We start from the raw sequence: 228,116 nt of genomic DNA, 5'->3' as shown, positions 1-228,116 counted from the left end.
TCCTGTGCTCGGATGCCAGCACTTACATGAACGGTACGAACCTGGTGGTCGACGGGGGGCGCAGCACATGGTGACCTCGCCTGGGGACTTCATTGCCCGCGCCTGCATCTGTTGTGCCAGCGAGCAGTTGGACAAGTCCGGCGCGGTGCTGATGCCCTTCGTGGCCAAGCGGGTCTTTGATCACGACCCTGTCGAGATCACTACCGAATGGGGCCTGCGCGACCTGCGTGTTGGCATGGCCTACACCCTGTGCAATTCGGTGCAGTGCCAGGTGTGTGGCGCGCTGTTTCTCGACTACCGCTTCACGGATACGCAGATGGCCGCGTTGTATGCAGGTTATCGGGACGAAGCCTACACCCGTCAGCGCGACCACTACGAACCCGGCTATGCCGCCGTGGCCGAGCATTACCACGGGCGTGAGGACTATATCGCCGACGTCGAGCACTGGCTGGCAAGGCATGTCCCCAGGCAGCCTGCGGTGCTCGACTGGGGAGGTGGCAGCGGCCTGAACACGCCGTTCCGGGGGCAGCATTCGCTGCTGCACGTGCATGACATATCGGCGGTAGAGCTGGCCGATGGGGCTGAGTCGATCAGCCCGGACCAATTGGTGCGTGGCCGCTACGATCTGGTGACATGCTGCCAGGTGCTGGAACATGTCTCATCGCCAAGGTCGCTCCTCGAGCAGATCCTCCCAGCGATGGGTCGCGACACTTTGCTTTATCTCGAAGTGCCTCATGAGGCGCTGATGCGCGAGCATCCGGATAGCCTGACCCTCGCCAGGGCCAAGAAGCACTGGCACGAACACATCAACTTCTTTACCCAGCAAGCACTCCATCGGCTGGTAGAGGGTGCCGGGCTGAGGGTGGTCGATAGCCACCTGTTGCCGGTTGACCTCGGCTGGCGCAAAGCCGAGGTGATGGGCGTGCTGGCGAGGTTGGCATGATGTTCGAGGCGTTCGACCCGCGTAGCGATGGCCAGGTTGGCGAGGAGCTACGGCGCCTGCCCGTGCTGGCTGAGTTGCATGAAGCGTTGGCCGGCAAGCACTTGTTGGTGACCGGGGGAACCGGCTTCTTCGGGCGCTGGCTGCTGGCGCTGGTCAATCAGCTCAACCGCGTAGGGGCTGACATCGAGGTGACGCTGGTCTCGCGGGATCCGGCTGCTTTCCTGGCGGCAATGCCGGGCTATCGCGAATGTGCCTGGCTGCGTTGGCAGGTCACCGACATTCGCCGCTTGGGCGCGCTGCCCGGGCGGCCTGCGCAGTTGATCGTGCATGCAGCAGCAGATACTTCGGCCGCTGCTCATGCGCAGCCCTTGGCGTTGTTCGAAACAATTGTCGAAGGCGCCCGTCGGGTGTTTGACCTGGCTGTGCAAAGCGGTTGCGAGCGCGTGCTAATTACAGGCTCTGGCGCCCAGTACGGCGACTTGCCCAGTGACCGTGGGGTGCCAGAGCAGCATGCCGGTGCCTGCCCAAGCAACCAGGCCGGCAGCGCGTACGGTGAAGGCAAGCGGGCGCAGGAAACCCTGGCCGCCCTGTATGCCCAGGCCCATGGCCTGCCGGTAGTGATGACCCGCTGCTTTGCTTTTGCAGGCCCCGGCCTGCCACTGGATGCACACTTCGCTATCGGCAACTTTGTGCGCGATGCCCTGTTCGCCGACGAAATCGTACTCAATTCAAGCGGCGAGGCTGTGCGCAGCTACCTGCATGGTGCCGACCTGGCTGCTTGGCTACTGCTGTTGCTGGTGCGCGGCGAACCTGGGCAGGCCTACAACGTCGGCTCCGACCAGCCAGTGACTATCGCCGAGCTGGCTGCGCGGGTCATTGCCCGTGTCGCGCCGCACAAGCCGCTGCGCATCCTGGGGCGGCCAGAGGGCGCAGCGCGCTCTTTCTACGTGCCCGATACAAACCGTGCCAAGGCACTGGGGCTGCAAACCTGGACTTCGCTGGACGGCTGCATCGACAGCATGGCCCGTTGGGCCCGTGCACTGCCGCGTTCGGCCTGAGCTTCAGTGCCATCGATCCGGGGCTGTAGCCCCGGCGACCTTCCATTTCTTGCTCAAGGTGTGACGCTGATGCGTGAACTCTTTTCCAGGCGGCCTCAGCCCTATTACATCTATGTGTCGGAATACCGGCGCAGCTCTGCAGGCATTCGCGTTTTGCACATGCTCTGCGACGCGCTGAACCGTTCTGGCCAGGAGGCCTACATTGTCACTGTCCAAGGCCAGCCAGAATTGGTGACGCCCTTTCTCAGTGACGACATCAAGCGCCGCCATGAAGCGTTGGGGCTGGAGCCCATTGCCGTTTACCCAGAGGTCATCGACGGCAACCCCTTGAACGCCAATATCGTGGTGCGCTATCTGCTGAATCAGCCAGGGTTCATCAGAACCACCGCAGATTTCGGCGATAACGACATCTTTTATGCCTACACCCGTGACCTGGTGCAGCCAGGCATGCCGGCCGACCGCGTGATGTTCCTCCCGGCGTTCGATCTGAGCGTTTTCCGTCCCAGCGATGACCCCAGCAAGCGGGTTGCGGGCAAAGTTTGCTACTACCTGGGGCGTAGCCAGCAGGCCACGATCGATCCGTCACTGCTGCCGGCAGACGCTGTCGAGATCACGCCGCACTGGCCAGACAGCTGGGAGGCACTGAGCGATTTGTTCCAGCAGTGCGAGTACTTCTACTGCGGTGAGTCCTCGGGGCTGGCCGCCGAGGCTGTGCTGTGTGGTTGCCTGGCTGTGGTTCTGCCGAGCCGCTGGGCACCCAACAAGATTGCCCAGCACGAAAGCAAAAGCCATGGCGTAGCCTGGAGCCTTGAGCCGGATGAGCTCGAGCGGGCCAGAAGCACGATTGGCATGCTGCGTGAGCGCCTGTTGATGCAGCAGCGTGAGTTTTGGGAGGCTCTGGATCGCTTTATCGAAACGACCCAGGCAGCTGCGCGCATGCTACTGGCGACGGCCCCTGCGCGCTCGCTGCCTGCCTGGCTGCAGGGGCGCCACAGCATGGCGCAGCGACGTTTGGCATCGACCGATGCCAGCCTGCGCCCGGCAACGGCAACTCTCGACATACGGGTGCTCGCTGATGGCGCTGTTGGCTCTGCAGCATTGGCTCGTACGCTGCAAAGCCTGGAGGGCTGCCCGCTCGATACGCTTCAGGTGACGGTGCTTGCCCCCTCGCAGGTGGTGCCTGGCGTGGAGCATGTGTTCTGGGACGGCAACCAGACGGCCAGTGTAGTCAATGCCCTGGTGCAGCGGTCGACGGCGCGCTGGCAGTTGATCGTGCGGGCGGGGGTGGTCTTTAGTCATGATGCGTTGCTGGTCATCGGTCGTGAGCTGGCGGTGCTGCCCGATGAATGTGTGGCGCTGTATGCCGATGAGGTCAGTCGCGCCGCGGATGGCAGCCTTGGCGAGGTGCTGCGCCCCGATCTGAACCTTGACCTGTTGCTGGGAGACCCGGGCGGGCTCGGTGGGCACTGGTTGTTGCGCCAGGACGCGTTGCTGCAAATGGGCGGTTTCGATGGCGCTTATGGGCAAGCCTTCGAACTTGACTACCAGCTGCGCCTGATCGAGCATTTTGGCCTTGGTTGCGTTGCTCATGTGGCTACGCCCTTGCTGGTCAAGGATTTGGCGCAACGCCAGGCGTGCCCTCACGAGCAGGCCGCTATTGCTCGGCATCTCAACGCCCGTGGCTATGATCTGGGGAAGGTGACGACCCTGCCTTCAGGGCGCTACCGCATCGCCTATGGCCAGGCCTCGCAGGCCTCGGTAAGCATTCTCATACCGCTGCGAGGAACATTGACGCAGTTCCAACGTTGCATCACTTCGCTGCTGGAACGCACTCGCCATGAAGTGCTGGAGGTGCTGCTGATTGCACCTACCGACCTCGACGAAGAGGTTCACGCCTGGCTCGCGGCCGTTGAACAGATTGCAGGTGGGCTATTGCGTGTCCTGTCGTTCAAGGCGGGTCTGCCCTGGGTGTACCTGTGCAACCAGGCTGCCCAGCAGGCCAGCGGTGAGTATCTGGTCTGGCTGGAAGGCGCCACGACGGAACTTGGGCAGGACTGGTTAGGCCTGCTTCTGGAGCACGCCCGGCGCCCGGAAGTAGGGGCGGTGGGCGGCAAGCTGCTGACACCGGCAGGCGACATTTTCAGTGCGGGCATGGTGCTGGGGCTAGAGGGGGTGGCGGGGGCCGCGTTCGAGGGGCTTGGGCATCAGGACGCTGGCTACATGCATCGTCTGGAGCTTGCGCATTGCGTTTCGGCGCTGAGTCACCACTGCCTGGCGCTGCGTCGCGATCTGTTTCTTCAGGCGGGCGGTTTCGACGAGGACCCCTTGTTCGATCGTTGGGTCGCTGTCGACCTGTGCCTGAAACTTCAGCAAGCGGGCTACCTGAACATCTGCACGCCTTGGGTCCAGTTGATTGTCGACCCGCCGCAAGTCGATGCGCCAAGCGACGATGAAGAGCTGGCCATGTACCGGCGCTGGCTGCCCGCGTTGGCAAGCGACCCTGCCTACAACTGCAACTTCTCGCTCAAAGGCAAGGGCGGCTTTTCTGCACGCAAAAGGCCCTTGATCCGTGAGTTGAATGTCCAGGGCACTTCCCAGGCCAAGGTCATCGTTTACCCGGATGGGGTGCGTCCGATATCCGCACTGCGTGGTCTGCACCCGTTCGATAGCTTGCGCGCCAGCGGGGCTGTCGATGGCATGGTGGCGTTGGAGCCGTTGTCGGTTGTCGAGCTTGAACGGGTCAACCCGGATGTGATCGTCATGCAGCAGCATCTGAGCGAGGCGCGCTTGGCTGCAATGGCACGGATGCGAACCTTTTCGAATGCCTTCAAAGTGTTCGACCTGGGTGAATGGCTGGCGCCGCCCCTGCGCGACAGCCGCCTGATGCGAGCCAAGGATATGCCCGACCACTTGCGCCGCGGGCTGGCACAGGTTGATCGGTTCATTGTCGCCACGCCTGCGATGGCCGAACTGTACATGGGGCTGCATGCTGACCTGCAGGTACTGCCGACGCGCCTGCCGGCGCACCTTTGGCGCGGGCTTTCCAGCCGGCGTAAGGTTTCGCCGCGACCGAGGGTCGGGTGGATTGCAGATGCTGCTGGCGATGCCGATCTCGCGTCTGTACTGGATGTGATCAAGCAGTTGGCCGATGAAGTGGACTGGGTGTTCTACGGCCATTGCCCGGAAGAGCTGCGCGGTTGCATCCGGCAGTTCCAGCCCGTGGTGGTGGAGGCGGCGTTCCCGGCGCTGCTCGCCGGGCTCGACCTCGACTTGGCGCTGTTGCCTCGCGAAGCGTCCCTGATCAACGACTGCAGGGACGATGTGCGCCTGTTGCAGCTGGGCGCCTGCGGTGTGCCGGTGATCTGCAGCGACGTGCGCAGTTATCAGGAGTATGGCGCGTATCCGTTCAAGCGGGTGGCCAACACGGCACAGGCATGGCTGGATGCCATCAGGTTGCATCTGTCCGATCCAGACGCGTGTGCCATGCTGGGGGATGCCCTGCGTGAGGCGGTCATGGCAAACGGGCTTCTTGAGGGGCAGGCGCTGATGCAATGGCATGCTGCCTGGCAGCCTGACTGACGACTGAAAAGGGGCGCGGCGTTGCCGTGCCCGGCCGTTTGGTCGTATAACCGTGACTTGGCAGTCGAAACGCGCATCTTTAGTCTATCGAGTCAGGACAGCCACGTCTGAAGGGCTTGCAAGGCCTGTCCCGCAATATCCGCCATGTCTACCGGGAAGCCACAATGATTGGCATTAAAAGCATCGCCAGTTACGTACCTGTGGAGGGTGTCGACAACTACGCCCAAGGTGCGAAATTCGGCAAGGATCAAGAATTCATTTTCGGCAAGATCGGCTCGACCTTCTTGCCGCGCAAGGCCGATACCCAGGAAACCTCCGACCTGTGTGTCGAGGCCGCCAGAAATCTGTTCGCCGCCAACCCGGCGCTGGACCCAGCGTCCATCGACATCGTCATCGTCGTCACCCAGAACGGCGATGCCGAGGGGCTGCCGCACACCGCCGCTATTGTCCAGCACAAGCTTGGGCTGCCGACCGCCATCGCGGCGTTCGACGTTTCGCTGGGCTGCTCGGGCTATGTCTACGGGCTGTATGCAATGAAGGGGTTCATGGAAGCTGCAGGTCTGAAGAACGGCTTGCTGCTGACCGCCGACCCCTATTCGAAGATCGTCGACCCCGAGGACCGCAACACCACCATGCTGTTCGGCGACGCCGCCACGGCAACCTGGATGGCCGACGGGGCTGCCTGGCAGTTGGGCAAGTCGTTGTTTGGCAGCGACGGTGCCGGCGCCGAGCACCTGCGTACTACGGATGGCAAGTTCTTCATGAATGGCCGTCAGGTCTACAACTTCGCACTGGTCAAGGTGCCGGCGCACTTGCAGCAGTTGCTTGAGGCTAGCGCGTTGAAGGCCGGGGATATAGACCTGTACTGTCTGCACCAAGGCAGTGCCGCCATTGTCGACGCGGTTTCCGCGCGTTTCTGCGAGGGCGCGTACAAGGAAAAATTCGTCAAGGACATGGTCGAGACTGGCAATACCGTTTCTTCGAGCATTCCACTGTTGCTGGAGAAACATGTACTTGGCTCGCAGCACAAGCGCGTGGCCCTGAGCGGATTTGGTGTGGGGCTGTCCTGGGGTTCGGCCATCATCGAACGCAATGCCTGACCTTCGGCGGGGATGAACAAGAAGCGCTGGCCAGACACGGCCGGCGCTTTTTTATTTCTGATGTGCAATTCCTGGCGTCAAACCCTTGATTTCATTGGGGTGGCAGGATGCCAGTAAAAAATTTGAGAAATCGCCCTAAAGCAAACTGCCCTGACGACGATAAACATTACGAAGGTTCTCTAGGCCACCTACCCGGCGAATTGCCAAGGCCGGAAGCCGTAGTACCCAATCCAACGAGGAATTCGTCATGGCTTTGACTGTAAACACCAACACCACCTCTCTGGGCGTTCAGAAGAACCTGAACCGTGCTTCCGACGCACTCAGCACTTCGATGACCCGTCTGTCCTCCGGCCTGAAAATCAACAGCGCCAAAGACGACGCCGCCGGCCTGCAGATCGCTACCCGCATGACCTCGCAGATCCGCGGTCAGACCATGGCTATCAAGAACGCCAACGACGGTATCTCCATCGCCCAGACCGCTGAAGGCGCGATGCAAGAGCAGACCAACATGCTGCAGCGTATGCGCGAACTGGCCAACCAGGCGCGAAACGACTCCAACAGCACCCTGGACCGTGAAGCTCTGGACAAAGAGTTCCAGTCGATGCTGAAGGAAATCGACCGTATCTCCGCCAGCACCGAGCTGAACGGCAAGAAACTGCTGAACGGTACTTCCGGCGTCATGACCTTCCAGGTCGGCTCCAACACCGGTAGCGACAACCAGATCACCATCAGCCTGAGCTCGTCGATGAGCACTGGCACCGGTGGCGCTCTGAGCGGCCTGAACGGTAAAGCAATCACCGGTACCAGCGCCAACATCGAAGCCAACTTCACCGCTGCCATGAGCGCCATCGACGACGCTCTGCAGGCAATCAACACCTCGCGTGCTGACCTGGGTGCTGCCCAGAACCGTCTGACCAGCACCATCAACAACCTGCAAAACGTCAACGAGAACGCCGAAGCCGCTCGTGGCCGTGTACAGGACACCGACTTCGCTGCCGAAACTGCCCAGCTGACCAAGCAGCAGACCCTGCAGCAGGCTTCCACCTCGGTTCTGGCCCAGGCCAACCAGCTGCCATCGGCAGTACTGAAGCTGCTGGGCTAATCTGCCTGATAGCTGATGGCGGGGGAGTGCTCTCCAGGCGCTTCCCCGCCTTTTTCATTGTGAGGTGGTAGGCATGGACATGAGCGTCAAGCTGAACCTGTCTTACCCGGCCGCGCGGACGGCCGAGCAGGTTGCCGAAAAACCGGTTGCCCGGTCGGTGGATTTTTCCGCTGATGGCGAAAAAAAACAGGACCCGATCAAGGTGCATGACGCCGACAAGGTCAAGGGTGCTGTCTCGGAAATCGAGAAGTTTTTCAAGGAAACCCGACGCAACCTGGAGTTCGTCACAGACGAAGAGTCCGGTAAGATCGTGGTTAAAGTCATCGCCAGCGAAACCGGTGAGCTGATTCGACAACTACCCTCGGAAGAGGCGCTGCGAATTGCCCACAGCCTGAGCGATGTCAACAGTGTTTTGTTCGACGCCAAGGTCTGATCCGGCGGCGAATACAGTCTTGTGATTCAGTCGGCCTTGCAAGCGCAAGGCTGGCGCAATGAGCAGAGGAGCGACAGCATGGCAAGCCCGATTACTACGAGCACGGGAGCAGGCTACGGGCTCGATATCACCAATATCGTCAAGGTGTTGGTCAATGCCGACACGTCGGCCAAGGCCAACCAGATTGCCCGGCAGACCAGCAACAACTCGGCGATGATCTCGGGTATCGGCTCTCTGCGCAGTGCGTTGACTGCATTCCAGGACGCCATGAAGAAGCTCAACGACAAGGACGCTCCTTCGTTCAATGCATTCGCGGGCACGTCGGCCAATGAAAGCGTGGTCAAGATCAAGGCGGGCAACACCGCCGTGGCTGGCAGCTATGACGTGCGGGTCACCCAGTTGGCGACCGGCTCGAAGGTGGCCTCCGCGAAATTCGTGGGTGGCGCCGATACGCCCATACCTGCTGGCGAGATGACCATCAGCCAGAACGGCAAGGACTACAAGATCGACGTCCCTAATGGTGCCACGCTCAAAAGCGTGCGTGACCAGATCAACAAGGAGATCGGGGCCAAGGGTATCACCGCCAACATCATCAACGAAGCGGGTGGTTCGCGTCTGGTGTTCGGTTCCACCACGACAGGTGCAGGCAGCGATATTTCTGTAAGCGGCCTGGGGCTGGATATCGACGGCACCCAGAAGATGGTGGGTGATGGTGCGGGATACATCAATGGCCCGGCCCAGGATGCGAAGTTCTCTATTGATGGCTTGGAGCTGACAAGCTCGAAGAATACCGTTGATGACGCGGTCAGCGGCTTGAGCCTGGAACTTACCGGTGTCTCCGATCCGAAGGTCACCAGCGGCGTCAAGGTAACCGTGGCGCTGGATAATGAAGGCCTGAAAAAGTCGGTACAGTCGTTCGTCGATGCCTACAACACCCTGCAGAAAGCGGTGAGTGCGCTCACCACGCCTACCAAGGATGAAAATGGCAAGGTCACCAGTCTCGGCCCGCTGAGCAACGACCCGACGACCAAGGCGCTGCTGGGCGATCTGCGCAAGGTAATCGCAGACACTGCAGGCAACGGCAACCTGAACACGCTCAGCCAGCTGGGGATCAACACCCAGAAAGATGGCACCCTGGAGTTCAACAGCACCAAGTTCACCGCTGCCTTGAACGACAAGAAGCTTGGTGCAGAGATTCAGGGGCTGTTCACGGGTGACCAAGGCGTGTTTACACGGATGAACAAGGCTATCGATCCGTACAATGCGTCGGGCGGTACGCTGGACAGCCGCAAGAACAACCTTGACCAGGCTGCCAAGAACCTCGCCAACCAGAAGGACGCGCTGGACAACCGTATCGAGTTGTTGACTGTATCGTTGACCAAGAAGTTCTCGGCGCTTGACGCAGCCTTGGCCAAGATGCAGAAGCAGGGTGAGCAGATCACCTCCATCTTCGAAGCGATGAACGCCCAGGCCAAGAAATCCTGATCGAATCGCGTGATGCAAGCCCGGCGACACCTTTGAGGTGCTCCGGGCTTTGCTGTTTTCTGGCTAAAGTTTTTTGACGTAACGGCGATACAGCAGGTATATGCACCTTTTCGCTGCAACGAGGTAGATCCATGAACCCGATGTTGGCCCTTCGGCAATACCAGAAAGTCAATGGCGCGGCACAGACTTCCGAAGCCAGCCCCCACCGCCTTGTGCAGATGCTCATGCAGGGTGGTCTCGACCGCCTGGCTCAGGCCAAGGGCGCCATTGCCCGCAAGGATGTCGCCCAGAAGGGCATTCTGCTCGGCAAGGCCATCGATATCATTGGCGGCCTGCGCGAAGGGCTGGACCTGGAAAACCATGGGCAGGAGCTGGCGGACCTGGACAACCTGTACACTTACATGAGCAGACGCCTGGTCGAGGCGAATGCCAAGAGTGATCCGCAGATCATCGACGAGGTTGCTCGCTTGCTGATCACGGTCAAGGAAGGCTGGGATGCTATCGGCGATCAGCAGCCGACGCCCTGAATCAGGAGGTTGTCATGAGTGAGGTAATCGAGCGTATCGATCAGACCCGCAAATTTCTGTTGGACGCCCTGGCCGCTCGTGATTGGGAGGCAGTGGGGGAGCTGGATCTGGAATGCCGTCTGTGTGTCGACGATGTGCTGGCCGAGGCACTGTCGAATGAGGACGAAGTGCGAGCGAGCCTGGAGGAGCTTCTGGTGGTCTACCGCCAGCTAATCGAAATTGCAAGTGGTGAGCGTCAATCAATAGTCGATGAGATGGCGCAGATCCGTCAGGCGAAAAACGCCACGAAGGTATACCATCTGTTCAGTTGACCACGGATGTTTTATCAAAACGGCGCGCCATAAATTTGACTGTGTGCCGTTTTTTGACTTTACTAGTGGCTGTTTTCCAAATTCAGACGTCCGAACACTGACCATTCAGTCGGAATGATGTCGTGCACGCCCAGCGGGCGCCGATATGACTAGGGAAGTTGCTATTGCATGTGGCGTGAAACCAAGATTCTCCTGATCGATGACGACAGCGAACGCCGCCGCGATCTGGCGGTGGTCCTGAATTTTCTCGGTGAAGAAAACCTCTCTTGCTCCAGCCAGGACTGGCAGCAGGTGGTCGAGGGTTTGTCTTCCAGCCGTGAAGTGCTGTGTGTTCTCATCGGTACCGTAAATGCCCCGGCCAGCGTACTGGGGCTCCTTAAGACAGTGGCCGGGTGGGATGAGTTCCTTCCGGTTCTGCTTCTGGGGGAAATTTCTTCTGCGGACTTCCCCGAGGACCTGCGCCGTCGTGTGCTGTCCAATCTCGAGATGCCGCCGAGCTACAGCCAGTTGCTCGATTCCCTGCACCGTGCCCAGGTTTACCGCGAGATGTACGACCAGGCCCGCGAGCGCGGTCGTCAGCGCGAGCCCAACCTGTTCCGCAGCCTGGTGGGTACCAGTCGTGCCATCCAGCATGTGCGGCAGATGATGCAGCAGGTCGCCGACACCGATGCCAGCGTGCTGATCCTCGGCGAGTCCGGCACCGGCAAGGAAGTGGTGGCGCGCAACCTGCACTACCACTCCAAGCGCCGCGAGGCACCGTTCGTGCCGGTCAACTGCGGGGCGATCCCGGCGGAGCTGCTCGAAAGCGAATTGTTCGGTCACGAGAAGGGCGCCTTCACCGGGGCGATCACCAGCCGTGCCGGGCGCTTCGAGCTGGCCAATGGTGGCACGTTGTTCCTCGACGAGATCGGCGACATGCCGCTGCCGATGCAGGTCAAGCTGCTGCGCGTACTGCAGGAGCGCACCTTCGAGCGGGTCGGCAGCAACAAGACCCAGAGCATCGACGTGCGCATCATCGCTGCGACGCACAAGAACCTCGAGACCATGATCGAGGATGGGACCTTCCGCGAAGATTTGTATTACCGGTTGAACGTGTTCCCTATCGAGATGGCGCCGTTGCGTGAGCGGGTGGAAGATATTCCGCTGCTGATGAACGAGTTGATCTCGCGCATGGAGCACGAGAAGCGTGGGTCGATCCGGTTCAACTCAGCGTCGATCATGTCGTTGTGCCGCCACGGCTGGCCGGGCAACGTCCGCGAGTTGGCCAACCTGGTGGAGCGCATGGCAATCATGCATCCGTATGGGGTGATCGGCGTGGCGGAGCTGCCGAAGAAATTCCGCTACGTCGATGATGAAGACGAGCAGTTGGTGGACAGCCTGCGCTCCGACCTGGAAGAGCGCGTGGCGATCAACGGCCATGCGCCGAATTTCGCCAACCACGCCATGCTGCCGCCGGAAGGCTTGGACCTCAAGGACTACCTCGGCAGCCTGGAGCAGGGCCTGATCCAGCAGGCACTGGATGATGCCAATGGCATCGTTGCGCGTGCTGCCGAGCGTCTGCGTATCCGTCGGACCACGCTGGTCGAGAAGATGCGCAAGTACGGCATGAGCCGGCAAGGTGGCGAAGACCAGGCCGACGAGTGACGTTTGCTCGCCCGGGGTCGCGATGCGGCCCCGGGCGTTGACGTCGATCAGCGTGCAATGCTGCCTGGTGTCATTGTCCCCATCTTCGGCACGGCTATTGCTACACCGCAGGCAACATACCGTTTTTATGACGGTCAGCCATGCGAGAGAGCACGATGCCCCAGGCCGCCCACCGTTCCCCAGCCCCCGATTCGCGAGGGCACACCCCGCTTGAGCAGGAGAGCCGGCAGGGTCTTGAGCAGGCGTTCGCCCTGTTCGATCAGGTCTCCAGCCAGTTGAGCCACTCGTACAGCATGCTTGAGTCGCGGGTCAGCGAGCTCAAGGGCGAGTTGGCAGTGGTCAGTGCGCAGCGCATGGCCGAGCTGGACGAGAAAGAGCGCCTGGCCAACCGTCTGCAGAATTTGCTCGATCTGCTGCCTGGCGGGGTGATCGTCATCGATGGTGAGGGCTGTGTGCGCGAGGCGAATCCGGCGGCTTGCGAGCTGCTGGGTGAACCTTTGACGGGGCTGCTGTGGCGCCAGGTGATTGCGCGCAGTTTCGCGCCGCGCGAGGACGACGGTCATGAGGTTTCCTTGCGTGACGGGCGTCGTTTGTCCATTGCCACCCGCTCTCTGGATGCCGAACCTGGGCAGTTGGTGCTGCTCAATGACCTGACCGAAACGCGTCGCCTTCAGGGTCAGTTGGCGCGACACGAGCGTCTGTCTTCGTTGGGGCGCATGGTTGCCTCCCTTGCGCATCAGATTCGCACGCCCTTGTCGGCCGCGATGCTCTATGCCAGCCACCTGGCGGACCCGGAGCAGGCGTTGGCCTGCGACACGCGCCTGCGTTTTGCCGGCAATCTCAAGGAGCGCCTGCACGAACTGGAGCATCAGGTTCGCGACATGCTGGTGTTCGCCCGTGGCGAGCTGCCACTCAATGATCGAGTCAGCCCCAAGGGGTTGTTCCAGGCCTTGCAGCAAGCCGCTCACTCCCATGTGCAGGGGCATGCGGTGCGCTGGCAATGCGATACCCATCTGGGAGAACTGCTGTGCAACCGCGATACGCTGGTGGGTGCATTGCTCAACCTGATCGAAAATGCCGTGCAGGCCGGTGGCGAGTCGGCGCGTTTGAAGATTCATCTGCTGCGCCGCGAAAACGCTGTGCACCTGTGTGTCAGCGATGCAGGCAGTGGTATCGATAGCCAGTTGTTGACTCGCTTGGGGGAGCCGTTTTTGACCACCAAGTCCACGGGTACCGGGCTGGGGGTGGCTGTGGTCCAGGCAGTGGTGCGGGCGCACCGCGGTACGCTGCGCCTGCGTTCCCGGGTGGGGCGCGGTACATGCGCCACCGTGGAGCTGCCATTGATCGGTGTTCAGGAGGAGGCGGGGCAATGACGATGAAGGTGCTGCTGGTCGAGGATGACCGAGTCCTGCGTCAGGCGCTGGCCGACACCCTGGAGATCGGCGGCCTCGCTCACCGTGCAGTTGGCAGTGCTGAGGAGGCGTTGCGGGCGGTCGCAGAGGAATCCTTTGCGCTGGTGGTCAGTGATGTGAACATGCCGGGCATGGATGGCCACGAGCTGCTGGCACAATTACGCCGTCACCACCCGCACTTGCCGGTGCTGCTGATGACGGCTCACGCGGCTGTGGAGCGTGCGGTGGAGGCCATGCGCCAGGGAGCGGTCGACTATCTGGTAAAACCATTCGAACCCAAGGCCTTGCTCGACCTGGTGGCACGCCATGCCGTGGGTGGCGGTACCGTGGGTGACGAGGCGGGGCCTGTTGCCTGTGAGCCTGCCAGTCGGCAACTGCTGGAGCTGGCTGTAAGGGTTGCGCAAAGCGACTCGACGGTGTTGATTTCCGGTGAGTCCGGCACAGGCAAGGAAGTGCTGGCGCGTTTCATTCACCAACAGTCGCGCCGGGCCGGGCAGGCGTTCGTGGCGATCAACTGCGCCGCGATCCCTGACAACATGCTCGAAGCCACGCTTTTCGGCCATGAGAAGGGTGCCTTTACCGGGGCTATCGCCGCGCAGGCTGGCAAGTTCGAGCAGGCGGACGGCGGTACCTTGCTGCTCGATGAGATCTCTGAAATGCAGTTGGGGCTGCAGGCCAAGTTGCTGCGTGTGCTGCAGGAGCGTGAAGTGGAGCGGGTGGGCGGGCGCAAGCCGGTGGTGCTGGATATTCGCGTGCTCGCTACCACCAACCGCGATCTGGCGGAGGAGGTTGCTGCCGGGCGCTTCCGGGAGGACCTGTACTACCGCCTATCGGTATTCCCCATGGCTTGGCGTGCATTGCGTGATCGGCCGGCCGACATCGTGCCGCTCGCTGAGCGTTTGCTGGCACGTCATGTCAGCAAGATGCGCCACGCTCAGGTCAAGCTATCCGCTGAGGCGCGGGCCTGCCTGCAGGCTTATGCCTGGCCTGGCAACGTTCGCGAGCTGGATAATGCGCTGCAGCGGGCGTTGATCCTGCAGCAGGGCGGAGTGATCGAGGCGGCGGATTTTTGTCTGGCTGGCGCCATTCCATTGTCGGCATCCAAAGTGGCCACTATTGAGCCAGTATTTGCGGATTCTGCGGTTGAGCCTGGTGGCCTGGGTGATGACATGCGTCGCCACGAATACCAGATGATCATCGACACCTTGCGTGCCGAGCGCGGTCGTCGCAAGGAGGCGGCCGATCGTCTGGGGATCAGCCCTAGAACCTTGCGTTACAAGCTTGCGCAGATGCGTGACGCTGGGTTCGATGTCGAGGCCAGTCTGTTCGGCTGATACGTCCTTTTGAATGTTTTCTGAATGGCTGGCACTTCTCTTGCTAGCTCCATCACTATTCGCTGCATGAGTGTCAAAAAAAGTGCGGCCGCCGGAGAGAGAAGTCCATGACCCAAGGTGTTGAATTCAATCGTCTGATGTTGGACATGCGCGCCATGCAGGCCGATGCGATGTCCCTGCCCAAGGTTGGCGCCGCGCCTGAGCTCGCGCCCGGGCAGAGCAGCTTTGCCGATATGCTCGGCCAGGCCATTGGCAAGGTGAATGAGGTTCAGCAGGCATCCAGCCAATTGTCCAGCGCCTTCGAAATTGGCAAGAGCGGTGTTGACCTGACTGACGTGATGATCGCCTCGCAAAAGGCTTCCGTGTCGTTCCAGGCACTTACCCAGGTTCGTAACAAGCTGGTGCAAGCGTACCAGGACATCATGCAGATGCCGGTATAAGGGCGAGAGTGAGTCATGGCCGAAGCAGTCGTCGATAACGCCCCCGCCAAGAGTGGCCCCCCAGTAGCCAAGCCGCCGCTGTTCGGCATGTCGTTCCTGGAAAACATTTCGCAGATGCCCATGCTGCGTCAGGTCGGCCTGCTGGTCGGGCTGGCGGCAAGCGTGGCCATCGGCTTCGCCGTGGTGCTCTGGTCGCAGCAACCGGACTACCGCCCGCTCTATGGCAGCCTGGCGGGCATGGACACCAAGCAGGTGATCGATACCCTGGCCACCTCCGACATCCCGTATCGCGTGGAGCCCAACTCCGGCGCGCTGCTGGTCAAGGCCGACGATCTCTCCCGTGCGCGTCTGAAACTCGCTGCGGCCGGCGTGGCGCCGAGCGATGGCAATGTCGGCTTCGAATTGCTCGATAAAGAGCAAGGGCTGGGTACCAGCCAGTTCATGGAAGCTACCCGTTACCGTCGCAGCCTTGAAGGCGAGCTGGCGCGTACGGTATCGAGCTTGAACAACGTCAAGGCTGCCCGTGTGCACCTGGCGATCCCGAAAAGTTCGGTGTTCGTGCGCGACGAGCGCAAGCCCAGCGCCTCGGTACTGGTCGAGCTGTATCCGGGGCGCGCTCTGGAAGCTGGCCAGGTGATGGCGATTGTCAATCTGGTGGCGACCAGTGTGCCGGAGCTGGACAAGTCCCAGGTGACCGTAGTCGACCAGAAGGGCAACCTGCTCTCCGACCAGTTGCAAGACACGGCCCTGACCATGGCCGGCAAGCAATTCGACTACAGCCGTCGCATGGAAAGCATGCTCACTCAGCGTGTGCACAATATTCTGCAGCCAGTGCTGGGTAACGACCGCTACAAGGCAGAGGTGTCTACTGACGTCGACTTCAGTGCTGTCGAGTCCACCTCCGAACAGTTCAACCCCGACCAACCGGCGCTGCGCAGCGAGCAATCGGTCAATGAGCAGCGTGCCAGCAGCCAAGGGCCGCAGGGTGTGCCGGGGGCGTTGAGCAACCAGCCGCCGGCCGGCGCCTCTGCCCCCGAAAACGCTACCGCTGGCGCGACACCTGCCGGCGCGATCCAGCCGGGCCAGCCGCTGCTGGATGCCAATGGCCAACAGATCATGGACCCGGCGACTGGCCAGCCGATGCTGGCGCCATACCCGAGCGACAAGCGCCAGCAAAGCACCAAGAACTTCGAACTGGACCGTTCCATCAGCCACACCCGCCAGCAGCAAGGTCGCCTGACCCGCCTGTCGGTAGCCGTGGTGGTGGACGACCAGGTCAAGCTCGATGCCGCTACCGGCGAAGCCACCCGCACCCCGTGGGGCGCCGAGGACCTGGCGCGCTTCACCCGCCTGGTACAGGACGCGGTGGGCTTCGATGCCAGCCGTGGTGACAGTGTCACCGTGATCAACGTGCCGTTCGCCGCCGACCGTGGCGACGAGCTGGTCGATATTCCGTTCTACTCGCAGCCCTGGTTCTGGGATATCGTCAAGCAGGTGCTGGGCGTGTTGTTCATCCTGGTGCTGGTGTTCGGCGTGCTGCGTCCGGTGCTCAACAACATCACAGGTGGCGGCAAGCAGGCGGCCACGGACAGCGACATGGAGCTGGGCGGCATGATCGGTCTGGATGGCGAACTGGCCAACGACCGCGTCAGCCTGGGTGGCCCGACAAGCATTCTGTTGCCGAGCCCGAGCGAGGGTTACGAGGCACAGCTCAACGCAATCAAGGGCCTGGTGGCCGAAGACCCGGGCCGGGTGGCCCAGGTCGTGAAAGAGTGGATCAACGCCGATGAGTGACAATCGAGCCATTACCGCCAAGCTGAGCCGCGTCGACAAGGCGGCCATCCTCCTGCTCTCGCTTGGCGAGACCGATGCCGCGCAGGTCCTGCGCCACATGGGGCCCAAGGAAGTTCAGCGGGTCGGTGTGGCCATGGCGCAGATGGGCAACGTCCATCGCGAGCAGGTCGAGCAGGTGATGAGCGAGTTCGTCGAAATCGTCGGCGACCAGACCAGCCTGGGTGTCGGCTCCGACGGCTATATCCGCAAGATGCTCAACCAGGCCCTCGGCGAGGACAAGGCCAACGGCCTGATCGACCGCATCCTGCTCGGTGGCAACACCAGCGGCCTGGACAGCCTCAAGTGGATGGAGCCGCGTGCCGTGGCCGATGTCATCCGCTACGAGCACCCGCAGATCCAGGCCATTGTGGTCGCCTACCTCGACCCCGACCAGGCCGGCGAGGTGCTGAGCAACTTCGACCACAAGGTGCGCCTGGACATCGTCCTGCGCGTATCGTCGCTCAACACCGTGCAGCCGGCGGCACTCAAGGAGCTCAACCAGATCCTCGAGAAGCAGTTCTCCGGCAACTCCAATGCCGCGCGTACCACCCTGGGTGGCATCAAGCGCGCCGCCGATATCATGAACTTCCTCGACAGCTCTGTGGAAGGTGCGCTGATGGACTCGATCCGCGAGATCGACAGTGACCTGTCGGAGCAGATCGAAGACTTGATGTTCGTCTTCAACAACCTGGCCGACGTCGACGATCGCGGCATCCAGGCGCTGTTGCGCGAAGTGTCGTCGGACGTGCTGGTGGTGTCGCTCAAGGGCGCCGACGAGCGGGTCAAGGACAAGATCTTCAAGAACATGTCCAAGCGTGCGTCCGAGCTGCTGCGCGACGACCTGGAGGCCAAGGGGCCGGTACGGGTCAGCGACGTGGAAACGGCGCAGAAGGAAATCCTCACCATCGCCCGCCGCATGGCCGAGGCCGGCGAGATCGTGCTTGGCGGCAAGGGCGCCGAGGAAATGATTTAAGCGGCAGGTTTCAAGCTGCAAGCGACAAGAAACAGCGGGTCAAGCAAGGGCTGCCGTTTCTTGCTGCTTGAAGCGTGATGCTTGCAGCTAAAGAGGTTTTTGAGCATGTCCACCACCGAACACCCCAGCGATCTGATCCGTGCCCGCGACCTTGAGGGCGTGGATGTATGGTCGTTGCCTAGCTTCGATCCGGAGCCTGAACCACAGCCTGAGCCTGAGCCGACCGTCGTCGAGGAAGAAGTCGAAGAGGTGCCGCTGGAGGAAGTCCAGCCCCTTACCCTCGAAGAGCTTGAGGCCATTCGCCAGGAGGCCTACAACGAAGGTTTCGCCACGGGCGAGCGGGAAGGCTTCCACAGTACCCAGCTCAAGGTTCGTCAGGAGGCCGAAGTGGCGCTGGCCGCCAAACTTGCGAACCTGGAGCAGGTCATGAATCACCTGCTGGAGCCGATCGCCGAGCAAGATACGCAGATCGAAAAGGCGCTGGTGCTGCTGGTAGCGAACATTGCCCGCCAGGTCATCGGCCGCGAGCTGCGCGCAGATTCCAGCCAGATCACCCATGTGCTTCGCGAGGCACTGAAGCTGCTGCCAATGGGCGCTGACAACATCCGTATCCATCTCAACCCCCAGGACTTCGAGCTGGCCAAGACCCTGCGCGAGCGCCATGAGGAAGATTGGAAGCTGCTTGAGGACGAAGCCCTGCTGCCTGGCGGTTGCCGGATCGAAACCGCCCACAGCCGCATCGACGCGACCATGGAAACCCGTATCGAGAAGGCCGTGGCGCAGCTGTTCGACCAATCCCATGACCAGGCATTGCACCCCGCGGCGCCAGATATTCAGGTCGAACTCGATGAGCCTGCAGGTGAAGCCGATGCGCCTTGAACGCACCAGTTTCGGCAAGCGCCTTGAAGGCTACGCCGATGCGGTGAGGCTGCCTGAGCAGCCAATCGTCGAGGGCCGCCTGCTGCGTATGGTCGGCCTCACGCTTGAGGCCGAAGGCCTGCGGGCAGCAGTGGGTAGCCGCTGCCTGGTGATCAACGACGACAGCTATCACCCTGTGCAGGTCGAGGCCGAAGTCATGGGCTTTGCCGGTGGCAAGGTGTTCCTGATGCCGGTCGGCAGCATTGTCGGGCTGGCGCCCGGTGCCCGCGTGGTGCCGCTGGATGACAGCGGCCGCTTGCCGATGGGCATGAGCATGCTCGGGCGGGTGCTCGATGGCGCCGGCCGTGCGCTGGATGGCAAGGGCGGCATGAAGGCCGAGGATTGGGTGCCGATGGATGGCCCGGTCATCAACCCTCTGAACCGTGACCCGATCAGCCAGCCATTGGACGTGGGCATTCGCAGCATCAATGGCCTGCTTACCGTGGGTCGCGGCCAGCGTCTGGGGCTGTTCGCCGGTACTGGTGTGGGCAAGTCGGTGCTGCTGGGCATGATGACGCGCTTTACCGAGGCCGAAATCATCGTGGTGGGGCTGATCGGCGAACGGGGCCGCGAGGTGAAGGAGTTCATCGAGCACATTCTTGGTGAAGAGGGGCTCAAGCGTTCGGTGGTGGTGGCCTCGCCTGCGGATGATGCCCCGCTGATGCGCCTGCGGGCAGCCATGTATTGCACGCGAATCGCCGAATATTTCCGTGACAAGGGCAAGAACGTCCTGCTGTTGATGGACTCGTTGACCCGTTTCGCCCAGGCCCAGCGTGAGATCGCCCTGGCAATCGGCGAGCCGCCGGCCACGCGTGGGTATCCGCCGTCGGTGTTCGCCAAGTTGCCCAAGCTGGTGGAGCGTGCCGGTAATGGCGAGCCGGGCGGTGGCTCGATCACCGCGTTCTATACCGTGCTCTCCGAGGGCGACGATCAGCAGGACCCGATCGCAGACTCGGCGCGGGGCGTGCTCGACGGACACTTTGTGTTGTCCCGGCGCCTGGCCGAAGAGGGGCACTACCCGGCCATCGATATCGAAGCCTCGATCAGCCGGGTGATGCCTCAGGTGGTAGACCCTGATCACTTGCGCCAGGCGCAGAAATTCAAGCAGTTGTGGTCGCGCCTTTCGCAAAGCCGCGACCTGATCAGCGTCGGTGCGTATGTGGCTGGCGGTGATCCGGAAACCGACCTGGCCATTGCCTTGCAGCCCAAACTGGTGGACTTCCTGCGCCAGGGTCTGGATGAAAACGTGGGCATGGCCCAGGGCCGCGAGCAGTTGGGCGCAATCTTTGCGCCGCCGGGGAACTGATAGGCCATGGCCCAGCCCAGCCGTGCCGCACGCCTGGCTCCCGTGGTGACCATGGCCGAGGAGGCCGAGCGCAAGGCCGCTCAGCGGGTTGGGCACTTTCAGCGAATGTTGACCGATGCGCAGGCCAAGCAGGCCGAGCTTGAAAGTTTCCGCGAGGCCTACCAGCAGCAGTGGATCAGTCGTGGCTCCAAGGGGGTCGACGGCAACTGGCTGGTCAATTACCAGCGTTTCCTCGGTCAGTTGGAAACGGCCATGACCCAGCAGCGCCAGAGCATGGCCTGGCACCAGAACAACCTCAACAACGCACGCAACGCCTGGCAGCAGACCTACGCACGGGTGGAGGGGTTGCGCAAGCTGGTGCAGCGCTACCTCGACGAGGCACGCAGGGCTGAAGACAAGCGCGAGCAGCGCCTGCTCGACGAGTTGTCCCAGCGCTTGCCGCGGCAGGGGCATCTGTAGGAAGGAGCTTGGCCGCCCGGCGCCAGCGCCTTGCACCAGCCCATGGTGCCTGCTAAACCTTCAGGAGTTGCATTCGCCATCACCGAAGGAATCGCTCGTATGGCAGTCGAAACTGATTTTTCACAGGACGGGAAAAAGCTGACGATCAAGGTCAAGGGTCGTTTCGATTTCGGCAAGCATCAGGAATTCCGGGATGCCTACGAGCGCCAGCGCCCGCGCCCGGATTCCGTGGTGGTCGACCTGAAGGAGGCCACTTATCTCGACAGCTCGGCGCTGGGCATGCTGTTGTTGCTGCGCGACCATGTCGGCGGTGAGGAGTCGGATATCCGCGTGGTCCATGCCAGCCCGGACGTGCGCAAGATCCTCGCCATCTCCAATTTCGAAAAACTGTTCGACATCAGTTGAGTGCCGTCATGCCCGCCGAGCAGGCGTTGACCGTGCTGGTGGCCGAAGACGGCGCCGCAGATCGCCTCTTGCTGGCGCAGATTGTCCGCCGCCAAGGGCATGAGGTGTTCACCGCCGAGAACGGTGAACAGGCCGTGGCGATGTTCACCGAGCGACGGCCGCAACTGGTTCTGCTCGACGCCTTGATGCCGGTGATGGACGGTTTTGAAGCTGCGCGGCGAATCAAGGCGTTGGCTGGCGAAGCCCTTGTGCCGATCATCTTCCTGACCTCACTCAACGAAGAGGAGGGCCTGGTACGCTGCCTGGAGGCCGGGGGCGACGACTTCATGGCCAAACCTTACAGCGCCGTCATTCTTGCAGCGAAAATCCGCGCCATGGACCGTTTGCGCCGATTGCACGCCACGGTGCTTGAACAGCGTGACCAGATCACCCGTCACCATCACCACTTGCTCAACGAGCAGCGCGTGGCCAAGGCGGTGTTCGACAAGATCGCCCATTCCGGCTGCCTGAAGGCGGCAAATATCCGTTACCTGCAATCGCCCTATGCACTGTTCAATGGCGACCTGCTGTTGGCAGCATTCACGCCGTCTGGCGACATGCATGTACTGCTGGGGGATTTTACCGGCCACGGTTTGCCGGCTGCAGTGGGGGCCATGCCGCTGGCGGAGGTGTTCTATGGCATGACCGCCAAGGGCTATGGCCTGGCCGAGACGCTGCGGGAAATGAACGCCAAGCTCAAGCGTATCCTGCCGGTGGACATGTTCTGCTGCGCGCTGTTGCTCAGCCTTAGTTTTCAGCGCGGTACGGTCGAGGTCTGGAATGGCGGGATGCCGGATGGCTATCATCTTTCTGCCGAAGGTGAGGTGCTGGGCATGCTGTGTTCCCATCATCTGCCATTGGGGGTACTGGCACCGGAGCAGTTCGACGATGCCACACAGGTGTTGCCACTGGCGGTCGGCGAGCGGTTGTTCCTGCTGTCCGATGGAGTGGTGGACACGGGGGATGCCCAGGAACGCTTGTTCGGGGTCGATCGCTTGCGCGATGTGCTGGCTGGCAACCGCAACCCCGATCTATTGTTCGATGAGGTGATGCAGGCTTTGGCAGGTTTCGGCGGGCAGTCGCGTGATGACATCAGTTTGTGCGATATCCGCATGTCTGCCCCCGATGAGTTGGTGGCACAACCAGTGGTGTACTCCGACAGTGGTAGTTCGAGCCCTCTGGACTGGTCGCTGCGGTTCGAATTGCGGGGGCAGAGCCTGCGCCGCTTCAACCCCGTGCCTTACCTGGTGCAACTGTTGCAGGAAATTCACGGACTCAGGCCTAGCAGCGGGCGCCTGCACAGCGTCCTGAGCGAGTTGTATTCCAATGCGCTGGAGCACGGCGTGCTGGCGATGGACTCCCGGCTCAAGCGCGACGCCCAGGGCTTTGCGCAGTATTATCGGCAGCGTGCCGAGCGCTTGATGCACGAGGTGGACGGGTTCGTGAGCATCGGGCTGCAGGTTGAACCGCGGGGTGCTGGCGGGCGTCTGATGATCGAGGTACGAGACAGTGGCGCAGGCTTCGACGTGGCGCGTGAGCTTGCCAGGGCGCCTGAGCAGCAAGCTTTCAGTGGACGAGGCATGGGTCTGGTACAGCGCCTGGCAGGTCAGGCCCGCTGGCTGGAGGGTGGTCGCCTTGCCCAGGTGGATTTTGAATGGTGAGCCTGCGGGATGCCTGCGGGGTCTGGCTAAGCGAGGCTTGATCAGGGAGTGAGCAAGTGGACGTTCACATCAATCAACAGGTGTTGAGTGACTTGCAGGAGGTCATGGAAGATGGCTACCTGCAGTTGCTGGAGACCTTTCTGGAAGACTCCGAGCGACGCCTGAACCAGTTGCACAAGGCCAGGGATGCCGATGAGCTGGGCATGGCAGCGCACAGCTTCAAGGGCAGTAGCAGCAATATGGGGGCCGTTGGCCTGGCCGCCTTGTGCCAGCAGCTTGAAGAACGTGTGCGCCAGCAGCCTTTGTATGGTATCGAGGACCTGATCAATCGCATCGATCAGGAATACCTGGTGGTCCAGCGTTACTATCGCAGTGAACGGCAACGAGTTTCCGCGCAATAGCCGAACCTGGCGCGAGTTTTGCTTTTCCAGCCCCAGACGTATTTTTCCAGGTTCTGGAGCGGAGATTGTTCAATGCCAGTCGCACCCAATCAATTGTTGCAAGCCGGCCTCGCCAATCAGGCGCAACGCCAAGCTGCCAGTGCGGCGGAAAAGCCGCTGCAGGCCGCGAAGCAAGGCGCCGGCTTTGATCAGGTGATGGCCCGACAAGAGCGTGACAGCACCCCGGTCAAGAGTGCCCCGGCAAGGGATGAAAAGCCCGTCAGCCAAGTGCCGTCGGCGAAGAACAAGGCGCAGCCTGACCCAGCCGCGGGCGGCAAGCAGGCCGCGGGTAAGGCGCCGGCCGTTGCCGATGACGGCAAGAGCTTGCCATCGACTGCATCTTCGCAGTCCGCCGACGACACTGATGAGGCCGCCGATGGCAGTGCAGTGCCCCCGCTCGATGCCAGCCTGGTCGCCGGCCAGGTGACCGATGCCCAGGCCGGGGCGCAACTGCTCCAGGCCCAGGCGGAAGCGGTGGCGCCCGTGTTGCAGGCGGCGGTTCAAGCGCCGCTGCAGCCTGCACCAGCGCCGGTGCAGGTAGCGCAAGAGGCTGAGCAAACCACGGCGTTCGACCCCGAGGCCGATGCGCTTGCCGATATGCCGGCCTTGCGCCTGGCGCTTGAACAGGATGCGCAGTCCAAGGGCAAGACGTCGGCCCATGCCGTTGTCGATAACAACGGTCAGCAAACTGCCAGTCCTGCTGCTGCAGCCGTCAATACCTTGGCGACTTTGGCCGAGAAAGGGGAGTCGGAGCCGGGGCAGGGTGAGCGTGGTGACAAGGCCTTTGCCGGCCTGCTCGATGACGGCCTCAAGGATATCAAGGGTGCCAGCAGTGATACCCGCGTCGACGATTTCGCCAACCGCCTGGCCAGCCTTACCCAGGCGGTGACGCCCAAGACCGTCAACACCGTGCCCGTCACGCCTGGCCCGCTGCAGCAACCGTTGGCGATGAACCAGGGCGGCTGGACCGAGGGGTTGGTCAACCGGGTCATGTACCTCTCCAGCCAGAACCTCAAGTCTGCGGACATCCAGCTTGAGCCGCGGGAGTTGGGACGCCTGGATATTCGCGTCAACGTGGCGACAGACCAGTCGACCCAGATCCACTTCGTCAGCGGCCATGCCGGTGTGCGCGACGCCCTCGACAGCCAGGTGCATCGCCTGCGAGAGCTGTTCGCCCAGCAGGGCTTGGCCCAGCCCGACGTCAGCGTGGCTGATCAGTCCCGTGGCCAGCAGCAACAGCAAGAGGCGCAGCAGGGTGGGTCGGGCCTGTCCGGCGTGGCGGCGCGGCGTGGCAACGCAGCGGACGGGGACGATGCCGATCCCGCTGAAGTCGCGCGCCCTGTCGAGCAGCAGGTGGTGGTAGGCGACAGTGTGGTCGATTATTACGCTTGATTGTTCGGGCTTGCCTGGCGTTGCCTGTGTGCAGCGACGCCAGGCGAAATTTTACAGATGCCGCATCTCGTAAAGTGGTTGCACCCCCAGAAGCTCGCAAAGGCAAATCTGGCATAACACTTGCTCAGCCACGTCATCCTTCTTTGAAACCCCGATGGACGACGGATTATTGGCATGGCGAAGAGCGACGCAGTGAAAGACCCCGCCACTAAAGGCAAACTCAAGCTGATCCTGCTGTTGGTGCTGGCGCTGCTTCTCGCAGTCGGCCTGTCGGTGGGTGCGACCTGGTTCTTCATGCACAAGAGCGAGTCGGCTCCGGCGCCTGAAGCAGCTCAGAGCAACATCAAGCCAGCGGCGATCTACGAGCCCCTGGCACCGGCCTTTGTCGTCAACTTCAACCAGAATGGCCGCCAGCGCTACATGCAGGTGAGTATCACCATGCAGGGCCGCAGCCAAGCGGACCTGGAGGCGCTGAAAGTACACATGCCGGTGATCCGCAACAACCTGGTGATGATGTTCTCCGGGCAGGGTTTCGACACCCTCGCCGCGAGCCCGGTCGGCCAGGAAATGCTGCGCCAGAAGGCTACTGCGGTGGTCCAGGAAGTGGCGCAGAAGGAAGTCGGCAGGCCGGTCGTCGACCAGCTGCTGTTCACCAATTTCGTATTGCAGTAGGAGCACATAGATGGCCGTGCAGGACCTGCTGTCCCAGGATGAGATCGACGCCCTGCTGCATGGGGTGGACGATGGGCTGGTACAAACCGAGAGCACCGGCGAGCCCGGCAGCATCAAGAGCTACGACCTGACCAGTCAGGATCGTATCGTCCGGGGGCGCATGCCGACCCTGGAAATGATCAACGAGCGTTTCGCCCGTTACACCCGCATCAGCATGTTCAACCTGCTGCGCCGCTCCGCCGACGTGGCGGTGGGCGGCGTGCAGGTGATGAAATTCGGCGAGTACGTGCACTCGCTGTACGTGCCGACCAGCCTGAACCTGGTCAAGATCAAGCCGTTGCGCGGCACCGCGCTGTTCATCCTCGACGCCAAGCTGGTGTTCAAGCTGGTGGACAACTTCTTCGGTGGCGACGGCCGTCATGCCAAGATCGAGGGGCGTGAATTCACCCCGACCGAGCTGCGCGTAGTGCGCATGGTCCTGGACCAGTGCTTCGTCGACCTCAAGGAAGCCTGGCAGGCGATCATGCCGGTCAACTTCGAGTACATCAACTCCGAGGTCAACCCGGCCATGGCCAACATCGTTGGCCCCAGCGAGGCCGTGGTGGTTTCGACCTTCCACATCGAACTTGATGGCGGTGGCGGCGACCTGCACGTGACCATGCCGTACTCGATGATCGAGCCGGTGCGTGAAATGCTCGATGCCGGCTTCCAGTCCGACCTGGACGACCAGGACGAGCGCTGGGTCAAGGCGCTGCGTGAGGATGTTCTGGACGTCAATGTGCCGCTGTCGGCCACTGTTGCCCGCCGCCAGCTCAAACTGCGCGACATCCTGCACATGCAGCCAGGCGACGTGATCCCGGTGGAACTGCCGGAGCACCTGGTATTGCGCGCCAATGGCGTGCCGTCGTTCAAGGCGCGGCTGGGATCGCACAAGGGCACCCTGTCGCTGCAGATCATCGACCCGATCGAGCGCCGCTGACGGCGTGCCGGTCGCTTAAACGTATTGAATGCCTGTCGAGGAAATCATGGCTAACGAAAACGAGATCAACTCTCCAGAGGAACAGGCCCTGGCCGATGAGTGGGCTGCGGCCCTGGAAGAGACCGGCGATGCCGGCCAGTCCGACATCGATGCGCTGTTGGCTGCAGACTCCGGCGCCGGCCGCCTGCCGATGGAAGAGTTCGCAAGCTCCCCCAAGCCCAACGAGAATGTCAGCCTCGAAGGTCCCAACCTGGATGTGATCCTGGATATTCCGGTGAGCATCTCGATGGAAGTGGGCAGCACCGAAATCAACATCCGCAACCTGCTGCAACTCAACCAGGGTTCGGTGATCGAGCTTGATCGCCTCGCCGGCGAGCCGCTGGATGTGCTGGTCAACGGCACGCTGATCGCCCATGGCGAGGTCGTGGTGGTCAACGAGAAGTTCGGCATTCGCCTGACCGACGTGATCAGCCCCAGCGAACGTATCAAGAAGTTGCGCTGAGTGAAGCGCATGGTGCGGGCCATGCTGGCCCTTGGCACGTTGCTGGCCAGTGAGGTGGTGATCGCCGCTGCCGAGCCGGTAACCGTGCCGGCTGCGGCGCCTGCCCCTGGCGGCTTCGGCGCGCAGCTGGCGCAGACCGTATTCGGCCTGCTGGTGGTCGTCGGCCTGATCTTTTTCCTGGCCTGGTTGCTGCGGCGCATGCAGGGCTCGGTGCAGCGGGGCGCTCCGGTCATCGAGATCGTCGGCACTCGTGCCATTGGCCCGCGCGACCGGCTGCTGCTGATCCAGGTGGGCAAGGAGCAGATTCTCATTGGCCATACCCCTGGCAGCATCGAGGCGTTGCATGTGCTGGCCGAGCCTGTCGACGTGCCCGCCGATGCGCGCCAGGCCACGCCGGAATTCGCCCAGCGGCTGCTTGAGCTGATGGGCAAGGATCAGAAGGACAAGAAGTGATGACCGGCGCACTGCGCTTACTGTTGACGCTGGCGCTGCTGCTGGCTGCACCGCTGGCCCTGGCTGCCGACCCGTTGTCCATCCCGGCCATCACCCTGTCCAATGGGGCGGACGGGCAGCAGGAGTATTCGGTCAGCCTGCAGATTCTGCTGATCATGACTGCGCTGAGCTTCATCCCGGCGTTTGTCATCCTGATGACCAGCTTTACCCGCATCATCATCGTCTTCTCGATCCTGCGACAGGCTCTGGGCCTGCAACAGACACCCTCGAACCAGATCCTCACCGGCATGGCGCTGTTCTTGACCATGTTCATCATGGCGCCCGTGTTCGAGCGAGTGAACAAGGATGCCATCCAACCTTATCTGGCCGAGCAGATGACGGCCCAGCAGGCCATCGACAAGGCCCAGGGCCCGTTGAAGGACTTCATGCTGGCGCAAACCCGGCAGAGCGACCTGGACCTGTTCATGCGCCTGTCCAAGCGCACCGATATCGCAGGCCCGGATCAGGTGCCGCTGACGATCCTGGTGCCGGCGTTCGTGACCTCCGAGCTCAAGACGGCGTTCCAGATCGGCTTCATGATCTTCATCCCGTTCCTGATCATCGACATGGTGGTCGCCAGTGTGCTGATGGCCATGGGCATGATGATGCTGTCGCCGCTGATCATTTCGTTGCCGTTCAAGATCATGCTGTTCGTGCTGGTCGATGGATGGGCGCTGATCATGGGTACCCTGGCCGGCAGTTTCGGCGGTGTCTGATGCCACCAAGGAGAGTCTTGCATGACACCTGAAGTCGCAGTCGACCTGTTCCGTGAAGCCTTGTGGATGACCTCCATGATGGTGGCTATCCTGGTGGTGCCGAGCCTGCTGGTCGGCCTGGTGGTGGCAATGTTCCAGGCGGCCACGCAGATCAACGAACAGACCCTGAGCTTCCTGCCGCGCCTGTTGGTGATGCTGGTCACGCTGATCATCGCCGGCCCTTGGCTTGTGCAGAAGTTCATGGAGTACTTCATTGGCCTGTACACCAGCATCCCGCAGTTGATCGGTTGACGCGGCCATGCTGGAGCTGACCGATACTCAGATCGGTACCTGGGTGGCCACCTTCATCCTGCCGTTGTTTCGGGTGACGGCGCTGCTGATGACCATGCCGATCTTTGGCACCAAGATGCTGCCGGCCCGGGTGCGGCTGTATGCGGCATTGGCCATTACCGTGGTGATAGTGCCGGCCCTTCCGCCGTTGCCGCCGATTGACCCCTTGAGCCTGCGCGGCGTGCTGTTGTGCGGCGAACAGGTGATCGTTGGGGCGTTGTTCGGGTTCTCCCTGCAGCTGCTGTTTCAGGCGTTCGTGATTGCGGGGCAGATCATTGCGATCCAGATGGGCATGGCGTTCGCCTCCATGATGGACCCGACCAACGGCGTCAACGTGGCGGTGGTCAGCCAATTCATGACGATGCTGGTGAGCGTGTTGTTCCTGTTGATGAATGGTCACTTGGTGGCGTTCGAGATCCTCACCGAGAGCTTTACCACGCTACCGGTTGGCAGTGCCCTGGTGGTCAACCATTTCTGGGAGATGGCGGGGCGTTTGAGCTGGGTGCTGGGGGCTGGGTTGCTGCTTGTCTTGCCAGCCATTGCGTCGCTGCTGGTGGTCAACATTGCCTTCGGTGTAATGACCCGCGCAGCGCCACAGTTGAATATTTTCTCCATCGGCTTCCCGCTGACACTGGTGTTGGGCCTGATCATTTTCTGGATCGGCCTGGCCGATATTCTTTCCCATTACCAGGCACTGGCCAGCGAAGCGCTGCAGTGGCTGCGTGAGCTGGCACGGGCGCGCTGAGCATGGCAGAGAGCGAGAGCGGTCAGGACAAGACAGAGGAACCCACCGACAAGCGCAAGAAGGACTCGCGCGAAAAGGGGGAGATTGCCCGTTCCAAGGAGCTGAACACCGTCGCGGTAACCTTGGCCGGCGCGGGTGCGCTGATGGCGTTCGGTGGCTACCTGGCCGAGACGTTAATGGCCTTGATGCGCATGAATTTCAGCCTTACCCGGGAGGTGGTGGTCGACGAGCGCTACATGGCGGCATTCCTGTTGGCCTCGGGCAAGATGGCCATCTGGGCTGTGCAGCCGGTAATGCTGCTGCTGTTCGTGATTTCATTCGTGGCGCCCATTGCGCTGGGAGGGTTCTTGTTCTCGGGCAGCTTGCTGCAGCCGAAGTTCAGCCGCATGAACCCGCTGTCGGGGATCAAGCGCATGTTCTCGCTGAATGCGTTGACCGAGCTGGTCAAGGCCATGGCCAAGTTCTTCATGATCCTGATCGTTGCCCTGGTCGTGCTGTCGGCGGACCGTCAGGCGTTGCTGGCCATTGCCAATGAGCCGCTCGAGCAGGCGATCATCCACTCGGTGCAGGTGGTGGGGTGGAGTGCGCTGTGGATGGCGGCGGGGCTGCTGTTGATTGCGGCGGCGGATGTGCCGTTCCAGCTTTGGCAGACGCACAAGAAAATGAAGATGACCAAGCAGGAAGTGAAGGACGAGTACAAGGACAGTGAGGGCAAGCCTGAGGTCAAGCAGCGTATCCGGCAGTTGCAGCGTGAGGCGTCGCAGCGGCGGATGATGGCCGCAGTGCCTGAGGCGGATGTGATCATCACCAACCCGACTCACTATGCGGTGGCGTTGCAGTACGACCCTGAGAAGGGGGGGATGGCGCCGTTGCTGGTGGCCAAGGGCACCGATTTTGTCGCGCTGAAGATCCGTGAGATCGGTGCCGAGCACAATGTGCAGATACTGGAGTCGGCGGCCCTGGCGCGGGCCATCTACTACTCTACCGAGATCGAGCAGGAGATTCCGGCGGGGTTGTACCTGGCGGTCGCACAGGTGTTGGCCTATGTGTTCCAGATCCGCCAGTACCGCGCCGGCAGGGGCAAGCGGCCAGAGCCATTGAAAGAAGACCTGCCGATTCCGCCAGATCTTCGCCGCGATAACTGAAATCCGTGAGGCCTACGCAGGCTTTTTGACTGGCCCATGTGCTGATAGCGCAACATAATCGTGCGCACGCTTGACCGGTTGAAACGGGGCTGCGAGAACAGTCCAAAGCGTTTCAGTGTCAGTCCCCATCCCTTTGTTATTTAATGCTGGGAAATATACCTAGTATTTTTGTCAGTTGTGGAGAGCTCCGGGTAAGGCTTAAATGGCTAGGTATCATTATTTATCTTAACTTGGATGTGAGGGTCTGATGATGAACTTTAGCAGAAAGCCGCGCCAGTCAGAGCTTGATCATTTTTATGAATTGCTGCCACCAATTGCAAATTCTAGCTATAAGTATATTTTTCCTGATGCCTTTGTTCATGATTTGCCGAGTGGGGATGCACCGGTGGGTATTAATGCCAGTGCGTTGAATGCTGATGATCAACTGGTTTGGTGGCTGGAAGCGCCGACTAGTGTCGAAGGCTATCCTATCCAATTGACGCTGGAGGGCGCTGACGCTACTTCTGTTCCAGTCGTTTACGCCGGTACGATTCCTTTCGATACACACGGGTTGCTCGAGGTCAAAGTTCCCAAGGCCGATGTGGTAGAAGGGATTGTTGAGGTCTACGCGAGTATCACTAACCCCGATACTGACGTAAGTGAACTAACACCGAAATTGAAAGTGAAAATCGATCTGCAGGCGCCCGGCGGCCCGGTCGATCCCTCCGGTGTTCAGCAAAACCTGGCTCTGGTCACTGCAGCGTTGCTTATTCCCGGGGAAATCAGTGGGGTGGAGCTGCAGCAAGGCATTACCTTTACAGTCGCTCCCTACCCTGGGATGAAACAATGGGACACGGTGGAGCTGAAAATGCCGGGGGCAACGCTGAGCAAGCGTCTGGATACAGCGGCGGAGGTCAATCAGCCCGTGGTATTTACCGTCCCCCCCCAAGAGCTTCTCTGTTTTGCTGGGCGCACATCGGTAGGCATCCACTATAGAATCGTGGATGAGGTGGGCAATGTGAGTCAGCCTTCACCCAGTGCTGAGTTCATCATCGACAACATTCAAAACCCGCAAGCTGCCCCGCAGTTCTTGGATGTCAATCCTTCGTTTGGCACGGTGGCGCTCGCTGCTTTGCCTGGGCCCAATACGGCGGTACGTGTAGCGACCTCTGGGTTGTTTGTGGGGGAGGTCGTGACGTTGAAGTGGTCTTTGGTGACGACCAACGGAACGACGCTTTCTGGAACGCGGGTTGAAACGGTAGCGTCGTCGTCCACCGACCTGACGTTCGACGTCCCCGGCAATTCCGGGTTGGCCCTGGAGGCAGGGCAGCTGACTGCCTATTACGAGGTGCCCGGCAGGAGTCGCTCAAGTAAAACCGTTGCCACGCTTACCGGCGCTTTGGTCAGCCACCCTTTGACATTTGGCGCCGACATCAGCATCACGGCAAGCCTCAGGTACATCATCCTGAAGGGGCGAGCACCTCTGCATCCAACAGCCGATTCCAAGGGCTCTTATCAGCGGCAAGGCAGTGGCGGCCAGCCGCCCTACACTTACTCGTCAAGTAACGAGGCGGTTGCCAAGGTTAATGGTCAGGGCGTGGTAGTTGCGCAGGACAACGGTGTGGCGGAAATCAGCGTGACCGATGCCAATCAGCAAGTCGCAAAGTACAAAATTACATTCAGTGGCGTCAGGCTGGTTGAGGTGCGCCCGAATCAGTGGTGGACCGGGCATGTATTCCACGGAAGCCGCCCGGAGTTTCACTCACTCTCGGTCTTGCAGATGCAGTCGTTCTGGGAGCAGTACAGAAACGATGACGTTACTAAGAGCGTGGCTACTATTCTTGGGTGGACTCAACCCTTGCTGTGGTCCGGCGATAACTACTACCCCGCTGGTACAGCCTATGTTCTGGACTTTAGTGTGTTGAATCCTGATTTCCGTGGTGAAGAAAAAAGAAGTGGAGGTACTCAGCTGCCATCGTTGGCACGGGTGGGCTGGTCATGAGCGCTTATCAATAATCTGCTGTTGAATGAATGTAACAGTTTTCTGATCTTGATATGAGGTCTACACCTTCTCAGGTAGGTCGCCACCTCTCAATATGCCCGATGCAGTGCATCGGGCTTCTTTGCAGTGGCATGTGAGGGCGCGCTGTGGGCCGCTTTGCGTGGAGGCTCGTGATGAAGAGCTTTCAGTTGGGAAGCCGCACAGCTGCGGCTTGCGTGATCAGCTCCGTCATGGCCTGGCAACAGCGAGCAGCAGGGAGCCGCTGAAGAAATCTTGCCTCTTCCGCTGGGTCTGCCCGCGAAGAGGTCGGTACATGTAACAAAAGCTCCAGGCGAGCAAAGTTGGAAAGCTTCTTGCAGAGCCACGCCCGAGCGCCCCTTGGGCGTCAAAGTTTTGCTTGAAGAGGAATCGCGGTGGATCGCACTCAGTTAATCAGCAGCGCCCGTAACAACCTGGCCGGCCTCGGTCGGGGCAATCTCGGCGTGCCGCTGCTGCTGCTGGTGATGTTGGCAATGATGATGTTGCCGATACCGCCGTTCCTGCTCGATGTGTTCTTCACCTTCAACATCGCCCTGTCGATCGTGGTGCTTCTCGTCTGCGTCTATGCGCTGCGTCCCCTGGACTTCGCAGCCTTCCCGACGATCTTGCTGGTGGCGACCCTGTTGCGTCTGGCGCTGAACGTCGCGTCCACCCGTGTGGTCATGCTGCACGGCCAGGAAGGCCATGGCGCCGCGGGCAAGGTGATCCAGGCCTTCGGTGAAGTGGTGATCGGCGGCAACTATGTCGTCGGTGCCGTGGTCTTCGCCATCCTCATGATCATCAACTTCGTGGTGGTGACCAAGGGTGCTGGGCGTATCTCCGAAGTGAGCGCCCGGTTCACTCTCGACGCTATGCCCGGCAAGCAGATGGCCATCGACGCCGACCTCAACGCCGGCCTCATCGACCAGGCCCAGGCCAAGGCGCGGCGTAGCGAAGTTGCCCAGGAAGCCGAGTTCTACGGTTCCATGGACGGTGCCAGCAAGTTCGTGCGCGGTGACGCCATCGCCGGCCTGCTGATCCTCTTCATCAACCTCATCGGCGGCATGCTCATCGGCATGCTCCAGCACGGCATGAGCTTCGGCGACGCCGGCAAGGTCTATGCCTTGCTGACCATCGGTGACGGTTTGGTGGCGCAACTGCCCTCGCTGCTGCTGTCCACCGCCGCCGCGATCATGGTCACCCGCGCCTCGGGCTCCGAGGACATGGGCAAGTTGATCAACCGTCAGATGTTCGATTCGCCCAAGGCGCTGGCGGTGTCTGGCGGGTTGATGATTGTCATGGGATTGGTGCCGGGCATGCCGCACATGGCCTTCCTGGGCCTGGGCGGGGTGGCCTGCGGTGGCGCCTACCTGCTCTGGAAAAAGCAGCAAAAGACCAAGGTCGCGGCCCAGCAGGAGGCCGAGCGCCAGCAGGACCTGTTGCCTTCGCCGCAGCGTGCCATGGAAACCAAGGAACTGGGCTGGGACGATGTCACCCCAATCGACATGATCGGCCTTGAGGTTGGCTACCGCCTGATTCCGTTGGTCGACCGCAATCAAGGGGGGCAGTTGCTTGCGCGCATCAAGGGCGTGCGCAAGAAGCTCTCCCAGGACCTGGGCTTCCTCATGCCCACCGTGCATATCCGCGACAACCTCGACCTGCAGCCCAGCGCCTACCGCCTGACGCTGATGGGTGTGATTCTGGCCGAGGCCGAGATCTACCCGGATCGGGAGCTTGCGATCAATCCGGGCCAGGTGTTCGGTGCCCTCAACGGCATCGCCTCACGAGATCCGGCATTTGGCCTGGAGGCAGTATGGATCGATGTCGGTCAGCGTGCCCAGGCGCAATCGCTGGGCTATACGGTGGTGGACGCCAGCACCGTGGTCGCCACCCACCTCAACCAGATACTGCAGAAGCACTGTCACGAACTGATCGGGCACGAGGAGGTGGTGCAACTGCTGCAGGTGCTGGCCAAGGTCTCGCCGAAACTGGCGGAGGAGGTGGTGCCGGGCGTCATTTCCTTGTCGGGCCTGCTCAAGGTCCTGCAGGCACTGCTCGCCGAACAGGTGCCGGTGCGTGACATCCGCAGCATTGCCGAAGCCATCGCCAACAACGCGGCGAAGAGTCAAGATACCGCCGCGCTGGTGGCGGTGGTGCGCGTCGGGTTGTCCCGCGCCATCGTGCAAAGCATTGTCGGCGTTGAGTCCGAGCTGCCTGTGATCACCTTGGAGCCAAGGTTGGAACAGATCTTGCTCAATAGTCTGCAAAGGGCCGGGCAGGGTCAGGAAGATGGTGTTCTTCTTGAGCCGAGCATGGCCGAAAAGCTTCAGCGTTCGTTGATCGAGGCAGCCCAGCGCCAGGAAATGCAGGGCCAGCCGGCCATCCTTCTGGTAGCCGGCCCGATCCGCGCCATGCTGTCGCGCTTCGGCCGCCTGGCTGTACCGAATTTGCATGTTTTGGCGTATCAGGAAATACCTGACAACAAGCAAGTCACCATCGTTGCCACCGTGGGCCCGAACGGCTGAGGTAGTGGGTTATGCAAGTTAAGCGTTTTTTTGCCGCCGATATGCGTCAGGCCATGAAGCTGGTCCGGGATGAGCTCGGCTCCGACGCCGCCATCATCGGCAACCGGCGCATTGCCGGCGGTGTCGAGCTGACGGCTGCGCTGGACTACAAGCTGTCCGCCCTGGCCCCGCGCGTGCCCAACGCAGAGCTCGAAGACGAGCTGCGCAAGACCCAGTCGCGCATCGTTACCGCCCAGGCCGAACTGACCGGGCGTGGCGATGCCGTCGAAGGCGGCAACCGGCAATTGTTCGCCGGGCAGCCGCTGACCGCCTCGGAGCCGCTGATCGAGCCTCATGTCGACGAGCCCGCGCCGGTTGCCGCGCCAGCCTCGGCACCCGTTGATCCACGTCTGTTCGATGCCATGCGTTTCGAACTGACCGGCTTGCGCGAGCTGCTTGAAGTCCAGCTCGGTTCGCTCGCCTGGAGCCAGCTGCAAGGCAGCAAGCCGCAGCAGGCCAACCTCTGGCGCCGGCTTCAGCGCCTCGGCCTTTCCGGTGGCCTGGCCCGCGAACTGCTCGACCTCACTGCCGGGATCGAAGAACCACGCCATGCCTGGCGCATGGTCCTGGCGCACCTGGCGCGGATGATCGACGTGCCCGAGATCGAACCGATCGAGGAGGGCGGAGTGATCGCCATGGTCGGCCCGGCTGGCATGGGCAAGACCACCACGCTGGCCAAGCTGGCCGCCCGCTATGTGCTCAAGTACGGCGCGAACAACCTGGCGCTGGTGAGCATGGACAGCTTCCGCATTGGCGCCCAGGAACAGCTCAAGACGCTGGGCCGCATCCTCAATGTGCCGGTCACCTACGTCGACCCGGGCGAGTCGCTGGCCCAGGCCCTGGAGCCGCTGCTGCGCAAACGTGTGGTGCTGATCGACACCGCCGGCCTGCAGGCCAGCGACCCGGCGCTGCGCATGCAGCTCGAGACCCTGGCCGGGCGCGGCATCGCCGCAAAGAATTACCTGGTGCTGGCGACCACCAGCCAGAAGCAGGTGCTCACCGCCGCCTACCATAGCTACAAGCGCTGCGGCCTGGCCGGGTGCATCCTGACCAAACTCGACGAAACGGCCTGCCTCGGCGAAGTGCTGAGCCTGGCAATCAGTCATGAATTGCCGGTGGCCTATCTGACCGATGGGCCGCGCATTCCCGACGACCTGCAGCTACCGCGCAAGCACCAGTTGGTAAGCCGCGCAGTCAGTGTGCAATTGCAGGAAGAGCCCAGCGACGAGGCCATGGCCGACATGTTCGCTGATCTGTACCACAACCCTGGCAAGCGCGCGGGTTGAGGGTGAATACTGTGCAAAGTACCTACATCATGGGGTTGCCCGGCCGGACCGTGGCCTTGAATGTTCAGCCCCTCATGTGGCCTGGGTCCAAGCGAGACAAGGTAAAGAACAGACATGGGTAGCATGCATCCCGTACAGGTGATCGCCGTGACCGGTGGCAAAGGTGGCGTCGGCAAGACTAACGTTTCAGTGAACCTGTCCCTGGCGCTGGCCGAACTCGGCCGCCGGGTGATGTTGCTGGATGCCGACCTGGGCCTGGCCAATGTCGACGTTCTGTTGGGGCTCACGCCCAAGCGCACCCTCGCCGACGTGATCGAAGGCCGTTGCGAGCTGCGTGATGTGCTGTTGCAGGGGCCGGGTGGTGTGCGCATCGTCCCGGCGGCCTCCGGCACGCAGAGCATGGTGCACCTGGCGCCCGCGCAACACGCCGGCCTGATCCAGGCCTTCAGCGACATCGGCGACAACCTCGATGTGCTGGTGATCGACACGGCTGCGGGTATCGGTGACTCGGTGGTCAGTTTCGTTCGCGCCGCCCAGGAAGTGCTGCTGGTGGTGTGCGACGAGCCGACCTCGATCACCGACGCCTATGCGCTGATCAAGCTGCTCAACCGCGATTACGGGATGAATCGATTCCGTGTGCTGGCCAACATGGCCCAGAGCCCGCAGGAAGGCCGCAACCTTTTCGCCAAGTTGACCAAGGTCACGGACCGCTTCCTCGACGTCGCCCTACAATACGTCGGTGCCGTGCCTTACGACGAATGCGTGCGCAAGGCCGTGCAGAAGCAGCGGGCGGTCTATGAGGCCTTCCCTCGGTCCAAGTGCGCGCTGGCGTTCAAGGCCATCGCGCAGAAGGTCGACAGCTGGCCGCTGCCTGCCAACCCGCGTGGGCACCTGGAATTCTTTGTCGAGCGCCTGGTGCAGCCCACCAGTGCAGGGCCGGTGCTATGAACGCGAGCGGTTTCAAGATGTACAGCAAGGCCGCCAAGGATGCGCAGTACGAGCTGATCGAACGCTATGCGCCGTTGGTCAAGCGTATCGCCTATCACCTGCTGGCGCGCTTGCCGGCCAACGTCCAGGTCGAGGATCTGATCCAGGCCGGGATGATCGGCTTGCTGGAAGTGGCCAACAAATACGATGCCAGCAAGGGTGCCAGTTTCGAAACCTACGCCGGTATCCGTATTCGCGGCGCCATGCTCGACGAGGTGCGCAAGGGCGATTGGGCGCCACGTTCGGTACACCGCAATACGCGCATGGTCAGTGACGCGATCCGCTGTGTCGAAGCAAAGACTGGCCGCGACGCTAAAGATCACGAGGTTGCTGCCGAACTCCAATTGAGTCTCGATGATTACTACGGGATTTTGAATGACACCTTGGGCAGCCGCCTGTTCAGTTTCGACGATCTGCTGCAGGACGGCGAACATGAAGGGCTGCACGAGGACGGAGCCAGCGGCCAGCTGGAGCCGGCGCGTGACCTGGAAGACGAGCGCTTCCAGGCTGCGCTGGCCGATGCGATCGCCAACCTGCCGGAGCGCGAACGCCTGGTCCTGGCGCTGTACTACGACGAAGAGCTGAACCTCAAGGAAATCGGTGAGGTGCTGGGGGTCAGCGAATCGCGTGTCAGCCAGTTGCACAGCCAGTGCGCCGCGCGTTTGCGCAGCCGCCTTGGGGAGTGGCGGGCACGTTGAACCCGGGTTCAGTGCAGTCGTTTTTTTTGTAGTGCCGAATTGATTGAGCGCGCGCTCGGCGCCGAGCGCGTTTAAGACTGCTTGGAGGTCTAATTGAACAAAGACATGAAAATCCTCATCGTTGACGACTTTTCGACGATGCGGCGGATCATCAAGAACCTGTTGCGTGACCTGGGGTTCACCAACGTCAAGGAAGCTGATGACGGCAACACGGCACTGCCGATGCTCACCAGCGAGCATTTTGACTTTCTGGTGACCGACTGGAACATGCCGGGCATGACTGGTATCGACCTGCTGCGCGCCGTTCGCGCCGACGAGCGCCTCAAGCACCTGCCGGTGCTGATGGTCACCGCGGAAGCCAAGCGCGAGCAGATCATCGAAGCTGCCCAGGCCGGCGTGAACGGCTATGTGGTCAAGCCTTTCACCGCCCTGGCGCTGAAAGAAAAGATCGAAAAGATCTTCGAACGCGTCAACGGCTGAGTCACGTCTGGGGGGCGCAATGGAGTCAACCAACAACTCTTTGGGTGAGTTCGAATCAACCCTGAAGAAGCATGCGCAGGAGCTGGTCGAGAGCCTGGAGCGCGGCCGCTTCGGTGAGGCGGTGCAGCTGATCCACCAACTGAACCAGACCCGCGACCGCGGGCTGTACCAGGAAGTCGGCAAGCTCACCCGCGAACTGCACAGTGCAATCGTCAACTTCCAGATCGACCCGGCCATGCCGCAGGCCGAGGAAGTGTCGCAGATTACCGATGCCGCCGAGCGCCTCTCCTACGTGGTCCGTCTGACCGAAGGTGCGGCCAACCGCACCATGGACCTGGCGGAGGCGTGCACCCCGGTGCTCAACGACCTCGCCGCCGAGGCCCAGAGCCTGTCCGCCGACTGGCAGCGCTTCATGCGTCGCGAAGTGGCGGCGCCGGAGTTCCGTGAGCTGGTCAAGCGTGTGGACAGTTTCCTGACGCACAGCGCCGAAGGTAATCAGAAGGTCGCCGGCCATATCAACGATATTGTCCTGGCCCAGGATTATCAGGATCTCACCGGCCAGGTGATCAAACGGGTGACCACCCTGGTCACCGAAGTCGAAAGCAATCTGCTCAAGCTCGTGCTGATGGCAAGCCAGGTCGACCGCTTTGCCGGTATCGAACATGACCACCAGCAGCTGCGTGCTGAAAAAGATCAAGAAAAACATCCGACTCGGGGTGAAGGTCCGCAGATTCATGCCGATAAGCGTGAAGACGTCGTGTCCAGCCAGGACGATGTCGACGATCTGTTGTCCAGCCTGGGTTTTTAAGGAGCACGTTTAATGAGCTTCGGCGCCGATGAAGAAATCCTTCAGGATTTCCTGGTAGAAGCCGGCGAAATCCTCGAGCAACTGTCCGAGCAATTGGTCGAGCTGGAAAGCCGGCCCGATGATGCGGACCTGCTCAACGCGATTTTCCGCGGTTTCCACACTGTAAAAGGGGGCGCCGGCTTCCTTCAGCTCAATGAGTTGGTGGAGTGCTGCCACATTGCCGAGAACGTGTTCGACATCCTGCGCAAAGGTGAGCGCCGGGTCGACGCGGAACTGATGGACGTGGTGCTCGAAGCACTCGACACGGTCAACAGCATGTTCGGCCAGGTGCGCGAGCGCACCGACGTCACGCCGGCCACCCGTGAGCTGCTGGCGGCGCTGTCGCGCCTGGCCGAGCCCGCTGGCGCCGACGAACCGGCCCCGGTCGAGGTGGCTGTTGTCGCCGAAGCGCCGGCTGCCGAGCCCGACATCACCGACACCGAGTTCGAGCAACTGCTCGATTCGCTTGATGCAGTCAAGGCTGAAGCCCAGGTTCACGAGCAATTGCAGGGTGAGCAGGTCAGCGCGGGTGGTGACGAGATTACCGACGCCGAATTCGAGTCGTTGCTCGACCAGCTGCACGGCAAAGGCCAGTTCTCGCCCGATGCCGCTGCCAGTGAGCCAGCGGCCGTTGCCCCTGCCAGTGATGAGATCACCGACGACGAGTTCGAGTCGCTGCTCGATCAGTTGCACGGCAAGGGCACCTTCGCCGTCGATGCATTGCCTGGCGTCGCTGCGCCTGCAGCCACCGCGGCACCAGCGGCGGCTGACGAGAGCATCACCGAACACGAATTCGAGGCGTTGCTCGACCAGTTGCACGGCAAGGGCAAGTTCTCTGGCGAGGCGGTTGTGGCCGAGGCGCCAGCCGCCGCCGTCGCCGCGCCTGTCGCGGCCAAGGCCGAAGCCAAGCCGGTTGCCAAACCTGCGCCGACGCCTGCTTCCGCGCCAGCCGCCGCCAAGCCTGCCGCACCGGCCCGGGCGCCGGCGCCGGCCGCCGACAAGCATGGCGCCAGCGAGGCGGAGACTACCGTGCGGGTCGACACCGCGCGTCTGGACGAGATCATGAACATGGTCGGTGAGCTGGTGCTGGTGCGTAACCGCCTGGTGCGCCTGGGGCTCAACAGCGGTGACGAGGCCATGTCCAAGGCCGTGTCCAACCTCGATGTGGTCACCGCCGACCTGCAGACCGCAGTCATGAAGACGCGCATGCAGCCGATCAAGAAGGTTTTCGGGCGTTTCCCACGCCTGGTTCGCGACCTGGCCCGCCAACTCAAAAAAGAGATCAACCTGGAGCTGGTCGGCGAAGAAACCGACCTGGACAAGAACCTGGTCGAGGCCCTGGCCGACCCGTTGGTGCACTTGGTGCGCAACGCCGTCGACCATGGCGTCGAGATGCCCGACGAACGCGAGGCTTCCGGCAAGTCGCGCATGGGTCGGGTGGTGCTGTCCGCCGAACAGGAAGGTGACCACATCCTGCTGTCGATTTCCGATGACGGCAAGGGCATGGACCCGAGCATCCTGCGCGCCAAGGCCGTGGAAAAGGGCCTGATGGACAAGGACGCGGCCGACCGCCTGAGCGAGTCGGACTGCTACAACCTGATCTTCGCCCCGGGGTTCTCGACCAAGACCGAGATTTCCGACGTGTCCGGCCGCGGCGTCGGCATGGACGTGGTGAAGACCAAGATTTCCCAGCTCAACGGCTCGATCAACATCTTCTCGGCCAAGGGCCAGGGCTCGAAGATCGTCATCAAGGTGCCGCTGACCCTGGCGATCATGCCGACGCTGATGGTGATGCTGGCCAACCAGGCGTTCGCCTTCCCGCTGGTCAACGTCAACGAGATCTTCCACCTCGACCTGTCGCGCACCAACGTGGTCGACGGCCAGGAAGTGGTGATCGTACGCGACAAGGCGCTGCCGCTGTTCTACCTCAAGCGCTGGCTGGTCCAGGACCACGAGCACGAGGAGCAGCACGAAGGTCATGTGGTGATCCTGTCGGTTGGCACCCAGCGCATTGGCTTCGTGGTCGACCAGTTGGTCGGCCAGGAAGAAGTGGTGATCAAGCCGCTGGGCAAGATGCTGCAGGGAACCCCGGGCATGTCCGGCGCGACCATCACCGGTGACGGCCGTATCGCGCTGATCCTCGACGTCCCGAGCATGCTCAAGCGTTACGCCGCCCGGCGTATTTGATTTCGGTGGCGCGCCCAGGCGGGTGCGCCGCCTAACGGAGTGTTTATGGCAGTCAAGGTCCTGGTGGTGGATGATTCCGGTTTCTTCCGCCGCCGTGTCTCGGAAATTCTCGCGTCCGACCCGACGATCCAGGTGGTGGGTACGGCGACCAACGGCAAGGAAGCGATCGACCAGGCGCTGGCGCTCAAGCCCGATGTCATCACCATGGACTATGAAATGCCCATGATGGACGGCATCACCGCGGTGCGTCACATCATGCAGCGCTGCCCGACGCCGGTATTGATGTTCTCCTCGCTGACCCATGAAGGCGCCCGCGTCACCCTCGACGCCCTGGATGCCGGTGCGGTCGACTACCTGCCGAAGAACTTCGAAGATATCTCGCGCAATCCGGAGAAGGTCAAGCAGATGCTCTGCGAGAAGGTCCACACCATCTCGCGCAGCAACCGCCGTTTCAGCGCCTATTCCAGCCCGGCCCCGGCCGCGGCGCCGGCCAGCAGCCAGGCCCCGGCCAGCAGCTTTGCCGGCACCGCGCCTGCGCGCACTGCCGCCCCGGCCCGCGCCGCTGCGCCGGCTGCCACGCATTCGCCGGCGCCCAAGCGCAAGCCGTACAAGCTGGTTGCCATCGGCACCTCCACGGGCGGCCCGGTGGCGCTGCAGCGGGTGCTGACCCAACTGCCCGCCGGTTTCCCGGCGCCGATCGTGCTGATCCAGCACATGCCGGCTGCCTTCACCAAGGCCTTCGCCGAGCGTTTGGACAAACTGTGCAAGATCAGCGTCAAGGAGGCCGAGGACGGTGACGTGCTGCGCCCGGGCCTGGCCCTGCTGGCCCCGGGTGGCAAGCAGATGATGGTCGATGGCCGTGGCACGGTGAAGATCCTGCCGGGCGACGAGCGCCTGAACTACAAGCCTTGCGTGGATATCACCTTCGGTTCCGCCGCCAAGTCCTACGGCGACAAGGTGCTTTCGGTGGTTCTCACCGGCATGGGCGCCGATGGCCGCGAGGGCGCGCGCCTGCTCAAGCAGGGTGGCAGCACCGTGTGGGCGCAGGATGAAGCCAGCTGCGTGATCTATGGCATGCCCATGGCCATCGTCAAGGCCAACCTTGCCGACGCCGTCTACAGCCTGGACGAGATCGGCAAGCACCTGGTCGAGGCGTGCGTCTGATGGATGTGTTGAGCCTGATCGGCCTGATCCTCGCGTTTGTCGCCATTGTCGGCGGCAACTTCATGGAGGGTGGCCACGTCGGTGCGCTGATCAACGGCCCGGCGGCGCTGATCGTGCTGGGCGGTACCCTGGCGGCGGCATTGCTGCAGTCGCCACTGTCGTCGTTCAAGCGTGCCCTGCAGATCATTCGCTGGATCTTCTTCCCGCCACGGGTCGACCTGGCCGGAGGCATCGATCGGGTGGTGAACTGGAGCCTGACGGCGCGCAAGGAAGGCTTGCTGGGCCTGGAGGGCGTGGCCGACGCCGAGCCCGACCCTTATGCGCGCAAAGGCCTGCAGTTGCTGGTCGACGGTGCCGAGCCGGAAGCCATTCGCAGCATCCTCGAAGTCGACTTTCTGACCCAGGAGTCCCGTGACATCCAGGCCGCCAAGGTGTTCGAGAGCATGGGCGGCTACGCGCCAACCATCGGCATCATCGGTGCGGTAATGGGCCTGATCCATGTGATGGGCAACCTGGCCGATCCTTCGCAGCTGGGCAACGGCATTGCCGTGGCCTTCGTCGCCACCATCTATGGCGTGGCCAGTGCCAACCTGATCCTGCTGCCGGTTGCCAACAAGCTCAAGGCCATCACCCTGCGCCAGTCGCGTTACCGGGAGATGCTGCTCGAAGGCCTGCTGTCGATCGCCGAAGGCGAGAACCCACGCTCGATCGAGCTGAAGCTGCAAGGCTTCATGGAGTAAGCCATGGCCCGCCGTCGCAAAGTCGAAGAGCACGAGAACCACGAACGCTGGCTGGTCTCGTATGCCGACTTCATCACCCTGCTGTTCGCCTTCTTCGTGGTCATGTACTCGATTTCGTCGATCAACGAAGGCAAGTACAAGCAGATTTCCCAGGCGCTGATCGGGGTGTTCAACGACCCCGAACGCAGCATGAAGCCGATCCCGATCGGCGATGAGCGCCCGCTGAGCGTCAAGCCGGCCGAGCCGCTGATCAAGGACAGCGAGCAGACCGATGCGGGCCTGGCCCAGACCAGCGCCGACCCGCTCAAGACCATTACCGACGATGTGCGTGATGCCTTTGGCGACCTGATCAAGTCCGACCAGATGACCGTGCGCGGTAACGAGTTGTGGGTGGAGATCGAACTCAATTCCTCGTTGCTGTTCGCCAGTGCCGACGCCATGCCCAGCGATGTCGCCTTCGAGATCATCGAGAAGGTGGCCAGGATCCTCAAGCCGTTCGCCAACCCAGTGCATGTGGAAGGGTTCACCGACAACCTGCCGATCCGCACCGCGCAGTACCCAACCAACTGGGAGCTTTCGTCGGCGCGGGCGGCAAGCATCGTGCGCCTGCTGGCCATGGAGGGGATCAACCCGGCCCGCATGGCCTCGGTGGGGTACGGCGAGTACCAGCCGGTGACCGGCAACGACACTGCCGAAGGCCGTGCGCGCAACCGCCGCGTGGTCTTGGTGATTTCGCGCAACCTCGAGGTGCGTCGCAGCCTGACCGGCAGCGGCAGCGCCAATGCCACCCCGGATGCGGCGATGCGCCGGGCTGGCACACAAAGTGCACCAGCCTCGCCAGCACCGAGGACCGGGGGCTGATTTCGTCAAATCCCCGTCACTGAACTTCACACCGTTCCCGGCAGGGCAGGCGGCCATACCGGGAGGAAGCAACGCACGATGAGAGTCTGGGCAGTAGCCAATCAAAAAGGTGGCGTCGGCAAGACCACCACCACCATCGCCCTGGCCGGCCTGCTGGCCGAGGCGGGCAAGCGCGTGGTCGTGGTCGACCTTGACCCGCACGGCTCGATGACCAGCTATTTTGGGCACAACCCGGATGCGCTGGAGCACAGCTGCTACGACCTGTTCCTGCACAAAGGCACGGTGCCCGACGGGCTGCCGGGTCAGCTGCTGCTACCCACCAGTGACGAGCGTATCTCGCTGCTGCCGTCGAGCACCGCGTTGGCAGTGCTCGAGCGTCAGTCGCCGGGCCAGAGTGGCCTGGGCCTGGTGATCGCCAAGAGTCTGGCGCAGCTGTGGCAGGATTTCGACTTCGCCCTGATCGACAGCCCCCCCTTGCTGGGCGTGCTGATGGTCAATGCCCTGGCCGCCAGCCAGCAGTTGGTGATCCCGGTGCAGACCGAGTTTCTCGCGGTCAAGGGCCTGGAGCGCATGGTCGGCACGCTGGGCATGATCAACCGTTCGCGCAAGCAGGCGTTGCCGTACCAGATCGTGCCGACCCTGTTCGACCGCCGCACCCAAGCTTCGCTGGGTACCTTGAAAGTGCTGCGCGACACCTATGGCGATCAAGTCTGGCAGGGCTACATCCCGGTGGATACGCGCCTGCGCGATGCCAGCCGCAACGGTGTCACGCCCTCGCAGTTCGATGGCAAAAGCCGTGGCGTGGTGGCCTACCGGGCGCTGCTCAAGCACCTGCTGACTTATCGCTCCGCGCTGCAGGTGGCCTGATGAACCAGGCACCGCACATCACCAGCAAGCCGCAGATGGCCTTGCAGTCCTACCTTGATGGATTGCTGCAGGAAGCCACCGAGCCGTTCGAGTTGCCGCCCGCGCAGGATGCGCCTGTCGCGCAGCCCGTGGAGCAGGCTCCCGGCGATGAGTTCGAAGCGGCGGTCCGCGAGGAACAGGCGCGCGATGCCCAGCGCCAGGTCACGCCAGCGGCGCCTGCGCCCCGCCCATTCGCCGAGCCGCAGGCCAAGGTCCTGCCGACCGTGCTGCCGCCCGCCACGCCTGTCATGGAACCGGTGGTGGCGGTCGTAGAGCGCGAGGTGGTGGCCGAGGCCAGCATTCCGCTGTTGATCGAGCCCCCGGCCATCGAGCCGGCGGCGCCACTGGTGGAACTGCACGTGCCGGCGGCGCCTGCCGCGCCGACACCACCGGCCACGGTCGACGGGCGCCCGGAGTGGGCCGCCGAGCCATTCGAATGCCTGCTGTTCGATGTCGCCGGGCTGACCCTGGCGGTACCGCTGGTGTGCCTGGGGTCGATCTATACCCTGGCCGGTCAGGAGCTGACGCCACTGTTCGGCCAGCCGGACTGGTTCCTCGGCATCCTTACCTGCCAGGCGGGCAACCTCAAGGTACTGGATACCGCCCGCTGGGTCATGCCCGACCGCTACCGGGACGATTTTCGCCAGGGCTTGCAATACGTCATTTCGGTCCAGGGCTACGAATGGGGGCTGGCGGTACACCAGGTCAGCCGCTCGCTGCGCCTGGATCCGAGCGAGATCAAGTGGCGCAGCCAGCGCGGCCAGCGCCCCTGGTTGGCCGGCACGGTAATCGAACACATGTGCGCGCTGCTCGATGTTGCCGAGCTGGCCGAGCTGATCGCCAGTGGCGCGGTCAAGCAGATGAACACCAAACACAACTGAATCAACGCCGCTACTGCCGCGGCAACACAGAGCACACCGCCAATGGCGGATTTTGAGGGCTAGGGGAATGAAAAAGTCGTCTGCACAAGGTTCCGAAGATCCGATCCTGCAGTGGGTAACCTTCCGTCTGGACAACGAGTCCTACGGCATCAATGTCATGCAAGTGCAGGAAGTCCTGCGCTACACCGAGATCGCCCCGGTACCGGGTGCCCCCAGCTATGTGCTGGGCATCATCAACCTGCGCGGCAATGTGGTGACGGTGATCGACACCCGCCAGCGCTTCGGCCTGATGTCGAGCGAAGTCACCGACAACACCCGTATCGTCATCATCGAGGCGGACAAGCAGGTGGTCGGCATCCTCGTCGACAGCGTCGCTGAAGTGGTGTACCTGCGCCAGTCGGAGATCGAGACTGCGCCGAACGTCGGCAACGAAGAATCGGCCAAGTTCATCCAGGGCGTGTGCAACAAGAATGGCGAGCTGCTGATCCTGGTCGAGCTGGACAAGATGATGACCGAGGAAGAGTGGTCCGAGCTGGAGAACATCTGAGTTGATCTTCGAGGTTGCTGTCATCTTCCTGGCGCTGCTGTGGGCACTGAGCCTGTGGTTCTTTCTCAACTACAGCAAGCGCCAGCGCGAGCTGGCCGCCCAGCAGGCGCAGGGCGATGCGCTGCGTGACCAGCGCATCAAGGACCTCGCCAAACGCCTGGACGATTACCAGAACGGCACCGTGCGCATGGGCGAGGCGATCCATGAACTGCGTGCGGTGGTGGCGCCGCTGCCCGAGAAGCTCCAGCAACTCGAGCAGCGCGACCCCAACAGCGTCACCTTCGCCCAGGCCGCCAAGCTGGTGGGGATGGGTGCCAGCGTCGAGGAGCTGACCCAGACCTGCGGGTTGACCCAGGCCGAGGCGCAGTTGATGAGCAAGCTGCACCGCGGCGAGTGATGAACGGGGCGATGAAAGTCGCCCTGTTTTTTTGGGCTTTCAAATCACGACGACTGGCAATCATTGTTGCGCACCCTGCTCGCGATACAGGGCCATTCAATAACTGTTTGCGGTAGTCCCCCGCACTGTACGACTGATTATTTGCTCCAGGAATGATTGCCGCCGACCTGGGCGAAACGGTTCAGCGGCAGCAGCGTGCGTATGGCCTCCTTGCCACGTTGCAGGTCGATGAACTGGTAGGCGTTGATCCGCGGCATGGCGTACAGATTGATGATCTGGCGCAAGGTGCGCAGCGCCGGCAAGTGGCGGTCGACCACATCGCTGAGCAAGGCTGGGCCGGTCATGCGGCTGAGGCGGTTGGCATAGCGATAGAAGTTGGCCGGGTCATCGGCCAGGCTGGGCTTGCTGTCGTAGAAGTCCGAGTTGGTCTGGAAGCGGGCATGCATTTCTTCGGAAATCGCCTCGAGGGTGGGGTTGCCAGGGTGGCTGCCGATCAGGCTGGTGTTGTAAAGGCAGTTCATGCCCATCTTTTCGTTGGACATCGGGGGCGCCAGCAGCAAGCCATCGGGTGTAGTGCTCAATTCAACCTGGTCGATGGCTTCGTTGGGGCTCTCCGCCGGTTGCCCATTGATTAGCTGCGGACGGTCCCCTTGGCTCAGCAGGGTATCGTCCACATCCATGTACAAGCCCCCTTCGTGGTGCAGCATAGGGTAGCGCAACACGTCGGATGCCGAGGCGTAGTTGCTGGCGATACCGCCATTGCCATCCAGCGCTGCATCATATTGGGCGAAGTACTTGCTCTGGCGAAACGCTCTGAAGAAGGCTTGCTCTTCCAGCGGCAGAACCTGCAGCCCTGGTGCTTGCGCAGCGAGCAGCCACTGGTTTTCGGCGTAGACGTCGGGGTTGGCGCGCGAAAGGAACAGGCGCAGAGAATAGTCACTGTCCTTGAGCCGTGCGGCATTCTTGCCCAGGTTGGTCAGCAGTTCAGGGTTGATGACTTTGTCGCCCACCCAGAGGCAATTGATCCTCTTCGGGATGGGGTGGCTGTCCGCGGCTTGCATCGGTACTTCCACCGGCAATGGAAGATCGATCCCCAGCGCGCGCAGGCTACGGGTGCGCATGGTGTTGGTGACTGAACGGGTGGAGGGTGCCGGCACCAGGTCCTTGCTGCCTGCCTGGGCAATGTAACCGACTGGATCGATCTCGTTGAGCTCATCCTCTTGAATGAAGACATCGCGCTCGATGTCGTAGACCACACGATTGTTGTAGCCATGGATACTCACATCGAGGTTGTCGGGTTCGCCGTTGTAGAGCGGCGTTCGTACAACGGAGTCGGTGATGGCCTGATCGCCGTCCGGCAGCGGCAGGATCGAGTCGGGTGTGTGGAAATAGCGGGCACCCTCAGGCGCTGGAAAGCGGGGTGGGGTGCTCGGGCTCAATGGGTAACCGATCTGTTCGTTCAGGCGCGTTGGCGGGACGAAGCCCTCGCTTTTGAATGCGAACAGCGCCTTGGCTCCACGGGCGCCAGCGATTGCCAATGGCGCGGCATTGAACAGGCCCCAGGTGATGTTCCCGACACCGGCTTCCTTCTCTTGCAGTGTCCGACCGTTGATCGCCTGGTCGAGCCCTAGGCCCAACTGTACGACGCCGCCCAGGGCCAGCAGCGGGGCAAGGCCCGGCACCACGAGACACAACGGTGCCAGCAGGTTGAGTGTGGTGGTCAGATAGCCGATCCAGCGGGCTTTGCTGACTTGGCTGTCGCGGGTGATGAGAAAGTCGGCATCGTCGTAACTGCGTTGGCGCTGACGCTCGGCCAGTGCCTGGAAAAGGTCGCCTTCAAGCCTTGGGTTGTATTTGCCGGGCCGATAGTCGACATAGGTCCGTGGCGGCCAGGTGCCGTCATCATTGAAGTAGCCGTGTTCGGGGGGCAATGGGTGACGGGCCGGGTAGTCGGCCAGGCCATCGAGGGCGGTTTCCAGGCCGCTGAAGTCGACGCCTTGCGGGCGGTCGGCCAGTCGGAAGTACTGTTTAAAGGCGTGGCGCTTTGCCGGATCCTGGCACTGGCGGCCAACCCAGTCCTTCATAAGCGTCTTGCTGTTGAACTCCAGCAATGGCGAGCTGTTACCGGGCATGTAGAGTACGGTCAGGTCGCTGGCAGGGTCGTTCAGATATAACAGGTCGGTAGCGGCGTAGCCGTAGATGTTCAGCGTACTCCTGTGCAGCTGCCTGCTGCAGGGTAGCAACCCGGCGGCTTGCCAGATGAGCGTCCTGGCCGCCTCGCTGAGGCTGCCTTCGCCGACCTGCTTGTTACAGGCCGCTATGAAATTGAGCTTGCAGGCAAGCCTGTGGTCTTGCAGATGTTCGTTCCAGTATCGGTCTAGCTGGGTCTTGAAGGGTGTATGGAAGTCCAGGTCTTCTATGAACCTTTGGAAAGCTTCTGCGGCTATCGGCAGGTGAGTCGAGGTGTCATAGCGTTGTGGCGTGGTACGGCGGAACAAACCGTTGAACACCTCGAAGGCGGCACCGTTGTGATTGAAGGCGGGGGCTGGCAGTGTTTCCACCAGGCGTAGCGGACGATCGGGCATGGTGCCGGCCCACGGGTTGCCAAACAGGCTGCCGAACAGGTTGTTGTTGGATTCACCTTGCCAGTTGCTCAGTACCGCCTGGGGCAAACTCATGCGTTGGGTAACCGCGGCAAGGTAGCGATTCGGTCCATCGGGGCGGTAGTGCAGGGTGACGACGTCGATCTGCGCAGCGGCCAGGTCATGGCCCTGTTGTGCCAGCCATTGCTGAATTGCCCGGCTGGCTTCGAGATCCGGGCGCGGCACATGGCTCAGGTGGTCGACAACGTACTGAACGCCGGCGGCGTTGATGCGGCTTGTGGGCATTTTGTTCACCTTGCTCATTTATGGGAATGGCAAGGCTGAATGGCTTATGCACGCAGGGGGCGGTAGCTAATTATCAGTGCCGCCCGGTGGCAGTAGCGCGGCTACCGGAGTCACGTCCCGTGGTGCGCTGGGCTCATCGCTGAAGCCAGGGGGTACCTTGCCACGCAGCTGCCAGGCAAAGGCGATGATCTCGGCGATGGTCAGGTACAGCGCCTCGGGGATCTGTTCGCCCAGCTCCAGGCGCGTCAGCAGCCGTACCAGCTCGGCGTTCTCGTAGATCGGCACTTCATGCTCGCGGGCCAGGGCGAGGATGGCTTCGGCCAATTCGTCGTCGCCCTTGGCGCTCAGGGTCGGGGCCTGCTGGCCGTCGTAGCTCAGGGCGATGGCCTGGCGCGGTTGCTTGTGCTTCATGCGGTCTCATCCACCCAGCGTTGTTCGAGGCGTGTGCGTGGCCCCTGAGGCGGAATACCCGGGTGGCATTCCAGGTCGCCCACATCCAGACCGCGGGCCAGCAGGCGCTCACGCAGGGCGCCAAGCTGGCTGTCGATCAGGCGCGCGGTGCGTTCCTGTTGCGCCCAGAGCTGGCCTGACAGCCGGCCCTGGAGCAGTTGCGCCTGTACCTGCAATGGGCCCAGTGGCGCGAGGTCGAAGGCCAGCTCGACACGCCACAGGGCTTCCAGCGGTTCAGACTGTTCTCGTTCCCGCTCGGCCTGCTGTTCCGGGGTTTCCTCGCGCTGTAGCTTGACCTGCAGGGGCACGAATTCCTGGCCATGGCGTACCGGTACTTCGGTTTGCCAGGTGGTCTGCTGATTGCCGTTCTCGAGCGTGCCGCTCTGTTGCAGGCTGGACAGCGAGTGGCTTTGCAATCGGGAGATGGCGGCGGCGGCCAGGCGCAGCAATTGTTGCAGATCGCCTTCGCTTTCCAGCTTCTGCAGCAGGCGTGAGGGCAGGGGGAATGCACTGGGCAGTGGTCGCGGGCTGACCTGGCCAAGCATGCCCAGGGCGCTGCGGGCCAGGCCTGGCAAGGCCTGGGCGATGGTCGCGGTGGCCAGCGGCAGGTGTCCGGGGGTACCGGGCAGTGCCTGGGCCACCAGCTTGACCAGTTGAGCCTTGAGATCGGGCGCGATACTGCTCGCCTGCCCGCCGAGAAGCTTGGACTCGAAGAACGTTCCGCTGTTGTTGAGCGCCTGCGCCAGGCCTTTGGCGTCTCCCATCTGTCGGGCATCCGGCAGGTTGGTGAGCAGGCGCTCGGCGCTGGCGCGCAACTCGGGGGGCGCATCGGGACTGCTGGCGATTCGTTGCAGGCTGGCGAGCACGCCTGGCAGCGAAGCCTGGAGACCCTGCTGGGTCGACAGGTGCTGGGTAACGGCCAACTGGTCCTGTCGGCCACTCAGGGGCACGAAACGCAGCGCCTGCTCCCCCTGCACCAGCGCGCTCAGCAGGCTGCCCACGGGGAGCTGTCGAGGGCTGTCAATGGCCAGGGTGGCACCTGCCTGACTGCTGTTGAGCAGGCTCACCAGTGAACGGAAGGTCGCGGGCAGGCCAGGGCCCTGCGACAAGGCCTGGCTGGTCAGAACCTTGGCCTGGAGCAAGGTGCCGACCGGCATCTGCCGGGTGTCGAGCTGGGTCAGGGTGGCGATGTTGCTGGCAGTGGCTTGTTGCACCATTAGCGCCAGGCGGTTGGCCTCGGGCTGGCTGACCAGGATCTGGCTGCCGGGCGGCATGGGCTGGCTGGCAGTGGTCAGTACTTGTGTCTGGTTGCCGTTGGCCTGGGCAAGCCGCAGCAGCATCTGGAATTCCTGGCCGACCTGGCGCAGGGTGATGACCTCGGCCTTGGCGGTTTCTCCAGGCGGCAGCAGGCCGGGTTGGGCCTGCAGCAGGCGCAGCATCTCGCCGGTCATCGCAACCCGTGTCGCTTGGGCGCTTACCGCGGTTTGTGTGCTGAGACTATTGATTTCAGTCATGATTGTATACAACCTGTCGAACCAGCCCTCTTGGCAGTGCGGTGACGCGTGCAATAATGCCGCTCGCTCGCCATTGCCAGTATAACGGCAAGGGTTGATGCGACTTGAGACACAGACTGCATAAGGCGATACCGTGACCCTTCACCTCCAAGCCGCGGGCCTGGCCTGCGAGCGCGACTGGCGGCTGCTGTTCGAGCACCTGCACTTCGAACTGCACCCTGGCGACATGCTGCAGGTAGCCGGCCCCAATGGCAGCGGCAAGACCAGCCTGTTGCGCCTGCTGGCCGGGCTCATGCAACCCACCGCCGGGCAGATCCTGCTGGGGGGCCAGCCGTTGGCCGAACAACGCCATGCTCTGGCCAGCATCCTGCTGTGGATCGGCCATGCCGCCGGGATCAAGGACCTGCTCAGCGCCGAAGAGAACCTTGCCTGGCTCTGCGCGTTGCACCGCCCGGCCAACCGCGAGGCGATCTGGAAGGCGCTGGAGGCCGTCGGCCTGCGCGGTTTCGAGGACGTGCCCTGTCATACTTTGTCTGCCGGCCAGCAGCGCCGCGTGGCCCTGGCCCGGCTGTACCTGGACAGCCCGCCGCTGTGGATCCTCGACGAACCGTTCACTGCCCTCGACAAGCAGGGCGTGGCGCAACTGGAAGCCCACCTTGCAGCGCACTGCGAGCAGGGTGGTACCGTGGTGCTGACCACCCACCATACGCTCGAACGCAAGCCATCCGGCTATCGCGAGCTGAACCTGGGACAATGGGCGGCATGAGCGTATTCCTCCTTCTGTTGCGCCGCGAGGCGCGGCTGTTGTTCCGCCGCCCGGCGGAGCTGGCCAACCCGCTGGTGTTCTTCGCCATTGTCGTCGCCCTGTTCCCGCTGGCGGTGGGGCCCGAGACACAATTGTTGCAAACCTTGTCGCCAGGACTGGTCTGGGTAGCGGCCTTGCTGGCGGTATTGTTGTCGCTGGACGGGTTGTTTCGCAGTGATTTCGAGGACGGCTCGCTCGAGCAGTGGGTGCTTTCGCCGCATCCGCTGGCCATTCTGGTGCTGGCCAAGGTGCTGGCGCACTGGATCTTTTCCGGGTTGGCGCTGGTATTGTTGGCACCATTGCTGGCGCTGATGCTGGGCCTGCCGCCCAGTTGCCTGCCGGTGCTGCTCGCCTCCTTGCTGCTGGGCACCCCGGTGCTGAGCCTTCTGGGCGCGGTGGGCGCGGCGCTGACGGTCGGTCTCAAGCGCGGCGGCCTGCTGCTGGCGTTGCTGATTCTGCCGTTGTATATCCCTGTATTGATCCTGGGCAGTGGTGCGTTGCAGGCGGCATTGCAGAATATGCCCGCCACCGGCCATCTGCTCTGGCTCGCCAGCCTGACGGCCCTGGCGGTGACACTGGCACCCTTTGCGATCGCGGCCGGCCTGAAGATCAGCGTCGGCGAATAACGAGTGCCGGGCATTGCAGCCCGGCCAATACCCTGGATGTACCCTGATGAAAATAAGCTGGACGTGGTTCCACAAGCTGGGTTCCCCCAAATGGTTCTATGCCATCAGCGGCCGCATGCTGCCATGGCTGACCGTTTGCGCCATCGTGCTAATGCTGGTCGGCATCACCTGGGGCCTGGCCTTTGCCCCCCAGGACTACCAGCAGGGCAACAGCTTCCGCATCATCTATATCCATGTGCCGACCGCCATGCTGGCGCAGTCGTGCTATGTGATGCTCGCCGTGGCAGGCGTGGTGGGGCTGGTGTGGAAGATGAAACTGGCCGATGTCGCGCTGCAGTGCGCGGCGCCCATCGGTGCCTGGATGACCGCGGTGGCGCTGGTCACCGGGGCGATCTGGGGCAAGCCCACCTGGGGCAGTTGGTGGGTCTGGGATGCGCGCCTGACCTCCATGCTTATCCTGCTGTTCCTGTACTTCGGCATCATTGCCCTGGGCCAGGCCATCAGCAACCGCGACAGCGCGGCCAAGGCCTGTGCGGTACTGGCGATCGTCGGTGTGATCAACATCCCGATCATCAAGTACTCGGTGGAGTGGTGGAATACCCTGCACCAGGGCGCCACCTTCACCCTCACCGAAAAGCCGGCAATGCCGGTGGAAATGTGGGCGCCGCTGCTGATCACCGCGTTGGGCTTCTATTGCTTCTTCGGCGCCGTGCTGTTGCTGCGCATGCGTCTGGAAGTGCTCAAGCGCGAGGCGCGGGCCAGTTGGGTCAAGGATGAGGTATTGAGCCAGCTTGGCCGGGAGGCGGCACGATGAGCTTTGCCTCCTTCAGTGATTTCCTCGCCATGGGCCACCATGGCCTGTACGTCTGGTCGGCCTACGGCATCTGCTTGGCGGTGCTGGCGCTGAATGTCGCCGCGCCCCTGCTGGCCCGCCGTCGCTACCTGCAAGAAGAGGCGCGTCGTCTGCGCCGGGAGAACAAACCGTGAATCCGCAGCGCAAGAAACGCCTGTTCATCATCCTCGGCCTGCTGGCCGGTGTCGGCGTCGCCGTGGGCTTTGCCCTGAGTGCGCTGCAGCAGAACATCAACCTGTTCTACACCCCGACGCAGATCGCCAACGGCGAGGCGCCCCTGGACACCCGTATCCGCGCCGGCGGCATGGTCGAGAAGGGCTCGGTGCAGCGCTCGGCCGATTCGCTCGACGTACGTTTCGTGGTCACCGACTACAGCAAGTCGGTACCGATCACCTACCGCGGCATCCTCCCTGACCTGTTCCGCGAAGGGCAGGGCATCGTCGCCCTTGGCAAGCTCAATGCCGATGGCGTGGTGGTGGCCGATGAGGTTTTGGCCAAGCACGACGAGAAATACATGCCGCCGGAAGTCACCAAGGCCCTGAAAGAAAGCGGCCAGGCCGCCAGTGATGCGGGGGCCAAGCCATGAACGCAGCCCTGGTGATCCCCGAACTGGGCCAGCTGGCGATGATCCTGGCCATCTGCTTCGCCGCCGTGCAGGCCAGCGTGCCGCTGCTCGGCGCCTGGCGCGGCGACAGTCTATGGATGGGCCTGGCACGGCCGGCGGCCTGGGGGCAGTTCGCCTTCCTGGCTTTCGCCTTCGCCTGCCTTACCCATGCCTTCATGACCGACAACTTCTCGGTCGCCTATGTGGCCAGCAACTCCAACAGCGCCTTGCCCTGGTACTACAAGTTCAGTGCCGTGTGGGGCGCGCACGAAGGCTCGCTGCTGCTGTGGGCGCTGATCCTCGGCGGCTGGACCTTCGCCGTGTCGATCTTCTCGCGCCAGCTGCCCCAGGTGATGCTGGCCCGGGTGCTGGCGGTCATGGGCATGATCAGCGTGGGCTTCCTGAGTTTCCTGATCATCACTTCCAATCCGTTCCAGCGCCTGCTGCCGCAGGTACCGGGCGACGGTCGCGACCTCAACCCGCTGCTGCAGGACTTCGGCCTGATCGTCCACCCACCGATGCTGTACATGGGTTATGTGGGCTTTTCGGTGGCCTTCGCCTTCGCCATCGCCGCCTTGCTCGGCGGGCGCCTGGACGCGGCCTGGGCGCGCTGGTCGCGGCCCTGGACTATCGTCGCCTGGGCTTTCCTGGGCGTTGGCATCACCCTCGGCTCGTGGTGGGCCTACTACGAACTGGGCTGGGGCGGCTGGTGGTTCTGGGACCCGGTCGAAAACGCCTCGTTCATGCCTTGGCTGGTGGGCACGGCGCTGATCCACTCGCTGGCGGTCACCGAGAAGCGCGGGGTGTTCAAGAGCTGGACCGTGCTGCTGGCCATCGCCGCGTTCTCCCTGAGTCTGCTGGGTACATTCCTGGTGCGCTCCGGTGTACTGACCTCGGTGCACGCGTTCGCCGCCGACCCTTCGCGCGGCATCTTCATCCTGTTTTTCCTGTTGTTCGTGGTCGGCGGCTCGCTGACCCTGTTCGCCCTGCGCGCCCCGGTAGTCAAGAGCCAGGTGGGTTTTGCGCTGTGGTCCCGTGAAACCTTGCTGCTGGCCAACAACCTGGTGCTGGTGGTGGCGGCGTCGATGATCCTGCTCGGCACGCTGTACCCGCTGGTGCTCGATGCCCTGACCGGGGCCAAGCTGTCGGTCGGCCCGCCGTACTTCGACGCCTTGTTCCTGCCGCTGATGGCGCTGCTGATGGTGGTGCTGGGTATCGGTGTGGTGGTGCGCTGGAAGGATACCCCCGGCAAGTGGCTGGCCGGCATGTTGACCCCGGTGCTGGTTGGCAGCGCGGTGCTGGCGCCGGTCGCCGGGCTGATCGTCGATGATTTCGACTGGCCAGCCCTCAGCGTGTTCGCCCTGGCCGCCTGGGTAGTCCTGAGCGGCGTGCGCGACATTCTCGACAAGACCCGTCACAAGGGCCTGGTCAAAGGCCTTGGTGGGCTCAACCGCAGCTACTGGGGCATGCACCTGGCTCACCTGGGGCTGGTGGTCTGTGCCCTGGGCGTGGTGTTGTCGAGCAATAACAGTGCCGAGCGCGACCTGCGCATGGCGCCGGGCGAGACCGTCGAGCTGGGCGGTTACCACTTCCTGTTCGAGGGTGCCAAACACTTCGAAGGGCCGAACTTCATCTCCGACAAGGGCACTGTGCGTGTTTCGCGCGATGGCCGCGAAGTGTCCGTGCTGCACCCGGAAAAACGCCTGTACACCGTGCAGCAGTCGATGATGACCGAGGCCGGCATCGATGCCGGTTTCACCCGAGACCTGTATGTCGCCTTGGGGGAGCCGCTGGAAAACGGCGCCTGGGCGGTGCGGGTGCATATCAAACCTTATGTCCGCTGGATCTGGCTGGGCGGTCTGCTGACCGGCCTGGGCGGCTTGCTGGCGGCCCTCGACCGGCGCTACCGCGTCAAGGTCAAGACCCGGGTGCGTGAGGCCCTGGGCGTGTCTGGAGCAACGGCATGAAGCGTTGGATCATGGTCGTGCCGCTGGCGGTGTTCCTGCTGGTGGCGGTCTTTCTCTACAAGGGGTTGTTCCTCAAGCCCGACGAACTGCCTTCGGCAATGATCGGCAAGCCATTCCCGGCATTCTCCCTGGCGTCGGTGCAGGATGACCGCACCCTGACCCAGGCCGACATGCTCGGGCGCCCGGCGCTGGTCAACGTGTGGGGTACCTGGTGCCCGTCCTGCAAGGTCGAGCACCCCTACCTGAACCAGCTGGCCGAGCAGGGCGTGGTAATCCACGGGGTCAACTACAAGGACGACAACGCCGCCGCGCTGAAGTGGCTGGCCGAGTTCCACAACCCTTACCAGCTGAACATTGCCGACCAGCAAGGCACGCTGGGCCTGGACCTGGGGGTGTACGGCGCGCCGGAAACCTTCCTGATCGACGCCAAGGGCATCATCCGCTACAAGCATGTCGGTGTGGTCGATGCCACGGTATGGCGCGAGCAGTTGGCGCCGCTGTACCAAGGCCTGGTCGACGAGGGCAGGCCATGAGGCGCTGGCTTGCGGCGGCCGTGCTCGGCCTGAGCCTGGCCGGGGTGGCCAAGGCCGCCATCGACACCTATCAGTTCCGCGACGAAGCCGAGCGCGAGCGCTACCAGCAACTGACCAAGGAACTGCGCTGCCCCAAGTGCCAGAACCAGGACATCGCCGACTCCAACGCACCGATCGCCGCCGACCTGCGCCGCGAGATCTTCCGCATGCTGGGCGAAGGCAAGAACAACCAGCAGATCGTCGATTTCATGGTCGATCGCTATGGCGACTTCGTGCGCTACAAGCCGGCGCTCAGCGGGCGCACCTGGTTGCTGTGGTTCGGCCCGGGTATCCTCCTGGCCAGTGGTTTCGTGGTGTTGGCGGTGATCGTCCGCCGTCGCCGCGGGCAGGCTGTGGCCGGCAACACCGAACTGTCCGCCGACGAACGCGAGCGTCTGGCCAAACTGCTGGATAAAGAACGTACCCATGACTGAATTCTGGCTTAGCGCGGGCCTGCTGCTGCTCGCCGCCCTGGCTTTCCTGCTGTTGCCGATCCTGCGTGGCCACCGCCGCCAGCAGGCCGAACAAGACCGTACCGCACTCAATGTGGCGCTCTACGAGGAGCGGGTCGCCGAGCTGGCTGCCCAGCAGGCGGCCGGGGTGCTCGATGATCGACAGCTGGCCACGGGACGTGACGAAGCCGCCCGCGAGCTGCTGGCCGATACCGAACGCGACGAGGCCGTGCGCCTGGGCCGCCTGGGCAAGGCCATCCCGCTGCTGGCGGCGGTGCTGGTGCCGGCGATGGCCCTGGGGCTCTACCTGCACTTCGGCGCAGCCGACAAGGTCGAGCTGACCCAGGAGTTCGCCAGCGCGCCGCAGTCGATGAGCGAAATGACCACACGCCTGGAGCGCGCGGTGCAGGCCCAGCCGGATTCGGCCGAAGGTCTGTATTTCCTTGGCCGGGCCTATATGGCCGAGCAACGGCCGGCCGACGCGGCCAAGGCCTTCGAGCGTGCCGTGGCCCTTGCCGGGCGCCAACCCGAGCTGCTCGGGCAATGGGCCCAGGCGCTGTACTTCGCCGCCGACAAACAATGGTCGGCGCAACTGCAAGCGCTCACCGATGAAGCGCTGAAAGCGGACCCACGGGAAGTCACCAGCCTTGGCCTGCGTGGCATCGCTGCATTCGAGGGCGAACGCTTCCAGGAAGCCATCGACTTCTGGCAGCGCCTGTTGGCGCAACTGCCGGAGGGCGATGCCTCCCGTGCCGCGTTGCAGGGTGGCATCGATCGTGCCGCCGACAAGCTCAAGGCCGGCGGCGGCAAGGTCGCCGAGGCTGCGCGCCTGAAAGTACGGGTCGAGCTGGGCGCGGCGCTCAAGGACAAGGTGCGCCCGGATGACACCGTGTTCATCTTCGCCCGCGCCAGCAATGGCCCGCCCATGCCGCTGGCGGCCAAGCGGGTGACGGTGGCGCAGTTGCCGATCGAAGTGGAGCTGTCGGATGCCGACGCGATGATGCCGCAGATGAAACTGTCGGACTTCACCGAAGTCCAACTGGTTGCCCGAGTCTCGCGCGCAGGCGTGCCGACCCGCGGCGAGTGGAAGGGCCAGAGTGCGCCACTGGCCACCACCACCCAGGCCACCCAGCACCTGACCATCGACAGCCCCGATCCGTAAGAGAGCAACCGTCATGAACAGCACCGTCCGCCTGACCCTGATCACCCTGGCCCTGGGTCTTTCCGCGTGTACGGTGCACCAGCCGGGGGAGCGTGAACCGCTGCCGCCTATCGAGACCACGCCGCCACCGCACCAGGGGCCGGTGGTCAAGCCACTGCCAGGTGGCCAGCCGGGTACCCAGCCGAGCAAGCCGGCGGCGATTCCCAAGCCCATGCCACGCACTTCTGCCAGCTTCGCGCCGCCGCCCGGTGGCGCCAGCCATTGGGACCCGAAGCTGGGGGTCTATGTACTGGAGAAGCAACCCAACACCTTCTACCGTCAGCGCACCTATTATCGCTGGAACAATGGCTGGAGCTGGTCGCTCAGTCCTAGCGGGCCTTGGCAGGAAACCGACAGCAGTGGCGTGCCGGGCGGCCTGGGCAGGGCGTTCGCGCAATAATTGCCGTTGGCCTGATCGCGGGGCAAGCTCGCTCCCACGGGAGGCCATCGTTTCGGGCTGGCGTGGGAGCGGGCTTGCCCCGCGACAGGGCCGGCGGCGCCAACAGCTGGCATAATCCCCCTTCGCATACAACCGGAGGGTGGCATGAGCAAGACAGTCCTGGTGCTGGTGGAAACCGTCGATGACTACCTGCCGCTACTGGAACAGGCCGGCTACCGGCTGATCCGCGCACCGTCGCCGCAGATGCGCGCCGACGCCATCGCCCGCCATGCCGACGAGATCGACGCCGTGCTCACCCGCGGTCCGCTGGGCCTCACGGCCGACGAAATTGCCACGTTGACCCAACTCAAGATCATCTGCGTGATCGGTGCCGGCTACGAGCAGGTCGACCTCGAGGCCGCCGCAGCGCGCGGTATTACCGTTACCAATGGCGCTGGGGCAAACGCCGGTCCCGTCGCCGACCACGCCATGGCGCTGCTACTGGCGCTGTTGCGCGATATCCCGCGTGCCGATGCCAGTACCCGGCGCGGCGAGTGGAACCGGGTGATCAGCCCCTCGGTCAGCGGCAAGCGCCTGGGCATCATCGGCCTGGGCGCGGTCGGCCAGGCCATCGCCCGCCGTGCGAGCCAGGGCTTCGACATGAATGTCAGCTACCACAGCCGCACATCCCGCCAGGACCAACCGTACACCTGGTACGACAGCCCGTTGCACCTGGCCGATGCCGTGGACATCCTGGTGGTCGCCACGCCCGGCGGCGCTGCTACCCGGCATCTGGTCGATGCCCCGGTGCTGGCGGCCCTGGGCGCCGAGGGCTACCTGGTCAATATCGCCCGGGCCAGCGTCGTGGATACCACGGCGTTGGTCACGGCCCTTGAACAGGGCGTGATCGCGGGGGCCGCGCTGGATGTGTTCGACGACGAGCCGGCAGTGCCCGCTGCGCTGAAGGCGCTGGGCAACACGGTGCTGACCCCGCATGTGGCCGGGCAGTCGCCGGAAGCGGCGCGCGACACCGTGACCCTGGTGCTGCGCAACCTGCAGGCGTTCTTTGCCGGCGAGCCGGTGCTGACCCCGGTTCGCGGTTGAATCCTTTTCGAGTCCGCCCGGCACTGCGCCGGGCTTGAGGAGCCTTTGCATGCAACTAGAGATCTTCCAGGTCGATGCCTTTTCGTCCACGCCTTTCGGCGGCAACCCTGCGGCGGTGATTCCCCTGCAGCAGTGGTTGGCCGACGACGTTCTGCAGCGCATCGCCGAAGAGAACAACCTGTCCGAAACGGCTTACTTCGTGCGAAATGGCGAAGCGTTCGACCTGCGCTGGTTCACCCCGGCGGTGGAAGTCGATCTGTGCGGTCATGCGACATTGGCCGCGGCCTGGGTGCTGTTCGAGCAACTGGGGGAGCAGGCCGAGGTGCTGCGCTTCAATACCCGCAGCGGGGAGTTGCGGGTGAGCCGCAATGCCGATGGTCTGCTGGCGATGGATTTCCCGGCCAAGCAGCCGGTTGCCGTCGAGATTGCGCCGGGGTTGCTCGAGGCGTTGGGGTTGAGCGAGGCCCGGGCGTTGTATCGGACGGACGATTATGTGTTGGTGATTGACGATGCTTCGCTGATCGAAGGGCTCAAGCCGGATTTCGTGGCGTTGTCGTCATTCGATGTGCGGGGGATTGCAGTGACGGCGGCGGGGCGTGGGTTCGATTTCGTCACGCGGTGGTTCGGGCCGAGGGTGGGCGTCAATGAAGATCCGGTAACCGGGTCGGCCCATACTTCCCTGGCGCCTTATTGGGCTGAGCGGCTGGGCAAAAACAGCTTGCGCTGTGAGCAGGGTGGGGCGCGCAAGGGGCAGTTGCAGTGTGATGTGCCGGGCAATGGGCGAGTGATCATCAGTGGGCGGGGGGCGCTGTATCTGCGGGGTGTGATTTTTATTTGAGTGCCGCTGGCGGGCGGCCAATCGGCCTCCCGCTTTTTCCGCGAATTGGCCGTTTGCCCCTGGTGATGCCGGGCTTAACCTGCAGGCAGATCCCTACAGGAGAAGCCCCATGCGATCTGTCCATTTCCCCGCAGCCCTGCTGACGCTCGGCCTGCTCGCCCCACTGTCCCTGGCCTGGGCACATGGCGAAAAGCCCGATCAGGTCAGCATCCTCCAGGAACAGCTCCCCACCAATGCCCCCGGCAACAAAGCCGTGATGCTCACGGTGAGCTATGCCCCTGGCGAGGCATCGCCCGGCCACTGGCATCCGGGTGCGGTCATGGCCTATGTGCTGGAAGGGGCGGTGACATCCAAGCTCAATGACGAACCGGAGAAGACCTACAAGGCCGGCGAATTCTGGTACGAGGCCCCGGGGACGGTGCACAGCGTCTCACGCAATGCCAGTAAAAGCGCGCCAGCCAAGCTTCTGGTATGGAGCCTGGTGGAGGAGGGCAAGCCGGTGACCGAGCCGTTGCCAAAGCGCTGAACCGCAGGCAATAAAAAACCTCCAGTGCTTGCGCATCTGGAGGTTTTCAGTGTTTGGCTCCGCGACCTGGACTCGAACCAGGGACCCAATGATTAACAGTCATTTGCTCTACCGACTGAGCTATCGCGGAATCTGCGCGTATCTTACTGCGTGTCTCGGGGAAGTCAAGCTTCCCCAAGACAATCAAGCAGTTACAGCACTTCTACGATGGCCTTGGTGACCACGTGGATGTTGCTCTGGTTCAGCGCGGCGACTGCGATGCGGCCAGTGTCCAGCGCGTAGATGCCGAACTCGTTCTTCAGGCGTGCCACTTGTTCAACGGTCAGGCCCGAGTAGGAGAACATGCCGCACTGGCGGCCGACAAAGCTGAAGTCACGCTTGGCGCCGTACTCGGCCAGCAGCTCGACCATCTGCTTGCGCATGCCGTGGATACGCTCGCGCATCTCGGCCAGCTCGGTCTCCCACATCTGGCGCAACTCGGGGCTGTTGAGCACCGCGGCGACGATGCTGGCGCCGTGGGTCGGCGGGTTGGAGTAGGTGGTGCGGATAACCCGCTTGACCTGCGACAGCACGCGGGTGCTCTCGTCCTTCGAGGCGGTGACGATCGACAGTGCACCAACACGCTCGCCGTACAGCGAGAACGACTTGGAGAATGAGCTGGAGACAAAGAACTCCAGGCCCGATTCGGCGAACAGGCGCACGGCGAAGGCGTCTTCGTCGATGCCGGCACCGAAGCCTTGGTAGGCCATGTCGAGGAACGGGATGTGGCCTTTGGCCTTGACCACTTCCAGCACGTTCTTCCAGTCGTCCAGCGACAGGTCGACGCCGGTCGGGTTGTGGCAGCAGGCGTGCAGCACGATGACCGAGCCCGATGGCAGGCTGTTCAGGTCTTCGAGCATGCCGGCGCGGTTGACGTCCTGGCTGGCGGCATCGTAGTAGCGGTAGGTCTGTACCGGGAAGCCGGCGCTCTCGAACAGGGCGCGGTGGTTTTCCCAGCTCGGGTCGCTGATGGCGACCACGGCACCCGGCTGCAGGCGCTTGAGGAAATCGGCGCCGATCTTCAGCGCGCCGGTACCGCCGACAGCCTGCACGGTGACCACGCGGCCTGCGGCCAGCAACGGCGATTCGGCGCCGAAGATCAGCTTCTGCACGGCCTGGTCGTACTGGGCGATGCCGTCGATCGGCAGATAGCCGCGGGAGGCGTGCTGGGCGGCACGGGCGGTCTCGGCTGCGATCACCGCGCGCAGCAGCGGGATGCGGCCTTCCTCATTGCAGTAGACGCCCACGCCCAGGTTCACCTTGTCGGTGCGTGGGTCGGCGTTGAATGCTTCGTTGAGGCCCAGGATAGGGTCGCGGGGTGCCAGCTCGACAGCGGAAAACAGGCTCATTGTTACCTTGGCTCTGATAGGAGAGTGATAGGGTCGCCACGCTCCAGCCGAAGGCACTGAAGCGGTGCGCAAACGGGGAGTCAGTATAGTGATACCCACCGGTCACTGCGACAGTCTGGCGCAGCTTTTCCGGCTGTTTGCGCAAATATTTTTCGACCATTGGTCGAATTGCCCGGTCCATTGCCTTGAAGGGGCGAGGGTCGCGCTTGAATCTGGCGCCCCGGGGGCGCATTTGGGTATAGACTACTGGCTAAATTTACAGTTGCCGCGACATCCACGAGGTCCGTCATGTCCGAGTTTCAGCTCGTCACCCGCTTCCAGCCGGCCGGCGATCAGCCCGAGGCCATCCGCCAGATGGTCGAGGGCATCGACGCCGGCCTTTCGCACCAGACCCTGCTCGGGGTGACCGGCTCGGGCAAGACCTTCAGTATCGCCAACGTCATCCAGCAGGTGCAGCGCCCGACCATGGTGCTGGCGCCGAACAAGACCCTGGCCGCCCAGCTCTACGGCGAGTTCAAGGCATTCTTCCCGAACAACGCCGTCGAATACTTCGTCTCCTATTACGACTACTACCAGCCGGAAGCCTATGTGCCGTCGTCGGACACCTTCATCGAGAAGGACGCCTCGATCAACGACCATATCGAACAGATGCGCCTGTCGGCGACCAAGGCGCTGCTGGAGCGGCGCGACGCGATCATCGTCACCACCGTATCGTGCATCTACGGCCTGGGCAGCCCCGAGACGTACCTGAAGATGGTCCTGCACGTCGACCGTGGCGACAAGCTCGACCAGCGCGCTCTGCTGCGGCGCCTGGCCGATCTGCAATACACCCGCAACGAGATGGATTTCGCCCGCGCCACCTTCCGCGTGCGCGGCGACGTGATCGACATCTTCCCGGCCGAATCGGACCTGGAGGCCATCCGCATCGAGTTGTTCGATGACGAAGTGGAGAACATCGCCGCCTTCGACCCGCTCACCGGCGAGGTCATCCGCAAGCTGCCGCGGTTCACCTTCTACCCCAAGAGCCACTACGTGACCCCGCGGGAAACCCTGGTCGAGGCGGTGGACGGCATCAAGGAAGAACTCAAGCAGCGCCTTGAGTACTTGAACTCGAGCAACAAGCTGGTCGAGGCGCAGCGCCTGGAGCAGCGCACCCGCTTCGACCTGGAGATGATCCTCGAGCTGGGCTACTGCAACGGCATCGAGAACTACTCGCGCTACCTCTCCGGCCGCCCGGCCGGCGCGCCGCCGCCCACGCTCTACGACTACCTGCCGGATGACGCGCTGCTGGTGATCGACGAATCCCACGTCAGCGTTCCGCAGGTCGGCGCCATGTACAAGGGCGACCGTTCGCGCAAGGAAACCCTGGTGGAGTACGGCTTCCGCCTGCCGTCGGCACTGGACAACCGGCCCATGCGTTTCGATGAGTGGGAGGCGGTCAGCCCGCAGACCATCTTCGTCTCGGCTACCCCCGGACCCTACGAGGCCGAGCACGCCGGGCGGGTGGTGGAGCAGGTGGTGCGGCCGACCGGCCTGGTCGACCCGCAGGTCGAGGTGCGCCCGGCCCTGACCCAGGTCGACGACCTGCTGTCGGAGATCGGCAAGCGCGTCGCCCTGGGCGAGCGGGTGCTGGCCACCACGCTGACCAAGCGCATGGCCGAGGACCTCACCGACTACCTGGCCGACCACGATGTGCGGGTGCGCTACCTGCACTCGGACATCGACACCGTCGAACGGGTCGAGATCATCCGCGACCTGCGCCTGGGGACTTTCGACGTGCTGGTGGGGATCAACCTGCTGCGCGAGGGCCTGGACATGCCCGAGGTGTCGCTGGTGGCGATCCTCGACGCCGACAAGGAAGGTTTCCTGCGCTCGGAGCGCTCGCTGATCCAGACCATCGGCCGCGCTGCGCGTAACCTCAACGGCAGGGCGATTCTCTACGCCGACAACATCACCGGCTCCATGCAGCGCGCCATCGACGAGACCGAGCGACGCCGCGAGAAGCAGGTCGCCTTCAACCAGGCCAACGGCATCGTGCCCAAGGGCGTGGTCAAGGACATCACCGACATCCTTGAAGGCGCCACCGTGCCCGGAGCCCGCAGTAAGAAGCGCAAGGGCATGGCCAAGGCGGCGGAAGAGGCCGGGCGCTACGAGGTCGAGCTGCAGACCCCGGCGCAGATCACCAAACGCATCAAGCAACTGGAAGAAAAGATGTTCCAGTTCGCCCGCGACCTGGAGTTCGAGGCGGCGGCGCAATTGCGCGACGAGATCGGACAGTTGCGCGAACGCTTGCTGGCCAGTTGATGGATCAGGGTGTTATCTCTGTGGGAGACAGGGGCCGCTTCGCAGCCCATTCGCCGGCAAGCCGGCTCCCACAGGGTTTGCGCAAGTTTGGGTAAATACCTTGAAATCGACGCGGTCGGTGTGGGAGCCGGCTTGCCGGCGATGGGGCGGGTAGCGCCCCCTCAATGTGCTTCCCCGGCCTTCAACCCCTGTGGCAGCTTGCGCGTCAACAGCACCGCCAGCATGCTCACCACCAGGCCGACGCCGACAAAGTGGAAGGCATCGTTGTAGGCCATGATCAAGGCCTGCTGATGGGTGATCTCGGACAGTTTGCCCAGTGCCGCATTGTCGCTGCCCAGGCGTTCGGCCAGTTGCGCCAGGCGTTCGGCGACCTGCGGATTGTTCGGCACCACCGCCTCGCGCAAATAGTCGAAGTACACCTTGGTCCGCGCATCCAGTAGCGTCGCCAGCAGGGCGATGCCGATGGCGCCTCCCAGGTTGCGCAGGATATTGAACAGGCTCGAAGCCGACCCCGCGTCCTGCGGCTGGATGTAGGCGGTGGCGATCAGCGAGATGGTCACCATGATCATCGGCTGGCCGAGGGCGCGGATCACCTGGATCTGGTTGAACTGCGGGCCGGCAAAATCCGGGTTGAGCACGCCGGAGCCGAAACTGGCCGCGCCGAACAGGCAGAAGCCCAGGGCGCACAGCACCTTCGGCGGGATCACCTTCATCAGTTGCGGTACCAGCGGGATCAGGAACAGCTGCGGTACGCCCATCCACATGATCACCTTGCCGATCTGCAGGGCGTTATAGCCCTGCACCTGCGCCAGGTAGAGCGGCAGCAGGTAGATCGAGCCATACAGGCCGACACCCATGCCCAGGCTGGCGATGCTCGACAGGCCGAAGTTGCGGTTGCCGAGGATGCGCAGGTTGATCAACGGGTGCGGCCGGGAGAACTGCAGGATCACGAACAGGATCAGCGCGAGCAGGGCGACGGTGCCCAGGCTGACGATCAGGCCCGACTCCAGCCAGTCCTTGCGATGGCCTTCCTCGAGAAACACCTGCAGGCAACCCAGGCCCAGGCCGAGGGTGACGATGCCGGCGTAGTCGGTGCTCTTGAGCAGTTCCCAGTGGGCTTCCTTCTTCTCCAGCCCGTAGAGCAGCCCGGCGATCATCAGCAGCCCCGGCGGGATGTTGATGTAGAAGATGTATTCCCAGCCCCAGTTCTCGGTCAGCCAGCCGCCCAGGGCCGGGCCGATGGACGGGGCGAAGGTGGCGGTCATGGCGAACATGGCCATGCCCTTGGCGCGGTGGTGCTCGGGTAGTTTGATGAGCGTCAGGGTGAAGGCCAGCGGGATCAGCGCGCCGCCGGTGAAGCCCTGCAGGGCGCGGAACACGATCATGCTCTCTAGGTTCCAGGCCATCGAGCACAGCAGCGACGACAGCAGAAAGCCCAGCGACACCCACACCGCCAGGCGTCGGGCCGAGAGCAGCTGCACCAGCCAGGCGGTCAGCGGGATCATGATGATCTCGGCCACCAGGTAGGAGGTGGAGATCCACGAGCCTTCCTCCAGGGTCGCCGACAGCGCGCCCTGGATGTCCTTGAGCGAGGAGTTGGTGATCTGGATGTCCAGCACCGCCATGAAGGCGCCGAGCATCACGCTCATCACCGCGATCCAGTCGCGCCGGGTCGGCTCGGCGGTGGGGCGCAGCAGCGCGTCACCGGCCATGCTGGTCGTCGTCTTCGCCACGCAGGTCGACGGTGACGGTAACCGACATGCCTGGACGGATGCGACCGTGCAGGGGGTTGTCCGCGGCGAAGGTCAGCTTGACCGGAAGGCGCTGTACGACCTTGGTGAAGTTGCCGGTGGCGTTGTCCGGCGGCAGCAGGCTGAACTGCGCGCCGGAGGCGGCGAACAGGCTGTCGACACGGCCTTCGACCGGTGTATCGGGGTAGCTGTCGAACACCAGCTCGGCGCGTTGGCCGGGGTGCATCCTGCCGATCTGGGTTTCCTTGAAGTTGGCCTGTACCCAGATGTCTTCGTCGGGGACGATAGACAGCAGGTAGGCGCCGGCCTGCACCACCTGGCCGTTGCGTGCGTTGCGCTGGCCGATGGTGCCGCTGATCGGCGCGTGGATCGCGCAGCGGGTCAGGTTCAGCTCGGCCTGGGCCAGGTCGGCGTGGGCATTGGCGATCTGCGCGTCGAGGCGCTTGAGTTCGGCGGCCAGGGCGTCGACCTGTTGGCGCTGGCCCTTGAGGTCGGCCTGGGCCTTGTCCACCTGGGAGCGGGCGACATGGCTTTCGGCCGACAGGGTTGTCACTCGCTCTTCGGAGACGAACCCAGGTTTGCGCAGGGCCTGGGCGCGGTTGAGGTCCAGTTGCGAGCGGTCGAGGGTGGCCTGGTTGGCGGCAACCTGGGCCTGGCCCGCCGCGATCAGGCTGCCTTGCTGGGTCAGGCGGCTGCGCGCCTGGGCGAGTTCGGCTTCCCGGCTGGCCAGGGCGGCGCGAGCACGCTCGACGGCCAGCTCGAAGTCAGCGGCCTCCAGGCGCACCAGCACGTCGCCTTTGCTCACGTGCTGGTTGTCCTCGACGCGCACCTCGTCGATACGCGCCCCCAGCTGGCTGGAGATACGCGTGATCTCGCCCTGCACATAGGCGTTGTCGGTGCTCTCGTAGAAGCGTCCCTTGAAGTACCAGTGGGCCAGGAAGGCGAGGCCGACCAGCAGCACCAGGGTGATGAAGACCAGCAAGCGACGTTTGAGTGGGCTAGGCATGGGGGCATTAATTGCAAAAGTGTAAGTAAATTTAACAGCGGCCGATGGCAAGGTCACAAGTGACGATAGCGCCATTGCTGGAGCCCGATGCCCGCTCCCTGCTAACATCGCGCCTTTGTTTCTCTTCGTTCGAGACTCTCAATGACCACCGTTCGCACGCGTATTGCGCCATCGCCCACCGGCGACCCCCATGTCGGCACCGCCTACATCGCCCTGTTCAACTACTGCTTCGCCAAGCAGCATGGCGGTGAGTTCATCCTGCGTATCGAAGACACCGACCAGTTGCGCTCCACCCGTGAGTCGGAGCAGCAGATCTTCGACGCACTGCGCTGGCTCGGCATCGAATGGAACGAAGGCCCGGACGTCGGCGGCCCGCATGGCCCGTACCGGCAGAGCGAGCGCGGCGAGATCTACGCCAGATATGCCAAGGAGCTGGTCGATGCAGGCCATGCCTTCTACTGCTTCTGCACCGCCGAAGAGCTGGAGCAGATGCGTGCCGAGCAGATGGCTCGCGGCGAAACCCCGCGCTATGACGGCCGCGCGCTGCTGCTGAGCGACGAGGAAGTGCAGCGCCGCCTGGCCGCTGGCGAGCCCCACGTGATTCGCATGAAGGTGCCGAGCGAAGGCATCTGCGTGGTCCCGGACATGCTGCGTGGCGATGTCGAGATTCCATGGGATCGCATGGACATGCAGGTGCTGATGAAGAACGACGGCCTGCCGACGTACTTCCTGGCCAACGTGGTCGACGACCACCTGATGGGCATCACCCATGTGCTGCGTGGTGAAGAGTGGCTGCCATCGGCGCCCAAGCTGATCAAGCTGTACGAGTACTTCGGCTGGGAGCAGCCCAAGCTGTGCTACATGCCGCTGCTGCGCAACCCGGACAAGAGCAAGCTGTCCAAGCGCAAGAACCCGACCTCGGTGACCTTCTACGAGCGCATGGGCTTCATGCCCGAAGCCATGCTCAACTACCTGGGGCGCATGGGCTGGTCGATGCCGGACGAGCGCGAGAAGTTCTCGCTGGCCGAGATGGTCGAGCACTTCGACCTGTCGCGCATCTCCCTGGGCGGGCCGATTTTCGATATCGAGAAACTGTCGTGGCTCAACGGCCAATGGCTGCGTGAACTGCCGGTGGAAGAGTTCGCCGCGCGCGTGCAGAAGTGGGCGTTCAACAGCGACTACATGATGAAGATCGCCCCGCATGTTCAGGGCCGGGTCGAAACCTTCAGCCAGGTTGCCCCGCTGGGCGGCTTCTTCTTTGAAGGCGCGCTGAAGCTCGATGCCAAGCTGTTCGAGAGCAAGAAACTGTCGGCCGACCAGGTACGCCAGGTGATGCAGCTGATCCTGTGGAAGCTGGAAAGCCTGCGCCAGTGGGAAAAGGACCGCATCACCGCCTGCATCCAGGCCGTGGTCGAGTCGCTGGAGCTCAAGTTGCGCGACGCCATGCCGCTGATGTTCGCCGCCATCACCGGCCAGGCCAGCTCGGTGTCGGTGCTCGACGCCATGGAAATCCTCGGCCCCGACCTGACCCGCTACCGTCTGCGCCAGGCCATCGACCTGCTCGGCGGCGTGTCGAAGAAGGAAAACAAGGAGTGGGAAAAGCTGCTGGCGAACATCGCCTGATTGCTTTCCAGCCACGTGGGAGCGGCGATGCGGCGACCCGATTTGCCCCGCGATTGCGATGTCGGATTCATGACCGCCATCGCGGGTCAAGCCCGCTCCCACGGGCCGCACTCCTCGCAGAGGGGCAGGGCAGGGCGGTAAGTGATTGTTATCTGTGAAAAAATTTTTGAATATTTTCGAAAATTCGTTTGACAGCCTTGCAATCCGATCTTAATATGCGCCCCGTCCACAGCGATGAACGAAAACGAAACGCCAGGCACCCAGCCAGCGCTTCGGTTCAAAGCGACATTGTGGGGCTATAGCTCAGCTGGGAGAGCGCCTGCATGGCATGCAGGAGGTCAGCGGTTCGATCCCGCTTAGCTCCACCAAATTCCGCTTGATGGCCAAGGCCGTCAGGCAAGACCGGTTCCAGCGAACGGGTCTTGAAGGTAAGAAGGTTCGTCCCCTTCGTCTAGTGGCCTAGGACACCGCCCTTTCACGGCGGTAACAGGGGTTCGAGTCCCCTAGGGGACGCCAGTTTTGCACAAGCGATGTTGCATGATGTCGCTGGGCCGAGAGGCTAGAAATCCGGGGCTATAGCTCAGCTGGGAGAGCGCCTGCATGGCATGCAGGAGGTCAGCGGTTCGATCCCGCTTAGCTCCACCAATTTTGCCGCGATTCGCGAGAGCGGATCGGCACGAAGGTTACGTCCCCTTCGTCTAGTGGCCTAGGACACCGCCCTTTCACGGCGGTAACAGGGGTTCGAGTCCCCTAGGGGACGCCACTTTTACCCGCGTTTTGCGGGAGTTGAAAGGCTCATCATCCAGATCGATGAGTCTTTTGTTTTACTCGGGGCTATAGCTCAGCTGGGAGAGCGCCTGCATGGCATGCAGGAGGTCAGCGGTTCGATCCCGCTTAGCTCCACCAATTCGCCACGATTCGCAACAGCGCGTCGGCACGAAGGTTAAAGTCCCCTTCGTCTAGTGGCCTAGGACACCGCCCTTTCACGGCGGTAACAGGGGTTCGAGTCCCCTAGGGGACGCCAATTTTTTACCTGCGTTTTGCAGGACTTATAAGGCTCATTCGCTTATTGAATGGGCCTTTTGTTTTTTCCGCTCTCCGAAAAAGTCCAGCTGTGCCGATCAATGGCCACAGATTCCGCTTGCCACAAAATATTATGAGCATAATATGTTGATCATAATATTTAGAGGTGAGCCATGAGCGACAAGAAGAGCAAGACCCGCCAACGCATCCTCGATGCGGCGCGCAGCGCACTGGTCCAGCAGGGACCGGCCGACCCGAGCGTCAGCCAGGTCATGGGCGCCGCGGGGCTGACGGTCGGCGGCTTCTATGCCCACTTCGACAGCAAGGACGAGCTCATGCTCGAAGCCTTCAGCCAGCTGCTAGCCGAACGCCGTGCCTTGCTCGCCCAGCTTGATCCAGCCCTTGACGGTACTGAGCGGCGTGCCTTGGTCGCGGCCTTCTACCTGTCGCGCAAGCACCGCGATGCCGAGGTGCAGGCCTGCCCGATTCCCAATGCGCTGAGCGAAATGCAGCGCCTGCCGGACGCCTTCCGTGACGTGCTGGCCGAACACATCGAGCTGATGACCGCGCAAATGGTCGACCGCCCCGAGGACATCGACAAGGCTCTCGCCGATTTCGCCCTGATGGTTGGCGGCCTCGCCGTGGCCCGCGCCCTGGGCGATGGCGAGCTGTCCGACCGGATACTGCGTGCCGCCAAGTCGGCGGTGATCTGAGCAACCTGACCCTGGAGCAAGGCGATGACTACCCTGAGCTGGATTCGTGGCGTCAATGGCACCCTCGGCCACCTGGCCCCTGAACATGTTGCCGGCAAGATGCGCCGCGCCTTCATGACCCCGCGCAACCTGCCGCCCAAACCATGGGAACTGCCGCTGCTGGCCAGGGCCGAGCGCATCACCTTGCGCTTTGGGTTGTCGGCATTGCGCTGGGGGCAGGGGCCGACGGTATTGCTGATGCATGGCTGGGAAGGTCGCCCCACCCAGTTCGCGGCACTGATCGAGCGGCTGGTGGACAGCGGCCATACCGTGGTGTCGCTGGAAGGGCCGGCACACGGGCGCTCGCCGGGCGAGCAAGCGCATGTGGTGGCGTTTGCCCGCGCGTTGCTCGAGGCCGCCGCCGAACTGCCGCCACTGCGCGCGGTGATCGGACACTCGATGGGGGGCGCAAGCCTGTTGCTGGCGCTGCAGTGGGGGCTGCGCACCGATGCGGCGGTGAGTATTGCCGCCCCGGCCCGCTTGCTCGGCGTGCTGCGGGGCTTTGCCCGGCGGCTTGGGTTGCCGGCCCGTGCCCGAGCGGCGTTTATCCGCCAAGTGGAGCGCGATGTCGGCGTCCAGGTGGCGCGCCTGGATGTCAGTGCCTATCAACTGGATGTGCCGGGCCTGGTGGTGCATGCCGAGGACGATCCCGTAGTGCTCGCCAGCGAGGCACCGCTGATTCACCAGGCTTGGTTCGACAGCCGCCTGCTGCTGCTCGAGGAGGGCGGCCATCAGCGGGTGCTAGCCGATCCGCGCCTGGGCCAGGCGGTGATCGAGCTGCTCGCACGCTCCACCGAGCGGGCGCGGCAAAGCGCCTGAGCATCCGGTACACTCTGCCCGTTCACTGAAAATCAGGAGCAGGCATGAGCTGGGATCTGGCGGCACCATTCATCATCGACCTTCGCGTTGGCAACGAGGATATCGACGGCCTCGGCCACGCCAACAACGCCGTCTACGTCACCTGGCTGGAGCGCTGCGCCTGGCGCCACTCCCAGCGCCTGGGGCTGGACCTGGCCGAGTATCGCCGGCTGGACCGGGCGATGGCGGTGGTCCGCCATGAGATCGACTACCTCGCCGCCGCCTATGAGGACGACGAGCTGCAACTGGCCACCTGGATCATCGACTGGGACCAGCGCCTGCGCATGACCCGGCGCTTCCAGCTCAAGCGCCCGAGCGACGGCGTGACCTTGCTGCGGGCGCAGACCACCTTTGCCTGCATCGAGCTGTCCAGCGGCAAGCCCAGGCGCATGCCGGCGGAATTCATCGACGGCTACGGCCCGGCGCTGACCGGCAGCTGACGGCTGGCGGAAGTTTGCTAGACTGCCGCCTTTTTCATGGCGAGGCCCTGAAATGCAAATTGCCCTGGCCCCCATGGAGGGGCTGGTCGACAACATCCTGCGCGACGTCCTGACCCGTGTGGGTGGTATCGATTGGTGCGTCACCGAGTTCATTCGTGTCTGCGACCGCCTGCTGCCGGCCTCTTCGTTCGAAAAGCTGGCGCCGGAGCTGCGCCAGGGCGCCCGCACCGCCGCCGGGGTGCCGATGCGTGTGCAATTGCTCGGCTCCGACCCGGTATGCCTGGCCGAGAACGCGGCGCTGGCCTGCGAGCTTGGTGCGCCGGTGATCGACCTGAACTTCGGCTGCCCGGCCAAGACCGTCAACAAGTCGCGGGGCGGGGCGGTGTTGCTCAAGGAGCCGGAGCTGTTGCATGCCATCGTCCGCGAAGTGCGCCGAGCGGTGCCGGCGCATATCCCGGTGACCTCGAAGATGCGCCTGGGCTACGACAGCCCCGACGGCGCCCTGGACTGCGCCACGGCACTGGCCGAGGGCGGCTCGGCACACCTGGTGGTGCATGCGCGGACCAAGGTAGAGGGCTACAAGCCGCCGGCCCACTGGGAATGGGTGGCGCGGGTGCAGGATGTGGTCAAGGTGCCGGTGTTCGCCAATGGCGAGATCTGGACCGTCGATGACTGGCGGCGTTGCCGCGAGGTCAGCGGTGCGAAAGACATCATGCTGGGGCGTGGGCTGGTGTCGCGCCCGGACCTGGCCCTGCAGATCGCTGCGGCCCGCGATGGCGTCGAGTACCAGCCGATGAGCTGGGAAGAACTGCTGCCGCTGCTGCGCGAGTTCTGGCGCCAGGCCCAGGACAAGCTGTCGCCACGCTACGCCCCGGGGCGGATGAAACAGTGGCTGGCGATGCTGACCCGCGGCTACCCCGAAGCGGTGACGCTGTTTGCCGAGCTGCGTCGTGAGGATGACTGTCAGCGGATCAGCGGGTTGCTGGGGATGGAAATCCACGCTGTCGAGGCTTGTGTTGCCTGAGCCGGCTTGATCGCAAAATTTTTTCATGCCAGCCCTTGAAAGCTCTTCGCCAGGACATATCTCTTGAGTACGCGATGCCGAAGTCGGGTCGCGTAGTGACTTAACTTGCTGAATCTCAGGAGTTCATGACCATGACTACCGCTTTCTCTCTCGCACCACTTTTCCGCAACTCCGTCGGTTTCGACCGCTTCAACGACCTGTTCGAAGCCGCCGCCCGTAACGAGGCGGGTAGCAGCTACCCACCCTACAACGTGGAAAAGCATGGCGATGATCACTACCGCATCGTGGTCGCCGCCGCCGGCTTCCAGGAGCAGGACCTCGACCTGCAGGTCGAAAAAGGTGTTCTTACCGTGACCGGCGGCAAGCGCGACGGCAGCAGCGAAGGCGTCACCTTCCTGCACCAGGGCATCGCCCAGCGCGCCTTCAAGCTGTCGTTCCGCCTGGCCGACCACATCGAGGTCAAGGGCGCGGGCCTGGCCAATGGCCTGCTCAGCATCGAACTGCTGCGCATCGTGCCGGAAGAAGCCAAGGCCAAGCGTATCCCGATCAACGGCGACAAACCGGCGTTGAACTGATTTCAGCGCAGTGAAGAAAGGGCACCTTCGGGTGCCCTTTTTGCATTCTGCGGCGCCTCCAGCCGGGTTAGCGCCTCAGTAATCCGCCGGTGCCTCCAGCAGTATCTGGCGAAACTCCGGTAACGGCAGTGGTCGGCTGTGCAGATAGCCCTGGTACAGATGGCAACCCAGCCGCTCGAGGAACTCCAGCTGCTCGGTCAGTTCCACGCCCTCGGCAATCACCGCCAGCTCCAGGCTGCGGGCCATGGCGACAATGGCGCGGACGATCTCGGCGTCGTTGGGGTCGACCGGTGCGTCGCGTACGAAGGTCTGGTCGATCTTCAACGCATCCACCGGCAGACGCTTTAGGTAGGTGAGCGACGAATAGCCCGTGCCGAAGTCGTCCATGGCGAAGCTGACGCCGTGGTGCTTGAGTTCGCGCATCTTGCTGATGGTGTCCTCGAGGTTCTGGATGACGATGCCTTCGGTGATCTCCAGTGTGAGCATGCGCCGGGGCAGGCGGTAGTCGTCGAGGCTGCGCAGCACCCGCTCGACGAAGTCGTTCTGGCGGAACTGCCGTGGGCTGATGTTGACGCACAGGCTGAAGTCGTCGGCGTCGATCAGCCCGTCTGCGAGCATGCGCGCGCAGGCGTCGCAGGCTTCGTCGAGGATCCAGCTGCCGACCTCGAGGATCAGGCCACTTTCTTCCAGAACCTGGATGAACTGCGCCGGAGGCTGCTGGCCCAGTTGCGGGTGGTGCCAGCGCAGCAGGACTTCGGCGCCGACGATACGGTTGTCGCGGGCGTCGACCTGGGGTTGGAAGTGCAGGGCCAGTTCACCGCGGGCCAGGGCCAGGCGCAGGTCGCTCTCCATGCGCAGGCGCTCGCTGGCGGCCTTCTGCATGGTGGTGTGGAACAACTGCGTGGTGTTGCGCCCGGAGTCCTTGGCGCGGTACAGGGCGATGTCGGCACGCTTGAGCAGGTCGGCGGGGGTGGCGCCATGGTCGGGTATCAACGCCACGCCGATGCTCGGCGTGACCTGCAGGCGCTGGCCGTCCAGCGACATCGGTTCGGCCAGCAGCTCGCGCAGGGTGTCGGCCAGTTCGCGAACCTTGTTTTCCACCTGCTCGCGGCTGCCTTCCAGGCCGCTGAGCAGCACCACGAACTCGTCGCCGCCCAAGCGCGCCACAGTGTCCTCCAGCCGCACGCTGGCCTCGAGACGGGCAGTAATGATCTTCAGTACCGTGTCGCCCACCGGGTGCCCGAGCGAGTCGTTGATGTGCTTGAAGTGGTCCAGGTCGAGGAACAGCAGGGCGCCGCGCAGGTTGTGGCGCTTGAGCAGGGCGATCTGCTGGCTCAGGCGGTCCATCAGCAGGGCGCGGTTGGGCAGGTTGGTCAGCGGGTCGTGGTACGCCAGGTGGCGGATCTGCGCCTGGGCGTTCTTCAGCAGGCTGACATCGCGAGCGGTAAGCAGCAGGCAGTCGGTTTCGTTGAGGCTGATCGGCTCCACCGACACTTCCACGGTAAGGATGTCGCCGCGCTTGTTGCGGCCCAGCATCTCCCGGTGATGCACCCGGCCGCGCTCGCGCAGCTCGTTGAGCAGGGCGGCGCGCTGCTTCTCGTCGGCCCAGATGCCGATTTCGTAGACCGTGCGGCCGACCACCTCTTCGGGGCTGTAGCCGGTCAACCGGCTGAAACCGTCGTTGACCTCCACGTAGCGCCCGCTGTGGCGCTCGGTGATGGTGATGGCGTCGGGGCTGGAATGGAACGCCTTGGCGAATTTCTCCTCGCTGGCCTTGAGCGCTGCCTCGGCGCGCTGCTGCTGGGTGATGTCGCGCAGGGTGGTGACGCTGCATGGCTGGCTGTCGACGCTGATCAGGCGGCTGGAGATCACGCAGGTCAGCGGCGTGCCGTTGCGGTGGTTGACCACCACCGCCACATTGCTCAAGGCCTGGTCGCGGATCACCCGTTCGATGCGTTGGGCGCGTTCGGCCGACTCGGCCCACAGGCCGATTTCCTCGGCGGTGTGGCCGAGGATCTGCTCCGGGGCCCAGCCGAAGGTCTGGCTGAACGCCGGGTTGATCTCGATGAACTGGCCACTGTCCTGCCGGGTCACGCAGATCGGGTCGGGGCTGACCTGGAACAGGCTGGCGAACTTTTCCTCCGAGGCCGTCAGGCGCTGCTCGCGCTCCACCTGGTCGGTGATGTCGAGCAGGGTGCCGGCCATACGCAGCGGGTTGCCCTGGTCGTCGCGGTACAGGCGGGCGCGGCTTTCGATGTAGCGCGAGGCGCCGTTGTCGAGTTGCACCCGGTAGGTGATCTGGTAGTTGCCGGCCGGCCCTTCGCGCAGGCTGCGGTAGGCCTGGCGCATGACGCTGCGCTCATGCTCGGGCACACCTTCGAAAAAGGCCTCGAACGATTCGTGGAAGGGCACCGGGTCCAGCCCGTGCAGTTGCGCGGCGCGGGCCGAGCCGTAGAGCATGCCGCTGGGGATGTGCCAGTCCCAGGTACCCAGCTGGGCCGAGTCCAGGGCCAGGTCGAGGCGCTCCTGACTGTCCTTGAGCGCCTGTTCGGCGCGTTTGCGCTCGGTGGTGTCGACGAAGGTGCTGATCAGGTAGGTGACGCCTTCGAGCTCGATGCCCTGGGTGCAGAGAATGCCATCGTGGATCTTGCCGTTGGTAGCGCGGAACTGCACCTCGAGGGTCAACGGGCCGCTACCTGCGCGGGTGGCGTCCAGTACCTGGTGACGTTGCTCGGGGTTGACCCACAGGCCCAGTTCCACGCTGGTCTTGCCAACCACTTGAGCGCCTGGCCAGCCAAACATGTGCTCGAAGTGCTGGTTGACCTCGATGATCAGGCCGTCGTGGCGGCGGGTCAGGAGAATGGCATTGGGGCTGAGATGGAACAGGGTGGCGAAGCGCTTCTCCGAATTGATCAGTGCGGTTTCCCGCTCGCGCTGGCGGGTGATCTCGCGGATCACCCCGATCATCTGCGGGCGGCCATGGGGGTCGTGGGTCAGGCTGCCGTTGATCTCCAGCCAGTGCACGCTGCCATCGGGCCAGCGGATGCGATGGCGCATGGCCTGCTCGACCGGTTCGCCGTTGACCACGGCCTGGAACGCCTGGCGTGTGCGCGCGCGGTCCTCCTCGGGCAGCAGGTCGAGGTAGTCGACGTCGTTGGGCAGCGGGCGTTGCGGGTCGAAGCCGAACAGCGCCTGGGTACCCCGCGACCAGCTCACCCGGCCACTCTCGATGTCCCACAGCCAGGCGCCCAGGCGTGCGGCGTTGAGCGCGGCCAGCAACTGGGGAGCGTTCTGCCAGGCCTGTTCCGACTCCTGGGGGTCGGCCGCGGGAATACGGGGCAGGCGCGGAAAGCGGTTTGCTGATTTGGGCATCGATACCAGACCTTTGGCGGAAAACGCGTCCTTGTGGAGAGAAATGCCGTGCCTGCGACCGGTCAGGCAGCCCCGGCGTGGCTGTCGAGCAGCGCCATGAAGGCCCTGGCCGCATTCGATAGCGTGCGCTCCGTGTGCAATATGTAGCCTAGCTGGCGTGACAGCTGTATGCCGGGCAGGGCGATGGGCGCAACCTGCTCATCGAGCATAGTACGTGGCAGCACACTCCAGGCCAGGCCGATCGACACCATCATCTTGATGGTTTCCAGGTAGTTGGTGCTCATGGCGATGTTCGGCACCAGGCCCTGGCTTTCGAACAGGCGCTGGACGATGTGGTGGGTGAAGGTATTGCCGCCGGGAAACACCGCTGGGTGGCGCGCAACGTCGGCCAGGCTGACCCGCTGGTTGCTGGCCAGCGGGTGTTCGGGGGCGGCGACGAAATCCAGGGCGTCGTCCCACACCGCCACGGCCTTGACCAGGTGATGGGGCTCGGGCGCGAGGGTGATGACGGCAATTTCGGCGCGGCCATGGAGGATTTCATCGTAGGCCGCTTCCGAATCGAGGAACTGAATATCCAACGCCACCAAGGGGTACTGTCGAGTAAAAGCCCGTAATAGTGGGGGCAAACGGTGCAAACCGATGTGATGGCTGGTGGCCAGCGTCAGGCGACCCGCCACCTCTCCGGTCAAATTGGTCAATGCGCGACGAGTATCATCGAGGACGTTGAGGATCTGATAGGCGCGCGGCAACAGGGCCCGGCCAGCTTCGGTCAGGGTCACTTCACGGCCCAGGCGATCGAACAGGCGTACATCCAGTTGCTGCTCCAGCCCGGCGATGCGTTTGCTGATGGCGGGCTGGGTCAGGAACAGACGTTCGCCGGCTCCGGAAAAGCTCCCGGTTTCGGCGATGGCGATAAAGGCGCTGAGGTTGGCCAGGTCCACGGTTAGAATTCCTGTTGGTTATCCAAAGCATGAAAATTATGAATTTGAGTTATTCAATCTATCGCCATAGCATCGTCCGTACAAGCCAAGGGGTCTTTGGCATAGAAAGACGCTGATGAGGAACAGTCTGATGGCTGGCAAAACGCTCTACGACAAACTCTGGGAAGCTCATGAGGTCAAGCGCCGCGATGACGGCTCGTCCTTGATCTACATAGATCGCCACATCATTCACGAAGTGACTTCGCCCCAGGCTTTCGAAGGCCTGCGCCTGGCCAGCCGCAAGCCCTGGCGTATCGATGCCAACATCGCCACTCCTGATCACAACGTACCGACCACGCCGGAGCGCAAGGGCGGTATCGAGGCCATCGCCGACCAGGTGTCGCGCCTGCAGGTGCAGACCCTCGATGAGAACTGTGACGAATATGGCATCGTCGAATTCAAGATGAATGACGAGCGTCAGGGTATCGTGCACGTCATCAGCCCGGAGCAGGGCGCGACCTTGCCCGGCATGACCGTGGTCTGCGGCGACTCGCACACTTCCACCCATGGCGCGTTTGGCGCCCTGGCCCATGGCATCGGCACTTCCGAGGTCGAGCATGTGCTCGCCACCCAGTGCCTGGTGGCCAAGAAAATGAAAAACATGCTGGTGCGCGTCGAGGGTCAATTGCCCGCTGGCGTCACCGCCAAGGACATCGTCCTGGCCGTGATCGGCAAGATCGGCACCGCCGGCGGCAATGGCCATGCCATGGAGTTCGCCGGCAGCGCGATCCGCGATTTGTCGATGGAAGGCCGCATGACCATCTGCAACATGTCCATCGAGGCCGGTGCTCGTGTGGGATTGGTCGCGGTCGACGAGACGACCGTCAACTACGTCGAGGGTCGTCCCTATGCGCCGAAGGGCGAGCAGTGGACGCAGGCCATCGAGGCCTGGAAAGGATTGGTCTCCGATGGCGACGCCGTGTTCGACACCGTGGTCGAGCTCGACGCAGCACAGATCAAGCCACAAGTCAGCTGGGGCACTTCGCCGGAGATGGTCCTGGCCGTCGACCAGCGCGTGCCGGACCCGGCCGCCGAGCCCGACCTGATCAAGCGCGGCTCGATCGAGCGCGCCCTCAAGTATATGGGCCTGGCCGCCAACCAGGCGATCACCGACATCCAGCTCGACCGCGTGTTCATCGGCTCGTGCACCAACTCGCGCATCGAAGACCTGCGCGCCGCCGCTGAGATCGCCAAGGGCCGCAAGGTCGCCGCCAACGTCAAGCAGGCGCTGGTGGTGCCGGGTTCGGGTCTGGTCAAGGCCCAGGCCGAGCGCGAAGGGCTGGACAAGATTTTCCTCGAGGCCGGCTTCGAGTGGCGTGAACCGGGCTGCTCGATGTGCCTGGCGATGAACCCGGACCGCCTGGAAAGCGGCGAGCACTGCGCGTCCACCTCCAACCGCAACTTCGAAGGCCGCCAGGGCGCCGGTGGCCGTACCCACCTGGTCAGCCCGGCCATGGCCGCCGCCGCCGCGGTGACCGGCCACTTCATCGATGTCCGCGAGTTGATCCAAGGGAGCGCAGCATGAAAGCCTTTACCCAGCACACTGGCCTCGTCGCGCCTTTGGACCGTGCCAACGTCGACACCGACCAGATCATCCCCAAGCAGTTCCTCAAGTCGATCAAGCGCACCGGCTTTGGCCCCAACCTGTTCGACGAGTGGCGCTACCTGGACGTCGGCCAGCCCTACCAGGACAACAGCAAGCGCCCGCTGAACCAGGAGTTCGTGCTCAACCACGCGCGCTACCAGGGGGCCAGCGTGCTGCTGGCGCGGGAGAACTTCGGTTGCGGCTCGAGCCGCGAGCACGCCCCATGGGCGCTCGATGAGTACGGCTTCCGCAGCGTGATCGCGCCGAGCTTCGCCGATATTTTCTTCAACAACAGCTTCAAGAATGGCCTGTTGCCGATCATTCTCGACGCCGCCGAAGTCGACGAGCTGTTCAGGCAAGTCGAGGCCAACCCGGGCTACCAGTTGACCATCGACCTCGACGCCCAGGCCGTGACTCGCCCGGACGGCAAAGTGCTGAAGTTCGAAATCGACGCTTTCCGCAAGCACTGCCTGCTCAATGGCCTGGACGACATCGGCCTGACCCTGCAGGACCGCGACGCGATCAAGGCGTTCGAGGGCAAGCACCGCGCCAGCCAGCCGTGGTTGTTCCGCGATTGATGTGGCAGCGGGCTTGCTCCGCGATCAGCGCCACCGGACACTGAGTTTTATCCGGCGCGCCCGCAAGGCGCGCCGCTCGATTGGATAGAGGAAAGCATGAGCAAGCAGATTCTGATTCTCCCAGGTGATGGTATTGGTCCGGAAATCATGGCCGAAGCGGTCAAGGTGCTGGAGCTGGCCAACGACAAGTTCCAGCTCGGCTTCAGCCTCACCCACGACGTGATCGGTGGCGCGGCCATCGACAAGCACGGCGTGCCGCTGGCCGACGAGACCCTGGCGCGCGCGCGCCAGGCGGACGCCGTGCTGCTGGGCGCCGTGGGCGGCCCGAAGTGGGACAAGATCGAGCGTGACATCCGCCCGGAGCGCGGCTTGCTGAAGATCCGCTCGCAACTGGGCCTGTTCGCCAACCTGCGCCCGGCCATCCTCTATCCGCAACTGGCCGACGCCTCGTCGCTCAAGCCCGAGATCGTCGCCGGCCTGGACATCCTCATCGTCCGCGAGTTGACCGGTGGCATCTACTTCGGTGCACCACGCGGCCAGCGCGAGCTGCAGGGCGGCGAGCGCCAGGCGTACGACACCCTGCCATACAGCGAAAGCGAAGTGCGCCGTATTGCCCGCGTCGGCTTCGACATGGCCCGCGTGCGCGGCAAGAAGCTGTGCTCGGTGGACAAGGCCAACGTCCTGGCTTCCAGTCAGCTGTGGCGTGAAGTGGTCGAGGATGTGGCCAAGGACTACCCGGACGTCGAGTTGAGCCACATGTACGTCGACAACGCCGCCATGCAGTTGGTGCGCGCGCCCAAGCAGTTCGACGTGGTGGTGACCGACAACATGTTCGGCGACATCCTGTCGGATGAGGCTTCCATGCTCACCGGTTCCATCGGCATGCTGCCTTCGGCGTCGCTGGATGCCGACAACAAGGGCATGTACGAGCCGTGCCACGGCTCGGCGCCGGACATCGCCGGGCAGGGCATCGCCAACCCATTGGCAACCATTCTTTCGGTATCGATGATGCTGCGCTACAGCTTCAACCAGTCGGCCGCCGCCGAGGCGATCGAGCAGGCGGTGAGCCTGGTGCTGGGCCAGGGCCTGCGCACCGGTGACATCTTCTCCGAAGGTTGCCGCAAGGTCGGTACGCAGGAAATGGGCGACGCAGTAGTCGCAGCGCTGCGGAATCTGTAATCTCTCTGGCCCGCCACCCAAAACTCCCGGTGGCGGCCCACTTTTAGCAAAGGTGTAGTTGCGATGAAACGTGTAGGTCTGATCGGTTGGCGTGGAATGGTCGGTTCCGTGCTCATGCAGCGGATGCTCGAAGAGCAGGACTTCGACCTGATCGAGCCGGTGTTCTTCACCACCTCCAATGTGGGTGGCCAGGGCCCGGCCGTGGGCAAGGACATTGCGCCGCTCAAGGATGCCTACAACATCGAAGAGCTCAAGACCCTCGACGTCATCCTGACCTGCCAGGGCGGCGACTACACCAACGAAGTGTTCCCCAAGCTGCGTGAAGCTGGCTGGCAGGGCTACTGGATCGACGCGGCCTCGTCCCTGCGCATGCAGGATGACGCGGTGATCATCCTCGACCCGGTCAACCGCAAGGTCATCGACCAGCAGCTGGATGCGGGCACCAAGAACTACATCGGCGGCAACTGCACCGTCAGCCTGATGCTGATGGGCCTGGGCGGCCTGTTCGAAGCCGGCCTGGTCGAGTGGATGAGCGCCATGACCTATCAGGCGGCCTCCGGCGCCGGCGCGCAGAACATGCGTGAGTTGATCAAGCAGATGGGCGGTATTCACGCGGCGGTCGCCGATGACTTGGCTAACCCGGCCAGCGCCATCCTCGACATCGACCGCAAGGTGGCCGAGGCCATGCGCGGCGAGGGCTTCCCGACTGACAACTTCGGCGTGCCGCTGGCCGGCAGCCTGATCCCGTGGATCGACAAGGAGCTGCCAAACGGCCAGAGCCGCGAAGAGTGGAAGGCCCAGGCCGAGACCAACAAGATTCTCGGCCGCTTCAAGAGCCCGATTCCGGTCGATGGCATCTGCGTGCGGATTGGCGCCATGCGTTGCCACAGCCAGGCGCTGACCATCAAGCTGAACAAGGACGTGCCGCTGGCGGATATCGAAGGCATGATCAGCCAGCACAACCCTTGGGTGAAGCTGGTGCCTAACCAGCGTGAGATCAGCATGCAGGAGTTGAGCCCTACCCAGGTGACAGGGACCCTGAACGTGCCTGTCGGGCGTTTGCGCAAGCTGAACATGGGGTCGCAGTACCTCGGGGCCTTCACTGTTGGCGACCAGCTGCTGTGGGGGGCTGCGGAGCCGCTGCGGCGGATGTTGCGGATTCTGCTGGAGCGGTGATCTGGGTGGTTTGAGTTGGATTTTGAAGGACCCGTGTTGCGAGAGTGATGCGGGTTTTTTTATTGGTGCTAGATTGGTTGTTGGTTGTTGGTTGTTGGTTGTTGGTTGTTGGTTGTTTTGATTTTTTTATTCGCATTCATTTGCGATGTCGACGCATAGTCACCTTTCCGCCCTTACGGCGGCTTACTTTGGTCGTGGCCAAAGTAAGCAAAGCCGTGGCGCTCCATTCATCCGGCCCTCCGCTTCGCTCCGGGTTCCCTCACTCCGGCCTTGCTCCCGGGAGGACCGCGCTGAACGCCCCATCCTGGGGCGCAGCGCTTGACGGGCATCCATGCCCGTCACCTCCCTCCGCAAGACCTGCGTTCGGCCTCCTGAAGTCGCGAAGTTACGGGCGGCGCCTGCACTAACGCAGCTAGTCGCTAGTTGCCATTGTGGGAACTCTAGATCAACATCGCGGGGCAAGCCCGCTCCCACCATAGTTTGACTACGTGATTCAACGTGAGAGCGGGCTTGCCCCGCGATAGCGTAATGAAGAACAACATAACAGCCACTAATAAAACCAACATATCTGCTCTTGATCTGCTCTTGATCTGCTCTTGATCTGCTCTTGATCTGCTCTTGATCTGCTCTTGATCTGCTCTTGATCTGCTCTTGATCTGCTCTTGATCTGCTCTTGATCTGCTCTTGATCTGCTCTTGATCTTGCTTCTAAGCGCGCGATAGTTCAGGCGCCACCAATTGCGACTTCAGGAGGCCGAGTGGAGTTCTTGCGTAGTGGGGCGACGGCCATGGATGGCCGTCGAGCGCTGCGCCCCAGGATGGGGCGTACAGCGCGGTACCCACGGGAGCAAGAACGGAGCGAGGGAACCCCGGAGCGAAGCGCAGGGGCCGTATGAACGGAGCCGAACGGTTTTGCCTACTTTTCCCACGAGAAAAGTAGGCCGCCGTAATGGCGGAAGGGTGATAATGCGTCGACATCGCCAATGAATGCGCATAAATAAATCAAAACCCACACTCTTGAACCCGAACCCGAACCCGAACCCGAACCCGAACCCGCCCCTACCTCCCACCCCACAATCCAAGTAAAGTGCCGCTCCCCGCCGTACCCCCTGGAAAAGGAACCGATCTCATGACCCCCAACGCCCTGGACATAGCCGTAATCGGCGCCACCGGCACAGTAGGTGAATCCCTCGTCCAGATCCTCGAGGAAGTGGCCTTCCCGGTCTCCACCCTGCACCTGCTGGCCAGCATGGAGTCCGCCGGCAGCAGCGTCATGTTCGCGGGCAAGAAACTGAAGGTCCGCGAAGTGGACAGCTTCGATTTCTCCCAGGTCAGGCTGGTCTTCTTCGCCGCCAGCCCTGCCGTAAGCCGCAGCTTCGTGCCCAAGGCCATCGCCGCCGGTTGCGCGGTGATCGACCTGTCCGGCGCCTTGGACGACGCCATCGCGGTGGTCCCGGAAGCCAACGCCGAGCGCATAGCCGAACTGTCGCAGCCCGCACTGATCACCAGCCCGAGCGCCGGCGCGGTAGCCTTGGCGGTGGCGCTGGCGCCGCTCAAGGGTTTGCTCGATATCGAGCGCGTTCAGGTCAATGCCTGCCTGGCAGTTTCGGAGCAGGGCAGGGAGGCCGTCAGCGAGCTCGCCCGGCAGACCGCCGAACTGCTCAACGCACGCCCTCTGGAGCCGCGCTTCTTCGATCGCCAGGTCGCCTTCAACCTGCTCCCCCAGGTCGGTACACCCGATGAACAGGGCCACACCAATGTAGAACGCCGTCTAGTCAATGAACTGCGTCAGGTATTGGACCTGCCGCAACTGAAGATTTCCGTGACCTGCATTCAAGTCCCGGTGTTTTTCGGCGATAGCTTCAGTGTCGCCGTGCAAAGCCGTAATCCGGTCGACCTGGTGGCCGTTAACGCCGCGCTGGAGGCTGCCGACGGCATCGAGCTGGTCGAGCCGGGTGATTATCCGACGCCTGTGGGTGACGCGGTGGGCCAGGACGTGGTCTATGTTGGACGTGTACGCCACGGTGTCGATGAAGACCAGCAGCTCAATCTCTGGCTGACCACCGACAATGTGCGCAAGGGCGCGGCGCTGAACGCCGTGCAGGCGGCACAATTGTTGATAAAACACATGGCGTAAAAGATACTGCGAGCTATTTTGTCCTGCACCGCCCAAGGGTTTTCGGGACGTTTCATACAAGGGAAGAGTTCATGCTTCGAATTCGCAAACTGGTTCTGGCCATCGCGGCAGCCTCGGCGCTGTCGTCCGGGGTGGCGAACGCTCTGGGGTTGGGTGAGCTGACCCTCAAGTCGGCGCAGAACCAGCCGCTGGATGCCGAGATCGAACTGCTCGACGTGCGCGACCTCTCCGCGGCGGAAATGGCGCCAAGCCTGGCGTCGCCGGAAGAGTTCGCCAAGGCCGGGGTGGCCTTCCCGCCTTACCTCGAAGACCTCACCTTCACGCCGGTGATCAACCCCAACGGCAAGAGCGTGCTGCGGGTTACCTCCAGCAAGGCGCTGCCGGAGCCGGTGGTCAAGTTCCTGGTCCAGGTCATGTGGCCCCAGGGCCGCCTGCTGCGCGACTACAGCGTGCTGCTCGACCAGGCCCAGGCCCAGGGCAGCCAACCGGCCCCGGCGGGCATCAACCCGGCTGTCAGTGCGGGCAGCTATACCACCAAGCGCCGTGACACCCTCTGGCAGATCGCCGCGCGCAACACCAACGGCGGCTCGATCCAGCAGACCATGCTGGCCATCCAGGCGCTGAACCCGGATGCCTTCATCGGCAACAACATCAACCAGCTCAAGACTGGCCAGGTGCTGCGCCTGCCCGATCAGCAGCAGGTGCAGAGCATTCCCCAGGCCCAGGCCAACCGCGAAGTCGCCGAGCAGTACGCAGCCTGGCGCGAAGGCCGCCGCCTCGGCCCGCGTGCACGGCAGCTGGATGCCACCCGCCGTGGCGAGGCTGGCGCGGCCCCCGCGCGCATCGCCCAGGGCGACAACCTGCGCCTGGTGGCGCCGGGCGGCAAGGGCGCGGCCGGCGAGGCCAAGGCGCTGGGCGACAAGCTGGCCATGGCCCAGGAAAGCCTCGACACCAGCCGCCGTGACAACGATGAACTCAAGAGCCGCATGGTCGACCTGCAGAGCCAGCTGGACAAGCTGCAGCGCCTGATCGAGCTGAAGAACGACCAGCTGGCGCGTCTGGAGGCCCAGGGCGTCGCGGCGCCACAGCCACCGGCAGCGGCGCTGCCGGGCGAGCCGGCTCCGGCGCAACCTGCGGTGAACGCGCAACTGACCCCTGCCGAACCGGTGGTCGCCCCGGCGCCTGCCGCGGCCGACACCGCACCACAGGATGCGGCAGCCGAGGCACCGGCCAGCGAAGAGCCCGGCATGCTCGACCAACTGCTGGGCAATCCGCTGTTGCTGGGCTTGATTGCCGGGTCCGCATTCCTGGTGCTGCTGTTGCTGCTGCTGCTTCTGGCCCGCAAGCGCAAGGCCCAGCAGGAAGCTGAGAAACACCTGCGCATGGCCCGTGCCCTGGCCGAGGATGGCGAGCGTGGCCCGGACCTGGACTTGCCTCCGAGCAGTTTTGAAGGCCTGGATGTGTCGGCGCCAAGCGTGACTCTGTCGCCTGCGGTAGTGGCTGCCTCGGCTGCTGCAGCCGTTGCGGCGGAAAAGCCTGCGGCGCCTGCCGACGTCGTCGCCCCGGCGGCTGATCCGCGCGCGGCGTTGCTGGCCGAGGTGGATGAAAGCCTGGCCCGTGGTCGCCTCAACCATGCCGCCGACCTGCTGGAAGCCGCGGTGGCCTCCGAGCCACAGCGCAGCGATCTGCGCCTCAAATTGATGGAAGTCTACGCACGTCAGGGCGACCAGGACGCGTTCGCTGGCCAGGAGCGCAAGCTGGTGGTCAACGACGCGAACCAGGCCGAGGTCGCCGCGCTCAAGGAGCGCTTCCCGGCCATGCTGGGTGTCGCGGCGGTTGCGGCAGGCGCTGCCGGGGCCGCGGCCCTGGCCGCCGAGCTGGATGAGCAGTATGTCCAGGACCTGCTGCAGGACAAGGAGCTGGAGCTGGGTGAAAGCGCGCCGGAAGTCGTCGTGGAGCCGGTCGTGGCGGCCGAACCAGAGCCTGAGCCAGAGCCTGTGGTCGAAGAGGCCGACCTGGACAGCGCCTTCGACCTGAGCCTGGGCGATGACCTGCCGGTGGATGACCACCTCGACCTGGCCGGTCTCGAGGACCTGGTCGTCGAGGCGCCCGAAGCCGAGGCTGCACCCGCCGTTGCCGAAACCGATGCCGACGACGATTTCGAGGCATTGCTCGCCCAGGCGCAGGCGACACCGCAAAATGTCGACGACTTGGCTGAATTCGATCTGGATGTCGCCGAAGAGCCGGCGGCTCCGACCGGCAGCGAGGAGGCCCCGGTGGACGTGGCGGCCGAGCTGGCGGCCTTCGAGGCGATTCCGGAGTTTGATCCGATCTCCGAGCTGGAGCTGCCCGAGGACTTCGACCTGTCGCTGTCGCTGGACGACGACTCGCCGGCGGCGAAGAACTTCGCCTCGGAGCTGGACGACGTCAATGCCGAGCTCGACAAGCTGTCGCAGAACCTCGAGACCCCATCGGTTGCACAACCATCGTTCACCGCCGAGGACGCGGCGCTGGAGCCCGAGCCGCTGGACGACCTGGACTTCGACTTCTTCTCCGGCGCCGACGAGGTAGCCACCAAGCTCGACCTGGCCCGCGCCTACATCGACATGGGCGACCATCAGGGCGCCCGTGACATCCTCGACGAAGTGGTCAAGGACGGCGACGACAGCCAACGCGAGGAAGCCAACGAGATGCTCTCGCGCCTGGTCTGACGCAAAGCTGTACATCGCGGGGCAAGCCTGCTTTCACGCAAGACGTGGGGCGGGCTTGCCCCGCGATCATTTCGGCCCCTGCACGGTTTGCCGGTATACTTCCGCCTTTCGTTTCATCATCAGGTTTGCCGCTCTTGGACATCATCGACACCGCCGCCGCCGAATCGGCTGCCGAAGGCTACACCCGCATCGCTTTGGGCGTGGAATACAAAGGTTCGCGCTATCGCGGCTGGCAACGCCAGGCCAGCGGCGTGCCGAGTGTCCAGCAGGCCCTGGAACAGGCGCTGTCGACGGTGGCCAACGAACCAATCTCGGTGATCTGCGCCGGGCGCACCGATGCCGGCGTCCATGGCTGCGGGCAGATCGTGCATTTCGACACCCGCGCCGTGCGCGACGAGCGCGCCTGGACCCTGGGCACCAACTTCAACCTGCCCCACGACATCAGCGTGGTCTGGTCGGCGCCCATGCCTGCACACTTCCATGCCCGCTTCAAGGCCACCGCGCGGCGCTACCGCTACGTGATCTACAACGACCCGATCCGCCCGGCGCACCTGGCCGAGGAAGTCACCTGGAACCACCGCCCGCTGGACGTCGAGCGCATAGCCGAGGCCGCGCAGTACCTGCTGGGTACCCATGACTTCAGTGCCTTTCGCGCCAGCCAGTGCCAGGCCAAGTCGCCGATCAAGCACATCCACCACCTGCGTGTGACCCGGCATGGGCGGATGATCGTGCTGGATGTGCGTGCCACCGCGTTCCTGCACCACATGGTGCGCAACATCGCCGGCGTGCTGATGACCATCGGCGCCGGTGAGCGTCCGGTGGAGTGGGCCCGCGAGGTGCTGGAGGGGCGCAACCGCCGTGACGGCGGGGTAACCGCGCACCCTTACGGTCTTTACCTGGTGCAGGTGGAGTACCCGGAAGAATACGCGCTGCCGCAGCGTTACATCGGCCCACACTTTCTTACTGGCTACGAGGCGCTGGCGGACTGACGGAGCACAGGTCATTTGTTACCATCGGCGCTTTCCCGATCACTCAAGGTTCGCTGTCCATGAGCAATGTTCGCAGCAAGATCTGCGGGATTACCCGCATCGAGGATGCCCTGGCTGCGGTCGAGGCCGGCGCCGACGCCCTCGGTTTCGTCTTCTATGCGAAAAGCCCGCGGGCGGTGGACGTGCGTCAGGCGCGGGCGATCATCGACGCGCTGCCGCCGTTCGTGACCACCGTGGGGCTGTTCGTCAACGCCTCGCGCTGCGAGCTCAACGAGATCCTCGAAGTGGTTTCCCTGGACCTGCTACAGTTCCACGGCGATGAAACCCCCGCCGATTGCGAGGGCTATCACCGCCCCTGGATCAAGGCCCTGCGGGTGCGCCCGGGGGATGACCTGGAGGCCGCCTGCCGGCACTACGCTGGCGCTCGCGGCATCCTGCTGGATGCCTATGTACCAGGCGTGCCGGGAGGAACCGGCGAGGCGTTCGACTGGTCACTGATTCCGCAACACCTGAGCAAGCCGATCATCCTTGCCGGTGGCCTGTCGGCTGACAACGTCGCCGAGGCCATTCGCCGGGTGCGCCCGTACGCGGTGGATGTCAGCGGCGGCGTGGAGCAGGCCAAGGGCATCAAGGATGTGGCAAGGATCGAAGCCTTCATGCAGGCGGTCAAACACGCGTGAACGCGGATGTGACGGCTGGCCGCGCGCCATCGTCCATAGCTTTCGCAGCCCGGTGCTGTCAGGTCGCGCCAGAGCGCGGGGCATGCCGGGGAAGAATTGGAGGTGGGGCGGCCCAAGGTCGGCCCATCGTCGCTTTACAGAAGAATTTGAGCTCAAGGGCAGGGCGGGGCCGCAAAGGTCTCCCCGGCCAATACTGGAGAAAGCAAGCATGAGCAACTGGTTGGTAGACAAACTGATCCCTTCGATCATGCGTTCCGAGGTGAAGAAGAGCTCGGTACCGGAAGGGCTGTGGCACAAGTGTCCGTCCTGCGAAGCCGTGCTGTATCGCCCGGAGCTGGAAAAGACCCTCGACGTCTGCCCTAAGTGCAACCACCACATGCGTATCGGCGCGCGCGCGCGCATCGATATCTTCCTCGATCCAGAAGGTCGTGCAGAACTGGGCGCCGACCTGGAGCCGGTCGATCGCCTGAAGTTCCGTGACGGCAAGAAGTACAAGGACCGCCTGACCGCTGCGCAGAAGCAGACCGGTGAGAAGGACGCGCTGATCTCCATGAGCGGCACCCTGATGGGCATGCCGATCGTGGTCAGCGCCTTCGAGTTCTCCTTCATGGGCGGCTCGATGGGCGCCATCGTCGGCGAGCGTTTCGTGCGTGCTGCCAACTACGCGCTGGAAAATCGCTGCCCGATGGTCTGTTTCTCCGCTTCCGGCGGTGCGCGCATGCAGGAAGCACTGATCTCGCTGATGCAGATGGCCAAGACTTCCGCCGTGCTGGCGCGCCTGCGCGAAGAAGGCATTCCGTTCATCTCGGTGCTGACCGACCCGGTCTACGGCGGCGTTTCCGCCAGCCTGGCGATGCTTGGCGACGTGATCGTCGGCGAGCCGAAGGCGCTGATCGGCTTTGCCGGCCCGCGGGTAATCGAGCAGACCGTGCGCGAGAAGCTGCCGGAAGGCTTCCAGCGCAGCGAGTTCCTGCTGGAGCACGGTGCCATCGACCTGATCATTTCCCGTGACGAGCTGCGTCCGCGCCTGGCCCGCCTGCTGGCGCAGATGACTGGCCAGCCGACCCCGGAAGCGGCCAAAGAGGTCGCCGCCGTCGCGTGATGAACCAGCGCAGCCTGGGCGACTGGCTCGCCTACCTCGAACAGTTGCACCCCTCGGCCATCGACATGGGCCTGGAGCGCTCGCAACAGGTGCTTGCGCGCCTGGGGCTGGGCGCGCTGGCGCCCCGTGTGGTCACGGTGACCGGCACCAACGGCAAGGGCTCGACCTGCGCCTTCATGGCCGCGTTGCTGCGCTCGCAGGGGCTAAGGGTCGGGGTGTACAGTTCGCCGCATCTGCTGCGTTACAACGAACGGGTGCTGATCGACGGCCAGGAGGCCAGCGATGAGCGCCTGTGCGAAGCGTTCGCCGCCGTGGAAGCGGCGCGGGGCGAGATCTCGCTGACCTATTTCGAAATGGGCACCCTGGCGGCGTTCTGGCTGTTCAGGCAAGCCGCACTGGATGCCGTGGTGCTCGAGGTCGGTTTGGGTGGCCGGCTGGATGCGGTCAACCTGGTGGATGCCGACATCGCGCTGGTCACCAGCATTGGCGTCGACCACGTCGATTACCTGGGCGATAGCCGCGAGTCGGTAGCCTACGAGAAGGCGGGAATCTTCCGCCAGGGCAAGCCTGCGCTGTGCGGTGACCTTGATCCGCCGCAGCCTTTGTTGGACAAGGTGCGCGAGCTGGATTGCCTGTTCTTCCTGCGTGGACGTGATTTCGACCTGGATAGCAGCGTTGACCACTGGCATTGGCGTGGTCGCCAGCTCGACGGTTCGCCCGTTGAACTGCATGACCTGCCGTTGCTCGACCTGCCCATGGAGAATGCCGCCCTGGCCTTGCAGGCCTTCCTGCTGATGGGGCTGCCGTGGGATGCCGACAAGGTTCGTCAGGCTTTGCTCGATACCCGTATCACCGGTCGCCTTGACCGGCGTGGTCTGTCATTCCAGGGTAAGCGTGTCGAGCTGTTGCTGGATGTCGGTCACAATCCGCACGCCGCCGAGTATCTGGCCCGCCGCCTGGCGGCACGCCCGGTGAGGGGGCGACGCCTGGCGGTCTTCGGCCTGTTGGCAGACAAGGACCTGCCCGGCGTGCTTGCGCCGCTGCGCGGTCAGGTCTCCGACTGGGCGGTGGCGCCGCTGGACACGCCGCGCAGCCGCCCGGCCGCGGAACTGGCGGATGCCTTGACGAACCTCGGTGCGACGGTGAAGTCTTACGCCAGTGTTGCGGCTGCCCTCGAAGGGCAGTGCGCCCGGGCGACGGCGGATGACCAGATCCTGCTGTTCGGTTCGTTTTTCTGCGTCGGCGAGGCCCTGGCCTGGCTTGAGCGGCAGGTTTCCGAGGATGGAGTAGATGGCAGTGCTGGATAAAGGGATGAAGCAGCGCATGGTCGGTGCGCTGGTGCTGGTGGCGCTGGCGGTGATCTTCCTGCCGATGTTGTTCACCCGCGAGGACGAGATGCGCCAGGTGCGTGTCGAGGCGCCGGAAGCGCCGGCTATGCCCAATCTGCCCCAGGTGCAGGTGGAGCCTGTGCAGGTGCCGGAGCCACAACCGCTGCCGGAGCAGAGCGAGCAGCCTGTAGTGGTGGTTGACGAGTCCACGGCGCCGGTGGCTACGCCGAGCCAGCCGATCACTCCGGCGCCGACTGCGCCGCAACCTCAGCCCAAACCGCAGACCCCGGTGCCCGCTCCGGCGGTAGCCAAGGTCGAGCCCCGTCCGGCGCCTGCACCGAGCGCGGCGCCTACCGCGCCCGCGGCCAAGCCCGCTACGCCGTCGAAGATCGACGTCAACGGCCTGCCGGTGAGCTGGTCGATCCAGTTGGCCAGCCTGTCCAATCGGGCCGGTGCCGACAATCTGCAGAAGACCCTGCGCAGCCAGGGCTACAACGCCTATATTCGTTCGGCGGACGGCATGAACCGGGTATTCGTCGGACCGTTGATCGAGCGAGCGGAAGCCGAGCGCCTGCGTGATGTGATTAATCGCCAGCAGAACCTAAAGGGCATCGTGGTACGTTTCCAGCCGGAACGTGGTTAGCATCTATCGCGGGGCAAGTCGCATCGGCGCACCGAAGCGACTTGCCCCGCGATGGTTTTCAAACCTGTAAAGCTGTCCCCGGAGTCAGCCTGCAGCCCTTCAAACTCCTGACATTCCGCTTACCCCCAGCCCCTCGCTCTGGTAAAATGCGCCGCCTCAAACGTCGGCAGGCAACACCGTGGCATTTACCTGGGTTGATTGGGCGATCATCGCGATCATCGCCATTTCCTCACTGATCAGTCTCAAGCGCGGCTTCGTCAAGGAAGCCTTGTCCCTGCTCATCTGGATTGTCGCCGGCGCGGTGGCCTGGATGTTCGGCGGCTCGCTTGCGCAGTATCTTGAAAGCTATATCCAGATGCCGTCCGCACGAGTCATTGCCGGCTGCGCCATTCTTTTCGTCGCCACGCTGCTGGTCGGGGCGATGCTCAATTTCCTCATCGGCGAGCTGATCCGCGTGACCGGGCTGTCCGGCACCGATCGCTTCCTCGGCATGGCCTTCGGCGCCGCGCGCGGGGGCCTGCTGGTGGTGGTGGCGGTCGGGCTGCTGAGCCTGGGGCCGGTGCAACAGGATCCGTGGTGGCAGGAATCGCGCCTGATACCACAATTTCTATTGGTAGCCGACTGGTCGAAGAACCTCATACTCGGGTTCAGCGGCCAGTGGATGTCCAGTGGGGTCAGCGCACCCGTTGACCTTCCGTTCAAGGAGCAGTTGCTCGGGCCGACCAAGCCCTGAGCGCGCTTCACTCAAGTTTCATCAAAGTAGGGGTTGCGTCGCATGTGTGGCATCGTCGGTATCGTCGGTAAGTCGAACGTCAATCAGGCGCTGTATGACGCGCTAACCGTGCTTCAGCACCGCGGCCAGGACGCTGCCGGTATCGTGACCAGCCACGACGGCCGGTTGTTCCTGCGCAAGGATAACGGCCTGGTGCGCGACGTCTTCCAGCAGCGCCACATGCAGCGCCTGGTGGGCAGCATCGGCATCGGTCATGTGCGCTACCCGACCGCCGGCAGCTCCACCTCGGCCGAGGCCCAGCCGTTCTACGTCAACTCGCCGTACGGCATCACCCTGGCGCACAACGGCAACCTGACCAACGTCGAGCAGTTGGCCAAGGAGATCTACGAGTCCGACCTGCGCCACGTCAACACCAACTCCGACTCCGAAGTGCTGCTGAACGTGTTCGCTCACGAGCTGGCCGTGCGCGGCAAGCTGCAGCCGACCGAAGAAGACGTGTTCGCCGCCGTGTCCCACGTGCATAGCCGCTGCGTCGGTGGCTACGCGGTGGTGGCGATGATCACCGGCTACGGCATCGTCGGCTTCCGTGACCCCAACGGCATCCGTCCGGTGGTGTTTGGCCAGCGTCACACCGACGAAGGCGTCGAGTACATGATCGCCTCGGAAAGTGTCGCCCTGGACGTGCTCGGCTTCACCCTGATTCGCGACCTGGCGCCGGGCGAGGCGGTGTACATCACTGAAGGCGGCCAGCTGTTCACCAAACAGTGCGCCAAGAGCCCGAAACTGCAGCCGTGCATCTTCGAGCACGTGTACCTTGCCCGTCCGGATTCGATCATGGACGGCGTTTCGGTATACAAGGCGCGCCTGCGCATGGGCGAAAAGCTGGCCGAGAAGATCCAGCGCGAACGCCCCGAGCACGACATCGACGTGGTCATCCCGATCCCGGACACCAGCCGCACCGCGGCGCTGGAACTGGCCAACCACCTGGGCGTCAAGTTCCGCGAAGGCTTCGTCAAGAACCGCTACATCGGCCGTACCTTCATCATGCCCGGCCAGGCCGCGCGCAAGAAGTCGGTGCGCCAGAAGCTCAACGCCATCGAGCTGGAGTTCCGCGGCAAGAACGTGATGCTGGTGGACGACTCGATCGTGCGCGGCACCACCTGCAAGCAGATCATCCAGATGGCCCGCGAAGCCGGCGCCAAGAACGTCTATTTCTGCTCTGCGGCCCCAGCGGTACGCTACCCCAACGTCTACGGCATCGACATGCCGAGCGCTCACGAACTGATCGCCCACAACCGTACCACCGAACAGGTGGCCGAGTTGATCGGCGCCGACTGGCTGATCTATCAGGACCTTCCGGACCTGATCGAATCGGTCGGTGGCGGCAAGATCAAGATCGAGCATTTCGATTGCGCGGTGTTCAACGGTGAGTATGTCACCGGCGATATCGACGAAGCCTACCTCGACCGCATCGAGCAGGCTCGTAATGACCTGGCCAAGGTGAAGAACCAGGCGGTCAGCGCGATCATCGACCTGTACAACAACTGATTTGGGAGCGACGGCATGACCGAACAATGGGATGCCGGTCGACTGGACAGTGACCTCGAGGGTGTCGGTTTCGACACCCTTGCGGTGCGCGCCGGTCAGAACCGTACACCGGAGGCCGAGCACAGCGAAGCGCTGTTCCTGACCTCCAGCTATGTCTTCCGCACGGCTGCCGACGCTGCCGCGCGCTTTGCCGGCGAAACGCCGGGCAATGTCTATTCGCGCTACACCAACCCCACCGTGCGCGCCTTCGAGGAGCGCCTGGCGGCCATGGAAAGCGCCGAGCAGGCCGTGGCCACCTCCACCGGCATGGCGGCGATCCTCGCCGTGGTCATGTCGCTGTGCAGTGCCGGCGACCATGTGCTGGTGTCGCAGAGTGTGTTCGGCTCGACCATCAGCCTGTTCGAGAAGTATTTCAAGCGGTTCGGCGTGCAGGTGGACTACGTGCCGCTGGTCGACCTGGGCGGTTGGGAAAAAGCCATCAAGGCCAATACCAAGCTGCTGGTCGTCGAGTCGCCGTCCAACCCGCTGGCTGAGCTGGTGGACATCACTGCCCTGGCCGAAATCGCCCACGCCCGCGGCGCGCTGCTGGTGGTGGATAACTGCTTCAGCACCCCGGCCTTGCAGCAACCGCTCAAGCTCGGTGCCGATATCGTGTTCCACTCGGCGACCAAGTTCATCGACGGTCAGGGACGTTGCATGGGCGGCGTGGTGGCCGGGCGCAGCGAACAGATGAAGGAGGTCGTGGGCTTCCTGCGGACCGCCGGCCCAACCCTCAGCCCGTTCAACGCCTGGGTCTTCACCAAGGGGCTGGAAACCCTCAAGCTGCGCATGCGCGCCCACTGCGAGAGCGCCCAGGCGCTGGCCGAGTGGCTCGAGCGCCAGGACGGTATCGAGAAGGTCCACTACGCCGGCCTGTCGAGCCATCCGCAGCATGAACTGGCCAAGCGCCAGATGAGCGGCTTCGGCGCGGTGGTCAGCTTCGAGGTGAAGGGTGGCAAGGAAGGTGCCTGGCGCTTCATCGACGCCACCCGGGTGATCTCCATCACCACCAACCTCGGTGACAGCAAGACCACTATCGCCCACCCGGCCACCACCTCCCACGGGCGTCTGACGCCGCAGGAGCGTGAAGCGGCGGGTATCCGTGACAGCCTGGTGCGCGTGGCGGTTGGTCTGGAAGACGTGGCCGACCTGCAAGCCGATCTGGCTCGTGGCCTGGCGGCGCTGTGATCGACTGGAAGGGTGGCGAGCCCGGCCATAATGGTCGGGTGGCTTTGGTGACCGGTGCCGCCCGCGGCATCGGCCTGGGCATCGCCGCCTGGTTGATCTGCGAGGGCTGGCAGGTGGTGCTCAGCGACCTGGACCGCCCGCGTGGCGCCAAGGTCGCCAAGGCGCTGGGCGACAACGCCTGGTTCATCACCATGGATGTGGCCGACGAGGCCCAGGTCAGTGCCGGGGTGTCCGAGGTACTCGGGCAGTTTGGCCGACTGGACGCGCTGGTGTGCAACGCGGCGATCGCCAACCCGCACAACCAGACCTTGGAGAGTCTGTCCCTGGCCCAATGGAACCGGGTGCTGGCGGTCAACCTCAATGGCCCGATGCTGCTGGCCAAGCATTGCGCACCTTACCTGCGCGCCCATGGTGGTGCGATCGTCAACCTGGCTTCCACCCGTGCCCGGCAATCCGAGCCGGACACCGAGGCCTATGCCGCCAGCAAGGGCGGGCTGGTTGCCTTGACCCACGCCCTGGCCATGAGCCTGGCGCCGGAGATTCGCGTCAATGCCGTGAGCCCGGGCTGGATCGATGCCCGTGACCCCTCGCAGCGGCGCGCCGAGCCTCTGAGCGACGCCGACCATGCCCAGCATCCGGCTGGCCGGGTGGGGACGGTAGAGGACGTCGCGGCGCTGGTGGCGTGGCTGCTGTCGCGCCAGGCGGGGTTCGTCACCGGCCAGGAGTTCGTGGTCGATGGCGGGATGACCCGCAAGATGATCTATACCTGAGCGGCAAGCTATAAGCTCCAAGCTGCAAGAGGGGACCGTAAGGTCCCCTTTGTCTTTCTCCGGGTCGAATACGGTAGTGAGGGAGAGGAGAGCTTTTTCTTGTCGCTTGCAGCTTCAAGCTTGCAGCTGTTTTTGCCCTTTTTGAAAAAAACTTCAATGGGGGTATTGACTTAGCATCGGTACCTGCGTAAATTTCGCGGCCTCAGCGAAGCAAACGCAACAAGCAACATCGCGGGGGTGATTAGCTCAGCCGGGAGAGCATCTGCCTTACAAGCAGAGGGTCGGCGGTTCGATCCCGTCATCACCCACCACTTCCTGAGGAGGTTTCTGGTCCAAGGTGCTTTGCAAGAAGCGCTCTGGCAGAGAGAAACAGGACGCAAGTCCAACACTGCGCGGCGGTAGTTCAGTCGGTTAGAATACCGGCCTGTCACGCCGGGGGTCGCGGGTTCGAGTCCCGTCCGCCGCGCCATTTTATCCCAGATGGGTGCTTGCACCGGTCTGAGGCCGCAAGGCCAGGTCCCAGTTTCAATCAGGCGCAAGCCTGAACGATACGCAGCGGTAGTTCAGTCGGTTAGAATACCGGCCTGTCACGCCGGGGGTCGCGGGTTCGAGTCCCGTCCGCTGCGCCATCTTTCGCCGAGAGCCCCATGAACGCTCAAAGCAAGCAGAAAAGGCGATGATAGGTCGCCTTTTTTGTTCCTGGCTTTCGCGCTGTAGCGCTTGAAAGCTCAGATCCCAGTTTCAATCGGGTGCAAGCCCGAACGATACGCAGCGGTAGTTCAGTCGGTTAGAATACCGGCCTGTCACGCCGGGGGTCGCGGGTTCGAGTCCCGTCCGCTGCGCCATCTTCGCCTCGAGGCCCTTTGAACACCTCGAAGCAACGGAAAAGCGACCTTAGGGTCGCTTTTTTCGTTTCAGCAGCTTGTCCGGCCATGGGCAGGGATTTCCAATAATGCTGACAGACTCTTCACCGATCAAAGGTTTCAGCCGCTGATCGATGTGATGCACAATACGCCCCATTCGTTTCTTCCCGGAATTGGCAATGTCTAGATCAACCGTCTATGGCGCGCTCGGGCTGGCCCTCGTGCTGGCGGGCGTGTCCGGCTGTTCCTCGAAAAAGGCCGCCGTCTACGAGCACGAGAACTTCGATGACTCGGGCACCTTTTCCCGCACCTTCGCCAGCAGTGAGGCCGGCTCCTGCGAGGCGGCGCGGCGTGCGCTGCTCAGCCAGGGCTACATCATCACCAGCAGCGATGCCAACCAGGTCGCCGGCAACAAGAGCTTCCAGCAGAACGCCGAGAATCACCTGCAGATCAGCTTCAACATCACCTGCGTGCCGGACATGAGCGACAAGCAGCGCTCGACCATGTTCGCCAATGCCCTGCAGGATCGCTACGCCCTGAAGAAGTCCAACACTTCCGCCAGCCTTGGCGTTGGCGTGCTGGGTTCGGTGTCGATGCCGATCGGCTCCACCGACGACTCCATGGTCAAGGTGGCCAGCGAGACGGTCACCGCCGCGCAGTTCTACGATCGTTACTTCGCCCTGGTGGAAAGCTACCTGCCGAAACCGAAGAAGCCGGAGAAGTCCGAACCCGCCGCCGAGCCGAAGGTGGAGAAACCTGCCGCCGACCTGGGCCTGCCGGAGCCTGCGCCCGCTGCCCTGGCGCCCGTAGCGCAGCCCGTCACCCCGGTAGCCGAAAGCGTGGCAGAGACACCGGCCCCGGTATCGACACCGGTTGCTGCCGCCCCTGCCGCAGCGCCTGCGCCCGTTGCCACTCCAGCGCCTCCCGTGCCGTCGAGCGAGGCCCCGGCCGCGCCGGTGGTGGATGACAGCAAGGGTTCGCAACCCATCGCGCCGCCTGTCGAGCCAGCGCCGATCCAGGTTCAGCAGGAAGCTCCGGCGGCAGAGCAGGCGCCGGCGCCACTCTGACTCGTCGATAACTTCCTGGGTGCCTGCTACGTTTATCGTTCATAGGGCTGTAATCAATCTGTCATTACGCTGGCTTAGGTTGGCGCAATGACAGAAGAACGACGAATGAGGGGCGTGAAGATGGACGATTACCAGGAAGAACTGCTCGAGTGCCAGGCCTATGAGCTGGACCTGCCGGAGCCGGCCGACGACGCCACCGAGCTCTAACCGACTTGCCGCTGATGGCGGCGAAACTCCCCCGGGGTCAGCCCCGTCCAGCGCTTGAACGCGCGCTGGAACGCCTCTGCCGAGGCGAATCCCAGCAGATAGGCGATCTCGCCGAAGGCCAGTTCCGTATCGCGAATATAGGTCTCGGCCAGGTCACGCCGTGTGTCGTTGAGCAGGTTGCGAAAGCGCGTGCCTTCCTCGGCCAGCTTGCGGCGCAACGTCCAGGTCGGCAGCTGCAGGTGCCGCGCCACTTCCTCCAGGTCCGGTTCGTGCCCGCCATTGAGCAGTGGGCCCAGCAGATGGGTGATGCGCTCGCCCAGGCTGCGCACACGGGTGCGCTGGGCTAGTTCCGCTTCGCACAGCTGCAGCAAGTGCTGCCAGGTACTGGCGCAGTGCTGCAGGTTCGGCAGGTCCAGGGTGGCCCGGCTCAGGCGCAGTTGGTTGGCGGTGCCGCCGAAATGCACGGTGCCCGTACACAGGCCTTGGTATTGCGCGGCGTAGACGGGAGTGTCGAATTCGATCTCAAGACGTTCGGCTTGCACCGGCCTGGCGGTGAGGGCGCCGAGCTGCGCCAGCCAGCCCGCGAGCATCGAGTCGACCACGAAGTGGTTGTAGCTGTTGTAGGGGCTGATGGAATAGAACCTCAGCCAGGCGCCCTGGGCGTCTTCGTGGAAACTCGAACGGCCCCGGTAGTTGGCGGCATACAACGGTTCGAAGCGCAGCAGGGTGCGGGCGGCTTCGCCGAGGGTGGGGGCCTGCGCGGCAGTCACCCCGGCCAGCCCTGCCTGGGCCAGGCGGCTCAGGCGCCCCATGTGCAGGCCCAGGGCCGGTTCGGCGGACAAGGCGATCGCCGCATGGCCCAGGTGCATGTAGCGCGGAATCGATAGGCGCGCGCCTGGCTCGGCCAGGCGCCTGGCGTCGAGGCCGTAGCGCAGCAGCAGCGGCTGCGGGTCGTGGCCGAGCATGGCCAGTGCTTCGGCCAGGGGCTGGACGAAACCTACTGACAGATCACCCAGGCGTACGCGGGGGCGGGGCATGGCGTCACAGCCACAGGTTGAGCAGGCGCGCACCGTGGCTGTCGTTGCCGACCCACAGTGTGCCGCTTTGGCTGGCAAAGCCCTGGCCGTCGCTACCCAGCTCCCAGAACTGGCCACGCATGAACACGCTCATGCTCGGGGTGCTGTCATTGGCGGCCAGCGGTAGTTGCTGCCAGGCGCGTTGCTCACTGACCTCGCCGCGTCGCAGCGGCAGGTCGGCGGCCTGCGCCTGGTGGCGATTGCCACGCCAGGGTGCTTGCCAGCTGTGCTTGCCGCTCAGGAAAACCGGGTTGGCGATCACTTGCACCGATTGCGCGGCCAGTTGCTGATGGTTGGCCGGGTACCAGCTGTCGCTGCCGATCAGCACGCCCAGACGCCCGGCGGGGGTCTCCAGCACTTGCAGGGGGTGTTGCTGGCCACCTTGGATGTAGCGTCGGCTTTCGCTGTCGGGGTACTGCTGGTGCTGAGGCTGGCCGAGCACCGAGCCGTCGCTGGCGAACACCAGGCTGCTGTTGTAAAGCGGGCCGTTGCCGGTGCGTAGTACGCCATTTTCGACGTAGGGCGCGGGCAGGACGATAGAGCCCGCCACCAGGGTGACACCGAACTCGCGGGCCAGGTTGCCGAACAGCTGCTGGTAGTCGGCGGCCATCTGCGCGGCCTTCATGCGCAGGTGGGCGTCCGAACGGCGGTCGTCGCCGCTGGCGGCGAGCATCGCCAGGCCGTAGCGCAGCGGGTTGCTCAACTCCAGCCACTGCCAGGCCTCACTGCGCTGGGTAACCTGGTACAGCTCACGCTTTTCGCCACGAGCCCACAGCCAGGTGCCGATATGCTCGGGCAGGACCACCACGGTGCGCGGGTTGACCAGCCCCTGGGCACGGGCCTGCTCCAGGTAGGCCGAGAGTTTGCGGTGCAGGCGCGTCAGGTTCTGGTAGTCGCCCGGATATAGCAACGGTTCGACCCCCAGCAGGTTGCCGTGCTCGCCTGGCACGCCCTGGTTGAGGGCCAGCTCGATGCGCAGGTCGGACAGGTAATGGCCTTCCGGACGCTGCAGGGTCCAGAAGCCATAGCCACAGAGGGCAGCGAGGGTGACCAGCGCCAGGGCGCCGGCTAGCAGTTTGCGCATGGAACGGTCCAGCGTTGTGCGGTAGAGGTGCCTTAGGGTAGACCTGCTGTGCAGCAGGATCAATAAGTTGTCAGTTTCGATCATTGAGCGTGTTCAAACGCCTGTTTAATGTCGGCCTCAGACAACCGACGGGCCCCGCGAGCTGGTGTAGACAGCGGCAGAGGCGCCCGCATTCCGTGATCCTGCCAACTGTGGAGTCCATCCATGGCGACCGACCGTTACCCGCACCTGCTGGCCCCCCTCGACCTGGGTTTCACCACCTTGCGCAACCGCACCCTGATGGGGTCGATGCACACAGGCCTCGAAGAACGCCCCGGCGGCTTCGAACGCATGGCCGCGTACTTCGCCGAGCGTGCCCGTGGTGGTGTCGGCCTGATGGTCACCGGCGGCATCGCGCCCAACGATGAAGGCGGCGTGTACTCCGGCGCGGCCAAGCTCAGCACCGAGGAAGAGGCTGCCAAGCACCGGGTCGTCACCGAGGCCGTGCATGCCGCCGGTGGCAAGATCTGCCTGCAGATCCTCCACGCCGGGCGCTATGCCTACAGTCCGAAACAGGTGGCGCCCAGCGCCATCCAGGCACCGATCAACCCGTTCAAGCCCAAGGAGCTGGACGAGGAGGGCATCGAGAAGCAGATCCGCGATTTCGTCACCTGCGCAAGCCTGGCCCAGCGCGCCGGCTACGACGGCGTCGAGATCATGGGTTCGGAAGGCTACTTCATCAACCAGTTCCTCGCCGCCCACACCAACCACCGCACCGACCGCTGGGGCGGCAGCTATGAGAACCGCATGCGCCTGGCCGTGGAAATCGTGCAGCGGGTGCGCGAGGCGGTGGGGCCGAACTTCATCATCATCTTCCGCCTGTCGATGCTCGACCTGGTCGAGGGGGGCAGCAACTGGGAGGAGATCGAGCTGCTGGCCAAGGCCATCGAGCAGGCCGGCGCCACGCTGATCAACACAGGTATCGGCTGGCACGAGGCGCGCATCCCGACCATCGCCACCAAGGTGCCACGCGCGGCGTTCAGCAAGGTCACCGCCAAGCTGCGCGGCGTGGTGAAGATCCCGTTGATCACCACCAACCGCATCAATACCCCGGAAGTGGCCGAGGCGGTGCTGGCCGAGGGCGATGCCGACATGGTCTCCATGGCCCGGCCGTTCCTGGCCGACCCCGATTTCGTCAACAAGGCCGCCGAAGGCCGTGGCGACGAGATCAACACCTGCATCGGCTGCAACCAGGCGTGCCTGGACCACACTTTCGGCGGCAAGCTGACCAGCTGCCTGGTCAACCCGCGTGCCTGCCATGAGACGGAGCTCAACTACCTGCCGGTACGGGCGGTGAAGCGCATTGCTGTGGTCGGCGCGGGTCCTGCGGGCCTGGCAGCGGCCACCGTGGCCGCCGAGCGCGGTCATGCCGTAACGCTGTTCGATGCTGCCGACGAGATCGGTGGGCAATTCAACGTGGCCAAACGCGTGCCGGGCAAGGAGGAGTTCTACGAGACCCTGCGTTACTTCCGCAACAAGGTGAAGTCCACTGGTGTCGAGCTGCGCCTGAACACTCGTGTTGATGTAGCTGCGCTGGTGGCCGGCGAGTTCGACGAGGTCATTCTGGCCACCGGCATCGCCCCGCGCACGCCGGCCATTCCCGGCATCGACAATGCCAAGGTGCTGAACTACCTGGACGTGCTGCTCGAGCGCAAGCCGGTGGGCGAGCGGGTGGCGGTGATCGGTGCTGGTGGTATCGGTTTCGATGTGTCCGAGTACCTGGTGCACAAGGGCGTGGCCACCAGCCAGGACCGTGAGGCGTTCTGGAAGGAATGGGGCATTGATACGCAGCTGGAGGCCCGTGGTGGTGTGGCCGGGGTGAAGGCAGAGCCTCATGCGCCGGCGCGCCAGGTCTATCTGCTGCAACGCAAGAAGACCAAGGTTGGCGACGGCCTGGGCAAGACCACCGGCTGGATCCACCGCACGGGGCTGAAGAACAAGCAGGTGCAGATGCTCAACAGCGTCGAGTACCTGGGCGTCGACGATGCCGGCCTGCATGTGCGCATCGGCGAGGGCGAGCCGCAGGTGCTGGCGGTGGACAACATCGTTGTCTGCGCGGGGCAGGAGCCGCTGCGCGAGTTGCATGACGGCCTTGTGGCGGCCGGGCAATCAGTGCACTTGATCGGTGGCGCTGATGTGGCGGCTGAGCTTGATGCCAAGCGGGCGATTAACCAAGGGTCGAGATTGGCGGCCGAGTTGTAATTGTTTGAACAGGTGATGAGCCAACTTTCACAGGTGAGGTGGTGATACACCTTTCCTTTGGGAGTTGGCTTGTCAGCGAGTAGTTGTAACTGAAGAAGCACTGCGAGTAGTCTTCATATACTCCATGTATCTTGCTCTTGCTCTTGCTCTTGCTCTTGCTCTTGCTCTTGCTCTTGCTCTTGCTCTTGCTCTTGCTCTTGCTCTTGCTCTTGCTCTTGCTCTTGCTCTTGCTCTTGCTCTTGCTCTTGCTCTTGCTCTTGCTCTTGCTCTGCTTTTGCTTCTAAGTGCGCGATAATTCAGGCGACACAAATTGCGACTTCAGGAGGCCGAACGTAGGTCTTGCGGAGGGAGGTGACGGGCATGGATGCCCGTCAAGCGCTGCGCCCCAGGATGGGGCGTTCAGCGCGGTCCTCCCGGGAGCAAGGCCGGAGTGAGGGGACCCCGAAGCGAAGCGTAGGGGCCGGATGAATGGAGCGAGCATTTTTTGGTTCCTTTTTGATGCTTCAAAAAGGGACCCGCCGTAAGGGCGGAAAGGTGATTATGCGTCCCCATCGTAAATGAATGCGCATATAACTTTCGAGACGCACGCTGTGTAAGTCAAAGTCAAAGTCAAAGTCAAAGTCAAAGTCAAAGTCAAAGTCAATCGGCATCGGTTTTTATAGTTGTAAGCGCATTCATTTGCGATGTCGACGCACAGTCACCTTTTCGCCTTTACGGCGAGTTCCTTTTTGTCGTGGCAAAAAGGAACCAAAAACCGTGCGCTCCATTCATCCGGCCCTCCGCTTCGCTCCGGGTTCCCTCACTCCGGCCTTGCTCCCGGGAGGACCGCGCTGAACGCCCCATCCTGGGGCGCAGCGCTTGACGGGCATCCATGCCCGTCACCTCCCTCCGCAAGACCTGCGTTCGGCCTCCTGAAGTCGCGAAGTTACGGATGGCGCCTGGGCTGACGCAGCTGTCGCTAGCGGGGTATGGCGCTAGACTCCTGAACGGCAACGGCAACGGCAACGGCAACGGCAACGGCAACGGCAACGGCAACGAGCAGCACATTTGCATCTGGGCAATCAGATAAACTGCCTGCATGTCTGATTTTTCTCTCCCCCAAGCACCCCTGCAATGCCTCGACCTATCTTGGTTACGCCACGCGGGAATCGAAGCTGCGGTCCTGCGCCTGGACCTGATCGACCCGCTGATCAGCGGCAACAAATGGTTCAAGCTGCGTCATCACCTGCTCCAGGCTCGCAAGGCCAATGCGCCGGGCCTGATCAGCCTGGGTGGTAACCATTCCAACCATCTTCATGCCCTGGCGGCGGCTGGCAAGCGCTTCGGCTTCGCCACTGCCGGGCTATTGCGTGGCCACCCCCAGGACACACCGACGGTGCGAGACCTGCGAGCCCTGGGCATGGAGCTGTTTTGGCTCGGTTTCGGCGGCTACCGCAATCGCCATGAACCCGGTTTCTGGGAGCCCTGGCAGGCCCGCTACCCGGATTGGCACTGCATCCCTGAAGGCGGTGGCGGCCAAGCTGGCGCGCAGGGCTGCGGCTTGATCGTCGCGCAATGCCGGGCGCAGTTGGCAACGCTCGGCTGGACGGACTACGACGCCTGGTGGCTGGCGGCAGGCACCGGCACGACCTTGGCCGGAATGGTGCTGGAGGAGGCGGGCAGACATGTGGTCCATGGCGCCCTGGCCGTGCCCCTTGACCACGGTGTACCGGAAACCGTCGCAGCGCTGGCGGGCGTGCACGCCTACCAATTGCACGACGCCAGCCGTGGCGGCTTTGCCCGTATCGACGACGCACTGCTGGCGTTCATCGCCGACACCGAACGGCAAACCGGCATGCCGCTGGAGGCGCTCTACACCGGCAAGGCCCTGCTGGCCCTGCGCGACCGGGTCGAGGCCGGGCATTTCGCTCCCGGCACCCGCCTGGTATTCCTGCATACCGGAGGCCTGCAGGGACGACGCGGTTACTTGTAGGGCAGCATGCGCAGCAGGGTGTTGTCACGCCGCACGTAGTGATGATAAAGCCCGGCCAGTGCGTGCAGGCCGATCAGCCAGTACCCCCAGCTGCCGATGCGTTCATGCCAGCCCTTGATGAACTTGCTCAGGTCCGGATCCGGGGCGACGATGGCCGGCAGATCCAGGCCATAGAACGGGATCGGCTTGTCGGCGGCGCTGAGGATTGCCCAGCCGGCCAGCGGCAGGCCGATCATCATCAGGTACAGCAGCAGGTGCACCAGGTGCGACAGGCCGGTCTGCCAGGCTGGTGGCTTGGGCACGATCGGCGGCGTGGGGCGCGACAGGCGCATGGCCAGGCGCAGCCAGACCAGCACGAACACCGTCAGCCCGAGCATGAAGTGCAGGTCTTTCATCAGGTCGCGTTCGGCGCTGCCCTTGGGGAACAGGCCGCGCAGCTCGATGCAGGCGTAGACGGCGGCCAGCAGCACCAGCATCAGCCAGTGCAGGGCGATCGACAGGCGCGCGTAGTGGGCCGCAGGAGTGGATGAAACCATGGTGGGTCCTCGTCATCAGGTCGGAAAGAGCGCTCTTGATGGCGCCTGCCCCTAACTCTAATCGCTGGCGTGGAAATGTGTTTGCTTCAGATCTATCAATCATGGCCGACACAACGGGCCTGGGTAATGGCTTTGGGCCTGCACCCGATCTCCATCGCACAAGGATCCTGTGTCAATGAAACGCCTCATCTCCACCCCTCGGGTAGCGCTGTTTGGCGCCCTGTCCCTGCTGCTCGCCGGCTGCGAGCAAGCCCCGGCGGTCAAGACTCCACCGATTGCCGCGCTGACCATTCCACTGTGCGTGAACGACGAGTGCGCGGTGCTGGACCAGAACGGCGCATTTCGAGTCGCCCCAGGCAGCGAGTTCACCCAGATCTACACCCAAGCCTTCACCAACGCCTTCATCTTCGGACGTGGCGACTACTGGCACCTGGCAAGTGGCGACGGCAAGCAGGTGATTCGCGCCGACCTCACCGATGAGCTCTACACCTTGACCCCTGGCCTGTTCGGCTACGTCCGCAATGGCAAGGTCGGAGTAATGGATGAGCAGGGCAAGGAAGTCCAGCCGGCCATCTTCGACACTGTCTATGTCGGAGGTGACAACGACTTCATCGTCTATGAGATCGACGAACTGCGCGGCATCCTCACGCCTCAGGGCGAGAAGGTCAGCGAAGCGGTGTTCGACTCGCTGTACGTGCGCGAGGATTTCGCAAAGCGTGGCAACTGGGTGCTGGCCGAGCGGCAAGGCGAGAGCTGGGGATACAACCTCCAGACCAAGGTGTTGCGCAAGCTGGACTTCGACACCATTGTCAGCGCGGCTGACGGATATCTGGTGGTCACCCGCGAAGGCGGCGCGGGCAAGGGGCTGGCTGATGCCTCCGGCAACCTGGTGATTGCGCTCGACAAGGGTTGGCTGGGCACGCCAGGCGGTGGTCTGGTGGCCTTCAGGGATGGTTACGACAAACCTTGTGGCTACCTGGATTATCAAGGCAAGGTCGTCATCGAGGCGCAATACCAGAACTGCGAGACGTTCGGCAAGGTTGGCGGCATGGTGCAGTTGCAGCGCACCGGCGAAGACCGCGGCAAGGCCGGGATGATCGGGCATGACGGCAAATGGCTGATCGAGCCCGAGTACGACTCGATCGGCGATGCGGGTATCGGCCTGCTCGGCATGAGTGGCCATCGCCCGGGTTTCAACCATATCGGCAAGCTGCAGAACATGTTCCTGGCAACCTACGGAACCATCGACCTGGACCAGGGGAAGGTCGTGTTCCAGCCCATATACAAGCAGATCGGCGTGGTTGCGCCCAAGCGCTATGCCTTCACCGAGCTGAAATCGCCGAAGAAGACGGTGATGCTCCTCGGTATGCCGAGTGAAACCGATACCGTGGGCCTGATGGACGAGCAGGGCAAAGTGCTGGTTCAGCCGGAACAGTTCGTGTCGTTCAAGCTGTTGGCCGATGGCCGCCACCTGCTGGCTGCCGAGGGCAGCAATTCGGATACCCTGCGCGCGCTGTACGACATCGATGGCAAGCTGCTGGTGCCCGCCAAATGGCAGGACCTGGAAGTCGACGAGGCGCGTGGCGCGATCTTCGCCTATCGAGTCGAGGGCAATGGCGATGACGCCGTGCGCACGCTGCGCGCCCTGTATCGTCTGGATGGCAGCGTGGTGTTCGACACCAATCGTTTGCCCTGTGGCGCGGAACAGGTGGTCGATGGCAAGGGCCAGGTGCTGTGGCCGAAGGATGCCCAGGCCCATTGCCCGGCGCCTGAGCCGGTGGCCGAGGCGTCCTGACGCTTGAGCACCCGTCGCCGGTGAATCGGCAGCGGGTGCTGCTTCAGCGTGGGGGGAGGTGCGGCCAGTTGTCGGCCACCAGGAACATCCGTTCGACCTCTTCCCACGTTCCGTCCGCCTGTTCCTCCACTCTGCACAGCAAGTGTGCGTGGGCATCGGGTTCCAGCCCTTGCCGCCAGGCGGTGAAGCGCGTTGCGTTCCAGCAGGCCTGTGCTTCAAAGCGCGCTGGCGCCAGCCATGCCTGGCGTGGCAGGGGCTGCCAGCATCCGTTATCGGCTTCGCTCCATTCAGATTGGCGCAGCCAGCCACCGCGCAAGTGCCGGGGGTTGGCCCCGTCAGGTGGACGGGTCTGCCCCGACCGTGGGTAGAACAGGTAGCCGCCAAGCCACAGGTGGGCTTGCACCCGGTCCAGACCCAATCCGGCCAGCACAGTGTGACTCTGCGGTCCGCTCGACATGGGCAGCTGGTGGTGCACCAGGTGTGCCAGCTTGCGTCCCAGCCGATCATGGCAACCGGGGCCGAGCCAGAGGCCTGGGTCGCCACCGTCGCCGCTAGGCGGTCCCAGGTAGAGCTTGATGGCCAGCTCCAGATGATGATCGCCTTCGCGGTCACGCAGCAGAATGTCCAGCTCGCCCAGGGTGTGCCCGCCGTCGCGGATCGCCAGGTTGGCCGCCAGCAGCTCGATACCCGGTGCCTGCTGCAGGGCGAACTGCCACAGGCTTTCGTAGTACAGGCCCAGCCGCCGGCTGTTCAGGCGTGCCAGCCAGTCCAGCAGCGGCGCAGGCTCCTGGTCGAGCGTCACGAGCCATTGGCCCAGGCGCTGGGGATCATCGGCCCAGGCGCTGCCCTGCAGCGGGTGGCGCTGGGGGCAGCCGGCCTGCGCCAGCAGCGGGGGCGACAGCAGCGCCCAGGCCAGGTCGCGCACGGCAGGGTGGCGCAGTTGGCGGGGCAGGGGCTCGAGATCGGCGAAGGGCGTCATCCTGCGAGCATAGCCGGTTTGCCGCTGGCCGGTCCTTTCGCCCATAATCTCGGCATTGTCACCCCGCCGCAGAGCCTTGCAGGAGCACCATGGAGCAATTTCGCAATATCGGTATCATCGGACGCCTTGGCAGCTCCCAGGTGCTCGACACCATTCGCCGACTGAAAAAATTCCTCCTCGAGCGCCACCTGCACGTGATTCTCGAGGACACCATTGCCGAAGTCCTGCCCGGCCACGGCCTGCAGACCTCCACGCGCAAGCTGCTGGGCGAGGTCTGCGACCTGGTCATCGTGGTTGGCGGCGACGGCAGCCTGCTCGGCGCCGCCCGTGCCCTGGCCCGTCACAACATCCCGGTGCTGGGGATTAACCGAGGTAACCTGGGTTTCCTCACCGATATCCGCCCCGACGAGCTGGAGGAGAAGGTCGCCGAGGTGCTCGACGGCCATTACCTGGTGGAGAACCGTTTCCTGCTGCAGGCCGAGGTGCGTCGTCACAACGAGGCCATCGGCCAGGGCGACGCGCTCAACGACGTGGTGCTGCACCCGGGCAAGTCGACGCGGATGATCGAGTTCGAGATCTACATCGACGGCCAGTTCGTCTGCAGCCAGAAGGCCGACGGCCTGATCGTTGCCACCCCGACCGGCTCCACCGCCTACGCGCTGTCCGCCGGCGGCCCGATCATGCACCCCAAGCTGGATGCCATCGTCATCGTGCCAATGTACCCGCATACGTTGTCCGGCCGGCCGATCGTGGTAGACGGCAACAGCGAGCTGAAGATCGTCGTGTCCAAGGACTTGCAGATTTACCCGCAAGTCTCCTGCGACGGCCAGAACCACTTCACCTGTGCCCCGGGCGACACCATCACCGTGAGCAAGAAACCGCAGAAACTGCGCCTGATCCACCCGCTGGACCACAACTACTACGAGGTCTGCCGCACTAAGCTCGGCTGGGGCAGCCGCCTGGGCGGCAGGGACGACTGATGCTCGATCCGGCGCGCAGTTTCGACATCATCGGTGACGTGCACGGTTGCGCGCTCACCCTCGAACGCTTGCTCGACGCCCTCGGCTACAAGCGCATCGGCGGGGTCTGGCGGCATCCGCGGCGCCAGGCGTTGTTTCTGGGCGACATCGTCGACCGTGGCCCACGCATCCGCGAGGCGCTGCACATCGTTCATGACATGGTCGAGGCCGGCCAGGCGTTCTGCATCATGGGCAACCATGAGTACAACGCCCTGGGCTGGGTCACTCCGGCGTTGCCGGGCAGTGGCAAGGCCTTCGTGCGCGACCATACCCCGCGCCATGCCCGGCTGATCGACGAGACCCTTACCCAGTTCGCCCAGCACCCCGGCGACTGGCACGATTTCATCCAGTGGTTCTATGAGCTGCCGTTGTTCGTCGACGCAGGTCGCTTCCGCCTTGTGCATGCCTGCTGGGACCCACGGCTGATCGAGCCGTTGCGTCAGCAGTACCCCACGGGCTGCATCGACGAGCACTTCGTGCAGGCCTCGGCAGTGTCCGGCAGCTTCGCCTCGACAGTGTGCAACCGCCTGCTGCGCGGCACCGACATGCGCCTGCCGGACGGCCTGACCCTGACCGGCGGCGACGGCCTGACCCGCGCCTTCTTCCGCACCAAGTTCTGGGAAGAGGACCCGCAGACCTACGGCGACATCGTCTTCCAGCCCGATGCGCTACCCGACGAGGTGGCCCGCACGCCGCTCAGCCACAGCCAGAAGAACGCCCTGCTGCGCTATGCCGAGGACGAACCGTTGCTGTTCGTCGGCCATTACTGGCGCAGTGGCCGGCCCGCGCCGATCCGCGACAACCTGGCCTGCCTGGACTACAGCGCCGTGCTCTACGGCAAGCTCGCGGCCTACCGTCTGGACGACGAGACCCGCATCGACCCGCACAAGTTTGTCTGGGTCGATGTCGACCGCCCGCAGGCCAGCCAATGAACGTGGTCGAAGTGCTGCGCCTGCCGCTGGCGGTCGATCTCAGCGGTTTCGTCGCCCTGCTGCGTCGTCTGCAGGTGCCGCACCGGGTGGTGGAGGAGGGCGAGGAACAGGTGCTCTGGGCGCCGCCGGCCATGGCCCACGACGTACTGGAACTCTATCGGCGCTTCCCTGAGGGCAATGCCGACCTTGAAGCCATGCCCGAACCTGTGGCCGCTGGCATGCCGACCGCCCCGGCGGCGCCTTCGTTGAAGGAACAGGCCCTGGCCTGCAAGGTCACCGCCGCGGTACTGATCCTGAGCCTGGTGGTCGCCGGGGTGACCGGCCTGGGTGACAACCTCTCGACCATCGGCTGGTTCACCTTCCTGTCGTTCAAGGTGCAGGGCGACTACCTGTACTTCACCCCCTTGCTCCAGGGCCTCGCCGAAGGCCAGTGGTGGCGACTGGTGTCGCCGATGCTGCTGCACTTCGGCGTGCTGCACCTGGCCATGAACGGCCTGTGGTACTGGGAGCTGGGCAAGCGCATTGAGCTGCGCCAGGGGCCGTGGATGTTGCTGGGGCTGACACTGTTGTTCAGTCTGGTGTCCAACCTGGCTCAGCATTTCACCAGCGGGCCGAGCCTGTTCGGCGGGCTGTCTGGCGTGCTCTACGGCTTGCTCGGGCATGTCTGGCTGTACCAGTGGCTGGCGCCGAACCCGCAGTTCAACCTGCCCAAGGGCGTGCTGGTGATGATGCTGATCTGGCTGGTGATCTGCCTGAGCGGCGTGGTCGGCCAGCTCGGCTTCGGCCAGATCGCCAACGCCGCCCATGTCGGCGGGTTGCTCATCGGATGCCTGACGGGGCTCTTGGGTGGCGCGCTGGCGAGGCGTAAACTGACCGCCTGACTGAGGAGACAGCATGTCCACGTTCGCGCAAATGATCGAAAACATCACCCCCGAGATCTACGAGAGCCTGAAGACGGCCGTGGAGATCGGCAAATGGTCCGACGGCCGCAAGCTGACCGCTGAGCAGAAGGAGCTGTCGCTGCAGGCGGTGATCGCCTGGGAAATGAAGAACCTCCCCGAAGAGCAGCGCACCGGCTACATGGGCCCGCAGGAATGCGCCTCGAAGTCGGCGCCGATCGCCAACATCCTCTTCAAGTCGGACTCGGTACATTGATCGAACTCGCTCGTGGCTCTCTGAGCAAGATGGCGGTGCGCCTGGACGCACCGGTCGTTCAATACAGTTTCCGCCTGGATGACACCGAGGTGCCGGTCAACCCGCTGATCGGCCAGTCGATCCGCCTGGAGTACCTCGGCGCGATCCACTGCAGCCATTGCGGCAAACGCACCAAGACCAGCTTCAGCCAGGGCTACTGCTATCCGTGCATGACCAAGCTGGCCCAGTGCGATGTGTGCATCATGGCCCCGGAACGCTGCCACTACGATGCCGGCACCTGCCGCGAGCCGTCGTGGGGCGAGCAATTCTGCATGACCGACCACGTGGTGTACCTGGCCAACTCGTCGGGCATCAAGGTCGGCATCACCCGAGCCACCCAGCTGCCCACCCGCTGGCTCGACCAGGGCGCCAGCCAGGCGCTGCCGATCATGCGCGTGGCCACCCGCCAGCAATCCGGGCTGGTCGAGGATGTGCTGCGCAGCCAGGTGCCGGACCGCACCAACTGGCGCGCGCTGCTCAAAGGCGACGCCGAGGTGCTCGACCTGCCGGCCATCCGCGAGCAGATCTTCGACGCCTGCGCAGACGGTATCCGTGGGCTGCAGGAGCGCTTCGGCCTGCAGGCCATCCAGCCGCTGCCCGACGCCGAGGTGGTGCAGATGCGCTACCCGGTCGAGGCCTACCCGAAAAAGATCGTCAGCTTCAACCTCGACAAGGATCCCGTCGTGGAAGGCACGCTGCTGGGCATCAAGGGCCAGTACCTGATCTTCGACACCGGCGTGATCAACATTCGCAAGTACACGGCCTACCAGCTGGCCGTGCTCCAGTAAAAGGATCGTCACCATGCGTACCGAACAACCGCAAGTGATCTACCTCAAGGACTATCAGGCCCCCGAGTACCTGATCGACGAGACCCACCTGACCTTCGAACTGTTCGAGGACCACAGCCTGGTCCATGCGCAACTGGTCATGCGCCGCAACCCCGAGCGCGGCGCCGGCCTGCCGCCGCTGGTGCTCGATGGCCAGCACCTGGAGCTGCTGAGCGTGCAGTTGGACGACCAGGCGCTGGCCGCTGGCGACTACCAGCTCGATGACGACAGCCTCACCGTGCAGCCCAAGGGCGAACGCTTCACCCTGGACACCAGCGTGAAGATCCACCCGGAGAGCAACACCGCACTGGAAGGCCTGTACAAGTCCGGCAAGATGTTCTGCACCCAGTGCGAGGCCGAGGGCTTCCGCAAGATCACCTACTACCTCGACCGCCCGGACGTGATGAGCACCTTCACCACCACGGTGATCGCCGAGCAGCATCGCTATCCGGTGCTGCTGTCGAACGGCAACCCGGTGGGCAGTGGCCCGGGTGAGGATGGCCGCCACTGGGCGACCTGGGAAGACCCGTTCAAGAAGCCGGCCTACCTGTTTGCCCTGGTAGCCGGTGACCTGTGGTGCGTCGAGAGCGAGTTCACCCGCCAGTCCGGCCGCGAGGTGACCCTGCGTATCTATGTCGAGGAAGAAAACCTCGACAAGTGCGACCACGCCATGGTCAGCCTGAAGAAGTCCATGCGCTGGGACGAGGAAGTCTATGGCCGTGAATATGACCTGGACATCTTCATGATCGTCGCGGTCAATGACTTCAACATGGGCGCCATGGAAAACAAGGGCCTGAACATCTTCAACTCGAGCTGCGTGCTGGCCCGCGCCGAGACCGCCACCGACGCCGCCCACCAACGGGTCGAGGGCGTGGTGGCCCACGAGTACTTCCACAACTGGTCGGGCAACCGCGTGACCTGCCGCGACTGGTTCCAGCTGTCGCTCAAGGAAGGCTTCACGGTGTTCCGCGATGCCGAGTTCAGCGCCGACATGAACTCGCGCACGGTCAAGCGCATCGAGGACGTCGCCTACCTGCGCACCCACCAGTTCGCCGAAGACGCCGGCCCCATGGCCCACCCGATCCGCCCGGACAGCTTCATCGAGATCTCCAACTTCTACACCCTGACGGTGTACGAGAAGGGCGCCGAGGTGGTCGGCATGGTCCACACCCTGCTGGGGGCCGAGGGCTTCCGCAAGGGTAGCGACCTGTACTTCGAGCGCCATGATGGCCAGGCGGTTACCACCGACGACTTCATCAAGGCCATGGAAGACGCCAACGGCGTCGACCTGACCCAGTTCAAGCGCTGGTATACCCAGGCCGGCACCCCGCGCCTGGAGGTCAGCGAGGCCTATGACGCTGCCGCGCAGCGCTACAGCCTGAGCTTCCGCCAGAGCTGCCCGCCGACACCGGGGCAGGTTGAGAAACTGCCGTTCGTGATCCCGGTGGCGCTGGGCCTGCTGGATGCCCAAGGTAACGACCTGCCGTTGCGCCTGGCCGGCGAAAGCGCCGCCGCTGGCACCAGCCGCGTGCTGTCGGTGACCGAAGCCGAGCAGACCTTCACCTTCGAAGGTATTGCCAGCCAGCCGCTGCCGTCGCTGCTGCGCGGCTTCAGCGCACCGGTCAAGCTGAGCTTCCCCTACGACCGCGATCAGCTGATGTTCCTCATGCAACACGACAGCGACGGCTTCAACCGCTGGGAAGCGGGGCAGCAGTTGGCCGTGCAGGTGCTACAGGAGCTGATCGGCCAGCACCAGCGTGGCGAAGCACTGTGTCTCGACCAGCGCCTGATTACTGCCTTGGGCACTGTGATTGGCAACGAGTCGCTGGACCCGGCCATGGTCGCCGAGATGCTCTCGCTGCCGGGCGAGGCCTACCTCACCGAGATCAGCCAGGTGGCCGACGTGGATGCCATCCACGCCGCCCGCGAGTTTGCCCGCCGGCAGATCGCCGAGCAGCTGTTCGATGCGCTGTGGGCGCGCTACCAGGCCAACCGCGAGGTCTCGCGCAAGACCGCCTACGTGGCCTCGGCCGAGCACTTCGCCCGCCGCAGCCTGCAGAACATCGCCCTGTCGTACCTGATGCTCAGCGGCAAGCCGCAGGTGCTCGAGGCGACCCTGGAGCAGTACGAGCACTGCGACAACATGACCGAGCGTCTCACCGCCCTGGCGGTGCTGGTCAACTCGCCGTTCGAGGCCGAGCGCGCCAAGGCCCTGGACGCCTTCGCCGAGCACTTCAAGGACAACCCGCTGGTCATGGACCAGTGGTTCAGCGTGCAGGCGGCCAGCACCCTGCCGGGCGGCCTGGCGCGGGTCAAGGCATTGATGCAGCACCCGGCCTTCACCCTGAAGAACCCGAACAAGGTGCGCGCGCTGATCGGTGGTTTCGCCGGGCAGAACCTGGTCAATTTCCATGCCGCTGACGGTTCGGGGTATCGCTTCCTGGCGGATCTGGTGATCGAGCTCAATGCGCTGAACCCGCAGATCGCCTCGCGCCAATTGGCGCCGCTGACCCGCTGGCGCAAGTATGACGACCAGCGTCAGGTGCTGATGAAGGGTGAGCTGGAGCGGATCCTCGCGTCCGGTGCGCTGTCCAGCGATGTGTACGAGGTGGTGAGCAAGAGCTTGGCGTAAGCCTGGTCCAACGCTATCGCGGGGCAAGTCGGGTCGCCGCATCGCCGCTCCGACTTGCCCCGCGATGCGTTTGACGGTTAACAAAACATAACGTCCCGCTCGTTGTTTTCTGTCGGACAAGCCCGATACGATGGCCAGAAGCTATTCCAGGCCTCTGGACCAGGGGTTTCGGCAGTGCCTGGCAATAGATTGACCCACCACAAGAACACAACAGGGGGCAGTCATGAGAGAGCGGACAACGCCACGCCGCAAGCTGGCGGCAGGCGCGATGCTGGCACTGGTACTGGGCATCGGCGCCGGCAATGCCGAGGCGGCGGTGGCCGCCGAGGAATACTCGGTGGAGTCGGCCAAGGCCAGCCAGAGCCTGTTGATCGGCGCCACCCACGCCGGCCAGCGCCTGGTGGTGGTCGGCGATCGCGGCCATATCCTGTTCTCCGACGACCAGGGCAAGACCTGGACCCAGGCCCGGGTGCCCACCCGGCAACTGCTTACCGCGGTGTTCTTCCTCGACGACAAGCGCGGCTGGGCGGTCGGCCATGACGCCCAGATCCTCGCCAGCAACGACGGCGGCGCGACCTGGAGCAAGCAGTTCGAAGACCTGTCCCGCGAAGCGCCCTTGCTCGACGTGCGCTTCATCGACGCGCAGCATGGCTTTGCCGTGGGCGCCTATGGCGCGCTGCTGGAGACCACCGATGGCGGCCAGCACTGGCAGGACGTCGCCGAGCGCCTGGACAACCCCGACCAGCTTCACCTCAACGCCATTACCCAGGTGAAGGACGCTGGCCTGTTCATCGTCGGCGAGCAGGGCAGCATGTTCCGTTCCAGCGATGCCGGCCAGAGCTGGACAACGGTGCAGGGCCCCTACGAGGGCTCGCTGTTCGGTGTGATCGGTACCACCCAGTCCAACACGCTGTTGGCCTACGGCCTGCGCGGCAACCTGTTCCGCTCCACCGATTTCGGCGACAGCTGGCAGCCAGTCGAGCTCAAGGCCGAACGCGGTCCGCTCGAATTCGGCCTGGCAAGCGCTACGCTTCTCGAGGACGGCAGCCTGGTGCTGGTTGGCAATAGCGGCAGCGTGCTGCGCAGCCATGACGACGGGCAGACCTTCAGTGTGCGCAACCGCGCCGACCGCATCGCCCTGTCGGGTGTGAGTGGCCTGGGCGGTGGCGGCCTGTTGCTGGTCGGGCAAGGGGGCGTGCACCTGGCCTCGGCCGACGGTACCCAGGAGGTGCGTCCATGACCAGCCGGGAGAGCTTCGACATGCAGCACAAGGACAAGGCCACCCTGCTGGAACGCCTGATTTTCAACAACCGCCCCGTGGTCATCGCCATCTGCCTGCTGGTGAGCGTTTTCCTGTTCTGGCAGGCCACACAGATCCGCCCGTCCACCAGTTTCGAGAAGATGATCCCGCTGCAGCATCCGTTCATCGAGCAGATGATGGAGCACCGCAACGACCTGGCCAACCTCGGCAACACCGTGCGCGTCTCGGTGGAGGCGGTCAATGGCGACATCTTCGACAAAGACTACATGGAGACACTGCGCCAGATCCATGACGAGGTGTTCTACATCCCCGGCGTCGACCGCGCCGGGCTGAAGTCGCTGTGGAGCCCGAGCGTGCGCTGGAGCGAGGTCACCGAAGAGGGCTTCTCCGGCGGCGAGGTGATCCCCAATACCTACAATGGCTCCCAGGACAGCCTCGACACCCTGCGCGACAACGTGCTCAAGTCAGGCCAGGTGGGGCGCCTGGTGGCCAACAATTTCAAATCCAGCATCATCGACATCCCGCTGCTGGAGAACCATCCCGACCCGCAGGATCCGGGGCGCCAGGTCAAGCTCGACTACCAGCAGTTCTCCCACCAGCTGGAAGAGAAGATCCGCGACAAGTTCCAGGCACAGAACCCCAACGTGAAGATTCACATCGTCGGTTTCGCGAAGAAGGTCGGTGACCTGATCGACGGGCTGGTGATGGTGGCGATGTTCTTCGGCGTGGCGCTGGTGATCACCTGGGCGCTGCTGTACTGGTTCACCTGGTGCATCCGCAGCACCATCGCCGTGCTCATCACCACCCTGGTGGCGGTGGTCTGGCAGCTGGGGCTGATGCATGCGGTGGGCTTCGGCCTGGACCCGTACTCGATGCTGGTGCCGTTCCTGATCTTCGCCATCGGTATCTCTCATGGCGTGCAGAAGATCAACGGCATCGCCCTGCAGTCCAGCGACGCCGACAACGCCCTGACCGCAGCGCGGCGCACGTTCCGCCAGTTGTTCCTGCCGGGGATGATCGCCATCCTCGCCGACGCCGTGGGCTTCATCACCCTGCTGATCATCGACATCGGGGTGATCCGCGAGCTGGCCATCGGCGCCTCGATCGGTGTGGCGGTGATCGTGTTCACCAACCTGATCCTGCTGCCGGTGGCGATCAGCTACGTCGGCATCAGCCAGAAGGCCATCGCCCGCAGCAAGAAGGATGCGACCCGCGAGCATCCGTTCTGGCGCCTGCTGTCCAACTTCGCCAGCCCCAAGGTGGCGCCGGTATCGGTGGTGCTGGCGCTGCTGGCCTTCGGCGGCGGCCTCTGGTACAGCCAGAACCTGAAGATCGGCGACCTCGACCAGGGCGCGCCGGAGCTGCGCCCGGACTCGCGCTACAACCAGGACAACAGCTTCATCATCAGCAATTACTCGACCAGTTCCGATGTGCTGGTGATCATGGTCAAGACCCCGGCCGAGAGCTGTTCGATCCACTCGACCATGGCGCCGATCGACGAGTTGATGTGGACCATGGACAACACCCCGGGGGTGCAGTCGACCATCTCCCTGGTGACCGTTTCCAAGCAGGTCATCAAGGGCATGAACGAGGGCAGCCTGAAATGGGAAACCCTGTCGCGCAACCCGGATATCCTCAACAACTCCATTGCCCGGGCCGACGGCCTGTACAACGCCGACTGCTCGCTGGCACCGGTGCTGGTATTCCTCAACGACCACAAGGCCGAGACGCTGGAGCGGGTCACCGCCGCGGCCAAGGCCTTCGCCGACAGCCACAGCAAGGACGGCCTGCAGTTCCTCCTGGCGGCGGGTAATGCTGGCATCGAGGCCGCCACCAACGAGGTGATCAAGTCGGCCGAGCTGACCATCCTGATCCTCGTGTACATCTGCGTGGCGGTAATGTGCATGATCACCTTCCGCTCGTTCGCCGCGACCTTGTGCATCGTCCTGCCGCTGGTGCTGACTTCGGTACTGGGCAACGCGCTGATGGCCTTCATGGGCATTGGCGTGAAGGTCGCCACGCTGCCGGTGGTGGCGCTGGGCGTGGGCATCGGCGTGGACTACGGCATCTACATCTACAGCCGCCTGGAGAGCTTCCTGCGCGCCGGCCTGCCTTTGCAGGAGGCCTACTACGAGACCCTGCGCTCCACCGGCAAGGCGGTGCTGTTCACCGGCCTGTGCCTGGCCATCGGCGTGTGCACCTGGATCTTCTCGGCGATCAAGTTCCAGGCCGACATGGGCTTGATGCTGACCTTCATGCTGCTGTGGAACATGTTCGGCGCCCTGTGGCTGCTGCCGGCGCTGGCGCGGTTCCTGATCAAGCCAGAGAAATTGGCGGGCAAGGAGGGCGGGTCGATCTTCGCCCATTGATCCTCAGCAAGGGGCCGCTGCGCGGCCCAATCGCCGGCAAGCCCACAGGTATGCGCTGGCCTTGAAGATGGCGCGATCTTTGTGGGAGCCGGCTTGCCGGCGATTGGGCTGCGGAGCAGCCCCATGGCTATAATGACTGCCCAATTTCCCGGATATCCCCATGACCCTCGCCACTGCCCTCGCAGCCTGCGACATGCTCCTGATCGACGGCCTGCACGCCTTCGACTTCACCCTCGACGAATCCGGTCTCACCATCGAATGCATGGACGGGCGCCAATTGCGCCGCTGGACCTTCACCCCCGAGCAGATCGCCGCCGCCACCGGCGCGGGCGACGACTGGAGCCTGGCCACTGATGAAGGCGAGCATCGTCTAGTCTGTATGAGTGCCTTTCGTGCCCCGGATGAAGAAGACGATGAACAGGAAATGGACACGCCTGCTGACCGCTAGCCTCATGGCTTTGTCAGTCAACGCCCAGGCCGCCACGTTGCTGGTGGGCAGCTACACCGACAACGGCAGCGAAGGGATCTACCGCTACGACTTCAACGCTCGCACTGGCCAGATCGACGCCAAGCCCCGGCAGGTGGTCAAGAGTGTCAGCCCCTCGTGGCTAGTGCTGTCTGCAGACCAGCGCCAGCTGTTCGCCGTCAATGAAACGCCCAAGGGCAATGTCAGCAGCTTCTCGCTGGACGGCAAGGGCGAGATCAAGCTGCTGAACCAGGTGCCCAGCCAGGGCGACGAGCCGACTCACGCCAGCCTGAGCCATGACCAGCGCTACCTGTTCGTCGCCAACTACGCCGTCGCTCCCGACCCCGGTGGCAGCCTGGTGGTGATCCCGGTGGCCAGGGACGGTAAGCTCAAGCCGGTGGTACAGCAGGCCCGGCACACGCCAAGCAAGGTCGACCCCGAGCGCCAGGCCGGTGCCCATGTGCATTCGCTGGTGCTGTCGCCCGATGGCCGCCACCTGTATGCCTGCGACCTGGGCGCGGACAAGGTGTTCATCTACCGCTACGACGGTGCCAGCCCCGAGCATCCACTGAGCCCGGCGATTCCGCCGTCGGTGGCGTTGCCACCGGGCAGTGGCCCGCGCCATCTGCTGTTCGACGCCAAGGGCCGGCATGCCTACCTGACGCTGGAGATGAGCGCCGAGGTGGTGGTATTCGATGTGCAGGACGGTGCTCTGACCGAGCGCCAGCGCGTGCCGCTGACCGACAGCAAGGATGCAGCGGCCAGGGCCGCGGGCGGGCTGCACCTGTCGGCCGATGGCCGCTTCCTCTATGTCAGCAATCGCGGCACCGCCAACGAGATCGTGGCGTATGCGGTAGGCAAGGACGACGGCCAACTGAGACTGGTGCAGCGCCGGTCGGTGGAGGGCGACCATCCCCGCGAATTCGCGCTCGACCCCAGTGGCAACTACCTGCTGGTGGCGAACCAGAAGAGCAACCAGATCGTGGTCATGCGCCGCGATCCGCGCAGCGGCAAGCTGGGGGACACCGTGCAGAAGTTGGCGCAGCAGGCGCCTTCGGACCTCAAGTTCCTCGAATAATGGCAGGGGCTGAAAACCTCCGGCGTGGGAGCGGGCTTGCCCCGCGATGAGGCCGGCCCTGCGATCGCGGGGCAAGCCCGCTCCCACGTTGTTGCCCTCACGCCTTGATTATCAATAGCCATGATAATGGCTACTGCCGTAATGAATTTTTACAGGCGGACCTATCGGCGTAAGTTTTGAACCAAGGCCCCGACGGGCCAACGTCAACCACCGAAGTCGAGGTCTGCCAGCATGAACTTCAATCTCTTCCCACTCATCGCCGCCTCCGCCATCTCCGCCTCCGTCGTTCTGCCAGCCCATGCCCAGGCGGAGCAGCACGCGAAGGCGTCGAGCACCCACAGCTACACCCAGAAGTACCTGCAACAAAGCGCGCATTTCCATGCTGCCTTGAGCAAGCACTCCAATTGAGTGTGTAAAGGCATTGGTAATAGCACAAAGCCATGTGATTTAATTTGACGCTAAATTTTTGACTCGCCAAAGGGGCAGAGCATGATGTGGCGTATCACGGCGGTTGTGCTGTTGTTGATGTCCGCGCCGATTCTGGCGCTCTGAGCGACACGCTGTCTCACTTGGCCATCACGGCCTTGAACAGCGCCGATTCCAGCCAGCCCTGCAACCAGCTCCGCAGCCGCGGATAAGCCGCCTCGGCGAACCATTGCGGTTCGACCCCGGCAAACTGGCGCATCAAGGGCAGCAAGGCGGCGTCGGCCAGGCACGGGTGGTCGGCCAACAGCCAAGGCCGGTTTTCGAGCAGGCTTTCCAGCTCGGCCAGCCAGGGTTCGGCCTGGGTGCGGTAATGGGCCCGGGAATACTCTGGATAGCGCTCGGCATATTTGTACAGGTTCACCTGCGCCTTGAACGTGCTGTCGTTGCGGGCGATCAGCGCTTCGGCCTGGCGCGCCGCCGCCGGGTCGGCCAGCAGGCGCCAGTCATCGGGGTCGTGTCGGTCGAGCGCCCAGCGCATGATGTCGAGGCTTTCCTCCAGTACGCCATTCCCGCTATCGAGCACCGGCACCGTGCCCTTGGGCGACAGTGCCAGCAGTGCGGCGGGCTTTTCCTTCATCTTTACCTCGACCACCTGCACCTCGCACCCGGCGTAGCGCAGCGCCAGGCGTGCGCGCATGGCCCAGGGGCAGCGGCGGAACGAGTAGAGGATCACCCGCACACCTCGACATCGCTCAGGCCGTTGCCCTGGCGGCGCACCTTGATCTGCACCGGGATGCGCTCGTGCATCTCCTGCACGTGGGAGATTACCGCCACCTTGCGGCCCTGGGCCTGCAGGCCATCAAGGGCGTCCATGGCCAGTTGCAGCGACTCGGGGTCGAGGCTGCCGAAACCTTCGTCGATGAACAGCGATTCGATGCGCAGGGTGCTCGAGGCCATCGACGCCAGGCCCAGAGCCAGGGCCAGTGAGACCAGGAAGGTTTCGCCACCCGACAGCGAGTGCACCGAGCGCAGCTCGTCGCCCATCTCGGTGTCCAGCACCAGCAGGCCCAGGGCGCTGCCGCCACGCTTGAGGCGGTAGCGTTTGGCCAACTGGCGCAGCTGGCTGTTGGCGTGGTGCAGCAGCAGGTCGAGGTTGTAGCCCTGGGCGATCTTGCGGAACACATCGCCGGAGGCTGAGCCGATCAGCGCATTCAGCCGCGCCCAGCGCTGCCATTGCTGGTAAGCCTGCTCGATCTGCTCGGCCAGGGCCTGGCTGGCGTGCTGGCGGCGCTGGTCGTCGGCCTGGCGCGCGCGTAGCTCGGCGCAGCTTTGTTCTTGAACAGCCAACTGCTGCTGGAGCTCGCTTAGCGCTTGCTCCAGCTCTTCCACCGGCAACTCGCCGTGGGCCTGGCTGGCATGCTGCTGCAGGCGTTGTTCACGCTCCTGAAGCAGCACGCGGCCCTGCTCGATGGACTTCTCCGCGGTTTGCAGGTGCTGACGCAGTTCACCGAGCTGGGCATCGTCGATGGCCAGCAGGCGGTCAAGGCCGGCATCGTCCAGCTCAGGGTGCGCGCTGCGCCAGTGGGCGATCTCGCCCTGCAACTGCTGATGCTCCTGTTCCAGGGCCTGTTGGCGCTGCTGGTTGGCCTTGAGGTCGGCGGCCAGCTGCACGCTTTGGGTGTGCAGCGCTTGCAGTTTCTGGGCGCAGTCGGCCTCGGCGCTGCGCGCCTGTTCCAGCTGGGTGTCCATGTACTTTTGCCAGGCTTCGGCGCTGGGCTGTTCACCGAGCAGCTCGCCCAGGGTGGCGCGGGCCTGCTGGTGTTGCTCGTCCAGCGCGGCGAGTTTCTGTTGCAGTTGCTGCTGCCCTTGCAGGCGTGCCTGTTGCTGGTCGCGCAGCTTGTCGAGCTGGACTTGACGGGCCTGTTTCTCTTCCTGCTCGTCCTTGCGCAGGTCGAGCTGCTGACGGCGCTGGGCGATCTGCTGGTCGAGGCTGATGAAAGCGTTGGACGGGTCGTCGCGCAGGGCCTGGAGAATATCCTGGGGCAGCACGCTGTCCAAGCCGTCGAGGCTTTGTTCCAATTGCTGGGCGTCGGCGGCCAGGGCCTGGTGTTGCTGGTCGAGGTGACGCTGCGCCTGTTGCTGGGCTTCGCCTGCGGTCTGCAATTGCTGGGTGAGGCGCGCGGCATCCTTTTGCAAGGTGAGCAGGGCGCCCTGGCGTTTCTCGTCGCGCTCGATTTCCTCGCCGAGTCGACGTAACTGGCCATCGAGCCACTTGCCGCGGGCAGCGTCGTCCTGCGGGGCAAGTGCCGGCCACAGGGCGTGGGCCTGGACCTGTTCGATCACAGGTTGCAACTGCTCGCCGAGCTGCTGCTGCTGTTGCTGGTAATCCTTGAGCTGGGCATTGACCACGCCCAGTTCGGTGCGCAGTTCCACCAGCTTGCCATTGAGCTGCTCGACTTGCTTGTGCGCCGCCTCTTCCTCGGCCTGGTCGTGCCGACCAAGGCTGTGCAACAGCGCTTCGGGCTGGTGGAACGGGTGTTCGGCGCTACCGCAGACCGGGCAAGGCTCGCCGTCGCGCAGTTGTGCGCGCAGCTCCTCGACGCTGGTGTTGCGCGCCAGGCGCTGGCGTTCGAGCAATTGACGGGTGAGGGTCAGCGCTTGCTCTGCGCTTTCCAGCTCGGCCTTGGCCGCGGTGCCTTCGCCGATCAGTTGCTGGCGCCGCTGCATGGCTTGCTGCTGGCGTTCACGCAGGGCGGCGAGGGCCTGGCGCAGTTCCTGCTCGCGGCCATGCAGGCGGCTCAGCTCTTCGACGGCGCGCTGTTGCTTGCGGTTGTCCTGAAGCATGGCGCCGAGCAGATCGACCTGCTCGGCCAACGCATGGGGTTCGGCACCGGCTTCGCGGAACAGCAGTTCGAAATGCTCGCGTTGCGCTTGCAGTTGGGCGTTGGCCTGGCTGGCCTGGGCCTGCAGCCCGGGCAGCTCTTCGCGGCCCTTGGCCAGGCGGCCGCCGATCAGCATGACCTGCTTGAGTTGCGGCAGATAGGCCTGCCAGGCGTCGGCGAGGCCGCCCAGGTGCTGGCTTTCGGCCAGGGCGGCATCGATCTGCGACAACTGCTGCTGGCTGCGCTGCTGATGGTCTTCCAGCTGTTGCAGTTGCTGCTGTCCTGCGCTGGCCTCCTGCTCGGCCTGGTTACAGGCTTCGCGCTGCGCGGCGAGGTCTTTGTCCAGACGTGCGATGTCACCTTGAGCGGCGAAGGCCTGGCGCAGGCGCGGTGCATTGTCGCCTTGCAGGGCTTGCTGCCGGGCCAGGTGCTGGCGGGCTGCCTCGAGGGCCTGCTGCTGTGTGTCGATATTTTGCTGCAGATCGCTTTGCTGGCGTTGTTGCTGGTCGATATCCGCCTGCACCGGGGCCAGTTGCGCGGCCAGGTGCTGTTGGCGATGGAATTGGTGGCGCTGGGGCGCCAGGCGCTCCAGGCGTTGCAGGTCGACGCGCTGCTCGGCCAGTTGCTGCCACGCCTGCTCGGCGGCTTGCAGGGCAGTGCCGGCCTCATGGTGCTGGACTTGCAGGCGCTGCTGTTCTTCGAACCAGGTGCGCTGTTGCTCGAGCAGGCGCTGGCGCGCCTGCTCGGCCTTGAACTGTTGCTGGGCCTGTTCCAGTTCCTGGTCGAGGGTGGCGCGGGCTTCGGCGTCCATCGGCAGCAGGTGCTCGGCCTGTCTCTTCAGGTCGTTGTGAACCTCGCCGGTTTCCCGAGCCTTGCTGAACGCGCGCTGGCCGAGGCGGGTGTAGATCGCCGTATTGGTGAGCTTTTCCAGCAACTCGCTGCGCTCACGGTCGTCGGCCTTGAGGAACGCGCCGAACTCGCTCTGGGCGAGCATCACTGCACGTGTGAACTGCTCGAAGTTCAGGCCCAGGCGAGCCTCGACCAGTTGCTTGTATTCGTTCTTGCCACTACCCAGCAACTGCTCGCTGTCCAGGTCGTAGAGGCTCTGGCGGCTGTTCTGCAGCTTGCCGGTGGCTTTCTCGCGGGCGCGGTTGGCTTCCCAGCGGGCACGGTAGCGGCAGCCGTCGATGCCGATGAAATCCACTTCGGCAAAGCCGCTGCCGGTACCTCGGCGTAGCAGGTTGCGTGGATCGGAGGTGGGGATCTCGCTGTCGGCATCCGGCACCTTGGCTTCCCGGGCGATATCATTCAGCCGTGGCACGTTGCCGAACAGGGCCAGGCACAAGGCGTCGAGCAGCGTGCTCTTGCCGGCTCCGGTCGGCCCGGTGATGGCGAACAAGCCGGCGCTGGCCAGGGGCTCGGCGGTGAAGTCGATGTCGAGGGGGCCGGCAAGGGAGGCCAGGTTCTTCAGGCGGATGGCGAGAATCTTCATGGTCGTTCCTCTTCTTGCAGCACGTCCTGCAGCAGCTCGGCAAAGTCGGCCAGGGCCTGCTCGTCGGCGGGGTTGCCGTACTGTTGCTGCCAGGCACGGCCGAACAGGTCCTGCGGGGTCAGCTGCGCCAGTTCGACAAAGGCTTGTTCATCCTCCTCCTGGCGCCCGACGCCGGCATACTCGGCGCTGATGCGCACCAGGCGCACAGCCTTGCCCTGCAGGGCTGTCTCGATCTGCTGGCGCAGGTCGGGCTGCGGCTCGTCCAGGCTTACCCGCACCTCCAGCCAGGGTTGGCGGTTGGGGTCCTCGAGCAGGTCGATCACCGGCAACTGCCCCAGTTGTCCGAGCAACTCGCCCAGCGGTGCCGGGCCGACCCGCTGCAGGGCCACGGCACGCGGCACCGGGCGCGGCTCGACGCTGATCAGGTCGGTGCCCTCCAGCTCCACTTCCAGCACCTGGTGCGGGTAGTTGATCTCGGCGAACGACAGCGGGATCGGCGCGCCGCTGTAGCGGATGCGATCCTCGCGGTTGACCTTCTGCGGCTTGTGCAGATGACCCAGGGCGACATAGCTGATGGCCTTGTCGAACAGCCGCGCTGGCAGCGCCTCGGCATTGCCGATGATCAGGCTGCGTTCGGAGTCTTCCGAGATGCTGCCGCCGGCCATGTGCGCATGGCTGATGGCGACCAGCGCCTGGTCCTTCTTGCGTTTCTTCTGCGCCGCCGCGATCAACTGCTCGTGGACCTGAGTGATGCCCTGCAGGTAGTCGTCACCCAGCGCCGGCCCGGTGACTTCGGCGGGACGCAGGAAGGGCAGGGCCAGGCACCAGGCGCCGACCTTGCCGCGGGCGTTGGTCAGCGGGATCAGCAGGCGCTCGGCGTCCAGCTGGCCTTCGTCGAGCCAGTGCACGCGGCCCAGGGCGTGGGTGCGCAGGCGGCGCATCAGTGGCGCCGGCAGCTCGATGCGCGAGCCGGAGTCGTGGTTGCCAGCAATCATCACGATATCCAGCTTGGGCTGTTGCTCGTGGGCCTGGACGATGAAGTCGTAGAGGCGCTCCTGGGCTTTGACCGGCGGATTGACGGTGTCGAAGATGTCGCCTGCGATCAGCAGCGCGTCGGGCTGGCGCAAGCGCAACTGGCCGAGCAGCCAGTCGAGGAAGCAGGCGTGTTCGAAGTCGCGTTCCTGGCCGTGCAGGCTCTGGCCCAGGTGCCAGTCGGAGGTGTGAAACAGACGCATGGAAGATCCGTAGGGTAAGCGGCAGGGGGCGTTTGGATTCGGGCGGTATGGTAACTCATCGGGAGGTAAGCACCGAGTGTCGTCCCACCTGTGTCTGGCGAAAGAGTCGCAGCGCCTGTGAGATCGAGCGCCGCCCGCGCGGCGCATCGCGGATGAATCCGCTCCTACATTCGTTGCAACGTACCGAACCTGTCAGGCCATGGTTGCCAGCCTTGGCGCAGGGCGCAAGACAGGTGGGGCGCCGGCAATGCCCACTGAAAAATCGCGTCGAGAGCACAAGGCTTACAACCATGGCCTATCAGGCATGGTCACGCTGCAACAAATGTAGGAGCGGATTCATCCGCGATGCGCCGCGCGGGCGGCGCTCGATCTCGAAAGCGCTTCAAGGCTCAAGGCATGCTTGGCTACTTGGGATACAGCGGTGGCAAGCTACTGGCCTCACCCGTTGGCGCCAGCACCTGCTCGGCCGGCGGTATGGCACCGATCGCCCGCCACAGCTCGTCGCCATGCCAATACTGGCCGCTCTCGCTGTACAACGCACCGTTCAACCCATCCAGCGCATCGGACAACGGCACGAAACGCGCCGCCATCTCGGCCAGGGTTTCCGGCTGCTGTCGCGCCCAGGCGTCCAGCGCCTGGCGGGTGGCCTGCGGGTCGTTGGCCTGGCAGGCGCGCTTGAGGTCGTCGAGCAGCGTGCGTGGGCTCGGGCCAGTCTGCGCCGCCCGCAGTACCGCCGGTTGCGAACGGGCGCGCCACCACAGGGTGAAACCGAGCAGGGTAGTCAGCGCCAGCACCAACGTCGCCAGTTGCCAGGGCCAGAGCAGGCCTGGGGCCATGTTACTGTCGCCGGCCGGGGTGTCGGCGCTGAGCGCCGGATTGTCCTGCACGTTCAGGGTGCGTGCCGGCAGGCTGCTGTGCTCCAGGTGGTCCTCGCGGGTGTTCCACCAGGTCACCTCCAGCGCCGCCAAGGCCAGTTCGCCGCTGTGGGTTGGCACCAGTGCCTCGCGTTCCTCGCGGTTGGCGACCATGCCGCGCTCGCCGATCTCGTTGCGCAGCAACGGCTGGTCGGGGTAGCGGCGCAGGCCGATTGCCTCGGTGGCCGGCAACGGCGGCAGTTGGGTGCTTGAAAGGCCTTCGGCGCGCACGCTGATGTTGCGGGTCAACGAGTCGCCGATCTGCGTCGGCTGGTTGTTCGGGTCGGGGTTCCAGTGTTCTTCAAGGGTCAGGCTGCGTGCCGGCAGCCAGGGGCGGTCGGCCGGGTAGCCGGCCGGGATGGGCTTGACCGTCAGGCGCAACGGCAGCGAACTGACCTGCACCTGGCGACCGACCCTTGGCGTGCCGGCGGGTTGCTCGCCATTGTCGGCTGCGGTGGCGGTGAAGCGCAGCGGCGGCACGTCAAGGTTGCCGCTTTGCTGGGGGTAGATGGCGTAGCGGGTCTCGATCACCCCATGGCGCACGCCGTTGATTTCTTTCTCGTAGGTGCGCGACTCGCCCAGCGGGTCGACCTTGGCGTTCTCCAGTTGCAGCGGGCTGAGGTTGCTGTCGTCGTACAGCGCCACCGAATGGTAGATGCGCAGGGTCAGCACGGCCTGGGCTTGGACATAGACCGCGCTGCTGTCCAGGGTGGCCTCGACGAACACTTGCGACGCTGCGTCCGGGCGCTGGCTGTCGGCCTGCTGCACCTGCAGCTCGATGGCCTGGCTGCGTGACTGGCCCAGTTGCAGCTCGGGGATGCGCAGGCTGCCGCTGCGCCGGGGCAGCAGGGTGATGATCCAGCGGGTGCTGGCGCGGGTCTCGCCGTCGAGGGTGTGCAGGCTGTTGAGCTGGCGCGTGCCACGGACCTCGAAGTCGGGCTCAAGGGTGCGCAGGTCGGGCTTGCCGAACTGGGTCACGTCCTGGCTCTCGAGGGTGAGCTCCAGGGTTTCGCCGGCCTCGAGGCGCGTGCGGTCGACACTGGCCTGCAGGGTCGGTTCGGCCTGGGCCGCGAGGCTCCACAACAGGCCTAGGAGAAAGACGCCGAAGCGACTCATCGTGGGGTTTCCTGATGCAATTGCTGTTCATACCAGAATTTGCGCCGCAGCAGTTCCGCCGGATTATCGGGGATCTCCCGCAACCATTGTTCCAGGGCCTGGCGCTGTTCGGCGTCGAGGCTGGTGGAGAGCGGCCGCTGGGGCGGCTGGGTGATGCTGTCGTCATCGCCGCCGGCAGTGCCGGACGGGGCCTGGGAGTTGCCCTGGCTGTCACCGTTCTGCTGGCCTTGTGTCGGGTTGTCGCTGTCCGGCGTGCCCTGGGCCTGGCTGCTGGTCGAGCTGCTGTTGCCTTCGGTCTCGTTGCCGGGCGTGTCCCGGGCATCGGCGTTGTTCGGCTGTTCCTCGGCCTTGGCCTGGCGCTGTTGCAACAGTTGCTGGACCAGGGCCTGGTTGTCCAGCGCCGCTTTCAGGTCGGGTTGACGCTCCAGTGCCTGTTCGTAAGCGTCCAGCGCCGCTTCCAGTTCGCCGGCGCGGGCCAGGGCGTTACCTCGATTGTAGTGGGCGGCTGCCGTGCCGGCCTGGGCGAACGCGGCGGCGGCGCCTTCGAAGTCGCCGGCCTGGTACAGGGCCATGCCGCGCCACTGGCTGTCGGCGAAGTGCCGAGCGGCCTCGGCGGGGCGTTGCCGTTCCAGCAGGCGCTGGCCTTGCTGGTCGGGGCGCAGCCACAGGTCGTTGAACTCGAAGGCCTGGCTTGGCTGCGGCAGGGCCAGCAGCAGGGGGAGGCAGAACAGCCAGCCACGCCGGCCGGCGCAGGCGGCGAGCAGCAGCAAGGGCAGCAATAGCCAGTAGCCCTGGTCGGCCCAGCTGTCCAGTTGCAGGGTCTGGCCATCGTTGTGCAGCAAGCGTGGGTTGTCGAACAGGCCCAGGCCGCGCAGGTCGAGGTCGTCGATGCGGGCATGGCGATAGCGCCCGCCGGTCGAGCCGATGAAGGACTTCAGCGAGGCGCTGTCCAGGCGCGGCAAAAGGATGCCGCCCTGGTCGTCCTTGAGGTACTCGCCATTGGCCTGGCGCACTGGCGCGCCCTCGGCGCTGCCGACGCCCAGCATCAGCAGGCTCGGGCCCTGGCGGCCAAGGGCCTGGCGTATGCCTTCGCGCTCAAGCTCGCTCAGCGACGCGCCGATCAGCAGCAGGCGGCCTTGGCCCAGGCCGCTCTGGGCCAGCAGGGCCAGGCCCTTGCGCACGGCCAGGTCGGCGCGCTGGCCGGGCTGCGGCATGATTGTCGGGTCGACGGCCTCGAGCAGGTTGCGCGTGGTGCCGAGGTCATCGGACAACGGCACCAGGGTGTGGGCGCTGCCGGCATAGACGATCAACGCGGTCTGGCTGTCGCGACGGTGATCGAGCAGGTCGAGGACCTTGCGTCTGGCCTGCTCCAGGCGGTTCGGCGCGCTGTCCTCGGCGAGCATCTGCGGCGTCAGTTCGAGCAGGATCACCAGCGGGTCGGCCGGGCGCTGGCGCGTTTCCTCGAGGCGTTGCCAGCTGGGGCCGAGCAGGGCCAGGACGATCAGCAGCCAGGCCACGCCCAGGGCGATCCACGGCAGCTTGCTGGTGCTGCCGCTGCCGCCGCCGAGCAGTACCGCGTGAAACGGCTGCGGCAGGATCAACTGCCAGCGTCCGGCGCGTTTGCGCCGGTGCCAGAGCTTGAACAGCAGCCAGCCAAGCAGTGGCAGTACCAGCAGCCAGAGCGGGCGCAGCCATTGCGGCCAGAGTTCGATCATCGCCGCCTCCTCAGGCGCAGGCGTTTGAGGCGCTGTCGCCATTCCGGGTGGGGCTGCAGGAAGCGCGGTTTGCGCAGCAGGCGTTGCAGCAGGTTGTCCGGCCACTGCACGGCCACCACCAGCAGCACGCTGAGCAGCAGCGCCAGGGCCAGTGGCCAGGCGTACAGCTCATGGGCGGTGCGGGCCTGGGTCGGCTGCTGGGCCACTGGCTCGAGCTGGTCCAGGGTGTCGCCGATGGCACCCAGTTCGGCGCCGTCGTGGGCGCGGAAGTAGCTGCCGTGCGTGATTTCGGCGATCTCCCTGAGCGCGGCTTCGTCCAGGTCCAGGCTTGGGTTCAGCCCCAGCAGCCCCGGCGTGCCGCTGGCCTCGGGGTTGGCGCCGATGCCAATGGTGTAGATGCGCACGCCTTCCTGGGCCGCCAGGCGGGCGGCAGTCAGCGGGTGGATCTGCCCGCCGTTGTTGGCGCCGTCGGTGATCAGGATCAGCACCCGGCTCTGCGCCGGGCGCTGGCGCAGGCGTTTGACGGCCAGGCCAATGGCGTCGCCGATGGCGGTGTTCTTGCCGGCGATGCCGATCTGCGCTTCGTCGAGGAAGGTGCGCACGGTGCGTCGGTCGAAGGTCAGCGGGGCCTGCAGGTAGGCCTGGCTGCCGAACAGGATCAGGCCGACGCGGTCGCCCTGGCGGTCCTGCAGGAAGTCGCCCATCAGTGCCTTGACCAGGTCCAGGCGGCTGATCTCGTCGTCCTTCCACTGCATGTCGGGGTAGTCCATCGAGCCCGACACGTCCACCGCTACCAGCAGGTCGCGGCCGCTGGCCGAGACCGGTACCGGGTCGCCCAGCCATTGCGGGCGCGCCGCGGCCAGCAACAGCAGCAACCAGATCAGGATGAACGGCGCCTGCTGGCGCCAGGTTGGCAGGTTCAGGCGGGCACGGCGCCCGGCCAGGCCCTCGAGCTCGTCAAGGAAGCCGACCTTGAGCACCGGTTCGCCGCTGTCGGCTGCCGGCAGCAGCAGGCGCGCCAGCCAGGGCAGCGTCAACAGCAGGAAGATCCACGGCCAGGCCAGTTCAAACATGCTTGCGGATCCAGGTTTCGACCGCCTGGGCGAGCCCGGCGATGGCCTTGTCGTCGAGCTTGCACTCGGGCTTGTAGGCGCCTTCGACCAGCACCATCCAGCGGGTCAGGCCGGCGGCCGGGCAGCGGTTGTCGAGAAACGCCAGCCATTGCCGGCCATTGAGGGTATGGCTGTTGGCCCCCGGGTAGTGATTACGGCACAGACGTTTGAGCAGGGCGTTGATCTGCTGCAGCCAGGCCCCGGCGGGCGCCCCGTCATAGGGACGCGGCAGGCGCGCCAGTTCGGCCAGGGCCTCGATGCGGATCGGGTCCAGCGGCAGTTCGGCGCGCACCACCTTGTGCTTGCCCGGGCGCCAGTGGCGCAGGCGCCAGGCGCCCCAGCCGAGCAGGGGCAGCATGGCCAGCAGCAGCCACCAGCCGGGCGCGGGCGGCCACAGGCCGATGGCGGGTGGCGCGATCAGCGGCTGCAGCTGGTCCAGCGGGTTCATTTCGCGCCTCCCAGGCGCTGTGCATTCAGGTACTCACGCAACTGCTCGATCATCTCGCTTTGGGTGCTCAGCGGCATCAGCACCACGCGCAGTTTCTGCGCCAGCAGCTCCCAGCGCTCGATGCGCGCCTCGGCCTGCTGGCGGTAGGCCTGGCGCAGGTTGGCGTCGAGGGTGTCGAGCTCCAGCTGCGCGCCGCGCTGGGCGAAGCGCAGCAGGCCGGCGGCGGGCAGAGCGTGGTCGAGCGGGTCACTGACCGGCATCAAAAGCACGTCGCAGTGGCGCGAGAGCATGGCCAGGTGCTGCTCGACGCTGGCGCTGAGGGCGCGTTCGTCGCAGATGACGATGGCCAGGCTGCCCGGGCGCAGTACCTCTCGCGCCCGGCGCAGGGCAAGGCCCAGGCTGTCGGCCTGGGGCTGGGCCTCGGTGTGCAGGGCCTGGTTGATCTTGGCCAGGCGGTTGAGCAGTTGCAGCAGGCTCTGCTTGCTGCGCCTGGGCTTGACCTCATGGTGCTCGTTGTCGCCGAACACCAGCCCGCCGATACGGTCGTTGTGGCCCAGCGCGGCCCAGCCGAACAGGGCAGCGGCCTGGGCGGCCAGCACCGACTTGAACATCAATCCGGAGCCGAAGAACAGCCGCTGGCTCTGCTCGACCATGATGAAGATCGGCCGTTCGCGCTCTTCATGGAACAGCTTGGTGTGCGGCTCCTGGGTGCGCGCGGTGACGCGCCAGTCGATGTTGCGCACATCGTCGCCGGCCTGGTAGACCCGCACCTGGTCGAAGTCCACCCCGCGGCCACGCAGTTTCGAGTGGTGCAGGCCCACCAGCGGGCTGCGTTGGCCGGGCCGGGAGAACAGCTGGATCTCGCGCACGCGGTGGCGCATGTCGATCAGGTCGGCCAGGCCGATGCGGATGCCGGGTTCGGCCAGCTGCGTGGTGGGCATGGGGTCAGGCGACGGCGACGACGTCGAGGATGCGCTGGACCACGCGGTCCTGGTCGACCCCCGCCGCCTCGGCCTCGAACGACAGGATGATGCGGTGGCGCAGCACGTCGAACAGAACCGCCTGGATATCCTCGGGGCTGACGAAGTCGCGCCCGGCCAGCCAGGCGTGGGCGCGGGCGCAGCGGTCGAGGGCGATCGAGCCACGGGGGCTGGCGCCGTAGGCGATCCAGTCGGCCAGTTCGCTGTCGAACTTGGCCGGTGTGCGGGTGGCCATGACCAGTTGCACCAGGTATTCCTCTACCGCGTCGGCCATGTACAGGCCGAGGATTTCCTTGCGCGCGGCGAAGATCGCCTGCTGGCTGACCCGCCGCTCGGGCTTCACCTCGCCGCCCAGGGCCTCGCCCCGCGCTTGCAGGAGGATGCGCCGCTCGACGGCGGCATCGGGGAAGCCGATCTTCACGTGCATCAGGAAACGGTCGAGCTGGGCTTCGGGCAGCGGGTAGGTGCCTTCCTGCTCGATCGGGTTCTGCGTGGCCATCACCAGGAACAGCGGCGACAGCTCGTAGGTACTGCGCCCGACGCTGACCTGGCGCTCGGCCATGGCCTCGAGCAGGGCCGACTGCACCTTGGCGGGGTGCGCGGTTGATTTCGTCGGCCAGCACCAGGTTGTGGAAGATCGGGCCTTGCTGGAACACGAAGCTGCCGGTTTCCGGGCGGTAGATCTCGGTGCCGGTGATGTCGGCCGGGAGCAGGTCGGGGGTGAACTGAATGCGATGGAACTGGGCCTCGATACCCTCGGCGAGCTCCTTGATGGCCTTGGTCTTGGCAAGGCCCGGGGCCCCCTCGACCAGCATGTGGCCGTCGGCCAGGAGCACGATCAGCAAGCGCTCGACCAGTTTTTCCTGGCCGAGGATCTGGGAAGAGAGAAAGGTGCGCAGCGCGATCAGCGCCTCACGGTGTTCCATCGTTGACGGTTCCTGGGGATGGGCCCTGGCGCGCTGGGAGCGGATGCCGGGCGAGGGGTGATACTTTAATCCATCCGGGGGGGCGGGGACCAATGGGGGTTTGCAAAAAACGTGTAAAGGATGGGTTGGGGGAGCAAGGCTGTCCCGATCCCGATCCCGATCCCGATCCCGATCTTGCCGTTGCCGTTGCTCTTGCTTCTAAGTGCGCAATAGTTCAGGCGACACAAATTGCGACTTCAGGAGGCCGAACGGAGGGCTTGCGCAGGGAGGTGACGGGCATGGATGCCCGTCAAGCGCCGATCAGGCCATGGATGGCCCGTCGGCGCGTCCTCCCGGAGCGAGCCCGGAGTGAGGGGACCCCGGAGCGAAGCGTAGGGGCCGGATGATGGAGCGAGCGGCTTTTGCCTTCTTTTGCCCGCGTGCAAAAGAAGGTCGCCGTAAAGGCGAAAAGGTGACTGTGCGTCGACATGGCTAATGAATGCGCCTATAACTTTCAAAACACACGCTGTCAAATTCAAAGTCAATCGGCACCGGTTTTTATAGTTTTAAGTGCATTCATTTGCGATGTCGACGCACAGTCACCTTCCCGCCCTTACGGCGGGTCCCTTTTTGAAGGATCAAAAAGGAACCAAAAAATCCTCGCTCCATTCATCCGGCCCTCCGCTTCGCTCCGGGTCCCCTCACTCCGGCCTTGCTCCCGGGAGGACCGCGCTGAACGCCCCATCCTGGGGCGCAGCGCTTGACGGGCATCCATGCCCGTCACCTCCCTCCGCACGACCTCCGTTCGGCCTCCTGAAGTCGCGAAGTTACGGGCGGCGCCTGAACTGACGCAGCTGTCGCTAGGGACTACGCAGTTAATCTTGCGATCAAGATCAAGATCAAGATCAAGATCAAGATCGGATCGGATCGTGGCTTTGTTTAGTTCTTCGCCTTCGAATGCCGCCACCCTTGGTCAAAGAACGCAAACACCACCACCAGCACCCCGGCCACCGCCAATATCATCGCCACGCCATCGGTGGAATGAGTCGCGGAACCTGCCACCAGCGCCAGCCCACCCAACGGCGCCAGGCCACCGGCCACCGCGGTACCGACCTCTCGCCCGGTGCCGAACCCGGACGAGCGCGTCTGCGTGGGGAATTGCCGGCTGAGGAACGACCCCTGCGGGGCGAACATCATCGGCGCCAGGATCCCGGTGCCCACGGCGATGGCCAAGTAGATCATCATCGGCTCGCCAGTCGACAGCAGTTGCAGGAACGGGAAGGCAAACAGCGCCGACAGCACGCCACCGAGCATCAGCACGGTCTTGCTGCTCCACTTGTCGCACAGCCAGCCGAAGAACGGCACGGCGAAGATCGCCACCAGGCTGGCCAGGGTCACCGACAGCGAGGTGACATGCGCCTCGACGCCCTTGAACTGGGTCAGGTAGGCCAGCGAGAAGGTCTTGAAGATGTAGCTCAGGGCGTTGTAGCCCACCGCCACGAAGAACACCACGGCCAGGCCCTTGAGGTCGTTCCTGAACAGCAGCTTCAGCGGCGACACCTGCGGTTTGTCGTCGGCCTTGTCCAGCTCCTTGAAGTCCGGAGTCTCGGGGATGCTCTTGCGCACCCACAGGCCCACCGCCACCAGCGCGATACTGGCGATGAACGGGATGCGCCAGCCGCCGGCCAGCAGGAATTCGTTGCCGTTCATGGTCAGCAGGTACACGGTCAGCGACGACAGCAGCAAGCCCAGGTTCAGCCCCAGCGCCGGCCAGGCCCCCTGGCTGCCGCGCTTGCCTTCACTGGCGTGTTCGTAGGAGGTGACTGCCGCGCCGGACAACTCGGCACCGGCGCCCAGGCCCTGGATGATGCGGATGATCACCAGCAGGATCGGCGCCCAGATGCCAATGGTTGCGTAGCCGGGGATCAGGCCGATCAGCATGGTGCACAGACCCATCATGCAGAAGGTGATCACCAGCACATGCTTGCGCCCGAAACGGTCGCCCAGGTAGCCGAACAGCACGCCGCCGAACGGGCGGGCGATGAAGCCGATGGCGAAGGTGGAGAACGCCAGCAGCGAGGCCACCGCCGGGTTGCTCGGGTCGAAGAAGATCTTCGAGAAGACGATCGCGGCCATGGTCGCGTAGAGGTAGAAGTCATACCACTCCAGCATCGAGCCGAAGATGGTCGCCGCCGCCACCTTGCGCAGGCGCTTGCGTTGTTGCTCTGGGGTTTCGGGCGCGGTCGGGGCCGTCTCGTATACCGACATCTGAGGTTTCCTTGTTGTCTTTGTAGTTGTGGATGCAGCAGGTGCTTCAGCGGGCCTCGAGGATCTTTTCGGCGATCATCTGGCCGATGGGGATGGCCGAGGTGGCGGCCGGCGACGGTGCGTTGCACACGTGCACCATGCGCGGCGTCTCGGCGAACAGGAAGTCGTGCACCAGGGTGCCGTCGCGCATCACCGCCTGGGCGCGGATGCCGGCCTCATAGGGCAGCAGATCCTCGACTTGGAGCGACGGGCAGTACTTGCGGCACTGCTCCAGGTAGCCACGCTTGAACAGTGAGTTCTTCATCTCGGCGGTGCCGGAACCGAGGTTGTTCCAGATGGTTTTCCAGAAGCCGGGGAAGCGTGCGTACTCGGCGACGTCGCGCCAGTTCACCGAGAACTTGCGGTAGTTTTCCCGGCCAAAGCCGAGCACTGCGTTGGGGCCGACGGTGACGCTGCCGTCGATCATCCGCGTCAGGTGCACGCCAAGGAACGGCAGCTCCGGATCGGGAATCGGGTAGATGAGGTGGTTGACGATCTGGTTCTTGCTCGCCGGCAAGCGGTAGTACTCGCCGCGGAAGGGGATGATCTGGTGGTCGATCTTCACCCCGGCCAGGCGCGCCAGGCGGTCGGACTGCAGGCCGGCGCAGGCCACCAGCTGGCGGGCGCGCCAGGTGTTGCCGTCGGTGCTGACCGCGACATGATCGGCATGCTCCTGGATGGCGCGCACGGCGGTGGACAGGCGCACTTCGCCCCCGGCCTGGCGAATCACCTTGGCCATGGCGTCACATACCTGCTGGTAGTCGACGATACCGGTGGCATCGAGGAACAGCGCGCCCTTGCCGACGATGTTCGGCTCGCGTTCACGCAGGGCGCCGGCGTCCAGGCGCTCGACTTTCAGGCCGTTCTGCTGCGAACGCTCGTACAGCGCCTGCATGCGCTGCACCTCCAGGTCATTGGAAGCCACCAGCAGCTTGCCGCAGACCTCGAAGGCGATGCCGTGCTCGGTGCAGAAGTCCTTGGTGGCCTGGGCACCGCGCTTGCACAGGTCGGCCTTGAGGCTGCCGGGTGCGTAGTAGATACCGGCATGGATCACGCCGCTATTGTGGCCGGTCTGGTGGCGGCCGAGGCTGGCCTCCTTTTCCAGGATCAGCAGCGAGGCGCCGGGGCGACGGGTGAGCAGGGCCATCGCGGTGGCGAGGCCGACGATGCCGCCGCCGATGATGCAATAGTCGTAAGTCATGCAGGGTACCTTGGAATTCTTGTCGGTGAATCTGCTTATCAGGTTGTCAGACTAAGTAGTGCGCGTAAAACCTCGCCAGGCTGCGATAGGAGTCTCCAGAATCAGTCGAGGTCGGGAAGATCGAGTTTCAGGCGCTTGGCCGAAGCGCGCAGATGGGCCTCGGCGCAGGCGGCGGCCGCCTGCCGATCACCGTCGGCAATGGCCTGGTACAGCGCCCGGTGCTCACGGAGCGCGTCGGCCGAACCGCCCACGGCCGGGGTGGCGGAGTTTTCCCAGGCGGTGCGGCGCGCGGCGGCCAGCTGGCCACCGAGGAAATCGTGGAAGGCGACGAAGTAGTCGTTCTTGCCGGCGTCGGCGATGGCACGGTGAAAGGCCACATCAGCGGCCGCGGCGGTGGCAAAGTCGCTGCGCGGGTCTTCCATGGTGCCCAGGGCCGCGGCCATGCGCTGCAGGTCGTCGGCGTCGCGGCGGCGAGCGGCGATGGCGGCGGCCTGGGTCTCGATCCACAGGCGCATCTCGAACATCTGCACCAGGTCCGGCTTGCGCCCGTTGCTGCCGGGGAAGCGGAACACCGTGCCGTTGGGGGTCTGCGAGATGTACGAACCGAGCCCGCGGCGAGCGATCAGCACGCCATCGGCCTTGAGCTGCGCCACGGCCTCGCGCACGACCGAGCGGCTGACATTGAGCTGTTCGGCCAACTGCTGTTCGGTGGGCAGGCGCGACTCGGCGGCCAGGCGGCCGGCATCGATCTCGGCGCGAATGGCGCTGACGACGCGTTCAACGAGGGTGTCGGGGCGCTGTAGCTCTAGCATGGACGTGCGGGTGCCTATTGGTCAGGTTGTCAGACAATGCCTGCTCGCACGTTCGGCTGTCAATGGTGTTGTGCCTTCATCGCGGAAGACTCAAGCCCCCGCGAGGAGGCCCGAATGACCGGTCTAGACCTCGGACACGAAGGTCCCGGTGCCGTCGAGGATGTTGCGCAAGGTCAGCGCGACTTCCTCCAGGTCGCTGCCCGAGGTAGTCAGGATGATCTCCAGTTCCTCGTCGCCCTTCAGCGCGTCGCGATCCCCGGCCGCCACCTCGATCAGCAGGCGGGTGGCGCTCAAGGTCACCTTCAGCCCGTCCAGCGTCGACGGCTCGTCGTCCAGGGTCAGGTCGACGGTGTCCTCGTCCGGGTAGCGGGTCAGCAGGAACATCTGGCCCTTGTCGCTGTGGCAGCACAGGGTCGCCATGTTGTCTTCCTCGTCGTCGCAGGGGGTGGCGAAGAGCAGGGCGGTTTTCAATTGCATGGCGCACTCGGATCAATGGAAATGAAAAGGAATTCTGACAGCCTTGCGCACACTGATAAACGTAAAGTTACCGCGCATTGACCGAAATTGTCGCAGCGCTGCAAGCCCAAGTGACCGTTCAGTCGTTAAGCTGCCCTGTCGATGGGTTCCCGTAAAGGCACAGCCACCTGGCAGTCGCTTTTGCAGGTACCCAACGCTTCTGTCTTGCCACGGGTTGGCTATGGTTGATCCGTACAAGGCGCATGTACGCGACGCTTCACCTATAACAAAGCCCAAGCGGAGTACCACAGATGGCGTTCTTCACCGCAGCCAGCAAAGCCGACTTCCAGCATCAACTGCAAGCGGCCCTGGCGCAGCACATCAACGAACAGTCCCTGCCACAAGTGGCACTGTTCGCTGAACAGTTCTTCGGCATCATCTCTCTGGACGAACTCACTCAGCGCAGGCTGTCGGACCTGGCCGGCTGCACGCTGTCCGCCTGGCGCATCATCGAGCGCTTCGACGCCGCGCACCCGCAGGTGCGGGTCTACAACCCCGATTACGAACGCCACGGCTGGCAGTCCACGCACACCGTGGTCGAGGTACTGCACCACGACCTGCCATTCCTGGTCGACTCGGTGCGCACCGAGCTCAACCGCCGCGGCTACAGCATCCACACCCTGCAGACCACCGTGCTCAGCGTGCGCCGCGGCGCCAAGGGCGAGCTGGTCGAGCTGCTGCCCAAGGGCACCCTGGGCGAGGGCGTCAACCATGAATCGCTGATGTACCTGGAGATCGACCGCTGCTCCAATACCGCCGAGCTCAACACCCTGACCATGGAGCTGGAGCAGGTGCTGGCCGAGGTGCGCGGCGTGGTCGCCGACTTCGAGCCGATGAAAGCCAAGATCCGCGAGCTGCTGGAACTGGTGGAGCAGAACGCCTTCGGCCCCGCGCAGAACGACAAGGCTGAGGTGAAAAGCTTCCTGTCGTGGCTGCTGGACAACCATTTCACCTTCCTCGGCTATGAGGAGTTCACCGTCGAGTCCGACGCCGACGGCGGCCACCTGGTCTACGACGACGCTTCGTTCCTGGGCCTGGCCCGCCTGCTGCGCGCCGGTCTTGGCGCCGACGACCTGCGCATCGAGGACTACGCCGTCGCCTACCTGCGCGAACCGCGCCTGCTGTCGTTCGCCAAAGCCTCGCAGCCGAGCCGCGTGCATCGTCCGGCCTACCCGGATTACGTGTCGATCCGCCAGATCGACCAGGACGGCAAGGTCGTCAAGGAATGCCGCTTCATGGGCCTGTACACCTCGTCGGTGTACGGCGAGAGCGTGCACACCATCCCCTACATCCGCGGCAAGGTCGCTGAAGTCGAGCGCCGTTCGCACTTCGATCCGAAAGCGCACCTGGGCAAGGAACTGGCCCAGGTCCTCGAAGTGCTGCCCCGCGACGACCTGTTCCAGACCCCGGTGGACGAGCTGTTCAGCACCGCCATGTCGATCGTGCAGATCCAGGAACGCAACAAGATCCGCGTGTTCCTGCGCAAGGATCCGTACGGCCGCTTCTGCTACTGCCTGGCCTACGTACCGCGCGAGATCTACTCCACCGAGGTGCGGCAGAAGATCCAGCAGGTGCTGATGGAGCGCCTGAAAGCCACCGACTGCGAGTTCTGGACCTTCTTCTCCGAGTCTGTGCTGGCCCGCGTGCAGTTGATCCTGCGGGTCGACCCGAAGAACCGCATCGAGATCGACCCGCAGCAACTGGAGAACGAAGTGATCCAGGCCTGCCGTTCGTGGCAGGACGACTTCTCGGCGCTGGTGGTGGAAAACTTTGGCGAAGCCCACGGCACCAACATCCTCGCCGACTTCCCGAAAGGCTTCCCGGCCGGCTACCGCGAGCGCTTCGCCGCGCATTCGGCGGTGGTCGACATGCAACATGTGCTGAACCTGTCCGAGGCCAAGCCGCTGGCCATGAGCTTCTACCAGCCGCTGACCCAGCTCGGTGAGCGCACGCTGCACTGCAAGCTCTACCACGCCGATACGCCGCTGGCACTGTCGGACGTGCTGCCGATTCTGGAAAACCTCGGCCTGCGCGTGCTCGGCGAATTCCCTTACCGCCTGCGCCACGCCAGCGGCCGCGAGTTCTGGATCCACGACTTTGCCTTCACCTACAGCGAAGGCCTCAACCTCGACATCCAGCAGCTCAACGACACCTTCCAGGACGCCTTCGTCCATATCGTCAAGGGCGACGCCGAGAACGACGCGTTCAACCGCCTGGTGCTGACCGCCGGCCTGCCGTGGCGCGACGTCGCGCTGCTGCGGGCCTACGCCCGTTACCTCAAGCAGATTCGCCTGGGCTTCGACCTGGGCTACATCGCCAGCACCCTGAACAACCACACCGATATCGCCCGCGAGCTGACCCGGTTGTTCAAGACCCGCTTCTACCTGGCGCGCAAGCTCACCAACGAAGACCTCGACGACAAGCAGCAGCGCCTGGAACAGGCCATCCTCACCGCCCTGGATGACGTGCAGGTGCTCAACGAGGACCGCATCCTGCGTCGCTACCTGGACCTGATCAAGGCGACCCTGCGCACCAACTTCTACCAGCCGGACGCCAACGGGCAGAACAAGTCGTACTTCAGCTTCAAGTTCAACCCCAAGCTGATCCCCGAGCTACCCAAGCCGGTGCCGAAGTTCGAGATCTTCGTCTATTCGCCACGGGTCGAGGGCGTGCACCTGCGCTTCGGCAACGTCGCCCGCGGCGGCCTGCGCTGGTCGGACCGCGAGGAAGACTTCCGCACCGAGGTGCTCGGCCTGGTCAAGGCCCAGCAGGTGAAGAACTCGGTGATCGTGCCGGTCGGCGCCAAGGGCGGCTTCCTGCCGCGTCGCCTGCCGCTGGGCGGCAGCCGTGACGAGATCGCCGCCGAAGGCGTGGCGTGCTACCGCATCTTCATCTCGGGCCTGCTCGACATCACCGACAACCTCAAGGACGGTGGCGTGGTGCCGCCGGCCAACGTGGTGCGCCACGATGACGACGATCCGTACCTGGTGGTGGCGGCGGACAAGGGCACCGCGACCTTCTCCGACATCGCCAACGGCATCGCCATCGACTACGGCTTCTGGCTGGGTGATGCGTTCGCCTCGGGCGGCTCGGCCGGCTATGACCACAAGAAGATGGGTATCACCGCCCGTGGCGCGTGGGTGGGCGTGCAGCGCCACTTCCGCGAGCGCGGCATCAACGTGCAGGAAGACCCGATCACCGTGGTCGGTGTCGGCGACATGGCCGGCGACGTGTTCGGCAACGGCCTGCTGATGTCCGACAAGCTGCAACTGGTGGCGGCGTTCAACCACCTGCACATCTTCATCGACCCGAATCCGGACCCGGCCACCAGCTTCGCCGAGCGCAAGCGCCTGTTCGACCTGCCGCGTTCGGCCTGGAGCGACTACGACACCGGCATCATGTCCGAAGGCGGCGGGATCTTCCCGCGCAGCGCCAAGAGCATCGCCATCAGCCCGCAGATGAAGGAACGCTTCGCCATCGAGGCCGACCGCCTGACCCCGACCGAACTGCTGCATGCACTGCTGCAGGCGCCGGTGGACTTGCTGTGGAACGGCGGTATCGGCACCTACGTCAAGGCCAGTACGGAAAGCCACGCCGATGTTGGCGACAAGGCCAACGACGCCCTGCGCGTCAACGGCAACGAGCTGCGCTGCAAGGTGGTGGGCGAGGGCGGCAACCTGGGCATGACCCAGCTCGGCCGTGTCGAGTTCGGTCTCAATGGCGGCGCCACCAACACCGACTTCATCGACAACGCCGGTGGCGTCGACTGCTCCGACCACGAGGTCAACATCAAGATCCTGCTCAACGAAGTGGTGCAGGGTGGCGACATGACCGAGAAGCAGCGCAACCAGCTGCTGGGCAGCATGACCGACGAAGTCGCCGGGCTGGTGCTGGGCAACAACTACAAGCAGACGCAAGCGCTGTCGCTGGCGGCCCGCCGTGCCCGCGAGCGCATCGCCGAGTACAAGCGCCTGATGGCTGACCTGGAAGCACGTGGCAAGCTGGACCGCGCCATCGAGTTCCTGCCCAGCGAGGAACAGTTGGCCGAACGCCTGGCGGCCGGGCAGGGCCTGACCCGCGCAGAGCTGTCGGTGCTGATCTCGTACAGCAAGATCGACCTCAAGGAGCAACTGCTCAAGTCGCTGGTGCCGGACGACGACTACCTGACCCGCGACATGGAGACCGCGTTCCCGCCGTCGCTGGTCAGCAAGTTCGCCGACTCCATGCGTCGCCACCGCCTGAAGCGCGAGATCGTCAGCACCCAGATCGCCAACGACCTGGTCAACAACATGGGCATCACCTTCGTGCAGCGCCTGAAGGAGTCCACCGGCATGAGCCCGGCCAACGTGGCGGGCGCCTACGTGATCGTGCGCGACATCTTCCACCTGCCGCACTGGTTCCGCCAGATCGAGGCCCTGGACTACCAAGTCCCGGCCGAGATTCAGCTGACCCTGATGGACGAACTGATGCGTCTGGGCCGTCGGGCCACCCGCTGGTTCCTGCGCAGCCGCCGCAACGAGCAGGATGCCGGGCGTGATGTGGCTCACTTCGGGCCGAAGATCGCCCAGTTGGGGCTGAAACTCGACGAACTGCTGGAGGGGCCGACCCGCGAGCGCTGGATGAACCGCTACCAGGGCTTCGTCGACGCCGGGGTACCGGAGTTGTTGGCGCGCATGGTCGCTGGCACCACGCACCTGTACACCCTGCTGCCGATCATCGAGGCCTCGGATGTCACCGGGCACGATCCGGCGCAGGTGGCCAAGGCGTTCTTCGCGGTGGGCAGCTCGCTGGACCTGACCTGGTACCTGCAGGAGATCAGCAACCTGCCGGTGGAGAACAACTGGCAGGCCCTGGCCCGCGAGGCGTTCCGCGACGACATCGACCTGCAGCAGCGGGCGATCACCATCTCCGTGCTGCAGATGGCCGACGCGCCGGAAGACATGGACGCCCGCGTGGCCCTGTGGTGCGAGCAGCACCGGGTGATGGTCGAGCGCTGGCGCGCCATGCTCGACGACCTGCGCAACGCCACCGGCACCGACTATGCGATGTACGCGGTGGCCAACCGTGAGCTGGTCGACCTGGCGCTGAGTGGTCAGGCGGCGGTGATTCCGTCCTGAGCCTTGCGCTGAAGTGAAAAAAAGCCCCGGCAGCGATGCCGGGGCTTTTTTTGTGCGGGTGTCGGCGGTGCCGGAGGGGTCAGTTGAAGAAGGCCGCCAGGCGGGCAGTCCAGACATGGGTGGCCTTGCGGCTCATCGGGAACTTGAGCAACGGCTGGTTGGGGTCGGCCACGGTCAGCTCGAGGGCGAAGTCCTTGAGCCGTACCGTGCGCTCGAAGGTCGGGGCGCTCATGCCGTTGGCATTGATCTGGCGAGTCCCGCCGCCCATTTCCATGCTTTCCGACTCGCGCCAGGTCACCTGCCAGCTGATGACCCAGGAATAATCGTGGATGCGGTAGCTGTCGTCGATCAACGAGCAGACCGCCACTTTGCGGTTCTGCGGATCGAATACCAGGAAGCCCGGCGATGGATAACCGAGCAGGTGCCCGGCATCGAGCGCGAGCCCTTCGCTGGCGTTGATCCGGGCCACCAGCGCCTTGCTTTGCACCTGCAATTTGGCCAGGAACCTGAAGGACACCGCGAAGATCGCTGCTGCGATCAGCAGTGCCAGCATGGTCCCGCTGGTCAGCAGTTGCCAGAGCGAAGCATGCGGCATTTTCGCCGGGCCAACATCGAACAGCGCCAGCAGCATTGACAGGCCAAGGCCAGCAGTTGCCAAGCCGGAAAGGCCGGCCACCGGAATGGCCAGGCCTGCCAGGGCACCGACAGCGGCACCTTTCATCACACTCGACATGCAACACCTCCTTGTGAATTTTTCGCGGGCGATTCTAAAGCTGTGCGCCCGTCTGCGCCAGCCGCAGCTATGAGCTGCGCACGGCAGATTGGTTCCCCAGGGCGGCGCAGAAAACGCTATTCGTAGGTCGTCGGGGCCGTGAGGAAGTGGCTCTGCTTCCACAGGGCGATGGCGGGCTTACTTGAACCGCCGCTCCACCCCTTTCTCCACCAGGATCTTCGCCGAAATCTCCTCCACCGAAAAATGCGTGGAATTGATGTTGGGGATGTTCTCCCGACGGAACAGGTTCTCCACTTCGCGCACCTCGAACTCGCACTGGGCGAAGCTTGCGTAGCGGCTGTTGGGCTTGCGTTCGTGGCGGATCGCGGTCAGGCGGTCGGGGTCGATGGTCAGGCCGAACAGCTTGTTGTGGTGCTTCTTGAGCACCGCCGGGAGCTGCAGGCGCTCCATGTCGTCCTCGGTCAGCGGGTAGTTGGCCGCGCGGATGCCGAACTGCATGGCCATGTACAGGCAGGTCGGGGTCTTGCCGCAACGCGACACGCCCACCAGGATCAGGTCGGCCTTGTCGTAGTAGTGGGTACGCGCGCCGTCGTCGTTGTCCAGGGCGAAGTTCACCGCCTCGATGCGCTCCATGTAGTTGGAATTGCCGCCGATCGAGTGGGACTTGCCCACGGAATACGACGAATGGGCGGTCAATTCCTGCTCGAGCGGGGATAAAAACGTCGAGAAGATGTCGATCATGAAGCCATTGGAGGTGGCCATGACCTCACGGATGTCCTGGTTGACGATGGTGTCGAAAATGATCGGACGCACCCCGTCGCGCTCGGCCGCGGCGTTGATTTGCTGGACCATGGCCCGGGCCTTTTCCAGCGTGTCGATGTAGGGGCGCGTGAATTTATTGAACGGAATGCTCTCGAATTGTGCGAGCAGGCTCTGGCCCAGCGTTTCTGCAGTGATGCCGGTACCGTCGGAGATGAAGAACGCGGTTCGTTTCATTTGCACCTGGGGGCCTTAAGCTGCCGAAGATTTCTGGATATGATAGGTTCGGTTTGCCGAACGCGGTTGCACGGCATTCTCACTTATTTTCCAGGTCCAGGCCACAAGCGTCCGGCCCAGTCATTCAGGCAGGCGGGCGCCCTTGAGCTTTTCCAATACAGTTAGTGGAGAGATCACCTTGGTAGAGTACGTAGTTTCCCTCGATAAGCTCGGCGTCCATGATGTGGAGCATGTGGGGGGCAAGAACGCATCCCTGGGCGAGATGATCAGTAACCTCGCAGGTGCCGGTGTCTCGGTGCCGGGCGGCTTTGCCACTACGGCTCAGGCGTACCGCGATTTTCTCGAGCAAAGTGGCCTCAACGACCGCATCCATGCGGCGCTCGACGCGCTGGATGTCGACGATGTCAACGCCCTGGCCAAGACCGGGGCGCAGATTCGCCAGTGGGTGATGGAGGCCGATTTCCCGGCGCGTCTCGATTCGGAAATCCGAACCGCCTTCGCCGAAATGTCCCAGGGCAACGACAACATGGCCGTGGCCGTGCGCTCCTCGGCCACCGCCGAAGACTTGCCGGACGCCTCCTTCGCCGGCCAGCAGGAGACCTTCCTCAACATCCGTGGCGTCGACAACGTGATCCGCGCGGCCAAGGAAGTGTTCGCCTCGCTGTTCAACGACCGGGCCATTTCCTACCGCGTGCACCAGGGCTTCGACCACAAGTTGGTCGCCCTGTCCGCTGGCGTGCAACGCATGGTCCGCTCCGAGACCGGTACCGCGGGCGTGATGTTCACCCTGGACACCGAGTCGGGCTTCCGCGACGTGGTGTTCATCACCGGTGCCTATGGCCTGGGTGAAACCGTGGTCCAGGGTGCGGTAAACCCGGACGAGTTCTACGTGCACAAGAACACCTTGCAGGCCGGTCGCCCGGCGATCCTGCGCCGCAACCTGGGCAGCAAGGCGATCAAGATGGTCTATGGCGACGAAGCCAAGGCCGGTCGTTCGGTCAAGACCGTCGAGGTCGACCGCGCCGAGCGTGCGCGCTTCTGCCTGAGCGACGACGAAGTCAATGAACTGGCCAAGCAGGCCATGATCATCGAACAGCACTACCAGCGCCCGATGGACATCGAGTGGGCCAAGGACGGTGACGACGGCAAGCTGTACATCGTCCAGGCCCGTCCTGAAACGGTGAAAAGCCGCGCCAGCGCCAATGTCATGGAGCGCTACCTGCTGAAAGAGAAGGGCACCGTGCTGGTCGAAGGCCGTGCCATCGGCCAGCGCATCGGCGCCGGCAAAGTCCGCGTGATCAACGACGTGTCCGAGATGGACAAGGTCCAGCCAGGCGATGTGCTGGTCTCGGACATGACCGACCCTGACTGGGAGCCGGTGATGAAGCGCGCCAGCGCCATCGTCACCAACCGAGGCGGGCGTACCTGCCACGCGGCGATCATCGCCCGTGAACTGGGCATCCCGGCGGTGGTCGGCTGCGGTAACGCCACCCAGGTCCTGAAAGATGGCCAGGGCGTCACCGTCTCCTGTGCTGAAGGCGACACCGGCTTCATCTTCGAAGGTGAGCTGGGCTTCGACATCAAGCAGAACTCGGTCGACGCCATGCCGGAGCTGCCGTTCAAGATCATGATGAACGTCGGCAACCCGGACCGCGCCTTCGACTTCGCCCAGTTGCCCAATGCCGGTGTCGGCCTGGCGCGCCTGGAGTTCATCATCAACCGTATGATCGGCGTGCACCCCAAGGCGCTGCTCAACTACGCCGGCCTGCCGCCGGAGCTGAAAGAGAGCGTCGACAAGCGCATTGCCGGCTACAACGACCCGGTCGGCTTCTATGTCGAGAAGCTGGTCGAGGGCATCAGCACCCTGGCGGCGGCCTTCTACCCGAAAAAGGTCATCGTGCGCCTTTCGGACTTCAAGTCCAACGAATACGCCAACCTGATCGGCGGCAAGCTCTACGAGCCGGAAGAAGAAAATCCGATGCTGGGCTTCCGCGGTGCGTCGCGCTACATCAGCGAGTCGTTCCGTGACTGCTTCGAGCTCGAGTGCCGTGCGCTCAAGCGCGTGCGCAACGAGATGGGCCTGACCAACGTCGAGATCATGGTGCCGTTCGTGCGCACCTTGGGCGAGGCCAGCCAGGTCGTTGACCTGCTCGCCGAAAACGGCCTGGCCCGCGGCGACAACGGCCTGCGCGTGATCATGATGTGCGAGCTGCCGTCCAACGCCATCCTGGCCGAAGAGTTCCTCGAGTACTTCGACGGCTTCTCCATCGGCTCCAATGACCTGACCCAGCTCACCCTGGGCCTGGACCGCGATTCCGGCATCATCGCCCACCTGTTCGATGAGCGAAATCCTGCCGTGAAGAAGCTGCTGGCCAACGCCATCGCCGCGTGCAACAAGGCCGGCAAGTACATCGGCATCTGCGGCCAGGGCCCGTCGGACCACCCCGACCTGGCCAAGTGGTTGATGGAGCAGGGCATCGAAAGCGTGTCGCTGAACCCGGACTCGGTGCTTGAGACCTGGTTCTTCCTGGCCGAAGGCCAGGGCGCGGCCTGATGCGGTAACAGGGCGCCTGTTGCGCCCTGGTGTTAGTGCGTGGGAGCGGCGGTGCGCCGATGCGACTTGCCCCGCGATAGCGTCAGTGAAGACACCTCTGTAGTCTGCTCTGACGCCATCGTGGGCATGTTGCATCGGCGCACCGCCGCTCCCACGTTTCATGTCCAATGAATTTGTGAAGCCATGCAAAGCAGCAGCACCCAATTTCCCGTCGCGTTGCTCAGTGCCGAGCGCCGCGGCGACCTCAGCGAAGACGTTTACCGGATCAAGGCCGGCAACAGCCCGGATGCGAGCGTAGAGCTGGCCGTCACCCGCCTGGGCCTGGCCGATCAGGACCGCGTCCAGGGCATGCCGGTCATTCTCCTGCACGGAAGCTTCTCCAACCGGCGCTTCTGGTATTCGCCCAAGGGTATCGGCCTGGGCGCCTACCTGGCACGCGCCGGTTTCGATGTGTGGATCCCGGAGATGCGCGGCCACGGCCTGTCGCCGCGCAACCGCGACTGGCGGCAGAATCGCGTGGCCGACTATGCGCGCTACGACCTGCCGGTGATCGGCGCCTTCGTACATGAAAAAGCCGGGCAGGTTCCGCGCTGGATCGGCCACTCGCTGGGCGGCACCACGCTGGCGGCGGCGCTGGGCAGCGGCTATCTCGACACCGGCCTGGTGGCCAGTGCGGCGTTGTTTGGTACCCAGGTCAGCCGGGTTTATTGGCCGTTAAAAGTGCCACCGGTGGAGTGGGGCGCGCGCATGCTGCTCAAGCGCTTTGCGCAGATTTCCGGTTCGCGCCTCAAGCGGGGCCCGGAAGACGAACCCATCGGCCTGGCCCTGGAGAGCCTGCGCTGGAATGGCTTGTTCGGCCGCTTCGGCGACAAGGAGAAGGACTGGTGGGCGGGGCTGGCCGAAGTCGAGGTGCCGCTGCTGGCGGTGGCCGGGGCCGGCGACTTCCAGGATCCGCGTGTGGGCCTGCCGCAAGCTGTTCGAGCAGTTTGGCGGTGATGCCAGGCAGTTCCTGCGCCTGGGTCGGGAGGAGGGCTTCGAGGCCTTCGGGCATGTCGACATGCTGGTCAGCAAGGCGGCGCAGACGCAGGTGTGGCCGTTGGTGGAGCGCTGGCTGCGCGACCCCCTGGTGCCGGTGCATGCCTCGACGGTGGTGATGGAGCCTGTGGCTGCCAGTTGAACATCGGCCGGCGCGGCGACGGTTCAACTGACTACTCGGTCCCGGATGACTGCCGGCCCTCCCAAGGTGTAGCCTTGGCCGACACCCGCTTTCGTTGTGACTGACAGGAGTTTCCCATGCAGCATTACGTAACGCCCGACCTGTGCGACGCCTACCCGGACCTGGTCCAGGTGCTCGAACCCATGTTCAGCAACTTCGGCGGCCACGACTCATTCGGCGGCCAAATCGTCACCATCAAGTGCTTCGAAGACAATTCCCTGGTCAAGGAACAGGTCGAGCTCGACGGCAAGGGCAAGGTCCTGGTGGTCGACGGCGGCGGTTCGCTGCGCCGTGCGCTACTGGGCGACATGCTCGCGGAGAAGGCCGCGAAGAATGGCTGGGAAGGCCTGCTGATCTACGGCTGCGTGCGTGACGTGGACGTGCTGGCGCAGACCGATGTCGGTATCCAGGCCCTGGCCAGCCACCCGATGAAGACCGACAAGCGCGGCATTGGCGACCTCAACGTCGCGGTGACCTTTGCCGGCGTGACCTTCCGCCCGGGCGAATATGTATACGCCGATAACAACGGCGTGCTGGTCTCGCCAAGCCCGCTGAAGATGCCCGAGTGATCCGCCGCACACCCATGGAGCTTTGATGTTCGAGGAAGACAACGCGCAATGGGGCCTGGTGCATGCCCTGGTGCTCGATGGCAAGGGTGGCGCGCGTTCGATCGCCCGCACCGAGCTGGACGACCTGCAGTTGCTGCCCCAGGAGAGCTTGTGGCTGCACTGGGACCGCAGCCATCCGCAGACCCGCACCTGGTTGCTGCACGACAGCGGTCTGAGCGAGTTCGCCTGCGACCTGTTGCTTGAGGAGAACACCCGCCCGCGCCTGTTGCAGATGGCCGGCGAGCAGATGCTGCTGTTCCTGCGCGGGGTCAACCTCAACCCGGGTGCCGAACCCGAGGACATGGTTTCGGTACGTATCTTCGCCGAGGCGCGGCGGGTCATCTCGCTGCGTTTGCGGCCGCTGCGCGCCAGCGACGAGGTGCTCCAGCAGCTGGACGAGGGCAGGGGGCCGAAAACGGCTTCCGAACTGTTGTTGCTGATGGGCGAACTGCTGACCGAGAAGGTCCAGGCGCTCGTCAGCGACCTGTCCGAAGCGGTCGATCTGGAAGAGGAAAAGGCAGAATCCGACGAACGGTATTCTCCAGCCCAGGGCAGCCTGCAGCAGATCCGCCGTCGTGCCGCCGGCCTGCGCCGTTTCCTCGCTCCACAGCGCGATATCTATGCCCAGCTTTCGCGCAATAAATGCAGCTGGTTCGCCGACGCCGACGGGGATTACTGGAACGAGCTGAACAACAGCCTGATCCGCTACCTCGAGGAGCTGGAACTGGCCCGCGAGCGAGCCGCCCTGGTGCTGGAAAGCGAGGATCGGCGCCGCAGCGAGCGGATGAACCGGACCATGTACCGGTTTGGCATCATCACCTGCATCTTCCTGCCCATGAGCTTTATCACCGGATTGCTGGGCATCAACGTCGGCGGTATTCCCGGGGCGGAAAACCCCTACGGCTTCGCGCTCGCCTGCACCGTGGTGCTGGGGCTGGCGGCGGGGCAGTGGTGGTTGTTCCGTCGGCTGCGCTGGGTCTGAAATGAGGTATTTTGAAACATTCGTCCCAGTGGCAGGTGTGACCCATCGCTTGGCACCCACGTCTTTGACTGACATTGCGCGAGGTGCCCATGCACGATCCGTTTGAAGAATCCCTGCGCGACCTGCTCAAGGCGTCGCCGTCCGGCCAGGACCGTGACGACGCCGCGTGCCTGGGTCGCGTGCTCAAGACCGCCAACCGCCAGGTCGGCGCGGGCGATCTGTTCAGCCTGCTTGGCCGCTGGAGCCAGGCGCTGCTGATCGCCGTGAACAATGGCTCGGCGCATGTCGCGCCGGTGCGCCGCAACTCTACCCGCAACCCTGCCGCAGGCAGCCCTGCAGATAAGGCCGATTGAATATGGAACTCGATCTCTGGACCCAGAGCCTGGTCACCGCCATGACTGCCCTTTGGACCAAGGTGGCGAACTTCATCCCCAACCTGTTCGGCGCGCTGGTCGTGGTGCTGCTCGGTTTCGTCGTGGCCAAGCTGCTCGACACCTTGCTGTCGAAGGTGCTGGCCAAGTTCGGCCTGGACCGCCTGATGAGTGGTACCGGCCTGACCAAGATGCTCGCCCGGATTGGTATCCAGGTACCGATTTCGACGCTGATCGGCAAGATCGTCTATTGGTTCGTGCTGTTGATCTTCCTGGTTTCGGCGGCTGAATCGCTGGGCCTGGAGCGGGTCTCGGCGACCCTGGACATGCTGGCGCTGTACCTGCCCAAGGTATTCGGCGCGGCGCTGGTGATGCTGGCCGGCGTGCTGTTGGCGCAACTGGCCAACGGCCTTGTGCGCGGCGCCGCCGAGGGCATCGGCCTGGAGTACGCCGCTGGCGTCGGGCGTATCGTCCAGGGCCTCGTGATCATCATCAGTATTTCGGTGGCCATCAGCCAGCTGGAGGTCAAGACCGACCTGCTCAACCACGTGATCGTCATCGGGCTGATTACCGTTGGTCTGGCAATTGCCCTGGCGATGGGCCTGGGCAGCCGTGAAATTGCCGGACAGATCCTGGCCGGCATCTATGTGCGTGAGCTCTATCAGGTCGGCCAGCACGTGCGCATTGGCGAGGTCGAAGGGCACATCGAGGAGATCGGCACGGTCAAGACGACCCTGCTGACCGATGATGGCGAACTGGTGTCGTTGTCTAATCGCGAGCTGCTCGAGCAGCGCGTGAATAGCCGCTAACCGAACAAAAGCTGTTAATGTATGCCGCCGCAAAAATCGGCCCACGGGGCCGAGCGGCGACATTGACCTGACTGTCGGCCAGATCCGTTTTGAATAAAGTTCATTCGCCGCCCATGCGCTATGACCCCCGCGAGCTCACCGACGAGGAGTTGGTGGCGCGTTCGCATGAGGAGCTGTTTCATGTCACCCGCGCCTATGAGGAACTCATGCGGCGCTACCAGCGCACGCTGTTCAACGTCTGTGCGCGCTACCTGGGGAACGATCGGGATGCCGACGATGTCTGTCAGGAGGTGATGCTCAAGGTGCTCTACGGGTTGAAGAACTTCGAGGGCAAGTCCAAGTTCAAGACCTGGCTCTACAGCATCACCTACAACGAATGCATCACCCAGTACCGCAAGGAGCGTCGCAAGCGCCGGCTGATGGATGCGCTGAGCCTGGACCCTGTCGAAGAGGCGTCCGAGGACAAGGCACCGAAGCCGGAAGAAAAAGGCGGGCTGGATAAATGGCTGGTACATGTGAACCCGATCGACCGGGAAATCCTGGTGCTGCGCTTTGTCGCGGAGCTGGAATTCCAGGAGATCGCGGACATCATGCACATGGGCCTGAGCGCCACGAAAATGCGCTACAAGCGTGCGCTCGACAAGCTTAGAGAGAAATTTGCAGGCGTGGCTGAAACTTAGTGGCCTGCAAATACCTCTAACCAACCGGCAAGTTCTGCTAGACTTGCCGTCGAGTTGTCCCCCGGATGTTGGTGGGACTGCTTAACTATCACCAGATGGGGATTTAACGGATGAAATTGAAAAACACCTTGGGCTTGGCCATTGGCTCGCTCGTGGCCGTGACTTCGCTCGGCGCTCTGGCTCAAGGCCAAGGCGCAGTCGAAATCGAAGGTAACGTTACCAAGCAGTTCTACGACAGCGAACGTAACTTCAAGAACACCGGCACCAATCCAGGTGTTCGCCTCGGTTACTTCCTGACCGACGACGTCTCCCTGGACCTGGGCTACAACGAGACCCACAACGCTCGTGGTGAAGTCTTCAACAAAGACATCAAAGGCTCCAAGACCAAGCTCGACGCTACCTACCACTTCGGTACCGTAGGCGATGCACTGCGTCCGTACGTTTCCGCCGGTTTCGCTCACGAGAGCCTGGGCCAGGCCACTCGTAGCGGCCGTGACCACTCCACCTTCGCCAACGTTGGCGCTGGCGCCAAGTGGTACATCACCGACATGTTCTTCGCCCGTGCCGGCGTCGAAGCCATGTACAACATCGACAACGGCAACACCGAGTGGGGTCCGACCGTTGGTCTGGGTCTGAACTTCGGTGGCAGCGGTGGCCAGAAAGCCGCTCCTGCGCCTGCTCCAGTTGCCGAAGTCTGCTCCGACAGCGACAACGATGGCGTCTGCGACAACGTCGACAAGTGCCCTGACACCCCGGCCAACGTTACCGTTGACGCTGATGGCTGCCCGGCTGTTGCCGAAGTCGTTCGCGTTGAGCTGGACGTCAAGTTCGACTTCGACAAGTCGGTCGTCAAGCCAAACAGCTACGGCGACATCAAGAACCTGGCTGACTTCATGAAGCAGTACCCACAGACCACCACTACCGTGGAAGGTCACACTGACTCCGTCGGCCCAGACGCTTACAACCAGAAGCTGTCCGAGCGTCGTGCCAGCGCTGTCAAGCAGGTCCTGACCCAGCAGTACGGTGTTGAATCGAGCCGTGTTGACTCGGTTGGCTACGGTGAGACCCGTCCGGTCGCCGACAACGCCACCGAAGCTGGCCGCGCCGTCAACCGTCGCGTAGAAGCTCAGGTAGAAGCCCAGGCCAAGTAATTGGTTTGACGCTTCACGAAAAACCCGGCCTCGGCCGGGTTTTTCTTTGTCCGCGATTTTTTAGGGGCGATGGGGCGTGGATGGTCGCGTGCTCAGTGCTTGAGCAGAACCAGCAACAGCACCATGTTCAACAGCAGCGACAGCAAGCCAATCGTGCGCCATACCTTCAGTGGCTCACGCTCCAGCAGTGGCCGTGGTCGCTCGTCCAGTTCCTGGCGGTCCCCCCGCTCCAGCAACAGCAACCACTGTTCGGCGGTCTCGAAGCGTTGCGCCGGATCCGCCGCCACCGCCTGCAATAGGTTGTGCTGCAGCCACTCCGGCACATCCGGGCGGTAGCGCGCCGGGTTCACTGGCGTACCGAAGCGTAGCCGTTGGAACGCCTCGACTTCGCCGTAGGGGTAGTGGCCGGTGAGCAGCTGGTAAAGCGTGACGCCCACGGCATAGAGGTCCTGGCGCGGCGCAGGGGGCAGGCCGTCGTAGGCTTCCGGAGCAAGGAACGAAGGCGTGCCTGGCAAGGCGTGGGGCGGGTCTTCGGAAAGCCCCGGGCAGTACGCCAGCCCGAAGTCGAGCAGGCGCAACTGGCCATCTTCGCCCAAGTGAAGGTTTTCCGGCTTGATGTCACGGTGCAGCAGGTTGCGCCGGTGCAGTGCGCCGACAGCCTGCAGCAGCTGGCGCGCCATTTCCAGCCATTGCGCCAGGGGCAGCGGGCCGCCCGCCACGAGCAGGCTGGCGAGGGTCGTGCCCGGGTATTCGCGCATCAGGTAGTACAGGTGCTGGCGCTGGCTGGCCGGGTGCACTTCGGGGAAGTGGCGGCCGGCGACCCGGCGCAGGAACCACTCTTCCATGAGCAAGGTCTGGGCGGCCCCGGGCTCGTTGTCGCGGGCCGGGGGCAGGGTCTTGAGCAACCAGGGCCGGCCTTGCGGATCACGGGTGCGGTAGAGCAGCGCTTGCCTGCTCTGGGCGAGCAAACCGTCGACCTGCCAGCCATCGATCATCTGGCCTTCACGCAAAGCGGCTGGCAGCGGCCACTGCTTGAGCTGCGCCAGGGTGTCGCCCAGGTTGCTCGCGCCCAGCTGGTCGACTCGTACCAGCAAGGCGCTGGCATTGTCCTGGCTGCCGCAATGGTGGGCGCTGGCCACGAGGGTATCGGCGGCTTCCTGCAGGTCGCGGTGTTCGCGCACGATCGACTGGATATGCGCATCGCCCAGGCTGGCCCACACGCCGTCGCTGAGCAGCACGAAGCACTCGCCTTCGTGAAGATCGCCCTCCAGATAGTCCACCAACAACTGCTGGTCCAGCCCCAGCGCGCGCTTGAGCACGTGCTGCATGCCGGGCTGGTCCCACACATGGTCTTCACTCAGGCATTGCAGCTGGTCGTCCTGCCAGCGGTACACCCGGCAGTCGCCGACGTGGGCGAGGGTGAAGCGTCGCCCGCGCAGCACCAGGGCGCTGAGGGTGGTGAGCAGCGGCTGGCCATTGCCTTGGGCGCGCAGCCAGCGGTTTTGCGCCACCAGCAGACGGTCCAGGGCCTGGGCCACGCTCCAGGTGGCGGGCGTGGCGTAGTAGTCCAGGGCCAGGGCCTGCAAGCTGGCGCGCGCTGCCAGGCCGCCGTCGGCGCACTGGCTGACGCCGTCGGCCAGCGCGCACAGATAGCCCTTGCTGGCCGCGAGTTCCGGTACCGGGGTGACCAGGCGCAGGGCGTCCTGGTTTTCCGTGCGCGGGCCTGTGGCGCTGGCCTGGGCGAAGCTCAGTAGCAGGCTCATGGCGGCGCCTCAGACCCGCGCTGCGGTGACTGCGGCCGAGCCCCAGGTGGTGCGCCAGCGCTGCTTGACGCCATGCAGGCCGAACCAGGCCAGCAGGCCGAGGCTGGCGAACAGCCATAGGCCGAGCTGGTAATCGCCGGTGTGCTGCTTGATGGTGCCAAGGCCCGCAGCGAGGAGGAAGCCGCCGATGCCGCCGGCCATGCCGATCAGCCCGGTCATCACGCCGATCTCCTGGCGGAAGCGCTGCGGCACCAGCTGGAACACCGCGCCATTGCCCGCACCCAGCCCGAGCATGGCGCTGACGAACAACGCCAGGGCCGCCGCCGCGCTGGGCAGGTTGAAGCCCACCGCCGCGATGCACACGGCGGCCACGCTGTACATCGCCAGCAGGGTGCGGATGCCGCCGAAGCGGTCGGCCAGGGCGCCGCCGAGCGGGCGCATGAGACTGCCGGCGAACACACAGGCGGCGGTGTAGTAGCCGGCGGTCACCGGGCTCAGGCCGTACTGGTCGCTGAAATAGCCAGGCAGGGCGCTGGCCAGGCCGATGAAGCCGCCGAAGGTGACACTGTAGAAGAACATGAACCACCAGCTGTCGCGGTCGCCGAGGGCCTTGAGGTAGTCGGCCATGGCCTTGGGCTTGGGCCGTTGCGGGGCATTGCGGGCCAGCCAGGCGAACAGCACCAGGCTCAGCAGCAGCGGCAGCAGGGCAAAGCCGAACACATTGTTCCAGCCGAAGGCGGCGGCCAGCGCTGGAGCCAGCAGCGCTGCGAACACCGTGCCGGAGTTGCCGGCCCCGGCGATGCCCATGGCCTTGCCCTGGTGCTGCGGCGGATACCACTGCGAGGCCAGTGGCAGGGACACGGCGAACGAGGCCCCGGCAAAACCCAGGAACACACCCAGCAGCAAGGCGTGTTCGTAGCTGCGCACGCCCAGCTGCCAGGCACAGGCCAGGGCGACGATCACCACCACCTGGCCGATCAGCCCGGCGGTCTTGGGCGACAGGCGATCGACCAGCACGCCCATGGCAAAGCGCAGCAGCGCCCCGGCCAGGATCGGCGTGGCCACCATCAGGCCGCGTTGCTGTGCGGTCAGTTGCAGGTCGGCGGCAATCTGCACCGCCATCGGGCCGAGCAGGTACCAGACCATGAAACTCAGGTCGAAATACAAGAAGGCGGCGAACAGGGTGGGCACATGCCCGGATTTCCAGAAGCTCGTATTCATCGGACACCTCGTGGGGCGCACAACACAGGGCGGAAAACGAAAAGACGCCGCTGCCCGGTCCACGGATGAGTGGCGGGGAGCGACGTCTTTGTCGGGGTCTGGGGGGCAACCGCCGTTGGCTACCTGGTGTTCCATGAGCAAGAGACGGGCCAAGGTCTGCGGGTCATTGCAACTAGCCCAGCATCTCCGACATGGCGATGATCTGCTCCGCCACCTGGATCAGCTTCTGCTGGCGGCTCATGGCTTGGCGGCGCATCAGGGTGTAAGCCGCTTCCTCGTTGCAGTCCTTCATTTTCATCAGCAGCCCCTTTGCTTGTTCGATGCGCTTGCGCTCGGCCAGTTGCTGGTCGCGGGCCAGCAATTGCGCCTTCAGCGCCTGGTCGCTTTCGAAACGGGCCATGGCTACGTCGAGGATCGGCTGCAGGCGCGTGGCCTGGATACCCTCGACGATGTAGGCGCTGACTCCAGCCTGGATCGCCTGGCGCATCACGTCGGGGTCGTGCTCGTCGGTGAACAGCACGATCGGACGGGGGCGATCGCGGCTGACCAGCACCACCTGCTCCATCACATCGCGGCCAGGTGACTCGGTATCGATCAGCACCACGTCCGGGTGCACCGTTTCGACACAGGCGGGCAGGTCGATGCTCAGGTTGCCGGCCTCGATCACTTCGAAGCCGGCCTCGATCAGGGCCGCCTTGAGACGACCGACTTTCTTTTCGGTGTCGTCGATCAGCAGGATACGCAGCATGTTCGCCCCCTCAGTGACTGGCGCGGGCATCAGGTGCCGCGTCCAGGGCGTGCAGGGGAAAGCTGCGCGCATAGCCATGGGGGTCGCTGCCGTCCCAGCGGCGGCCGTCGAGCAGCAGGCTGCTGCGCATGGGGAGGTCGGCGCAGGGCACGCCCAGTGCCGAGGCGGCCTCGCGGTAAAGGGCCAGCTGTTGCACCTGGCGGGCGACCCCGAGGTAGTCCGGGTCGTCACGCAGCAGGCCCCAGCGGCGGAACTGGGTCATGAACCACATGCCGTCGGACAGGTAGGGCAGGTTGGCCCGGCCCTGGTCGAACAGGCGCAGGCCATGGGGGTCGTGCCAGCGATGGCCGAGGCCATCCTGGTAGTCGCCGAGCAGGCGCGGCTCGATGCTGTCGACGGGGGTGTCAAGGTAGGCGCTGCCGCTGAGCAGTTGCGCGGTGCTGCGGCGGTTTTCCTGGCTCTGCTCGATGAAGCGCGCGGCGGCGAGTACCGACTGGATCAGTGCCCGGGCGCTGTTGGGGTACTGTTCGACGAAACCGCGGGCGCAGGCCAGGACCTTTTCCGGGTGATCGGGCCAGATCGACTGGCTGGTGGCCAGGGTGAAGCCCTGGCCCTTGGCGAGCGCGTCCGCCGACCAGGGTTCGCCGACGCAGAAGCCGTCGATGCGCCCGGCCTGCAGGTGGGCGGTCATCTGCGCCGGGGGCACCACCACACTGCTGACGTCACGCAATGGGTGAATCCCCTGGCTGGCCAGCCAGTAGTACAGCCACAGAGCATGGGTGCCGGTGGGAAAGGTCTGGGCGAAGGTCAGCCGTGCGCCTTGCTGGTGCACCAGCCGCGCCAGTGCCTCGGGGTTGGTCACGCCCTTGCGCTGCAGTGCGGCGGAGAGGTTGATGGCCTGTGCGTTCTGGTTCAGGCCCATGAGCACGGCCAGGGGGCTGGCGGGCACGCCTCCGATGCCCAGGTGCACGGCGTATACCAGCCCGTACAGGCAGTGGGCGGCGTCGAGTTCGCCGCTGACCAGCTTGTCGCGCAGCCCGGCCCAGGAGGCCTGGCGGCGCAGGTTTAAGGTCAGGCCGAATGGCTGGGCGAAGCCCTGGGTGGCGGCAACCACTACCGAGGCGCAGTCGGTCAAGGCCATGAAGCCGATGTCCAGGCTGGGTTTTTCCGGCGCGTCGCTGCCGTTGACCCAGGCCAGGGGCGTTGTCGGGAGGGGTGTGTTCACGGAGTTCCTCGAGCGTTCGCAATAGAGCGGCATGCAACAGACATAGCAACCCATGTGCCATGGCCCTGTCGCCCCGGCGGCGCGCTGGCTATAATCGCCCCCTCACACACCGCGAGTCCGCCCGCCCATGTATACCCTGGCCCGCCAGCTGCTGTTCAAGCTCTCCCCGGAAACCTCCCACGACCTCTCGCTGGACCTGATCGGCGCTGGTGGCCGCCTGGGGCTCAATGGTCTGCTGTGCAAGCAGCCAGCGGCGTTGCCGGTGACGGTGATGGGCTTGAACTTCGCCAACCCGGTCGGCCTGGCCGCAGGCCTGGACAAGAACGGCGCGGCCATCGACGGTTTCGCCCAGCTGGGTTTCGGCTTCGTCGAGATCGGCACCGTGACGCCGCGCCCGCAGCCGGGCAACCCCAAGCCGCGGCTGTTCCGCCTGCCTGAAGCCACGGCCATCATCAACCGCATGGGCTTCAACAACCTCGGTGTCGACCACTTGCTGGCACGTGTGCGCGCCTCGAAGTACACCGGGGTACTGGGCATCAACATCGGCAAGAACTTCGACACCCCGGTCGAGCGGGCCCAGGACGACTACCTGATCTGTCTGGAAAAGGTCTACAACGACGCCAGCTACATCACCGTCAACGTCAGCTCGCCGAATACCCCGGGCCTGCGTTCGCTGCAGTTCGGCGACTCGCTCAAGCAACTGCTCGATGCCCTGGCCGAGCGCCGTGAACAGCTGGCCACGGCCAACGGCAAGCGCGTGCCATTGGCGATCAAGATTGCACCGGACATGAGCGACGAAGAGACCGCGCTGGTGGCCGCGGCGCTGCGCGAGTCGGGCATGGACGCGGTGATCGCCACCAATACCACCCTGGGCCGCGAAGGTGTCGAAGGCCTGCCGTTCGGTGGCGAGGCGGGCGGCCTGTCGGGTGCGCCGGTACTGCAAAAGAGCACGCACACGGTGAAGGTGCTGGCGGGCGAGCTGGGCGGCAAGCTGCCGATCATCGCCGCTGGCGGTATTACCGAGGGGCGCCACGCGGCTGAGAAGATCGCCGCTGGGGCTAGCCTGGTGCAGATCTATTCGGGCTTCATCTACAAAGGCCCGGCGTTGATTCGTGAAGCGGTGGATGCGATTGCGGCGATGCCGAAACCATGAAATGAGCCGCTCCCACGCTGTATAGAAGATGTGGCGAGAAAATAAGGTGCATAAAAAAGGGCCCCTTCAAAGGGGCCCCTGGGCCGCAGCCCGCCGCCCGGATAGGGCGCGCATGGTGACTCGAATTCAGTGTCCTCGTTCAGCCAACGGCGTGATTTTCGTTGAGTCTATGAATGCCAGCGGTGCCGGTCATGCCATCCCAGTTATCGCCGCGACCTTCGCGCCAGCCGTTGATCCAGGCTTGGCGTACAGAGGGTAGATTGAAGGGGCAAAGTTCGCGGGATTTGCCGGTGACTCCATACTGGTAGCCACGTGAATATGCTCTTTCCAACGGATCACGCTTAAGTCTTCTCATAGGGTGTTGCCCTCACTTGTTGACTGTAATGTCCCGTCGGCCTCTCCGAGGCCGGGCAGAATCGTTCTGCCGGTTTGCGCCCGCTGCCGGCGTCGCGGGCTGAAAGTGCCGCCCCGTTGCGGTGCGGCCTGAGATCAGTTCTAACGAATGCGAGTCACAGTGTGAATGATCGATTTGTCATAAGGACGTAACCTTTCCGAGGGTGAGGGGATAAGTAAATAAATGCGACTCAACCTTGTTTGCCGTTGGGCCCGCTATGATCAGGGTTTAGTCAACGTTGACGTCAATTGGCCAGCGTTGCTCGATGATGACAGTAATAATTGGTAATGCGACGAAGGGTCACATCTGAACCCTGGGTCCACGAAATTTTCACACTGCCCGACGATCAAAGCCTCTTTCGCTTCTGCGTGAGGCATTGGTCTGCCGAGCGGCCAGGTCTTGCGATCGCTTCGCAAGGCCACCCGGGCGCCTGCTGGAAAGGGGCGCGGGCAAACAGCGGCAGCCGATGCGTCGGCTTGCCATTTACCTAGCCAAAGGCTCTGGATTACACATGTCGGACCGTTTCGAACTTTATCTCACCTGCCCCAAGGGCCTTGAAGGCCTGCTCGCCGAAGAGGCCAGCCAACTGGGCCTGACCGAGGTGCGTGAACACACCTCGGCCATTCGCGGCTCGGCCGACATGGAAACCGCCTACCGCCTGTGCCTGTGGTCGCGCCTGGCCAACCGGGTGCTACTGGTGCTCAAGCGTTTCTCGATGAAGAACGCCGACGACCTCTATGACGGCGTGCATGCGCTCGACTGGGCCGACCACCTGGCGGCCGACGGCACGCTGGCAGTGGAGTTCAGCGGCCATGGCTCGGGTATCGACAACACTCACTTCGGCGCCCTGAAAGTGAAGGACGCCATTGTCGACAAACTGCGCAACCGCGAAGGCCTGCGCCCGTCGGTGGACAAGCTCGACCCGGACCTGCGGGTGCACCTGCGCCTGGACCGTGGCGAGGCGATTCTGTCCCTCGACCTGTCCGGCCACAGCCTGCATCAGCGCGGCTATCGCCTGCAGCAGGGCGCGGCGCCATTGAAGGAAAACCTGGCAGCGGCGGTGCTGATCCGCTCGGGCTGGCCACGCATTGCGGCCGAGGGCGGCGCCCTGGCTGACCCGATGTGCGGTGTGGGCACCTTCCTGGTCGAGGCGGCGATGATCGCCGCCGACATCGCCCCCAACCTCAAGCGCGAGCGCTGGGGCTTCACGGCCTGGCTCGGGCACGTACCGGCGCTGTGGCGCAAGATGCACGACGAGGCCCAGGCCCGTGCCCAAGTGGGCCTGGCCAAGCCACCGTTGTGGATTCGTGGCTACGAGGCCGACCCGCGGCTGATCCAGCCGGGGCGCAACAACGTCGAGCGCGCAGGCCTGGGCGACTGGGTGAAGATCTATCAGGGCGAGGTTGCCAGCTTCGAGCCGCGCCCAGACCAGAACCAGAAGGGCCTGGTGATCAGCAACCCACCCTATGGCGAGCGCCTGGGCGATGAGGCCAGCCTGCTGTACCTCTACCAGAACCTCGGCGAGCGCCTGCGCCAGGCATGCATGGGCTGGGACGCGGCGGTGTTCACCGGCGCGCCGGAGCTGGGCAAGCGCATGGGTATCCGCAGCCACAAGCAATACGCTTTCTGGAACGGCGCATTGCCGTGCAAGCTGTTGCTGTTCAAGGTCCAGCCCGACCAGTTCGTCACTGGCGATCGTCGTCAGGCTCAGGCCCAGGCCGACGCGGGTGAGGGCGAGCCGCGCCGCCAGGCGCCGGTGGCCAGCGAGCCGGCGCGCCTGTCGGAAGGCGCGCAGATGTTCGCCAACCGCCTGCAGAAGAACTTCAAGCAGCTGGGCAAGTGGGCCCGCCGCGAGCAGGTCGATTGCTACCGCGTGTACGATGCCGACATGCCCGAGTACGCCTTGGCTGTCGACCTGTACCACGACTGGGTGCACGTGCAGGAGTATGCCGCGCCGCGCTCGATCGACCCGGACAAGGCCCAGGCACGCCTGCTCGACGCGTTGACCGCGATTCCGCAGGCCCTTGGCGTCGATCCGCAGCGCGTGGTGCTCAAGCGCCGGGAGCGCCAGACCGGCACCCGCCAGTACGAACGCCAGGCCACCGAAGGACGCTTCCAGGAAGTCAGCGAGGGCGGCGTCAAGCTGCTGGTCAACCTTACCGACTACCTCGACACCGGCCTGTTCCTCGACCACCGCCCGATGCGCCTGCGTATCCAGCGCGAGGCGGCGGGCAAGCGCTTCCTCAACCTGTTCTGCTACACCGCCACGGCCAGCGTGCATGCAGCCAAGGGCGGCGCGCGCAGCACCACCAGCGTCGACCTGTCGAAGACCTACCTGGACTGGGCACGGCGCAACCTGTCGCTCAACGGTTTCTCCGAGCGCAACCGCCTGGAGCAGGGCGACGTCATGGCCTGGCTGGAGAACGCCCAGGACAGCTACGACCTGATCTTCATCGACCCGCCGACCTTCTCCAACTCCAAGCGCATGGAAGGGGTGTTCGACGTGCAGCGCGACCATGTGCAACTGCTCGACCTGGCCATGGCGCGCCTGGCGCCGGGTGGTGTGCTGTACTTCTCCAACAACTTCCGCAAGTTCCAGCTCGACGAGCACCTGGCGACGCGGTATGCGGTGGAGGAAATCAGCGCCCAGACCCTGGACCCTGACTTCGCTCGCAACAACCGCATCCATCGCGCCTGGCAGCTGCGTTTGCGCTGAGCCGACGAGGTACATGGCGTGGCCACTGGCCAGCGGCTATAAAGCAGGACAGGGCGGGACAATACGCAGGACGCTGACGTTGCTGAGAGTCCTCTATGTCGAACCCAGGCGTACCTGCGAAGCCGCTTGGCCTGTTCGGTGACGAGCTGTCGGCCTGGGGCGTGGCCCTGGCGGCGCTGGTCGCCGGAGCGCTGCTCACGGCCGCGCTGGCCATTGCCACGCAGACCTTCTTCAAGCAGCAACTGCGCCAGCGTTTCGAACTGCTGGCCAGTGAACGCTACAGCCGCATCGCCGAACGTTTCGAGGAGCAGGAGCAGCGCCTGGACGGCCTGCGCCGCTTTTTCGCCTACTCCAGTGAAATCACGCCCTACGAGTTCGATGGCTATGCCCGCCCGTTGCTGCATCGCACCCAGGCCTACTCCTGGGCGCCGCGGGTAGCGTCCGGGCAGCGCGCGGCGTTCGAACAGCAGGCCAGCGCCTTGCTGGGGCAGCCTTACCAGATCCGCGACCTGGACGCCCAGGGGCGTTGGCAGGCGGCAGCGATGCGTGATCACTACTACCCGGTCCTGTACACCCAGGCGGCGAGCCGGCAGGCCCAGCCCTATGGTTTCGACCTGGGCGGGCAGGCGCTGCGCGCCGCGACCCTGGCCCGGGCCCCGGGCCCTGGCAGCATGGCGGTGTCTGCGCCGCTGGACATGATCAATGTCGAGCCGGCCTACACCCGCGGCCTGCTGATGGTCGCTCCGGTGTTCGCCGATGATGCGCCGGCGAGCGAGTTGCCCCGAGGTTATGTGATGGCGTTGCTCAGCCTGCACCAGTTGATAGCCGAGAGCCTGCCGACCGTGGCCGATGACAACCTGGTGGTGCGCATCCTCGATCTGTCCACCGAGGGTGGTCACGAGGTGCTGTTCGACTCGGGCATGCAGCCGGCGCGCATGGGCCTTGCCAGCAGTCACCTGCTGCACCTGGCCGACCATCACTACCAGCTCGATATTCGCCCCAGCCAGGGCTTTCTGTTGGCCAACCGGTCGTCTGCGGTGTCAGTCGTGGCATTGCTTGGTGGCCTGCTGAGCATATTGCTGGCGCTGCTGCTTTACAGCCTGTTCAGCCAGCGCCAGCGTGCCCTGGGCCTGGTGGCCCGGCGCACCGCCGAGTTGCGTGTCAGCGAGCAGTCGTTGCGCGAGACTCACAACCAGTTGCGCAGCGTGCTCGATGCCGCGACCCAGGTCGCGATCATCGCCACCAGCCTGCGCGGAGTGATCGGCACGTTCAATGCCGGCGCCGAACGCATGCTGGGCTACTCGGCCGGCGAAGCGCTGGGCCAGCTGCGGCTGGAGGACCTGGTGTTGCCCGAAGAGCTGCACCAGCGTGCCCATGCCTTGAGCGTGCGCTTTGGCCGCGAGGTCGGCGCCGGCCAGGCGATGTTCGCCGAAACGGTGCAGGAGGGTGGCGCGCAGCCGGCGGACTGGACGCTGGTACGCAAGGACGGTAGCCATCTGCTGGCCAACATGCTGGTGACGGCGGTGCTGGACGAGCAGGGCTTGTGGGTGGGTTACCTGGCGATCTGCATCGATGTCACCGAGAGGCGCCGGGTGCACGAAGCCCTGGCGGCCCGCGATCGGTTGCTGGAGAAACTCAGCGCCGAGGTGCCGGGCGGGATCTACCAGTACCGCCTGGATGCCGATGGCCATTCCTGTTTTCCCTACGCCAGCCAAGGTCTACACGACATCTACGAGGTTGACCTGGCGGTGCTGCGCGAGGATGCCACGGCGGTGTTCGAGCGTATTCACCCTGACGACCTGGAGCGGGTGCGACGCTCGGTGCGGTATTCCGCCGAGCATCTTGCGCCGTGGCGCGAGGAGTATCGGGTGTGCCTGCCGCAAGCGGGGCTGCGCTGGGTGCGTGGGGAGGCTACGCCGGAGATCGGCGAGCATGGCAGCACGCTGTGGCATGGCTACCTGACGGACATCTCGGATCTCAAGCGGGTCGAGGAAGAGTTACGCGCATTGTCGGTGACCGACGCCCTGACCGGCATCTACAACCGACGCTATTTCCAGGAGCGGCTGCGCAACGAACTGGATCGGGCCCAGCGCGAAGGTCTGGACCTGGCGGTGATCATGCTGGATATCGACCATTTCAAGCGTATCAACGATCAGTTCGGGCATGCGGTCGGGGATCATGTGCTGCGCAATCTGTGCCAGCGGATCGCGCATCGGCTGCGGCGCACCGATGTGTTCTGCCGCTTGGGCGGGGAGGAGTTCATGGTGCTGTGCCCCGGGAGTAATGCCGAGCAGGCGCGGATGCTGGCGCAGGAGTTGTGGCAGGGTTTGCGCAGTGTGCCGGTGGAGGGCGTTGGGCGGGTCACGGCGAGTTTCGGGGTGGCGGGGTGGCGGGCGGGGGAGGGGGCGGATGCGTTGTTGTTGCGGGCGGATGCTGGGGTATATGTGGCCAAGCAGGGGGGGAGGGATCGGGTTGAGGGGGAGTTGTTGTCTTGACTTGGGTTTGATGTTCTTGTTGATTGGTGGATAGTATTTGGTGTTGGTTTTGAAGTTGTATGCAAATTTATTTTATATTGCGTCGTGTCGGTGCATTGTCATCTTTTCTATTGCTTGATCTTCAAGTTTTGCTCTTGCTCTTGCTCTTGCTCTTGCTCTTGCTCTGCTTTTGCTTCTAAGTGCGCGATAGTTCAGGCGACACAAATTGCGACTTCAGGAGGCCGAACGTAGGTTTTGCGGAGGGAGGTGACGGGCATGGATGCCCGTCAAGCGCTGCGCCCCAGGATGGGGCGTTCAGCGCGGTCCTCCCGGGAGCAAGGCCGGAGTGAGGGGACCCCGGAGCGAAGCGTAGGGGCCGGATGAATGGAGCGAGCATTTTTTGGTTCCTTTTTGATGCTTCAAAAAGGGACCCGCCGTAAGGGCGGAAAGGTGATTATGCGTCACCATCGCAAATGAATGCGCATATAGCTTTAAAAACACACACTGTGTAAGTCAAAGTCAAAGTCAAAGTCAAAGTCAAAGTCAAAGTCAAAGTCAAAGTCAAAGTCAAATGCGATTGGCGTGGGTTTTTACAGTTGTAAACGCATTCATTGGCTATACTGACGCATATTCACCCTTTCGCCACCCGGCGAGTCACTTTTTGTCAAACGCGACAAAAAGTAACCAAAAAACGCTGCGCTCCATTCATCCGGCCCTACGCTTCGCTCCGGGTCCCCTCACTCCGGCCTTGCTCCCGGGAGGACCGCGCTGAACGCCCCATCCTGGGGCGCAGCGCTTGACGGGCATCCATGCCCGTCACCTCCCTCCGCAAGTCCTGCGTTCGGCCTCCTGAAGTCGCGAAGTTACGGGCGGCGCCTGGTCTGACGCAGCTGTCGCTAGCTGGGTAGGGCGCTAGACTCTTGATCGGCAACGGCAACGGCAACGGCAACGGCAACGGCAACGGCAACGGCAACGGCAACGGCAACGGCAACGGCAACGGCAACGGCAACGGCATCGGTATCGGTATCGGTATCGGCAGAATCAAAGGTGATTTGAGCGTTCGTCGGCGCGCCGACGTGGTCGGCTATCACTTCTCTGTCACGTAACTGTATTGTTGGCTATTCTCCGATCTGTCCCAGTACACTTCGTAACTGTTACGGTATTCTGGCCCCGCAGTGAGCCACACAAGAACAATGACCCGTCAGCGCTTCGAGAACACGCCATGACCAACCTGCTGCTGTACCAGCGCATTGCCCAGCAACTGGCCGATGACATCCGCCGGGGTGTCTACCAGCCGGGGGAGCGGGTGCCGTCGGTGCGCAAGATGAGCGCGCAGCTCAATGTCAGCCATGCCACCGTGCTGCAGGCGTACGCCAATCTCGAGGACCAGGGCCTGATCCGTGCCCGGCCGCAGTCCGGCTACTACGTCCACCAGACCCCGGCGTTGACGGCGCAGACCCCGGATATCGCGCGGGTCGAGCGCCCGGGCCTGGTCACCCGGGCAAGCATCATCCAGCAAGTGCTGGTCGAGGCGCGGCGCGATGGGGTTTTCCCATTCGGCGCCGCGGTGCCGCATGTGGACTACCTGCCCGTGCGTGCCCTGCACCAGCAATTGGCCAAGGTGACGCGCTTCCACAGCCCGCGTGCCTTCAGCTACATGTTCAGCCCGGGTTTCGAACCGCTGCGCCGGCAGATCGCCATTCGCATGCGTGATGCCGGCGTGCTGGTCGATCCGCGTGAGGTGGTGGTGACCCACGGCTGCGTCGATGCCCTGCAGATGGCGCTGCGGGTGCTGACCCGACCGGGCGACCTGATTGCGGCCGAGTCGCCCACTTACTATGGCCTGCTGCAGCTGGCCGACCTGCTGGGGCTCAAGGTCATCGAGATTCCCAGCGATCCCTCTACCGGTATCAGCCTGGAAGCCCTGCAACTGGCAGCCAACCAGTGGTCGATCAAGGCGCTGGTACTGACGGCGCGCTTGAGCAATCCCTTGGGCGGCACCATCCCCGAGGAGCGGCAGAAGCAGTTGCTGCGCCTGGCCTCGGACTTCGACATACAGATCGTCGAGGATGATATCTACGGTGAGCTGATGTTCGAGCAGGGGCGCACCAAGGCGCTCAAGGCGTTCGATCGCCTCGACCGGGTGATCTACTGCTCGAGCTTCTCCAAGACCCTGTCGCCAGGGGTGCGGGTCGGCTGGATGATCGCCGGGCGCTACCAGGACGAGATCCAGCGCCTGCAGACCTTCACTACACACTCGGCCTGCAGTGTCACGCAGATGGCGGTGGCCGCCTACCTGGAGAACGGCGGCTACGATCGCCACCTGCGCTACATTCGCCAGGAGTATCGCAAGAACCTCAGTGCCTACCAGCTGGCGGTGCAGCAGCACTTCCCCGAAGGCACGCAGATGACCCGGCCCACCGGCGGCTTCATTCTTTGGGTCAGCCTGCCAGGGCGAGTCAATACCCAGGAGCTGCATGTGCGGGCGCTGGAACAGGGGATCAGCATCGCGCCGGGGCTGATCTTCAGTAACACGGAGCAGTTCAACCACTGTATCCGGCTCAATTGCGGTATTCCCTGGAACCGCGAGGCGGAGCGCGCGGTGATGACCCTGGGGCTGCTGGCCCAGCAATTGTGCCGCGAGCCGACAGGTTCACTTTTGTAGGCTTGTCAGATGAGCGGGGAACAGGGAGCATACGCGTTTTGCAGCTTACGCTCCCGGTACCCATGAACCTGTTTCGTCCTCTTGTCATTGCCCTGTGTTGCGCGTTGCCCTGGCTGCCGGCCGGAGCGGTGCAGGCTGCCGAGCCTGCAACCAAGGCGCAGGGGGTGCACAAGTCGCCGGCCAAGGCTGCAGCCAAGCCCAAGGCCAAACCAAAGGTCAAGCCCAAGGTGAAGGCCAAGCCTGTCAGCAAGGCTGTCGCCAAATCGCTACCCAAGCAGAAGATCGACCTGAGCCTGCCGAGTGAAATGGTCAGGCACCTCGAGCCGGACCTGGGTGACGGGCCGGTGGTGCGCAAACCTCTGCTGCCGTCGATGTTCCCCACCAAGCCGGAGTCCGACAGCAGCCCGTTCCAGCTCAACGGCCGGCTGATCAGCAACGAAATGCAGCTGCAGTTGCGCAACGACAGCCGGCGCGACGTCGACGGCGCGGCGATCGATTTCGAATTCCGCAACTGACTGCCGGGTCACCGTCTTTTTCATTCGCTCGGCAATTTCAAACATATGTTTGAGCGGTTAGTATCCAGGGACGTTCGTCCCGTTTTGCTCCTGGGAGTCCTGTTGTCATGAAATGCCGCGAGGGCTGCGGTGCCTGCTGCATCGCCCCGTCCATCAGTTCACCTATCCCCGGCATGCCGCAGGGCAAGCCGGCCGGCGAACGCTGCCTGCACCTGAATGTCGAAAACCTCTGTGCGCTGTTCGGCAAGCCCGAGCGGCCCAAAGTGTGTGGCGGCTTCAAGGCGGAAGCGGACATCTGTGGCAACGATCGTGACGAGGCCATCCGCATCATCGGGTGGCTGGAGCAGATGACGGCGGCGTGACAGGTTGGATCCTCGACAACAAGGAACAAGATGATGAGATCGATCAAGCGTATTGCACTGCTGTGTGGCATGGGTGTCGTGCTGGCACCGACGGCTTGGGCCGAGAACTGGCAGGTGGCCAAGGACGAGGAGGGGATCAAGGTGTCCCTCAGCGAGGTGGCCGGTTCCAAGTACAAGGCCTACCGTGGCGTGACCGTGATCAATGCACCGCTGGCCAAGGTCAAGGCGCTGCAGGAGGACGTGGCGGGGGCCTGCGCCTGGATCCACGAGTGCAAGTCGCAGAAACTGCTCAAGAGCGAGGGCGACCAGAGCTGGACCTACACCCAGTTCAATACACCATGGCCTGTGACGCCACGCGATTCCGTCCTGCATGTGACCACTGTCCAGGAGGCTGATGGCAGCCTGACCCGCAAGCTTGAGGAGCAGCCGAAGTATCTGCCGGAGGAAAAGGGCTTCGTGCGTGTCGCCCAGGTGGAGGGCTACTGGAAGCTGGTGCCCAAGGGTGACAGCACCGAGGTGACCTACCAGGTGCACACCGAGCCAGGTGGCAGTGTGCCGTCCTGGTTGGCCAACAAGTTCGTGGTGGATGCGCCGTTCAATACCCTGAAGGGGTTGAAGGAGCGTGCCGAGAAGCAGTGATCGGCGCCGGTAACGCAGAAACAAGAAAGGCTGCCCGAGGGCAGCCTTTTTTGCGTTCGGCCGACAGGGCTTACTTGCGGTCTTTCAGCTCGACGATGTCACGCTGCTCGTAGCCGGTGTACAGCTGGCGTGGGCGGCCGATCTTGTATGGGCTGGAGAGCATTTCCTTCCAGTGCGAGATCCAGCCGACGGTACGTGCCAGGGCGAAGATCACGGTGAACATGCTGGTCGGAATACCGATGGCCTTGAGGATGATGCCCGAGTAGAAGTCGACGTTCGGGTACAGCGAGCGCTCGACGAAGTACGGATCGGTCAGGGCGATCTCTTCCAGGCGCATGGCCAGTTCCAGCTGCGGGTCGTTCTTGATGCCCAGCTCGCTGAGCACTTCGTCGCAGGTCTTCTTCATCACGGTGGCGCGCGGGTCGCGGTTCTTGTACACGCGGTGACCGAAGCCCATGAGCTTGAACGGATCGTTCTTGTCCTTGGCCTTGGCGATGAACTTGTCGATGTTCGAGACATCGCCGATTTCATCGAGCATGGTCAGTACGGCTTCGTTCGCACCGCCGTGGGCCGGGCCCCACAGTGCGGCGATGCCGGCGGCGATACAGGCGAACGGGTTGGCGCCCGAGGAGCCCGCCAGGCGCACGGTGGAGGTGGAGGCGTTCTGCTCGTGGTCGGCGTGGAGGATGAAGATCCGGTCCATCGCCTTGGCCAGCACCGGGCTGATCGGTTTGATCTCGCACGGGGTGTTGAACATCATGTGCAGGAAGTTTTCTGCGTACGACAGGTCATTGCGCGGGTACATCATGGGTTGGCCCATGGAGTACTTGTAGACCATCGCGGCCAGGGTCGGCATTTTCGCGACCAGGCGTACCGCGGAGATTTCGCGGTGCTGCGGGTTATTAATGTCCAGCGAGTCGTGATAGAACGCCGACAGGGCGCCGACCACGCCGCACATCACTGCCATGGGGTGGGCGTCGCGGCGGAAGCCGTTGAAGAACGACTTCAGCTGCTCGTGAACCATGGTGTGGTTCTTCACGGTGCTGACGAACTGGGCCTTCTGCTCGGCATTCGGCAGTTCGCCGTTGAGCAGTAGGTAGCAGGTCTCGAGGTAGTCCGACTGTTCGGCGAGCTGTTCGATCGGGTAGCCGCGGTGCAGCAGCACGCCCTTGTCGCCATCGATGTAGGTGATCTTCGACTCGCACGAGGCGGTCGCCATGAAACCAGGGTCGAAGGTGAAGTGGCCTGATGCCCCCAACCCGCGGACGTCGATAACATCGGGACCAACGGTGCCGGTTAAAATGGGCAGCTCGACGGGGGCAGCGCCCTCGATGATCAACTGCGCTTTTTTGTCAGCCATGTGGCCTCCTATTAATGCTTGAAATCATCAGACAGACCCCCCACGCAGGGCCCGCACCACTATAGAGGGATAAATTCGAATGTCAATTTGCCTAAAGGCTGGTTGAAACGCCCTCTGAGGCCTGATTTTTCACGAAATTCTCGCCCGTTTACGCCTTTTGTCCCTTAAAGGCAATGCGCTATTTGGGCTAGCCCCTCACGTTGTCATAAGCAGCCTAACTGTCTATACTCGGCAGCCGACTCCCAGGGGCTTTCAAGCCCGCCCTGCTGGGTGTCGTCGCTCTCCTGGGTGGTGGGTACCTGACCAGTACACTTACCAACAACTTTGCCCTGTTAGCTAGGGGCTCTTCAGTGTGAAAAAAGCCGTGAAAAGCCAACGACCTGTAAACCTAGACCTAAGGACCATCAAACTCCCGATCACCGCGTACACGTCCATTCTTCACCGTATTTCCGGCGTCATCCTCTTCCTCGGCCTTGCCATCATGCTGTACGCACTGGGCAAGTCGCTGGGTTCGGAGGAAGGCTTTGCCGAGGTGAAGGCGTGTCTGACCAGTCCGCTGGCCAAACTGGTGACCTGGGGCCTGCTGTCCGGCCTGCTGTACCACCTCGTGGCAGGTGTGCGCCACCTGATCATGGACATGGGTGTCGGTGAGACGCTGGAAGGCGGCAAGCTGGGCTCGAAAATCGTGATCGTCATCTCCGTGGTGCTGATCGTTCTGGCAGGAGTTTGGGTATGGTAACTAACGTCACGAACCTGTCGCGTTCGGGCCTCTACGACTGGATGGCGCAGCGCGTCTCGGCGGTCGTTCTCGCGGCTTACTTCATTTTCCTGATCGGCTACCTCGCCGCCCACCCGGGCATCGACTACGCCCAGTGGCACGCTCTGTTCACCAACAACGCGATGCGCATCTTCAGTCTGCTGGCCCTCGTTGCCCTGGGCGCCCACGCCTGGGTCGGCATGTGGACCATTGCCACCGACTACCTGACGCCGATGGCGTTCGGCAAGTCGGCGACTGCGATTCGTTTCCTGTTCCAGGCGGTATGCGGCGTTGCGATGTTCGCTTACTTCGTCTGGGGTGTGCAGATTCTCTGGGGTATCTGATTCATGGCTAACATTCCAACCATTTCCTTCGACGCCATCATCATCGGTGGCGGCGGCGCGGGCATGCGCGCAGCGCTGCAACTGGCTCAAGGCGGCCACAAGACCGCTGTAGTCACCAAGGTGTTCCCGACTCGTTCGCATACCGTTTCCGCCCAGGGCGGCATCACCTGCGCCATCGCTTCGGCCGACCCGAACGACGACTGGCGCTGGCACATGTACGATACCGTCAAGGGTTCCGACTACATCGGTGACCAGGACGCTATCGAATACATGTGTCAGGAAGGCCCGGCCGCGGTCTTCGAGCTGGACCACATGGGGCTGCCGTTCTCGCGTACCGAAACCGGTCGTATCTACCAGCGTCCGTTCGGTGGCCAGTCCAAGGACTTCGGCAAGGGCGGCCAGGCTGCCCGTACCTGCGCAGCCTCCGACCGTACCGGTCACGCGCTGCTGCACACCCTGTACCAGGGCAACCTGAAGGCAGGCACCACCTTCCTCAACGAGTACTACGCCGTTGACCTGGTGAAGAACCAGGACGGCGCGTTCGTCGGTGTGATCGCGATCTGCATCGAAACCGGCGAAACCATGTACATCAAGTCCAAGGCCACCGTGCTGGCGACTGGCGGTGCTGGCCGTATCTACGCCTCCACCACCAACGCCCTGATCAATACCGGTGACGGTATCGGCATGGCCCTGCGTGCCGGCGTGCCGGTGCAGGATATCGAGATGTGGCAGTTCCACCCGACCGGCATCGCCGGCGCCGGTGTACTGGTCACCGAAGGTTGCCGCGGTGAAGGTGGCTACCTGATCAACGCCCACGGCGAGCGCTTCATGGAGCGTTACGCGCCGAACGCGAAAGACCTGGCCGGCCGCGACGTGGTCGCCCGCTCCATGGTCAAGGAAATCATCGCCGGTAACGGCGTGGGCCCGAACAAGGACCACGTGCTGCTGAAGCTGGATCACCTGGGCGAGGAAGTGCTGCACAGCCGCCTGCCAGGTATCTGCGAGCTGTCCAAGACCTTCGCCCACGTCGACCCGGTGGTCGCCCCGGTTCCGGTCGTGCCGACCTGCCATTACATGATGGGCGGCGTTGCCACCAACATTCATGGCCAGGCCATCACCATGGACGCCGAAGGCAAGGACCACATCATTCCGGGTCTGTTCGCCGTGGGTGAAGTGGCCTGTGTGTCGGTCCATGGCGCCAACCGCCTGGGCGGCAACTCGCTGCTCGACCTGGTTGTATTCGGCCGTGCCGCCGGCCTGCACCTGGAAAAGGCGCTGACCGAAGGCGTCGAGTACCGCGATGCCAGCGACACCGACGTCGATGTTGCCCTGAACCGCCTGAACAAGCTCAACGAGCGTACCAGTGGCGAAGACGTGGCAAGCCTGAAGCGCGAGCTGCAGAGCTGCATGCAGAACTACTTCGGTGTATTCCGTACCGGCGAATACATGCAGAAGGGTATCGAGCAGCTGGCTGGCCTGCGTGACCGCATCGCCAACGTCAAGATCAACGACAAGTCCCAGGCCTTCAACACCGCGCGTATCGAAGCGCTGGAGCTGCAGAACCTGCTGGAAGTCGCCGAAGCTACCGCCATCGCGGCCGAAGCCCGTAAAGAGTCCCGCGGCGCGCACGCCCGTGAAGACTTCGAAGACCGTGACGACGAGAACTGGCTGTGCCACACCCTGTACTACCCGGGTGAGAAGCGCGTTGCCAAGCGCGGCGTCAACTTTGCGCCGAAGACAGTTCCTGCCTTCGAACCAAAAGTCCGGACTTACTAAGGGTGGCTGCTATGTTGAAAGTCGAAGTTTATCGCTACAACCCCGACACCGACTCGGCGCCCAAGATGGAGTCGTTCGACGTCGATACCGGCGGCAAGGACCTGATGGTTCTGGACGTGCTGGCACTGATCAAGGAAAAGGACGAGGGCTTCTCGTACCGTCGCTCCTGCCGTGAAGGCGTGTGCGGTTCCGATGGCATGAACATGAACGGCAAGAACGGCCTGGCCTGCATCACCCCTCTGTCGGGCGTGGTCAAGGGCAACAAGCTGGTGCTGCGCCCGCTGCCTGGCCTGCCGGTCATTCGTGACCTGGTGGTCGATATGAGCATCTTCTACAAGCAGTACGAGAAGGTGAAGCCGTTCCTGCAGAACGACACGCCGGCTCCGGCCATCGAGCGTCTGCAGTCGCCGGAAGACCGCGACAAGCTGGACGGTCTGTACGAGTGCATCCTGTGCGCTTGCTGCTCGACCTCCTGCCCATCGTTCTGGTGGAACCCGGACAAGTTCCTGGGCCCCGCCGCACTGCTGCAGGCCTATCGCTTCCTGGCCGACAGCCGTGACACCAAGACTCAGGAGCGCCTGGCGTCCCTGGATGACCCGTTCAGCGTATTCCGCTGCCGCGGGATCATGAACTGCGTGAACGTTTGCCCGAAGGGTCTGAACCCGACCAAGGCTATCGGCCACGTACGTAACATGCTGCTGCAGAGCGGCACCTGATTCAAAACGTTGTACCTGCAGTAAGCCGAGGTGCGGGTGGTGAGCCCGCACTGAGGTAAAACCCGAGCAAGGGCCCACAAAGCCCGCGCTCATTACCTATGAAGATATGAGACCAGCAGGGGCTTCCGGGCTGGTACCCGGAAAATCAGCAGGATCCAGGTGGCGTGGTTCAGTCGCTGTGTTCGGACTTTTCCAGGTTTGCTGTGGCTCTCGCCGATCAGTCCCCTAACCGAGGGTGACCAAGCATGCAAGAAAGCGTGATGCAGCGCATGTGGGAAAGCGCCCACCTTTCAGGTGGTAACGCTGCATATGTGGAAGAGCTTTATGAGCTCTACCTGCACGACCCTAACGCTGTGCCAGAAGAGTGGCGCACCTACTTCCAGAAGTTGCCCGCCGACGGCAGCACCGCTACCGATGTATCGCACTCGACGATCCGCGACCATTTCGTATTGCTGGCAAAGAACCAGCGCCGCGCCCAACCGGTTTCCGCCGGGAGCGTGAGCACAGAGCACGAGAAGAAGCAGGTTGAAGTGCTGCGACTGATCCAGGCCTATCGTATGCGCGGCCATCAGGCTGCCAAGCTCGACCCGTTGGGGTTGTGGCAGCGTCCTGCGCCCGTAGACCTGTCGATCAATCATTACGGCTTGACCAATGCCGATCTTGATACGACCTTCCGTGCCGGCGACCTGTTCATCGGCAAAGAGGAAGCGAGCCTACGCGAAATCTTCGAGGCGCTCGAGAAGACATATTGTCGCACCATTGGTGCCGAATTCACCCACATCGTCGATTCCGAGCAGCGCAGCTGGTTCCAGCAGCGCCTGGAAAGCGTGCGTGGCCGTCCGGAGTTCTCCGCCGATGTGCAGGCGCACCTGCTCGAGCGCGTCACGGCCGGTGAGGGCCTGGAGAAGTACCTGGGCACCAAGTACCCGGGCACCAAGCGCTTCGGCCTGGAAGGCGGCGAGAGCCTGATCCCGATGCTGGACGAAATGATCCAGCGCTCCGGTTCCTACGGTACCAAGGAAGTCGTGATCGGCATGGCCCACCGTGGCCGCCTGAACGTGCTCGTCAACACCTTCGGCAAGAACCCGCGCGAGCTGTTCGACGAGTTCGAAGGCAAGAAGATGAACGAGCTGGGCTCCGGTGACGTGAAGTATCACCAGGGCTTCTCCTCCAACGTGATGACCCCCGGTGGCGAAGTTCACCTGGCCATGGCGTTCAACCCCTCCCACCTGGAAATCGTCTCGCCAGTGGTTGAAGGTTCGGTTCGCGCCCGCCAGGATCGCCGCAACGACAGCGTTGGCGACAAGGTCCTGCCGATCTCGATCCACGGCGACGCGGCGTTCGCCGGCCAGGGCGTGGTCATGGAAACCTTCCAGATGTCGCAGACCCGCGGTTTCAAGACCGGCGGCACCGTGCACATCGTGATCAACAACCAGGTCGGCTTCACCATCAGCAACCCGCTGGACGCGCGCTCCACCGAGTACGCCACCGACGTTGCCAAGATGATCCAGGCACCGATCCTGCACGTGAACGGCGACGATCCGGAAGCGGTGATGTTCGTCACCCAGCTGGCCATCGATTACCGCATGCAGTTCAAGCGTGACGTGGTCATCGACCTGGTCTGCTACCGCCGCCGTGGCCACAACGAGGCCGACGAGCCGAACGGCACCCAGCCGCTGATGTACCAGCAGATCAGCAAGCAGCGCACCACACGTGAGCTGTACGCCGAGCAACTGATCAGTGCCGGCCGCATCGATGCCGAACGCGCCCAGGCCAAGATCGACGAGTACCGCAACGCCCTGGACAACGGCCTGCACGTCGTCAAGAGCCTGGTCAAGGAGCCGAACCGCGAGCTGTTCGTCGACTGGCGCCCGTACCTGGGCCATGCCTGGACCGCGCGTCACGACACCCGCTTCGACCTCAAGACCCTGCAGGAACTGTCGGCCAAGCTGCTGGAGCTGCCAGAGGGCTTCGTCGTCCAGCGTCAGGTCGCGAAGATCTACGAAGACCGCCAGAAGATGCAAGCCGGCGGCTTGCCGATCAACTGGGGTTACGCCGAGACCATGGCCTACGCCACCCTGCAGTTCGAGGGTCACCCGATCCGCATGACCGGCCAGGACATCGGCCGTGGCACCTTCTCGCACCGTCACGCGGTGCTGCACAACCAGAAGGACGCCAGCACCTACGTCCCGCTGAAGAACCTGTTCCCGGGCCAGCCGCGCTTCGACCTGTACGACTCCTTCCTTTCGGAAGAAGCGGTACTGGCTTTCGAATACGGCTACTCGACCACCACGCCGAACGCGCTGGTGATCTGGGAAGCCCAGTTCGGCGACTTCGCCAACGGCGCGCAAGTGGTGATCGACCAGTTCATCACCAGCGGCGAGCACAAGTGGGGCCGTCTGTGCGGTCTGACCATGCTGCTGCCACACGGTTATGAAGGGCAGGGCCCGGAGCACTCCTCCGCGCGTCTGGAGCGTTACCTGCAGCTGTGCGCCGAGCACAACATCCAGGTGTGCGTGCCGACCACTCCAGCACAGATCTACCACCTGCTGCGTCGCCAGGTCATCCGCCCGCTGCGCAAGCCGTTGGTCGTGCTGACGCCGAAGTCGCTGCTGCGCCACAAGCTGGCCATCTCGACCCTGGAAGACCTGGCCGAAGGCTCGTTCCAGACCGTGATCCCGGAAATCGATACCCTCGATCCGGCCAAGGTCGAACGCCTGGTCCTGTGCGGCGGCAAGGTCTACTACGACCTGCTGGAAAAACGCCGTGCCGAAGGCCGTGAAGACATCGCCATCGTGCGTATCGAACAGCTGTATCCGTTCCCTGAGGACGACCTGGTCGAAATCCTGGCGCCTTACACCAACCTCAAGCATGCAGTGTGGTGTCAGGAAGAGCCGATGAACCAGGGCGCCTGGTACAGCAGCCAGCACCACATGCGCCGTATCCTGGGCCGCCACAACAAGGCACTGGTCCTGGAATACGCCGGCCGCGACGCGTCCGCCGCGCCAGCCTGTGGTTACGCATCGAAGCACGCCGAACAGCAGGAAAAACTGCTGCAAGACGCGTTCACTGTCTAACGCCTTCGCGCACCTGAAACCGAATTTAAGGAAACACAGATAATGGCTATCGAGATCAAAGCCCCAACCTTCCCGGAATCGGTTGCCGATGGCACCGTTGCCACCTGGCACAAGCAGCCGGGCGACGCCGTCAAGCGTGACGAGCTGATCGTCGACATCGAAACCGACAAAGTCGTACTGGAAGTCCTGGCCACCGCCGACGGCGTGCTGGGCGCCATCGTCAAGGGCGAGGGCGATACCGTCCTGTCCGACGAAGTGCTGGGCTCGATCGTGGAAGGCGGCGCTGCCGCCGCTGCTCCAGCTGCCGCCCCGGCCGCTGCCGCTCCAGCCGCTGCTGCCGCCGCCGACGCTGGCGAAGACGACCCGGTTGCCGCACCTGCCGCGCGCAAGCTGGCTGAAGAGAACGGTATCGACCTGGCTACCGTTGCCGGCACCGGCAAGGGCGGTCGCATCACCAAGGAAGACGTCGTCGCCGCCGTCGCCAACAAAAAGTCGGCTCCGGCTCCAGCTGCCAAGCCGGCCGCTGCCGCCGCCGCTGCTCCGGTCGTCGTCGCCGCTGGCGACCGTACCGAGAAGCGTGTGCCGATGACCCGCCTGCGCGCCAAGATCGCCGAGCGTCTGGTCGAAGCCCAGTCGAACATGGCGATGCTGACCACCTTCAACGAAGTCGACATGACCGAAGTCATGGCCCTGCGTTCGAAGTACAAGGACCTGTTCGAGAAGACCCACAACGGCGTGCGCCTGGGCTTCATGTCGTTCTTCGTCAAGGCCGCCACCGAGGCGCTGAAGCGCTTCCCGGCGGTCAACGCCTCGATCGACGGCAACGACATCGTCTACCACGGTTATGCAGACGTTGGCGTCGCTGTTTCCAGCGACCGTGGCCTGGTGGTACCGGTACTGCGCAACGCCGAGTCGATGAGCCTGGCGGAAATCGAGAACGGCATCGCTACCTTCGGCAAGAAGGCCCGTGACGGCAAGCTGGCCATCGAAGAAATGACTGGCGGTACCTTCACCATCACCAACGGTGGTACCTTCGGCTCGATGATGTCGACCCCGATCGTCAACCCGCCGCAGGCCGCGATCCTGGGCATGCACAACATCATCCAGCGCCCGATGGCCATCAATGGCCAAGTGGTGATCCGCCCAATGATGTACCTGGCGCTGTCCTACGACCACCGCCTGATCGACGGCAAGGAAGCGGTAACCTTCCTGGTGACCATCAAGAACCTGCTGGAAGATCCGTCTCGCCTGCTGCTGGACATCTAATCAACTAGCTGCGCGCCGCCGGCCCCGTTCTTCAAGAGACGGGGCCGTGCGGTACGCGGCTTGTAGCTTGTAGCTGATAAGGAATCTTTTATGACCCAGAAATTCGACGTAGTGGTGATTGGTGCAGGTCCTGGCGGCTATGTTGCCGCCATCAAGGCTGCCCAACTCGGTCTGAAGACTGCCTGTATCGAGAAGTACACCGACGCCGAGGGCAAGCTGGCCCTGGGCGGCACCTGCCTGAACGTAGGTTGCATTCCTTCCAAGGCGCTGCTGGACAGCTCCTGGAAGTACAAGGAAGCCAAAGAGAGCTTCAACGTCCACGGTATCTCCACGGGTGAAGTGAAGATGGACGTCGCCGCGATGGTTGGCCGCAAGGCCGGCATCGTCAAGAACCTGACCGGCGGTGTTGCCACCCTGTTCAAGGCCAACGGCGTCACTTCGATCCAGGGCCATGGCAAGCTGCTGGCTGGCAAGAAAGTCGAAGTCACCAAGGCTGACGGCACCACTGAAGTCATCGAAGCCGAGAACGTGATCCTGGCTTCCGGCTCGCGTCCGATCGACATTCCACCGGCTCCGGTCGACCAGAACGTCATCGTCGATTCCACCGGCGCCCTGGAATTCCAGGCTGTACCGAAGCGCCTGGGCGTCATCGGTGCCGGCGTGATCGGCCTGGAACTGGGCTCGGTCTGGGCTCGCCTGGGTGCCGAAGTCACCGTCCTGGAAGCCCTGGACACCTTCCTGATGGCTGCCGACACTGCCGTGTCGAAAGAAGCCCAGAAGACCCTGACCAAGCAAGGCCTGGACATCAAGCTGGGCGCTCGCGTCACCGGCTCGAAAGTCAACGGCAACGAAGTCGAAGTCACCTACACCAACGCCGAAGGCGAGCAGAAGATCACCTTCGACAAGCTGATCGTCGCGGTCGGCCGTCGTCCGGTGACCACTGACCTGCTGGCTGCCGACAGCGGTGTGACCATCGACGAGCGTGGCTACATCTTCGTCGATGATCACTGCGCTACCAGCGTTCCGGGCGTATTCGCCATCGGTGACGTGGTGCGTGGCATGATGCTGGCGCACAAGGCCTCGGAAGAGGGCATCATGGTCGTCGAGCGCATCAAGGGCCACAAAGCCCAGATGAACTACGACCTGATCCCGTCGGTCATCTACACCCACCCGGAAATCGCGTGGGTCGGCAAGACCGAACAAGCCTTGAAGGCCGAGGGTGTTGAGGTTAACGTAGGCACCTTCCCGTTCGCGGCCAGCGGCCGTGCGATGGCAGCCAACGATACCGGTGGTTTCGTCAAGGTCATCGCCGACGCCAAGACCGACCGCGTCCTGGGTGTTCACGTGATTGGCCCATCGGCTGCCGAACTGGTACAGCAGGGCGCGATCGCAATGGAATTCGGCACCAGTGCCGAGGATCTGGGCATGATGGTCTTCAGCCATCCGACCCTGTCCGAAGCGTTGCATGAAGCAGCGCTGGCGGTGAATGGCGGTGCCATTCACGTCGCCAACCGTAAGAAGCGTTAATTATAAGAAACCACGGCGGTCTGCCCGTCGTGGGTCTTGCGTGCAAGACTCACCGCGGAACGTCCGCCGGACCGGATCACATGGGAAAACCCGGGGTCAACGGTCACAGGTGGTGCGGCGCCAGTAATGGCGCAGCGCCGAAGCGCAGTACCTAACGAAGACGGTAAAAAGCATGAATCTTCACGAGTATCAGGGTAAGCAGCTGTTCGCTGAATACGGCCTGCCAGTTTCCAAGGGTTTCGCAGTCGACACCCCTGAAGCTGCAGCAGAAGCCTGCGACAAGATCGGCGGTTCCGAGTGGGTTGTAAAAGCCCAGGTTCACGCTGGTGGTCGCGGTAAAGCGGGCGGCGTCAAGCTGGTTCGCAGCAAGGAAGACGCCAAGGCGTTCGCTGCCCAGTGGCTTGGCAAGAACCTGGTTACCTACCAGACCGACGCCAATGGTCAGCCAGTTTCCAAGATCCTGGTCGAATCCTGCACTGACATCGCCAAAGAGCTGTACCTGGGCGCTGTAGTCGATCGTTCGAGCCGCCGCATCGTGTTCATGGCTTCCACCGAAGGTGGCGTGGACATCGAGAAAGTCGCTCACGACACTCCTGAGAAGATCCTCAAGGCCACCATCGATCCGCTGGTCGGCGCTCAGCCGTTCCAGGGTCGCGAGCTGGCGTTCCAGCTGGGCCTGGAAGGCAAGCAAGTTCAGCAGTTCGCCAAGATCTTCGTAGGCCTGGCCAAGCTGTTCAAGGATCACGATCTGGCCCTGCTGGAAGTGAACCCGCTGGTGATCAAGGCCGATGGCGACCTGCACTGCCTCGATGCCAAGATCAACATCGACGCCAACGCCATGTACCGTCAGCCTAAGCTGAAGACCTTCCACGACCCGTCGCAGGACGACGCCCGTGAAGCCCACGCCGCCAAGTTCGAACTGAACTACGTTGCCCTCGAAGGCAACATCGGCTGCATGGTCAACGGTGCCGGCCTGGCCATGGGTACCATGGACATCGTCAACCTGCATGGCGGCAAGCCTGCCAACTTCCTCGACGTTGGCGGCGGTGCCACCAAAGAGCGCGTTACCGAAGCGTTCAAGATCATCCTGTCCGACAGCAATGTCGCGGCCGTACTGGTCAACATCTTCGGCGGCATCGTTCGCTGCGACATGATTGCCGAAGGCATCATCGGTGCAGTGAAAGAAGTCGGCGTCAAGGTTCCGGTCGTCGTTCGCCTCGAAGGCAACAACGCCGAACTGGGCGCTAAAGTACTGGCAGAAAGCGGTTTGAACATCATTGCGGCAACCAGCCTGACCGACGCTGCTCAACAAGTTGTCAAAGCTGCGGAGGGCAAGTAATGAGCGTCCTGATCAATAAAGACACCAAAGTCATCTGCCAGGGCTTCACCGGCTCGCAGGGTACTTTCCACTCCGAACAAGCCATCGCCTACGGCACCAAGATGGTCGGCGGCGTCACCCCGGGCAAGGGTGGCACCACCCACCTGGGCCTGCCGGTGTTCAACACCGTGAAAGAAGCCGTAGAAGCTACCGGCGCTGACGCGTCGGTGATCTACGTACCGGCTCCTTTCTGCAAGGACTCGATCCTGGAAGCCGCCTTCGGTGGCATCAAGCTGATCGTCTGCATCACCGAGGGTATCCCTACCCTCGACATGCTGGACGCCAAGGTCAAGTGCGACGAGCTGGGTGTGACCCTGATCGGCCCGAACTGCCCAGGCGTGATCACTCCGGGCGAGTGCAAGATCGGCATCATGCCGGGTCACATCCACCTGCCAGGCAAGGTCGGTATCGTTTCGCGTTCCGGCACCCTGACCTACGAAGCTGTCAAGCAGACCACCGACGCCGGTTTCGGCCAGTCGACCTGCGTCGGCATCGGCGGTGACCCGATCCCGGGCTCCAACTTCATCGACATCCTGAAGCTGTTCCAGGAAGATCCGAAGACCGAAGCGATCGTCATGATCGGTGAGATCGGCGGTTCCGCTGAAGAAGAAGCCGCGGCCTACATCAAGGCCAACGTGACCAAGCCTGTCGTTTCCTACATCGCCGGTGTTACCGCACCTGCGGGCAAGCGCATGGGCCACGCTGGCGCCATCATTTCCGGTGGCAAGGGTACCGCGGACGAGAAGTTCGCCGCCCTGCAGGACGCTGGTGTGAAAACCGTGCGTTCCCTGGCTGACATCGGCAAGGCCCTGGCCGAGCTGACTGGCTGGGAAGTCAAGAAGTAAGTAACACGCAATGCCCCCCACGCGCACAAAGGCCACCTTCGGGTGGCCTTTGTCGTTTTGCGTCTCTTGGGTGGCGAGCGCGGCTGAAGCAGGAGGTCGGTAGGCATTAGGAAAATCCGTTGGGCACAATCAGGATTTTCAACCAGACATTCGTTTGAATACGCAATAAATGGTCGCCTAACATGTTCAACAAGACGACAAACACATACGCACATCGGACAAGCAGCACTGTGCCAGTGCGTTTGCCGGGCAAAACAGGTAGGCTACGCGTTCACTCTGTGCCCGTACCCCAAAAGGGAACGACACGCTAAACGGGTCTGGCTCACCAAGCCGGGCAGCATTTCCCTTCATCCTATGGGAAATCCCCTCCGACTCCCGATTTCAGCAGTGTGGTATTTCCTTAAATGAAAGTGTTAAAAGGCCAGGATATCCTGGCGCTTGGCTTTATGACGTTTGCGCTTTTCGTAGGCGCTGGCAACATCATCTTCCCGCCTATCGTCGGCCTGCAGTCTGGCCCGAACGTATGGATGGCCGCACTCGGCTTCCTGGTCACCGCCGTGGGCCTGCCGGTCATCACCGTGATCGCCCTGGCCAAGGTCGGTGGCGGCATGGACGCCCTGAGCAGCCCGATCGGCAAGTTCTTCGGCGGCCTGCTGGCGGCGGTGTGCTACCTCTCGGTCGGCCCGCTGTTCGCAACCCCACGCACCGCGACCGTGTCGTTCGAAGTAGGCGTGGCGCCGCTGACCGGTGAAAGCCCGCTGGCACTGCTCATCTACAGCGTGGTGTACTTCGCCGTGGTCCTGGCCGTGTCGATGTACCCGGGTAAGTTGCTCGACACCGTGGGGCGTTTCCTCGCGCCCTTGAAGATCATCGCCCTGGCTGTGCTGGGCATCGCGGCGTTCGCATTGCCGGCCGGCACGATCGGTGAGGCCCAGCCTGCCTACGCCGCCGCCGCGTTCTCCAAAGGTTTCTCCGATGGCTACCTGACCATGGACACGCTGGGGGCACTGGTCTTCGGTATCGTCATCGTCAATGCCATCCGTTCGCGTGGCGTCGAGTCGCCGAAGCTGATCACTCGCTATGCCATCATTGCGGGCCTGATTGCCGGCCTGGGTCTGGTCCTGGTGTATGTCAGCCTGTTCCGCCTCGGTGCGGGCAGCCATGACATCGCAGCCGATGCCACCAACGGTGCGATGGTATTGCATGCCTATGTGCAGCACACCTTCGGTTCGCTGGGCAGTGGTTTCCTGGCCGTACTGATCGCACTGGCCTGCCTGGTCACCGCCGTTGGTCTGACCTGCGCCTGCGCCGAATACTTCAGCCAGATCCTGCCGCTGTCGTACCGTGCCCTGGTGGTGATCCTGGCTGGTTTCTCGCTGGTGATCTCCAACCTGGGCCTGACCAAGCTGATCATGTTCTCGATCCCGGTGCTGACGGCGATCTACCCGCCGTGCATCGTGGTCGTGGGCCTGAGCTTCGTGAAGGACCTGTGGAACTCCCCAACCCGCATCCTGGCCCCGGTCATGCTGGTGTCGCTGGTGTTCGGCGTTGTCGACGCCATCAAGGGCAGCAGCTTCGCCCACGTACTGCCTGACGCCCTGGCTCACCTGCCGTTCAGCAACGAAGGCATGGCCTGGCTGGTGCCATCGGTGGTCACCCTGGCTGTCGCCGTGGTCTGCGACCGCATGCTGGGCAAGCCGCGCGAGGCGCTGGCCTAACGTAACGGATTGAACCCGGTGTTGGTGCCGGCCACAAGCCGAAGGGCGCCAGTCAAGGGTGGCAAACCGAACCCCGCATCTGAACAGGTGCGGGGTTTTTTATTACCGTCTTTCTGTCCTGGCCTCATCGCCGGCAAGCCGGCTCCCACAGAGGGGGTAGTGATCCCTTGTGGGAGCCGGCTTGCCGACGATGAGGTCAGTGCAGGCAAAAACTGAACGCCAGACACGTGTCTTTTAACGAATCCGGGCGTCGAAAACCGGTCTGTTTCTCTTTAAAGGGATTCCTGCATGACCTTCATCCAAAGCAACCTGGGCAACCTCCTGGCCGTCTGCTGGTTCGCCATCTGCTGGGGCGGCTACACCCGCTATGCCACCTGGAAGGGGCGCGATACTGCGTGCCTGGCCAGCGTGTTGCACCTTTACCGCGAGGATTGGATGCGCCGCATGCTGCTGCGCGACAACCGCATCGCTGATGCCAGCGTGATAGGCAACCTGGAGCGCAACGCATCGTTCTTCGCCTCCAGCACCCTGATCATTCTTGCCGGCATCCTCACCGTGCTCGGTGCGTCCGACCGCGCATTGTCGCTGTTGGCCGACCTGCCGCTGGTGCAGCAGGCGTCCCAAGGCATGTCGGAAATCAAGCTGCTGTGCCTGGCGACGGTGTTCGTCTATGCGTTCTTCACTTTCAGCTGGTGCATGCGTCAATACAACTTCGCCGCAGTGTTGGTGGGCTCGGCGCCGATGATAGGCGAGCGTCAGGTCAACGAACTCGAGCGCAAGGCTTTCGCCTCCCGGGCGGCGCGGGTACTGTCGCTGGCCGCCAACCAGTTCAACCTGGGGTTGCGCTCGTATTACTTCGGCATGGCCATGTTGAGCTGGTTCATCAGCCCCTGGCTGTTCATGGCCATGAGCGTGGGCGTGGTGTTCATCCTGTATCGCCGTGAGTTCCACTCCCATGTACTGGAAGTGATGGTGTTCACGCCCACCGAAAGTGCACCGGTAGAGGCGAGTAGAGACTCTTCCGACAGTGCAGGCTGAAGCCTTTCAGCTTTAAATGACAGACATAAAAAAACCCGACAGTGTCGGGTTTTTTTATGTCGCGAGATTACTGCTTGGCAGGCTCGGCAGGTGCAGTGGCCGGCGCTGGAGTGGAAGGCGCGGCTTCCTCGGCGGCCTTCTGCTGCGCTTCGGCCTGATCTTTGGCGGCTTCGGCGTTTTCCTTGGCGGCGTCGTTCATCTTATCCTGAGCTTCGCCCATCTTCTCTTGGGCTTGCTCGGCATGTTGCTGTGCGTCCTGGGCTTTGTCTTCGCTCGCTTTATCGCAAGCAGCCAGGCCCATGGCAGCGGCCAGCATCAGAGCAAAAGCAAAAGGTTTACGCATGGGGTGTTTCTCCTGGGTGGAATAACTTTGTATGTTCCTTCGAGTACGCCCCTGGCGAATAAGTTCAACGCAGGTTACAGATATATAACTGCCCAGCCTATATAGACTTTTTACCCATTTTATGCGGCGGCGGACAATGAACGAGACTCCATTGATGGCGATGGCCGAGCGCTTTCTGTCGGCATTGAAACATTGCCAGGTATTACAGATGCGGGTGCAGCATGCCGACGCCGATGGCATGACCCTGGTGCTGCCCTGGTCGCCGGCCATTGTCGGCAATCCGCAGAATGGCGCGGTGCATGGGGGTGTGCTGACCACGCTGATGGACACCACCTGCGGCATGGCCACGCTCTGCGCGCTGCCCAGCTTCGAAGTGTGCCCGACTCTGGACCTGCGCATCGACTACATGCACCCGGCCGAGGCGGGCAAGGACATCTATGGCCATGCCCAGTGCTACCGGGTGACCCGCGATGTCATCTTCACCCGGGGGACGGCCTACCAGGATGACCCTTCGCAACCGATCTGCCAGGTGGTCGGCACCTTCATGCGCCTGGGGCAGGACGTCAAGGGCGGCATCCGCTTCGGTAACAGCCTCAAGGAGCGCCGCACGTGATCCCCACCGATATCCGCCAACAGCTGAACCAAGCCCACGCCCGGGGTGATTACCAGCCCTTGCTGGCGTTGATCCCCTATGCCGGATTGATCGGTATCGAATGCGAGCGCCAGGGCGAAGACCTGCTGTTCCGTCTGCCGGCCAATCCGGACAATATCGGCAACCCGTTGCTGCCGGCGATCCATGGCGGCGTGATCGCCGGGTTCATGGAGCTGTCTGCGGCGCTCTACCTGCTGATCTACAGCGAAAGCGCGAGCATTCCGAAGATCATCGATTTCTCCATCGATTATCTGCGTGCCGGCCTTTACCGCGATACCTACGCCCAGTGCCAGCTGTGGCGCCAGGGGCGGCGGGTGACCAACGTCGCCATTACCGCCTGGCAGGGCGATCGCGACACCCCGATCGCCACGGCGCGCGCGCATTTCAAGATTGAACCCGAAAAGCCCTTGAAATAGTCAGGGCTGCCCCCATCTGCTGGACATCCGCCATCAAAAACGGCCCGCTGGCCGCCAGGCGTCACCAACCAACAGATTGGAGTTTTGAAGACCATGAGTGTGGAGACTCAAAAAGAAACCCTGGGCTTTCAGACCGAGGTAAAGCAACTGCTGCACCTCATGATCCATTCCCTGTATTCGAACAAGGAGATCTTCCTGCGCGAGCTGATCTCCAACGCCTCCGACGCCGCCGACAAGCTGCGCTTCGAGGCCCTGGCCAAGCCTGAGCTGCTCGAAGGCGACGCCGACCTGAAGATTCGCGTCAGCTTCGACAAGGCCGCCAACACCGTGACCCTCGAGGACAACGGCATCGGCATGAGCCGCGAAGACGTGATCGCGCACCTGGGTACCATCGCCAAGTCCGGCACCGCCGACTTCATGAAGAACCTCACTGGCGACCAGAAAAAGGACTCGCACCTGATCGGTCAGTTCGGCGTGGGCTTCTACTCCGCGTTCATCGTCGCCGACAAGGTCGACGTGTTCAGCCGTCGCGCCGGGCTGCCGGCCGCCGAGGGCGTGCACTGGTCGTCGAAAGGCGAGGGCGAGTTCGAAGTCGCCACCGTCGACAAGCCGCAGCGCGGTACCCGCATCGTCCTGCACCTGAAGAAGGGCGAGGATGAATTCGCCGATGGCTGGCGCCTGCGCAACGTGGTCAAGAAGTACTCCGACCACATCGCCCTGCCGATCGAGCTGCCCAAGGAGCAGGCCGAGGCCGCCGAAGGCGAGGAAAAACCGGCGCAGGAATGGGAAACCGTCAACCGCGCCAGCGCCCTGTGGACCCGTTCGCGCACCGAGGTGAAGGACGAGGAGTACCAGGAGTTCTACAAGCACATCGGCCATGACTTCGAGAACCCGCTGGCCTGGAGCCACAACAAGGTCGAAGGCAAGCTGGAGTACAACTCGCTGCTGTACGTGCCGGCCCGCGCGCCGTTCGACCTGTACCAGCGCGAAGCGCCACGCGGTCTGAAGCTGTACGTGCAGCGCGTGTTCATCATGGATCAGGCAGAGTCGTTCCTGCCGCTGTACCTGCGCTTCATCAAGGGCGTGGTCGACTCCAACGACCTGTCGCTGAACGTTTCCCGCGAGATCCTGCAGAAAGACCCGATCATCGACTCGATGAAGACCGCGCTGACCAAGCGCGTGCTGGACATGCTGGAGAAACTGGCGAAGAACGAGCCCGAGCAGTACAAGGGCTTCTGGAAGAACTTCGGCCAGGTGTTGAAGGAAGGCCCGGCCGAAGACTTCGCCAACAAGGAGAAGATCGCCAGCCTGCTGCGCTTCGCCTCCACCCATGACGACAGCGGCGAGCAGAGCGTCGCCCTGGCCGACTACCTGGCCCGCGCCAAGGAAGGCCAGGACAAGATCTACTTCCTGACCGGCGAATCCTACGCCCAGGTCAAGAACAGCCCGCACCTGGAAGTCTTCCGCAAGAAAGGCATCGAAGTGCTGCTGCTGACCGACCGCATCGACGAGTGGCTGATGAGCTACCTCAACGAGTTCGACGGCAAGGCCTTCGTCGACGTCGCCCGCGGCGACCTGGACCTGGGCAAGCTGGACTCTGAAGAGGACAAGAAGGCCCAGGAAGAAGTCGCCAAGGACAAGGAAGGCCTGGTTGAGCGTCTCAAGGGCGCGCTGGGTGACAGCGTTGCCGAGGTGCGTGTCTCGCACCGCCTGACCGACTCGCCGGCGATCCTCGCCATCGGCGAACAGGACCTGGGCCTGCAGATGCGCCAGATCCTCGAGGCCAGCGGGCAGAAGGTGCCGGAGTCCAAGCCGATCTTCGAGTTCAACCCGAGCCACCCGCTGATCGAGAAGCTCGATGGCGAGCAGAGCGAAGACCGCTTCGCCGAGCTTTCGCACATCCTGTTCGACCAGGCGGCCCTGGCGGCTGGTGACAGCTTGAAGGATCCGGCGGCCTACGTGCGTCGCCTGAACAAGCTGCTGGTCGAGCTGTCGGCTTGACCTGAGGCAAGAAAAGCCCGCTTCGGCGGGCTTTTTCATGTCTGCTGCTCCCACGAATACATCTATCCTGTCCTGACCCGTGAACGCCCAAGGAGAGCTGAATGAGCAAGGTCATCGTCGAGTCGTTGGTCTATCACCTGTCAGGTAAGGCTTACGAAAGCCGCCTGGTCTACGCCCCGGGCGCGCTGCCGCAGCCGGGCCTGGTGATGGCGCCGAACTGGATGGGTATCGGCGAGGGCGCCGAACGTATCGCCAAGGAAGTGGCCGAACAAGGTTATGTGGTGCTGATTGCCGACTTGTATGGCCAGTCGGTGCGGCCGTCCAATGCTGACGAAGCCGGTACGGCGATGATGCCGTTGAAGAACGACCGCGCCGAACTGCGCAAGCGCATGCAGGAAGCGCTGGCGCAGTTGGTGGGGCAATCGAAGGCCTTGTTGGAGCCTGGCAAGGTGGCCACCTTCGGCTTCTGCTTCGGCGGCTGCTGTGCCCTGGAGCTTGCCCGCACCGGCGCCGATCTGAGGGCGGCGGTGTCGTTCCACGGCACGCTGGATACTCCGAACCCCGAGGATGCCAAGCGCATCAAGGGTTCGGTGCTGGTGCTGCATGGTGCCTCCGACCCATTGGTGCCACGGGAACAGCTGCCAGCCTTCGAAGAAGAGATGAATGCTGCCAAGGTTGACTGGCAGTTGCTCAGCTATGGCGGGGCAGTGCACTCGTTCACCGATCCGAACGCCAATGTGCCGGGCAAGATGCAGTATGACCGGCGCACCTCGGAGCGGGCATTCCGTTCGATGCATAACTTGCTCAAGGAAGTGTTCGCAGGCTGAGCGCTCAAGGGCCTGCTGCGCAGGCCCATCGCCGGCAAGCCGGCTCCCACAGAAGCAATGCAAATCCCTGTGGGAGCCGGCTTGCCGGCGATGGGGCGCGAAGCGCCCCCCGTTAACGCGGCAATTCGATCCGTTCGCTTTCTCCCGGCACCACTGGCCAATCCCCGGCCGCCCAGCGCGCCCGGGCTTGTTCTATCAATCCCGGGTCACTGGCCACGAAGTTCCAGTTCATCCGCCGCGGCCCATCCAGCGGCGCGCCGCCGATCAGCACCAGCTGGCTCGTTTCTTCGGCATGCAACACCACCTCTTCGCCCTCGGGCAGCACGATCAGGCTGCATGGCTCGACTTCCTCGTCATCTAGCATCAACTCGCCTTCGAGCAGATACAGTGCGCGCTGTGCGTGTTCCGTCGGCACGATCAGGGTGGTGGCCGCCTGCATGTGCACATGAGCGTAGAGCGTGGGGGAGAGCACCGGTACCGGTGAGGCCAGGCAGAAACCTGTGCCGGCGATCATGCGGATCCGCACGCCGAGGCTGTCACTGGCCGGCAGGCTGTCGGCCGGGTGATGGCTGTAGCTTGCCGGGCCCTGCTCATCGGACTTCGGCGAGGCCAGCCAGACCTGCAGCCCATGCAGTCGCGAGCCGCGCTCGAACACCTCGGCCGGCGTGCGCTCGACATGCGCCACGCCCGCTCCGGCGGTCATCCAGCTGACGTCTCCCGGGCGCACGCGCTGGTCCGAGCCGAGGCTGTCCTTGTGCTGGATTTCACCCTCGAACAGGTAGGTGAGGGTGGAAAGGCCAATATGCGGGTGCTGGCGAATGTCCATGCCATGACCCGGTGCATAGTCGGTTTCCAACATATGGTCGAAGAACACGAAAGGCCCTACGCTGCGGCACTGCGCCGAGGGCAGCGGACGCAGGATCGGCTGGCCCTCGACCGATTCGGCGCGTGGGCGGATGACCAGGGGGCTGCTCATGGCGACACTCCTTGAGGGATGCCTGCAAGCATAGCGTTTTGCCGTCCGTGGCTGAACCGTCGCGCGCGCTGCCCGGTCTACTCTTGCGGTACCGGCAAAGGAGCCTGAGATGATTGCCCGCACATTGGCCTGCCTGCTGTTGAGCGCAAGCCTGTTCGACACTGCGCAAGCCCGCGACTACCGCTACAGCGACGCCCATCTGCACTACGTGGATTTCTTCCAGGAAACCGAGGGCATGCCGGCTTTGCTCAAGGCCATGGACGAGGCCGGGGTGGAACAGTCGATGATCTCCGGCATTCCGGTGGCGAAGAAATGGCACGAGGACGAGCCCAAGCGTCCGCGCTACTACGCAGGCGACGATGCCGATGCCTACTGGTACAGCGCCACCGACCTGTACGTCGCCGCCGCGCTGGAGAAACTGCCTGCCGAGCAGCGCAGGCGCTTTCATCCGTTCCTTACCGGCTTCAACCCGGTGGACAAGAATGCGGTCAACCATATCGAGCGCATGCTCGAGCTTTATCCGGGGCTGTGGCAGGGCATCGGCGAGGTGTTCACCCGTCATGACGATCTCACCGCCCTGACCAGCGGCGATACGCCGCGGGCCAACAACGAGGCCATGACCCGTATCTACCACCTCGCGGCCGAGCGCGACCTGCCTGTGTTGCTGCATTCGAACATCACCTCCAAGCGCGAGCGCAACCCGCTGTACCTGGCGGAAATCGAAGAACCGTTGCGCAACCATCCGCATACCCGCTTCATCTGGGCTCATGCTGGCAGCAGCATGGAGATCCACCGACACCAGGAACGCATGGACTTTCTCCTGCCGGTGCTCACACGATTGCTAGAGGATTATCCCAACCTATACGTGGACCTGTCCTGGAGCGTGCTCGAGCCCTACCTGCTGGATGAGAAGGGCGTGCCACGCAAGGCCTGGGTCGAGTTGGTCCAACGCTTTCCCGAGCGCTTCATGCTCGGTTCCGATGTGGTGGGGCGCTTCGGCAGCATCGGCGAACAGATGCACGCTTTCGATCCATTCCTCGATGCGTTGCCAGAAGCGGTGGCAGAGCGGGTGAGCCGCAGGAATTTTGTCGATTTGCTGCCAAAAAGCGCGAAATAACGAGTTTCATGCGCAGATAGCGATTTGATATCGCCTTTTCGTCTTACGCAATTTCCAGGCGGCCCGATACCTTTTTTAAGCAACGGAATATCACGCTTGGGAGGGATCCTGGAAATGAGCCTGAGACGCTTGAATATCGCGCCGCGCGCCGGCCTTGGCTTTGGCATCATGGCGCTGCTGGTAGTGGCGCTGGGCGGCTTCGCGCTGCAACAGATGACCAACATGCGCCAGCAGTCCGAGCAGGTGGACAACAACTGGTTGCCGAGCGTGATCTCGGTGGGCCGCATGACTCAGGACATGCTACGCATCCGCGCCTTGACCTTGCGCCTGCTGGTCAACACTGACCCGGTCGCCCAGCAGCAGAACCGTGCCCGCATCGACGAGGTCAAAGGTGGCCTGAGCAAGGCTCAGAGTCACTACGATGCCTTGATCGTGCTTCCTGAGGAGCGCACGTTGTTCGACCGCTACCAGGGCCTTGAGCGTCAATACATGACCTTGCAGGGGCAGGTGGTGCAACTGGCCACCGATGGGCATGTCCAGGCAGCGGCGGCGCTGGTCAACGGCGAGATGAACCAGTTGGCCGACCAGATGACGACGACCCTCAACGAGCTGATCGAGCTGAACAACCATCAGGCCAACTCAGCCACCGACCTGGCCGAGGCCGTGTACAACGGTGCGAAGGTATGGGTCGGCGTGTTGTTGGTGATCGCCCTGAGCCTCACCGTGGTGCTCGCCCTGGCGTTGACCCGTAGCATCGTGCGACCGCTCGGCCAGTCGCTGAAGGTCGCCGAGACGGTCGCTACGGGCGACCTGACCCCGCAGATCACCGTGCAGGGTGATGATGAGCCAGCGCGCCTGCTGGCGGCCCTCAAGAGCATGCAGCTGAGTTTGCGCGAGACCATCGGCCGGATCTCCGACTCGGCCAGCCAGCTGGCGTCGGCCTCCGAGGAGCTGAGCGCGGTCACTGAGGATGCCACCCGTGGTTTGCAGCAGCAGAGCATGGAAATCGAGCAGGCCGCCACGGCGGTCAATCAGATGACGGCGGCGGTGGAGGAGGTGGCGAGCAACGCGGTGGCTACCTCCGAGGCTTCGCGTGAGTCAGACCAGATCGCCCGCCGTGGGCGCGAGCAGGTGCAGGCCACGGTCACCGCCATCGAGGCATTGGCCAGTGGCGTGGCGGGCAACGCCGAGGAGGTCGGGCAACTGGCCCAGCAGGTGCACGACATCAGCAAGGTGCTGGATGTGATCGGTTCGATCGCCGAGCAAACCAACCTGCTGGCGCTCAACGCGGCCATCGAGGCGGCGCGGGCCGGCGAAGCCGGACGCGGGTTCGCCGTGGTCGCCGACGAGGTGCGGGCGCTGGCTCACCGTACGCAGAGTTCGACCCAGGAGATCGAACAGATGATCGTGGCCATCCGCAGCGGCGCCGAACGGGCCGTGCAGGGCATGCAGCACAGCGACGCCCAGGCCCGTTCGACCCTGGACGGCGCCCATGCTGCCGGTCAGGCGTTGGAGGCGATCGCCGCAGCCATCGGTCAGATCAACGAACGCAACCTGGTGATCGCCAGTGCGTCGGAGCAGCAGGCCCAGGTGGCGCGCGAGGTGGACCGCAACCTCACCACCATCCGCGACTTGGCGCACCAGTCCTCGGCCGGGGCCGAGGAGACGTCGGCCGCGAGCCAGGCGCTGTCGCGGCTGGCGGTGGACCTCAATACCCTGGTGCAGCGGTTTTCGGTGTAAGGACCATCACGGGGGCACAAACAAAAACGCCCGGACCAAGGTCCGGGCGTTCTCGTTCGGCGTGTCAGCCGATCACTTGCCAGTCCAGCGCTTGAGCACCAGGGTAGCGTTGGTGCCACCGAAGCCGAAGCTGTTGCTCATGACCGTGTCGATCTTGGCGTTCTCTTCGGTCTTGCGCAGTACCGGCAGGTCGGCGACCTCCGGGTCCAACTCGTCGATGTTGGCCGAGCCGGCGATGAAGTTGTTCTCCATCATCAGCAGGCAGTAGATCGCCTCGTGCACGCCCGCGGCGCCCAGCGAGTGACCCGACAGGCTCTTGGTCGAGCTGATTTTTGGTGCCTTGTCGCCGAACACTTCACGCACGCCTTTCATCTCGGCGACGTCGCCGACCGGGGTGGAGGTGCCGTGGGTGTTCAGGTAGTCGATCGGGGTGTCGACGGTGGACAGCGCCTGCTGCATGCAGCGGATCGCGCCTTCGCCGCTTGGGGCGACCATGTCGTAGCCGTCCGAAGTTGCGCCGTAGCCGACGATTTCGGCGTAGATCTTGGCGCCACGGGCCAGGGCATGTTCCAGCTCCTCGACCACGACCATGCCGCCGCCGCCGGCGATGACGAAACCGTCACGGTCAGCGTCGTAGGCGCGCGAGGCCAGCTCGGGGGTTTCGTTACGCTTGGTCGACAGGGCGCCCATGGCGTCGAACAGGAACGACTGGCTCCAGTGCTCTTCTTCACCGCCGCCGGCGAAGACGATGTCCTGCTTGCCCCACTGGATCTGCTCCATGGCGGTGCCGATGCAGTGTGCGGAGGTGGCGCAGGCCGACGAGATCGAGTAGTTGATGCCCTTGATCTTGAACGGGGTGGCCAGGCACGCCGACACGGTGCTGCCCATGGTGCGGGTGACACGGTAGGGACCGACGCGCTTGACGCCTTTTTCGCGCAGGGTGTCCAGGGCTTCCATCTGGTTCAGGGTGGAAGCGCCGCCGGAGCCGGCAACCAGGCCGGTGCGCGGGCTGGAAACCTGCTCTTCGGTCAGGCCGGCGTCCTTGATCGCGTCCTGCATGGCGAGGTACGCATAGGCGGCGGCGTGGCCGACGAAGCGATAGACCTTGCGGTCGATCAGCTCTTCGAGGTTCAGGTCGATGGAGCCGGAAACCTGGCTACGCAGCCCCATTTCCTTGTATTCCGGGTTGTAACGGATACCCGGACGGCTGTTGCGCAGGTTTTCGGTGACGGTCTCTTTGTCATTGCCCAGGCACGATACGATGCCCAGACCAGTGATAACGACGCGGCGCATGCGAATAACCCTTAGAAATTGTCAGTGGAGGTGAACACGCCGACCCGCAGGCCTTCGGCGGTGTAGATCTCGCGCCCGTCGACGCTGACCGAGCCATCGGCGATGGCCATGTTCAGCTTGCCCTTGAGGACGCGCTTGATGTGAATGTTGTAGGTGACTTTCTTGGCGGTGGGTAGTACCTGGCCGAAGAATTTCACTTCGCCCGAACCCAGCGCACGGCCACGGCCTGGCAGGCCCTGCCAACCGAGGAAGAAGCCGACCAGTTGCCACATGGCATCGAGGCCCAGGCAGCCTGGCATCACCGGGTCGCCTTCGAAGTGGCAGGCGAAGAACCACAGGTCCGGATTGATATCCAGCTCGGCGACCAATTCACCTTTGCCGAACTTGCCGCCTTCCTCGCTGATATGGGTGATGCGATCGACCATCAGCATGTTCGGGGCGGGCAGTTGCGCATTACCGGGGCCGAACAGCTCACCGCGACTGCAGCGCAGCAGGTCTTCCCGAGTAAAGGCGTGTTGTTTGGTCATGCGAGCTCCTCAATAACCCCCTGCGGCAGGGGACGAATCTTCCCGGCCGGCCCGAAGCGCGTTGCATTCGAGGCGGCAGCCTACAGGTAGACTATTGCGTTGTGGTGAAAGTCACAGCGCACCTGGCAAAAGAAGTACAGGTGTGCACTGAAATGTTATTTTCCGGCCCTGGGGCGGTCCTGTCCAGTCTTTAAGACTGCCGCACTTTAGCATTTATCGCCAGTCGCAACTGCCTGACCGGGCAACCAGCGGCGCAGGATGCGCTGTAGATCGGTACGTTTGAACGGCTTGCTCAGGTAATCGTTCATTCCGGCGGCCAGGCAGCGTTCGCGGTCGCCCTGCAGCGCGCTGGCGGTCAGGGCGATGATTGGCAGTCCTTCGCCGTGGGGCAGCAGGCGGATGCGACGGGTAGCCTCGTATCCGTCCACCTGGGGCAGGCGGCAATCCATCAGCACCGCGGCGAAGCGTTGCTGGTCGACCAGATCGATCGCCTGGGCGCCGTCCATGGCCAGGCTGACCTCGAAGCCCAGGCTGCGCAGCATGGCCTCGATGACGCTCTGGTTGACCGGATTGTCCTCCACCAGCAGGATCCGCCCGCCGCCCTCAGCCGTCGCCTGGTCTTGTGTGGCGGCACCGGGCAGGACGCTGGGTGTGCTGGCCAGTGCCAGTGGCATTTCCAGGGTGAAGGTCGAGCCCAGGCCTTCGCGGCTCTCGCCGCGCAGCTGGCCACCCATGCGTTCCGCCAGGGTGCGGGCGATCGACAGGCCCAGGCCGGTACCGCCGTAGCGGCGGGAGATGGTGTTGTCGGCTTGCTGGAAGGCCACGAACATCATCTCCAGGCGGTTGCTGTCGATGCCGATGCCGGTGTCGCGCACGGTGCAGGTCAGCCAGATCAGCTGGCGGTCGAGCACTTGCCAGCGCGCCTCGATCGCCACTTCGCCACGCTCGGTGAATTTCAGGGCGTTGCCCACCAGGTTGAGCAGGATCTGGCGGATCCGCGTCGGGTCGCCCACCACCTGCAGTTGGTGCATGCCGGGGGGCAGTTGCAGGCGCAGGTCGAGGTTGCGCTGCTGGGCGGTGTGCTGGAACGACTGCACGCTGCTGGTGATGAGCTCGCCGAGGTTGAAATCGATGAGCTCCAGTTCGAGGGTGGTGCGCTCGATCCGCGAGAAATCGAGGATGTCGTTGATCACCTTGAGCAGGTGCCCGGTGGATTCGCTGGCCACCGCGGTGTATTCGGCCTGCTCGCCGGTCAGTTCGGTGGTCTCGAGCAACTGCAGCATGCCCAGCACACCGTTCATGGGTGTGCGCAGCTCGTGGCTCATCATCGCCAGGAAGTCCGACTTGGCGCGGTTGGCCTGCTCGGCCTCTTCGCGAGCCTGGATCAGTTGGCCCATGGCCTGTTGTTGTTCATGAGCGGCCTGGTCCAGGGCGCTGGCCAGGTTGTTGATGTGCCGGGCCAGGTGGCCCAGTTCGCTGTCGTCGACTACCGGCAGGGGCGCGTTGAAGTCGCCTTGCTGGATGGCGCGGACCGCATGGCCCATTTCGCTGATCGGCCTGGACAGGCTGGTGGCCAGGCGCCGGGCGAGCAGGAAAGTGAACAGCAGGGCGAACAGTGCGAGGATTGCGGCCTTGATCACGATCTCCTGTTGGCGCTGGCTGAAGGCATCGTCGGACATGCCGACGATCACCCGCCCCAGGTAGTCGTCGCCGATGTTTGGCGGCGGGCTCTTGCCTTGCAGGAAGTCGTTGTCCAGGCGGATCTGCTGCAGGCGGATCGGCGCCTGGAACACCTCGACCCGCTGGGCGCGGCTGAGGCTTTCATCGGGCTGCTCGACGTACACCAGGATATGGTTGCGGCTGTCCTGCACCTCGAGGAAACGCACGTGGGGAATGCTCAAGGTGGCGCGCATCAGGCTTTCGAGCACTTCGTTGTTGCCCGAGATCACCCCGTACTCGGACGCCGGCGCCAGCTGGTTGGCGATCAGCTGCCCGGTGTGGTTGAGCTCCTGGCGCAAGTCCTGGATGCGTACGAAGGTGAAGAAACTGATCAGCAGCAGGGTCAGCAACAGCGCGGGGCCCAGGCTGATGATCTGAGTGCGGGTGTGGATGTCCCAGCTCAGGCGCTTGCTCATGGGGTGGGGGTTCCTTCGGCAAGGGCCAGGGCGGCGGCTTCCGGGTCGATCGCTTCCAGGCCCAGGGCGCGGGCCACTTGCTGGTTGCCGCTGACACCAAAGTGCGTGGGGTAGAGGCTGCGCGGCCAGCGGGCCGGTGGCTGGTCGAGCAACTGCTCGAGCACCGCCAGCCAATCGTCCTGGTCGCTGTAGGTGCTGGCCAGGGCGCCGGCGCGGACGAAGCCGACGTTCGGGCCGATCAGCGCCATCTGCCGGCCATAGCTGCTGAGCAGCACGTTCTTGGCCGACTTGGAGTTGTACAGCTCGGGGTCGTCCAGCCCCAGCAGCACATCACTGTTGTTCAGCAACTGCTGCAAGGGGCGGCTGTCGCGCACGTCGGGCCAGTCCTGGGCGACGATCTCCAGGCCCAGCGGGCGGGCTGCCTGGCGCAGCTCGTCGAGCAGGAAGCGGCTGTGTTCGCCATACAGCACGCCGATGCGCCGCGCCTGCGGCAGCAGGTAGCGGGCCAGGCGCAGTTGCCGGGCCAGGGGCGGGTCGCTCCACAGTAGGGTGAGGTAGGCGGGGCGCGACACCCCCAGGCGTTGCTCGGCCTGGACCCGGCTGATGCGCAGCGCCAGTGCCAATGGCCCGGTTGCCTCCGTCAGTCGCCACTCCAAGGCCGGGATGTCGAGCAGCACCAGGCGGGTGTCGGCCTTGAGCTTGCCCGGGGCAGGCAGCTGCTCGACGGTCTGGAACCGCACCTGGTCATGGGGCCTGCGCTTTTCCAGGGCTGCGACGAAGCCGCGGATGCCGGGCTGGTCTTCGCCGCCCACCAGCAGGATCTCGCTGGCCGACAGTGATCCCAAGGGCCACAGGCACAGCAGCAGCAGGCGCAGCACGCGCAGCATCAGAATTCCAGCTCCGCGCTGACACTCAGGCGGTGGCGGCTGTCATAACGGTTCTGTTCGAGAGTGACCGGTTCGTCATCCAGGCGCTGCTGCCACAGCGCGGCCAGTTCCAGATTGCTGCCCTGGATCTTGAAGCGCTTGGCCACGCGCAGGTCGACCCGCTCGTAGCGGTACCGGTTGAGGGCATCGTCGCCGTAATAGAAGAGGGCGCTGGACCAGCCCTCGCCCCAATCGCGCAGCCAGCCGGCCGAGCCGCTGTTGCGGGCACTCAGGCGGCGATCGGCCGAGTTGCTGGCCCAGGCGTCGACATAGGCATAGGTCAGGCGCAGGCGGTCGCGCTGGGTGGCGCGCCAGTCGAACTGCGCCTCGCTGCCGCTGAAACGGGCTTTGTTGGCATTGCTGGCGATGAACTGGTTGTTCTTCAACGGCTCGCTGATCATGCCGGTGATTTCGTCGTAGAACAGTTTCACGTCGACATTCAGGTCGATGTCGCTGAAGGCGCCGTTGTAGCCGAGCTCTCGTGAACGCATGCGCTCCTGGTCGAGGTTGCCGGGGCCGCTGGTCTTGACGAAATACTCGCCGTTCTGCAAGCCGTACAGGTTGGGCGAGAGGCCCTTGACTGTGTAGCTCCAGTTGACGTTGTTCTCGAACATGTCCGGCGAGCGAATGGCCTCGGAATACACCGCGCGCAGGCCGTGGCGAGGGGTGATCAGGTAGTTCACCGCCACGCGCGGGGTGAGCGAATTGCCCGACAATTGCGAATGTTCGTACATCGCGCCGCCCTGGACGATCCAGTGCTCGTCGGCGCGCCATTCGAGCTGGCCGAACAGGCGCCAGGTCTGGTCGTCGATGCTGCCGTTGAAGTAGGTCTGCGAATCGGCGCGGTCGTAGCGGTAGTTCATGCCGCTGACCAGGCGCAGGCTGTCGGTGAGGCTCAGGGTGTCCTGGATTTCCAGGTCATAGCGGGTTTCACGGGTGCTCTGGTCGACGTCGCCGCAGATCGTGTTGCTGCCACCGCTGGCCCATTGGTTCTGCACCTGGCCCGTCAGCGAACCGAGCACGGGGTCGCTGGTGCTGGGCAGGTTGCCGGTGTACAGGTTGCGCGCGACCTTCTCGGCGAAGTTCGGGTCGAGCTGCCACAGGCGTGTCAGCTCGGGGCTGAAGGCAATTGCCGCATCGCAGGCGCGCCATACCTGCTGGCGGTCGAAGCGCTGCGCCGAACCCTGCACGTACAGGCTGTGCTCGGGGTTGAGGTCGAGGTTCCAGCGCACCGAGCCTGCGTAGTCCTTGGCGTTGACGTCGGCGTTGTCGCCGGCCCGGTAATTGCCGAACACTGGCTGGTAGGTATAAGGCCGCTGGTTGCTGCCTTCCTTGGCCGCCAGTTGCCATTCCAGCGTCTGGTTCGGCGCCAGGGTGTGGCTGGCACTGATGTTGATGCGGTTTAGCCGGCGGCTGTCGCGGTAGTCGCGGCCGAACTGGTCCTGGTCGAAGCCGTCGTCCTGCTGGCCGGAGAGCGACAGGCGCAGGTCACCGGTGTCCCAGCCGAAGCCTTGGCTGGCGTAGTAGTCGTTGATGCCATCCTGGCCGCGGGTCAGCTTGACCCGCGTGCCATGGCTGTCGGCCGGGTTGCGGGTGAGGATGTTGACCACCGCCATCAGTGCGTTGGCGCCGTAGCTGACGGTGTTCGGGCCGCGGAACACCTCGATGCGCTCGATATCCTCGATGGCCACGGGGATGTCGCTCCAGTCCACCGTGGCCAGGCCGGCGCGGTACACCGAGCGGCCATCGATCAGCACCTGCATGCGCCGGGCGTCGCTGACGTTGCTGCCATGGTAGTTGACCGTCGGCTGGTTGCCGGCGCCGTAGCCGATCATCATGCCCGGCACCAGGCGCAGCAGCTCGGGGATGTCGCGGGCACCGCTGGCACGGATCAGCTCGTTGTCGAGCACGGTCATGCTGCCCGGAACCGCCGCCGGGGATTGTTTCAGGCGCGTGGCGGTCAGAACCTGCGGCAGGTCCTGGTTGTCGATGAACAGGTCATCGGCCACGGCCGGGCCGCCCAGCAGGGCAGTCAGCAACAGCAGGCGAGGGTACGGGGGCGTGCCAGGGAACACGAAACGGCCTTGTTTCAGAGATCAATCAGGCATGTTAACCGACCGTGCGGCTTTTGCCAGTGACCGCGACACCATGACAGGCCCGCCCTGCGAATGGGCGGGTACTGCCACTGGCTCTGGCGCATGCGCGCCGTATAATGCGCACGTCGCCACTTACTTTATTGGTTAACGGATTGGATATGACTGAACAGCAACCTGTTGCAGTTCTTGGAGGCGGCAGCTTCGGCACCGCCGTGGCGAACCTCTTGGCACAGAACGGCCATCCGGTACGGCAGTGGATGCGCGACCCGGCGCAAGCCGAGGCAATGCGTGTCGACCGCGAGAATCCGCGTTACCTCAAGGGCATCCGCCTGCATGATGGCGTCGAACCGGTCAACGACCTGCTCGCCACCCTGCTGGGCAGCGCGCTGATCTTCGTCGCCTTGCCCTCCAGCGCCTTGCGCAGCGTGCTGGCACCCCACGCCGAGCTGCTGCGCGGCAAGGGCCTGGTCAGCCTGACCAAGGGCATCGAGGCGAACACCTTCAAGCTGATGAGCCAGATCCTCGAAGAGATCGCTCCCCAGGCACGCATCGGCGTGCTGTCAGGCCCCAACCTGGCCCGCGAGATCGCCGAGCATGCGTTGACCGCCACCGTGGTCGCCAGCGAGGACGAAGTGCTGTGCCAGCAGGTGCAGGCGGTGCTGCATGGCCGCACGTTCCGTGTCTACGCCAGCAGCGATCGCTTCGGCGTCGAGCTGGGCGGCGCGTTGAAGAACGTCTACGCCATCATCGCCGGCATGGCCGTGGCCCTGGGGATGGGCGAGAACACCAAGAGCATGCTGATTACCCGGGCCCTGGCCGAGATGACCCGCTTCGCCGTGAGCCAGGGCGCCAACCCCATGACCTTCCTCGGCCTGGCCGGGGTTGGCGACCTGATCGTCACCTGTTCCTCGCCCAAGAGCCGCAACTACCAGGTTGGCCATGCGCTTGGCCAGGGCCTGAGCCTCGAGCAGGCGGTCAGCCGCCTGGGCGAGGTGGCCGAAGGCGTCAACACCCTCAAGGTGCTCAAGGCCAAGGCCCAGGAAGTGGGCGTGTACATGCCGCTGGTGGCGGGGCTGCACGCGATCCTGTTCGAAGGCCGCACGCTCAACCAGGTGATCGAGCACCTGATGCGCGCCGAGCCCAAGACCGATGTCGATTTCATTTCCACCAGCGGTTTCAACTGAGGGAGAAACGTATGAACGATACCCCGGAGCGCGCCCAGCGCGAGTCGATCATCCTGCGCGTGCTGTGGATGCTGGTGTTCCTGGTGGCCTGGCAACTGGCCGAGCTGCTGCTTGGCGGCCTGGTGCTGGTGCAACTGATCTACCGCCTGATCTACGGCGCGCCCAGCGCCAGCCTGATGAACTTCGGTGACAGCCTGAGCCAGTACCTGGCACAGATCGGCCGTTTCGGCACTTTCCATAGCGACCAGAAACCCTGGCCGTTCGCCGACTGGCCGACCCCGCGCACCCCGGAAGGCGAAGCGCCCCACGCCGTCGCCCCGGCGCCACACCCGGTGCGTGACGAGGAGCCCAAGCTGTGAAGCTCTGGGTGCTGCGTCACGGCGAGGCCGAGCCAAGGGCCAACAGCGACGCCGAGCGGCGCCTGACCGCCCACGGTCGCGAGCAGGTGCTGCGCAGCGCTGCGCACCTGTTGGGCCAGCCGTTGCAGGCAATCATCGCCAGCCCCTACGTGCGTGCCCAGCAGACCGCCGCCCTGGTGCACGGCGCCCTCGGTTTTTCTGAGCCGGTGCGTACCGTGCCGTGGCTGACGCCAGAGAGCGACGTGCAGCAGGTGATCGGCGAGATCGAGCGCCTGGGGCTCGAGCATGTCCTGCTGGTCAGCCACCAACCCCTGGTGGGCAACCTGGTTGGTCAGCTTGAGCACGGCCATGGCCAGCAACCTGCACCGTTGAGCACGGCCAGCCTGGCCGAGCTGGAGGGCGACTGGCCACTGGCCGGCCTGATGACCCTGCGCAGCCTCAACCACGCCGGCTGACACCTGGCAACTGGCATTTATGCCAGTTGCCGTTCGGGTGGTGCGGGCCTTAGCGTGGCGGCGTGCATGATCGCAACGCCGCGCAAGGAATCATGGATGAGCAGGCAACGCCTGGAGCTGGTGCGCTCCGTCAATCCCCAGAGCGTGATCGACAAGCTGGACAGCCCCGCTGCGCTGGACTTCGCCGAGTACTGCCTGTTGCGCGACTGTGCCGATGCCAAGCTTGACCAGCTGCTGCGCCGCTTCGAAGGCCAGTACGAGCTCGAGCAACTGCGCCAGTCCGGCATCCGCATGGCGCACCTGCTGCAATCCAGTTGCCTGGCGCTGCGCCGGCTGGTGGAAACTCAGCAGGACCGCCAGCTGGCCCGCGAAGCCCTCGAGTGGCAACTGGCCTATATGCGTGCCTGCCTGCACCGTTCGATGGCCAGCTTCTAGTCGCGATGACCTGATCGTCACTGGCGATGACCGTTCAGGACGTTGCCGCCAGCCGATCGCTTGCCGACAATGGGCCATCCATCCCCGTGCAGAGCAGGCGGCCATGTCGCAGCAGATCTTCTTCGCCCACGCCAACGGCTTCCCTTCGGCCACCTACGGCAAGCTGTTTGCCGCGCTGGCGCCGGACTACCAGGTGCATCACCTGGAACAGCACGCCCACGATCCGCGCTTTCCGGTCAACGACAACTGGCAGAACCTGGTGGACGAGCTGCTGCATCACCTTGAGCAGCAGGATGCGCCGGTCTGGGGCGTCGGCCACTCCCTGGGCGGCGTGCTGCACCTGCATGCGGCGCTGCGTTGCCCGGAGTTCTATCGCGGGGTGGTGATGCTCGATTCTCCGGTGCTGACCCGCGCCGACGAATGGCTGATCCAGGCCGCCAAGCGCCTGGGCTTCATCGACCGCATCACTCCGGCCGGGCGTACCCTGGGCCGGCGCGAGGCCTTTCCCGACCGCGACAGTGCCCGCCGTTACTTTACCGGCAAGACCCTGTTCCGCCACTTCGACCCGGAGTGCCTGGAAGCCTACCTGGAGCATGGCCTGGCGCAGGACGAGGACGGTCTGCGCCTGCGCTTCGACCCGGCCACCGAAATCAGCATCTACCGCAGCATTCCGCATGTCAGCCCAGCCAGGCCTCGCCAGTTGCAGGTGCCCTTGGCGATGGTGCGTGGCGCCCAGAGCCGGGTGATTCGCAAGCACCACGCCCTGGCCGTGCGCGGCATGGCCATGGGCGAGTATCACAGCCTGCCGGGCGGGCACATGTTCCCGCTGGAGCGGCCCACCGACACCGCCAGCCTGATCAAGGGCCTGTTCGAGCGCTGGAGCCAGGCATGAGCGCCCAGGTCGAGGAGATCCGCCTGACGCTGGGCCATATCGAACTGGCCGCGCACCTGTTCGGCCCGGCCGACGGCCTGCCGGTGATCGCCCTGCATGGCTGGCTGGACAACGCCAACAGCTTCGCGCGCCTGGCGCCGCAGCTGCAGGGGCTGCGCATCGTCGCCCTGGACCTGGCCGGGCACGGCTATTCCGGGCATCGACCGGTCGGTGCCGGCTACGCCCTGGCCGACTATGCCCATGACGTGTTGCGGGTTGCCGAACAGCTCGGCTGGGCGCGCTTTGGCCTGCTCGGCCATTCGCTGGGCGCGATTATTTCGGTGCAACTAGCCGGGGCCTTGCCCGAACGAGTCAGCCATCTGGCATTGATCGACGGGGTGATCCCGCCGACGCTCAGCGAACAGGACGCCGCCGAGCGCCTGGGGCTGGCCTTGCAGGCGCAAATGCGCCTGGAGGGCAAGCGCAAGTCGGTGTACGCGACCCTGGAGGAGGGCGTCGAAGCGCGCATGAAGGGCATGGTCGCGGTCAGTCGCGAAGCCGCCGAGCTGCTGGCCCAGCGCGGCCTGATGCCGGTGCCAGGCGGCTACAGCTGGCGCAGCGACAGTCGCCTCACCTTGCCTTCGCCCATCCGGCTGAACCACGACCAGGCCATGGCCTTCGTCAAGCGTATCGCCTGCCCGGCCTGCCTGGTGGTGGCCGCCGACGGCATGCTGGCGCGCCACACGGAACTGCTGGAGCAGCTACCCTTCGAGCAGGTGACCTTGCCGGGCGGGCACCATCTGCACCTGAACGACGCCGAGGGCGCGGCCCTTGTCGCAGACTGTTTCAATCGCTTCTTTGGCATTCCTTGACTTGCACCGGACAAGTGTCGAGGCTTGGCGGGTTGAAAGGGAGACAACCATGTACATGCCAGACATCCACGCACCTTGCCCCGCCACCTGCGAGGGCGGTCGATGAGCGCACCTGTTTTCGTTCGCGGCGCCGTCGCCGCCTGCCTCGCCATCGCCAGCCCCTTGCTCTGGGCCGGCAGCCTGCCGGTACCACCCGACGCCAAGGTGGTCGACCAACGCCCGGCAGTGGAGCAGGAGCGTGTCTACCCCATGGGTCCGCTGCGCAAGATCAGCGGCCGGCTACGGGTCGAGGACAAAGTCGAAAGTCGCGGCCAGGTGAGTTCCGTGACCTACGAGCTGCCGGTTGAGCGCAGCGCCCGCGAAGCCTTCACCAGTGCCCGTGAGGCGTTGCAGCAGGACGGTGGCTACCCGTTGTTCTGGTGCCAGGGCCGCGATTGCGGCGAGGCCAGCCTGTGGGCCAACGACGTGTTCGCCAACGCCCGCCTCAATGGTGGTGACGAACAGCAGGCATTCATCCTGTTGCGCCGCTCCGCCGAAGAAGCCGACACCCTGGTGGCGCTGTACAGCGTGACGCGCGGCAACCGCCGCGCCTACCTGCATGTCGAGGAGTTCGTCGCCGGCAACCCGCTGGGCGAGCTGCTGCCCACCGCCGCCACGGTGCTGCGCGAACTGCGCGACACCGGCAAGCTCGACTACCCTGACCTGGCCGAGCCCCAGGCCGCCTGGGCGACGCTGCTGGCCCGCAGCCTGAACCTCGACAGCACCCTGCGCGCCAGCCTCAGTGGCAAGGGCGCCGAAGCCTGGCGCGAGCAACTGGTCAAGGCCGGCGTGCGCAGCGCCCGGCTGGAGGTGGGCGATGCTCCGACCGAAGGCCTGCACCTGGAACTGATCCGTTGAGTGAGGGCCACCATGGCCAACAATGACCGCCTGTTGATCCAGATCCTGCTGCTCACCTTGCTGGGCGCCGCGCTGTGGGTGATGGCGCCGTTCATCTCGGCGCTGCTGTGGGGCGCCATCCTGGCCTTCGCCAGCTGGCCGCTGATGCGCCTGTTGACCCGCGTGCTGGGCGGCCGGGAAACCCTTGCCGCGAGTCTGCTGACCACGGTGTGGATCCTGCTGGTGGCCATGCCGCTGGTGTGGCTGGGTTTCAACCTGGCCGACCATGTGCGTGATGCCACCGCGTTCATTCGCGATGTGCAGGTCGATGGCCTGCCGGACGCGCCCGCCTGGGTGGCCGGTATCCCATTCGTGGGCGAGCGCCTGGTTGGCTGGTGGGAGTCCTTCGACCAGCAAGGGGCGGCCTTGCTGGCCTCGGCCAAGCCGTACCTTGGCCAGGTCGGCAACTGGTTGCTGGCCCGCAGCGCGCAGATCGGCGGTGGGGTGCTCGAGCTGACCCTGAGCCTGGTGTTCGTGTTCTTCTTCTACCGCGACGGGCCACGCCTGGCGGCGTTCGTGCACCGCCTGCTGCAACGGCTGGTGGGCGAGCGCGCCGAGTACTACGTCGACCTGGTCGCCGGCACCGTGCAGCGGGTGGTCAATGGTGTGATCGGTACTGCGGCGGCTCAGGCCCTGCTGGCGCTGATCGGCTTCCTGATCGCCGGCGTGCCGGGGGCCATTGTGCTGGGCCTGGTGACTTTCATGCTCAGCCTGATTCCCATGGGCCCACCACTGGCATGGATACCGGCCACCGCCTGGCTGGTCTGGAAGGGCGACTACGGCATGGCGGTGTTCCTGGGCATCTGGGGCACCTTCATCATCAGTGGCGTGGACAACGTGCTCAAGCCATACCTGATCAGCCGCGGCGGTAACCTGCCGCTGGTCATCGTGCTGCTCGGGGTGTTCGGCGGCCTGATCGCGTTCGGCTTCATCGGGCTGTTCATCGGGCCGACCTTGCTGGCGGTGGGGTACAGCCTGCTGCTGGACTGGAGCCGCAATACCGCGCAGCACACGCCGCAGCGTTGATCTCCATCGCGGGCTTGCCCCGCGATACATCAGCGATCTTTACGCTTTCTTTATGTCCTGACCCGACCCCCCATCTCGCCCCTTTACGCCCCTCCCTCGGACAATTTCCCCAAAGCGGCCTTCACGCCGCAACTAGGGGAGATTGCACATGTACATGCTCGACGGGCTGTCACTGCTTCTGGCGGTGGCGTTGGCGGTTTACCTGCTGGTGGCGCTGCTGCGCGCCGATCGCGGCTAAGGGGCGACCATGCACAGTTACGATTACCTGCTGCTGCTGGCGTTCTTCGCCATCGTGCTGCTGCCGGCGCCCTGGCTTGGGCGCTTCTACTTCAAGGTCATGGAGGGCCAGCGTACCTGGCTGTCGCCGCTCCTTGGCCCGGTGGAGCGGGGCTGTTACCGTGTGGCCGGCGTGCGCGCCGACCAGGAGCAGAGCTGGAAGCAGTACACCCTGGCCCTGCTGGCCTTCAACCTGGCCGGTTTTTTGATGGTGTTCGGCGTACTGCAACTGCAGGGCAGCCTGCCGCTCAACCCGCAGCACTTGCCGGGCCAGGAATGGTCGCTGGCGTTCAACACCGCGGTCAGCTTCATGACCAACACCAACTGGCAGGCCTACAGCGGTGAAGCCTCGGTCAGCTATCTGAGCCAGATGATCGGCCTTACCGTGCAGAACTTCGTCAGCGCCGCCACGGGCCTTGCCGTGCTGGTTGCCCTGTGCCGGGGCATCGCCCGCCGTTCGGCCAGCACCCTGGGCAACTTCTGGGTCGACCTGACCCGCGCCACCCTCTACGGCCTGCTGCCGCTTTGCCTGGTGTTGGCGCTGCTGCTGGTCTGGCAAGGCGTGCCGCAGACCTTTGCCGACTACGTCCACGCCGTGACCCTGCAAGGCACCGACCAGACCATCCCGCTGGGCCCAGCCGCCAGCCAGATCGCCATCAAGCAGTTGGGCACCAACGGTGGTGGTTTCTTCGGCGTCAACTCGGCTCACCCGTTCGAGAACCCCACGGCCTGGAGCAACCTGTTCGAAGTGGCTTCGATCATCCTGATCCCAGTGGCTCTGGTGTTCACCTTTGGCCACTACGTGAAGGACCTGCGTCAGAGCCGCGCGATCATCGCCTGTATGCTCGCGCTGTTCCTGATCGGCGGCAGCACCGCGCTGTGGTCGGAACACCAGCCCAACCCGGCCCTGGAAAGCGCCCAGGTGCAGCAGAGCGCGCCACTCGAAGGCAAGGAGAGCCGTTTCGGCACTACCGGCTCCGTACTGTGGACGGTGACCACCACCTCGGCCTCCAACGGTTCGGTCAACGCCATGCATGATAGCCTCAACCCGCTGACCGGCATGGTGGCGATGGTCAACATGATGCTTGGCGAGGTGATCTTCGGCGGCGTCGGCGCGGGCCTCTACGGCATGCTGCTGTTCGTGCTGATCGCCGTGTTCCTGGCCGGCCTGATGATCGGCCGCACCCCGGAATACCTGGGCAAGAAGCTGCAGGCCCGTGAAGTACAGCTGTTGGTGGCGACCCTGCTGGTGATGCCGGTGGGCGTGCTGGTGCTCGGCGCCATCGCCGCCAGCCTGCCAGGGCCTGCCGGTGCGGTGACCAACCCCGGGGCCCACGGCTTCAGCCAACTGTTGTACGCCTACACCTCGGGTACCGCCAACAATGGCTCGGCCTTCGCCGGCTTCGGCGCCAACACCCCGTTCCACAACGTGATGATCGGCCTGGCCATGCTAATCGGCCGCTTCGGCTACATCCTGCCGGTGCTGGCCCTGGCCGGCAGCCTGGCCGCCAAGAAGAGCGCGCCGCAAGGCCTGAACAGCTTCCCCACCCACGGCCCGTTGTTCACCACGCTGCTGCTGGTGACCATCCTGCTGGTCGGTGGCCTGACCTTCCTGCCGACCCTGGCCCTGGGGCCGATTGCCGAACACCTGAGCCTGGGTTTCTGAGGAACACACCATGAACATGCCCATTCCCGAAGTGAAGGCGCGTCATAGCGCCAAGGACCAGACCCGTTTCGCCGCCCTGTGGCGCCCGGCGCTGGTGCAGGCCTTCGTCAAGCTCGACCCGCGCCAGCTCAAACGCGCCCCGGTGATGCTGGTGGTGGCCCTCACTGCCATGCTGACCACCGTGCTTTGCTTCGCCCCTGAAAGTGGCGTGAGCACTTCAGTGGCCGTGCAGATCACCGTATGGCTATGGTTCACCGTGCTGTTCGCCAACTTCGCCGAAGCCCTTGCCGAAGGCCGTGGCAAGGCCCGCGCCGACAGCCTCAAGGCTGGCAGCCAGGGGCTGGCCGCCAAGCGCCGCAAGAGTGACGGTACGTTCGAGACCGTCGCCGCCACCCAGTTGCGCAAGGACGACGTGGTACGCGTGGTGGCCGGTGAGCTGATCCCCGGCGACGGCGAGGTGCTCGAAGGCATCGCCGCGGTCAACGAGGCGGCCATCACCGGCGAGTCCGCGCCAGTGATCCGCGAGTCCGGCGGCGATCGTTCGGCCGTTACCGGCAACACCCGCCTGGTCTCAGACTGGCTGCTGATCCGCATCACCAGCAACCCCGGCGAGTCGACCCTGGACCGCATGATCGCCCTGGTCGAAGGCGCCAAGCGGCAGAAGACCCCCAACGAGATCGCCCTCGACATCCTGCTGATCGGCCTGACCCTGATTTTCCTGATCGTGGTGGTGACCCTGCAGCCGTTCGCCCGTTTCGCCGGTGGCGAGTTGCCGCTGATCTTCCTCGCCGCGCTGCTGGTGACGCTGATCCCCACCACCATCGGCGGCTTGTTGTCGGCCATCGGCATCGCCGGCATGGACCGCCTGGTGCGCCTGAACGTGATCGCCCGCTCCGGCCGCGCCGTTGAAGCGGCAGGCGACGTGCACACGCTGATGCTCGACAAGACCGGCACCATCACCTTCGGCAACCGTCGCTGCAGCGCACTGCACGCAGCCTCCGGCGTGACCGCCAAGGAGCTGGGGGAGGGCGCCTTGCTCGCCTCGCTGGCCGATGACACTGCCGAAGGCAAGTCGATCGTCGAGTACCTGCGCCAGTTGCACGACTTCGCGGAACCGGCGAGCAACCAGTACGAAGCCATCGCCTTCAGCGCCGAGACGCGCCTGTCGGGTATCGACTTCCAGCAGCGCCGCTACCGCAAGGGCGCCGTCGACGCGGTACTGGCCTTCTGCGGCCTGCAACGCCTGGAGCTGCCCACCGCGCTGGCCCGTGAAGTGGAGCGCATCGCCCAGAGCGGCGGCACCCCGCTGCTGGTGTGCGTCGACAAGCACCTGCTCGGCGTAATCCACCTCAAGGACGTGGTCAAGCCCGGTATCCGCGAGCGTTTCGCCGAACTGCGCAAGCTCGGTATCCGCACCGTGATGGTCACCGGCGACAACCCGCTGACCGCCGCCGCCATTGCTGCCGAGGCGGGTGTGGACGACGTGCTCGCCGAAGCCACCCCGGAGAAGAAGCTGGCGCGGATCCGCCAGGAGCAGAACGACGGCCGCCTGGTGGCCATGTGCGGTGACGGTGCCAACGACGCCCCAGCCCTGGCCCAGGCCGACGTGGGCATGGCCATGAACGATGGCACCCAGGCGGCCCGCGAGGCCGCCAACATGGTCGACCTGGACAGCGACCCGACCAAGCTGCTGGACGTGGTACAGGTGGGCAAGGAGCTGCTGGTCACCCGTGGCGCGTTGACCACCTTCTCCATTGCCAACGACGTGGCCAAGTACTTCGCCATCCTGCCGGCGCTGTTCGCCGCCATCTACCCACAGTTGGGCGTGCTCAACCTGATGCACCTGGCCAGCCCGCAAAGCGCGATCCTCTCGGCCATTGTGTTCAACGCGCTGATCATCATCGTGCTGATCCCCCTGGCCCTGCGCGGGGTGCGGGTGCAGGCCGCCAGCGCCGCCCATTTGCTGCGGCGCAACCTGCTGATCTACGGCCTGGGCGGCATTGTCGTGCCGTTCGCCGGGATCAAGCTGATCGACATGCTGCTCACTGCGTTGCACCTGGTCTGAGGAGACTGACATGACCGCTTATGTACGCCCGGCCCTGAGCCTGATCCTGCTGATGACCGTGGTCACCGGCGCGCTGTATCCCCTGGCGGTGACCGGCATCGCCCAGGTCGCCTTCCCTGAGCAGGCCAACGGTAGCCTGTTGCGCGATGATCGGGGCGAGGTGCGCGGTTCGGCGTTGATCGCCCAGGAATTCAAGGGTGACGCTTGGTTCCAGTCGCGGCCTTCGGCGGGGGCCTATGCCACCGTGGCCAGCGGCGCCAGCAACCTGGCGCCGAGCAACCCGGCGCTGGTCGAGCGGGTCAAGACCGATGCCGCTGCGCAGTACCAGGCGCAGCAGGGGCCGGTGCCCCAGGCGCTGCTGACCACCTCGGGCAGCGGGCTGGACCCGCACCTGCCGCCCGAGGCGATCGCCTACCAGCTGCCGCGCGTGGCGGCGGCGCGGCAGGTCTCTGAGGAGCGCTTGCAAGTGCTGGTGAATGACGCCACCCTGCGTCCACTGATCGGGCCACCGGTGGTGAATGTGCTGGCATTGAACCAGGCGCTTGAGCGGTTGGCGCCGCTAGCCGCGCGCTGACGGTGGGATTTGTTCGCCGGCAAGCCGGCTCCTACGGGATTTGTGCCGTCCTGGCATGTGTCTGTAGGAGCCGGCTTGCCGGCGAACAGCTGATCCTTGAACAACCAAAGGATGAAACATGAGTGACTCCGCCCGCGCCGACGCGCTGTTGGCGGGCCTGCCCCGGGAAGGCCGGGGCAGGCTCAAGGTATTTCTCGGCGCCGCGCCCGGGGTCGGCAAGACTTTCTCCATGCTGCAGGCCGCCCACGCCCAGCAACGCCAGGGCGTGCGCGTGGTGGCCGGGGTGGTCGAGACCCACGGCCGGGCCGAGACCGAGGCCTTGCTCGGCGGCCTGACCCAGCAACCCCTGCTGCGCAGCGAATACCGTGGCGTGATGCTCGAGGAAATGGATCTCGACGGCCTGCTCAAGGCCACGCCGCCGCTGGTGCTGGTCGACGAACTGGCCCACACCAACGCCCCTGGTAGCCGCCACGCCAAACGCTGGCAAGACGTGCAGGATCTGCTCGCCGCCGGCATCGACGTGTACACCACGGTCAACGTCCAGCACCTGGAAAGCCTCAACGACAAGGTCCGCGACATCACCGGCGTGCAGGTGCGCGAGACGCTGCCCGACTGGGTGTTGCAGGAAGCCTTCGAACTGGTGCTGATCGACCTGCCGCCGCGTGAACTGCTCGAGCGCCTGCGCGAGGGCAAGGTTTACGTACCCGAACAGGCACGGGCGGCCATCGAGGCCTATTTCTCCCAGACCAACCTCACCGCCCTGCGCGAACTGGCCATGCAGACCGCCGCCGCCCAGGTGGACGCGGACCTGGCCAGCGGCTATCGCCAGCGCGGTCAGGAAGCCCCGGCCCTGCGCGGCCGGCTGCTGGTGGGCATCGATGGCGACGAGCAGGCCGAACGCCTGGTGCGCCATGCCTGTCGCGTCGCCCAGCGTCGCCATCTGCCATGGAGCGTGGTCCACGTCGACAACGGCCGCCTGCGTGACGAGACGGCCCGCCATCGCTTGCAGGCTGCCCAGCAACTGGCCGAGCGCCTCGGCGGCGAAGTGGTGCTGCTGCGCGCCGGCGAAGTGGCGCGCACGTTGATCCAGCACGCCGCCGAGCGCCGCGCCAGCCTGGTGCTGGTGGGCCAGTCCCGTGATCTGTTGCGTCGGCGCCTGTTCGGCGCCGGTGTGGCGGCCCGCCTGCTGCGTGAGAGCCACGGCCTGGAGATCAACGTGCTCGACCGCGACGCCCAGCCGCCAGCGGCGCGTACGGCGGTAAAGCGCGTATGGGTGTGGCGCCACTACCTGCTCGCGCTACTCGCCACCGCGCTGGCGGCGGGCTTGTCCTGGGCGGTGTCGAGCGTGCTGGCGCTGCCCAACATTTCCCTGGTGTTCCTCGCCGCCGTGCTGCTGGTGGCAGTGCGCAGCAGCCTGGGGCCGGCCCTGGCGTGCGCGGCGCTGTCGTTCCTCACCTACGACTTCCTGTTCATCCCGCCGAACTTCTCCTTCGCCATCCAGCGCGAAGAGGACGTGCTGACCCTGGTGTTCTTCCTGCTGATGGCCGCGCTCACCGGCAACCTCGCCGCTCGCCAGCGTCGCCAACTGCAGGCCTTGCGCGAAACCCAGGCGCAGACCAACCAGCTGCTCGACCTGTCGCGCCGCCTGACCGTTGCCACCGACCGCCAAGCGGTGTTCAGCGCTGCCGGCCAGCATATGGATGGCTGGCAGGGCGTGCAGGTGTGTCTGCTCGAACGCAGCGCCGAGGGCCTGCTGCAGGTGGCCAGCGGTGGCGCTCCCGCCTTCACCGACAATGAACGCGCCGCCGCCGAATGGGCCTGGCAACATGGCCAGGCCGCGGGCTTCGGCAGTGACACATTGCCCCACGGCCGCTGGTGGTGGTGGCCGCTGGCCGTGGAGGAACAGCCCCTGGCACTGCTCGGCATACGCCCACGCGACGGCGAGCCCTTGAGCGACCAGCGCCGTCGGCTGTTGATGGCCCTGGCGCAACCCCTGGCCCAGGCCCTGGCCCGTGCCCGCCTGGGCGAGCAACTGGAAGCCGCGCGCCTGCACGGCGAAACAGAGCAACTGCGCAGCGCCTTGCTCGCCTCGGTGTCCCACGACCTGCGCACGCCGCTGACGTCGATGCGCGGCAGTATCGACAGCCTGCTGGCGCTGGGCGACGCCATCCCCCCGGATGACCGCCGCGAACTGCTCGAAGGCACCCGAAACGAAGCCGAGCGTCTGGACCGCTACATCCAGAACCTGCTGGACATGACCCGCCTGGGCCATGGCACGCTCAAGCTGGCCCGCGACTGGGTTGCCCCGGCCGATATCGTCGGCAGCGCCCTCAACCGCCTGCGCGTGGTACTGGCCCCCCTGCGCGTGCACACCGACGTCCCGCCCGAACTGCCGCTGCTGTTCGTGCACGCGGCGTTGATCGAGCAGGCGCTGATCAACGTGCTGGAAAACGCCGCGCGTTTCTCTCCAACGCAAGGCCGCCTGGAACTTCAGGTCTCGGTGCGCGATGAGCAACTGTGCTTCGCCGTGGCCGATGAAGGCCCCGGCATCCCCCAGGATGAACGCGAGAAGATCTTCGACATGTTCTACACCGCCGCCCGCGGTGATCGGGGCGGGCAGGGCACCGGCCTGGGCCTGGCGATCTGCCAGGGCATGATCGGTGCCCATGGCGGGCGGATCCTGGTCGACGACGGCATCGATGGTCACGGCACCCGCATCACTCTATGCTTGCCGCTGCCGACCCAACCCGATACTGAAAGTGAAGCCCCATGAGCCAAGCCGCCACCCTGCTGGTGATCGACGACGAGCCGCAAATCCGCAAGTTCCTGCGCATCAGCCTGGCGTCCCAGGGCTACAAGGTGATCGAGGCCGGCACCGGCAGCGACGGCCTGGCCCAGGCCGCCTTGAACAAGCCCGACCTGGTGGTACTCGACCTCGGTCTGCCGGACATGGACGGCCAGCAGGTGCTGCGCGAGCTGCGTGAATGGAGCACGGTGCCGGTGATGGTGCTGTCGGTGCGTGCCAGCGAAGTGCAGAAGGTCGATGCCCTCGACGGCGGGGCCAACGACTACGTGACCAAGCCGTTCGGTATCCAGGAATTCCTCGCCCGGGTGCGGGCATTGCTGCGCCAGGCGCCCCAGGTGGGCAACCTCGCCTCGGCGGCGAGTTTCGGGCCGCTGGTGGTGGACTTCGCCTTTCGCAAGGTTACCCTGGATGGCATAGAGATAGCCTTGACGCGCAAGGAGTACGCGCTGCTGGCGCAGTTGGCCGGGCACCCCGGACGGGTGATCACCCAGCAGCAATTGCTCAAGGACATCTGGGGGCCGACCCATGTCGACGACACCCACTACCTGCGCATCGTGGTGGGGCACCTGCGCCAGAAACTGGGCGACGACCCCACCGCGCCGCGGTTCATCGTCACCGAGGCGGGCGTGGGATACCGGCTGGTGGCGCCGTCCGACCCGTGAACAGGCCGGGCGATGGGATCATGATTGGGCAACTGCCGATAGTTCTTTTTCCGTTACTACCCGATTGCGCCCCTGCGCCTTGGCTTGATAGAGCAACCGGTCCGATCTTTCCAGCGTGTCCGACATCGATTCGCCGGCTCTCCACAGGGCAACCCCCAGCGATATCGTGATATGCCCGACGGTATCGAGTTCCGCGGCTTCGATCACGGTTCGAAGCCGCTCGGCAACCTCCGCGCCAGTAGCAATTGAACCGTTGGGCAGCAGCAGCAGGAATTCCTCGCCGCCCACCCTGCAGACCAAATCGTCTGGGCGCGAGGCCTGCCTCATCAACTGGGCCACGGTGCGCAGGGCTTCATCGCCGACGGCATGGCCGTAGGTATCGTTGACCCGTTTGAAATGGTCGATGTCCACTGCGATCGCAGCGAAGGTTTTCAGTGTTTGCTGCCACAACGCCAAGGTTTCTTCCATCGCCCGGCGATTCGCCAGTCCGGTCAACGGGTCACTGTGTGCCTGTTGATTGAGCCGCCCGATCTTTTCTTGCAGAAGGTTGGCCCCCAGCAGCAGAGCGCGGCGGATTTGCCAGCTTTCAAAATAATCCGCAGGTACCGCGAGGATGCGCTCGTAGCTTTCAGGTGCATCCAGACGCTTGGCGCTCTCCGCCAGACGGGAGAGCGGGACGGAAATTTTCACGCCCAGCCACCAGATCAACAGCAGGCCGAACACACCGAGTGGGACGATGCCTTTGGCAACTTTGATCGTCGTCGCCTCCAGCGTTGCCTCAATGTTCGACAGCGGCCGCTGTGAAATCACGCTCCAACGGCTGCTGGGGATACTGGCGAACCCGGCGAGCATCTCGTTGCCACTGCTGTTCATCGCTCGCATCGAGCCGTGACTGTGCTGGAGCGCCGCCTCGACGATAGGGTCGGTTGCCAGGATCGTACCGATGCGCTCCGGGTCAGGGTGGTACAGCACTTGCCGATGGCTGTCGACCAAATAGACATGGGCGCCATCTTCGCGGATGTTCAGGTCCATGAGCGCCTGCAACGTGTTTTTCTGCTCCAGGCGGATGCTCCCGCCCACAAGCCCAAGGTATTTTCCATCGCGGCTGAAAATGGGATGGGAAACGAACACGACCAGGTTGCCGGCAAGGGACTTGAATGCGTCGCTGATCATCGGCTCTCGCCTCGTCAGCGGCGAGCGACGTTGCAGCACCTGGCCGTCCAGTTGCAGGCTGCTGGGGGCCGAAGCAATGATTTTTCCTTCGGCGTTGGCTATCAGTACCGAGTTGAAGCTGTGGTCCTGGCTCAGGAGGCGGTGCGCCTCATCGTGCAGGGCAGATGGGTCTGTGAAGGCGCGACCGATGACGGTGGATGCAAAACCCAGGCGATCGAGCTCGGAGCTCAATACCTCCTCCACGCTGGTAGCGATTCGGGCAGCATAGGCTTCGTTGGTCTGGAGGGCGTTTTCCACCAGTTCGGCTTTCTGGGTGGTGAACATCACCACGAACGTATTGGCCAGGGTGGCGATAGCACAGATCAGCGCGAATGCCAGCAGCAGCGTGCGCAGGGTGAGCTTGGGGCGTGGCCGTGTGGGCATGTGGCGCATCCGGATGCTGAAGGCATGCGATTTGGTGAAGTAGCGTCGCCGTGGGGGTTGCAAACGCGCTCCTTGCGCCTTGTGGCGTATCCTGTGTGGCCTTCTGCATCAAAACGCGATAGTTCGGGCTGAGTATCTCACATCTGTTTTTGAGCCACCATTTTGACATTTATTCGACGGCGCATCGCCTTTCGGCGACCCGCCGCGAACAATCGCTTGCCCTTGCCGGCTAGTCCATTCGCTCTAGCTGCAACAATTCCTCTACCGTCTGCCTGCGGCGAATCATGCGCAATTCACCCTGATCGAGCAGGAATTCAGGCAACAACGGCCGGCTGTTGTAGTTCGACGACATGGACGCGCCATACGCCCCCGCATCGTGAATCACCAGCAGGTCACCGACCTTGGCCTGGGGCAGGTCCTGGGGGGTCAGCTCTTCGTCGTCCTGGGTGAACACATCTCCCGACTCGCACAGCGGCCCCGCCACCACGGTCGGTTGCAGCGGGCGGCTCACTGGTCGGCCCACGGCATCGAACAGGCTCATGCGGTGGTAGGCGCCGTACATGGCCGGGCGCATCAGGTCGTTGAAACCGGCGTCGACCAGGATGTAGTGGCGCTCGCCCATCTGCTTGACCGCGCGCACCTCGGCCACCAGGTAGCCGGACTCGGCCACCAGGAAGCGCCCCGGCTCGATCTCCATGCGTACGGAGTGGCCGAGCATCGCCTCGATTTCCGAGCGGGCCACCGCCCAGGTGTGGGCGTAGCGCTGGAGGTCCACCGGTTGGTCGCCGTCGCGGTAGGGGGTGGACAGCCCGCCACCGATGGAGAAGGCCTCGATATCCATGCCCAGGCGGCCGATCAGCCCGACCATGGCTCCGGCCACCTGTTCCAGATGTGCGTAGTCCACCCCCGAGCCGATGTGCATGTGCACGCCCACCAGGTGCAGGCCGTGCTGCTTCACGCAGGCCAGGGCCTCGGGCAATTGCTCATGCCAGATGCCGTGCTTGCTGTTCTCGCCGCCGGTGTTGGTCTTGCGGCTGTGGCCATGACCGAAGCCGGGGTTGATGCGCAGCCACACCCGGTGGCCGGGGGAGCGCTCGCCGAGCTGGCGGAGCATGTCGATGGAGCCGGCGTTGACCTCGATGCCAGTCTCCACGACCCGCGCCAGGGTTGGTTGGTCCAGCACGTCGCAGGTCAGCACCACGCCGGCCGGCTCGCCGCCCACCGATGCGCCAGCGGCGAAGGCGCGTTCCATTTCTCCCAGGGAGACCGCGTCGAGCACCAGGCCGCGTTCGCGGATCAGACGCAGCACGTGCAGGTTGGGGTTGGCCTTCTGCGCGAAGCGCACGGTGTCGAAGTGCTGCTTGAGCTGGTCGATGCGTTGATGGATGGTCTGGGCGTCGTAGGCCCACAGCGGCGAGCCGTGCTGGCGGACGGCATCGGCCAGGAGGGTGGTGGTCATGGTGGCGTTCCTTGTTTTGGATACGCCGATGGTGAGGCAGTTTTAGTGATTCAGAAAAATAGCTATTGTTCTGAAGGTAATTCATATCTGATATGTAGCAACCCCTCCAGGTTTCTGGTTACGCACAGGTCTTGTTGCAGCCATGCGACTTTCCATTCGTCATATCGAAGTTTTCCGCGCCATCATGGCCGCCGGCAGTGTCACTGGCGCCGCGCGCCTGCTGTTCACCTCGCAGCCCACGGTCAGCCGCGAGCTGGCGCGCATGGAGCAGGTCACCGGCCTGAGTTTGTTCGAGCGCGAAGGCGGGCGCCTGGTGCCCAGTGCCCAGGCCTTGCTGCTGATCGAGGAAGTCGAGCGTGCCTTCGTCGGCCTCGAGCGCATCGACCGCTTCGCCCAGGCCATCCGCAATTTCGAGCAGGGCCGGCTGGCCGTCACCTGCCTGCCGTTGTTCTCGCAAACCCTGCTGCCGAAGGCCTGCAAGGCGTTTCACCAGCATCATCCTGGGGTCAGCCTGAGCATCACCGCCCAGGAGTCGCCGTTGTTGGAGGAGTCGCTGGTCGCCCAGCAGCACGACCTCGGCCTGACCGAAACCGCGCAAGTGCCGCGGGGTGCGGTCGGCGAGCTGTTGTTCAACGCCGACATGGTCTGTGTGTTGCCCGCGCAGCACCCCTTGCTGGCCAAGCCGGTACTCCAGTTGCAGGACTTCCATGAGGTCGATTTCATCAACCTTGCCAGTCTGGACAGCTACCGCCAGCAACTCGACCGGCATTTCCGCGAGGCCGGCGTGAACCGGCGCACGATCATCGAGACCACCAGCGCCGCCTCGGTGTGCGCCATGGTCCGCCAGGGGCTGGGGGTGGCGATCATCAACCCGCTGAGCGGGCTGGAAGCGGGGCAGGCTGGGCTGGCGATCCGCCGCCTGAGCCTGTCGGTGCCGTACCAGGTGATGCTGATCCGGCCAGAGCTGCGGCCGGCGTCAGTGGTGCTGGAGCCGTTCTGCCAGGCGCTGCGGGTGCAGGCCAGGGCAATGGAGGCGGCCTTGGCGCAAGGCGCCTGAGCGGTCGGGCGACCGATTGGAACGTTCTCAGCCACGCCAAGGTCAACCCCATCAGCAGTGATCGAAAATGCTCCACAGCATGAGGAATCGCCATGAGTACGCTGACGATCGAAGGCTGGTTCAAAGCTGAGGGTGATCGCAGGTCCACCCCGGTGGGCGATATCCACTTCGACATCCAGGGTGTGAACCACCGCAAGTTGGAGCAGGCCGAGGAGCGCCTGCAACAGAGCCACGAGCCCGAGGCGATGGTGGATGTCGACATGGACAGCCTGAACCTGGTGTTGCCCGAGGGCTACGGCCCGTTGTCGGACTGCCGCCTGCGCGTCTACCTGAGCGACGACGAGCGTGGCCAGTTCCACCTGGTCGGGCATCGGGCCAGCGATGGCAGCCTGATCTACACCAATGCGGTGTTGATCGCTCAGCTGAGCTGAATACCGGCTGCGCTGTCGCCGATTTCCAGGCGTGCCGCCACTGACGTTGCCACTTCGATGAAAGCCCGCGCTGCCGCGCTCTGATAGGCGCCCCTGCGTTGCATCAAGACTGCGGTGCGCTGCAGGCGCAGAGGGTCCAGGGCAATGGCGGTCAGGTCATCATGGGCCAGGGCGAGCTTGGCGGGCAGCAAGGTCGACAGTGTCGTGCGGCGTACCACTTCGATCACCGCGCCAATCGCGTTGGCCTCCATCCGCACCCGTGGGCGTATACCGTGCTGGCGGAAATAGCGCTCGATCTGCTCGCGCGTGGCGAACTCGGCGCTGAGCAATATCAGCGACTCGTCGTTGAGCGCCTGCGGGCCAATGCTGCGGGCAGTGGCCAGCGGATGTGCGCGACCAACCACCAGCGCCAGGGTTTCCACCAGCAGCGGGCGGCTGTCGATGTCCTGGCTGTGGACCTCATCGAAGGCGATGCCGACATCCAGCTCATCGGCCTGCAACAGCTCCTCCATGCGCTCTTGGGCGATTTCGCGCAGGTTCAGGGTGATGTTGGGGTAACGCGCATGGAAGGCCTCGACCAGCGGGCCGATCAGGTAGCTGGTGAAGGTCGGCGTTACCGCCACCCGCAGCGATCCTCGGCTCAGGTCGCCCACGTCATGGATGGCGCGCCTGGCCTCCAGCAGTTCCTGTTCCGCCCGCTTGGCATAGCGCAGGTAGACATCCCCGGCATCGGTCAGCCGCGTGCTGCGCCCGGAACGGTCGAACAACTGCGCGCCAAGGCTTTCCTCCAGTTGCCTGACCTGTTGTGACAGCGCCGGCTGGGAGACATGCAGCGCCGCTGCGGCGCGGGTGAAACTGTGGTGTTGCGCCACTGCGAGAAAGTACTGGAGGTGCCGGGCAAGCATGACTGTTTCCATAAGATAATCTGATGCGCTTCATCATAAATGAGACTTTTACCTTATGTAATGCGCTGCGTAACCTTTGCCTCAACACACCGCGAAATTGAGGCAAGCAGCCATGAAAGACATCATCGACGGTTTTCTGAAGTTCCAGCGCGACGCCTTCCCCGAGCGGGTCAAGCTGTTCAAGGACCTGGCCACCCAGCAAAGCCCCCGGGCGCTGTTCATCTCCTGCTCCGACAGCCGCCTGGTGCCCGAACTGGTCACCCAGCGTGAACCCGGCGACCTGTTCGTCATCCGCAACGCCGGCAACATCGTGCCTTCCTACGGCCCTGAGCCCGGCGGCGTATCGGCCTCGGTCGAATATGCCGTCGCCGCCCTGCAAGTGGCCGACATCGTCCTCTGCGGCCACTCCGACTGCGGCGCCATGACCGCCATCGCCACCTGCAAGTGCCTGGACCATATGCCTGCCGTGGCCGGCTGGCTGCGCTACGCCGACTCCGCCCGGGTGGTCAACGAGGCGCGCCAGCACCACAGCCCGCAGGCCAAGGTCGAGGCCATGGTGCGCGAGAACGTGATCGCCCAGCTGGCCAATATCCAGACCCACCCCTCGGTGCGCCTGGCCTTGGAAGAGGGCCGCGTGCGCCTGCATGGCTGGATCTACGACATCGAAAGCGGCCGCATCGACGCCTTCGATGGGCGCACCGGCCAGTTCGTGGCCCTGGCGCAGAACCCTGACGTCAACGCCGTTTCCCACCCCTCCAGGCACGTTGCCTGAACCTCTTTCAAACCCAAGGAGATACACCATGATCCAGTCGCAAATCAGCCAGAACGCCCGCCTTGCCCTGAGCGAAGTCATCCTCCTGGCCAAGGCCCGCAAGGATCTGTCGTTCGCCCAGATCACCGACGGCACCGGCCTGTCCGAAGCCTTCGTCACTGCCGCTCTGCTGGGCCAGCACCCGCTGCCGGCCAGCGCTGCCCAGGTGGTGGGCGACAAGCTCGGCCTGGACGCCGATGGCATCGCCCTGCTGCAGACCGTGCCACTGCGCGGCAGCATCCAAGGCGGCGTGCCGACCGACCCGACCATCTACCGCTTCTACGAGATGCTGCAGGTGTACGGCACCACCCTCAAGGCACTGGTCCACGAGAAGTTCGGCGACGGCATCATCAGCGCCATCAACTTCAAGCTCGACGTGAAGAAGGTCGACGATCCGGAAGGTGGTTCCCGCGCGGTGATCACCCTGGATGGCAAGTACCTGCCGACCAAGCCGTTCTGATTCGCCCTTAGGGAAATGGCCCGGGCGCCGTACGACGCCCGGGCCATTTCCACGCAGGCTATTGATCCCAGACAGGGGCGACGGCATGGACCTGATCTTCAGAAATGTCCGCATCGACGATGCAAAACCCTTGATGGATGTGGCCGTGCACGACGGCAAGATCACCGATATCGCCCAGACGATCACGGCGACGGCAAAACAGGAAATCCAGGGCAACGGCAATGTCCTGGTCCCCGGCTTCGTCGAAGCCCACCTGCACCTGGAAAAAGCCAATGTCATGCAGCGCAAGGCCAACCGCTCCGGCACCTTGAAGGAAGCGATCGCCGTCACTGCGGCGCTCAAGCCCACCCTGACCCGTGACGATATTCGCGAGCGCTCTGTGCAGGTGTTGCGTGCCCTGGTGCAGGCCGGCACCACCCATGTGCGCGCCCACGCCGAGTTCGATCCGGCCCAGGGTTTTACCGGCCTGGACGTGGTCCTGGAACTGCGCGAAACCTTGCGTGATGTTATCGATATCCAGGTGGTGGCGTTTCCCCAGGAAGGCATCCTGAAACTGCCCGGCATGAAAGAGATGATGGTCGAGGCCATGGAGAGGGGCGCCGATGTGGTCGGCGGCATTCCCTACAACGACGTCTCGCCCCTGGAGCACATCGATTTCGTCTTCGACCTGGCCCAACGCTACGGCAAGGACATCGACCTGCACCAGGACTTCGCCGACGACGCCGAGCACATGACCATCGAATACGTCGCCCGCCGGACCCTCGCCGCGGGCTACCAAGGGCGCGTCAGCGTCGGCCACCTGACCAGCCTGGCGGCCGTGGAGCCAGCGCGCCAGGCGCGCATCATCGCGCTGCTGCGCGAAGCCGGCATCAGCGTGATGTGCCTGCCTGCCACCGACCTGCACCTGGGCGCCCGCGGCGACAGCCACAATGTACGGCGCACCTTGACCCCGGTGCGGGCGTTGCGCGATGGCGGGGTGAACGTGTGCCTGGCCACCAACAACATCCGCAATGCCTTCACCCCCTACGGTACCGGCGACCTGCTGCACATCGCGCAACTGGCCATCCCCGCCTGCCACCTGGGCGGGGCGGACGACCAGGCCACGGTGCTGCCGATGCTTACCAGCAACCCGGCCAAGGCCCTGGGGTTGCAGCACCATGGCCTGGCGGTGCGCAACGACGCGGACCTGGTGCTGATGGATACCCACCGTGTCAGCGATGTGATCCTCGACCTGCCGGCGCGGCTGATGGTGCTCAAGCGCGGCAGGGTGGTGGCGACGGCCGAGCAGCGGCGTTCGGTGGTGTTCTGAAGGCCGGGCTCAGAGCCCGCCCGTTCAAGATCTTGGGGTGCGGGGGCTATTGACCGAGTGAGGGCCTCCAGGTGTTCGCCGCAATCCTTGCAGCGCCTATGAGATCGAGCGCCGCCCGCGCGGCGCATCGCGGATGAATCCGCTCCTACATTTGTTGCAACGTACCGAACCTGTCAGGCAATGGTTGCCAGCCTTGGCGCACGTCTTGAGACAGGTGGGGCGCCGGCAATGCCCACCGAAACATCGCGGCGAGCGCGAAAGGCTTACAACCATGGCCTATCCGGCATGGCCACGTTGCAACAAATGTAGGAGCGGATTCATCCGCGATGCGCCGCGCGGGCGGCGCTCGATCCCACAGGCGCAGAAGCCTTCGCGGCGAACACCTTGAAAGGAGCTCAGACCGCCAGCAGCACCAGTGCCGCCACCAGTGCCGGGGGCATTACCAGCACGCCCAGGCGCAGGAAGCTCAGCGCGCCGACATGCTCGCCCTCGCGTCGGATCGCCACCAGCCACAGCAGCGTGGCCAGGGAACCGGTGATCGACAGGTTCGGCCCCAGGTCGACACCGATAAGCAAGGCGGCGTTGGTCTGCCGGGGCAGCTCGACCAGCTGGCCGATGGAGCCGGCGATCAGGCCGGTGGGCAGGTTGTTCATCAGGTTGCCGGCCACGGCGGCGGTCAATCCCGCAGCCCAGCTCGCCGTGCCCGGCGACTGCTGCGCCAGGGCCGCCAGCATATGCGCGAGCCGTTCGATCACGCCGGTATGGGCCACCGCCTCCACCAGCACGAACAGGCCCGCGACCAGCGGCAGCACGCCCCAGGCCACATGGCGCAGCAACGGCGCCGGGCTGCGCCGCTGGCGCAGGTGGATCAGCCCGACCGTGGCCATGCCTGCGCAAAAGGTCGGCAGCCCCAGCGGCACGTCCAGTGCCGATACCGTCAACAGCAGGGCGCCGGTGAACATCAGGCCCAGCGCGCAAAGCCGGGCGCCGGCTGACAAGGGGCGCAGCTCGATGGCCACGGCCAGCGGCTGGCGGATGCGCTTGCGCATGGTCAGGCGCAGCATCAGGTAGGTCGCGGCGATGGCCGCCAGCGACGGCAGGCTGAACTGGCGCAGCCACTCCAGCAGCGGCGGCATCTGGCTGCCGAAGACCACCAGGTTGGCCGGGTTGGAGATGGGCAGCACGAAGCTGGCGGCATTGGCGATGAAGGCGCAGATGAACAGGTAGGGCAGCGGCTCGGCCTTGGCCGCCTTGCATGCCGCGTACACGGCCGGCGTCAGCACCACGGCGGTGGCGTCGTTGGACAGGAACACCGTGACCAGGGTACCGACCAGGAACACCAGGTCGAACAGGCGCTGGCCGGAACCCTTGGCGTGCTGCACCGCGTACCTGGCCAGCCAGTCGAACAATCCCTCCTGGCGCGCCAGTTCGGCCAGCACCATCATGCCGACCAGGAACATGTAGACATCGCCACCTTTGGCCACGGCCGACAATGCCATGCGCCAAGGGATCAGCCCGCAGGTCGTCAGCAGCACCGCGGCGCCCAGCGCCCAGACGTATTCCGGCACGCGACCGGGGCGAACGATGACCAGGGCGGTGGCCAGGGCCGCGACCGACCAGATGATCAGTGCTGAATCAGCAACGGGCATGGGAACTACCAATTTCAGAATGGGGTATCGAGGGTGGCCACGACGCTGCACGCCGAGGCCGGCGGCATGGCCGCTTACGTTAGCACTCCCGTACCTTGGCAGGGATGAAGTTCGTGCAGGCCCGAGTGCACTGGCAGCCCTCCCTGGCAAAACCCATCAACCGCTATAAGCGCGATCAATGTTGGCAGACGGTCACTGCATCCGCCTCTAGATTGCACAAGGCGTGCTGGACGCCCCGAAAAACAATGATGAGGGACCCGACAATGCCCACCGCCCCCCAAGCGTCCAACGCCTGGCGCATCCTGTTCCTGCTGTTCCTGGCCAACCTGTTCAACTTCTTCGACCGCACCATCCCCGCCATCGTCATCGAGCCGATCCGCCTGGAGTGGCACCTGAGCGACTTCCAGATCGGCATCATCGGCACCGCCTTCACCCTGGTTTATGCCATCGCCGGCCTGCCGCTGGCACGTATCGCCGACACGGGTTCACGCAGCAAGCTCATGGGCTGGGGTCTGCTGGCCTGGAGCGGGCTGACGGCGGTCAACGGCATGGTCGGCAGCTTCTGGAGCTTCCTGCTGGTGCGCATGGGCGTGGGCATCGGCGAGGCCAGCTACGCGCCTGCCGCCAACTCGCTGATCGGCGACCTGTTCCCCGCCGGGCGGCGGGCAAGGGCGATGGGCATCTTCATGCTTGGCTTGCCGTTGGGCCTGTTGCTGGCGTTCTTCACAATCGGTGCAATGGTCGAGGCTTTCGGCACTTGGCGGGCGCCTTTCTTCATCGCCGCCGTGCCCGGCGTGCTGCTGGCGCTGTTCATCTTCATGATCCGCGAACCCGCGCGCGGTGCGGCGGAGACTGTGGCCATCGCCCAGACCCCGCTCGACCGCCCGCTGCGCCGGGTGCTCAGCGTGCCCACCTTCGCCTGGCTGGTGCTGGCGGGGCTGACCTTCAACTTCTCCACCTACGCCTGCAACTCGTTCATGGTGCCGATGCTGCAGCGTTACTTCGCATTGTCGTTGCACGACGCCGCAGTGGCCACCGGGCTGATCGTTGGCCTCAGCGGCCTGGTGGGCCTGACCCTCGGTGGCTGGGTGGCCGACAAGGTGCACCAACGCTTTGCCAATGGCCGCCTGGTGTTTGCCGCGCTGAGTATGTTGGCGGCCACCCTGTGCACCGCCTGGGCACTGCATGCCGGGCGCATCGAGCTGGGCGTGTTCGTGGCGGTCTTCGGCATTGGCTGGCTGTTCTCGTACAACTTCTATACCTGCGTGTACACCGCCATCCAGGACGTGGTGCAACCGCGCTTGCGGGCCACGGCCATGGCCCTGTTCTTCGCCGGGCTGTACCTGCTGGGCGGCGGGCTAGGGCCGGTGGTGGTCGGCGGGCTGTCGGACCACTTCGCCGTGGCGGCGATGACGGCGGCGGGTGAGGGGCTGATGAGCGAGGCGTTCAAGGCACAGGGGCTGCATGACGCGATGTACCTGATACCCGTGGCGCTGATGCTGACCATGGTGTTCCTGCTGGCGGCTTCGCGGTGTTTCAGCCGGGATGCGCAGCGGATGCGCGAGGGCATGGTGCTGGAGGGCGGGGCGGTGGCGGGGCAGGCGGCACAGGCTTGATTCCATGCGTATCGGCCTGGTCGCCAGCACTTGCTTGTCGAGAAGGTTGGCATTGAGGTTCATCGAGTCCTGACGCCGCGATTGTCACTCAAATCTCGGCGTTGCGGATCACCCGTTGATAGGCCGCCGTCATGACTTGCCATGTTTCGCTGTCGGTGGGCACCAGGTGCTCGATACGCAGCGACGCCACCGTGATGTCCTGCGGCATGCCGAAGGTGGTGAAGGTGGACAGGAAGCGCAGCTCACCCTCGGCAGTGCGCACCCGGGTCAGCACCACTGGAGACATCGGCGTATCGGCCGCCAGCGCGGGGGGCACGGGCAAGTCTTGCAGTAGTCTGGCCAGGTCAGGATTGCTCACAGCCTCCCTGGCCGCCCGCTGCCAGGCAATCGCCCGTATCTCGTCTGCATTGACCAGATGATCCCCCAGCCCGCCCGGGCGCAGCAGTGTGTCCAGCAGGTTGAGGCCCGAGGTGCTGGTGGTCGCTACGCTGGCCATTGCGAACAACAGTCCGGCACTGGCATTGGCCGCCGTGATGTCCCAGTTGCTGGCGATGACGATGGCCGGGGCGGGGTTGTTGGCCTGCAGGATGTGCTCCACGGCGTCGTGCACCATCTTCATGGCCGGAGCGTCCGCTGCAGAGGCCATGTAGCGCGGTGCATAGCCCGCCGCGAGGAACACTTCGTTGCAGTGCTCAAGCGGCACCTGCAGCGCGCTGAGCAGGGCATGCAGGGTGCCGGGGCTGGCCTTGGCGCGGCCGGTTTCCACGCAGCTCAGGTGGCGTTGCGAAACACCGGCGAGCAACGCCAGGTTGAGCTGGCTGAGCCCGGCCTGGCGCCGCAGGCGGCGCAGATGCGCGCCCGCATCGGTGGCGGTGGGCGGGTGCGGGGTGTGGAAGGGAAGAGGGCTCATGCTGCGACTCTGGCTGTCCTTGGCTGAAGCGTTCATGACCTGTGAGGTCATTGCTGCGCAGGCGACTGTATCACTACCGTGAGGCCAACTTCGCCCGCCAGATCGACAGGTATGGAATTCGACCATGAGAGCTGAATGGATCGCGCTGCCGCTGTTGCTGTTGTTTGCCCTTTACACCGGTTGGACCATGGTGATTGCGGAGCAATCACTGATTGCCTTTGGCCTGGAACTGATGTCCCGGCCGGACACCGCGCAGGTGGTTATCGACCTGTACATGATGGCCGGGCTGGGCTGCGTCTGGATGGTCAGCGACCACCGCAAGCGCGGCGGTTCGCTGCTTGGCGTCATGCCCTATGTGCTGCTGACGCTGGTGTTCGTCTGCATGGGGCCGCTGCTGTACATCGTGGTCAAGGGTGGCATGCCGAGGTACGGGCAATGAACGTCGCCCTGTCGGTCTATGCCTGTTGCGTGGTGGTGCTGTTCATCAAGATGCTGGCGATTTCCTGCTACCAGGGTTACTTCCGTCTGCGTTTCCTGGCCTTCACCAACAGCGAGGATGCGGCAGTGTTCAGACGCTCGGCTTCTCCCTCTGAACTACCGCAAGTCACGCGCGCCGCGCAGGCTTGGCGCAATGACCTGGAGAATATTCCGATGTTCATAGCCTTGGCCGGGCTTGCGGTTGCGCTCGACGCGCCTGCAGCCAGCACCGCTTGGCTCAGTGGCATGTTCACCGTGGCGCGGGTGCTGCATACGGTGACCTACCTGGCGCGGCTCCAGCCCTGGCGGACGCTGAGCTATGGCGTGGGCGTACTGTGCCTGATCGGGTTGGCCACGTTGCTCGTCATACCAGTGTACTCAGCCGTGGCTTTACATTGAATTATTCCAGGCCAATAATTATTGCCATGGAATAATTGCGGATAAACCCATGGCTGACATCTTCCTGCG

General features: G+C 64.1%; 196 protein-coding genes, 11 tRNA genes and 3 pseudogenes (2 of these 210 only partly in view). 164 read left to right on the top strand and 46 right to left on the bottom strand.

Translation table 11 applies throughout. The annotated features are described in order from the left end of the window. From ACZ9C1_RS11120 to ACZ9C1_RS10895, 46 genes are all read left to right on the top strand, one after another. Nucleotides 1-74, top strand: the 3' end of a protein-coding gene (locus tag ACZ9C1_RS11120; RefSeq protein WP_476253976.1) for an SDR family oxidoreductase. The gene continues 757 nt to the left of window position 1, outside the view; 74 of the gene's 831 nt are visible here — the last part of the coding sequence; the start codon falls outside the window, past its left edge; its stop codon occupies nt 72-74. Next, on the top strand, nt 68-943 hold the full coding sequence (locus tag ACZ9C1_RS11115) for a class I SAM-dependent methyltransferase (protein WP_457378508.1): 876 nt from the start codon (nt 68-70) through the stop codon (nt 941-943). Before ACZ9C1_RS11120 ends, ACZ9C1_RS11115 begins: the two co-directional genes overlap by 7 nt. Further along, complete coding sequence (locus ACZ9C1_RS11110) at nt 940-2,001, top strand: NAD-dependent epimerase/dehydratase family protein (protein ID WP_457378507.1); 1,062 nt, start codon at nt 940-942, stop codon at nt 1,999-2,001. Before ACZ9C1_RS11115 ends, ACZ9C1_RS11110 begins: the two co-directional genes overlap by 4 nt. A gap of 69 nt (nt 2,002-2,070) precedes the next feature. Further along, the gene (locus ACZ9C1_RS11105; protein ID WP_476253975.1) at nt 2,071-5,580 is read left to right on the top strand and encodes a glycosyltransferase; all 3,510 of its coding nucleotides are present in this window, start codon (nt 2,071-2,073) and stop codon (nt 5,578-5,580) included. Between the two features lie 164 nt (nt 5,581-5,744). Further along, nucleotides 5,745-6,680, top strand: coding sequence for a ketoacyl-ACP synthase III (locus tag ACZ9C1_RS11100; protein WP_102685156.1), 936 nt, complete (start codon nt 5,745-5,747; stop codon nt 6,678-6,680). Nucleotides 6,681-6,927: 247 nt separating this feature from the next. Beyond that, entirely contained in the window at nt 6,928-7,782 is an 855-nt protein-coding gene (locus ACZ9C1_RS11095; RefSeq protein ID WP_046854666.1) for a flagellin domain-containing protein, read from the top strand. A 73-nt stretch (nt 7,783-7,855) separates the two neighbouring features. Further along, entirely contained in the window at nt 7,856-8,215 is a 360-nt protein-coding gene (locus tag ACZ9C1_RS11090; protein ID WP_102685155.1) for a flagellar protein FlaG, read from the top strand. A gap of 78 nt (nt 8,216-8,293) precedes the next feature. Next, a complete protein-coding gene (gene fliD / locus ACZ9C1_RS11085; protein WP_476253974.1) occupies nt 8,294-9,700 on the top strand; it encodes a flagellar filament capping protein FliD in 1,407 nt (468 codons plus the stop codon). 131 nt (nt 9,701-9,831) lie between these two features. Continuing rightward, nucleotides 9,832-10,227 (top strand): flagellar export chaperone FliS, encoded by a 396-nt coding sequence (fliS, locus tag ACZ9C1_RS11080; RefSeq protein ID WP_046854669.1) that lies wholly within the window; start codon nt 9,832-9,834, stop codon nt 10,225-10,227. 14 nt (nt 10,228-10,241) lie between these two features. Continuing rightward, the gene (locus ACZ9C1_RS11075) at nt 10,242-10,538 is read left to right on the top strand and encodes a flagellar protein FliT (protein WP_046854670.1); all 297 of its coding nucleotides are present in this window, start codon (nt 10,242-10,244) and stop codon (nt 10,536-10,538) included. Nucleotides 10,539-10,706: 168 nt separating this feature from the next. Next, entirely contained in the window at nt 10,707-12,182 is a 1,476-nt protein-coding gene (fleQ, locus tag ACZ9C1_RS11070) for a transcriptional regulator FleQ (RefSeq protein ID WP_277505238.1), read from the top strand. Between the two features lie 155 nt (nt 12,183-12,337). Next, nucleotides 12,338-13,555, top strand: a complete 1,218-nt coding sequence (locus ACZ9C1_RS11065) for a sensor histidine kinase (protein WP_457378506.1) — start codon at nt 12,338-12,340, stop codon at nt 13,553-13,555. Continuing rightward, the gene (locus ACZ9C1_RS11060) at nt 13,552-14,928 is read left to right on the top strand and encodes a sigma-54-dependent transcriptional regulator (RefSeq protein WP_476253973.1); all 1,377 of its coding nucleotides are present in this window, start codon (nt 13,552-13,554) and stop codon (nt 14,926-14,928) included. The genes ACZ9C1_RS11065 and ACZ9C1_RS11060 overlap by 4 nt, the downstream gene beginning before the upstream one ends. A 107-nt stretch (nt 14,929-15,035) precedes the next feature. Beyond that, nucleotides 15,036-15,368 carry a flagellar hook-basal body complex protein FliE gene (gene fliE / locus ACZ9C1_RS11055; RefSeq protein ID WP_046854674.1) on the top strand — a complete coding sequence of 111 codons (333 nt, stop codon included), beginning with the start codon at nt 15,036-15,038 and terminating at the stop codon, nt 15,366-15,368. Between the two features lie 15 nt (nt 15,369-15,383). Continuing rightward, nucleotides 15,384-17,162 carry a flagellar basal-body MS-ring/collar protein FliF gene (gene fliF, locus ACZ9C1_RS11050; protein ID WP_277505231.1) on the top strand — a complete coding sequence of 593 codons (1,779 nt, stop codon included), beginning with the start codon at nt 15,384-15,386 and terminating at the stop codon, nt 17,160-17,162. Beyond that, nucleotides 17,155-18,174: a flagellar motor switch protein FliG gene (gene fliG / locus ACZ9C1_RS11045; protein ID WP_023631000.1), complete on the top strand. Its 1,020-nt coding sequence runs from the start codon at nt 17,155-17,157 to the stop codon at nt 18,172-18,174. Before fliF ends, fliG begins: the two co-directional genes overlap by 8 nt. Before the next feature lie 105 nt (nt 18,175-18,279). Beyond that, nucleotides 18,280-19,053 (top strand): flagellar assembly protein FliH, encoded by a 774-nt coding sequence (fliH, locus tag ACZ9C1_RS11040; RefSeq protein WP_457378505.1) that lies wholly within the window; start codon nt 18,280-18,282, stop codon nt 19,051-19,053. Further along, the gene (gene fliI, locus ACZ9C1_RS11035) at nt 19,043-20,398 is read left to right on the top strand and encodes a flagellar protein export ATPase FliI (RefSeq protein ID WP_046857712.1); all 1,356 of its coding nucleotides are present in this window, start codon (nt 19,043-19,045) and stop codon (nt 20,396-20,398) included. Before fliH ends, fliI begins: the two co-directional genes overlap by 11 nt. A gap of 6 nt (nt 20,399-20,404) precedes the next feature. Further along, nucleotides 20,405-20,857, top strand: a complete 453-nt coding sequence (fliJ, locus tag ACZ9C1_RS11030) for a flagellar export protein FliJ (RefSeq protein WP_046854677.1) — start codon at nt 20,405-20,407, stop codon at nt 20,855-20,857. A 99-nt stretch (nt 20,858-20,956) separates the two neighbouring features. Continuing rightward, entirely contained in the window at nt 20,957-21,262 is a 306-nt protein-coding gene (locus ACZ9C1_RS11025; protein WP_104445088.1) for an STAS domain-containing protein, read from the top strand. Nucleotides 21,263-21,270: 8 nt separating this feature from the next. Then, nucleotides 21,271-22,962, top strand: a complete 1,692-nt coding sequence (locus ACZ9C1_RS11020; RefSeq protein WP_277505224.1) for an ATP-binding SpoIIE family protein phosphatase — start codon at nt 21,271-21,273, stop codon at nt 22,960-22,962. Nucleotides 22,963-23,066: 104 nt separating this feature from the next. Next, complete coding sequence (locus ACZ9C1_RS11015; protein ID WP_046857713.1) at nt 23,067-23,363, top strand: Hpt domain-containing protein; 297 nt, start codon at nt 23,067-23,069, stop codon at nt 23,361-23,363. A 72-nt stretch (nt 23,364-23,435) separates the two neighbouring features. After that, nucleotides 23,436-24,794: a flagellar hook-length control protein FliK gene (locus tag ACZ9C1_RS11010; RefSeq protein ID WP_476253972.1), complete on the top strand. Its 1,359-nt coding sequence runs from the start codon at nt 23,436-23,438 to the stop codon at nt 24,792-24,794. Nucleotides 24,795-24,968: 174 nt separating this feature from the next. Beyond that, on the top strand, nt 24,969-25,466 hold the full coding sequence (fliL, locus tag ACZ9C1_RS11005; protein ID WP_046854681.1) for a flagellar basal body-associated protein FliL: 498 nt from the start codon (nt 24,969-24,971) through the stop codon (nt 25,464-25,466). Between the two features lie 10 nt (nt 25,467-25,476). Then, nucleotides 25,477-26,445 carry a flagellar motor switch protein FliM gene (gene fliM / locus ACZ9C1_RS11000; protein ID WP_046854682.1) on the top strand — a complete coding sequence of 323 codons (969 nt, stop codon included), beginning with the start codon at nt 25,477-25,479 and terminating at the stop codon, nt 26,443-26,445. Between the two features lie 46 nt (nt 26,446-26,491). Further along, a complete protein-coding gene (gene fliN / locus ACZ9C1_RS10995) occupies nt 26,492-26,947 on the top strand; it encodes a flagellar motor switch protein FliN (protein WP_046854683.1) in 456 nt (151 codons plus the stop codon). Further along, nucleotides 26,948-27,400 (top strand): flagellar biosynthetic protein FliO, encoded by a 453-nt coding sequence (fliO, locus tag ACZ9C1_RS10990; protein ID WP_139673300.1) that lies wholly within the window; start codon nt 26,948-26,950, stop codon nt 27,398-27,400. It abuts the gene before it with no gap. Next, on the top strand, nt 27,400-28,155 hold the full coding sequence (gene fliP / locus ACZ9C1_RS10985) for a flagellar type III secretion system pore protein FliP (protein ID WP_046854685.1): 756 nt from the start codon (nt 27,400-27,402) through the stop codon (nt 28,153-28,155). The genes fliO and fliP overlap by 1 nt, the downstream gene beginning before the upstream one ends. A gap of 21 nt (nt 28,156-28,176) precedes the next feature. Further along, on the top strand, nt 28,177-28,446 hold the full coding sequence (gene fliQ, locus ACZ9C1_RS10980) for a flagellar biosynthesis protein FliQ (protein ID WP_046854686.1): 270 nt from the start codon (nt 28,177-28,179) through the stop codon (nt 28,444-28,446). 7 nt (nt 28,447-28,453) lie between these two features. Then, nucleotides 28,454-29,230: a flagellar biosynthetic protein FliR gene (fliR, locus tag ACZ9C1_RS10975; RefSeq protein ID WP_102685144.1), complete on the top strand. Its 777-nt coding sequence runs from the start codon at nt 28,454-28,456 to the stop codon at nt 29,228-29,230. Nucleotides 29,231-29,232: 2 nt separating this feature from the next. Continuing rightward, on the top strand, nt 29,233-30,375 hold the full coding sequence (flhB, locus tag ACZ9C1_RS10970) for a flagellar biosynthesis protein FlhB (protein WP_277505218.1): 1,143 nt from the start codon (nt 29,233-29,235) through the stop codon (nt 30,373-30,375). Between the two features lie 247 nt (nt 30,376-30,622). After that, nucleotides 30,623-32,356 carry an Ig-like domain-containing protein gene (locus ACZ9C1_RS10965; protein WP_277505216.1) on the top strand — a complete coding sequence of 578 codons (1,734 nt, stop codon included), beginning with the start codon at nt 30,623-30,625 and terminating at the stop codon, nt 32,354-32,356. A gap of 413 nt (nt 32,357-32,769) precedes the next feature. Further along, complete coding sequence (flhA, locus tag ACZ9C1_RS10960; protein ID WP_277505214.1) at nt 32,770-34,899, top strand: flagellar biosynthesis protein FlhA; 2,130 nt, start codon at nt 32,770-32,772, stop codon at nt 34,897-34,899. A gap of 11 nt (nt 34,900-34,910) precedes the next feature. After that, a complete protein-coding gene (gene flhF, locus ACZ9C1_RS10955) occupies nt 34,911-36,224 on the top strand; it encodes a flagellar biosynthesis protein FlhF (protein ID WP_139673288.1) in 1,314 nt (437 codons plus the stop codon). A 114-nt stretch (nt 36,225-36,338) separates the two neighbouring features. Further along, entirely contained in the window at nt 36,339-37,172 is an 834-nt protein-coding gene (fleN, locus tag ACZ9C1_RS10950) for a flagellar synthesis regulator FleN (RefSeq protein WP_023630864.1), read from the top strand. Further along, nucleotides 37,169-37,909, top strand: a complete 741-nt coding sequence (fliA, locus tag ACZ9C1_RS10945; protein ID WP_038706555.1) for an RNA polymerase sigma factor FliA — start codon at nt 37,169-37,171, stop codon at nt 37,907-37,909. Before fleN ends, fliA begins: the two co-directional genes overlap by 4 nt. Before the next feature lie 105 nt (nt 37,910-38,014). After that, a complete protein-coding gene (locus tag ACZ9C1_RS10940) occupies nt 38,015-38,389 on the top strand; it encodes a chemotaxis response regulator CheY (RefSeq protein ID WP_023630863.1) in 375 nt (124 codons plus the stop codon). A gap of 19 nt (nt 38,390-38,408) precedes the next feature. After that, nucleotides 38,409-39,197: a protein phosphatase CheZ gene (locus ACZ9C1_RS10935; RefSeq protein WP_102685099.1), complete on the top strand. Its 789-nt coding sequence runs from the start codon at nt 38,409-38,411 to the stop codon at nt 39,195-39,197. A gap of 12 nt (nt 39,198-39,209) precedes the next feature. Beyond that, nucleotides 39,210-41,423, top strand: a complete 2,214-nt coding sequence (locus ACZ9C1_RS10930; protein ID WP_457378502.1) for a chemotaxis protein CheA — start codon at nt 39,210-39,212, stop codon at nt 41,421-41,423. Between the two features lie 45 nt (nt 41,424-41,468). Next, nucleotides 41,469-42,587, top strand: a complete 1,119-nt coding sequence (locus ACZ9C1_RS10925; RefSeq protein WP_102685097.1) for a protein-glutamate methylesterase/protein-glutamine glutaminase — start codon at nt 41,469-41,471, stop codon at nt 42,585-42,587. Beyond that, nucleotides 42,587-43,327: a flagellar motor protein gene (locus tag ACZ9C1_RS10920; RefSeq protein WP_023631606.1), complete on the top strand. Its 741-nt coding sequence runs from the start codon at nt 42,587-42,589 to the stop codon at nt 43,325-43,327. The genes ACZ9C1_RS10925 and ACZ9C1_RS10920 overlap by 1 nt, the downstream gene beginning before the upstream one ends. Before the next feature lie 3 nt (nt 43,328-43,330). Next, on the top strand, nt 43,331-44,188 hold the full coding sequence (gene motD / locus ACZ9C1_RS10915; RefSeq protein ID WP_139673281.1) for a flagellar motor protein MotD: 858 nt from the start codon (nt 43,331-43,333) through the stop codon (nt 44,186-44,188). Between the two features lie 78 nt (nt 44,189-44,266). After that, on the top strand, nt 44,267-45,055 hold the full coding sequence (locus tag ACZ9C1_RS10910) for a ParA family protein (RefSeq protein WP_023631839.1): 789 nt from the start codon (nt 44,267-44,269) through the stop codon (nt 45,053-45,055). Beyond that, a complete protein-coding gene (locus ACZ9C1_RS10905) occupies nt 45,055-45,975 on the top strand; it encodes a CheW domain-containing protein (protein WP_277505201.1) in 921 nt (306 codons plus the stop codon). The genes ACZ9C1_RS10910 and ACZ9C1_RS10905 overlap by 1 nt, the downstream gene beginning before the upstream one ends. A gap of 67 nt (nt 45,976-46,042) precedes the next feature. Next, entirely contained in the window at nt 46,043-46,522 is a 480-nt protein-coding gene (locus ACZ9C1_RS10900; protein ID WP_023630607.1) for a chemotaxis protein CheW, read from the top strand. Between the two features lies 1 nt (nt 46,523). Then, nucleotides 46,524-46,919: a DUF2802 domain-containing protein gene (locus tag ACZ9C1_RS10895; protein ID WP_023630608.1), complete on the top strand. Its 396-nt coding sequence runs from the start codon at nt 46,524-46,526 to the stop codon at nt 46,917-46,919. Between the two features lie 137 nt (nt 46,920-47,056). On the opposite strand, the gene ACZ9C1_RS10890 is transcribed toward ACZ9C1_RS10895, so the two are convergent. From ACZ9C1_RS10890 to fliK, 3 genes are all read right to left on the bottom strand, one after another. Continuing rightward, on the bottom strand, nt 47,057-49,807 hold the full coding sequence (locus tag ACZ9C1_RS10890) for a dermonecrotic toxin domain-containing protein (RefSeq protein WP_476253971.1): 2,751 nt from the start codon (nt 49,805-49,807) through the stop codon (nt 47,057-47,059). Nucleotides 49,808-49,873: 66 nt separating this feature from the next. Continuing rightward, nucleotides 49,874-50,218, bottom strand: coding sequence for an EscU/YscU/HrcU family type III secretion system export apparatus switch protein (locus ACZ9C1_RS10885; protein ID WP_102685093.1), 345 nt, complete (start codon nt 50,216-50,218; stop codon nt 49,874-49,876). Beyond that, a complete protein-coding gene (gene fliK / locus ACZ9C1_RS10880) occupies nt 50,215-51,771 on the bottom strand; it encodes a flagellar hook-length control protein FliK (RefSeq protein WP_277505198.1) in 1,557 nt (518 codons plus the stop codon). The genes ACZ9C1_RS10885 and fliK overlap by 4 nt, the downstream gene beginning before the upstream one ends. A 133-nt stretch (nt 51,772-51,904) precedes the next feature. Between fliK and ccmA the strand changes: the two genes are divergently transcribed. The 13 genes from ccmA to ACZ9C1_RS10815 all read left to right on the top strand — a co-directional run bounded on the left by ccmA (nt 51,905) and on the right by ACZ9C1_RS10815 (nt 61,698). Continuing rightward, nucleotides 51,905-52,537, top strand: a complete 633-nt coding sequence (gene ccmA / locus ACZ9C1_RS10875; protein WP_102685091.1) for a cytochrome c biogenesis heme-transporting ATPase CcmA — start codon at nt 51,905-51,907, stop codon at nt 52,535-52,537. Then, entirely contained in the window at nt 52,534-53,202 is a 669-nt protein-coding gene (gene ccmB, locus ACZ9C1_RS10870; protein WP_277505196.1) for a heme exporter protein CcmB, read from the top strand. The genes ccmA and ccmB overlap by 4 nt, the downstream gene beginning before the upstream one ends. Before the next feature lie 46 nt (nt 53,203-53,248). Beyond that, nucleotides 53,249-54,016 (top strand): heme ABC transporter permease, encoded by a 768-nt coding sequence (locus ACZ9C1_RS10865; protein WP_102685090.1) that lies wholly within the window; start codon nt 53,249-53,251, stop codon nt 54,014-54,016. Next, a complete protein-coding gene (gene ccmD, locus ACZ9C1_RS10860) occupies nt 54,013-54,189 on the top strand; it encodes a heme exporter protein CcmD (protein WP_046854700.1) in 177 nt (58 codons plus the stop codon). The genes ACZ9C1_RS10865 and ccmD overlap by 4 nt, the downstream gene beginning before the upstream one ends. After that, entirely contained in the window at nt 54,186-54,641 is a 456-nt protein-coding gene (gene ccmE, locus ACZ9C1_RS10855; RefSeq protein WP_023632021.1) for a cytochrome c maturation protein CcmE, read from the top strand. The genes ccmD and ccmE overlap by 4 nt, the downstream gene beginning before the upstream one ends. A gap of 11 nt (nt 54,642-54,652) precedes the next feature. Further along, the gene (locus ACZ9C1_RS10850) at nt 54,653-56,626 is read left to right on the top strand and encodes a heme lyase CcmF/NrfE family subunit (RefSeq protein WP_457378523.1); all 1,974 of its coding nucleotides are present in this window, start codon (nt 54,653-54,655) and stop codon (nt 56,624-56,626) included. Further along, on the top strand, nt 56,623-57,159 hold the full coding sequence (locus ACZ9C1_RS10845) for a DsbE family thiol:disulfide interchange protein (RefSeq protein WP_476253970.1): 537 nt from the start codon (nt 56,623-56,625) through the stop codon (nt 57,157-57,159). The genes ACZ9C1_RS10850 and ACZ9C1_RS10845 overlap by 4 nt, the downstream gene beginning before the upstream one ends. Further along, the gene (locus ACZ9C1_RS10840; RefSeq protein WP_139673259.1) at nt 57,156-57,632 is read left to right on the top strand and encodes a cytochrome c-type biogenesis protein; all 477 of its coding nucleotides are present in this window, start codon (nt 57,156-57,158) and stop codon (nt 57,630-57,632) included. The genes ACZ9C1_RS10845 and ACZ9C1_RS10840 overlap by 4 nt, the downstream gene beginning before the upstream one ends. Continuing rightward, a complete protein-coding gene (gene ccmI, locus ACZ9C1_RS10835) occupies nt 57,625-58,812 on the top strand; it encodes a c-type cytochrome biogenesis protein CcmI (RefSeq protein ID WP_457378495.1) in 1,188 nt (395 codons plus the stop codon). Before ACZ9C1_RS10840 ends, ccmI begins: the two co-directional genes overlap by 8 nt. 13 nt (nt 58,813-58,825) lie before the next feature. Next, the gene (locus ACZ9C1_RS10830; RefSeq protein ID WP_038706546.1) at nt 58,826-59,251 is read left to right on the top strand and encodes a hypothetical protein; all 426 of its coding nucleotides are present in this window, start codon (nt 58,826-58,828) and stop codon (nt 59,249-59,251) included. A gap of 144 nt (nt 59,252-59,395) precedes the next feature. Further along, nucleotides 59,396-60,334 (top strand): 2-hydroxyacid dehydrogenase, encoded by a 939-nt coding sequence (locus ACZ9C1_RS10825; RefSeq protein ID WP_277505191.1) that lies wholly within the window; start codon nt 59,396-59,398, stop codon nt 60,332-60,334. A 49-nt stretch (nt 60,335-60,383) separates the two neighbouring features. Next, nucleotides 60,384-61,172, top strand: a complete 789-nt coding sequence (locus ACZ9C1_RS10820; protein ID WP_111532663.1) for a PhzF family phenazine biosynthesis protein — start codon at nt 60,384-60,386, stop codon at nt 61,170-61,172. Nucleotides 61,173-61,281: 109 nt separating this feature from the next. Continuing rightward, on the top strand, nt 61,282-61,698 hold the full coding sequence (locus ACZ9C1_RS10815; protein ID WP_476253969.1) for a cupin domain-containing protein: 417 nt from the start codon (nt 61,282-61,284) through the stop codon (nt 61,696-61,698). Nucleotides 61,699-61,752: 54 nt separating this feature from the next. On the opposite strand, the gene ACZ9C1_RS10810 is transcribed toward ACZ9C1_RS10815, so the two are convergent. Both ACZ9C1_RS10810 and ACZ9C1_RS10805 read right to left on the bottom strand, forming a co-directional pair. Next, a tRNA-Asn gene (locus tag ACZ9C1_RS10810) sits at nt 61,753-61,828 on the bottom strand. 61 nt (nt 61,829-61,889) lie between these two features. Further along, nucleotides 61,890-63,086 (bottom strand): amino acid aminotransferase, encoded by a 1,197-nt coding sequence (locus ACZ9C1_RS10805; RefSeq protein WP_094012465.1) that lies wholly within the window; start codon nt 63,084-63,086, stop codon nt 61,890-61,892. A gap of 288 nt (nt 63,087-63,374) precedes the next feature. Here ACZ9C1_RS10805 and uvrB point away from each other — a divergent pair, with 288 nt between their 5' ends. After that, the gene (gene uvrB / locus ACZ9C1_RS10800) at nt 63,375-65,390 is read left to right on the top strand and encodes an excinuclease ABC subunit UvrB (RefSeq protein WP_110704136.1); all 2,016 of its coding nucleotides are present in this window, start codon (nt 63,375-63,377) and stop codon (nt 65,388-65,390) included. Nucleotides 65,391-65,551: 161 nt separating this feature from the next. Here uvrB and ACZ9C1_RS10795 read toward each other — a convergent pair whose 3' ends face one another. Then, on the bottom strand, nt 65,552-67,102 hold the full coding sequence (locus ACZ9C1_RS10795) for an MDR family MFS transporter (RefSeq protein ID WP_102685437.1): 1,551 nt from the start codon (nt 67,100-67,102) through the stop codon (nt 65,552-65,554). After that, on the bottom strand, nt 67,092-68,147 hold the full coding sequence (locus ACZ9C1_RS10790) for an HlyD family secretion protein (RefSeq protein ID WP_110704140.1): 1,056 nt from the start codon (nt 68,145-68,147) through the stop codon (nt 67,092-67,094). The genes ACZ9C1_RS10795 and ACZ9C1_RS10790 overlap by 11 nt, the downstream gene beginning before the upstream one ends. A 141-nt stretch (nt 68,148-68,288) precedes the next feature. On the opposite strand from ACZ9C1_RS10790, the gene gltX reads away from it, so the two are divergent. The 12 genes from gltX (at nt 68,289) to ACZ9C1_RS10730 (ending at nt 74,442) form a co-directional block, all read left to right on the top strand. Then, entirely contained in the window at nt 68,289-69,770 is a 1,482-nt protein-coding gene (gene gltX / locus ACZ9C1_RS10785) for a glutamate--tRNA ligase (protein ID WP_046854712.1), read from the top strand. Between the two features lie 292 nt (nt 69,771-70,062). Continuing rightward, a tRNA-Ala gene (locus tag ACZ9C1_RS10780) sits at nt 70,063-70,138 on the top strand. Between the two features lie 72 nt (nt 70,139-70,210). Continuing rightward, nucleotides 70,211-70,286, top strand: a tRNA-Glu gene (locus ACZ9C1_RS10775). 53 nt (nt 70,287-70,339) lie between these two features. Then, a tRNA-Ala gene (locus ACZ9C1_RS10770) sits at nt 70,340-70,415 on the top strand. Nucleotides 70,416-70,457: 42 nt separating this feature from the next. Continuing rightward, a tRNA-Glu gene (locus ACZ9C1_RS10765) sits at nt 70,458-70,533 on the top strand. A gap of 67 nt (nt 70,534-70,600) precedes the next feature. After that, nucleotides 70,601-70,676: transfer RNA gene (locus tag ACZ9C1_RS10760), tRNA-Ala, on the top strand. A 42-nt stretch (nt 70,677-70,718) separates the two neighbouring features. Next, a tRNA-Glu gene (locus ACZ9C1_RS10755) sits at nt 70,719-70,794 on the top strand. 172 nt (nt 70,795-70,966) lie between these two features. Beyond that, nucleotides 70,967-71,506 carry a TetR/AcrR family transcriptional regulator gene (locus ACZ9C1_RS10750; RefSeq protein WP_102685389.1) on the top strand — a complete coding sequence of 180 codons (540 nt, stop codon included), beginning with the start codon at nt 70,967-70,969 and terminating at the stop codon, nt 71,504-71,506. A 24-nt stretch (nt 71,507-71,530) separates the two neighbouring features. After that, on the top strand, nt 71,531-72,364 hold the full coding sequence (locus ACZ9C1_RS10745; RefSeq protein WP_102685390.1) for an alpha/beta fold hydrolase: 834 nt from the start codon (nt 71,531-71,533) through the stop codon (nt 72,362-72,364). Between the two features lie 44 nt (nt 72,365-72,408). Beyond that, complete coding sequence (locus ACZ9C1_RS10740; RefSeq protein ID WP_102685391.1) at nt 72,409-72,843, top strand: acyl-CoA thioesterase; 435 nt, start codon at nt 72,409-72,411, stop codon at nt 72,841-72,843. A gap of 52 nt (nt 72,844-72,895) precedes the next feature. Then, entirely contained in the window at nt 72,896-73,867 is a 972-nt protein-coding gene (locus ACZ9C1_RS10735; RefSeq protein ID WP_110704144.1) for a tRNA dihydrouridine synthase, read from the top strand. Between the two features lie 131 nt (nt 73,868-73,998). After that, on the top strand, nt 73,999-74,442 hold the full coding sequence (locus ACZ9C1_RS10730; protein ID WP_031315058.1) for an Hsp20 family protein: 444 nt from the start codon (nt 73,999-74,001) through the stop codon (nt 74,440-74,442). A 75-nt stretch (nt 74,443-74,517) separates the two neighbouring features. On the opposite strand, the gene ACZ9C1_RS10725 is transcribed toward ACZ9C1_RS10730, so the two are convergent. Beyond that, complete coding sequence (locus ACZ9C1_RS10725; protein ID WP_102685393.1) at nt 74,518-77,814, bottom strand: PAS domain S-box protein; 3,297 nt, start codon at nt 77,812-77,814, stop codon at nt 74,518-74,520. A 62-nt stretch (nt 77,815-77,876) separates the two neighbouring features. Then, nucleotides 77,877-78,755, bottom strand: a complete 879-nt coding sequence (locus ACZ9C1_RS10720; protein ID WP_102685394.1) for a LysR family transcriptional regulator — start codon at nt 78,753-78,755, stop codon at nt 77,877-77,879. Nucleotides 78,756-78,885: 130 nt separating this feature from the next. On the opposite strand from ACZ9C1_RS10720, the gene leuC reads away from it, so the two are divergent. The 20 genes from leuC (at nt 78,886) to ACZ9C1_RS10620 (ending at nt 99,109) form a co-directional block, all read left to right on the top strand. Continuing rightward, entirely contained in the window at nt 78,886-80,319 is a 1,434-nt protein-coding gene (gene leuC, locus ACZ9C1_RS10715; RefSeq protein WP_102685395.1) for a 3-isopropylmalate dehydratase large subunit, read from the top strand. After that, the gene (leuD, locus tag ACZ9C1_RS10710) at nt 80,316-80,957 is read left to right on the top strand and encodes a 3-isopropylmalate dehydratase small subunit (protein WP_110704150.1); all 642 of its coding nucleotides are present in this window, start codon (nt 80,316-80,318) and stop codon (nt 80,955-80,957) included. Before leuC ends, leuD begins: the two co-directional genes overlap by 4 nt. Before the next feature lie 96 nt (nt 80,958-81,053). Continuing rightward, nucleotides 81,054-82,136, top strand: a complete 1,083-nt coding sequence (leuB, locus tag ACZ9C1_RS10705) for a 3-isopropylmalate dehydrogenase (protein ID WP_476253968.1) — start codon at nt 81,054-81,056, stop codon at nt 82,134-82,136. A 63-nt stretch (nt 82,137-82,199) separates the two neighbouring features. After that, nucleotides 82,200-83,312: an aspartate-semialdehyde dehydrogenase gene (gene asd / locus ACZ9C1_RS10700; protein ID WP_023630514.1), complete on the top strand. Its 1,113-nt coding sequence runs from the start codon at nt 82,200-82,202 to the stop codon at nt 83,310-83,312. 1,128 nt (nt 83,313-84,440) lie between these two features. Beyond that, entirely contained in the window at nt 84,441-85,448 is a 1,008-nt protein-coding gene (locus tag ACZ9C1_RS10695; RefSeq protein WP_277505181.1) for an aspartate-semialdehyde dehydrogenase, read from the top strand. A 71-nt stretch (nt 85,449-85,519) separates the two neighbouring features. Continuing rightward, nucleotides 85,520-88,159 carry a motility hub landmark protein FimV gene (locus ACZ9C1_RS10690; protein ID WP_476253967.1) on the top strand — a complete coding sequence of 880 codons (2,640 nt, stop codon included), beginning with the start codon at nt 85,520-85,522 and terminating at the stop codon, nt 88,157-88,159. A gap of 134 nt (nt 88,160-88,293) precedes the next feature. Beyond that, on the top strand, nt 88,294-89,148 hold the full coding sequence (gene truA / locus ACZ9C1_RS10685; protein ID WP_476253966.1) for a tRNA pseudouridine(38-40) synthase TruA: 855 nt from the start codon (nt 88,294-88,296) through the stop codon (nt 89,146-89,148). Between the two features lie 59 nt (nt 89,149-89,207). Then, nucleotides 89,208-89,828, top strand: coding sequence for a phosphoribosylanthranilate isomerase (locus ACZ9C1_RS10680; RefSeq protein ID WP_277505177.1), 621 nt, complete (start codon nt 89,208-89,210; stop codon nt 89,826-89,828). A gap of 208 nt (nt 89,829-90,036) precedes the next feature. Further along, nucleotides 90,037-90,930: an acetyl-CoA carboxylase, carboxyltransferase subunit beta gene (accD, locus tag ACZ9C1_RS10675; RefSeq protein ID WP_028690439.1), complete on the top strand. Its 894-nt coding sequence runs from the start codon at nt 90,037-90,039 to the stop codon at nt 90,928-90,930. Continuing rightward, nucleotides 90,930-92,237: a bifunctional tetrahydrofolate synthase/dihydrofolate synthase gene (gene folC, locus ACZ9C1_RS10670; RefSeq protein ID WP_277505175.1), complete on the top strand. Its 1,308-nt coding sequence runs from the start codon at nt 90,930-90,932 to the stop codon at nt 92,235-92,237. Before accD ends, folC begins: the two co-directional genes overlap by 1 nt. Further along, complete coding sequence (locus ACZ9C1_RS10665) at nt 92,221-92,901, top strand: SPOR domain-containing protein (RefSeq protein WP_277505171.1); 681 nt, start codon at nt 92,221-92,223, stop codon at nt 92,899-92,901. Before folC ends, ACZ9C1_RS10665 begins: the two co-directional genes overlap by 17 nt. 178 nt (nt 92,902-93,079) lie before the next feature. After that, complete coding sequence (locus ACZ9C1_RS10660) at nt 93,080-93,634, top strand: CvpA family protein (protein WP_038706536.1); 555 nt, start codon at nt 93,080-93,082, stop codon at nt 93,632-93,634. Between the two features lie 42 nt (nt 93,635-93,676). Then, nucleotides 93,677-95,182, top strand: a complete 1,506-nt coding sequence (gene purF, locus ACZ9C1_RS10655) for an amidophosphoribosyltransferase (RefSeq protein ID WP_102685386.1) — start codon at nt 93,677-93,679, stop codon at nt 95,180-95,182. A 15-nt stretch (nt 95,183-95,197) separates the two neighbouring features. Further along, a complete protein-coding gene (locus tag ACZ9C1_RS10650; protein ID WP_110704564.1) occupies nt 95,198-96,409 on the top strand; it encodes an O-succinylhomoserine sulfhydrylase in 1,212 nt (403 codons plus the stop codon). Then, on the top strand, nt 96,406-97,179 hold the full coding sequence (locus tag ACZ9C1_RS10645) for an SDR family oxidoreductase (RefSeq protein WP_111532668.1): 774 nt from the start codon (nt 96,406-96,408) through the stop codon (nt 97,177-97,179). The genes ACZ9C1_RS10650 and ACZ9C1_RS10645 overlap by 4 nt, the downstream gene beginning before the upstream one ends. Nucleotides 97,180-97,414: 235 nt before the next feature. Continuing rightward, nucleotides 97,415-97,490, top strand: a tRNA-Val gene (locus tag ACZ9C1_RS10640). Nucleotides 97,491-97,571: 81 nt separating this feature from the next. Beyond that, nucleotides 97,572-97,648 (top strand) — tRNA-Asp (locus ACZ9C1_RS10635). An 83-nt stretch (nt 97,649-97,731) separates the two neighbouring features. Further along, nucleotides 97,732-97,808: transfer RNA gene (locus ACZ9C1_RS10630), tRNA-Asp, on the top strand. Between the two features lie 139 nt (nt 97,809-97,947). Beyond that, nucleotides 97,948-98,024 (top strand) — tRNA-Asp (locus ACZ9C1_RS10625). 197 nt (nt 98,025-98,221) lie between these two features. Beyond that, entirely contained in the window at nt 98,222-99,109 is an 888-nt protein-coding gene (locus tag ACZ9C1_RS10620; RefSeq protein WP_476253965.1) for a DUF2242 domain-containing protein, read from the top strand. Nucleotides 99,110-99,312: 203 nt separating this feature from the next. On the opposite strand, the gene ACZ9C1_RS10615 is transcribed toward ACZ9C1_RS10620, so the two are convergent. Together ACZ9C1_RS10615 and ACZ9C1_RS10610 are read right to left on the bottom strand one after the other, a co-directional pair. Next, on the bottom strand, nt 99,313-100,353 hold the full coding sequence (locus ACZ9C1_RS10615; protein WP_277505164.1) for an AraC family transcriptional regulator: 1,041 nt from the start codon (nt 100,351-100,353) through the stop codon (nt 99,313-99,315). 4 nt (nt 100,354-100,357) lie between these two features. Next, a complete protein-coding gene (locus ACZ9C1_RS10610; RefSeq protein ID WP_110704572.1) occupies nt 100,358-101,476 on the bottom strand; it encodes a carbon-nitrogen hydrolase family protein in 1,119 nt (372 codons plus the stop codon). Between the two features lie 204 nt (nt 101,477-101,680). On the opposite strand from ACZ9C1_RS10610, the gene ACZ9C1_RS10605 reads away from it, so the two are divergent. Together ACZ9C1_RS10605 and ACZ9C1_RS10600 are read left to right on the top strand one after the other, a co-directional pair. Beyond that, complete coding sequence (locus tag ACZ9C1_RS10605; RefSeq protein ID WP_110704574.1) at nt 101,681-103,717, top strand: NADPH-dependent 2,4-dienoyl-CoA reductase; 2,037 nt, start codon at nt 101,681-101,683, stop codon at nt 103,715-103,717. 1,078 nt (nt 103,718-104,795) lie between these two features. Then, the gene (locus tag ACZ9C1_RS10600) at nt 104,796-105,689 is read left to right on the top strand and encodes a 1-aminocyclopropane-1-carboxylate deaminase/D-cysteine desulfhydrase (RefSeq protein ID WP_476253964.1); all 894 of its coding nucleotides are present in this window, start codon (nt 104,796-104,798) and stop codon (nt 105,687-105,689) included. Here the strand turns inward: ACZ9C1_RS10600 and ACZ9C1_RS10595 are convergent. Next, nucleotides 105,680-106,225: a cytochrome b gene (locus ACZ9C1_RS10595; protein ID WP_102685343.1), complete on the bottom strand. Its 546-nt coding sequence runs from the start codon at nt 106,223-106,225 to the stop codon at nt 105,680-105,682. The two genes, ACZ9C1_RS10600 and ACZ9C1_RS10595, sit on opposite strands and share 10 nt — an antisense overlap. A 175-nt stretch (nt 106,226-106,400) precedes the next feature. On the opposite strand from ACZ9C1_RS10595, the gene ACZ9C1_RS10590 reads away from it, so the two are divergent. Further along, nucleotides 106,401-108,020 (top strand): WG repeat-containing protein, encoded by a 1,620-nt coding sequence (locus tag ACZ9C1_RS10590; protein ID WP_476253963.1) that lies wholly within the window; start codon nt 106,401-106,403, stop codon nt 108,018-108,020. A gap of 43 nt (nt 108,021-108,063) precedes the next feature. Here ACZ9C1_RS10590 and ACZ9C1_RS10585 read toward each other — a convergent pair whose 3' ends face one another. After that, nucleotides 108,064-109,044, bottom strand: a complete 981-nt coding sequence (locus ACZ9C1_RS10585; protein WP_102685345.1) for a DUF1853 family protein — start codon at nt 109,042-109,044, stop codon at nt 108,064-108,066. 44 nt (nt 109,045-109,088) lie between these two features. Here ACZ9C1_RS10585 and ACZ9C1_RS10580 point away from each other — a divergent pair, with 44 nt between their 5' ends. From ACZ9C1_RS10580 to ACZ9C1_RS10530, 11 genes are all read left to right on the top strand, one after another. After that, complete coding sequence (locus ACZ9C1_RS10580; protein ID WP_011532967.1) at nt 109,089-109,979, top strand: NAD(+) kinase; 891 nt, start codon at nt 109,089-109,091, stop codon at nt 109,977-109,979. Next, on the top strand, nt 109,979-110,950 hold the full coding sequence (locus ACZ9C1_RS10575; RefSeq protein ID WP_102685346.1) for a metallophosphoesterase: 972 nt from the start codon (nt 109,979-109,981) through the stop codon (nt 110,948-110,950). Before ACZ9C1_RS10580 ends, ACZ9C1_RS10575 begins: the two co-directional genes overlap by 1 nt. Continuing rightward, nucleotides 110,947-111,831 (top strand): rhomboid family intramembrane serine protease, encoded by an 885-nt coding sequence (locus ACZ9C1_RS10570; RefSeq protein ID WP_476253962.1) that lies wholly within the window; start codon nt 110,947-110,949, stop codon nt 111,829-111,831. The genes ACZ9C1_RS10575 and ACZ9C1_RS10570 overlap by 4 nt, the downstream gene beginning before the upstream one ends. A gap of 13 nt (nt 111,832-111,844) precedes the next feature. After that, the gene (locus ACZ9C1_RS10565) at nt 111,845-112,105 is read left to right on the top strand and encodes a YeaC family protein (protein WP_011532970.1); all 261 of its coding nucleotides are present in this window, start codon (nt 111,845-111,847) and stop codon (nt 112,103-112,105) included. Beyond that, nucleotides 112,102-112,932: a DUF2797 domain-containing protein gene (locus ACZ9C1_RS10560; protein ID WP_102685348.1), complete on the top strand. Its 831-nt coding sequence runs from the start codon at nt 112,102-112,104 to the stop codon at nt 112,930-112,932. The genes ACZ9C1_RS10565 and ACZ9C1_RS10560 overlap by 4 nt, the downstream gene beginning before the upstream one ends. A 13-nt stretch (nt 112,933-112,945) precedes the next feature. Then, the gene (gene pepN, locus ACZ9C1_RS10555) at nt 112,946-115,603 is read left to right on the top strand and encodes an aminopeptidase N (protein ID WP_476253961.1); all 2,658 of its coding nucleotides are present in this window, start codon (nt 112,946-112,948) and stop codon (nt 115,601-115,603) included. 223 nt (nt 115,604-115,826) lie between these two features. Continuing rightward, on the top strand, nt 115,827-116,843 hold the full coding sequence (locus ACZ9C1_RS10550; RefSeq protein ID WP_457378931.1) for a WD40/YVTN/BNR-like repeat-containing protein: 1,017 nt from the start codon (nt 115,827-115,829) through the stop codon (nt 116,841-116,843). Further along, entirely contained in the window at nt 116,840-119,233 is a 2,394-nt protein-coding gene (locus ACZ9C1_RS10545) for an efflux RND transporter permease subunit (RefSeq protein WP_102685351.1), read from the top strand. Before ACZ9C1_RS10550 ends, ACZ9C1_RS10545 begins: the two co-directional genes overlap by 4 nt. Before the next feature lie 160 nt (nt 119,234-119,393). Beyond that, nucleotides 119,394-119,681: a DUF5629 family protein gene (locus tag ACZ9C1_RS10540; protein WP_258600231.1), complete on the top strand. Its 288-nt coding sequence runs from the start codon at nt 119,394-119,396 to the stop codon at nt 119,679-119,681. Then, on the top strand, nt 119,647-120,777 hold the full coding sequence (locus ACZ9C1_RS10535) for a lactonase family protein (protein WP_277505142.1): 1,131 nt from the start codon (nt 119,647-119,649) through the stop codon (nt 120,775-120,777). Before ACZ9C1_RS10540 ends, ACZ9C1_RS10535 begins: the two co-directional genes overlap by 35 nt. Nucleotides 120,778-121,008: 231 nt before the next feature. After that, nucleotides 121,009-121,185 carry a hypothetical protein gene (locus ACZ9C1_RS10530; protein ID WP_277505140.1) on the top strand — a complete coding sequence of 59 codons (177 nt, stop codon included), beginning with the start codon at nt 121,009-121,011 and terminating at the stop codon, nt 121,183-121,185. 157 nt (nt 121,186-121,342) lie between these two features. Here ACZ9C1_RS10530 and ACZ9C1_RS10525 read toward each other — a convergent pair whose 3' ends face one another. The 13 genes and pseudogenes from ACZ9C1_RS10525 to ACZ9C1_RS10465 form a co-directional block, all read right to left on the bottom strand. Next, nucleotides 121,343-121,936: a glutathione S-transferase gene (locus ACZ9C1_RS10525; RefSeq protein WP_277505139.1), complete on the bottom strand. Its 594-nt coding sequence runs from the start codon at nt 121,934-121,936 to the stop codon at nt 121,343-121,345. Then, a complete protein-coding gene (locus ACZ9C1_RS10520) occupies nt 121,933-125,577 on the bottom strand; it encodes an AAA family ATPase (protein ID WP_476253960.1) in 3,645 nt (1,214 codons plus the stop codon). Before ACZ9C1_RS10520 ends, ACZ9C1_RS10525 begins: the two co-directional genes overlap by 4 nt. Further along, nucleotides 125,574-126,812 carry an exonuclease SbcCD subunit D C-terminal domain-containing protein gene (locus ACZ9C1_RS10515; protein ID WP_102685375.1) on the bottom strand — a complete coding sequence of 413 codons (1,239 nt, stop codon included), beginning with the start codon at nt 126,810-126,812 and terminating at the stop codon, nt 125,574-125,576. Before ACZ9C1_RS10515 ends, ACZ9C1_RS10520 begins: the two co-directional genes overlap by 4 nt. 404 nt (nt 126,813-127,216) lie before the next feature. Beyond that, the gene (locus tag ACZ9C1_RS10510; protein WP_457378946.1) at nt 127,217-128,842 is read right to left on the bottom strand and encodes a BatD family protein; all 1,626 of its coding nucleotides are present in this window, start codon (nt 128,840-128,842) and stop codon (nt 127,217-127,219) included. After that, nucleotides 128,839-130,557: a vWA domain-containing protein gene (locus tag ACZ9C1_RS10505; protein ID WP_476253959.1), complete on the bottom strand. Its 1,719-nt coding sequence runs from the start codon at nt 130,555-130,557 to the stop codon at nt 128,839-128,841. Before ACZ9C1_RS10505 ends, ACZ9C1_RS10510 begins: the two co-directional genes overlap by 4 nt. Next, entirely contained in the window at nt 130,554-131,630 is a 1,077-nt protein-coding gene (locus ACZ9C1_RS10500) for a vWA domain-containing protein (protein WP_476253958.1), read from the bottom strand. Before ACZ9C1_RS10500 ends, ACZ9C1_RS10505 begins: the two co-directional genes overlap by 4 nt. Then, nucleotides 131,623-132,117 (bottom strand): DUF4381 domain-containing protein, encoded by a 495-nt coding sequence (locus ACZ9C1_RS10495; RefSeq protein ID WP_476253957.1) that lies wholly within the window; start codon nt 132,115-132,117, stop codon nt 131,623-131,625. Before ACZ9C1_RS10495 ends, ACZ9C1_RS10500 begins: the two co-directional genes overlap by 8 nt. Beyond that, entirely contained in the window at nt 132,114-133,058 is a 945-nt protein-coding gene (locus tag ACZ9C1_RS10490) for a DUF58 domain-containing protein (RefSeq protein WP_102685379.1), read from the bottom strand. The genes ACZ9C1_RS10495 and ACZ9C1_RS10490 overlap by 4 nt, the downstream gene beginning before the upstream one ends. Before the next feature lie 4 nt (nt 133,059-133,062). After that, nucleotides 133,063-134,023 (bottom strand): annotated as a pseudogene (locus ACZ9C1_RS10485) (AAA family ATPase). A gap of 918 nt (nt 134,024-134,941) precedes the next feature. Continuing rightward, nucleotides 134,942-136,270: an MFS transporter gene (locus ACZ9C1_RS10480; RefSeq protein WP_277505129.1), complete on the bottom strand. Its 1,329-nt coding sequence runs from the start codon at nt 136,268-136,270 to the stop codon at nt 134,942-134,944. A gap of 46 nt (nt 136,271-136,316) precedes the next feature. Then, nucleotides 136,317-137,510, bottom strand: a complete 1,194-nt coding sequence (gene lhgO / locus ACZ9C1_RS10475) for an L-2-hydroxyglutarate oxidase (RefSeq protein WP_277505127.1) — start codon at nt 137,508-137,510, stop codon at nt 136,317-136,319. Between the two features lie 101 nt (nt 137,511-137,611). Beyond that, the gene (locus ACZ9C1_RS10470) at nt 137,612-138,322 is read right to left on the bottom strand and encodes a FadR/GntR family transcriptional regulator (protein ID WP_110704525.1); all 711 of its coding nucleotides are present in this window, start codon (nt 138,320-138,322) and stop codon (nt 137,612-137,614) included. Between the two features lie 123 nt (nt 138,323-138,445). Next, nucleotides 138,446-138,799 carry a hypothetical protein gene (locus tag ACZ9C1_RS10465; RefSeq protein ID WP_046854744.1) on the bottom strand — a complete coding sequence of 118 codons (354 nt, stop codon included), beginning with the start codon at nt 138,797-138,799 and terminating at the stop codon, nt 138,446-138,448. Between the two features lie 290 nt (nt 138,800-139,089). Here ACZ9C1_RS10465 and ACZ9C1_RS10460 point away from each other — a divergent pair, with 290 nt between their 5' ends. Then, entirely contained in the window at nt 139,090-143,955 is a 4,866-nt protein-coding gene (locus ACZ9C1_RS10460) for an NAD-glutamate dehydrogenase (protein WP_277505123.1), read from the top strand. A gap of 79 nt (nt 143,956-144,034) precedes the next feature. Here the strand turns inward: ACZ9C1_RS10460 and ACZ9C1_RS10455 are convergent, their stop codons facing one another. Both ACZ9C1_RS10455 and ppsR read right to left on the bottom strand, forming a co-directional pair. Next, complete coding sequence (locus ACZ9C1_RS10455; RefSeq protein ID WP_277505121.1) at nt 144,035-144,688, bottom strand: hypothetical protein; 654 nt, start codon at nt 144,686-144,688, stop codon at nt 144,035-144,037. Between the two features lie 177 nt (nt 144,689-144,865). Continuing rightward, the gene (ppsR, locus tag ACZ9C1_RS10450; protein WP_046854746.1) at nt 144,866-145,684 is read right to left on the bottom strand and encodes a posphoenolpyruvate synthetase regulatory kinase/phosphorylase PpsR; all 819 of its coding nucleotides are present in this window, start codon (nt 145,682-145,684) and stop codon (nt 144,866-144,868) included. 178 nt (nt 145,685-145,862) lie between these two features. Here ppsR and ppsA point away from each other — a divergent pair, with 178 nt between their 5' ends. From ppsA to ACZ9C1_RS10410, 8 genes and pseudogenes are all read left to right on the top strand, one after another. After that, nucleotides 145,863-148,238: a phosphoenolpyruvate synthase gene (gene ppsA / locus ACZ9C1_RS10445; RefSeq protein ID WP_102682729.1), complete on the top strand. Its 2,376-nt coding sequence runs from the start codon at nt 145,863-145,865 to the stop codon at nt 148,236-148,238. 183 nt (nt 148,239-148,421) lie between these two features. Continuing rightward, nucleotides 148,422-149,415 (top strand): annotated as a pseudogene (locus tag ACZ9C1_RS10440) (alpha/beta fold hydrolase). Between the two features lie 116 nt (nt 149,416-149,531). Next, nucleotides 149,532-150,023: a ribonuclease E activity regulator RraA gene (gene rraA, locus ACZ9C1_RS10435; RefSeq protein WP_023630330.1), complete on the top strand. Its 492-nt coding sequence runs from the start codon at nt 149,532-149,534 to the stop codon at nt 150,021-150,023. A gap of 25 nt (nt 150,024-150,048) precedes the next feature. Further along, nucleotides 150,049-151,044: a zinc transporter ZntB gene (locus ACZ9C1_RS10430; protein WP_277505115.1), complete on the top strand. Its 996-nt coding sequence runs from the start codon at nt 150,049-150,051 to the stop codon at nt 151,042-151,044. Between the two features lie 89 nt (nt 151,045-151,133). Then, nucleotides 151,134-151,397, top strand: a complete 264-nt coding sequence (locus ACZ9C1_RS10425) for a hypothetical protein (protein ID WP_038706516.1) — start codon at nt 151,134-151,136, stop codon at nt 151,395-151,397. A gap of 2 nt (nt 151,398-151,399) precedes the next feature. Beyond that, nucleotides 151,400-152,224 (top strand): mechanosensitive ion channel family protein, encoded by an 825-nt coding sequence (locus ACZ9C1_RS10420; RefSeq protein ID WP_023632140.1) that lies wholly within the window; start codon nt 151,400-151,402, stop codon nt 152,222-152,224. Between the two features lie 113 nt (nt 152,225-152,337). Beyond that, nucleotides 152,338-152,904, top strand: a complete 567-nt coding sequence (gene sigX / locus ACZ9C1_RS10415; protein WP_046854750.1) for an RNA polymerase sigma factor SigX — start codon at nt 152,338-152,340, stop codon at nt 152,902-152,904. A 110-nt stretch (nt 152,905-153,014) separates the two neighbouring features. Further along, on the top strand, nt 153,015-154,055 hold the full coding sequence (locus tag ACZ9C1_RS10410) for an OmpA family protein (protein WP_046854751.1): 1,041 nt from the start codon (nt 153,015-153,017) through the stop codon (nt 154,053-154,055). A 92-nt stretch (nt 154,056-154,147) separates the two neighbouring features. Here the strand turns inward: ACZ9C1_RS10410 and ACZ9C1_RS10405 are convergent, their stop codons facing one another. The 4 genes from ACZ9C1_RS10405 to ACZ9C1_RS10390 form a co-directional block, all read right to left on the bottom strand. Beyond that, nucleotides 154,148-155,818 carry a bifunctional protein-serine/threonine kinase/phosphatase gene (locus ACZ9C1_RS10405; protein ID WP_476253956.1) on the bottom strand — a complete coding sequence of 557 codons (1,671 nt, stop codon included), beginning with the start codon at nt 155,816-155,818 and terminating at the stop codon, nt 154,148-154,150. Between the two features lie 9 nt (nt 155,819-155,827). After that, nucleotides 155,828-157,039 (bottom strand): nitrate/nitrite transporter, encoded by a 1,212-nt coding sequence (locus tag ACZ9C1_RS10400; protein WP_476253955.1) that lies wholly within the window; start codon nt 157,037-157,039, stop codon nt 155,828-155,830. 172 nt (nt 157,040-157,211) lie between these two features. After that, nucleotides 157,212-157,787, bottom strand: coding sequence for an ANTAR domain-containing response regulator (locus tag ACZ9C1_RS10395; RefSeq protein ID WP_046854754.1), 576 nt, complete (start codon nt 157,785-157,787; stop codon nt 157,212-157,214). Between the two features lie 10 nt (nt 157,788-157,797). After that, entirely contained in the window at nt 157,798-159,045 is a 1,248-nt protein-coding gene (locus tag ACZ9C1_RS10390) for a CmpA/NrtA family ABC transporter substrate-binding protein (protein ID WP_476253954.1), read from the bottom strand. Between the two features lie 94 nt (nt 159,046-159,139). Here ACZ9C1_RS10390 and ACZ9C1_RS10385 point away from each other — a divergent pair, with 94 nt between their 5' ends. Next, on the top strand, nt 159,140-160,165 hold the full coding sequence (locus tag ACZ9C1_RS10385; RefSeq protein WP_102682737.1) for a quinone-dependent dihydroorotate dehydrogenase: 1,026 nt from the start codon (nt 159,140-159,142) through the stop codon (nt 160,163-160,165). Between the two features lie 139 nt (nt 160,166-160,304). Here ACZ9C1_RS10385 and rmf read toward each other — a convergent pair whose 3' ends face one another. Continuing rightward, nucleotides 160,305-160,520 (bottom strand): ribosome modulation factor, encoded by a 216-nt coding sequence (gene rmf / locus ACZ9C1_RS10380; protein ID WP_003248687.1) that lies wholly within the window; start codon nt 160,518-160,520, stop codon nt 160,305-160,307. A gap of 550 nt (nt 160,521-161,070) precedes the next feature. Between rmf and rlmKL the strand changes: the two genes are divergently transcribed. From rlmKL to ACZ9C1_RS10345, 7 genes are all read left to right on the top strand, one after another. Beyond that, nucleotides 161,071-163,275 (top strand): bifunctional 23S rRNA (guanine(2069)-N(7))-methyltransferase RlmK/23S rRNA (guanine(2445)-N(2))-methyltransferase RlmL, encoded by a 2,205-nt coding sequence (gene rlmKL, locus ACZ9C1_RS10375; RefSeq protein WP_277505105.1) that lies wholly within the window; start codon nt 161,071-161,073, stop codon nt 163,273-163,275. Nucleotides 163,276-163,370: 95 nt separating this feature from the next. After that, nucleotides 163,371-165,770, top strand: a complete 2,400-nt coding sequence (locus ACZ9C1_RS10370; RefSeq protein WP_476253953.1) for a sensor domain-containing diguanylate cyclase — start codon at nt 163,371-163,373, stop codon at nt 165,768-165,770. A gap of 899 nt (nt 165,771-166,669) precedes the next feature. Beyond that, nucleotides 166,670-166,855 (top strand): hypothetical protein, encoded by a 186-nt coding sequence (locus tag ACZ9C1_RS10365; RefSeq protein ID WP_476253952.1) that lies wholly within the window; start codon nt 166,670-166,672, stop codon nt 166,853-166,855. 116 nt (nt 166,856-166,971) lie between these two features. Continuing rightward, nucleotides 166,972-168,414 (top strand): aminotransferase-like domain-containing protein, encoded by a 1,443-nt coding sequence (locus ACZ9C1_RS10360; RefSeq protein WP_038706507.1) that lies wholly within the window; start codon nt 166,972-166,974, stop codon nt 168,412-168,414. Between the two features lie 62 nt (nt 168,415-168,476). Further along, nucleotides 168,477-168,929, top strand: coding sequence for a hypothetical protein (locus tag ACZ9C1_RS10355; protein WP_277505099.1), 453 nt, complete (start codon nt 168,477-168,479; stop codon nt 168,927-168,929). A gap of 107 nt (nt 168,930-169,036) precedes the next feature. Next, entirely contained in the window at nt 169,037-169,291 is a 255-nt protein-coding gene (locus ACZ9C1_RS10350; RefSeq protein WP_110704461.1) for a YkgJ family cysteine cluster protein, read from the top strand. Nucleotides 169,292-169,324: 33 nt separating this feature from the next. Continuing rightward, nucleotides 169,325-169,930 carry an START domain-containing protein gene (locus tag ACZ9C1_RS10345; protein WP_476254570.1) on the top strand — a complete coding sequence of 202 codons (606 nt, stop codon included), beginning with the start codon at nt 169,325-169,327 and terminating at the stop codon, nt 169,928-169,930. 70 nt (nt 169,931-170,000) lie between these two features. Here ACZ9C1_RS10345 and gltA read toward each other — a convergent pair whose 3' ends face one another. Then, the gene (gene gltA, locus ACZ9C1_RS10340) at nt 170,001-171,290 is read right to left on the bottom strand and encodes a citrate synthase (RefSeq protein ID WP_046854764.1); all 1,290 of its coding nucleotides are present in this window, start codon (nt 171,288-171,290) and stop codon (nt 170,001-170,003) included. A 352-nt stretch (nt 171,291-171,642) separates the two neighbouring features. Between gltA and sdhC the strand changes: the two genes are divergently transcribed. The 11 genes from sdhC (at nt 171,643) to ACZ9C1_RS10285 (ending at nt 185,732) form a co-directional block, all read left to right on the top strand. Next, nucleotides 171,643-172,029 (top strand): succinate dehydrogenase, cytochrome b556 subunit, encoded by a 387-nt coding sequence (sdhC, locus tag ACZ9C1_RS10335; RefSeq protein ID WP_023628897.1) that lies wholly within the window; start codon nt 171,643-171,645, stop codon nt 172,027-172,029. After that, nucleotides 172,023-172,391: a succinate dehydrogenase, hydrophobic membrane anchor protein gene (gene sdhD / locus ACZ9C1_RS10330; RefSeq protein WP_023628896.1), complete on the top strand. Its 369-nt coding sequence runs from the start codon at nt 172,023-172,025 to the stop codon at nt 172,389-172,391. The genes sdhC and sdhD overlap by 7 nt, the downstream gene beginning before the upstream one ends. 3 nt (nt 172,392-172,394) lie before the next feature. Beyond that, nucleotides 172,395-174,167, top strand: coding sequence for a succinate dehydrogenase flavoprotein subunit (gene sdhA, locus ACZ9C1_RS10325; RefSeq protein ID WP_023628895.1), 1,773 nt, complete (start codon nt 172,395-172,397; stop codon nt 174,165-174,167). An 11-nt stretch (nt 174,168-174,178) separates the two neighbouring features. Continuing rightward, nucleotides 174,179-174,883 carry a succinate dehydrogenase iron-sulfur subunit gene (locus ACZ9C1_RS10320; protein WP_012315348.1) on the top strand — a complete coding sequence of 235 codons (705 nt, stop codon included), beginning with the start codon at nt 174,179-174,181 and terminating at the stop codon, nt 174,881-174,883. A 245-nt stretch (nt 174,884-175,128) separates the two neighbouring features. Beyond that, entirely contained in the window at nt 175,129-177,960 is a 2,832-nt protein-coding gene (locus tag ACZ9C1_RS10315; protein ID WP_102684706.1) for a 2-oxoglutarate dehydrogenase E1 component, read from the top strand. 42 nt (nt 177,961-178,002) lie between these two features. Continuing rightward, a complete protein-coding gene (odhB, locus tag ACZ9C1_RS10310; RefSeq protein ID WP_102684707.1) occupies nt 178,003-179,226 on the top strand; it encodes a 2-oxoglutarate dehydrogenase complex dihydrolipoyllysine-residue succinyltransferase in 1,224 nt (407 codons plus the stop codon). A 90-nt stretch (nt 179,227-179,316) separates the two neighbouring features. Further along, nucleotides 179,317-180,753 carry a dihydrolipoyl dehydrogenase gene (lpdA, locus tag ACZ9C1_RS10305; protein ID WP_102684708.1) on the top strand — a complete coding sequence of 479 codons (1,437 nt, stop codon included), beginning with the start codon at nt 179,317-179,319 and terminating at the stop codon, nt 180,751-180,753. Nucleotides 180,754-180,925: 172 nt separating this feature from the next. Beyond that, nucleotides 180,926-182,092, top strand: a complete 1,167-nt coding sequence (sucC, locus tag ACZ9C1_RS10300) for an ADP-forming succinate--CoA ligase subunit beta (protein WP_023629628.1) — start codon at nt 180,926-180,928, stop codon at nt 182,090-182,092. Next, the gene (gene sucD, locus ACZ9C1_RS10295; RefSeq protein WP_004376004.1) at nt 182,092-182,976 is read left to right on the top strand and encodes a succinate--CoA ligase subunit alpha; all 885 of its coding nucleotides are present in this window, start codon (nt 182,092-182,094) and stop codon (nt 182,974-182,976) included. The genes sucC and sucD overlap by 1 nt, the downstream gene beginning before the upstream one ends. 404 nt (nt 182,977-183,380) lie before the next feature. Beyond that, complete coding sequence (brnQ, locus tag ACZ9C1_RS10290; RefSeq protein WP_046854768.1) at nt 183,381-184,694, top strand: branched-chain amino acid transport system II carrier protein; 1,314 nt, start codon at nt 183,381-183,383, stop codon at nt 184,692-184,694. A 288-nt stretch (nt 184,695-184,982) separates the two neighbouring features. After that, on the top strand, nt 184,983-185,732 hold the full coding sequence (locus ACZ9C1_RS10285; protein WP_110704455.1) for a DUF599 domain-containing protein: 750 nt from the start codon (nt 184,983-184,985) through the stop codon (nt 185,730-185,732). A gap of 67 nt (nt 185,733-185,799) precedes the next feature. Here ACZ9C1_RS10285 and ACZ9C1_RS10280 read toward each other — a convergent pair whose 3' ends face one another. Further along, nucleotides 185,800-186,075 carry a hypothetical protein gene (locus ACZ9C1_RS10280; protein ID WP_046854770.1) on the bottom strand — a complete coding sequence of 92 codons (276 nt, stop codon included), beginning with the start codon at nt 186,073-186,075 and terminating at the stop codon, nt 185,800-185,802. 136 nt (nt 186,076-186,211) lie between these two features. On the opposite strand from ACZ9C1_RS10280, the gene ACZ9C1_RS10275 reads away from it, so the two are divergent. The 4 genes from ACZ9C1_RS10275 to ACZ9C1_RS10260 all read left to right on the top strand — a co-directional run bounded on the left by ACZ9C1_RS10275 (nt 186,212) and on the right by ACZ9C1_RS10260 (nt 189,971). Beyond that, on the top strand, nt 186,212-186,688 hold the full coding sequence (locus ACZ9C1_RS10275; RefSeq protein WP_111533203.1) for a PaaI family thioesterase: 477 nt from the start codon (nt 186,212-186,214) through the stop codon (nt 186,686-186,688). Beyond that, on the top strand, nt 186,685-187,143 hold the full coding sequence (locus ACZ9C1_RS10270) for a PaaI family thioesterase (protein WP_110704451.1): 459 nt from the start codon (nt 186,685-186,687) through the stop codon (nt 187,141-187,143). The genes ACZ9C1_RS10275 and ACZ9C1_RS10270 overlap by 4 nt, the downstream gene beginning before the upstream one ends. Nucleotides 187,144-187,236: 93 nt before the next feature. Continuing rightward, on the top strand, nt 187,237-189,144 hold the full coding sequence (htpG, locus tag ACZ9C1_RS10265; RefSeq protein ID WP_102684712.1) for a molecular chaperone HtpG: 1,908 nt from the start codon (nt 187,237-187,239) through the stop codon (nt 189,142-189,144). Between the two features lie 101 nt (nt 189,145-189,245). Continuing rightward, entirely contained in the window at nt 189,246-189,971 is a 726-nt protein-coding gene (locus tag ACZ9C1_RS10260) for a dienelactone hydrolase family protein (protein ID WP_139669731.1), read from the top strand. 112 nt (nt 189,972-190,083) lie between these two features. Here ACZ9C1_RS10260 and ACZ9C1_RS10255 read toward each other — a convergent pair whose 3' ends face one another. Continuing rightward, nucleotides 190,084-190,947, bottom strand: coding sequence for a pirin family protein (locus ACZ9C1_RS10255; protein WP_102684714.1), 864 nt, complete (start codon nt 190,945-190,947; stop codon nt 190,084-190,086). A 109-nt stretch (nt 190,948-191,056) separates the two neighbouring features. On the opposite strand from ACZ9C1_RS10255, the gene ACZ9C1_RS10250 reads away from it, so the two are divergent. From ACZ9C1_RS10250 to ACZ9C1_RS10240, 3 genes and pseudogenes are all read left to right on the top strand, one after another. Next, on the top strand, nt 191,057-192,064 hold the full coding sequence (locus ACZ9C1_RS10250) for an amidohydrolase family protein (RefSeq protein WP_457378700.1): 1,008 nt from the start codon (nt 191,057-191,059) through the stop codon (nt 192,062-192,064). A gap of 114 nt (nt 192,065-192,178) precedes the next feature. Continuing rightward, nucleotides 192,179-192,949 (top strand): annotated as a pseudogene (locus ACZ9C1_RS10245) (MCP four helix bundle domain-containing protein); the annotation flags it as partial. Continuing rightward, nucleotides 192,941-193,804 carry a methyl-accepting chemotaxis protein gene (locus ACZ9C1_RS10240; protein ID WP_431197033.1) on the top strand — a complete coding sequence of 288 codons (864 nt, stop codon included), beginning with the start codon at nt 192,941-192,943 and terminating at the stop codon, nt 193,802-193,804. The pseudogene ACZ9C1_RS10245 and the gene ACZ9C1_RS10240, both read left to right, overlap by 9 nt. A 72-nt stretch (nt 193,805-193,876) precedes the next feature. Here the strand turns inward: ACZ9C1_RS10240 and fabB are convergent, their stop codons facing one another. The 5 genes from fabB to ACZ9C1_RS10215 form a co-directional block, all read right to left on the bottom strand. Next, complete coding sequence (gene fabB, locus ACZ9C1_RS10235; RefSeq protein ID WP_139669737.1) at nt 193,877-195,097, bottom strand: beta-ketoacyl-ACP synthase I; 1,221 nt, start codon at nt 195,095-195,097, stop codon at nt 193,877-193,879. A gap of 11 nt (nt 195,098-195,108) precedes the next feature. Continuing rightward, on the bottom strand, nt 195,109-195,624 hold the full coding sequence (gene fabA / locus ACZ9C1_RS10230) for a 3-hydroxyacyl-[acyl-carrier-protein] dehydratase FabA (RefSeq protein ID WP_102684717.1): 516 nt from the start codon (nt 195,622-195,624) through the stop codon (nt 195,109-195,111). Nucleotides 195,625-195,830: 206 nt separating this feature from the next. Further along, on the bottom strand, nt 195,831-197,759 hold the full coding sequence (locus ACZ9C1_RS10225; RefSeq protein WP_277505081.1) for a response regulator: 1,929 nt from the start codon (nt 197,757-197,759) through the stop codon (nt 195,831-195,833). Beyond that, a complete protein-coding gene (locus ACZ9C1_RS10220) occupies nt 197,756-198,646 on the bottom strand; it encodes an ABC transporter substrate-binding protein (protein ID WP_198755271.1) in 891 nt (296 codons plus the stop codon). Before ACZ9C1_RS10220 ends, ACZ9C1_RS10225 begins: the two co-directional genes overlap by 4 nt. Then, nucleotides 198,646-200,760, bottom strand: coding sequence for a TonB-dependent receptor plug domain-containing protein (locus ACZ9C1_RS10215; protein ID WP_277505080.1), 2,115 nt, complete (start codon nt 200,758-200,760; stop codon nt 198,646-198,648). The genes ACZ9C1_RS10220 and ACZ9C1_RS10215 overlap by 1 nt, the downstream gene beginning before the upstream one ends. 179 nt (nt 200,761-200,939) lie before the next feature. Here ACZ9C1_RS10215 and ACZ9C1_RS10210 point away from each other — a divergent pair, with 179 nt between their 5' ends. The 14 genes from ACZ9C1_RS10210 (at nt 200,940) to ACZ9C1_RS10145 (ending at nt 214,968) form a co-directional block, all read left to right on the top strand. Further along, a complete protein-coding gene (locus ACZ9C1_RS10210) occupies nt 200,940-201,965 on the top strand; it encodes an NAD(P)H-dependent glycerol-3-phosphate dehydrogenase (RefSeq protein ID WP_277505079.1) in 1,026 nt (341 codons plus the stop codon). Nucleotides 201,966-201,976: 11 nt separating this feature from the next. Next, nucleotides 201,977-202,324 carry a DUF4389 domain-containing protein gene (locus tag ACZ9C1_RS10205; RefSeq protein WP_038706498.1) on the top strand — a complete coding sequence of 116 codons (348 nt, stop codon included), beginning with the start codon at nt 201,977-201,979 and terminating at the stop codon, nt 202,322-202,324. Then, the gene (sixA, locus tag ACZ9C1_RS10200) at nt 202,321-202,779 is read left to right on the top strand and encodes a phosphohistidine phosphatase SixA (RefSeq protein ID WP_198755273.1); all 459 of its coding nucleotides are present in this window, start codon (nt 202,321-202,323) and stop codon (nt 202,777-202,779) included. Before ACZ9C1_RS10205 ends, sixA begins: the two co-directional genes overlap by 4 nt. Before the next feature lie 96 nt (nt 202,780-202,875). After that, a complete protein-coding gene (locus ACZ9C1_RS10195) occupies nt 202,876-203,214 on the top strand; it encodes a hypothetical protein (protein ID WP_258701438.1) in 339 nt (112 codons plus the stop codon). Between the two features lie 103 nt (nt 203,215-203,317). Further along, nucleotides 203,318-204,106, top strand: coding sequence for an alpha/beta fold hydrolase (locus ACZ9C1_RS10190; RefSeq protein ID WP_111533207.1), 789 nt, complete (start codon nt 203,318-203,320; stop codon nt 204,104-204,106). Further along, complete coding sequence (locus tag ACZ9C1_RS10185; RefSeq protein ID WP_277505077.1) at nt 204,103-204,957, top strand: alpha/beta hydrolase; 855 nt, start codon at nt 204,103-204,105, stop codon at nt 204,955-204,957. Before ACZ9C1_RS10190 ends, ACZ9C1_RS10185 begins: the two co-directional genes overlap by 4 nt. A 102-nt stretch (nt 204,958-205,059) precedes the next feature. Beyond that, on the top strand, nt 205,060-205,854 hold the full coding sequence (locus ACZ9C1_RS10180) for a DUF4892 domain-containing protein (RefSeq protein WP_102684724.1): 795 nt from the start codon (nt 205,060-205,062) through the stop codon (nt 205,852-205,854). 12 nt (nt 205,855-205,866) lie between these two features. Continuing rightward, nucleotides 205,867-206,919: an AI-2E family transporter gene (locus ACZ9C1_RS10175; protein ID WP_110704424.1), complete on the top strand. Its 1,053-nt coding sequence runs from the start codon at nt 205,867-205,869 to the stop codon at nt 206,917-206,919. A gap of 148 nt (nt 206,920-207,067) precedes the next feature. Continuing rightward, the gene (gene kdpF / locus ACZ9C1_RS10170; protein ID WP_011534724.1) at nt 207,068-207,157 is read left to right on the top strand and encodes a K(+)-transporting ATPase subunit F; all 90 of its coding nucleotides are present in this window, start codon (nt 207,068-207,070) and stop codon (nt 207,155-207,157) included. A gap of 9 nt (nt 207,158-207,166) precedes the next feature. Continuing rightward, nucleotides 207,167-208,861 carry a potassium-transporting ATPase subunit KdpA gene (gene kdpA / locus ACZ9C1_RS10165; protein WP_476253951.1) on the top strand — a complete coding sequence of 565 codons (1,695 nt, stop codon included), beginning with the start codon at nt 207,167-207,169 and terminating at the stop codon, nt 208,859-208,861. Between the two features lie 10 nt (nt 208,862-208,871). After that, entirely contained in the window at nt 208,872-210,926 is a 2,055-nt protein-coding gene (kdpB, locus tag ACZ9C1_RS10160) for a potassium-transporting ATPase subunit KdpB (protein WP_214500378.1), read from the top strand. A 10-nt stretch (nt 210,927-210,936) separates the two neighbouring features. After that, the gene (kdpC, locus tag ACZ9C1_RS10155) at nt 210,937-211,500 is read left to right on the top strand and encodes a potassium-transporting ATPase subunit KdpC (protein WP_102683718.1); all 564 of its coding nucleotides are present in this window, start codon (nt 210,937-210,939) and stop codon (nt 211,498-211,500) included. Between the two features lie 118 nt (nt 211,501-211,618). After that, nucleotides 211,619-214,273, top strand: coding sequence for a DUF4118 domain-containing protein (locus ACZ9C1_RS10150; protein WP_476253950.1), 2,655 nt, complete (start codon nt 211,619-211,621; stop codon nt 214,271-214,273). Then, nucleotides 214,270-214,968, top strand: a complete 699-nt coding sequence (locus ACZ9C1_RS10145; RefSeq protein WP_110703485.1) for a response regulator — start codon at nt 214,270-214,272, stop codon at nt 214,966-214,968. The genes ACZ9C1_RS10150 and ACZ9C1_RS10145 overlap by 4 nt, the downstream gene beginning before the upstream one ends. Nucleotides 214,969-214,986: 18 nt before the next feature. Here ACZ9C1_RS10145 and ACZ9C1_RS10140 read toward each other — a convergent pair whose 3' ends face one another. Further along, complete coding sequence (locus tag ACZ9C1_RS10140; RefSeq protein WP_476253949.1) at nt 214,987-216,627, bottom strand: diguanylate cyclase; 1,641 nt, start codon at nt 216,625-216,627, stop codon at nt 214,987-214,989. A gap of 166 nt (nt 216,628-216,793) precedes the next feature. After that, nucleotides 216,794-218,023, bottom strand: coding sequence for a diaminopimelate decarboxylase (gene lysA / locus ACZ9C1_RS10135; protein WP_476253948.1), 1,230 nt, complete (start codon nt 218,021-218,023; stop codon nt 216,794-216,796). A gap of 142 nt (nt 218,024-218,165) precedes the next feature. Between lysA and ACZ9C1_RS10130 the strand changes: the two genes are divergently transcribed. Both ACZ9C1_RS10130 and ACZ9C1_RS10125 read left to right on the top strand, forming a co-directional pair. Next, on the top strand, nt 218,166-219,080 hold the full coding sequence (locus ACZ9C1_RS10130) for a LysR family transcriptional regulator (protein ID WP_198755283.1): 915 nt from the start codon (nt 218,166-218,168) through the stop codon (nt 219,078-219,080). Nucleotides 219,081-219,172: 92 nt separating this feature from the next. Next, nucleotides 219,173-219,511, top strand: a complete 339-nt coding sequence (locus ACZ9C1_RS10125; RefSeq protein WP_102683713.1) for a hypothetical protein — start codon at nt 219,173-219,175, stop codon at nt 219,509-219,511. Here ACZ9C1_RS10125 and cynR read toward each other — a convergent pair. Next, nucleotides 219,499-220,416 (bottom strand): transcriptional regulator CynR, encoded by a 918-nt coding sequence (gene cynR / locus ACZ9C1_RS10120; RefSeq protein WP_277505070.1) that lies wholly within the window; start codon nt 220,414-220,416, stop codon nt 219,499-219,501. The genes ACZ9C1_RS10125 and cynR overlap by 13 nt on opposite strands. A 112-nt stretch (nt 220,417-220,528) precedes the next feature. Between cynR and ACZ9C1_RS10115 the strand changes: the two genes are divergently transcribed. The 3 genes from ACZ9C1_RS10115 (at nt 220,529) to ACZ9C1_RS10105 (ending at nt 222,996) form a co-directional block, all read left to right on the top strand. After that, the gene (locus ACZ9C1_RS10115; RefSeq protein WP_476253947.1) at nt 220,529-221,188 is read left to right on the top strand and encodes a carbonic anhydrase; all 660 of its coding nucleotides are present in this window, start codon (nt 220,529-220,531) and stop codon (nt 221,186-221,188) included. 28 nt (nt 221,189-221,216) lie between these two features. Continuing rightward, a complete protein-coding gene (gene cynS, locus ACZ9C1_RS10110) occupies nt 221,217-221,687 on the top strand; it encodes a cyanase (protein ID WP_038706489.1) in 471 nt (156 codons plus the stop codon). A gap of 85 nt (nt 221,688-221,772) precedes the next feature. Next, nucleotides 221,773-222,996 (top strand): amidohydrolase family protein, encoded by a 1,224-nt coding sequence (locus ACZ9C1_RS10105; RefSeq protein WP_476253946.1) that lies wholly within the window; start codon nt 221,773-221,775, stop codon nt 222,994-222,996. 395 nt (nt 222,997-223,391) lie between these two features. Here ACZ9C1_RS10105 and ACZ9C1_RS10100 read toward each other — a convergent pair whose 3' ends face one another. Beyond that, entirely contained in the window at nt 223,392-224,645 is a 1,254-nt protein-coding gene (locus ACZ9C1_RS10100) for an arsenic transporter (protein ID WP_476253945.1), read from the bottom strand. 263 nt (nt 224,646-224,908) lie between these two features. On the opposite strand from ACZ9C1_RS10100, the gene ACZ9C1_RS10095 reads away from it, so the two are divergent. Next, the gene (locus tag ACZ9C1_RS10095; protein ID WP_476253944.1) at nt 224,909-226,261 is read left to right on the top strand and encodes a spinster family MFS transporter; all 1,353 of its coding nucleotides are present in this window, start codon (nt 224,909-224,911) and stop codon (nt 226,259-226,261) included. Nucleotides 226,262-226,349: 88 nt separating this feature from the next. Here the strand turns inward: ACZ9C1_RS10095 and ACZ9C1_RS10090 are convergent, their stop codons facing one another. Next, on the bottom strand, nt 226,350-227,171 hold the full coding sequence (locus tag ACZ9C1_RS10090) for a helix-turn-helix domain-containing protein (protein ID WP_476253943.1): 822 nt from the start codon (nt 227,169-227,171) through the stop codon (nt 226,350-226,352). A gap of 124 nt (nt 227,172-227,295) precedes the next feature. Here ACZ9C1_RS10090 and ACZ9C1_RS10085 point away from each other — a divergent pair, with 124 nt between their 5' ends. The 3 genes in view from ACZ9C1_RS10085 to ACZ9C1_RS10075 are tightly spaced (at most 49 nt apart) and all read left to right on the top strand, a layout consistent with a single transcriptional unit that may run on beyond the window. Further along, nucleotides 227,296-227,610: a DUF2834 domain-containing protein gene (locus ACZ9C1_RS10085; RefSeq protein ID WP_198755291.1), complete on the top strand. Its 315-nt coding sequence runs from the start codon at nt 227,296-227,298 to the stop codon at nt 227,608-227,610. Then, nucleotides 227,607-228,047 (top strand): MAPEG family protein, encoded by a 441-nt coding sequence (locus ACZ9C1_RS10080; protein ID WP_139669775.1) that lies wholly within the window; start codon nt 227,607-227,609, stop codon nt 228,045-228,047. The genes ACZ9C1_RS10085 and ACZ9C1_RS10080 overlap by 4 nt, the downstream gene beginning before the upstream one ends. Nucleotides 228,048-228,096: 49 nt before the next feature. Further along, a protein-coding gene (locus ACZ9C1_RS10075) for an AAA family ATPase (RefSeq protein ID WP_476253942.1) crosses the window boundary here: on the top strand, nt 228,097-228,116 show its beginning. 1,144 nt of this gene lie beyond the right edge of the window; the window shows 20 of its 1,164 coding nt (coding positions 1-20); its start codon is at nt 228,097-228,099; its stop codon lies off the right edge, out of view.

It is taken from the genome of Pseudomonas sp. TE21435 (assembly GCF_056279265.1).
Note: the sequence above shows the minus strand (reverse complement) of the source record. Positions and strands in the feature narration are given on the sequence as shown.

What these genes read in the sequence shown, in the direction of transcription:
- ACZ9C1_RS10360 (WP_038706507.1), top strand. Translation starts at nt 166,972, where the DNA reads ATGACCAACCTGCTGCTGTACCAGCGCATTGCCCAGCAACTGGCCGAT.
- ACZ9C1_RS11100 (WP_102685156.1), top strand. Translation starts at nt 5,745, where the DNA reads ATGATTGGCATTAAAAGCATCGCCAGTTACGTACCTGTGGAGGGTGTC.
- ACZ9C1_RS10500 (WP_476253958.1), bottom strand. Translation starts at nt 131,630, where the DNA reads ATGTTTGAACTGGCCTGGCCGTGGATCTTCCTGCTGTTGACGCTGCCC.
- ACZ9C1_RS10745 (WP_102685390.1), top strand. Translation starts at nt 71,531, where the DNA reads ATGACTACCCTGAGCTGGATTCGTGGCGTCAATGGCACCCTCGGCCAC.
- ACZ9C1_RS10505 (WP_476253959.1), bottom strand. Translation starts at nt 130,557, where the DNA reads ATGATCGAACTCTGGCCGCAATGGCTGCGCCCGCTCTGGCTGCTGGTA.
- ACZ9C1_RS10910 (WP_023631839.1), top strand. Translation starts at nt 44,267, where the DNA reads ATGAGAGTCTGGGCAGTAGCCAATCAAAAAGGTGGCGTCGGCAAGACC.
- ccmB (WP_277505196.1), top strand. Translation starts at nt 52,534, where the DNA reads ATGAGCGTATTCCTCCTTCTGTTGCGCCGCGAGGCGCGGCTGTTGTTC.
- ACZ9C1_RS10425 (WP_038706516.1), top strand. Translation starts at nt 151,134, where the DNA reads ATGCACGATCCGTTTGAAGAATCCCTGCGCGACCTGCTCAAGGCGTCG.
- ACZ9C1_RS10085 (WP_198755291.1), top strand. Translation starts at nt 227,296, where the DNA reads ATGAGAGCTGAATGGATCGCGCTGCCGCTGTTGCTGTTGTTTGCCCTT.
- fliF (WP_277505231.1), top strand. Translation starts at nt 15,384, where the DNA reads ATGGCCGAAGCAGTCGTCGATAACGCCCCCGCCAAGAGTGGCCCCCCA.
- fleN (WP_023630864.1), top strand. Translation starts at nt 36,339, where the DNA reads ATGGGTAGCATGCATCCCGTACAGGTGATCGCCGTGACCGGTGGCAAA.
- ACZ9C1_RS10105 (WP_476253946.1), top strand. Translation starts at nt 221,773, where the DNA reads ATGGACCTGATCTTCAGAAATGTCCGCATCGACGATGCAAAACCCTTG.
- ACZ9C1_RS10370 (WP_476253953.1), top strand. Translation starts at nt 163,371, where the DNA reads ATGTCGAACCCAGGCGTACCTGCGAAGCCGCTTGGCCTGTTCGGTGAC.
- fabA (WP_102684717.1), bottom strand. Translation starts at nt 195,624, where the DNA reads ATGACCAAACAACACGCCTTTACTCGGGAAGACCTGCTGCGCTGCAGT.
- fliN (WP_046854683.1), top strand. Translation starts at nt 26,492, where the DNA reads ATGGCTAACGAAAACGAGATCAACTCTCCAGAGGAACAGGCCCTGGCC.
- fabB (WP_139669737.1), bottom strand. Translation starts at nt 195,097, where the DNA reads ATGCGCCGCGTCGTTATCACTGGTCTGGGCATCGTATCGTGCCTGGGC.
- ACZ9C1_RS10470 (WP_110704525.1), bottom strand. Translation starts at nt 138,322, where the DNA reads ATGCTAGAGCTACAGCGCCCCGACACCCTCGTTGAACGCGTCGTCAGC.
- fliR (WP_102685144.1), top strand. Translation starts at nt 28,454, where the DNA reads ATGCTGGAGCTGACCGATACTCAGATCGGTACCTGGGTGGCCACCTTC.
- ACZ9C1_RS10195 (WP_258701438.1), top strand. Translation starts at nt 202,876, where the DNA reads ATGAGCAGGCAACGCCTGGAGCTGGTGCGCTCCGTCAATCCCCAGAGC.
- ACZ9C1_RS10465 (WP_046854744.1), bottom strand. Translation starts at nt 138,799, where the DNA reads ATGCAATTGAAAACCGCCCTGCTCTTCGCCACCCCCTGCGACGACGAG.
- ACZ9C1_RS10240 (WP_431197033.1), top strand. Translation starts at nt 192,941, where the DNA reads ATGCAGCTGAGTTTGCGCGAGACCATCGGCCGGATCTCCGACTCGGCC.
- ACZ9C1_RS10115 (WP_476253947.1), top strand. Translation starts at nt 220,529, where the DNA reads ATGAAAGACATCATCGACGGTTTTCTGAAGTTCCAGCGCGACGCCTTC.
- ACZ9C1_RS10495 (WP_476253957.1), bottom strand. Translation starts at nt 132,117, where the DNA reads ATGAACCCGCTGGACCAGCTGCAGCCGCTGATCGCGCCACCCGCCATC.
- ACZ9C1_RS10905 (WP_277505201.1), top strand. Translation starts at nt 45,055, where the DNA reads ATGAACCAGGCACCGCACATCACCAGCAAGCCGCAGATGGCCTTGCAG.
- ACZ9C1_RS10825 (WP_277505191.1), top strand. Translation starts at nt 59,396, where the DNA reads ATGAGCAAGACAGTCCTGGTGCTGGTGGAAACCGTCGATGACTACCTG.
- folC (WP_277505175.1), top strand. Translation starts at nt 90,930, where the DNA reads ATGAACCAGCGCAGCCTGGGCGACTGGCTCGCCTACCTCGAACAGTTG.
- htpG (WP_102684712.1), top strand. Translation starts at nt 187,237, where the DNA reads ATGAGTGTGGAGACTCAAAAAGAAACCCTGGGCTTTCAGACCGAGGTA.
- motD (WP_139673281.1), top strand. Translation starts at nt 43,331, where the DNA reads ATGGCCCGCCGTCGCAAAGTCGAAGAGCACGAGAACCACGAACGCTGG.
- ACZ9C1_RS10455 (WP_277505121.1), bottom strand. Translation starts at nt 144,688, where the DNA reads ATGTCGAGTGTGATGAAAGGTGCCGCTGTCGGTGCCCTGGCAGGCCTG.
- ACZ9C1_RS10535 (WP_277505142.1), top strand. Translation starts at nt 119,647, where the DNA reads ATGAACAGGAAATGGACACGCCTGCTGACCGCTAGCCTCATGGCTTTG.
- ACZ9C1_RS10150 (WP_476253950.1), top strand. Translation starts at nt 211,619, where the DNA reads ATGAGTGACTCCGCCCGCGCCGACGCGCTGTTGGCGGGCCTGCCCCGG.
- ACZ9C1_RS10820 (WP_111532663.1), top strand. Translation starts at nt 60,384, where the DNA reads ATGCAACTAGAGATCTTCCAGGTCGATGCCTTTTCGTCCACGCCTTTC.
- ACZ9C1_RS10205 (WP_038706498.1), top strand. Translation starts at nt 201,977, where the DNA reads ATGAACGATACCCCGGAGCGCGCCCAGCGCGAGTCGATCATCCTGCGC.
- ACZ9C1_RS10805 (WP_094012465.1), bottom strand. Translation starts at nt 63,086, where the DNA reads ATGAGCCTGTTTTCCGCTGTCGAGCTGGCACCCCGCGACCCTATCCTG.
- lhgO (WP_277505127.1), bottom strand. Translation starts at nt 137,510, where the DNA reads ATGACTTACGACTATTGCATCATCGGCGGCGGCATCGTCGGCCTCGCC.
- ACZ9C1_RS10185 (WP_277505077.1), top strand. Translation starts at nt 204,103, where the DNA reads ATGAGCGCCCAGGTCGAGGAGATCCGCCTGACGCTGGGCCATATCGAA.
- sucD (WP_004376004.1), top strand. Translation starts at nt 182,092, where the DNA reads ATGAGCGTCCTGATCAATAAAGACACCAAAGTCATCTGCCAGGGCTTC.
- ACZ9C1_RS10175 (WP_110704424.1), top strand. Translation starts at nt 205,867, where the DNA reads ATGGCCAACAATGACCGCCTGTTGATCCAGATCCTGCTGCTCACCTTG.
- sdhD (WP_023628896.1), top strand. Translation starts at nt 172,023, where the DNA reads ATGGTAACTAACGTCACGAACCTGTCGCGTTCGGGCCTCTACGACTGG.
- ACZ9C1_RS10650 (WP_110704564.1), top strand. Translation starts at nt 95,198, where the DNA reads ATGACCGAACAATGGGATGCCGGTCGACTGGACAGTGACCTCGAGGGT.
- ACZ9C1_RS10920 (WP_023631606.1), top strand. Translation starts at nt 42,587, where the DNA reads ATGGATGTGTTGAGCCTGATCGGCCTGATCCTCGCGTTTGTCGCCATT.
- odhB (WP_102684707.1), top strand. Translation starts at nt 178,003, where the DNA reads ATGGCTATCGAGATCAAAGCCCCAACCTTCCCGGAATCGGTTGCCGAT.
- ACZ9C1_RS10815 (WP_476253969.1), top strand. Translation starts at nt 61,282, where the DNA reads ATGCGATCTGTCCATTTCCCCGCAGCCCTGCTGACGCTCGGCCTGCTC.
- leuC (WP_102685395.1), top strand. Translation starts at nt 78,886, where the DNA reads ATGGCTGGCAAAACGCTCTACGACAAACTCTGGGAAGCTCATGAGGTC.
- ACZ9C1_RS10570 (WP_476253962.1), top strand. Translation starts at nt 110,947, where the DNA reads ATGAACGTGGTCGAAGTGCTGCGCCTGCCGCTGGCGGTCGATCTCAGC.
- fliQ (WP_046854686.1), top strand. Translation starts at nt 28,177, where the DNA reads ATGACACCTGAAGTCGCAGTCGACCTGTTCCGTGAAGCCTTGTGGATG.
- ACZ9C1_RS10865 (WP_102685090.1), top strand. Translation starts at nt 53,249, where the DNA reads ATGAAAATAAGCTGGACGTGGTTCCACAAGCTGGGTTCCCCCAAATGG.
- ACZ9C1_RS10795 (WP_102685437.1), bottom strand. Translation starts at nt 67,102, where the DNA reads ATGGCCGGTGACGCGCTGCTGCGCCCCACCGCCGAGCCGACCCGGCGC.
- ACZ9C1_RS10695 (WP_277505181.1), top strand. Translation starts at nt 84,441, where the DNA reads ATGACCCCCAACGCCCTGGACATAGCCGTAATCGGCGCCACCGGCACA.
- ACZ9C1_RS10410 (WP_046854751.1), top strand. Translation starts at nt 153,015, where the DNA reads ATGAAATTGAAAAACACCTTGGGCTTGGCCATTGGCTCGCTCGTGGCC.
- ACZ9C1_RS10840 (WP_139673259.1), top strand. Translation starts at nt 57,156, where the DNA reads ATGAGGCGCTGGCTTGCGGCGGCCGTGCTCGGCCTGAGCCTGGCCGGG.
- fliG (WP_023631000.1), top strand. Translation starts at nt 17,155, where the DNA reads ATGAGTGACAATCGAGCCATTACCGCCAAGCTGAGCCGCGTCGACAAG.
- ACZ9C1_RS10080 (WP_139669775.1), top strand. Translation starts at nt 227,607, where the DNA reads ATGAACGTCGCCCTGTCGGTCTATGCCTGTTGCGTGGTGGTGCTGTTC.
- ACZ9C1_RS11015 (WP_046857713.1), top strand. Translation starts at nt 23,067, where the DNA reads ATGGAAGATGGCTACCTGCAGTTGCTGGAGACCTTTCTGGAAGACTCC.
- sigX (WP_046854750.1), top strand. Translation starts at nt 152,338, where the DNA reads ATGCGCTATGACCCCCGCGAGCTCACCGACGAGGAGTTGGTGGCGCGT.
- fliI (WP_046857712.1), top strand. Translation starts at nt 19,043, where the DNA reads ATGCGCCTTGAACGCACCAGTTTCGGCAAGCGCCTTGAAGGCTACGCC.
- ACZ9C1_RS10225 (WP_277505081.1), bottom strand. Translation starts at nt 197,759, where the DNA reads ATGAGCAAGCGCCTGAGCTGGGACATCCACACCCGCACTCAGATCATC.
- rraA (WP_023630330.1), top strand. Translation starts at nt 149,532, where the DNA reads ATGCAGCATTACGTAACGCCCGACCTGTGCGACGCCTACCCGGACCTG.
- flhB (WP_277505218.1), top strand. Translation starts at nt 29,233, where the DNA reads ATGGCAGAGAGCGAGAGCGGTCAGGACAAGACAGAGGAACCCACCGAC.
- ACZ9C1_RS10595 (WP_102685343.1), bottom strand. Translation starts at nt 106,225, where the DNA reads ATGGTTTCATCCACTCCTGCGGCCCACTACGCGCGCCTGTCGATCGCC.
- ACZ9C1_RS10400 (WP_476253955.1), bottom strand. Translation starts at nt 157,039, where the DNA reads ATGAATACGAGCTTCTGGAAATCCGGGCATGTGCCCACCCTGTTCGCC.
- ACZ9C1_RS10210 (WP_277505079.1), top strand. Translation starts at nt 200,940, where the DNA reads ATGACTGAACAGCAACCTGTTGCAGTTCTTGGAGGCGGCAGCTTCGGC.
- ACZ9C1_RS10610 (WP_110704572.1), bottom strand. Translation starts at nt 101,476, where the DNA reads ATGCGCAAACTGCTAGCCGGCGCCCTGGCGCTGGTCACCCTCGCTGCC.
- ACZ9C1_RS11060 (WP_476253973.1), top strand. Translation starts at nt 13,552, where the DNA reads ATGACGATGAAGGTGCTGCTGGTCGAGGATGACCGAGTCCTGCGTCAG.
- fliM (WP_046854682.1), top strand. Translation starts at nt 25,477, where the DNA reads ATGGCCGTGCAGGACCTGCTGTCCCAGGATGAGATCGACGCCCTGCTG.
- ACZ9C1_RS10845 (WP_476253970.1), top strand. Translation starts at nt 56,623, where the DNA reads ATGAAGCGTTGGATCATGGTCGTGCCGCTGGCGGTGTTCCTGCTGGTG.
- ACZ9C1_RS10460 (WP_277505123.1), top strand. Translation starts at nt 139,090, where the DNA reads ATGGCGTTCTTCACCGCAGCCAGCAAAGCCGACTTCCAGCATCAACTG.
- lpdA (WP_102684708.1), top strand. Translation starts at nt 179,317, where the DNA reads ATGACCCAGAAATTCGACGTAGTGGTGATTGGTGCAGGTCCTGGCGGC.
- lysA (WP_476253948.1), bottom strand. Translation starts at nt 218,023, where the DNA reads ATGACCACCACCCTCCTGGCCGATGCCGTCCGCCAGCACGGCTCGCCG.
- ACZ9C1_RS10590 (WP_476253963.1), top strand. Translation starts at nt 106,401, where the DNA reads ATGAAACGCCTCATCTCCACCCCTCGGGTAGCGCTGTTTGGCGCCCTG.
- ACZ9C1_RS10530 (WP_277505140.1), top strand. Translation starts at nt 121,009, where the DNA reads ATGAACTTCAATCTCTTCCCACTCATCGCCGCCTCCGCCATCTCCGCC.
- kdpA (WP_476253951.1), top strand. Translation starts at nt 207,167, where the DNA reads ATGCACAGTTACGATTACCTGCTGCTGCTGGCGTTCTTCGCCATCGTG.
- fliJ (WP_046854677.1), top strand. Translation starts at nt 20,405, where the DNA reads ATGGCCCAGCCCAGCCGTGCCGCACGCCTGGCTCCCGTGGTGACCATG.
- ACZ9C1_RS10750 (WP_102685389.1), top strand. Translation starts at nt 70,967, where the DNA reads ATGAGCGACAAGAAGAGCAAGACCCGCCAACGCATCCTCGATGCGGCG.
- fliD (WP_476253974.1), top strand. Translation starts at nt 8,294, where the DNA reads ATGGCAAGCCCGATTACTACGAGCACGGGAGCAGGCTACGGGCTCGAT.
- ACZ9C1_RS10680 (WP_277505177.1), top strand. Translation starts at nt 89,208, where the DNA reads ATGAGCAATGTTCGCAGCAAGATCTGCGGGATTACCCGCATCGAGGAT.
- ACZ9C1_RS10355 (WP_277505099.1), top strand. Translation starts at nt 168,477, where the DNA reads ATGAACCTGTTTCGTCCTCTTGTCATTGCCCTGTGTTGCGCGTTGCCC.
- sucC (WP_023629628.1), top strand. Translation starts at nt 180,926, where the DNA reads ATGAATCTTCACGAGTATCAGGGTAAGCAGCTGTTCGCTGAATACGGC.
- ACZ9C1_RS10345 (WP_476254570.1), top strand. Translation starts at nt 169,325, where the DNA reads ATGAGATCGATCAAGCGTATTGCACTGCTGTGTGGCATGGGTGTCGTG.
- fliH (WP_457378505.1), top strand. Translation starts at nt 18,280, where the DNA reads ATGTCCACCACCGAACACCCCAGCGATCTGATCCGTGCCCGCGACCTT.
- ACZ9C1_RS11020 (WP_277505224.1), top strand. Translation starts at nt 21,271, where the DNA reads ATGCCCGCCGAGCAGGCGTTGACCGTGCTGGTGGCCGAAGACGGCGCC.
- ACZ9C1_RS10935 (WP_102685099.1), top strand. Translation starts at nt 38,409, where the DNA reads ATGGAGTCAACCAACAACTCTTTGGGTGAGTTCGAATCAACCCTGAAG.
- ccmD (WP_046854700.1), top strand. Translation starts at nt 54,013, where the DNA reads ATGAGCTTTGCCTCCTTCAGTGATTTCCTCGCCATGGGCCACCATGGC.
- ACZ9C1_RS10275 (WP_111533203.1), top strand. Translation starts at nt 186,212, where the DNA reads ATGAACGAGACTCCATTGATGGCGATGGCCGAGCGCTTTCTGTCGGCA.
- asd (WP_023630514.1), top strand. Translation starts at nt 82,200, where the DNA reads ATGAAACGTGTAGGTCTGATCGGTTGGCGTGGAATGGTCGGTTCCGTG.
- ACZ9C1_RS10385 (WP_102682737.1), top strand. Translation starts at nt 159,140, where the DNA reads ATGTATACCCTGGCCCGCCAGCTGCTGTTCAAGCTCTCCCCGGAAACC.
- leuD (WP_110704150.1), top strand. Translation starts at nt 80,316, where the DNA reads ATGAAAGCCTTTACCCAGCACACTGGCCTCGTCGCGCCTTTGGACCGT.
- fliP (WP_046854685.1), top strand. Translation starts at nt 27,400, where the DNA reads ATGACCGGCGCACTGCGCTTACTGTTGACGCTGGCGCTGCTGCTGGCT.
- ACZ9C1_RS11110 (WP_457378507.1), top strand. Translation starts at nt 940, where the DNA reads ATGATGTTCGAGGCGTTCGACCCGCGTAGCGATGGCCAGGTTGGCGAG.
- rlmKL (WP_277505105.1), top strand. Translation starts at nt 161,071, where the DNA reads ATGTCGGACCGTTTCGAACTTTATCTCACCTGCCCCAAGGGCCTTGAA.
- flhF (WP_139673288.1), top strand. Translation starts at nt 34,911, where the DNA reads ATGCAAGTTAAGCGTTTTTTTGCCGCCGATATGCGTCAGGCCATGAAG.
- brnQ (WP_046854768.1), top strand. Translation starts at nt 183,381, where the DNA reads ATGAAAGTGTTAAAAGGCCAGGATATCCTGGCGCTTGGCTTTATGACG.
- ACZ9C1_RS10430 (WP_277505115.1), top strand. Translation starts at nt 150,049, where the DNA reads ATGTTCGAGGAAGACAACGCGCAATGGGGCCTGGTGCATGCCCTGGTG.
- ACZ9C1_RS10790 (WP_110704140.1), bottom strand. Translation starts at nt 68,147, where the DNA reads ATGCCTAGCCCACTCAAACGTCGCTTGCTGGTCTTCATCACCCTGGTG.
- ACZ9C1_RS11075 (WP_046854670.1), top strand. Translation starts at nt 10,242, where the DNA reads ATGAGTGAGGTAATCGAGCGTATCGATCAGACCCGCAAATTTCTGTTG.
- ACZ9C1_RS10940 (WP_023630863.1), top strand. Translation starts at nt 38,015, where the DNA reads ATGAAAATCCTCATCGTTGACGACTTTTCGACGATGCGGCGGATCATC.
- pepN (WP_476253961.1), top strand. Translation starts at nt 112,946, where the DNA reads ATGCGTACCGAACAACCGCAAGTGATCTACCTCAAGGACTATCAGGCC.
- uvrB (WP_110704136.1), top strand. Translation starts at nt 63,375, where the DNA reads ATGTCCGAGTTTCAGCTCGTCACCCGCTTCCAGCCGGCCGGCGATCAG.
- ACZ9C1_RS10540 (WP_258600231.1), top strand. Translation starts at nt 119,394, where the DNA reads ATGACCCTCGCCACTGCCCTCGCAGCCTGCGACATGCTCCTGATCGAC.
- cynS (WP_038706489.1), top strand. Translation starts at nt 221,217, where the DNA reads ATGATCCAGTCGCAAATCAGCCAGAACGCCCGCCTTGCCCTGAGCGAA.
- ACZ9C1_RS10350 (WP_110704461.1), top strand. Translation starts at nt 169,037, where the DNA reads ATGAAATGCCGCGAGGGCTGCGGTGCCTGCTGCATCGCCCCGTCCATC.
- gltA (WP_046854764.1), bottom strand. Translation starts at nt 171,290, where the DNA reads ATGGCTGACAAAAAAGCGCAGTTGATCATCGAGGGCGCTGCCCCCGTC.
- gltX (WP_046854712.1), top strand. Translation starts at nt 68,289, where the DNA reads ATGACCACCGTTCGCACGCGTATTGCGCCATCGCCCACCGGCGACCCC.
- ACZ9C1_RS10545 (WP_102685351.1), top strand. Translation starts at nt 116,840, where the DNA reads ATGACCAGCCGGGAGAGCTTCGACATGCAGCACAAGGACAAGGCCACC.
- ACZ9C1_RS10925 (WP_102685097.1), top strand. Translation starts at nt 41,469, where the DNA reads ATGGCAGTCAAGGTCCTGGTGGTGGATGATTCCGGTTTCTTCCGCCGC.
- ACZ9C1_RS10145 (WP_110703485.1), top strand. Translation starts at nt 214,270, where the DNA reads ATGAGCCAAGCCGCCACCCTGCTGGTGATCGACGACGAGCCGCAAATC.
- ACZ9C1_RS10965 (WP_277505216.1), top strand. Translation starts at nt 30,623, where the DNA reads ATGATGAACTTTAGCAGAAAGCCGCGCCAGTCAGAGCTTGATCATTTT.
- ACZ9C1_RS10515 (WP_102685375.1), bottom strand. Translation starts at nt 126,812, where the DNA reads ATGCGTCTGTTTCACACCTCCGACTGGCACCTGGGCCAGAGCCTGCAC.
- ccmI (WP_457378495.1), top strand. Translation starts at nt 57,625, where the DNA reads ATGACTGAATTCTGGCTTAGCGCGGGCCTGCTGCTGCTCGCCGCCCTG.
- leuB (WP_476253968.1), top strand. Translation starts at nt 81,054, where the DNA reads ATGAGCAAGCAGATTCTGATTCTCCCAGGTGATGGTATTGGTCCGGAA.
- sdhA (WP_023628895.1), top strand. Translation starts at nt 172,395, where the DNA reads ATGGCTAACATTCCAACCATTTCCTTCGACGCCATCATCATCGGTGGC.
- ACZ9C1_RS10735 (WP_110704144.1), top strand. Translation starts at nt 72,896, where the DNA reads ATGCAAATTGCCCTGGCCCCCATGGAGGGGCTGGTCGACAACATCCTG.
- ACZ9C1_RS10490 (WP_102685379.1), bottom strand. Translation starts at nt 133,058, where the DNA reads ATGCCCACCACGCAGCTGGCCGAACCCGGCATCCGCATCGGCCTGGCC.
- ACZ9C1_RS10580 (WP_011532967.1), top strand. Translation starts at nt 109,089, where the DNA reads ATGGAGCAATTTCGCAATATCGGTATCATCGGACGCCTTGGCAGCTCC.
- fliA (WP_038706555.1), top strand. Translation starts at nt 37,169, where the DNA reads ATGAACGCGAGCGGTTTCAAGATGTACAGCAAGGCCGCCAAGGATGCG.
- ACZ9C1_RS10615 (WP_277505164.1), bottom strand. Translation starts at nt 100,353, where the DNA reads ATGCCCCGCCCCCGCGTACGCCTGGGTGATCTGTCAGTAGGTTTCGTC.
- ACZ9C1_RS10575 (WP_102685346.1), top strand. Translation starts at nt 109,979, where the DNA reads ATGCTCGATCCGGCGCGCAGTTTCGACATCATCGGTGACGTGCACGGT.
- kdpB (WP_214500378.1), top strand. Translation starts at nt 208,872, where the DNA reads ATGAACATGCCCATTCCCGAAGTGAAGGCGCGTCATAGCGCCAAGGAC.
- ACZ9C1_RS10830 (WP_038706546.1), top strand. Translation starts at nt 58,826, where the DNA reads ATGAACAGCACCGTCCGCCTGACCCTGATCACCCTGGCCCTGGGTCTT.
- ACZ9C1_RS10725 (WP_102685393.1), bottom strand. Translation starts at nt 77,814, where the DNA reads ATGCCCAAATCAGCAAACCGCTTTCCGCGCCTGCCCCGTATTCCCGCG.
- ACZ9C1_RS10420 (WP_023632140.1), top strand. Translation starts at nt 151,400, where the DNA reads ATGGAACTCGATCTCTGGACCCAGAGCCTGGTCACCGCCATGACTGCC.
- ACZ9C1_RS11105 (WP_476253975.1), top strand. Translation starts at nt 2,071, where the DNA reads ATGCGTGAACTCTTTTCCAGGCGGCCTCAGCCCTATTACATCTATGTG.
- ACZ9C1_RS10100 (WP_476253945.1), bottom strand. Translation starts at nt 224,645, where the DNA reads ATGCCCGTTGCTGATTCAGCACTGATCATCTGGTCGGTCGCGGCCCTG.
- ACZ9C1_RS10405 (WP_476253956.1), bottom strand. Translation starts at nt 155,818, where the DNA reads ATGAGCCTGCTACTGAGCTTCGCCCAGGCCAGCGCCACAGGCCCGCGC.
- ACZ9C1_RS10620 (WP_476253965.1), top strand. Translation starts at nt 98,222, where the DNA reads ATGTCTAGATCAACCGTCTATGGCGCGCTCGGGCTGGCCCTCGTGCTG.
- ACZ9C1_RS10315 (WP_102684706.1), top strand. Translation starts at nt 175,129, where the DNA reads ATGCAAGAAAGCGTGATGCAGCGCATGTGGGAAAGCGCCCACCTTTCA.
- ACZ9C1_RS10260 (WP_139669731.1), top strand. Translation starts at nt 189,246, where the DNA reads ATGAGCAAGGTCATCGTCGAGTCGTTGGTCTATCACCTGTCAGGTAAG.
- cynR (WP_277505070.1), bottom strand. Translation starts at nt 220,416, where the DNA reads ATGCTTGCCCGGCACCTCCAGTACTTTCTCGCAGTGGCGCAACACCAC.
- ACZ9C1_RS11095 (WP_046854666.1), top strand. Translation starts at nt 6,928, where the DNA reads ATGGCTTTGACTGTAAACACCAACACCACCTCTCTGGGCGTTCAGAAG.
- ACZ9C1_RS10095 (WP_476253944.1), top strand. Translation starts at nt 224,909, where the DNA reads ATGCCCACCGCCCCCCAAGCGTCCAACGCCTGGCGCATCCTGTTCCTG.
- ACZ9C1_RS10565 (WP_011532970.1), top strand. Translation starts at nt 111,845, where the DNA reads ATGTCCACGTTCGCGCAAATGATCGAAAACATCACCCCCGAGATCTAC.
- ACZ9C1_RS10605 (WP_110704574.1), top strand. Translation starts at nt 101,681, where the DNA reads ATGGCGACCGACCGTTACCCGCACCTGCTGGCCCCCCTCGACCTGGGT.
- ACZ9C1_RS10480 (WP_277505129.1), bottom strand. Translation starts at nt 136,270, where the DNA reads ATGTCGGTATACGAGACGGCCCCGACCGCGCCCGAAACCCCAGAGCAA.
- ACZ9C1_RS10395 (WP_046854754.1), bottom strand. Translation starts at nt 157,787, where the DNA reads ATGCTGCGTATCCTGCTGATCGACGACACCGAAAAGAAAGTCGGTCGT.
- fliK (WP_277505198.1), bottom strand. Translation starts at nt 51,771, where the DNA reads ATGACTGAAATCAATAGTCTCAGCACACAAACCGCGGTAAGCGCCCAA.
- ACZ9C1_RS10550 (WP_457378931.1), top strand. Translation starts at nt 115,827, where the DNA reads ATGAGAGAGCGGACAACGCCACGCCGCAAGCTGGCGGCAGGCGCGATG.
- fleQ (WP_277505238.1), top strand. Translation starts at nt 10,707, where the DNA reads ATGTGGCGTGAAACCAAGATTCTCCTGATCGATGACGACAGCGAACGC.
- ACZ9C1_RS10885 (WP_102685093.1), bottom strand. Translation starts at nt 50,218, where the DNA reads ATGAAGCACAAGCAACCGCGCCAGGCCATCGCCCTGAGCTACGACGGC.
- ACZ9C1_RS10390 (WP_476253954.1), bottom strand. Translation starts at nt 159,045, where the DNA reads ATGCCGCTCTATTGCGAACGCTCGAGGAACTCCGTGAACACACCCCTC.
- ACZ9C1_RS10180 (WP_102684724.1), top strand. Translation starts at nt 205,060, where the DNA reads ATGAGCGCACCTGTTTTCGTTCGCGGCGCCGTCGCCGCCTGCCTCGCC.
- ACZ9C1_RS11065 (WP_457378506.1), top strand. Translation starts at nt 12,338, where the DNA reads ATGCCCCAGGCCGCCCACCGTTCCCCAGCCCCCGATTCGCGAGGGCAC.
- fliL (WP_046854681.1), top strand. Translation starts at nt 24,969, where the DNA reads ATGGCGAAGAGCGACGCAGTGAAAGACCCCGCCACTAAAGGCAAACTC.
- ACZ9C1_RS11025 (WP_104445088.1), top strand. Translation starts at nt 20,957, where the DNA reads ATGGCAGTCGAAACTGATTTTTCACAGGACGGGAAAAAGCTGACGATC.
- ACZ9C1_RS10255 (WP_102684714.1), bottom strand. Translation starts at nt 190,947, where the DNA reads ATGAGCAGCCCCCTGGTCATCCGCCCACGCGCCGAATCGGTCGAGGGC.
- ACZ9C1_RS11090 (WP_102685155.1), top strand. Translation starts at nt 7,856, where the DNA reads ATGGACATGAGCGTCAAGCTGAACCTGTCTTACCCGGCCGCGCGGACG.
- rmf (WP_003248687.1), bottom strand. Translation starts at nt 160,520, where the DNA reads ATGAGAAGACTTAAGCGTGATCCGTTGGAAAGAGCATATTCACGTGGC.
- ACZ9C1_RS11010 (WP_476253972.1), top strand. Translation starts at nt 23,436, where the DNA reads ATGCCAGTCGCACCCAATCAATTGTTGCAAGCCGGCCTCGCCAATCAG.
- ACZ9C1_RS10600 (WP_476253964.1), top strand. Translation starts at nt 104,796, where the DNA reads ATGTCTGATTTTTCTCTCCCCCAAGCACCCCTGCAATGCCTCGACCTA.
- ACZ9C1_RS10510 (WP_457378946.1), bottom strand. Translation starts at nt 128,842, where the DNA reads ATGAGTCGCTTCGGCGTCTTTCTCCTAGGCCTGTTGTGGAGCCTCGCG.
- ACZ9C1_RS10665 (WP_277505171.1), top strand. Translation starts at nt 92,221, where the DNA reads ATGGCAGTGCTGGATAAAGGGATGAAGCAGCGCATGGTCGGTGCGCTG.
- ACZ9C1_RS10190 (WP_111533207.1), top strand. Translation starts at nt 203,318, where the DNA reads ATGTCGCAGCAGATCTTCTTCGCCCACGCCAACGGCTTCCCTTCGGCC.
- accD (WP_028690439.1), top strand. Translation starts at nt 90,037, where the DNA reads ATGAGCAACTGGTTGGTAGACAAACTGATCCCTTCGATCATGCGTTCC.
- ACZ9C1_RS10285 (WP_110704455.1), top strand. Translation starts at nt 184,983, where the DNA reads ATGACCTTCATCCAAAGCAACCTGGGCAACCTCCTGGCCGTCTGCTGG.
- ACZ9C1_RS10320 (WP_012315348.1), top strand. Translation starts at nt 174,179, where the DNA reads ATGTTGAAAGTCGAAGTTTATCGCTACAACCCCGACACCGACTCGGCG.
- purF (WP_102685386.1), top strand. Translation starts at nt 93,677, where the DNA reads ATGTGTGGCATCGTCGGTATCGTCGGTAAGTCGAACGTCAATCAGGCG.
- ppsR (WP_046854746.1), bottom strand. Translation starts at nt 145,684, where the DNA reads ATGAAACGAACCGCGTTCTTCATCTCCGACGGTACCGGCATCACTGCA.
- ACZ9C1_RS10250 (WP_457378700.1), top strand. Translation starts at nt 191,057, where the DNA reads ATGATTGCCCGCACATTGGCCTGCCTGCTGTTGAGCGCAAGCCTGTTC.
- ACZ9C1_RS10585 (WP_102685345.1), bottom strand. Translation starts at nt 109,044, where the DNA reads ATGGGCGAAAGGACCGGCCAGCGGCAAACCGGCTATGCTCGCAGGATG.
- ACZ9C1_RS10220 (WP_198755271.1), bottom strand. Translation starts at nt 198,646, where the DNA reads ATGCTGCGCGTGCTGCGCCTGCTGCTGCTGTGCCTGTGGCCCTTGGGA.
- kdpC (WP_102683718.1), top strand. Translation starts at nt 210,937, where the DNA reads ATGACCGCTTATGTACGCCCGGCCCTGAGCCTGATCCTGCTGATGACC.
- ACZ9C1_RS10890 (WP_476253971.1), bottom strand. Translation starts at nt 49,807, where the DNA reads ATGCCCACAAGCCGCATCAACGCCGCCGGCGTTCAGTACGTTGTCGAC.
- ACZ9C1_RS11115 (WP_457378508.1), top strand. Translation starts at nt 68, where the DNA reads ATGGTGACCTCGCCTGGGGACTTCATTGCCCGCGCCTGCATCTGTTGT.
- ACZ9C1_RS10740 (WP_102685391.1), top strand. Translation starts at nt 72,409, where the DNA reads ATGAGCTGGGATCTGGCGGCACCATTCATCATCGACCTTCGCGTTGGC.
- fliE (WP_046854674.1), top strand. Translation starts at nt 15,036, where the DNA reads ATGACCCAAGGTGTTGAATTCAATCGTCTGATGTTGGACATGCGCGCC.
- ACZ9C1_RS10930 (WP_457378502.1), top strand. Translation starts at nt 39,210, where the DNA reads ATGAGCTTCGGCGCCGATGAAGAAATCCTTCAGGATTTCCTGGTAGAA.
- fliS (WP_046854669.1), top strand. Translation starts at nt 9,832, where the DNA reads ATGAACCCGATGTTGGCCCTTCGGCAATACCAGAAAGTCAATGGCGCG.
- kdpF (WP_011534724.1), top strand. Translation starts at nt 207,068, where the DNA reads ATGTACATGCTCGACGGGCTGTCACTGCTTCTGGCGGTGGCGTTGGCG.
- ACZ9C1_RS10520 (WP_476253960.1), bottom strand. Translation starts at nt 125,577, where the DNA reads ATGAAGATTCTCGCCATCCGCCTGAAGAACCTGGCCTCCCTTGCCGGC.
- ACZ9C1_RS10730 (WP_031315058.1), top strand. Translation starts at nt 73,999, where the DNA reads ATGACTACCGCTTTCTCTCTCGCACCACTTTTCCGCAACTCCGTCGGT.
- ACZ9C1_RS10690 (WP_476253967.1), top strand. Translation starts at nt 85,520, where the DNA reads ATGCTTCGAATTCGCAAACTGGTTCTGGCCATCGCGGCAGCCTCGGCG.
- ACZ9C1_RS10130 (WP_198755283.1), top strand. Translation starts at nt 218,166, where the DNA reads ATGCGACTTTCCATTCGTCATATCGAAGTTTTCCGCGCCATCATGGCC.
- ACZ9C1_RS10125 (WP_102683713.1), top strand. Translation starts at nt 219,173, where the DNA reads ATGAGTACGCTGACGATCGAAGGCTGGTTCAAAGCTGAGGGTGATCGC.
- ACZ9C1_RS10900 (WP_023630607.1), top strand. Translation starts at nt 46,043, where the DNA reads ATGAAAAAGTCGTCTGCACAAGGTTCCGAAGATCCGATCCTGCAGTGG.
- ACZ9C1_RS10090 (WP_476253943.1), bottom strand. Translation starts at nt 227,171, where the DNA reads ATGAGCCCTCTTCCCTTCCACACCCCGCACCCGCCCACCGCCACCGAT.
- ACZ9C1_RS10280 (WP_046854770.1), bottom strand. Translation starts at nt 186,075, where the DNA reads ATGCGTAAACCTTTTGCTTTTGCTCTGATGCTGGCCGCTGCCATGGGC.